Raw genomic sequence first — 230686 nt, 5'->3', positions numbered from 1 at the left:
GCTGGGCTTCGCCTTGCTCGGCAGTAGCCTTGCCTGTGCCGGAATTACCCTCGATGGAACTCGAGTGATATACCCGGAAAAAAGCAAGGAAGTTTCAATCCTGATCAGGAACACTGGTTCGCAGGACATCATGATTCAATCCTGGCTGGAATCCAATGAACTGCATAATGAACAGAATATTCCCTTTGCTCTGACCCCTTCCTTGAGTCGCCTTGCCGGGAATAACCAACAGATGTTGAGGATATTTTATTACGGCAAGGGTTTACCAACTGATAAAGAGTCGATCTTCTGGTTGAACGTGCAGGAAATCCCGCAAAAGTCAGCGGAACAAAATACCCTGCAAATTGCCGTGCGTCAGCGCATCAAGGTGTTCTATCGCCCGAAAAACCTGACGGAAAACTCCCAGGAGGCAGTCGGCAACTTGAAGTGGAAAATGCTTCGCGAGAATGGGAAGAGCTATTTGCAAGTTTCTAATGGTTCGCCTTATCACATCTCCTTTAGTTCGGGAGTGTTAAGTGTGGGCGAAAAGAAATACCCCGTTGAGTTGGATATGGTGACGCCCGGAAGTGTCAGCAAGTTTGCTGTGACGGGAGAGCCTACGGCTCAGCCAAGCCAGCGGGCGCTCGTTGAGTTTCATAGCATTAACGACTACGGCACTCCAATCAAGGGTACGGCGACTGTCACTTATTGAAAGTGGCTGCCTCGCTGGTTTATTCGATACTTGCTTTGCAGAGAGCAGGCTGATGTTCAATCACTGGTATAAGGGATTGCGCCTGTGCACGTTTTCAGGGAAAAGCTCAATCTGAAGAATACAGGTTGTTCCTTTTTATTTTTCATGAGCATGGCCACGCCGGTGGCCGCGTTGTCAGTAGAGTTCAATGAGGTTTTCCTGAACAAGGGTGGAGCCCCGGTAGAGTTGAAGTACTTCGAATCGGGTAGTGGTATTTCCCCCGGAAACTACAACGTCGATATCTATCTCAATCAAGCGATGGTAGTTCGGCAGAGTGTCACCTTCATTGCAACAGGCAACTCGCCTGAAGTACGCCCGCAGATCAGTCTGGGCACTCTAAAAGCAATGGGCATCAATACTTCGCGGCTTGCGCAAGAGCGGCTCATCGCTACCGACAGCAGCGATGAATCGATCATCGACGTTGCCAGGCTGGTCAGTGGTGCCAGCGTCGAGTTTGATGTCAGCGCTCTGGCCCTGAAGATCAGCGTGCCCCAGGCCTACATCCAGCGCGGTGCCGGTCATTCGGTGGATCGCTCCCTGTGGGACGATGGTGTTACCGCGCTCTTCACCGACTATCAGTTGAACTTCAACCGCAATATCAGCCAGGGCTACCACAACGACTACCGCTTCCTGGGGTTGCGCAACGGTTTCAACCTGGGTGCCTGGCGGTTACGCAACGAGTCTTCAGTGTCGGGTTACACCGGTGTGCGCGACACCTTCAGCAGCAACCGCAGCTACATCGAGCGGGATGTTGCCTCTCTGAACGGCCGGTTTGCAGCGGGAGAGCTGTACACCCAGGGCGAGGTCTTCGACAGCGTGCGTTTTCGCGGGGTGCAGCTCAGTTCCGAGCTGAGCATGTTGTCGGATGAGGAAATCGGTTACGCACCGGTGGTGCGTGGCATTGCCGAGACCAACGCCACGGTGGAGGTGATCCAGAACAACTACGTCATCTACTCCACCAGCGTCTCGCCGGGCGCCTTCGAGATCCAGGACATCTATCCCAGTGGCTCCAACGGTGACCTGGTGGTGAAGATCATCGAGGCTGACGGTCGCGAACGGCAGTATTCACAGGCCTATTCCTATCTGCCGGTCATGATCCGCAACGGCAGTGCTCGCTACAGTGTTGCCGCTGGCCAATACAAGAACCATGACCAGGCTGCGCCAGGATTCGGCCAAGGCACCCTGGTATATGGCATGAGCGACAACTTCACCGGTTACGGCGGCCTCCTGGCGGCCACGGGGTACAAGGCCCTGAACCTGGGGCTGGGCATCAACTCGCCCTGGGGCGGGGTGTCGTTCGACGTGACCCAATCCAGTTCCGAGAGCCTGCGGGGCCAGGTGAGCCGGGGGCAGAGTGCCCGCGCTCTGTACTCCAAGACCCTGGGCACCACCGATACCAGCTTCACCATGATTGGCTATCGCTACTCCACCGAGAACTACCGGACCTTCAGCCAGCATGTGGAGGAGTCCGGCGACGTCGGTGGGAGCCATTACGGACGGCAGAAAAGCCGCTTTGACCTGAACGTCAACCAACCCCTGGGGCAATCGGGTTCGCTGTTCGCCAGTATGGGGGAAACCAGCTACTGGAATCGTCAGGGCAGTACCCGGCGCTGGCAGTTCGGCTACAACGGTAACTATCTGGACGTCAGCTACAACCTGGCCCTGTCGCGTACAGAAGGCCAGGGCATGGAGCAGGGCGCCGATAACCAGCTCAGCGCATCGCTGAGCGTGCCATTCGGTGGCTCGGGCCGGCACCAGCGGGCCTATAGCAGTGTGACGTCGTCGTCCCAGGGGGATTCGTCGGTCCAGACTGGAGTCTCGGGCAATTTGGATCAGCGAAATGCCTGGAACTACTCGGTCCAGGGCAGCCAGAGCCGGCAGGGTGGACGTTCCGCCAACCTCGACCTGAGCTGGGATGGGCCCGCAGCGAAGGTCAGCGGCAATTACGGCCAAGGCTCCGCCAGCAAGCACATGAGCCTGGGCGCTGCGGGTTCGCTGGTGGCCCACGCAAATGGCATCACCTTGGGCCCCTCGGTGGGGGAAACCTTTGCCCTGGTCGAGGTATCCGGGGTCAAGGGGGTAGGGGTCGATAGCAGCGCTGTCACGCGTACCGATGACAAGGGTTATGCCATCGTTCCCTATGTACAACCCTATCGCTACAACTGGATCAGCCTCGACAGCGACACCCTGGGCAGTGATGTAGAAATACAAGAAAGTTCGCGCATGGTGGTGCCCACCCGGGGTGCGGTAGTCAAGAGTCGCTTCGAGTCCACGTCCGGGCGCCGCCTGCAGTTCGACCTGCGCACAGTAGATGGCCAGCAAATACCATTTGGCGCTCAGGCCTATGACTCCCAGGGAAACTTGCTGGGTGTCGTCGACAACTTGTCCAGGCTGTTGCTGTTTGGTATCGGGGATAAAGGTGAGCTGGATGTTCGCTGGGGTACAAAGCACTGCAAGGTGAATTATGAGTTGCCCGCGGCGAACAAAGAAATGATTTACGAAAAGTTTGAGTTTTCCTGCAGTACTCCGAAGGCCTTGATGGCGAGCACTGAAGTAATTAGTTCAAGTAGCCAATGATGGCTTCGAGGTAAGTGGATGAAGCTGGTTTGTGTTTTTTTTGCAAAAATATGGCTGTGCATAGTTCTGGGGGGTGTCCCGTACGCCATTGCCGGATGTTCTCAGGTGCTCGGCCAGACGCTCCAACCGGCGATACCGGAAGTCTCGCAAGGAGCGACAGGAATGCTCTCCAGTTATTGGGCATCAGCAACGGTCTTGGTGTCCTGTAGCGGTCTGGTGGCATATGGGAAGTACTTTAACAACATCTATGCAACCGCGGGCGATTCGGGGAAGACCCTCTATTTCGAGGGCGCCAACTACAAGCTTTACAAGACTAGTTCCGCTGATGTGATGTTCATCGCCAAGGCTGCTGGTCCGGATAATATAGCTCGCCCTCTGGGCGACCTGAACCGCACGCCCGTATCTGTTAGCAGCACAGGAACTGCCGGCTTCGGGATGATCATTTATGTGCGGTATTACTCCCCGTCGCAGAAGCTGTTTCCGGGCTTGTACAGCATCACCGGGCAAGATCTGTTTGCCGGGCTGCTCAGTTACAACAATGGTGATCCTTCGGTTAATTTCGGTTATTGGGGAACCAAGGCGCTGGACTTTTCATTTCTGGTCATGGCGAGAACTTGCCAGCTTTATAATAATGCTCCAGTGAAACTGAAAAAAATCAGTTTATCGGCGCTGCCAGTTCGAGGATCAACGGTGGACGCGGGAACAGTCCGCCTGGATATAGGCTGCGAGAGCAGCATGAGCAGCAATAGAATCAGCGTCAATATGATTGATATGGCCACCCCCTGGAATAACTCGTCGAACCTGACATTTACTACTCACGCCACCCAACCTTCGGGAGTCGCCTTGCAACTGATGAATGCCGGGAAGCTCCTTAATCTAGGCGTCTCGTCCAGTAATGTTATTGGCTATACGCCGGCCGGCACCACAGACATCAGTAAAGTGCTTGACGTTCGTTATATCCGCACCGAAGACAAGGTAATCCCAGGAGCAGGCAATGCGGCAGTTTCAGTTACCGTCACTAGTGACTAGCCTGTTTTGCATAATCTTTTTCAAGCCATGCATTCACTATTATTCTCAAGTCGCCTACGGCATCATCCACCGAGTCAAGAAATCAGGAACAACCAAATCATGGGCAACATAGTCATAGTCGACGATCATCCACTGATGCGCATGGCCGTGCGTGTCATGCTCGAAAGTGAAGGGCATACCATCATGGCGGAAATCGACAACGGCGTGGATGCCCTGGAAATCATCCGCAAGTTGCTGCCTGACCTGATCGTGCTTGACCTGAGCATCCCCAAGATGGACGGTCTTTCGGTGATTGCGCACCTGACCTCCATCGGTATCTCCACCAAGGTGCTGATCCTCACCTCGGGCGACGCCCGCAACTTTGCCATGCGCTCGCTGCAGGCGGGAGCCGCAGGTTTCGTGTGCAAGGACGACAGCCTCGATGAACTGGCCGGGGCGGTGAAGGCGGTACTGGCCGGATACAGCTATTTTCCGGCGAACACGATTCACATGCTGCGGGACAACTCCCAGGCTGCGTCTCAGGAAAGCCTCAAGCTGGCACAGCTGTCCGATCGCGAGATTACCGTGCTCAAGCTGCTGGCCCGTGGCATGGGTAACCAGGATATAGCCCAGCAGTTGATGATCAGCCACAAGACGGTCAGTACGTACAAGGTGCGCCTGCAGAGGAAACTCAGCGTGGAAAACCTGATCGCCATGGTGGAACTGGCCAAGCGCAACGGCCTGGTGTGACCCCCGGCAGGGCCGGCGCAGGAGAACCTGCGCCGGCCTTTTTTTGCCTGGGCTTCAGTGCGGCAGGGCGAAAGCCTTTTCGATCCGCAGCAGCTCGGCTTCCAGCTCCGCGGTTCTGCCGGGCAAGGTGTCCGGATTGTGTTCCGTGCAAGCCTGCTCCAGGTCCTTGCACAGTTGTGTCAGCCGGGTATTGCGCATGATGGCTGCACTGCCGCGGATACGATGCGACAGGCGCACCAGGGCGTTGACATTCATCTCTTCGCACAACCACCGCAGCTCCTCGAGGTCCCGGCGATTGCTCTTGAGCAGTTCAAGGCGGAACTGTTCCTGAAGTGTCGGGTTGCAGCTCAGTTTGTTGAGGGATTGGCTGGCATCGCCATGGGCCTGGAGGATGGCGGCGGGCGGCGGAGATTCCTGGTAGGCCAGTGTCTGGGCCTGGTCCTGGGGCAGCAAGGTCGACAAGCGCTCCTCCAGGGTCGCGAGGCTCACCGGCTTGATCAGGCAGTCGCGCATGCCGGCATTGATGCAGCGCTCTATTTCCTCCTGCTGGGCATCGGCGGTCAGCCCGATAATCAGGGTGCGCGGGCGTTGCTGCTCATGCTCCTCGCGGCGAATGGCCAGGGCCAGTTCAACGCCATTCATCTGTGGCATGTGATAGTCGGTGATCAGCAGGTCGAACGCCTTCTGCTGCCATAGCTGCAAGGCCTGCACGCCGTTTTCGGCTTCCACCGCCTGGCAGCCGAGGAACTCCAACTGGGCCCGCAGCATCTGCCGGTTGGGGGTGTTGTCATCAGCCACCAGAACCCGGGTCGCCCGCTGTGCTGCGAACCGCAGCTTGTTGATTGTCGGCGCGGGGGCCTCGGGCACCGGCTCCAGCACTTTCAGGCGCAGGGTGACGGTCACTGTGGTTCCCTTGCCTGGGGCGCTGAGCATCTCCAGGGCGCCGCCCATCATTTCGCACAGCGAGCGCGATACCACCAGGCCCAGACCGCTGCCGCCCTGGCCACCGAGGGAGGGCTGGGCCACTTGGGCAAAAGGCCGGAAGAGCAACTGGCGGTCCTCCACCGAGATGCCTCGGCCGGTGTCCTGTACTTGCAACTTGATGTCGAGCATCTGCTCGCCATCGAGTGCGCTTTCAAGGCGGATGCTCACCCGGCCCTGATCGGTGAACTTGATCGCATTGCTCACCAGGTTCGTCAGCACCTGCTTGAAACGCATGGGGTCGATCAGCACATCGAGATTGCTGCCCGCGTCCATTTCCAACAGCAGTTCCAGGCTCTTCTGTTGCGCCAGGCCTTCGAAGACCCGGGCCACGGGCTCCAGCAGTTCCTTGAGGCGGGTACGCCGGGGAAAGAAGCTCAGGCGCCCGGACTCGATACGCACGATGTCCAGGGTATTGCCCAGCAGTTCTAGCAGGTTCTTCGCCGCGCTGTGGGCGACATCGATGTGGTAGCGGTCGAGCACCCCTTGATCGGCCCGTTTCAGGACCAGCTCCAGTGTGCCGATCACCGCGCTCATGGGGGTGCGTATTTCATGGCTGATGGTGGCCAGGAACTGGGTTTTCGCCTGGTTCGCTTCATCGGCCTGGCCCTTGGCCTGTTGCAGGTCGTGGACCAGGCGCTGGTGTTCGGAAATGTCCTGCCAGCCACAGATCACTCCCTTGATAGTGCCCGAGGAGTCACGAAATGGCTGGATCCAGTGCTCGATGCACAGGCTGTTGCCGGCAATGACGATCTGATACTGGCGCTCGATGGTGATGCCGCTGTCCATGGCTTGCAGGTAGCTGTTGTGCAGGGCCAGGGCCACCTCGAAGTGCTCGATGGGCATCTCCAGGGCGGTCTTGCCCAGTACCTGGTCCTGACGCAGGTTCATCGCCTGCATATAGCTGCGGCTGCAGGACAGCAGGCGGCCCTTGCGGTCGCGAACGTAGATGGGAATGGGCATGGAGTCGTCCAGGGTGCGCTGGAACTGCAACTGGTCGCTCAGGGCTTTCTCTGCCAGCAGGCGCCGGCGGATCTGCCGGCGCAGCTGGAAGATGCGGATCATGAACACCGTCATCACCAGTAGAGCGCAGCCGAGAATTTCCAGTATTACCCGCCCGTAGTCGCGCCAGCTCTGGCCACTCATCGCGGCATTGGCCCGCCAGCGAATGGTGATGGCGTTCAATTCATCGGGCGGGATGCTCAGGATCGCCTTGTCGAGGATCGACTGCAGCTGGGTGTCACCGCGGCGCATGGCGAAGCTGGCGGTGGCGGCATCGCCGTCGAGGATGGCGGCGATGCGCAGTTTCTTTTCGTACAGGCGCGCGGTGTAGTAGCGCGCCATGGACAGCGCCATGACGGCGGCGTCTGCCTGCCCGCTGGCCACCATGCTCATTGCCTCCAGGTTGTTGGAAGGGCGTAGCAGATGAATCTGCGGGTAATCGACGCCCAGGCTGGCGCTCAGCACATGTCCCCGGGCGATGGCCAGGCGTTTCCCGGACAGCGCAGCGAGGCTGGCGATGTCCTGCCGGCCCTGGGCAGTGACCAGGACAAAGGAGCTGGTGGCAAAGGGGTGAGTGAAACGGAAGGCTTCCTCGCGCTCGATGCTCGGCGTCAGCACCGCGAGGTCGGTTTCGCCGTTGCGCAAGGCTTTCTGGATGCCCTGGAAGCTGGAGGTGCGCTGCACCTCGAAGCGCAGGCCGGTGCGCTGGGTGATGATCTCGAACAGGTCGGAGATCACCCCGTTGAAGCGCCCGTCGGCATCGAAGAATGCGGAGGGGGCCATGTCGTCGTTGATCATTAGCCGGGCTACCGGATGCCGAGCCAACCAGCGCCGCTCCTGATCGTCGAGGACCACCCGGTCTTCGGGCATGACGATGCCTCCACCGGTCCAGCGCTTGACGATAAAGCTCATGCGCAAGGCGCCCAGCGAGGTCAGGGTGCGGTTGAGGATGTGCATCAGGCGCTGATCGTCGGCGCGCAGGAGAAAGCCGTAGCCCCCGGATTCCAGGTCGATGAAGCGGCTGAATTTCAGGTAGTTGAAGAAGCTGTGGTTGATCAGATAGTGGGCGCTCAGGGAGTCGCCGATGTAACCGTCAACGCCCTGGAAGGCCACCGCGGCCATGGCCTGGGCGGCGCTGCTGTAGCTGAGAATCTGCGCCTCGGGGAAGTGGCTGCGAAACAGCTCTGCGGGCAGGTAGTCCTGGACCACGGCGATGGTCATCCCCCGCAGGTCCTCGGGCAGGTTTCGCTCATCGCCCTGGCGTCGATAGAGCGAAGGCGCGTTCTGCGCATAGGGCAAGCTCAGGGCGGTGGCTGGAGTCTGGCGCTGGTAGTCGCTGGCGCGGCTGAGCAGGTCGACCTTGCCGGCCCGCAGGGCTCTTAGAGCGTCTTGGGCGTCATCGAAACCCAGTACCTGGATCTCGATGTTCAACTGCTGTTTCAGCAGGGCCACCACATCGGCGCTGACCCCTTCGTAGTCACCGTTGCTGTAGATGATATCCATGGGCAGGGAGGAAGGCCCGGCGACCCCCAACACCAGCCGTCGCTTCTCCCGCAACCAGGCCCAGTCCTCGGCGTCCAGCTGGAGTTTCTGCGGCTCGCTGGCCAGTTGGCTGGTGAGGTGCAGGTGGTCCGGCACGGGCGCTGCGTGGCTGCGGGTGGCGAGCAGCAGGGTCAGGCAAAACACGCAGGACGTGATCAGTGACTTGGTCATGAACATAGGACGACTACCAGGGATAAAGCGGTCGGTTAGGGGGGTGAGATGAAGGGGCGCGGGCTCCATGGATCGCAAGGCATGGGCAAGCAACTCAGGCAGAGGCTATGGAACGTCGCGAGCGGGCGTTGTGCAGGCAGTAGTTGATCAGGTGCTGCTCCGGCATCGGCCGGCCGATGGCGAAACCTTGGACGACGGGGCAACCCAGGGCCTTGAGCTGCTTCATCTGCCTTGGTGTCTCCACTCCCTCGACCACCAGTGACAGGCCCAGGGTGGCGGCCAGCCGCACTGTGCTTTCCACCACACTGCGGCAGGTGGGATGGGAGTCCAGCTTGCGCACGAACGAGGCGTCCAGCTTGATCTGGTTGAACGGCAGGTCGCACAGCCGCTGCAGCGAAGAGAAGCCGCTACCATAGTCGTCCATCGATAAGCCGCAGCCCAGCACCCGCAGTTGCAGCAGGTTCTTCAGGCTGACGGCGGGCAAGTGGATGGAGCCTGTCTCGGTCAGTTCGAACATGATGCCTTCGGCCGGGCAGCGGTACTCGCGCAACAGATCGCTGACACCCTTGCTGAACCCTGGGTTGCTCAATTGCTGGGGCTCCAGGTTGAACGCCAGCTCCATGGTCACACTCAGTTCGGCGAGGATCTGCTGCAATTGCAGCCCCTGCTCGAAGAGCTGGGCAAACAGCATGTGCACCAGGCCGGCCTGGCACATCACGGGCAGAAAATGCTCCGGTGCCAGTATCCCCGCCTCGGGGTGGTCCCAGCGCGCCAGGACTTCGGCTCCGGCCAGCCTGCCATCGAGCAGTGACAGCTTGGGCTGGTAATAGGCGACGAACTCGTGGCGCCTGAGGCCCAGGAGCACTTCATCGGCACTGGGGGCGGCCAGTGGTACAGGGCTGAAAGATCCGGCGTCGGATCTGGGCGTCCCGTGTTGCGCTCGCCGCGCCGCGGGCACAGGCGCGCGGTCAAGCAAGGCGGTGCGGTTGAGGAAGGAGTTTTTCATGGCGCTCGACGATCCAATACGGTCTACCCACATTGGCGTAGCTCGATCAGACTGTCAGTCGGCGTTTTCGATGACAAATGTAGGACCGCTCCTACAATGGCAACAAGTTCAGGTAGTGTGCGTGACCCTCGCGGGTGCGGGGTGATGTTGATGAAGGACCTTTGGGGAGCATGAGATGCAACAAACAGCAGGTTTCGCCGGTTCACCCTCCCATGGTCTATAGACAATCCAGGGTCAAGCGCCTGGAGCGTGTGTCGCTGCGATTGAACCTCGGCCTGGTGATTTCCTTCCTGCTACTGGTGTTTTTCGTGAGTGCCGGTTACTGGGCGACCTACAAGGTGATGCGAGGTGAACTGGTCAAGGTCAATTACCACTTCCTGCGCCTGGTGGCCCGGGCCAACGACCATGAGACCTTTTTGCTGCGTGCCATCAAGAGCAGCGGTTCCAGCACCTACCGGCCCGAGACCGACTACCAGGGCTATATCTTCACGGAAATGCCCAAGGGTGATGTGCGCATCTACGAGGGCCTGGCGTCGCAGTACCTGACCAAGGTGTCCGTGGTCCTGCCCGAACACACCGACCGCCTGGGCCCCAGGGTCATCAACCGGCAACTGGGGCTGGCCCGGGGCCTTGCCAATGTCTACAGCGACTTCTGGATCGGTTCGTCCTTTACCGCGCCACAGATGTTCCTGTTCGACCTGGACCGTCACTTCGACATCGCCATTCCCTGGATCGAAACCCAGCCGCAGCAGGTTGGCGCTACGCAGCCCGACCTGTTGCCGGTGCTGAGCCGGGTCAAGGCGGCGATCCGCCGCGACCCACCGAAAAACAGCGATCTGATCGTGCGCTGGAGCCCCGCCGAGCCGTTCATGATGAACGGGCGCCAGGCCCTGCTGGCCTATGTCCTCGATCAGACGGCGGACGAGTACCGGGTGGCGGGGCGTGCGCCACGTGAGGTGGTGGCAGCCACCCTGCTGGAACTGAGTGAGCTCAACGATTTCGGCGAGCGGATCGACAGGCAGTTCTATGAGCGGCCGGACTTCGAGTCCATCGACCTGCTGGCCCCCGACGGGCGCTTGCTGGTGGGCGCTGCCGACAGTGATATCCGGGACTATCAGAACGGCTTGCACCTGAGCGCATCGGGGCTGCTGATCAAGCGCAGCGCCGGTACCCAGGGCACCTGGCAGGCGCTGTACCGGATCAGCTACAAGAGTCTGCTGGAGAACGGATTCTGGCCGCTGCTGAGCCTGTTGGGGCTGCTGCTGACGTGCGTCTTCGGTGGCTGGGGAGTGATCGAGTGGTATCGGCGGCGGGTGGTGGAACCGGCCGGCAGCGATTTTCGGCAATTGCTGGTTACCCATGATTTCAACCACTCCATCCTGCAGACCGTACCGCTGGCGTTGTGTGTGGTCAGGGGGCCGACGCTGCAGCCGGTAACGCATAACAGTTTGTATGGGGCCTGGCTGGGAGAAGCCACGGACCTGCGTTTGCTGATGCAGCACTGGGAAATGTTCGACCAGGGCCGGCCGATTTCTGGAGAAGGCTGCCTGGAAGTCGGACCGCGTTCCTTGTACGTGCGTTTTGCGCCCACCGACTACCAGGGTGAGGATGTGCTGCTGTGCACCTTTACCGACATCACGTCGCACCGCGAAGCCGCGGCCTCGCTGATCATGGCCCGGGACGCGGCGGATGCCGCCAACGAGCAGAAGAGCAACTTCGTCGCCACCGTCAGCCATGAGATCCGAACACCCTTGTATGGTGCCCTGGGGACCCTGGAGCTGTTGGCGATGACTGACCTGAGCGAGCGTCAGCGCGCCTACCTGCGCACCATCGACAGTTCATCGACGGTGCTGCTGCAACTGATCAGCGATGTGCTGGATGTGTCCAAGATCGAGGCCGGGCAAATGGTGCCTGAATCGGTCAGGTTCAACCCACGGGAGCTGCTGGAAGAAACCCTGCGGGGCTTTTCGGCCATGGCCGCGAGCAAGGGCCTGGCGCTGTACGCCTGCATCGACCAGCCGTTGCCGGTGGAGGTCCTGGGGGACAGCCTGCGCATCCGGCAGATCGTCGGTAACCTGATCAGCAACGCCATCAAGTTCACCGCTCACGGGCGGGTGGCGGTGCGCCTGAGCCAGGTGCAGTGCGCAACGGGCCGGGCTCGCTTGCAATGGCAGGTGGCCGATAGCGGGCCGGGCATACCCCAGGAGGTGCAGGCGCGCCTGTTCGAACGTTTCTACCAGCGGGACAACCGGCAGCCGAACATACGCGGTACCGGACTGGGCCTGCCGATCTGCGCCAGCCTCAGCCAGATGCTGGGGGGGCACCTGAGTTTCAGCAGCGAAGAGGGCCAGGGCAGCACATTCAGCTTCGCCCTCGACCTTGAACTGGCGGAGTCCGAGGAGGCCGACCCGGTGGACCTGCGCCTGCAGGGCAAGCGCGTACACCTGCGTACCCCGTTCGCCGATCTGAGCGCCAGCCTCGGCGCCTGGTTGCAGCAGCACGGGGCGCGGGTGTCGACTCAGCCCGAGGCTCTGGGCGACATGCCCGATGTCATGCTGGAGGTGATGCCTGAAGCCCTGGCCGGCCTGGACTGGGCCGGAACCAAGGTCTTTGCCCAGCACGATTTCAATCTTCAGCCTCAGGTCATAGGCAAGGACATCCTGGTCAATCAGCACAGCCTGCCGGCCATCCTCCAGGCCTTGAACATGGCGCTGACGGGGGAGGTGTGCGAGCCCGACACCACGCCCGGTGTAGCGAGCAGACAACCGCTGGGCCTGAGCGTGCTGCTGGCCGAGGACAGTCCGGTGAACCAGTTGCTGATGAAGGAACAGCTGGAAACCATCGGCTGCCTGGTGGATGTGGCCAGCAATGGCATCGAAGGCTTGCACCTGCTTGACCAGCAGGCCTACGACCTGATCCTCACCGACGTCAACATGCCGCTCATGGACGGCTATGCCTTCGCCCAGAGCGTGCGCGAACGCAACCTGGACACGCCGATCATCGGTGTCACTGCCAACGCCTTGCGCGAGGAGGGGGAGCACTGCATCCGCGTCGGGATGAACAACTGGCTGACCAAGCCGATTGATATCCAGGGGCTTTACTTGTGTCTCAAGGCGGCCATCGAGATCCCGTTGCAGCACGTGGTTGCCGACGCGGTCCAGGCAACGGGCCTACCCCAGGACGATCCGTTGCGCGTGCCCGAGCGCATGCTGGAGCTGTTCCAGCTCACCATCGGCCAGGACCTGGAGGCGCTCAAGGCCGCGCTGGCAGGGGGCGACAAGGTGCAGCTGATGGATCAGTTGCACCGCATTCGCGGTGCCCTGGCAGTGGGCAAGGCCAAGAGCCTGATCCTGGTTTGCGCCAGCCTTGAAGCCTCGGTGGGCGGCCATGGTGCCAGGCTGGATGAGGGCCAGTTGCAGCGATTCATCGAACGGGTCGAGCGGCTGATCAGCCAGCTCTGAGCGGCTAACCCGCCGGGGGTAATGCAACGGGGTAATCGTCAGCGGTTGTGCGGATTCTTACACTTCGACCCCTTGATTGTTCGACAGTGGAGACCGCAACCATGCGTATACGCGACCTTGGCATCACCCTCGGCACCGGTACCCCCGGCATCTACAACGCTATTACCGATGTGCCGGGGGTGCGTGTCGGCCATCACACCCTCAACCTGGAAACCGCCGATGCGTCGATCCATACCGGCGTCACAGTGATCGAGCCGCGGGCCGGTTCGGCCCACCTGGAGCCGTGCTTCGCCGGGGTCCATGTGCTCAATGGCAACGGCGATGCCACGGGCCTGGAGTGGATCCGCGAGGCCGGCTTGCTGGCCACACCCATTGCCTACACCAACACCCATAGCGTTGGCGTGGTGCGTGACGCCCTGGTGGCGGCCGAGCGAGAAATGGCCAGGCAACATACTTACTGGTGCATGCCGGTGGTGCTGGAAACCTACGACGGCGTGCTCAGCGATATCTGGGGCCAGCACGTGACGGCCGAACACCTCCACGCGGCCCTGAGCCAGGCCAGTTCCGGGCCGGTGGCGGAGGGCAACGTCGGAGGAGGCACCGGCATGATCTGCCACGAATTCAAGGGCGGTATCGGCACTTCTTCGCGGGTCCTGAGCCAGGAGCAGGGTGGCTGGACCGTGGGCGTCCTGGTACAGGCCAACTATGGAGTGCGCGAAGCGTTGCGGGTGGCCGGCTACCCGGTGGGCACGGTACTGGGGGACGTGGCGTCACCGTTCAAGGGCCCGACTTCGGTCGGTGAGGCCGGCATGGGTTCGATCGTGATCACCATCGCCACCGATGCGCCCCTGCTGCCACACCAGTGCACGCGCCTGGCGCAGAGGGCCAGCATCGGCCTGGCGCGGGTCGGGGGAGGCACCGAGGATTCCAGCGGAGACATCTTCCTGGCGTTTTCGGTGGGCAATCGCAACCTGCCGGTGGCCAATCACGGCCACCCCGGTGCCCCGACCAGCGCCTTGCAGATGGTCAACAACGATTACATTTCAGCGCTGTTCGTGGCGGCCGCCGATGCGGTGGAAGAGGCCATTCTCAACGCCATGCTGGCCGCTCGCGATCTGTCGGGCTGTGGCAGCCAGGCCCGTGCGCTCACTCCCGAACGCTTGCTGGCTGCCCTGGAACAGGTCGGCTGGCGACCACGGGGCCAGTGACAGGAGCAGGCACACGGGGTTGAGACTGTGCACCGGATGCTCGATTTATCTGCACAGTCTTGACGATTATTCCTTGAGTCGCTGTCTCCCACTCTTATTCCGGGGCCGCAACATCCACTCTTAGACTTCGCCGCAATTGCCCTGACATGCCTCCAACCCTCATCGGACGGGGCTGCATTGTCATCCTGCGGAGAGACCTCAGTTGTCGAGATGGAAAGGCCCCTGGCCCTTGCGCGGCCTGATCGCCCTGGTGCTGCTTGCCCCTCTGGAACAGGGCCTGGGCGCGCCGGCCCTGGGCTCGCTTGGCAATGGCTCGCGGCATCAGGACCAGCAACTGGAAGCCTTGCAGGCCCAGGCCTTGAAACCGGTGGACATGCTTGCCGAACAGGCCCCGGTGGCCGGCAGCTCGCTGCGCCTGCCGGCCGAGTCGCCCTGTGTGCTGATCCGCTCGGTGCAGTGGCAGGGCGCCGAGGCCTTTGCCTGGATGACCGCTACCTCGCCGATCATTGGCCAGTGCGTCGGCGGCAACGGCCTGGGCTTGCTGCGCCATTGGCTGGCGGAGCAACTGATACTGCGTGGCTACCTTACGACTCAAGTCGCCATTCCGGCCCAGGACCTGGCCGGCGGACGCCTGCTGATCCAAGTGATCGCCGGGCGGATCGGCACTATTGAACAGCAACCCCAGGGTATCGGTTGGGCCCGGCCGTTGTTTCCCGCCGGCCAGGGCCAACTGTTGAATGTGCGCGACCTGGACCAGGCCCTGGAAAACCTGCGGCGCCTGCCGGGGCAGGCCCTGAGTGCCTTTGACCTGATTCCGGGGACGGCCCTGGGCAGCACCGATATCGTCATCCGGCAACCCGAGGAGGTACGCCGGGTGATGGGCATGCTGACCCTGGACAACGCCGGCATCGACGCCACCGGGCGCAATCAGTTGGGGGCCATCCTGGCGATCGATTCGCCCCTGGCCCTGTATGACCAATTGCTACTGACCGCCAGTTCGGACAGCGCATTCGCCGACCACAGCCTGGGTTCCTGGTCGAGGAGCCTGGCCTGGAACCTGCCTCTGGGCTACACCGCGCTGTCCTTGGGCGCCAGTGAGTGGGGCAGCCGCCAGCAACTGTTCAAAGACGCCGACCAGCGCCTGGGGTTCATCTCCAGGACCCGACGTCTGGATGCCGGCCTCAGCCTGGTGACTTACCGCTCGGTCCACAGCCGGGGCACCTTGCAGGGGCGGTTGGTGCGTCGCCAGGACCGGGCCTGGGTCGGCAACACCGAGTTGGGCCAGCTTTACCGGGACATCACCGGCTATGAACTGAGCATGGCCCACCGGGAAAAATGCAACGCCAGCACCCTGGATTTCGAACTCGGCCTGCGCGGCAGCCTGCCCGGGATGAGCGCAGCGCCGGGGGCGGTCTACGAGGAGCAGTACTGGAACGGTCGTTACCGGATCTTCACCGGCAAGGCCGCAGTGGCCGGCGCCCTTGGCGTGGGCGCCAGCGTGCTGGGCTACCAGAGCGGTTTGTTCGTGCAGTACGCGCCGGTGCCGGTGCCGCCCACCGAGTACCTGCAGATCGGTGGCCGCTACACGGTGCGCGGCTTCGATGGCAACAGCACCCTGGCCAGCCCGGGTGGCTGGACCTGGCGCAACGAGCTGGCCGTGGCGGCAGGCTGGGGCAGCCAGTTCTACACGGCCCTGGATGCCGGCCAGGTAGTGCCCAGCGCCAGCCTGCGGTCAGGGGAGCGCACCCTGATCGGTAGCGCCGTCGGCCTGCGCGGCAGCTTCAGCGCCCTGAGCTACGACATTGCCCTGGGCCTGCCGTTGAAAAAGCCCGACGACCTCAACAGCCGTACTCCCACCCTGGATTTCTCGTTGCGTAGCCGCTTCTAGGCCATAGCGTTTCGCCAAGCGGCCTGTCTTCCAGCCCTGAACCAGGAGGTGCCACCACCGCCGAGCCTGTTACCCGCGTGCCCGCCGATTCAAGCGCACGCCTTATGCCAACAACACCACCGAGATCAATATGAAAACCAAGAATAAATCTACCCCGCACCTGCCACAGCCCGCTTTCGGGGCACAGCGCCTGGCGCTGGCCATCCTGCTGGCACTGCCGCTCCTGGAGCAGAGCGCCCTGGCCCAGCCCGGGCTGGTGGTGGACCCGTCCGCGGCGCTGCGACCGGTGCTCTCGACCAGCAACGGCACGCCGCTGGTGAACATCGTCGCTGCCAATGGTGCGGGCCTGTCCCACAACAAGTTCACCGAGTTCAACGTCGGCCAGGCCGGGCTGATACTCAACAACAGCACCACGGGTGTGCAGACCAGCCTGGGCGGCGCCATAGCCGGCAACAGCCTGCTCAATGGCCAGTCGGCAAGCGTCATTCTCAACGAGGTAACCGGGAAAATGGCCTCCCAGCTCAACGGCGTGATTGAAGTCGCCGGTGCCAATGCGCGGGTGATCGTGGCCAACCCCAACGGCATTTCCACCCAGGGCGCGGGGTTCATCAATGCCAATCGAGTGACCCTGGTGGCCGGCAACGCTGTGCTGGACGGGCAGGGTGGAGTTGCGCGCCTGCATACCGAGAATGGCCAGATCCGTATCGACGGCGCGGGCCTGGATGGTTCCGGGGCCAATGAAGTGGACCTGGTAGCCCGTACCATTCAGTTGAATGCGGCGCTGCAGGCGCAGAAGCTCAACCTGTCCGCACTCAAGGGCGATGTGAGTGCCAGCAACACCTTGTCCCTGGCCAGCTCCGGCAGCGCTGGACAGTCCGCGGTGGGGGTGATCATCAACGGTAAGGAGCAGGGCTTTACCGGCAACCAGATCATCATCAATGGCCAGGTGCAATCGGGTTCCGACTTTGCCGACAAACCCTTCAACAGCAGCCAGTTCGGCAAGGGCAACACCCAGGTGGTTTCCGGCCCGCCAGTGCCGGCGGCTGGCGTTTCAGTGCCGGAGGTGGTGGCTGAGACGGTTGTTCCCGAGGTCGCCATCGATGTGGCTCGCCTGGGCAGCATGCACGCGGACTCGATCCGCATGCTGGGCCGATCCGCCGGTGTCGGGGTCAATGTGGCGGGGCAGGTCAAGGCCCTGACCGGCAACCTCACTGTCACCGCTGATGGCAAGGTGCAGGTGGCCGCTGGTGGGGCCCTGGAAGCCGGGCAGGCACTGTCGATCACCGGCGGCCTGGACAACCAGGGCCGGGTTTCGGGTGCCCGGGTCTCGGTCAACGGCGACACGCTTCAGGGTCGACAGGGGTCGCTCGTGGCGCACGGCAGCCTGTCGCTGCAAGGCGCCCTGGAAAACCATGGCACCCTGCGCAGCGGGCAGGCGATGACTCTCAACGCCAGCAAGGTATTCAACGACAATCTGATCCACAGCGGCGCTTCGCTGACTGCCTACGGCGCCCTGGAGAATCACGGCACCCTGCGCAGCGAGCAGTCCATGACCCTCAACAACAGCACGCTGTTCAACGATAAGGTGATTCACAGTGGCGCCTCCCTGACGCTCCTGGGCAGCCGCCTGGACAACACTGCCAGCGGCACCATCACCAGTCGCGGCAGGCTCACCAACTGGGTCGGCAGCCAGCGCAATCAAGGGGTACTGGGGGGCGGTCATGCCGAGCCTCCACGCCAGTCCGGCGCAGCGGCGACTCCCGTCTCCAGCGTGGCGCTCAAGCCAGCTCCTGCCGTGCTTTCGGCCTATGGCCATGGCTCCTACGGCTACGCACAGGTCCAGTGGACAGCTCCGAGCTACGTCTGGACCGGGCTCTCGGAAATGGCCTACCAGGCGCCGGGGCGAGGTAACTACCTGCGCTTCTAATGCCTGAAACTGCGGGGGGCGGGGCGCTGGCCGCTGCGCCCCCACGGCCTGGCATCAGGCGTCCTGGGCCTGGAGGAACAGGGCAAACAGCTCGGACTGGGACTTGATCCCCAGCTTGCTGTACATGTGCTTGCGGTGAACCTTGACCGTCTCGGCGGAAATCCCCAGCTTGCGCGCAATCTCCTTGTTCGAGCAGCCACTGAGCAACCACTGGCCCACATCCAACTCCCGCGCCGAAAGGGGCGAACTCAACTGGGCAGTGGCCTGTTCCAGGCGGCTCTGCCAGTTGGGCGCGCTGGGCGTCGTGGCTTGGGGCTCGGACTCGAAATGCAGGCGCTGGCGCATCAGCGCCGCGATCCAGGGTTGCACCAGGCTCAGCAGGGCAGTCTGCTCAGGGCTGAAACGCGACTGGCTGCCGAGCGACAGGCTGAGGGTACGCTCGCCGTCCAGCAGGATATTGATGTGCACCTCGTCGGTCAGCACGTTCAGGCAGAAATAGCGCTGGTAGTAATCGGTCTGCTCGAAGCATTCCGGGGCCACGTCCTGCAGGCGAAACAGGCCACTGCGCGGATGTTCCCTGGCGTGGATGTAGAACGGATCCAGCAGGTACAGCCCCTTGAGATAGTCCTGGAACAGGGAGTCGGCTTCGCCGTCCGTTGCCGGGGATTCGGCCAGTAACCGGGGCCGGCCGCCGCTGAAGACCAGCACCACCCAATTGTCCACCGGCACATAGTGCTGCAGCAGGCGCACCAGGGCGCTCCAGAAATTGTCCCGGTCCAGGGTCTCGATAACGCGGCCCACGGCATCGTGCCAGGCCACGTCCTGCAAGGTCAGGCGCGTTTCACTACCCATTGAGGGGTACCCCATCGAAGTGATTTTTTGCCGCGTCGCGGCGCTCCATACTCGGCCCGTCCCCGGCACCTGCGGTCGCAAGCCCCGGGTGTCGCCAACGAGTGCAAGGATTAGAAATGAACATTGAACTGGTACAACTGGCAGGCCGTGACGGCGACACCGCTTATAACCTGGACCGGGTGCTCGAAGCCATTGCAACCTGCGCAGGCGACACCGATCTGCTGGTGTTCCCCGAAACTTGCCTGACCGGCTTCCTCAGCGCCGTACAGTTGGCCGAGTGCGCTGAAACCCTGGACGGGCCCAGTGTCCAGGCGGTGCTGCAGCAGGTCCGTGAGCGTCAGGTCGCGGTGGTCATCGGCCTGGCCGAGCGGGCCGGGGAGCATTACTACAACAGCTCACTGCTGCTGACCCCCGAGGGCATCGCCTTGCATTACCGCAAGACCCACCTATGGCCCTCGGAGCGCGGTGCGTTCTGCCCCGGCGACCGTTTCACCACGGTGCTGTGGAAGGGGCTGCGGGTCGGCATCCTGATCTGCTACGACATCGAGTTGCCGGAAACGGCCCGGGCCCTGGCACAACTGGGGGCCGAACTGATCATCGTCACCAACGGCAACATGGACCCCTACGGCCCGGTGCACCGCACTGCGATCATGGCTCGAGCCCAGGAAAATCAGCTGTTCGCGGTCATGGTCAACCGGGTGGGCGAGGGCGATGACGGCCTGGTCTTCGCCGGGGGCAGCGCTGCCATCGACCCGTTCGGGCAGGTGCTGTGGGAAGCCGGGCGCGAGGCGTGCCAGCAGCGCGTGAGCCTCGACCTGCACCAGCTCAAGGCCTCGCGCCGCGACTACCACTACCTCAGCGACCGCCGTCTGCCCCTACCCGGTGAACAGGTGGAGCACCCGGACGGGCGCCGCCAGCTGCTGATTCCCTGATTCCTGCCCATTGCTCTGATTCCTGCCACAACAATCCCAAAAACAGCAGGCGCGGCCACCTTCCCCATGGAGCAGGGGCCGACGCTATGGAGCTTGACGATGAAAACCCTTCACTGCGTTCCCCTGGCCCTGGCCTTGAATTTCTGCCTGGCCTTTACCGCCAGCGCCGAACCCAAGGTGCACATCTACAACTGGTACGACTTCATTGCCCCCGAGACCACCAAGGACTTCCAGGCACAGACCTCCGTCGCCGTGACCTACGACGTGTTCGACAACGGTGACGTGATGCAGAGCAAGCTCATGGCCGGCCGCAGCGGCTACGACGTGGTAGTGGCCACCGGCGACCTGCTGCCGAACCTGATCAAGGCAGGGGTGCTCAAGGAACTGGACCGCAGCCAGTTGCCCAACTGGTCCAACCTGGACCCGCAGATCCTGGCCAAGGTGCAGGGCAACGACCCGGGCAATCGCTATGCCGTACCCTACCTGTGGGGCACCACGGGCATTGGCTACGACGCAGACAAGGTCCGGGCGATCCTCGGGCCGGACGCCCCGGTGGATTCCTGGGACCTGATCTTCAAGGAGCAGAACCTCGCCCGGCTCAGCCAGTGCGGTGTGGCCATGCTCGATGCCCCAGGCGAGATCGTCCCCATTGCCCTGCATTACCTGGGGTTGCCCTACAACAGCCAGAACCCCGAGGACTACCGCAAGGCCGAGGCCCTGCTGCTGAAGCTGCGCCCCTATGTGCGCTATTTCGATTCCTCGAAGTTCATCACCGACCTGGCCAATGGCAATGTCTGCGTGGTAGTGGGCTGGGCCGGCGGTGTGCTTGACGCCAAGAGCGCATCGGAGGCCGCCGGCAACGGCCGCCAGATCGAGTACCGGATTCCCCGCGAGGGTGCCCCGATCTGGGTGGAGAGCCTGGTGTTGCTCAACGACGCACCCAACCCGCAGCAGGGCTTGCAGTTCATCGACTACATGCTGCGCCCCCAGGTGATCGCCGCGACCACCCGCTACCTGAAGTACCCCAATGGCAACCTGGCGGCCAAGGCGCTGGTGGAGCAGCAGATCCGTGACAACCCCAGCGTCTACCCGAGCGCTGCGGTGCTCGACACTCTGTTCCCCCTGGAACCGCTGCCGTTGAAACTGGAGCGGGTGCGTACCCGGGTCTGGAGCAAGGTCAAGAGCGGTAGCTAGTCCCGAGTGGCAACAGCGGCGGCGCTGGTTGTCCCTGGCGCTCGCCAGCCGCCCCCCAGCGCCTTGTACAGCGCGACCACATTCACATAGGACGCGGTATCCGCCTGGGCCAGGGCATCCTCGGCCTGCAGCCGGCTGGCCTGGGCCTGCAGCGCCAGCAGGTAGGGCGCCGCACCTGCTGTGTAGCGCACCTGGGCCAGGGTGGCGGCCCGGCTACTTTGCCGGGCGGCTTCCAGCAGATCCCCCAGGCGTTGCTGGGACTGGCTGTAGGTGGTCAGGGCGCTCTCGGCTTCCGCCACCGCCAGCAGCACCACCTGCTCGTAACGAGCCTGGGCACCTTGGCTGCGGGCCTCGGCCTGGCGTTGCCGGGCCTTGACACTAGCCAGGTGCAGGGCCGGCCAGCTGATGCCGGGGGTGAAGCTGAAGGCCCGGCTGCTGCCGGCGCCCAGGTCCGCGCCGCGGATGGCCACGAAGCCGAGGAAGCCCCCCAGGTCCACCCGGGGATACAACTCGGCGGTCACCGCACCGATGTCGGCGCTGGAGGCGGCAAAGTCGCGCTCGGCACTGGCGATGTCCGGGCGCTGACGCAGCAGATCGGCGAGGTTGCCGATCGGCAGGCGGGTCGCAAGCGGTACCAGGGCATCCTGACGATCCAGGGCTTTCAGCTCGCCGGGCTGGGCGGCCACCAGCACCGCCAGGCGATAGCGGGCCAGTTGGCTGCGGGTGTACAGGGGCGCCAGGGAGGCCTGCTGGCGTGCCCGCTCGGCCCGTGCACTGGCCAACTCGTCTTCGGCGCCACGCCCGGCTGCGACCATGGCGGCCACCACCTGCTCCATGTGCGTCTGGTTATCCAGGGCTGCCCGGGCCACCTCCAGCTGGCGTTGCGCACCGCGCATCTCGAAGTAATTGCGCGCTACTTCGGCCGCTACCACTATCCGCGCCTGGGCCAGATCGGCCACGGCGGCTTGATCACGGGCGGCCGCAGCTTGGGACAGGCGCTGCAAGCGGCCGAACAGGTCTATCTCCCATTGGGCGTCAAACCCCACCCGGTAGCTCTTGGCCAGGTTGCGTTCGCCGGCGGGCCCTGGATTGTCCTGGGCCAGGCTGCGGGAGTAACCACCGCCGGCGGTCACGGTCGGCAAGCGGTCGAGCTGGCGCTGGTCCAGCTCGGCGCGCGCTTCCAGCAACCGGGCCTGGGCCTGGTGAATGTCCCGGTTGCGACTCAGGGCCTGGTCCATCAACTGGTCCAGTTGCGGGTCCTGGAATTGCCGCCACCAGTCGCGCTGCAATTGCTCGCTGGAGTACAGCGCCGGGTCCGGTTGCTGGGACAGATGCAGCGGCGTCGCAACCTGTGGCTGATAATCGGGGCCCAGGGTGCAGCCACCCAGCCCCAGTGACAGCAGCAGCCAGTACAGTGGCTGCCGCGGGTTGATTGCAAAGTGACGCATGAGTTGCTCCTTAGACCCGAGGGGCCATGGCGGGGGCTGCGGCATCCAGGGATGCCAGTTCGCGCGCCCGGGGAGTGTTAGCCGCGCTGCGATGGTCCACGGCAATGATCGAGTACATGGTGGGCAGCACCAGCAGGGTGAACAGCGTGCCCACCAGCATGCCCACCACAATCACCAGCCCCAGGTCATGGCGGCTGTGGGCGCCAGCACCGCTGGCGAACAGCAGGGGGACCAGCCCGGCGACCATGGCCGCGGTGGTCATCAGGATCGGCCGCAGGCGCATCTTCGCCGACTTCACTATCGCCTCATGGCGGTCCAGGCCTTCCTTGACCTGCAGCTCATTGGCGAACTCCACCATGAGGATCCCATGCTTGCTGATCAGGCCCACCAAGGTGACCAGCCCGATCTGGGTGTAGATGTTGATGGTGGACAGCCCCAGCGCCAGGGGAATCAGGGCGCCGAAGATCGACAGCGGAACACTGATCAGGATGATCAGCGGGTCCCGCAGGCTTTCGTATTGGGCTGCCAATACCAGGTAGATGACGATGATCGCGAACACGAAGGCCATGATCAGCGCCCCCCCTTCCTGCTGATACTGGCGGGCGTCCGAGAGCCAGTCATAGGTGAAGCCCGGCGGCAGGTTGCGTGCCTGCTGTTCGAGGAAGCCCACGGCATCGCCCATGGCCACTCCCGGTGCGGGAATCGCCTGGAAGACCGCCGAGTTGAGCTGGTCGAACTGAGTCAACTGGTTGGGTTCCACCCCGGTGGACAGGGTTACCAGATTGCCCAGCGGAACCTGGCCGCCGCTGGCGCTGGTGACGTAGAAACGCGCCAGGGCCTCGGGAGACAGGCGCTCATTGCGCAGGCTCTGGGGGATTACATCGTAGGAGCGGCCCTGCATGCCGAAGCGGTTGACGTAGTTTTCGCCCACCAGCACCGCCAGGGTGTCGCCGATGTCCTTCATGGTGACCCCGAGGCTGTTGGCCTTGGCCCGGTCGATGCGGATCCTGATCACCGAGTTGTTGTAGTCCAGGTCGCTGTCCACCACCATGAACAGGCCGCTTTTGCGCGCGGCGTCCTTCAGCTCCTGCATGGCCTCGTAGACCAGCCGGTAGTCGCCGGCACTCTTGATTACCATCTGCACCGGCAGGCCGCCGGTGGAGCCGGGCAGCGAGGGCAACTGGAAGGCGAAGACATTGCTGCCCTCGATGTCATTGGCGCGATTCTGCATGTCCACCTGGATCTGGTCGGCGTTGCGCTGGCGTTGCTCCCAGTCGACGAAGTTGACCCCGCCAATACTGTTGGAGACACCGTTGATGCCGTTGATCAGCCACAGGTTGCTCTGCTCGGGCAGGGTCACCATCACCTGGTTCCACTTCTCGCCGAATTTCTCTACATAGTCGATGTTGGCGTTCTGCGGCGACTTGATGGCCGTCAGCACCGTGGACTGGTCTTCCACCGGTGCCAGTTCGCGCCGGGCCTGGTTGTACAGCAACGGCACGCTGACCAGGACCAGCAGGGCAATGACGCAGATCACCCGGCGATGTTCCAGGGACATGCTCAGCACCCGGCCATAGGCCGCCCCCAGGCGTGCGAAGCCGCGTTCGGCCTGGCGCGCCATCCAGCCTTCGTTCATCTGGCTATCGAGCAGGAACGAGCTCATGACCGGGGACAGCGTCAAGGCGATGATCCCAGAGACCACCACGGAACCGGCGAGGGTGAAGGCGAACTCCTTGAACAGCGACCCGGTAAGGCCGCCCATCAGGCCGATGGGGGCATAGACCGCGGCCAGGGTCAGGGTCATGGCGATCACCGGCGCGGCGACCTCCCGGGCGCCGATCAGGGCGGCGAGGGCCGGGGACTTGCCTTCTTCGATATGCCGGTGGACGTTCTCCACCACGATGATCGCGTCATCGACCACCAGGCCGATGGCCAGAACCATGGCCAGCAGGGTCAGCAAGTTGATACTGAAGCCAAATAGCGCCATGAAGGCCGCGGCGCCGAGCATCGACAGCGGGATGGTGATGACCGGGATGAGCACCGCCCGCACCGAACCCAGGCTGAGGAAGATGACCAGCACCACGATCACTATCGCTTCGATCAGGGTACCGGAGACTTCATCGATGGAGGCGCTGATGAAGCGGGCCAGCTCGAAGGGCACCGCTACCTTCACGTCCGGTGGCAGGTTGGCGCGGATCCCCGGCAGCAGCTCGTTGAGCTTGTCGACTATCACCAAAGGGTTGGCGTTGGGGGCGGCATTCAAACCGAAGTACACCGCATTGACCCCATCCATGAGGGCACTGGTATCCGTCGCGGCCGCGCCCAGTTCCACCGTGGCAACGTCTTCCAGGCGCACCAGGCCGGCAGGGGTGCTCTTGACCACCAACTGGCGAAACTCGGCGACATTCACCAGGTCGGTATCGACCTGGATGTCGGACACCACATACAGCCCCTTGGCCTGGCCCGGCGCGGCCTGCACGTTGTTGTCGCGCAGGGCCCGGGCCACCTCGCCGGCGGACACACCGTGGGCGGCCAGGCGGCTGGCGTCGAGCCAGATGCGCATGGCCATTTTCTGCCCGCCGTTTAAGTCGATGCTGCCCACACCCTCGATGGACGACAGCTGTGGCTGCACCACCCGGGTCACGTAGTCGGACAGCGCCGCGGTGGACAGGGTCGGGCTGGAAAAGCCGACATAGGCCACGGCCGTGGCTTCCCCGGAGGACTTCACGATCACCGGGTCGTAGGCCTCGGCGGGCAGCCGGTACTTGACCTCGTTGACCTTGGCCATCACCTGGGTCATGGCCTTGTTCGAGTCGGCATTGAGCTTCATGCGCACTGCGATCACGCTGCGGCCTTGGGTCGAGGTGGAGGTCATGTAGTCGACGTCCTCCACCGTGGCCACCGACTGGGCGATGGCCTGGGTGACAAAGCCCTGCATCAATTGCGGCGAGGCGCCGGGATACTGGGTGGTGATGGTCAGGGTCGAGCTTTCGGTCAGCGGGTACTGGCGGATCGGCAGCTTGTCGATGGCCAGCCACCCCATCAGCAGAATCAGGGTGCTGACCACCAGCGCCAGTACCGGGCGCCGGACGAATAAATCAGTGAAGGTCATGATGGGATCCTTGGTGTTTCACTGGGCCCGGGCGGCGGTAGCCGGGGCATCGAGGGCCAGGCTGTCCTGGTTGGCTATCTGCACGGGGGCGCCGTTCTGCAGGCGCAACTGGCCCGAGGTCACTACCCGGTCTCCCGGCTGGACGCCTTCTTGCAGGACGACGCGGCCATCCAGGCGCTCGCCGGTCTTGACGTACGCCTGGCGCACGCTGAGGGCGCTGTCATCAGTGCCTTGCACCACGTAGACAAAGTCGCCGTAGGCGCTGTAGCTGACGGCTGTTTCCGGGACACTCATGCGCGGCGGGCCCGGCGGCAGTGCCACCTGGCCATGGACATACATGCCCGGGGTCAGCAGGTGGTCGGGGTTGGCCACTACGGCCTGCACCAGTACGGTCCGGGTGCCAGGATCGATGCGCGGCTCCAGGGTGCCGACCCGGCCCTTGAACGAGCGCTGGGGATAGGCGTCCACCGCCACGGCCATGTCCTGCCCTGTGGCCAGTGCGGCCAGGGAGCGCTCGGGCAGGGTGATGTTGGCGTACAGGGTGCGTGCGTCGGTCAGGGACACCACAGGTTCACCGGCTTGCAGGTATTGGCCGAGGTTGACCTTGCGCACGCCGAGTACGCCGTCGAACGGCGCCTTTATGCGCTTTTGCTCGATCAGGGCCTTGACCCGGCGGATGTCCCCCAGCACCTGCTGATAGGCCCAGTGAGCCTGGTCCAACTGCTCCTGGGTGGCGGCCTGTTGCGGCAGCAGCGTGCGGGTACGCTGCAATTGTGCCTGGGCATTGCTGGCCTGGGCCTGGAGCCGCGCCAGTTCGCCCAGTTGCGGCTCGGCGTTCAATTGCACCAGCACCTGGCCGGCGTGCACCCGGTCTCCGGGGGCGAAGGCGATGGCGCTGATCAGGCCGCTGGTCTCGGCGCTGACCATGACTTGCCGGGTGGCTTCCAGCTCGCCGATACCGCTCAGTACGTTGGGCACATTGCCGAGCATTACCTGGGCAACGGCCACTTTGGTGGCCGGGCGCGAGCTATTGCCGGCGTCCGAACCTGAGGGAGCGGGGGCATACAGCACCTTGCAGGCGACCGCGAGCATTGCCAGCGCTACGGCAGCGCCAGCGGAGAATTTGAGTTTTCTATTCATGATCCTGACTACTGATAAGTGAATGACAGGGGGCGACGGACGATGGGCTCGTGCGTCGGTGTTAAAGCCTTGCTGGGGAAAACCTGATTCGGTACGCCATCAGCAACAGACCGGTCCCCAGAAGCAGAAACAGCATCAGGGCACCGTGCACGGCCGGGGCCATGCCCGTTGCGTCCACCAGCAGCCCCAGGGGCACGGGGACGGCGTTGAACAGGTAGACCGTCATGTAGAAGTAGGCGATGAGCTTGCCGTGGCCCTTGCCCTTGGCCAGCTGATTGATCAGCCGCGCGCTGCCGACGAATATCGCGCCATAGGCATAGCCGCCGATGATCAGGGCCGGCACCGCCAGCAGCAGCGACGCCTGGAAAAAGGCCAGTAGCAACACCGCGAAGGCCAGGCATTGGCTCAGCAGGCCGCTCAGAAGGGCACGCCGGGCGTCCAGGCGCTGGCAGAACAACTGGCTGGCCCCGGCGATCAGCAGGTAAGCCGAAATGCTGTAGCCGAATACCCCGCGATCACCCAGGCCCAGTAGCTGCTCGGCGGCCCCGGGGCCGATGACGAACACGCAGGCGGCAAACGACCAACTGAAGAACACCGACCAGGCGCAAAGATGGAAGGGCATGCCAATGCCCTTGAGGCTTTGCAGCAATCCCGGGGCCTTGGCCTGCATAGCATCCGGTGTGGCGTTGGCGACCTGTACCGATGTGGGCCAGCCGCCCAGTACGCCGCAGGTGGCGACGAGGGTCAGGCCCATGATCAGCCAGAAGGGCAGTGCCATGGGGTAGAGGTCCAGTTGCAGGGCGGCACCGCTGAGCAACGGGCCCAGGGCCAGGCCCATGACCATCGCCAGGGTGGCCAGCAGCGCCGCCAGCTTGCCGTGGTCGGCAGGGCCGAAGCGCACCAAGGCGACGTTGACTCCGGCGGTCATGGCTCCCGAGCCGATACCGGCAATCAGGCGCCCGGCACCCAGTTGCCAGGGCGCCTCGCCCCGGGAAAACAACCAGGCACCGCAGAACACCAGGGCTGCCGCGGGCACCAGCAACTTGCGCAGATCTTGCAGGCGGCCGGCAAGCCCGCCCAGGGTCAGCAGCGACAGCAGTACGCCGACGCCATAGACGCCGAAGATCAGCGTCAACTGCACCGAGCTCAATTGCAGTTGCTGCTTGTAGAAGGGGTAGAGCGGCGTCGGCACGCTGCTGTTGATCAGGGACACCATCAATGACAGCGCCAGAAACAGCAGGAGCAGCCGCGATGGAGCTTTATTGCAGGCGTGCGGATTCGCGGACATGACTTATCCAGGCCAATGACTGTGGGGGCATGGCAGTTGAGGTTGTTGGAAGGGGCGAAGAGAGCACCGGCGCCCTACAGCGCAGTGACAGGCACGTTGTCGCGCAGGCAGTCACTCAAGGGGGGTGCAGGGGCTCTCGGGCTTTGTGAATCGAGTGGCGCCGGCAGTACCGGCGTCGCTCAAATCCTGAAGCAAATGATAGCGATTGAGCCGATCACTACCATGCTTGAAACCCCAGAGTTCATCTTGCTGCGTCCAATGGGGGGGACGGCGCAGGGGCCAGGCAGGAGGGCAGACGTGCAGCGCGGTGAGCCGCCCGCTCAGCCCGGCGGCAGCAAGCGCAGCGGATCCACCGGCACGCCGTTGGCGCGGATCTCGAAGTAAAGCTGGGCGCGGTCGGTGTCCTGGGAACCGGCTTCGGCGATCTTCTGGCCCTTGATCACCATCTGCCCTTCCTTGACCAGCAGCCGGCTGTTGTAGGCGTAGGTGCTGGTGTAGGAGGGGCCGTGCTGGAGAATCATCAGGTTGCCGTAACCGCGCATGTAGCCGGCGAACGCCACCTTGCCGCCCAGGGTGGCGTGGATCGGCTGGCCCTGGGTGGTGGCGATGCGGATGCCCTGGTTGAGCTTGCCGGTGGGGGAGAAGCGCCCGATCAGCACTCCGCGCAACGGCCAGCTCCAGCCCTTGAGAGTGACCTTGGGCATGGGGGCAGGGGCCGGGGGCGCTGTTCGGCCCTTGCTGGCGGTGGTTCGCGACTTGCTGCTGACCACCCGGGTGGTCCTGGCCGCGCCGCCTACCCGCAGCACCTGGCCGACCTCCACGGTATAAGGCGCCTTGAGGCCGTTGAGCCGCGCCACCTCCTTCCAGTTGGTGCCGTTGCGGCTGGCAATGGAATACAGCGTGTCGCCGCGCTTGACCCGGTACTCGCCGGCCTTGAGGGGGCCGGAGTTGGAAGGGCTGGAGCTGCAGGCTGACAGGGTCAGGAGCAATGCGATGAAAAGCAATCTTGCGAACACGCGACATCCACTATGTCTTGACGGGGCCAAGGGGCCCGAAACTTCGGCGTTAGCCAGGCCGATAAAGCCGGCAACTATACCTGTTTGCCGATGAAGAGGCGCGTTATAGACCGCTGCCACAGCGGTTAAATTCAATCCGGATGTCACAGGACGCTGATCTTTCCTGCGCCATGAACGCCCACGGCAATCTTTGTGAACCCTCGTCGCCTGCACCGCACTAAGGCAGTACAGACCGGGAGGAATCTTATGCAAGTGCAATACCTGTTGATCGTACTGGCCGTGATCGTGCTGCTGGCCGAGATCTGGGCCATCAGAAGCCTGCTGCGCAGCGGTGCGCGGGCAGAAAACAAGGGGCTGTGGATCGTGGTGATCATCTTCGTTCCGCTGCTGGGGCTGTTGCTCTGGCTGATGGTCGGCCCCAAGGCCCTGAACCGGGACGCGCCGGCCGAGCGCGGCAGAAGCTGAAAACGGGGGGCAAACCCGCTGAAGGGTTGAACACGACATGCCAAGAATTCTTACATCCCATGTGGACGAAGCCGAGCTCACCGAGCACAACGCCAAGATGTTCGGCTCGCCCAAGGAACGGCTGGACTTCTATCGCCGGGAGATCCAATACGAAACCAGCATCCTGGCCAACCGCACCGATGCCTACCTGACGGCCCAGGCATTCCTGGTAATCGCCTTCGCTTCGTGCATGGCCAATCTCAATCCGGAATGGGGCAAGCTGTTTACCCTGTCCGTGCCGCCTTTCCTGGCGTTGCTGGGGATCCTCAGCTCTCTCAATGCCTGGCCTGGCATCAGGGCCGCCTACGAGATCATCGATCACTGGCATTTCAAGCAGAGTCACCTGCTGCACAGCGAACCGGTGATGGGCCTGGCCTATGACGAATCGCCGCTGTTCTGCGAAAGCGAGTCGAGCCACAAGGGCTATCGCAAGTCGTTGCTGTTTTCCATGCGTTCGCCCTGGTTGTTCGCGGCTTTCTGGCTGCTGCTGGGGATTTGGGCGGTGTATATCCAGGTGACCAATCCGGGCTCCTGAGGGCGCAGGCTCGCTGCCTGCGCTGCGGGACGCACGCTACCGGCCTATGGGCGCCAGCTGGCCGGTGTGCCGCGCACGCGAACGCGGCACCTGGGTGCCACGCTCGCCGGTCACTCAGTGCGGAGCGCGGGGAATGGTCTTGAGCAGGTCTTCGGGGCTGATATGGCCGACCACGGCCTCGGCGGCGCTGCCCGGTAGCGGCAGGTCGAGGATATGACCCTTGATCTTGCCCACCACATGCATTTCGCACGGCTTGCAGTCGAATTTCAGGGTCAGCACTTCATCGCCGTGTACCAGTTGCATCGGTGCCACCTTGGTGCGCACGCCGGTCACGCCCTTGGCCTGCTTGGGGCACAGGTTGAAGGAGAAGCGCAGGCAGTGCTTGGTGATCATCACCGGCACGTCGCCGTGCTCTTCATGGGCCTCGAAGGCCGCGTCGATCAGTTGCACCCCGTGACGGTGGTAGAAATCCCGGGCCTTCTGGTTGTAGACGTTGGCCAGGAATGACAGGTGCGATTCCGGGTAGACCGGCGGCGGGCTGCTTTCGGCCTTGCGCGAGCCCCGTGGGTGGGCAGCGATGCGTGCGGCGTCCAGGGCTTCGATGACCTCCCGGCGCAGGGCCTTGAGCTGGGAGTTGGGGATGAAGTAAGCCTGGGGCGCGTCCAGCTTGATGCTGGTGGCGTGGTAATGGGTGGTGCCCAGCTGGCCCAGCAGATCCTGCAGTTGCCCCAGGGCCTGTTCCGGCTTGTTGGCCACGCCGAACGGGCCATCCAGGGCGACGCTGGCGCTGATGCCTTCCTCGCTGGTGGCGGTCAGTTCCAGCCGTGCTTCGCTCAGGCGTGCCAGCCAGGACAGGCCGATGCGCCGCTCGGCGGAAGTGCGGGTCAAGGCTTGCTGCCAGTTGTGGTCGAGGTTGCGGCTCAGCGGGTGGTTGGGCCGCAGACGGCTCAGGGCTTCGGGCATCTCGTTGGGTTCGACCCGATAGCGGTAGCGTTTCTCGCCATCTTCTTCGAACTCGCCACGGGCCTCGGCGATGTTGGCGCGGAAACCCACCACCTCACGCTTGACCAGCAGGTTCAGGCCATCGCCATTGGACAACGGCTCGAAGGTCACCACCTGCAGGTCGCGCTTGCCGACCTTTTCCACGGTGCCTACCGGCAGCCCGGTGAAAGTCGGCGAGTCGAAGGCGCCGATGTCGATCTTGCGCTCGCTGACAAAGTAGTCGGTGCTGCCGCGGTGGAACGTCTTGTCCGGGTCGGGCACGAAGAAATGCGCGGTACGGCCGCTGGAGGCGCGGGCCAGGTCGGGGCGATCTTCCAGAACCGCGTCCAGGCGCTGGCGGTAGTAGGCCGTGATGTTCTTCACATAGGCCATGTCCTTGTAGCGCCCCTCGATCTTGAACGAGCGCACGCCAGCTTCCACCAGGGCGCGGATGTTGGCGCTCTGGTTGTTGTCCTTCATCGACAGCAGGTGTTTTTCATAGGCGATCACGCCGCCGTGCTCGTCCTTGAGGGTGTAGGGCAGGCGGCAGGCCTGGGAGCAATCGCCACGGTTGGCGCTGCGGCCGGTCTGGGCGTGGGAAATGTTGCATTGGCCGGAGAAGGCCACGCACAAAGCGCCGTGAATGAAGAACTCGATGGCGGCATCGGTTTCAGCGGCGATGGCACTGATTTCCTTGAGGTTCAGCTCGCGGGCCAGGACCAGCTGGGAGAAGCCGGCCTGGTCGAGGAACTTCGCCCGCTCCAGGGTGCGGATGTCGGTCTGGGTGCTGGCGTGCAGCTCGATGGGCGGAATATCCAGCTCCATCACCCCCAGGTCCTGGACGATCAGCGCATCGACCCCCGCGTCATACAGTTGGTGGATCAGCTTGCGCGCCGGTTCCAGCTCGTTGTCGTGGAGGATGGTGTTGAGGGTGGTGAACACCCGGGCGTGATAGCGGCGGGCGAACTCCACCAACTGGGCGATCTCGCCCACCTCGTTGCTGGCGTTGTGGCGGGCGCCGAAGCTCGGGCCGCCGATGTACACCGCATCGGCGCCATGCAGGATGGCTTCGCGGGCGATGCTCACATCGCGGGCAGGGCTGAGCAGTTCCAGGTGATGTTTGGGCAAGGACATGTTTTTTTTAGTCAGGCTTATCAGGGTCAAGGCGCGCATTGTAGCGGCGAAACGCTTGCCCGGCACCCGTGCGCTGCCAGGTGGCGGCCACGCCTTGCGCGTAGCCGCCGATTGAAGCGCTGCCTCAGGCCTTTGCGGCCATTGCCGTGACTTCCACGCGCATGCCTTCCACCGCCAGGGCGGCCACGCCAACCGCGGCACGTACCGGCCAGGGCTTGGCGAAGAAACGCTGGTAGACCGCATTGAATGCCGCACGATCGGCCATGTCGGTGAGGTAGATGGTCAGGTGCATGACCCGGTCCATGGAACTGCCGGCGCGCTCCAGGGCCACTTTCAGCGCCTGCAGCGTGCATTCGCTCTGCAGGGTGATGTCCCCCAGTTCCAGGCTGCCGTCGGCGCGGGTAGGGATCTGGGTGGAGACCAGGATGCCGTTGAAACCGACCACGTCGGAGGAAATGGAATCGGCGTCCGGGTCGGGGGTGAAGCTCAGGTCTTGGTTGGCCATGGGGGTCTCTTGTTCGAGGGGAAAAAGGTTCGCAAGGATGAGTGGGTGTCGACTGAAGTTCAAGTTGTGAGGGGCTTTTTGCGGTCCTCATTCCATGCATCGTCCAGGTCTCGCTTCCAGGCGGCAATTCGTCGTGGGTCACACAAGGCCTTGGCCAAGGCCTGGTGCACTTCATAGTTGGGCTCGGTTTGACTGAGCCCATTGGTCCAGTCCTTCACCTGTTGATAGAGACTTTGGGTCGTCGTTGGGGCATCGTTTTTTCGCTGCCGGGTCAGGATGGACTTGTACAGCTTGCGGTTCTCGCCCTTGAGCTCTCGGGTCCAGCGATCTTCCAGGTGCAGGAGCCTGTTCAAGTTGTGGACCCGTTGCGCATCGGCTGCGCGGGTGCTCTTGAGCATGACGCTGAGCTTGGTGTCGTTGAACTCCAGCTTGAGCGTGCCGGCGGGGTTACGCCTGTAGGGGTGGAACCACTCCTCAAAGGAGCCGCCGCTGTGCACGGGATGTGCAGCCTTGTTCTGTGGACCATTGCACTCGCCGCAGATGGGGACCAGATTCTCCGCACACACCGCCAGCAAGGGGTAGGCACTCTTGGGTATCCAATGGTCGACTTCGACATTGCGCAGCTCACCTCCACACATCACACAGACATGCCGTGCGTCCTGGTCCTTGTCACCCTTGTGAAGCGCAAGAAAGCTGTCGCAAAAGTGCTGGTATTTCAGGAGCGAGCTGCGCTCACCAGTAGGCGTACCGTCGGCAAGGTAGGGCAGTCCGTCTTTAAGCCCCTTGTTGTAGAACGCCTCCATCAGGTCCTGGAGGTTTTTTTGGTGGGCTTTGGCATACGGGTCGCCAGCGAAGGGGTAACCCACTGGCATCGCAGGAGCGATGGGCGCGGCCTCGAAGTATCGCCCAATCCGGCTGGTTGCATTGATCCAGTCACGCAGGCGGTCCTTCTGCGTGTCATTGAGTTCGGCCAGGTGGGCGGCCCGCTCCAGAAGCTTGTGGCGATTGAGCTTTTTGTTCAGAAAGCCCCACAGCCAACGGCTTTCTTCCAGGCTCAGGGGCAGCGTCTGCAAGTCGGCAGCCGTCAATTGCGCTGCCCGGGTCGAAGGCTGGCACAACCACAGGGCAAACACATGCATCATGTTCTGGCATGCCCTCAAGGCGGCGGAGCAGCCGACTGGCTCTATGGGCTTAAGCATCGGCATCACCCCGGCCTTTGTTGGCGGCCTGGAGCTTGTCGATCAAGCCATGCAGATCGGCTTTCAAGTCATCCGACTTCACATGTTCGATCAAGGCATTGAGGGTTCGAGCGTCCTCGGTCTGCTCCCAGTGATTTAGCCGGGCGCGCAGTTCGGAGCGATAAAAACCGGTGCCAAGCCGATTGACCACCGCCCTGAGTTGCTTTATTTGCTCGGCAGTGGGTACCTGCACTTGCTCCACATGGTCGAGAAAGGTTTCGATACGCCGCTGCGCACGGCTACCGATACTGTCTTGCGTGTGAAACAGATTCATCATCAGCGCCCCGGGATCCGTGGCGAAGGTGCGGGTGCTGACCTGATTGGCCGAAGAGCTGCCATCCTCTCCTTTCTTGATAAAGATGATTTCCTCATCGAACACATCCGACAGCACGATGGCCGAATGGCTGGCAATCAGTACGCTGCTGGCATCCTCGCCCATGGCTTGCTCGATATTGCTGACAATCTCGCGCTTCCAGGCGTCGTTGAAGTGGGTTTCCGGCTCATCGAGCAGCAGCAGGGCATCCTGCTGGCCCGCCAGCAGATGGAACAGCGCCCAGCGTCGCAGCACCATCTGCTCGCCATCGGAAAGGTCGGAGTAGCTCATGACCCCACTGTCGTTGGCGAACTCGTCCTCAGGCTTTTCATTGCGCCGCAACGACATTTCGATGCCGTCGATCAGGCCAACGGCCAGCCACCGGGACAACTCGTTGAAACGGCTGAACGCACTCTGGTTTGCCTCTCCCAGCATTAGGGTCAGGGCCTGATCCTGAGTGGCCGCCTGCGACAGTTGCGGGTTCAGGTACTGGCTTTTATCTACGGCTGGAACCGGGGCGTCCACATCAAAGTGCAATACCCGCAGGCGATCGCCGGGATCGGGTAGGGCAAGCACCTCGCCGGCCACCAGCAGCAGGTCGTGCATTTTGCTTTGCAAGGCCCGCGGTGCCGCCAGGGCCCGGTGCAGGTCCAATCGCAAGCGCACACTGACGAGCCGATGCCAGCCGGCCTTGGCGAATAACCCGCTTAGCCCGCGATCGTCACCTTCCTGCGGGCGTTGCTGCATTAGGTCCTGCAGGACCACGGCCAGCAGCGCGGCATCCGGACGGCCGTCGCTCAGCAGGATCGGACGATCGAGCTGGTCACTGGCCTCGTCCTTGCCATGGGGCAGGGGAGACTGATCCTGCGGGGCAGGCTCGGTGCCATTCAATGACGCCTCATCCTGGTAGGTCCAGCCAACAGGACGTTCCAGTTCGAAGGGGTATTGCTCATCGGGCTTGAAGCGCAAGGCGCTAGCCACCTGCTCCAGCGGCGGGCGCCAGATGTCCTGCCACGGCCTCCAGGAGCCGGAGGTGTAGGCCAGCACCTTGGGCAGCAGGTCCGTCACGGTTTGCGGATAATCCCCTTCCTTGATTCGTGGCGTGAACAGTGGCAACCGCTCTGTACCCAGTTGTTCGATGAGTGCCTCGAAATCGGCGCTGCCCGCGTTTTTTGCAATGGGCTCGCCCTCTGCCTGCCACAGGCTGGTGGACGCAGCAGTTCCTGAGCTCTTGAAAATGACGCTGCGCAGCTTGCCGCTGGCGACCGTGCCCAGTTCATAGACCAAGGTGAAGGCGAAGCCAGGCAGCCGGCCATCGGCCAGGGCGATATAGATCGAGGCGATGGCGCGCAGCAGATGGCTTTTGCCACTGCCATTGAGGCCCACCACGAAATGGATGGCGCAAGGTTGTGGCTGATCCTGGACCAGGGCTTCCCAGGGCGCATCCTGAGCGAAACACACCTTGAGCTGGCTCAGGGGGGCGTAGAGGTTCAGATTCAAATAACGCAAACGCATTTATTGTCCCTTGTTCGAACGGCTGACGCTGTCGCGAAAGCGCTTTGCATCCTGCATGGCGCTGTCTTCCTCGACGCGCCCCGAGTCGTTGATCCGATAGCTCCTGAATGCCGTCATGAACTCACCCTCGGTGCCTGTACCTGATCCCGGAATGCTCATTTTGCGGATCAGCCCCAGCGCTGCGATCTGTTCCAGGGTTCGGTGCAGGGACACCGTCGATAACCCTGATTGATGTTGTGCAGACACTAGGCTGTGGCAAAAGGCTTCGACCGCATCCTGATCATCTATCACCAAGGGGAACGGCAGTTCACTCAGTTCTTTCCAGACCTGGGACTGGAAGCTCGAGAGCTGGGCGGCGACTGTCGTACGTGCGCTGCGCGAGACACTTCTGACGGGCTCGGGAACCTCGGGCCGCACAGGAAGCACGAGGCGTGGTGGCGATGGCTCCGCAATGCCCCGGGTTTGCTGTTGAGCTCGCCATTTAGCCGAAAGACTGGAGGAAAAGGCCTCCGTCAGCATGGCCTCGCCAAGCCGCCGCGCCGTTTCCAGGGCATCGTTGATCCGCTCGATCGGGACTTTACGTAACAGGTTGACGATCGGCTTTTGCTGGTCGAGAGGGGGTAATGGCAGCTCAAGGCGCTCAAAGAAAGAGCGGTAGATCCGTCCGGGGATGCTTCTTAGTACTGATGCCGGCACATGCTGACGCAGCCACGACAACCTTATGAAGCAGGCCAGATAGTCCGGCAGTAGAACCTTGGTATCAGGGCGTAGCACCTGGAAGGCCGCCGAGGCGAGGGGCGTTGCGTATTCATCAGGGGTGACAGCGAAGGCAATGCCCCGTGACCTGAAGCTCTGATTGAGTGTAAACAGCACGTCATCAGCCTGGACTTCGGCGCAGGTAGGGGGCAGTTCTTCGAGCTTGAGCCTTTGCGGCTCTACCTGACCGGTTATGTGGTCAAAGCTTCGCGGGGAAAACAGCTCTGTCCTGGAAGGCCCCTGGTACTTCTTGGGATGGGCTCCCGCAGGGCTGAACTCGCAGATTGAAGATAACTTGACCCTGGGCCAGGCCTGAGCCTTCTCTCCAGAAACCAACAGTTGCAAGGCCAGAGCATCGGATAGGTCAATGACTTTGTTCAGTGCGTCCTGATAAGGCTCCAGCGAGGCCTTCTGCAGCAGTTGGATAAGGTAGTCCTGCTCTTGCAGCGGTGGCACTGGAATGGACAGGTTTTTGAAAAAACTGAGCGGAATGCTCAGTTGGCTTTGCGTGCCTCTATTGGTGTTCAACGCTGCCTTCTGGACCCAAGGCTGCTGGATGAAGTGCAGCAAGAAAGCAGGGCGTATCTGCGGACCGGCGCGCAGGGCCAGGAAGTATTGAGCAAGGCCAAGTTCGGTGACCAGCCCCGAGACTATTGTCGCTTGCATGGCGTCTCGGCCACGGGTGGCGATCAACACATCTCCATTTTTGAACAGCACGCCCTGGCGGGAAGTCTCGCCATAGGCCTGAATGCTGGAGTTCAGGCTGGGACCCGTCAACTCGGTGATGAGTGACTTGGGAAAGAAGGTCACCGGGGTCTCTGGCTCCGGGCGCTGTATGCGCGGATTCAGCTCGCAAACGTCCAGTAGCCCGACTTCTTTCCAGGAGGGGGGCAGGGTCATTGCACCTCTCCGATCTCGTCTCGCAGCTGGCGCAGTTGTTCAATGACTTTGAGTTCCAACTGCTCTAGCTCATCGATCAACTGCAAGGCTGTGTTCTCACCGGCGGATTTGGGTTGTTCAATGACCTTGTACTCATCAATGTCCAGGCTCCAGTCCTTGGCCTCGATGCAGTCTGGGTCCAGCGAGTCGGGAAATAGAGCTTCGGAACCTCTTAACTTGCGACGTACAGGAACCAGCCATTGTTTGACTTGGGTGCTGCTGCGCTCGATTACGTTATGGAGGGACGTCCAATAAGGACCTTCTTCGGCACCGGCCTGGAAATATAGATCCCTTCCGCGCTCCCAGAGCTCTGCACTCAGTTGACGTCTTCGGAAATGCACGAAGGCATCGAACAAGTCATTGTCCGCGTCAGCGGGCAGCTCCTTGCGCTTGTGGTCCATCGAGAGCCCATCCTGAGTCACCTCGTAAAACCAGACAGCGTCGGTTTGTGGTGGTGCAACGTGTGGCGAGGCCGGCGCTTGATGGTCGGTTACCTTGCGCACCACCAGTATCGCCGCCTTGATCCCGGTGTAAGGATTGAAAATCGCTCCCGGCAACAGAATCACGGCTTCCACTGAATGCCTGGAAAGCAGTTCGCGCCGCAGGTCGATCTGGGCTTGCGAACGGCCAACCAACAGGTTCTGAGGAATGATCAGCGCCGCGCTGCCGCCAACCTGCAACAGGTTCAAGGCGCGCCAGACAAACAGCAGCTCAACCTTATCGGAACGGTTGCCCTGATCATCCCGGGCATAGAAGGGCAGGTAGTTTGCGCCAGCAGCTTCCTGCGGGTCGATCCGGCCGCCAAATGGCAGGTCGCTCAGGACAAAGTCGTAACTCTCTTTCAGCCAGCGGCCCGCAGCCCCTTGAGAGTCACCGGTGACCAGGCTGTTACCTTGCATGCATTGTGGCGACTCGATGTCATGCAGCAGGAGATTGACCCAGCCAATCCGGGCCAGGGTATGGCTGAGGTCGATGCCCACCAGGGAATGGCCGTTATGGATCTGTTTTTTGGTAGCGGCCGACAACCTGGCATGCCTGGATAGCATGTATTGCTGAGCGCTAACCATAAAACCGCCCGTGCCGGCAGCAGGGTCGATGATCCGTTGCCCGGGCAGGGGGGCCAGCAGGGCCACCATGAATCGGGTTATATGTCGCGCGGTGACAAGAGGACCGATGTTGCTGCTGGTCGAGCCTTGGGTAAACAGATACTCGAACACTTCCCCGGGTGAAAACCCTTCCTGGCGCTTCTGCCCGGGGTAGGGAAACAGCTCGTCAATGGCGTGCACCAAGCCCGTGAGAGCCTGGCTTTTGCTCGGGTCGAGCTGAAAGTAGGCGTCACTCAGCATGCCATTCAGGCCCAGACGCTTGACCAGGGATGGATAGTTGCCGATTCGCATTTCCAGGCTGCGCAGCCACGGAAAAATCTGGTCATTCAAGTAAGTGCCAGGGTCTCGATGCATCAGCAATTTCTTCCAGAACGAGTGATGCTTGTTCGGGGGGTGGACCTCATCAGGCATGAGCACTTGAAAGACCGACGGCAGTCCCTCTTCATCGTCCGCAGAGGCAATGTCATCCAGGCGTTTGAGAAATATCAGGCAGGCAATCTGTTCAAGCGCCACGTAGGGCGAGGAGGCCAATCCAGCACCGGAAACCAGGTCCCAGAGCGAAGCAACTTTGTTCTTGATCTCAAGAGGCAGCATCGTAGTCCTTTGCGATAGGGGCTGCTGTGCAGCGAAACGGCGGCAAGTATAAGTGGGCAATGCAATGAGCTGCCGGCAGCCATGGGTGTTTCGAACCAGGCACCGGGCAGTCTATGTCCCTTTTTCGACCTGGAACAGTTGCAGCAAGCCTTGCAGGGTGCTGTCGACGAAGCGCTGGTCGGTGGTGCCGGCGGGAAAAATCAGGACGCGATGGATCACCAGCGACGCCAGGCCGTGGGTATAGGACCAGCCGGCGAGGGCGGCTCGGCGAACCTCGGGTTGCTCCATGTCCAGCTCTAGGACTTCGGCGACGATCCGCCGCAGTTCGCCGAAAGCCTGGTCACGAGCACCATGCAGTTCAAGGGGCATCTGGCCGTCGGCAAACTCGGGGCCGAACATCAGCTGGTACAGCGCCGGGTTGGCGCGGGCGAAGCTGAAATAGGCCAGGCAGGCGTTGCGCAATGCCTGCAAGCCGTTCTCGGAGCCGTGCGTGGGCAGCTCTTGGGCCAGCTCGCGAAAGCCTTGAGCCGCCAGGTGACCGATGAGCTCCGCGCGATTGGCGTAGTGGTGGTAGGCCGCCGTGGCGCTGACCCCGACCCGTTCGGAAACCGCCCGCAGCGACAGCTTGGTCGGACCCACTTGCTCAAGCATGTGTCGGGCCGCTTTGAGCAACTGTGGTGCCAGATTGCCCACGTGGTAGGCGTCCCGCGACCGCGGGGAGTGCTTGGTCATGTCAGGAGGGCCCCGAATGGCTTCGACTGGAAGGCGGAAAAACGCCGGAATCCTATCATGGGCAACAATCTTGACGATGCTAAGATTGGCTCGTAGCCTGGGCACCACTACAACAAGACGACCCCAGGATCAATCCCATGTCCGAACTCAAGCTTCAGCCTCAGGCCCACGCATCCTTGCAACGCTGGCACGCCATGGTCGCCGAGCAAGACCTGCGTGACTTGCCCGAACTGCTGGACCCCAAGGTGGTGTTTCGCTCGCCCATGGCTCATACCGCCTACCCGGGAGCCCAGGTCGTGGCGACCATCCTTGGCACGGTGCTTAATGTCTTCGAGGCATTCGCCTATCACCGTGAACTGGCCACCGCCGATGGCCTGAACGTGGTGCTGGAGTTCAGTGCTCGAGTCGGCGACAAACAGGTCAAGGGCATCGACATGATCCGCTTTGACGAGGGCGGCAAGATTGTCGAATTCGAAGTCATGGTGCGCCCCATGAGCGGATTGCAGGCCCTGGGAGAGGAAATGGGCAAGCGTTTGTCCAGCTATCTTGCTGCCAGCAAGGGCGCGCTGCCGGCGCCCTGATACTGCGGGTTATTCGAGTGTTTCACCGGCGTCCGGGGTCAGCCATGTCTCCAGCACCCGCCGGTCCAGCTCTTCCCAGTCGGCCATGCCCAGGACCCGGGTGGTGTTCAGGCCACGCAGGTAGCCACGCAATTGATAGGCGGCGATCCGCAGGCTTTGCGGGTCGGCGCTGCTGTCACCCAGCACCTGTTCGTACTCCACCAGGTAGTCCGCCACCCGCTCACGGAATTCCGGGAGGACGGCGTCGCGAATCAAGTCAAAGGTGCGCATGGGGAAATCCTTTTTTTAGTTGTAGTCGGGCTGCCGGGCAGTCTGCCCGGGGGGCAACTATCGGTTCAAGTAATAGTGACAATCAAGCAACGCAAGTTCTGCTTTGGGCGCCAACCATGGACAATCGCCCCCGACCCAAAACCATGACCGCAACGGCAGCGCCCGTGACGCTGAACCGTTGCGCACCGAACCAGGCTGTACATTTTCAGGACTTACCGATGCGCCCTCTATTTGCTCCCGCCATGACCCTGGCCACCTTGCTGCTGGCCGGTTGCGCCACCGCGCCCAACGACCCGACCCTGGTCATGCAGACCCGGAAAACCCCGGCCGAATATGCCGAGTGCGTGGTGCCCAAGCTGCAAGGCAACGCCCAGAGCCCGACGGTTTCCCAGACCCAGCGCGGTTTTCGCATTGTCGTTGCCAGCAAGGTGGCTGCAGACAACGTACTGGAAGCCTACAAGGCGCCCAATGGCGGCAAGGTGTTCCTCTACGAGCGGCACTTGCTGGCCTCCAGCTTCGCCCCGTCGAGCTTCGAACGCGCGGCCCAGGAATGCCTGTAGCCAGCCGTGTTAAACCGCCTCTTTCAGTAACTTTTCGATCTGCGCCAGCTCCCAGGTACTGAGCAGGCTCACCGGGTCGGTGCCGAAGCGTTGCCGCGTATCGAGCTGCCAGACATCGCCTTCGGCGCTGCGGCAGCTCTGGCAGTGATGCAGATGCCGGCCATCGAAATCCAGCAGCAACTGCCAACCCTCGATATCCACCTGCACCTGGCCAGCGCCCGAATGGCTGGCGCTGGGCCGTAGGGGGTAAACGCCAAGGGCGGCATCGCGCAGGCGCTGGCAGACATCTCGGGCATTCAGGCAGGGCATGGGGCTCTCGCGGGCAGTGCAGGGACAAAGGCGCTCAGGATATCCATCGACTGCGTGGGTGCAAGTGCCGATTGGTCGCTGTGCTGGCCCGGGCCAGTGGCTGGCGAACTCACTGCACGCCTGAAATGGCGCCGCAAAGCCCAGGGCCTTGCGGCAACCCCTCGATCAGAAGCTGTAGTCGGCGGTGACGAACAACGAGCGCGGTTCACCCATCAGCCATTGCTGGCCGCTGTTCTGTTGCGCCGCGGCATAACGCCGGTTCAGCAGGTTGTTCACCTGCAGGCCCAGGCGCACATCGGGCAGGGCCTGCCAGCCGAGGTTGGCATCCAGCACCGTGTAGCCGGGTACATCGACGCTATTGGCGGTGTTGGCATAACGCGCATCGACGTAGCGCAGGCCCATGCCGGCTTCCAGGCTCGGGGCCAGGGCCTTGTTCAGCCACAGGTTGGCGGTGCGTCGCGGCACGTTGGTGGGGCGATTGCCGGCCCGGGACACCGCTTTGCCAGAGACCACCTCATCGAAGTCGTCGTACTCGGCGCGCACCACCGAGGCGTTGGCCGAGACTTGCCAGCCGTGATCCAGGGCCAGCTCCAGCGAGGTTTCCAGGCCGTCGGCGGATTGCTGGCCGACCTGCTGCGCCAGGCGGGTCACCGGATCGGTGGTCAAGAGCTTTTTCTTGACGATGTGGTAGGCCGCCAGGGTCCATTCGCCACGGCCGCTCCAGAACTGCTGCTTGAGCCCGAACTCGGTCTGCTTGGCTTCGGTCAGGTCCATCTGCAACTGGCTCGGGTTGAGGCTGATCAGGTTGCTGACCCCGTCTTCACTGGTGGAGTACTGGCCGTACAGCGACAGTTGATCGGTGACCGCGAACACCAGGCCGGCGCGCCAGTTGCCGCCGGTGAGGCTGCGATCGGTGCGGGTGCCGGCGCGCAGATCACTGCGATCGATATGGTTCTGGTCGCGGCGGATGCCGGTCACCAGCGACCAGCGCTCCGACAGTTGCAGGCGGTTTTCCGCAAACAGGGCGAAAGTGCGGGTGCTGCTGTCGGTCTGGGGCGAGAAGGGCGAGCGGCTCTGGAAGTAGCCCGGTGCCGGGTTCCACGGGTCGATGTAGTCGCTACCGATATCCTTGTAGGGCGAGTTGTTGGCCACGCCGAAGCGAATCCTGTTGTACTCCAGGCCGATCACGGTCCTGCTGTCCAGGCCGAACAGCGAGTGGTTGAAGGTGAAGCTCTGGCGATCGCCGATCTGCTCCTGATCGTGCTTGATCTCCAGGTAGTCGCCGCGCAGCAACTGCTCCCGGGAGCTGACCCAGTTGTAGGCTTCGGCGTTGCGCCAGTGGCGGCGGCTCTTGATGTAGTAGAGCTGGTTGCTGGCGCTGAGGTTGTCGCTCAGGGTCCAGTCGGTGTTGAGCCGGGTCCATTCGTCGTTGTAGCGCTGCACGGCGTTGCGCAGGTTGTAGTTCTTGTCCCGCAGGCTGTCGCGGTATTGGCCGGCAATCAGCGGCGTGCCGAAATAGCTGGCGGGTTCGCTTTCACCGCGTTCATGGGCCAGGGTGAAACCGAGGTCGTCGGTGGCTTGCCAGCGTAACGCCGCGCTGAGTGCCAGGCTGCGTGACTGGCCCTGGTCGACCCAGCCATTGCTCTGTTGCTGGTTCAGGGTCAGGCGGTAGCTCAGGGTATCGGTCAGCGAGCCGCCGCTGTCCAGGCCCAGTTGCTGGCGATCATGGGAGCCATAGCCCAGGCGCAGGTGGTTGTGGATCTCACCGTCGAAGGGCTTCTTGGCAATCACGTTGATCACCGCGCCGGTGGCGCCTTCCCCGTACAGCACCGAGGCCGGGCCGCGGATCACGTCGATGCGTTCGACCATCCACGGGTCCACCGGGAAGGTCTGGCTGCCGGCGCCGGTGTACAGGCGCGCGCCGTCGAACAGGGTCATCACCGAGGAGTGCCCGGTAAAGCCGCGGGCCGACAGTGCGGTATTGCCGTTGCCCGGGGTGGCGATGCTGGTGATGCCGGGGGAGCGGGTGACGGCATCCTGCACCGTGAGGTTGTTGCGGTTGCTGATGGCGTCGTTGCCCAGGCTGCTGGTGCTGGCCGGAGTCTCCAGGGCCGTGAGGTTCAGCCGCGAGCCGGCGGGCAGGGGCGTGTCCAGAGAGGTTTGCGGGGCGCTGGAGACTCCGCTCACTTGGGTCTCGGGCAAGACCAGGGAGGTTTTCTGTTCAGCCAAGGCCAGCGCCGGGTAGGCCATGCAAGGCAGGAGGGTGAAACACAGCCAGGGGCTCGCCAGGTGTTGCAGCAAGGAGGTGCGGGACATGCGATTCCTACTACTTGTAAGGAATGAATGAATCCCGGAGGGAACAACGCATAGGGAATCGCGGGCAGCCGCGCCCACGAAAACCGGACTGCGCCCGCCCACCGCGGGGTTGTCAAACGAAGTTGCAGGCCGGTCTCCGGGCTTGCGAGGGTCATGAGGCATTCACCTTCCCATGCCTTGGCACAGTGGTCTGTCGAATGCTTCGCTCGCTTACCGTTGCGGGGGCAGCGCCGGACTGATCATCGAAATGACGCACCGGCTTCCCGTTTAACCCCATGCACGGCGGCATGGGACACCTGAAACTGGCGCGCATATGAGCACTGCCGAGCCCTTGCGTCAATGGCATGTGGCCAGCTACGGCGGCGGTTTCAGCGCTTTATACCAGGCAAGTCAATATATTGACCTATTTTTCCTGGCGCTTAAATAATCGACAAATATCGACACATTATTGACGATTATACTTTTCTGACCCAGTATGTCGGCGCTGAGCGATTGATTATCTTGAGTTTTTTTGACGCCAAAGCGCTGAACTCTGCTCCGAAAATAGGCGAAACAGCCTATGGCGCAGAGCAGCCACTAAAAACATGACGGCCAGGATGGCAAGTAGCCAGGGCTGATCCGTTGGCTGTGCTAGCTTCAGACGGCGTAGCCGCGATATTTCTCTTTGGAATGATCTATGTCTGCCGAACGGATACTGGTTACTGGGGGCGCTGGTTTTATCGGTTCTCACCTCGTGGATGCACTGCTGGCCAAGGGTTATGCGGTGCGGGTTCTGGACGACCTTTCCACGGGCAAGGTCGGCAATCTGCCCATGGGCGATGCTGGCCTGGAACTGCTGGTGGGGGATGCCGCCGATGCGGTACTCCTGGCGGATGCCGTTCAGGGCTGCGATGCCGTGGTGCATCTGGCTGCTGTGGCGTCGGTCCAGGCTTCGGTCGAAGACCCGGTGGCCACCCACCAGAGCAATTTCATCGCCACCCTGCGCCTGTGCGAGGCGATGACCGCGGCCGGTATCCGCCGCGTGGTGTTCGCCTCCAGTGCGGCGGTCTATGGCAATAACGGCGAGGGCACGCCGATTGCCGAAGACACCCCTAAATCTCCCCTCACGCCCTACGCGGCGGACAAGCTCGCCAGCGAGTACTACCTGGACTTCTACTGCCGCCAGCATGGGCTGGAACCGGTGATCCTGCGCTTTTTCAATATCTTCGGCCCGCGCCAGGACCCTTCATCGCCGTATTCCGGGGTGATCAGCATTTTCAGCGAGCGGGCCAAGGCCGGGCGGCCCATCACCCTGTTCGGCGATGGCGGGCAGACCCGCGACTTCGTCTATGTCGCGGACCTGGTGAAGATCCTGGTGCAGGGCCTGGAATGCCCCGCGCCGGCAGCCGATGCCACCAATGTCGGGCTCGGCGGGGTGACCACCCTCAACGATCTGATTGGCGCCCTGCAGCAGATCAGCGGCAAGCCGCTGCAGGTGAGCCACGGCGCGACCCGCTCCGGGGATATCCGCCATTCCAAGGCCGACAACCGCCGCTTGCGCGAGCGCTTCGACCTGGGCACGCCCAGCAGCCTGGCCGAGGGCCTGGAACGGCTTTACCGCAGCCTTTAGTTCGTTGCCTTAGGGGCGCCCGCCATGGCGGCTGCCCTAGAGCCTGATGTTGTGCAGATTGATCTACTGAAGAGTGAGTTATGGATATCGAGTTTCGCAGGGGGCATGTCTGCAAAGTGGTTCGACGCCTGTTTACCGCATTGGCCTTGTGTGCCACCAACACCCTGGTGCAGGCCGCACCCGCGGCGCCCGCCAGTGTCGGGTTCTGGTACGCCGAGCAGCCACCCTTGCAGGAGCTGGCGCAGTTCGAATGGGCAGTGGTCGAGCCCGGCCATATGGCCAGCGCCGATGTCGCCACCTTGCGCAAGCTCGGCAGCCAGCCGTTCGCCTACCTGTCGGTAGGGGAGTTCGACGGCAACCGCGCTGCCCTGGCCAAGCAGGCCCTGGCCCAGGGCGCGAGCCCCGTGCGCAACAAGGCCTGGGACAGCCAGGTGATGGACATCGCCACCCCGGCCTGGCGCGAACACCTGTTCAAGCGTGCCAAGGCGCTGCAGGACCAGGGCTACGCCGGCCTGTTCCTGGACACCCTGGACAGTTTCCAGTTGCTCCCCGAGGCCGATCGCGAACCGCAACGCAAGGCCCTGGCCTCGTTCCTGCGGGAACTGCACAGCCGGCTGCCCAACCTCAAGCTGTTCTTCAACCGGGGCTTCGAGGTACTGGGCGAGCTCGATGGCGTCGCCTCGGCCGTGGCGGTGGAATCCATCCACGCCGGCTGGGATGCCTCGGCCAAGCGTTACCGCCCGGTTTCCGAAGCCGACCGCACCTGGCTTGAAGGCGAACTCAAGCCGCTGCGCGCACGCAACATCCCGCTGGTGGCCATCGATTACCTGCCGGCCAACCGTCGGGAAGAGGCACGCAAGCTGGTCCGGCAATTGAGCCAGGAAGGCTTTATACCGGTGGTCACCACCCCGGACCTCAACGCCCTGAGCATGAGCACCGTGGAAGTCCAGCCGCGGCGCATCGCCATGCTCTATGACCCGCGCGAAGGGGAACTCTACGATCACGCCGGGCACCGCATGCTCGGTGGCCTGCTGGAGTACCTGGGTTACCGGGTGGACTACTTCCCGGTGGACGACAGCCTGCCTGCCTACAGCTTCGCCGGCCTTTACGCCGGGGTGGTGCTGTGGATGACCAGCGGCCCGCCCGAGGACAGCCGTGCCTTCTATAGCTGGGTCGGCCAGCGCCTGGATGAGCAGGTGCCCCTGGCGATCATGGCCGGCCTGCCGATCGAGGACCGGGCGCTGCTCAAGCGCCTGGGGCTGAACCTGGCGGCGCCGGGGGCTCGCGATGCCCTGCATGTGCTGAGCCAGGACAAGAGCCTGATCGGCGCCTTCGAGGCCCCGGTGGTGGCGCGCAGCCGTGAACTGACCCGCGTGAGCCTGCTGCCCGACGGGCCGAAACCAGCCCTGGTGCTGGGCGATGACAAGGGCGGCAAGTACGTCCCGGTGGCCACCGCCGCCTGGGGCGGCATGGCCCTGGCCCCCTATGTGGTGGAGGCCAATGTGGAGCGCAGCCGCTGGATCCTCGACCCGTTCGCCTTTATCCAGAAGGCCCTGCGCCTGCCGTCCCAGCCACGACCGGACACCACCACCGAGAACGGTCGGCGGATCGCCACGGTGCATATCGACGGTGACGGTTTCCCGTCCCATGCCGAAGTGCGTGGCACCCCGTATTCCGGGCGCCAGGTGCTGGACGACTACATTCGTCCCAACCCGTTCCTGACCTCGGTCTCGATCATCGAAGGCGAAGTCGGGCCCAAGGGCATGTCGCCGTTCCTGGCGCGTGAGCTTGAGCCCATCGCCCAGGAGATCTTCGCCGACCCCAAGGTCGAAGTGGCCACCCACACCTACAGCCACCCGTTCTACATGCAGCCGGAGAAGGCCAAGAAGGACGAGGATTTCCACGCCGAATACGGCCTGCGCCTGAATATCCCGGGGTACAAGACCCTGGATTACAAGCGCGAGATCCTCGGCTCGCGGGACTACATCAACAGCCGCCTGACCACCGCGCAGAAACCGGTGAAGCTGGTCTTCTGGCCGGGGGATGCGCTGCCCAGCGCCGAGACCATCAAGCTGGCCTACGACGCCGGGCTGAAAAACGTCAACGGCGGGCAGACCATCCTGACCAAGGCCAACTCATCGCTCACCGGCCTGTACCCGCTGTTGCGGCCGACCTCGGGCGGCTTGCAGTACTACGCTCCGGTGATCAACGAGAACATGTACACCAACCTCTGGAAAGGCCCGTACTACGGCTTTCGCGATGTGATCGACACCTTCGAGCTGACCGACAGCCCACGGCGCCTGCGCGGCATCCACCTGTACTACCACTTCTATTCGGGTACCAAGCAGGCGTCGATCAAGGCCATGACCGACATCTACCAGTTCATGCGTGGCCAGCAGCCGCTGTCATTGTGGATGAGTGACTACCTGGACCGGGTCCACGGCCTGTACCAGGCAAGCCTGGCGCGGACCGCCAATGGCGACTGGCAGGTACGCGGCATGGACGGCCTGCGCACCTTGCGCCTGGACCCGGCGCTGGGTTGGCCGGACCTCGGCCGCTCGGTGGGGGTGGCCGGGGTGCGCGACTTGCCCCAGGGGCGCTATGTAGCCTTGAGCAGCGATCATGCGCTGTTGGCCCTGCGCCCCGAGCGCGATCCGCGCCCGGCACTGGAGCTGGCCAACATTCCCCTGCGCGACTGGCGCTATGTCAATGACCGGCAGGTGAGCTTCTCCTTTGCCGGCCAGTTCAACCTGGAATTCTCGGTGCGTTCGGCCAGCGCCTGTCGGGTCGAGGTCCAGGGCCAACGCTACGCCGGCAAGTCCGAACAGGGCCTGTGGCATTTCCAACTTCCCATGAAGCAGGTGAGTGATGCCCAACTCCTCTGCAACTAAGGCCAAGGCGCCCAGCGCGCGGCTGCTCAACCCCTGGGCCTTGCTGCTGGTGGCGATCGCCGTCGGCGTGCTGCTGTGGGCAACCTTTCGCAATGAAGAGGCGTTCCGCCCCAAGGGCGGGCAGCCGGACGAAGTGTCGGCCAGCTACGCCGAGGTGCTGCTGGCCGCACACCCGGAAAACAATGAGCTGCGCACCCAGCTGCTCGACCTGCTGATTCAGCTGGGGGACTACCCCAAGGCGGAAAAACACCTGGCCCAGTGGCAGCGGCCCGATCCGGCGCTCAAGGCCTACTACCGCTTGCAGCTTGATGCCCTGGCGCTGAACAACAGCACCGACAGCGCGGCCCTGCAGGCCCTGGCCGAACGTTTCAAGGCCTTTGACTACAAGCCGCTGCCATCGCCACAACTGGAGCGCCTGGCCACTTTGGCCCTGAGCGCCCAGGCCCCGGGGCTGGCGGCGGATGCCTATGCCGAGCTGGCGCGGCGCGACCCGACACGGCGCGAGCAGTGGCTGCCTGAAGCCGCCAAGTGGTACCAGGCCAGCGAACAGCCGGGGCGCGCGGCCGATCTCTATGTGCAGTTGCTCGATGCCAGCCAGACCCCCGAGGCGCGTCGGCAGTTTCTGCAACAGGCCTTCACCACCCTGGTGGCGGCCGATCGCGGCGATCAGGCAGTGGAGCTGCTGGCCCGAGAGCTGGCCGCACAGCCGGACGTGGAATTCGAACCGGCGCTGCTGGACCGCGGCGTGGATGTGGCCGTGGCGCACAACCGCGTGGACCTGGCGGAACAGTTCTTCAGTGCCTGGCGCAAGGTGCAGCCCGACAGCCCGGAAATCCTCGCCAAGGAATTCAAGCAGCGCCTGGCCTTCGGTGACCTGGCCGGCGCCCATGCGGTGGGCCTGCAACTGCTCGAACAGCGGCCGGATGACCCGCAGTTGCTGGAGCAGATGGCCCATCTCGCCGAATGGCAGGGCGACTCGGCCGCCGCCCTGGGCTACTGGATCAGCCTGAGCACGCTAAGCAAGGACCCGGCGCAGTTCGAGCACACCTGGCGCCTGGCGATGCAGACCTACGACTTCGACCGGGGCATCCCACTGCTGGCGGGGATCATGGACAGCCGCGCCCTGACCAACGTCGAGCTCGATGCCCTGGTCTACGCGCAAGAGTCCAGGGGGACGCCCGAGGAGGCAGAAAAGTGGCTGCGCCGCTATGTCGCCAAATACCCGAAACAGCGTCTGGCCTGGGTGCGCCTGTTGCAGAACCTGGAAAACACCGAGCAGTACCCGCAGCGCCTGGTGGTCTGGAAGCAGTTCGCCAAGCGCTATCCGCTGACCAGCACCGAACGTGTGGACTGGGCCAACAACCACCTCAAGCTGTTCGATAGCCAGGGGGCCTGGAAAGTCATCACCGCGGTGGATGGCAACAAGATCAAGGACTTCAACTACTGGCAGTCCCGCGCCGCCCTGGCCTGGGACCTGGAGCTGGACGACGAGCTGCAGCTGGCGCTGGAGAAGATGCTGGCGATCAAGGGCTCGCTCAATACAGGCGACGAAAGCGAGCTGATTGCCCTGTATCGCACCCGCGATCCGCGCAAGGCCCTGCAATTGACCGTCGACAGCTGGCGCCAGGGCCACAGCCCGCAGCGCCTGGTGGCCGCCCTGCAACTGGCCCAGGAACTCCAGGACTGGCCTCTGGTGGTCGATTTGCTCAAGGAAGCCGAGCAGTACCCGGGTGCCAGCGACCAGTCCCAGGTGCTGGCCGCCCGCGCCGCGCTGGCGGTGCAGCAGGGCCAGACCGATCTGGCCCTGCGCCTGTATCAACAGGGCTTGAGCCGCTTCCCGGACGACAACACCTTCCGTGAGCGGCTGCTGTGGCTGTATGTCGATCTGGGCCGCACGGGCGAGATCAAGCCGCTGTTGCAGCAATGGCGCTCCCTGGCCCGCAGTGACAGCAGCCTGTGGCTGCCGTTCGCCGCCGCCAGCCAGTTGCTCGGGCGCAATACCGAGGCCCTGGCCTGGTATCGCCTGTACTTGCAGGCCAACCCCCGGGACTGGATGGTCCAGGCCGCCTATGCCGATGCCCTGGAGGGCGCCGGTTATGCCGATTCGGCCCAGCGCTTGCGCCTGCGGCTCGATCGCCAGGTCAGCCCGGAGCAGATCCGCGCCACGCCCCAGGGCTATGCCACCTGGCTGCGCCTGCTGGCCAGCAGCTATTCGTCACGCAAGGCGCAGAACAAGGCCATGCAATGGCAGGACGGTTCCAAGCCGATGCTGCAGCTGTGGTTCGATCAGTTCCTCGCGCGCCTGGATGACCTCAATCAGTCGGCGCAAAAGGATGAGTGGCTGGCCTGGGCCCGCAGCCGCGGCCTGAAGGTCAGCCGCTACGAGCAGATCCAGGAAGCCCTGCGCGGCAGCAATCGCCAGGCCCTGGAGCGCCTGGTGGCCAGCGGCGACCTGGACCCGGCGCAGCAGGTCGAGGCCTTGAACAGCCTGGGCCGCAGCGGCGAAGCGCTGGCGGTGGGCCTTTCGGCACTGGGTGACGAGCAACCGGCGGCGCTGCGCGAGCAACTGCGCCGCCAGGCCATCGAGATGACGGAGCGCACGCCCCAGGGTATGCAAATCGCCTGGGAGCGCCAGGACTACGGCGGCCTGGTGTTCGACGGCCCGCGCCTGACCGCCGCGCGCTATCTGAACGACAACTGGTACGCCAAGCTGGTCCTGGAGCAGGGCCGCTACAGCGGCGATGTGCTGGATGAGTCGCGCCTGGGCAATGAGACCAACACCGAACTGACCTTGCAGCGCCAGCTGGAGAACGGCAACTACAAGCTGATCTTCGACAGCAGCCTGCGCAAGGACGATGACCGCAACGGCCTGGGTGCCAGCCGCACCTGGCAACTGGACAGCGGCAACGAGCTGGACGTCGGTGCCGACTGGCACCGCAAGAACGAGGACAGCGGATACATGCGCACCTTCGGCCAGCAGGATGATGTCTGGGTGGGCGGCCGGCATCGCTATTCGGCCCGTGACCAGTTGTCCTGGAACCTGGCCCAGCGCTGGTTCTCGACCCGCGGCGGCGATGACCTGGGCAGCGGCCAGGCGTTGAAGATCGAGTTCGACCACACCTTGCAGTTCGAAGGGCCGAACTGGGAATTGCGCAGCGGTATCGACTACCAGCAGAACAGCCTGAACAACCGTTCGCTGCCCGACCTGGCCAATACCCTGGGCGGAGGCATCGATCTGGCCGGGGCCGATCTCGACAATCCGGAGCAGATCACCAGCCAGACCCTGCTGCAGAAGCGCTACGGCCAGCTGTTCTTCGGCAGTTCCTGGCGGCGCGGTTTCCCGGGGGCGCTGAACCGCACGCGGGGGCAATACACCTGGCTGGTGGATGTCAGCACCGGCTGGCAGTGGACCGACAACACCATCAACTACGCCATCAGTACCGGTGTCGGCACCGAGGTGATAGGGGATGACGAATTGGCAGTGACCCTTGGCTACCAGTCCGCGCCGCAAGGCGGGGCAGGCAAGTCCGGGGGCACTGCAGGTGTCAGCTACAGCGTGCGTTTCGGACGCTGATCATGGAATTCAAAGAGGAGTAAACCTTATGCAATCCATTCGTTGCGTGAGTCTGGCAATGGTCGCCTTGCTGATGGCCGGGTGCAGCAGCTTCACCGGGCAAAGCAGCCCCGAGTTGTCCAAGAGTGCGCGCTGGGGCGTGCTGCCGCTGGTCAACTATTCCCAGACACCCCAGGCCGGCGAGCGCAGTGAGCAGATTCTGCTCAGCGTGCTGAGCAGCCGCGGCCTGCAACCCCAGGTCTACACCGGTACGGCGGGGCAGGGCGAACAGGCCCTGCTCGACGACAACGAGCGCCTGGCCGGGGCCATGGACTGGGCCCGGGAGCAGAAGCTCGACTATGTGGTGTCCGGCAGCGTCGAGGAGTGGCAGTACAAGAACGGCCTGGATGGCGAACCGGCGGTGGGCATCAGCCTGCGGGTGGTCGAGGCCGGTACCGGCAAGGTGCTGTGGAGCAATAGCGGGGCCCGCGCCGGCTGGTCCCGGGAAAGCCTGGCCGGGGCCGCCCAGAAGGTGCTCGACAAGCTTGTCGGTGGCCTTCGGATCGAGTGACTGCCATGAACTCTCCACACATGGACTATGCGCTGGCGCCCCGCGCCAGCGGTCCGGCGTCCTGGCTGGAAACCTTTCTGGTGACCGCCCTGGTCATCGGCGTCGGCCTGTGGCTGGCCCCCGAGGACCCCTTGCAGGTGCAGGGCGAGTTTCCCTGGTCGGTGCTGGCGCCGCTGCTGCTGGGGGTGCGCTACGGGTTTGTTCGCGGCCTGATCAGTGCCAGCCTGCTGGTAGCGGCGTTCTTTGCCCTGCGTCATTCGGGGCTGGCGAGCTACGCCCAGGTCGCGCCGTCCTACATTGTCGGCGTACTGGTCTGCGGCATGCTGGTGGGCGAGGTGCGCGACCTCTGGGAGCGGCGTTTGCTGCGCTTGCAGATGGCCAACGAGTACCGCCAGTACCGGCTCGATGATTTCACCCGGGCGCACCAGATTCTGCGGGTCTCCCATGACCGCCTGGAGCAGCGCCTGGCGGGCAGCGACCAGAGCTTGCGCAGTTCCCTGCTGGGCCTGCGTGATCGGCTGCGCGCGGCGCCCAATGGCGGCGACCCGCTGAGCCTGCTGGCCGAGCCGGTGCTGACCCTGCTCGGCCAGTACGGCTCGCTGCGGGTGGCCGGGCTGTACCGGGTGGAGCAGGGCGCCAGTGCGGCGCCACAGCTGAGCCTCTTGGCCTCGATCGGCACCATGGGGCCCCTGGACAGCCAGGACCTGCTGGTGCGTATGTGCCTGGAGCGCGAGGAGCTGGTGAGTGTGCGTGAGGAGCTGCTGGATAGCGGCGCCCAGGCCTCGGTGTCGTCCTTGCAGGCCTGTGTTCCGCTGGTGGACACCCAGGGCCAGGTGCTGGCGATTCTGGCGGTGCGGCAGATGCCGTTCTTTGCCTTCCAGGAACGCACCCTCAGCCTGCTGGCCCTGCTCGCCGGACATATCGCCGACCTGCTGCACCCGGACCCGCAGGTTTTGCAACTGCAGAGCGCCGATGCCCAGCACTTCACCCGCCAACTCAAGCGTTCACTGGTGGATGTCGAGCGCCACGGCCTGTCCGGTTGCCTCTATGCCTTCGAGCTGACCCAGCCCAATGATGAACTGGCGCGGCTGTTCGAGCGTAGCCAGCGTGGCCTGGACCTGCACCTGAGCCTGGCCAATGCACGCGGGCACGAACTGTTGCTGGTGCTGTTGCCGCTGACCAGCGCCGAGGGCGCCCAGGGCTACCTGGCACGCCTGGGCAAGCTGGTCCACGAACACTTCGGCATGAGCGTGGAGCTGGCCGGCCTGGGGGTCAAGGTACTGCCCTACGACCTGGAGTCGGCCCGGCAACGCGATGGGCTGCGTAACTTCCTGTACAACGAGTGTGGCCTGAATGATCAGCAAGTGGCTGTTTAGCGGAGCGCTGTTTTTCGAGATCGGCAGCTGGGCCAGCCTGACGGCGCAGCTGCCCGACCTGCAGACCGCGCTGCTGTATGCAATGACCCATGGCATCGCCTGTGGCCTGCTCACCGCGGCGGTCTGGCTGCTGCTGCCGGCGCGTTATCGCCGGCCGTTGCCATGGAGCCCGCTGTTCATCTTCAGCCTGGCGTTCTTTGTGCCGCTGATCGGGGCCGTCGGGGTGATTGCCGCGATCTTTCCGGCGCTGTACCTGCCGCGCAAGCGCGAGGCGCAGACGTGGCAGGCGGTGGGCATTCCCGACCTGCCGTTTCGCGCTCAGACTCAACTGCATTCGCCCACCTTCGGTGACAGCGGGCTGCAGGATGTCTTGCGTCATGCGCCGGACCCCGACCAGCGCCTGGCGGCCTTGCTCGCCACCCGGCGGATGCCGGGCAAGGAAGCGGTGCCGATCCTCAAGCTGGCCCTGGGTGACCCGAGCGACGATGTGCGGCTGTTGGCGTATTCGATGCTCGACAAGCAGGAAACCGACATCAACCAGCGGATCCAGTCCTCCCTGGAACAGCTGCCCGGCGCGGCGCCGCAGAAGGCCGGAGCCTTGCACGCGACGCTGGCCCGCTGGTACTGGGAACTGGCTTACCTGGGCCTGGCCCAGGGCAGTGTGCAGCAGCACGTGCTGGGCCAGGCCGGCGAACATGCCGAACAGGCGCTGAAGCTGGGGGAGGGCGGCGAGCTGCTGTTGCTGGCCGGGCGCATCGCCCTTGAACGCGGTGACGTCGGCAAGGCGCGCCTGCACATGCACCAGGCCGAGGAGGCGGGCATGGACCCGGCCAAGGTCCTGCCGTTCCGCGCCGAAATCGCCTTTGAAACCGGCCGCTATGCCGAGATTCCCGGGCTGCTGCGAAGCCTGCCGGCGCAAATGCAGCAACGTCCGCCCTTTGCCGGGCTGGTAAGGACCTGGACATGAAGAAAACCCCCGACTCAACCCCCATCGCCGATGTCTGCCTGCTGCTCGAGGGCACCTGGCCCTATGTGCGTGGTGGCGTGTCCAGCTGGATCCACCAGATGATCCTCGGCCTGCCGCAGCTGCAGTTTTCGGTGCTGTTCATTGGCGGCCAGCGCGAGGCCTATGGTCAGCGCCGCTATGAGATTCCGGCCAACGTCGTGCATATCGAAGAGGTGTACCTGGAAGAGGCCTGGCGCAACCCCAGGCACAAGCGCGAGGCCCACAGCGCGTCCCTGGAGGAACTGAGCAACCTGTACCGCTACCTGCACAACCCGCAGAAGCCCGCCGCCGAGCTGGGCATCGAAGTGCTGGCATCCCTGGCCCAGGGGCGCATCACCCTGGACGACGTGCTCTACAGCCGGCCCAGCTGGGAAGCGCTGACCGAAGGCTACGAGCAGCACTGCGCCGATCCGTCCTTCGTCAACTACTTCTGGACCCTGCGCACCATGCAGTCGCCCTTGCTGATGCTGGCCAATGCCGCCCGGCACATGCCGCGGGCCCGGGTGCTGCACTCGATTTCCACCGGCTACGCCGGGCTGGTGGGCTGCATTCTCAAGCAGTTGTGGGGCTGCCAGTTCCTGCTCAGCGAGCACGGGATCTACACCAAGGAGCGCAAGATCGACCTGGCCCAGGCCAGCTGGATCGCCGAAAGCAGCAACCAGGCGCTGAACGACAGCATGGATTCCGGCTCCGGCTATATCCGCATGCTCTGGGTGCGTTTCTTCGAACGCATCGGGCATCTGGTCTATGAAAGCGCCGACCAGATCATTGCCCTGTACGACGGCAACCGCCAACGCCAGATCAAGGACGGCGCGCCCCCCGAGCGCACCCAGGTGATCCCCAACGGCATCGACCTGCAGCTCTGGACCCAGGCCCTGGAGGCCCGGGCCGAAGGCATTGCGCCGGTGGTCGGGCTGATCGGCCGGGTGGTGCCGATCAAGGACGTCAAGACCTTCCTGCGGGCCATGCGCGGGGTGGTCAGCGTGATGCCCGAGGTCGAAGGCTGGATCGTCGGGCCGGAAGAGGAAGACCCGGAGTACGTCGCCGAGTGCCGCAGCCTGGTGGCGAGCCTGGGGCTGGAGCAGAAGGTACTGTTCCTGGGCTTCCAGAAAATCCAGGACATCCTGCCGCAACTGGGCCTGATGGTGCTGACCTCCATCAGCGAGGCCCAGCCCCTGGTGATTCTCGAAGCCTGGGCTGCCGGCACGCCGGTGGTCAGCAGTGACGTGGGCTCCTGCCGCGAGCTGATCGAGGGCGGCGAGGCGGCCGACCGGGACCTGGGGCGGGCCGGGGAAGTGGTGGCGATCGCCGATCCGCAGGCCACCTCCCAGGCGATCATCGACCTGCTGCGCAGCCCCGCACGCTGGCAATCGGCCCAGGCGGCGGGCCTGTTGCGGGTACATCGCTACTACAGCGAGCGCTTGATGCTCGACCGCTATCGCACGCTCTATCACACGGCCATCGGCACCCCACACAAGGAGGCTGTGTAAATGGCCGGCATCGGTTTCGAACTGCGCAAGATTCTCTCCCGCGACTCCTACACGGCGACCCTGCACGCCTATGTCTATGCCGGCCTGATCAGTTCCGGGCCCTGGGTGCTGTCGATCCTCAGCGTGATGCTGGTGGGGGTGATCAGCCTCGGGCTGGTGGTGCCGGAGGTCCTGATCCGCCAGTTCCTGATCACCGTCACCTACCTGATGGCCACGTCGCTGATCCTGACCGGCGGCCTGCAGCTGTTTTTCACCCGTTTCGTGTCCGACCGCCTGTTCGAGCGCAAGTACGAGCAGATCCTGCCGAACCTGGTGGGCGTACTCTTGCTGGTGACCCTGGGCTCCGGGGCGCTGGGCATCCTGCTGCTGGTGACCCTGTTCGACCAGGCGCTGATCTACCGCCTGCTGACCCTGGCCAACTTCGTGGTGCTGTGCAACCTGTGGCTGGTGATCATCTTCCTCTCGGGGATGAAGGCCTATAACCGCATCCTCCTGGTGATGCTGGTGGGGTATGGCTTGATGGTCGGCAGCGCCTTCTACCTGCGCTACATGGGCATGGAAGGGCTGTTGCTGGCGCTGCTGCTGGGGCACAGCACGCTGCTGTTCCTGTTTCTCTACGACATCCTGCGCGAGTACCGGGCCGAGAAGCTGGTGGCCTTCGACTTTCTCGACCGCCGCCAGGTGTTTGTCAGCCTGCTGCTGACCGGGCTTTGCTACAACCTGGGGATCTGGATCGACAAGTTCATCTTCTGGTTCAACCCGGAAACTTCGAGCCAGGTGATCGGGCCGATGCGCGCGTCAATTCTCTACGACCTGCCGATCTTCCTCGCTTACCTGGCGATCATTCCCGGGATGGCGGTGTTCCTGGTGCGCATCGAAACCGATTTCGCCGAATGGTACGACCGCCTGTTCCGTGCCGTGCGCGATGGCGAGACCTTGCAGCACATCGGTTCGCTGAAGGCCGAGATGACCTTCTCGATCCGCCAGGGCCTGCTGGAAATCTGCAAGGTCCAGGGGCTGACGGTGGTCCTGCTGTTCCTCTTCGGCCCGCGCCTGCTGGAGTGGCTGGGGATGTCCAGCTACTACCTGCCGCTGTTCTACATCGACCTGATCGGGGTGAGCATCCAGGTGGTGTTCATGGCGATTCTCAACGTGTTCTTCTACCTCGACAAACGCGCCATCGTGCTGGAACTGTGCCTGCTGTTCGTGGCCCTCAATGCCGCCCTGACCCTGCTCAGCCTGCACCTGGGGCCGAGCTTCTTCGGCTATGGCTTTACCCTGTCGCTGCTGATCTGCGTGCTGCTGGGGCTGACGCGGCTGTCGACGGCGCTGGATGACCTGGAGTACGAGACGTTCATGCTGTCGCGTTGAGGCGTGCACGGGCCCCCTCCAGGCTCGCGTTCATGACGCCAGCGCAAGCCTGGTACAGGGCCGAACGGATCACGGCTCTTTCAGGTAGGCGTTTTTTATCCGCTCCAGCGTGCCGTCCTTGCGCAGTGTCTCGACTGCCGCCTGCAAGTGGCGTACGAGCACCGCATCGCACTGTTTGGAGCAGGCCAGATACAGATCGGTCTTCATCAAGGACGGACTGACCTGCAACGTCCTGTTTGACAGCTTGCGCCAGATAGCTTGCGTTTCGGGAATGCCATTGAACCAGGCATCGACGCGCCCCATCAGCAGCAATTGCGCCGGATTCTCACCAATCTCAAACGGATAAATCTGAGTATCGCTAAAGCCCTCTGCCCGCAGTTTTTGCTCTTGGGCGCTGCCTCGGCCAACGGCGATACGGGCAAAGGTTTCCCGTGCCTGCTGCATGCTCTGGACGCGTTTGTCGAGGCTGAAAAACGCTCTGTCCATGGTCATGATGGGCGCGATCCAGGTGTAATCAGCCTCTCTTTCTGGCGTGCGCGACAGGGGAATGATCAGCTTGTCGACGCCTTTGCGTACGCTTTGCTGGGCTCGTGCCCAAGGCACTTCTATAAAGTGCAGCGTATATCCGGCTCGGGTCGCCGCTTCCAGCGTCGCGTCGCCGAGGATGCCATGCAGGCCGGACGGGTCCAGCATCGATAAAGGCGGCGCTTCGGCGATGTACAGGTCGAAGCTACGGGACTCGGCGCCAGACACTGAGGGCACCCAGGCCGTCAGAACGAGCAGCGTCGTCAGGATCAGCGCCCCCCGCTGGCGCAACGATTGGATCATATGAGTCATGGCAGTAACTCAACAAACAGTGGCATTTCATGCTCTCGGATTAACGCTGCGTATTCGACACGTGCAGAGACCGACCCGCAACGACCTGCAAAACATGCCGCCAAGATTAGAGGGTTATGTGCAGAGACGGTTGGGTTTGACGGATTATTTTGACCGCTGATTGCCATCACCGTTCAGGGCTGGCGCAACCGGTGAGGGCAGCGACTGGTACGCGCTGATACTCACGTTGAACAGCCTTGGGCAGCGCAATATCAGTAGCCTCGCCACTCTCGCCACTCTCGCCTCCCTCTCCAGCCTGGGGCCAGGGTTCTCTGCATGCGCCGTATGAACATGCGGGGCATTTGCGGGACAGCCTTAAGTTTTAGTTAAAACGCTTCAATCAAACTGCTGATTATCATTCGTAATTGGCTGACTCAGACTGCGTTCGTGTCTCCACGCCCCCTGGAGCAAGCAACGAGCGGTCTATGCCAGCCAATACTGCAACAACCCGCAGCCTGTCCTCAGCGAATGTTCCGCTATGACAGCGCTGTCTGCCCCATCATCCGCGGCCGATACGGCCGTTCACTCAGCCTTGGCCTGCTGCCATCTGCTGCTGCAACTGACCCAGGAACGCGTACCGCAAGCCGCGGCCCCGCAACCCCTGGACCCTGACCCTGCGCGGGACCTGCGCCAGGCGGTCAGGGACTATGCACGCAACGCCGGTGTCGATCTGCGCCTGGAACGCCTGGCGCTGACCCGACTGACCCCGAAGATGCTGCCCCTTGCCTGGCGCAACCAGAGCGGCGAATTCATGCTGCTGGCGCGGCTCTCGGACACCCAGGCGCTGGTGCAGCGACCTTCAATGCCGACCCCGGACATGCTCGATCGCCAGCAGTTGGCCGAGCAGTGGAGCGGGGAGGTGATTCGCTTGCGCCAGAGCGGTTTGCGCTTCGATCTGTCCTGGTTCGTACCGGAGCTGCTGCGCCATCGGCGGATACTGGGCGAAGTGCTGCTGTGCTCGCTGTTGCTGCAGGTGCTGGCCCTGGCGACCCCGTTGTTCTTCCAGGCGGTGATGGACAAGGTCATGGTGCACCGGGCGCTGTCGACCCTCGACGTGCTGGTGATGACCCTGGTGGTGGTGGGCCTGTTCGAGGTGCTGCTCAAGGGCTTGCGCGAATACCTGGCGGCGCACACCGCCAACCGCATCGACATCGGCCTTGGGGTCAAGCTCTTGCGCCATCTGCTGGGCCTGCCGCTGCTGTACTTCAAGCAACGCCAGGTGGGGGCGATCATCACCCGGGTCCAGGAGCTGGACAGCATCCGCGAGTTCCTCACCGGCTCGCTGCTGACCCTGTGTGTCGACGTGGCCTTCACCCTGGTGTTTTTTGCGGTCATGGCCTGGATTTCCTGGCCGTTGACCCTGCTGGTGCTGCTGACCTTGCCCCTGTATGCGCTGCTGGCCTGGTTCAGCACCGGCCCGCTGGAGAAGCGCATCGAGCGCCAGTTCTACAGCGCGGCGCGCAACACCGCCTTTCTCAACGAAAGCGTCAGCAGCAGCGAAACCATCAAGAGTCTGGCGGTGGAGCCGCGCATGCAGCGTCGCTGGGAGTCGCAGACGGCACAGATGGTCGAGGCCGGGTTTGCCAGCCAGACCCTGGGCAGCGCCATCAGCCAGACCGTGATGCTGTTGCAGAAAGTCACCGCGGTGGCGGTGATCTGCTGGGGCGCTAGCCGGGTCATCGACCTGCAAATGAGCATCGGCCAGTTGATTGCCTTCAACATGATGCTGTCCCACGTCAGCCAGCCCGTGGCCAAGCTGATCGAGGTCTGGCAGCAGTTCGTCCGGGTGCGGGTGTCGGTGGACAAGCTGGGCGACATGCTCAACCTGCCGGTGGAGCAGGCCGAGGGGGATCTGCGCCCGGCACAGGCGTTGCGTGGCGAAGTGCGCATCGAACAGTTGGTGTTCCGCTACCGTCCGGAACTTGAGTGGGTGCTGCGCGGCCTGGACTTGCAGATCGCCGCGGGGCAGACCCTGGGCATCGTCGGGCCGTCCGGGTCCGGCAAGAGCACGCTGACCCGCTTGCTGCAGAAACTCTACACCCCCGATGGCGGGCGCATCCTGATCGACGGCTTGCCCCTGGATCAGTTGCAGCCGGCCTGGTTGCGCAGCCAGATTGGCGTGGTGCTCCAGGAAAACTACCTGTTCAACCGCAGCGTGCGCCACAACATCGCCCTGCGCCATCCCACCGCCTCCCTGGAAAGCGTGATCGCCGCGGCGCGCCTGGCCGGTGCCCATGATTTCATCCTGCGCCTGCCCCTGGGCTACGACACGGTGCTGGCCGAAGCCGGCAGCTCCTTGTCCGGCGGCCAGCGGCAACGCATCGCCATAGCCCGGGCACTGATGGGCGACCCGCGCATCCTGATTTTCGACGAAGCCACCAGCGCCCTGGATGACGAATCCCAAGCGCTGATCCAGGACAACATGGCGAGCATCGCCCAGGGACGCACGGTGATCATCATTGCCCATCGCCTGTCTGCGGTACGGCATTGCCAACGCATCATCGCCCTGGAACAGGGGCGCATCAGTGAATCGGGCAGCCACCAGCAGCTCTTGGCCAACGGCGGTTGCTACTCGCGCCTGTGGGCGCTGCAACAGGCGCTGTGCAAGGAGGCGTCATGAGGTCCGGTGCACTGTTGTCTCGCTGGCGCCGCGCCTGGCAGCGCCTGGGTGACGCGCGGACGCTGCTCAAGCGCAGCCGCGACGAATACGAGTTCCAACCCGGCTACCTGGAAATTGTCGAGCGGCCACCCGCGCCCTGGGCACGTGGCACGGCACTGCTGCTGATCCTGGCGATCCTGCTGGCCCTGGGCTGGGCGATCCTCGGCTTTCTCGACATTCATGCCAGTGCCGCCGGGCGCCTCATGGTCTCCAGCTACACCAAGGTGATCCAGGCGCACGAGGCGGGTGAAGTTCGGGCCATCCATGTACGTGACGGGCAGCGCGTCAAGGCCGGCGAGGTGCTGGTGGCGCTGAACCCGATCGGCATCGACGCCGAGTTGAGCGAGTTGCGCACGCAACTGGATTTCAAGCGTCTGGAATTGGCCCGGGCCCGTGCACTGCTGACCCCGGACCCCTTGCACAGCTACCAGACGCCTGCTGGCCTGGATGTACAGCAAGCCGCGGCGGCCCGGGAGCAACTGCTCAGTACCTGGAAGGAAATCAGCGCCAACCTGGACAGCCTCAACGCCGAAATCGCCATCAACCAGGCCAATCAAAGGGCCCGGGGCAGCGAGATCAGCGCCTTGGGCAAGCTGGCCAGCAATGTGCGCAAACGGCTCCATGCACGCCGGGCGATGGCCGCCGAACAACTGATGCCCCTGGTGGAATTGCTTGAGCAGGAAAAGGAGCAACTGGACGTCGAGCGTTCGCTGGCCCAGCAGCAGGCCGAACTGCAGGTGCTCAAGGCCCAGGCGCAGAACCGTCGGGAGCAGCGCGACAGCTTCCTGGCCAGGACCCAGCGCGAACAGCATGAATTGCTCAACCGCAGCCAACAGGAGATCGCCGTGCTCGAGCAGCAACTGATCCGTGGCCGCGACCGGCAGCGCCTGCAAACCCTGCTGGCGCCGGTGGACGGTGTGGTCCAGCAACTGGCGGTGCATACCCTGGGCGGCGCCGTGCAAGCGGCGCAGCAGTTACTGGTGATCGTGCCCGAGGGGGCCGAGCTGGATGCCGAGGTCATGGTGCTGAACAAGGACGTCGGTTTCGTCAGGGCCGGCCAGCCCGTGGAGATCAAGGTGGATGCGTTTCCCTATACCCGCTACGGCACCTTGCGCGGCACCGTGGCCCATGTCTCCGGTGACGCCATCAAGGACGAACAGCTGGGGCTGGTGTTCCCCACGCGGATTCGCCTGGAGCGTGCGGCCATTGCCGCGGGGCAGGGCTGGATGCCCTTGCAGGCGGGGATGAGCGTGACCGGCGAGATTCGCACCGGCGAGCGGCGGGTGATCAATTACCTGCTGAGCCCGATTCGCGAGTATCAGTCCGAAGCGTTGCGGGAGCGTTGAACATGACCCGCGCTTTCGATGCCGCTTCTGAACCCTCACCGACAATGCTCGACACCGGCCTGCACGCCCTGGCCTGGGCCGCCCGGCGCTTCGACCTGAGCATCAGCGTGGCGCAACTGACTCACCGCCTGGGACGGGTTGAAGGTCCGGCCGACAGCCTTGACCTGCGGCGCTGCGCCGGCTGGATCGGCCTGCGCGCACGGGCAGTGCAGAGCCGGGTGCAGCGCTTGCATCACCTGCCGCTGCCGGCGCTGCTGGACACCACTCGGGGCTGGGCGGTGCTGGACGCGGTGGAGGGCGACCGGGTCCGGGTGTTCTGGCCGCTGCAGGGGCAATGCCAGACCCTGTCGCGCCAGGAGCTGGCGACGCTCTGGCAAGGCCATGATCAGGGACAGGGAGAGGTGTTGCTGCTGGCGGAGCGGCATGTGCAGCTGAAGACGGGTGGTTTCGGTGTCTCCTGGTTCCTGCCGTCGATCCTCAAGCATGGGCGCCAGTTTCGCAGCGTGCTGCTGGTGTCGCTGATGCTGCAAGGCGTAGCGCTGGTCACGCCGCTGCTGTTCGAGAACATCATCGACCGGGTCCTGGTCAGTCGCGGCCTGTCGAGCCTGCAAGTGCTGGGGATCGCCATGCTGGCCCTGGCGCTGTTCGAGCCCTTGTTCGGCCTCTTGCGGTCCTGGCTGTTCAGCAATGTGGCGAGCAAGATCAACGCCGAGCTGTCCGCGCGCCTGTACCAGCATCTGATCCAGTTGCCGCTGGGTTATTTCCAGCGGCGCCAGAGCGGCGAGATCATCGCCCGGGTCGGTGAGATGCAACAGATCCGCCAGTTTCTTACCGGCTCGGCCTTGACCCTGGTGCTGGACCTGGCGTTCTGCGGGTTGTTCATCGCCGTGATGTACAGCTACGCACCGCTGCTGACCTGGGTGGTGGTGGGCTCCCTGGCCCTGTATTTCCTCTTCTGGCTGTGTGTGGGCCCCTTGCTGCGCAGCCGGGCCTTGCGCGAATACGAGTTGAATGCGGCCAACACGGCGTTTCTCACCGAGACCGTGACCGGCATCGAGACCATCAAGACCGGTGCCATCGAAAGCGCCTTCCAGCAGCAGTGGCAGCGCCAGTTGGCGGCTTATGTGCGTGCGGCGTTCCACACCCGCATCGTCGGAATCTGGGCCGGGCAGGGCATCGGCCTGATCCAGAAGCTGACCGCGGCGCTGTTGCTGTGGTGGGGCGTGATGCTGGTGCTGGATGGCCAGTTGAGCCCCGGCCAATTGGTGGCCTTCAACATGCTGGCCGGGCATGTGGTGGAGCCGATCCTGCGCCTGGCCCAGGTCTGGCAGGACTTCCAGCACACGCTGATTTCCCTGCGCCGCCTGGGGGACATTCTCGACAGCGACTGTGAAAGCGGCAGCGGCGGCCTGGCCTCGGTGCCAGCGTTGCAGGGCGGGGTGAGCTTCCAGGGGGTGCGTTTTCGCTACGAGGAAGACGGCCAGGAGGTGCTGCGCCAGCTGGATCTGGAGATCCAGCCGGGCGAGTTCGTTGGCATCACCGGGCCTTCCGGTTCCGGCAAATCGACCCTGACCCGCCTGCTGCAGCGCCTCTATGTGCCCCAGCACGGCCGGGTGCTGGTGGACGGCATCGACCTGGCCATCGCCGATCCGGTGGCCCTGCGCCGCAACATGAGCGTGGTGCTCCAGGAAAGCGTGTTGTTCGCCGGCAGCGTTGCCGAGAACATCCGCCTGTGCCGGCCTCAAGCCAGCGACGCCGAGGTGCGGCACGCCGCCAGTCTGGCCGGGGCGGCGTCCTTTATCGAGGCCCTGGCCCAGGGCTACGAGACCGAGGTGGGCGAGCGTGGCGGCCAGCTCTCCGGCGGCCAGCGTCAACGCATTGCCCTGGCCCGGGCCCTGTTGACCAACCCCGGCATCCTGTTGCTGGACGAAGCCACCAGTGCCCTGGACTACGAGTCGGAAGCGGCGGTGATGGCCAACCTGCAGGGCATCGTCCGCGGCCGCACGGTGATCAGCATCGCCCACCGCCTCAATACCCTGCGCCATGCGGACCGGATTCTGGTCATCGATCAGGGCCGGGTGCTCGAACAAGGCACACACCAACAGCTGCTCGCCCTGGACGGGTTGTATGCCCGGCAGTGGGCGCTGCAGATGAAGGACTGACCCCACCGACGGCAGGAGGACTCGCCCACCCGTCATGTCTCCCCACCCCGCAGTTCCATACCCCTAGGCAGCCCTTCGCGAGACGCAGGGCTTGGCTCAAAACAGACAAAGGATCATTGCAATGGCTTTTATGTCCAAGGACTTCACGCGCCTGCTCAATTCCCTGATCGACCAACAGATCAAGACGGCAGGGCGGCAAACCGAATGGTTCAACATGAGCGCCGACGAGCGTGCCGCGTACATCGGCCAGGTCGGCGAGCGCCTGCTGGAAATGCAGCAGAGCACCCTGAGCGTGCTGGCCGCCCAGCACTACCAGATGCAGGACAACCCGGTCTCGGTGGGCGACCAGTTGCAGGTGCTGCAACAACGCCGCAAAGAAATGAAGGCCATCGCCGACACGCCGGCCACCATTGCCTACAAGCAGCAACTGGACCGTGACATCCTGTTGTACAGCCGTCAGGACACGGCGATCAGCCACTATGACGGCACCTGGAGCAAGGCCCTGCGGCTGCTCAGTCCCGGTGGCGCCAAGGCCGAGGTCCTGCAAGCCGATGCGCCGGCCAAGCAGAAAGAGCTCAAGGGCCGGATCAACCGCCTGGAGAAGCACCTGAGCATGCAGGTGGCCGACTCCACCTTCAGCCAGACCTACGTGACCCTGTTCTCCGAGCTGCAGGCCTACAAGGAGGTGAGTACCCGCTACAACGCCTGGCTCAAGGCCGCCCCGCAGCAGCAGGCCGCGAGCCTGGCGGCACTGGCCAAGGCGCCCCGGGCCTCCGACGAGCTGCCGGTGAACCTTTCACTGCTGATGATGGAGGAGCGCCCGGGCTACATCCGCATGAACGTGGCGCTGGTCAATGCCAGCACCGATGGCCGCTTCAAGGACTTCTACCTGGAGCACGGCCGGCTGGTGGTGCCCACCGACGGCGTGCTGAATTTCTCCTTTGGCACCGCCGCCCGTTCCCTGGCCTGGCAGCAACAGTACCGGCTCAAGAGCGAGCCACCGTCCATGCGCTCGCCGACCTATGCACCGATTCGCTCGGTGCTGGTCAAGACCGGGTTCGTCGAGCAGTACTTCGCCAACCACCTGGTGTCGGAAAGCTCCCTGCGCGAAGGCTTCAAGGCCCAGGTGTTGAGCAACGGCCGCAAGCTGCTGTTGACCGGCGTCGATCGCAAGGTGCCCAACCAGGTCGGCATCCAGGTCTCGGGCCAGTCGCCCGGCACCAGCGTGACCCGCGAAGTGCCCCTGGCCGGCGCCTTGAGCGAACTGATCAACCAGAACGCGGACATCACCAGCTTCCAGACCCTGGGCGTCGAAGACTATCGGCAGAACAGCTACCACCCGGACCGCGACGGCCTGTTCGTCAATATTCACGAGCTGGAACGCTCGGTCGGCTTTGCCGAGCATCAGTACCTGCTGGAAATGCCCCAGGGTGACGCTTACCGTTCGGCGACACCTTTTGCCGTGATGACCGTCGAGGGCGACAAGGTCAGCAGCAGCCACCTGAGCAAGGCCCAGACCGAGACCCTGTATCAATACAACGCAGCGTTTTTCGAGCGCCTGGAGCAACTGCGCGGCGAGGGCTTCAAGGCCAGCCGGCTGTTCGCAGGCAGCAGCGAGCGCGCCACCTTCGTGCAACAGCTGACGCGCCTGCTCGAACGCAACCACATCACCCCGGCCGGGGTGCTGCTGGCGCAACACAGCCGCCCGAGCCTGCGGGATATCAAGGGCAACAACCTGAACAAGGTGCTGTGGGAACAGGCCTTCGCCGCGTCGGTCTGGCAAAGCCACGACAACGATGAGCTGCTGTTCGGCCTGGGGCAGAACCTGGTGAAGAACCAGGCACTGAGCAAAGTCCTGCAAGGCGGTTATCTGCAGAGCGACATTGCCCAGGCCAAATTGCTGCTGGCACCGCTGTATGAACAGTGGCGTGCCCAGTCGATCGAGATGGAAACACAGCGAGTGGCCAGCGCCAACGCCGGGCAGCATCCAGGCAACCCGAAGGTGCATGTTTTCGATCAGGTGGCGGTGGAGCGCGGCCTGGACAGCAAACTGCTGAACCTGTTGTTGAGCGGCCCCCAGGGCCTGGCGCCGGCCGACGTCGCGTTGCGGCCGACGGTCGAGGCGCTGCTGTCCGGCGACCAGGGCCGCAGCCTGCGCAAGCAGGCGTTGTTCCATGCCCTGCGCCCCGTGGCCGACAGTTTTTCCAAGGCCGCGGTGCCGGTCAATGCCCATGCCGCGCTGACGCCAAAAACCGGCGCCGACAAGGTCATGATCAACAACCGGCTGAACCAGCCCGACCCCTACCTGATCCTCAATACCCACCCGGAGCAGGCCCGGACCGATGCCGCGCTGCTGATCCAGGACGACAAGTACCGCAGCTACAGCCAGTTCCGCCCCGATCCGAACAATGAAGCCACACGCTACATGAGCGACCTGGACACCCCGTTCGTGGGGGGCATTTCCGGGACCACCCAGACCGTCAGCAATGCCTTGCCGGAGTTGTTCGGTAGCGCGCCGAGCATCAAGCAGTACTGGCAGTTCCAGATGGCCAACGCGGCCTTCATGATCCGCAACGGCTACCACTCGTTCTTCGAAACCCTGTATGTCGCCGCCCGTTATGAACCCCAGGGGCCGGACAGCATCGGCAAGGACCTGCTGCAGACCTTCGACCGCTACCGTGCCGAAGGGCGCCGGGAGGCTTTGCATGGGGAGCTGTACGACGCCGTGATGGCCCGGGTCCTGCCCATCGTCAATCAAGGCCTGGCGCCGAGCGAGGAGTTCCATCCACCGCGCTTCACCGACCTGGGGCCGCTGCCCGCGCTGTTGGGGCAGGCCGCCAAGGACCGGCAACTCAAGACGGGCCTGGCGTCGCTCGGAGCCGGCTTCGAACCGCGCCAGGGCAGCGCCGACATTCACCAGTTTGCCGCCGACCCGGTGCAGTTCGCCCAGACCCACACCCTCAGTGCCGAGGCCCTGGTCAAGGCGGGGCGCTTGCCGGCCCAGGGCAACGTGCAGTTGGTGGAAGTCGCGCCCAGGCTGTATGAGCTCGAATACACCGAGCACAGCGCCAACTCCGTGAGCGGGAGCCCGGACAGCGTGCCGGCGTATTTCCTCGGCTACAACGGGCCGAACCAGGCCAACGCCGCGCCGGCCTATGTGGACATTCCCAAGCAGGCGCGCGCGGGCAGCTTCCTCTTTACCGGCACCTTGTCGGGCTGCTCGCTGGTGGTGACCAGCCTGGACGCCACTACCTATCGGGTCTATCACGACGGTCGGGTCAACAGTTCGCTGCTGTACGACAACGTGGTGATGGCGGTCGACTACAAGGACTACCAGGTGGCCGGCACCGCCGAGGGCCTGGCTGCGGCGTACATGCAGGTCGTCGACGGCCAGTGGCAGTTGGTGTTCCAGCGCCAGGAGTACCAGCGCGAAGGGCAGATGGTCTGGCCGAAGTTGCGCGAGGGTGCAGAGCCGCTTGCCATCCAGACCGCCGACAGCCAGGTGCAGGAACGCAACCGGACCCAGTTCGCCGAATACCGCGAACAGGTGCACCAGAACCTGAAGAAGGTGGCGACCCAGTTCGGCGTGTCCACTGAAGGGGTGGCCGATGGCGTCTACAGCGGCGGCGACTTTTCTCCCGAGCACCCGGCCATTGCCGCCTGGAATCGGCTGCGCGATGCGGTCCAGGCCAAGGTCAGCGCCGACATCGAACAGCTCGGCAACCAGCGTTATCAACTCCAGGAGCAGCGGCGCGGGGCCAGCGACAAGAGCCTGATCGACCAGCAGATCAAGCAGCTCAACCTCACGCAGGATTTCTACCGGGCGCAGTACGAACCAGTGTTGCGTGAGGCCGCTTCGGTGGAAAAGACCTGGCTCTGGCAGCAGATCCAGGCCAAGCAGGGCACTGCTGCGGTGGTGCGCACCGACGACACGGCGATCCAGGGTGGGGGCGATGAGCGCAGCACCAGCGTGGGCGAGCGCTACGCCATTGCCGAGGCCTATCAGCGCGGGGCCCGGGGCACGGCATTCAGTGATGGCGTGCGGGATTTTCGCGAGATCAAGATCCCCGGGCTGGACGACAAGAAGTCGGCCCTGGAGATGAAGCGCCTGTTTCTCGACGGCCAGCTCACGCCTGGGCAGCGTGGCGCCCTGAGTGCCCGCATCAGTGAGACCAGCCAGGCCGAATACATCGACAAGGTGCTGCGCCAGACCGCGACTCTCAGTGAAGACTTCCGGGGCGCCGGCAGTGTCTTCGGCCAGTTGGCGCCCCAGGACTTCTACCTGTCGCTGGTGGGTGACCGCTCCGGAGGCCGCTGCTACCCGCTGGTCAGGGCCATGGCCGTCGCCTTGGCCAGGGGCGGCGAGGCAGGGGTCAACAGCCTGGTGCAGAAGCTGTTCCTGGCCTCGGCCGATCCCCAGGCGGGCAGCTCGACCTTGCTCAAGAACAGCCTGATCCGGCTGCATTCCAATGTCGACGCGGTCCAGGCCTCCAAGGCGCTGGGGCAGTTCCAGTTGTCCGACGTGGTGGCACGGTTGGCCAACAGCAGCAGCGACTCGATGTTTGCCCTCAACACCCAGAACCACTCGATGATGGTGGGCAGTACCCAGGGCCCCGAAGGCCGTCGCTACTACTTCTATGACCCGAATGTGGGGATCTTCGCTTTCGACTCCAGCAAGGGCTTGGCCAAGGCCATGGAGCAGCACCTGGTGCGCCGAAAACTGGCGGCGCACTACGGCTCGTTCGGCAGCCAGTCGCAGCCGGCCTTCAACCTGATCGAGATCGACACCCACAAGATGGCCGAGGTGCCGGTGGGCAGCGGGCTGAACGTTGCCGATCTGTCCCGTCCCGAGGAGTTGGCCGGTGTCATCGGCCAACGCCGCCAGGTGGAGCAGGCGGTGGGTGCCCAGCAGCGCGTCAGCCAGGACCTGCGCCTGGGCGCAGCGCTGACCACGTTCGACGCCGAGCAATGGGGGGCGCGCTTCGACGCCGCCAGCACCCGGCTGGCCCGGGAGCACCAGTTGAGCAGCCAGTGGATACCGATCATCGCCAACACCGAGCCACAGCCGGAGGGCGGCTATCGGGTGCAGTTCATCAACCGTGACCAGCCCGATCAGACCCGCTGGCTGAGCACCGACGATGGCACCTTTGTCGAATTCCGTCGTTTCGTCGATGAGCACATGAGCGTGCTCAACGAGCACTTCACCCTGGAGCATGGGCAGATCCGGCCCCGCGGCGGTGTCGGCGAAGTGGCGCATGTGGACGGCCTGAACGCCGGCTTTGCGGTCCAGACGCTGATCCAGTGGTTTGCCGACAAGAACCGCAAGGATGCGGCCCAAGGCGTGGTTTCACCGGACCTGGCCACCGCCCTGAAGATCCATAGCTACCTGGGCCTGGCGCAGATCGGCCATGGCACGGTGCAAGATGTGGCCAACATCACCCAACTGGTGCAAACCGCGTTGCGCGGCGAAGCCCTGGCCGCCGAGTCCTCGCTCAAGGACTTTGCCTCGACCCTGGGGCACACGGTCAACGAGGGCGCAGGCGTGCTGTTTGGCGGGGCCATGGTCGGCCTGGATGCCTATGAGCTGGCCCATGCCGAGAACGATGTGCAGAAAGCCGTATTCGGCACCCAGCTGGCGTTCGATTCGGCGAGTTTTGTCAGTGGCGCGGCGGGTATCGGTGCCGGGCTGATCGGCGCTTCGACAACGGCGGCGGTGCTGGGCGGCGCGGGGGTGATCCTCGGTGGCCTGGCGGTAGGCTTCACGGCACTGGCCCAGGCCTTTGGCGCGGTGGCCGAAGATGCCAAGGCGGTGGGACGTTACTTCGACACCCTGGACAAGGCCTACCAAGGCAACGGCTACCGTTATGACGAGAAACAGCAGGTGCTGGTGCCCCTGGCCGGGGCGGTGGTCAAGCGCCTCGACCTGCGCTCGAACGAGGTAGGTTTCGACAGCCAGTACATTTACCGCACTCACCACGGCTCCACCGGTTCCGGGGCGATCAACTACTTCTTCTGGGTCGGGGACTTTCCGCGGATGATCCACGACCGCACCCAGGCGATCGAGGTGCGCAGCGGCATCGGCCACGGCGCCAAGCCGCCCAGACTCGACCACGGCGACAGCAGGACGGTGATCCTGCCGGGCACGCCCAAGTCCTACATCAGCTACGAGTACATGATCCTGCCGGGAGCCACCACCCGGCATGACACGGGTTTCGATGTGATTCGCAAGCTCGAGCAGGACCGGCGCTTCGACTACGACTTCTACATCTTCCCGAGCGAGGAGACGATCCGGCGGATTCACCAGGAGTACGTCGAGACGCCGGTAGAAGTGCTGCTAGATGGGCACAACCGGCAATTGGTGGTGCCGCAACTGCCCAAGGAGCTGTACGGCTACCTGCGCTACGACATCCAGGGCGCGGGCGGCGAATACCTGATCGGCCTCAACGAAGGCACCGAGGTCAGGCTCAGTAACGAGGCCGGCCGTCAGCCGTCACGCTGGATCATCGACAGCAGCCAGCTTGAGAGCGACAGCATCACCGTGGCGAAGGACCACTTGCTGGTGGGCGGGGTCAAGGTCAGGCTCGATCCGGCCCAGAGCGGGCAGGTGCTGCTGGTCAACGCCAAGGGCGAAGTACGGGCAGCCGATTTTGCCGGCCAGACCACCTACGTGGTGAAGGAAGACGCCAGCCAATGGCAGGTGTCCGGGCAGCGCATCGAACAGCACCTCAAGGAGCTGGCCCAGGCCCATCAGTTGCACGGCCAATACGTGGTGGTGGAGAACTACAAGCACGGTGAGCGCAATGTCGGTCGGGCTTACTACGACGTTGCCAAGGACCGCATGCTATTCACCGACACCGATGTGCAACAGGCGCGCAACGCCCAGTTGGGGGCAGTCATCGGCGAGCATGCCTACTTCGTCGATGCCGAGAACGCCGCCGCGTGGCGGGTCGATATTGCCAGCGGCAAGGTCGATGCGCAGTTCGCCCCTGCGTTCAACCAGAGCGCCGGCCAGATCAGCCGGTTCTGGCAAGAGGGCGATGCGGTGTATCTGGCCCGTCGTTATCAGCTCAAGGAGCGGGAAGCCGAACTGAGCTTCCGTATCCTCGGTGACCGCATGGAGCTGGTGGGGGTGGTCGGCGATGAGTCGTTGCTGCAACTGTCGGCAAGCAACAGCCAGCATGGCAAGGACGCCAAGACCCTGCTCAATACCCTGCTCAAGGGCTACGAGACTCAGGCCACCCAGCGCGACACCCCGGTGTACAGCCTGGGCGCGCCCGTGCTGGAGCCGAATGCGGCAGAGCTGATCACGGTGTTTGGCCTGGACAACGCCAAAGTCGCGCACCGCTACTGGGTGCGCAGCAGCGACGGCATCGTGATCAAGCCGAACCTGGCACCACCGGCCGGGCAGGCGCCGCGCGCCGATGCCCCGGGGCAGGCGCAAAGCGCCTGGCAGATTCCGGCCGACCTGGTGTTGGCGGGCAGCCAGGCGCAGCCCGGTGGCCAGGAAGTGTTTTATTTCTACAGCAAGGCGCAGCAGGTGCTGTTCCGCCAGGAAGGGCCGGGGCAGAAGGTGCTCGATGCCGGCCAGCCAAGCGCCTTGCGGCTGAGCACGCCGCCCCTGGCCAATGTGCTCAATCTCAATGGCCATCTGCTGGCCGTGACCAACGACGGGCGCATGGCCCGGATCGAGGCGACGGGACGGCTGAGCTATGAGGCGGTCAACGAGCATTGGCTCAAGGCCCACAGTAACTGGTGGAAAAACCTCGCCGAGGTCGCCGGCAGCAATGCCACCCTGGCGGTATTCGGGGTCAAGGCCGCCGACGGCAAGAGTGCGCTGCCGGTGTGGTACCACAACGGTCAGGTGGTGGTGGCATCGTCCGCGCTGCAAGGCAAGCCGCTGCAGTTTCTCGGCTTCGACAGTGCCAGCGCCAGTGCCCGGCTGTTCGAGCCCGAGAGCGGCAAGCTCTATCTGCAGCCGCCGCTGACAGCGCAAGCACTGGCCACCGCGTTTGGCAACGACGAGGTGCTTGAGGCCTCGGCGCAATTGCCGGCCGCCATTGACTGGATGCCCAAGCTGCAACTGCGTTCGGCGGTCCAGGTCGATGCCGGGTTGCGCGTGACCACGGTGCAAGGCGAAGTGCTGCTGCGCAGCAACAACGGCGATGTGCAACTGGTGGCCGTGGACAAGGGTTGGCAACAGGCGCGGCTGGGCAATCTGCCCCAGGCCCTGGCAACGGTGGCTGGCCAGTGGGGCGCCAAAGGCGTGTTGAGCTTGCAGGACGGCGACACCCGCGGCTGGTTCGATATTGCCAGTGGGCAGATGTTCGCCAGCAACGGCATCCCGGGTGGCAGCGACTTGCGCTTTATCGGCGTCGCTGCCGGGACGCCGAACTCGGCCTATGTCTACAGCCCGACGGCGCAGGCGCTGTATCAGGTCAAGGACGGCAAGGTGCTGCAGCTGGGCCATTACGCAAATGTCGAGCGCATCGGCTCCTCGCTGCTGCTTCAGGGAGCCAGCGGCAATGCTCCTCAGGATGACCTGGCGCCGCCGTTGATTGCCGGGGTCGACAGCGTGGTGCTGCACGGCGGCGCCGGGGATGACACCTATCGTTTCAGCCCGGCGATGTGGGCGCATTACCGCTCGGTGGTCATCGACAACGATGATCCGGGCCTGGCCCTGGATCGGGTGATCCTGCCGGTTGCCGATGGCAAGAATATCCTCGTCAGCCGTCGGGGCGAGGACGTGCAGCTGACCGACACGGGCAATGGCACCGCCCTGGTGCTGCGCCAGGTGCTGGGCAGCCAGGCGGCCGCCCATGGGCATTTGCTGATCGAGCTCAAAGGCGACTCGTCGATGCTCAGCGTCGAGCAACTGCTCAAGGGCTTTGGTCCGAGCGGATCGGCCGGGGACAGCGTGTTCGAACTGGCCTGGAGCCAGCGCGAGACGCTGCCGGCGGCGAACGCTCTGAGCTCGGCGGCGGATGTGCCGGACTCGGCGGCGGATGGCCGGGGCCCCAGCCTGGCAAAACTCAGCGGGGCCATGGCGGCCTTCGCTGACACCGGCGGTGCTCGCGAACAACTGCCGAAAAACCATCAGGCCGCGCAGGCGGTGCTGGTGCCTTCACTGACCTGACCTCGCAGGAGAAACACAGGAGGGGCGCAAAGCCTCTCCTGTCTGCGGCGCCCTCTTTTCCCGGTGTTAGATCCAACCATGAGCAAACCCATGAATTCGCGGCAGCGAGCCCTTGCCGGCTGGCTGCTTGCCGTCCCGCTGCTGGTGGCGCCCCTGGCGCAGGCGGCCCCATTGCATCGGCAAGACCTGCCACAAGACTCGGCACAGCATCCGCCAGCCCATGTGCCACAACAGCGGCCCCAGGCGCTGCCCAGTGACCTGTGGCGGGTGTACCTGGATGCCCGGCAGAACAACAGCGAGCTGGCGGCGGCGCAGGCCGATCAGGCGGCCCGCGCCGAGGCGGTGCCCCAGGCCCGGGCCGGCCTGCTGCCCACGCTGTCCGCCAGTGCCGATCTCAATGCCACCAGCACCTCCCTGCAGCAGCCGCGGCAGGACACCCGGCGCAGTGGCACCAGTTATCAGGCGGTGCTGAACCAGCCGATATTCCGCGCCGATCGCTGGTTCACCCTCAAGGCCGCGCAAGCTGAAGACCAGCAGGCCCAGCTGGAGCTGGCCGCCGCCGAGCAGAAACTCATGTTCGACAGCGCCCAGGCCTACTTCGGCCTGCTCAAGGCCCAGGACGCCCTGGCGGCGGCCAAGGCCGAAGAAGCGGCGCTCAAGCGCCAGCAGCAACTGGCCGAACGGGGCTTGCAGCTGGGCCTGTCGGACCGCACCGATGTGCTGCAGGCCCAGGCCGGGCATGACACGGCGCGGGCCAACCGCATCGTGGCGCAGAAGCAGACCGACGATGCCTTCGAAGCCCTGGACACCCTGACGCATCAGCAGTACCAGGCAGTCCAGGGACTGCGCCACGACATGCCGGTGCTGTTGCCCGAACCCAACGACGCCCGGCGCTGGGTGGACACGGCGGTGCGTCAGAACCTGACCCTGCAGGCCAGCCAGTTTGCCCTGGAGGCGACGCAGCAGACCCTGAGCGCGCGCAAGGCCGGGCACGCGCCGACCCTGGACGCGGTGCTGCGCTACCAGACCGGGGACAACGACGCCCTGGGCTACGGCAACAGCGATATCCGAGGCAATGGCTACGGTGGCAATGTCGAGCAGCGCACGGTCGGTCTGCAGTTGAACATTCCGCTGTTCAGTGGCGGCCAGACCCGCTCCCAGGTGCGCGAAGCCCACCAGCGGATGAACCAGCGCGAGTACCTCAACGACGGCTTGCGGCGTCAAGTAGTGGAGCAGACCCGCAACCTGCATCGCGGTCTCAACAGTGGTGTCGATCAGGTGCAGGCGCGGCGCCAGTCGATCATCTCCAACCAGGGCGCCGTGCTGGCCTCGCAGATGGGCTTTCAGGTCGGAACCCGCAATATCGTCGATGTGCTGGAGGCGCAGCGTCAGCTCTATAACGCCGTGCGCCAGTACAACAACAGCCGCTACGACTACATTCTCGACACCCTGCGGCTCAAGCAGGCGGTGGGGACATTGTCGCCCCAGGACCTCAGGGCGCTTTGTGATTACCTCAAGGCCGACTACGATCCGGACCGCGATTTTCTGCCGCCGGAGTTTCCACGCCGGCTGGCAAAACGCTGACAGGGCCAGGCAATGCCTCGGACAAGGGTTGGCGGGCACCGATTTTTTTCAGGTAAAGGGGGACAGGGTTGTACGGGTTATTGGACTTCTTCGACAGTCACAGGCGCTGCTGTTATGCCCTGGGCGTGATGATCGCGGGCGGCGCCGCAGGGGCGCTGGGCAACTACTACCGTGTGCAGGTCGAAGACGTCTACCGGGCCAGCATCCAGATGCAGACCCGGGAGCAGGCCCAGGACCTGGAACAATGGAAATCCAACGGTTTTGCCATTGGCGCACTGTCGATCCTCGGGCGTCACAACCCCTCGCTCAAACGCATTGTCCTGGAGCCCGAACCCTCTGCGGACCTGATGGAGCGGGCCACCATTCCCCTCAAGACCCTGTCCCTGGTGGTGGAAGCCAACCATGCGTTTGTTCTCAACCGGGAAGGGGTGGTGGTAGCGGCCCATGACCAGCACGGGCAGACGCCCCTGGGGCTGAACGTGGCCTTCCGCCCCTACTTCAAGGTGGCTCTCGATGGCGGCAGCAGTGTCTACGGCGCCATCAGCGCCACCACCGGCACTCGCATGTTCTACATGGCGGCACCGATCTTCGAGTCGCGTACGCGCCAGGACAAGGTGATCGGGGTGCTGGTGGCGCGTTTTGATGCCGATAGGCTCGATGCCAGCCTGAGCAAGCCGTACAGCGACGATCTGAAGATGATCCTGTCCCCCAGCGGCGTGGTGCTGGCCGCCAGTTCCCCGGCCTTTATCCTCAAGTCCGACCGCGCCTGGCCCTGGAACCGGTTCACGGGGGAGATCCGCCGCCAGTTCAGCGACTATCGGTTTGCCAACGGGGTGCCCGAACGCTTGCCCTTCGATGCCCATCAGTCGGTGATCCAGCTGGACGGCCGGCGCTATAGCCTGTCCCGGGTGGATTTCGACTGGAATGACCCGAGTGGTCCCTGGACCCTGATCACCCTGGGCGACCTGGATACGCTGTTGCCGGGGGAACAGGTGCTGCTGATCGAGGGGCTGAGTGCCCTGGTGTTCTTGCTGTTGCTGTGGGGCGGCCTGCGGCGTCTGGCCGATGCCCGGCGGCACAAGCGCGACGTGGCGCAGATCGAGCAGAGCGAACAGCGCCTGGACATGGCCCTGCAAAGCGGGGCCCTGGGGCTGTGGGACTGGAACCTCAGCCTGGGGACGGTCATCAACAACGATGTCTGGCTGCAGATTCTTGGCTACAGCAAACAGCAGATGGAACAGGCTTTCGGCCATGGCCTGGAGCGCTGGACCGCTCTGGTGCACCCGGACGACTACGAGCCGGTCATGGCCCGGCTCAAGGCGCACCTGAACGATGAAGTCGGCGAATACCGCGCTGAGTACCGCATGCGCAACAAAGAGGGGCAATGGCTGTGGGTGCTGGACATCGGCAAGATCATGCAGCGCGACGCCAGTGGAGCACCGACGCGGGTCACCGGGGTGCTGCAAGACATCAGCGAGCGCAAGGCGGTGGAAGCGCAAATCCAACAGTCACGACAGGATGCCGAGCGGGCGACCCAGGCCAAGTCGGAGTTTCTCGACTGCATGTCCCATGAGATCCGCACGCCGCTGAACGCGATCATCGGCATGGCCCACCTGGCACTGGACCTGCCGCTGGAGCCGGTGCAGCGCGACTACATCGAAAAGATCGACCGTGCGGCCAAACACCTGGTGGGCACCATCAACGGCGTGCTCGACCTGTCGAAGATCGAAGCCGGCAAGCTGAGCATGGAGCAAGTGGGCTTCGACCTGCGGGAACTGGTGGACGATGTGTTGCTGCTGGTCCGCCAGCGCGCGGAAGAAAAGGCGCTGCGGCTGCAACTGGATATTCCGGCTTCACTGCCGCGCCGTTATGTGGGTGATCCGCTGCGTCTGGCCCAGGTGCTGACCAACCTGGTGGACAACGCGATCAAGTTCACAGAGGCCGGCCATGTCTGTATCGGTGTGTGCCTGGTGCGCCAGTGGGATCATCAGGCGCTGCTGTGCTTCAGCGTCACCGACACCGGGGTGGGCATCAGCGACGAGCAGCAGGCCCGCTTGTTCAATGTCTTTGTCCAGGCCGACCGGTCCATCAGCCGGCGTTATGGCGGCAGCGGCCTGGGGCTGACCATCTCGAAGAAAATCGTGCAACTGATGCAAGGTGATATCTGGGTGAAAAGCCAGCCAGGGCAGGGCGCAACATTCAAGTTCAGCGTGCAGTTGAGCCTGTCGCCGTTACCACTTGAGGAAAACTGCACCACGCCAGCCACTGGTGCCGCAGCGGGGCAGGGTACGATCAATGACCCGGTACGCTGGCTGGTGGGGACGCGGGTGCTGGTGGTCGAGGACAACGGGCTCAACCAGGAAGTGTTGCAGGGCCTGCTGCAGCGCGTGGGGGTCCAGGTGGTGCTGGCGGCGAACGGTGCGCAGGCCCTGCGTCTGTTGCTTGAGGAGGGGCGCTTTGACGCTGTGCTGATGGATTGTCAGATGCCGGTCATGGACGGCTTCGCCACGACCCGCAAGATTCGCGGGTATCCGCACCTGCGGTGGCTGCCGATCATTGCCGTGACCGCCAGTAGCCAGGCCGATGTGCAGGGCAGGGCGGTGGCGGCTGGCATGAGCGATCTGCTGAGCAAGCCCCTGGAGGTCGCGGCGTTCTATCGGACCCTGGTGCGCTGGATCAAAGCGACGGACATGCCGGTAGCGCAAGTTCCGGCGCCTCCGGGTACAAGCGTCTTGAACTCGACTTATGCAGGCATCGACACCGCGCGCGGGCTGGCGGTGGTGAACCAGGACCTGGCCCTGCACCGCAAACTCCTGGCCGACTTTCGTGACAGCCAGCAGCAGGTCATCGAACGCTTGTGGCAAGCCCATGCCGCAGGGGACCTGGCCGCCCTCGGCTCTCTGGCCCACAGCCTGCAGGGCAACGCTGGGAACATCGGTGCCACGGCGGTCAAAGAGGCCGCTGGACAACTGGAGGAACAGGCGGGCGGGCCGGCAGCGCTGGGGCCGCTGATCGAGCAGCTGGCGCGGTGCCTGGAACCGGTGCTGGCCGGCCTGGCGTCCCTGCCAGTGGCAGCCGACGGGGATCTGGCACCGCAGCAGCTGGGGCTGGACCCTGAGCAGGTGTTGGCACTGGAGCGCTTGGCCAAGCTGCTGCTCAGCCATAATGCCCAGGCCCTGGCGCTGATCGATGAACTGTACGAGCAATACCCCTGTGGCCCTCTGCGGGCCATTCAAGAGCGGATCTACCGGTTGGAGTTCCAGCAGGCCCATGACCTGCTTGTCGACTTCCAGGGCTAGCGGGTGTCCTGGGTCAGGGCCTGATAGCGGGCCATGCGGTCGGTGCAGTGCTCGACCAGGCATTGATGCAAGGCGCGCAACGACGAAGTGATCTGCGAGCGGTGCGAGACCACCAGATTCAGCGGCGCCGCGTCGGACTGCCAACCGGGCAGCAACGGCAGCAGGCGACCGGCGAGCAGGTCCTCCACGACATTGAGCAGCGGCAGGTTGACCACGCCATGGCCAGCCACGGCCCAGCGCCGTGCAGCATCGCCATCATCACAGCAAAAATGCCCTTGTACCGGCACGTCCTCGACCTTGCCGGCCCCATGGAAACGCCAGCGGCCCTCCGGGCGGCCAATGCTGTGGCAGATGATGCATTCGTGCTCGCTCAGCTGTTCCGGCGACTCGGGCTGGCCATGCTCGGCCAGGTAATCGGGCGCGGCGCAGGCGATGAAGTAATGCTGCTTGAGCACCGGTAGCTCGACCAGATCCAGGGCCAGGTTCTTGCCGTAGCGCAACGCGGCATCGAAGCGGCCCTTGAGCAGGTCCTCTTCCTTGTCGCTCAGCGCCAGCTTGATGTACATGCGCGGCCGTTCCTGCTTGAGCCGGGCGAGCATGTCCAGCAGCAGGTTGCGGCCCAGGTCGGAAGACACCGTGAGTTCCAGCATGCCGTCATCGTGGCGCAACGAGCGCTTGCCGTTGGCCAGGATCTTCAAGGCGTGCTGGGCACTTTCCAGGTAGCGTGCGCCTTCGGGGGTGAGCTTCATGGTGCGGGTGGAGCGGGTGAACAGCCGCACGCCGAGGCGGTTTTCCAGGCGCTTGAGCCCCAGGCTGGCGGCAGCCGGGGTGATCGACATGACGCGAGCGGCGGGGGACAGGCCCTGCAGCTCGGCGATCAGAATGAACAGCTCCAGATCTGCGAAGTTAGGCATTGGCCAGGCTCACCATCCATTCACCGGCCGAAAAAGCTCTGTGACGAACTCAGCAAGGCCGCCGACAGCGGCTCCGGGTCGCCGGCGATGCATTGCTCGAACCCGGGCTGGCGGTACATCTGGCCCATGGCTTGCGCATGCCGACTGTGGAGGTCCTCGGTGCTGGCCTGGAGCAGGCTCAGGTGGTAGTTCAGTGCCAGGGCGAACAGACGGGCCGACAGGGACAACTGCTCGCAGGTGTGCAGCTCGCCAGGGCCCTTGAGCAAGGCATCGGCGTGGGTGATTTTCCAGGCAAGGTTGAGGATCGGGTCTTCCGGCTCGGCGTGGGCGAGAATCTCTTCAATCAGCAGCCTGCTGTGACCCAGGGCCTGATCGATACGGCTGCCCGGCTGATTGAGGCCCATCAGCGCCAGGCAGGCAGCGCTGCGCAAGGCCGCGGGGTCGCGCCGGCTCGGGCTGCTGCGCAGCAGAATCGACAGGGTATCGAGCAGGGCCTGGAGGCGAATCTGCGGATTGCCGGCCAGTTGCAGGGTCAACGCACTGACAAAACCGTCGCGCATGTCGCTGCCGGCGCAAGGTCCGGCCACCGCTTGCAGGTCATGCAGGGGTTTGTTGCGGTAGCCCAGTTGCGTTGCCACCCGGGCCAGTACCACAGGGGGCGAAATCGGCTTGGCGATGTAATCGGCGGCGCCCAGCAGCAGCCCCAGGCGTTCGTCTTCGACGCTGCTGCGCGAGGTCAGGAAAATCACCGGAATGGCTGCAGTCGCCGGATGACTCTTGAGCTCGCTGAGCACCTGGAAGCCATCCATCTCCGGCATCAGGATGTCGAGAATGATCAGATCGGGGCTGGCACTGCGAGCCAGGGCCAGGCCCCGTTCGCTGTTCTTTGCCAGCAGCACTTCATATTCGGCGGTCAGGGTTTTCGACAGCACGATCAACGATTGCGGATCATCGTCGATGGCCAGGAGCGTATAGGGCTTGGGAACATGCTCTGCGGGCATGACGAGGGGGCCTGAACAAAGTAGGCCGGCAGTCTAGCGTATTTGGTTTATGGGCACCTAGCGTCCAGCTGCCGCAGTCGAAGAGAATGAATCGCCTGCTCATCCTCCGGACAACAACCGCTTTTGCCGCCAGGCCGGTGCGCTGGTGGGAAAAAGCACTTCGGTCGGCCGGAAGCGGGCGATGCCGTAGGCGGCGGCAATACGCTGGCGTTGCTGGCCCCGGACAAGCGCTTGCTGAAAACTGCTTTCGCGCTGCGCCAGCCCCAGCACATAGCCCACGCCCGCCTGGAAATCACCTCCATGGGCCTGCCACCAGGCTGCGATCAACTGCGGGTCGGGCCAGGGTAGATTCTCATCGGGGTCCATGGCGACACTGGCATCCTCAGGGTCGTCGTTCGGGCCTGCATCGAAATCCGGCAGGTCCTGCAATTCCAGATCGAGTAACGCCAGGTCTGCCCCAGTAATCTGGCTGAAGGCCTCGCCGGCGACGCGGGCATGAGGCAGGTCGCTCATCTGCTGGATCAGCCAGGGCACGCTGACCGGGTCGCCCAGCAGCCCAACGGCCTGGATGCCGACGCGCTGTTGCTCAGGGTTCTGTATCAACTGGCGTATCCAGGCGATGCTGTGCTCACGCCTTTGCCAGGCCAGCAGTACACAGAGCGCGCGGTACTGGAACTGGCCCGGTTGCTCGGCGAACTGCCGCAGCGGCTCCAGCGCTTCCTCGTCGCCCATCTGCGCGGTGGCCCAATTGGCCCAAAAGCGCGTGGCGGTGTCCTGGTGTTGCCGGTGGCTGCGAATGGTCGGCATCAGGTCACGACGGCGCAGCTCGCCGGCAGTGCGGGCGGCACGTGCCAGGACGCTTGGGTCGGCGTGGGAAAGTCCGGTAAACAGGGCTGGGCCGGGGTCGTGGCGGTGCATGCCACAGGCGGCCAGGCCGAGGCGCAGAAACAGGGGGTCGGGGGAGGCGAGCAGGCGATCGATCCAGGGCGATACCCACTTCCAGTCGAGCCAACCCAAGGCCATCAGGTAGCCGCTCTCCGTTTCTACGGCACTTCGCAAATGCTCGCTGAGCCGTGACAACACCTGTGCGTTACCCGCCTCGAAGGCCAGCACCACACTGGCGAACAGCTCGCCAATGGCGTGTGGCCCAAGTTGAGCCAACAGGGTTTCCAGGCCGCAGGTGCCGGCGACGCGAAGGCCGTCAAGGTGGGCGTCGATGCGCTCGTCGAGTTGGCTGAGGTGGTCGAAGTCGTAGTGCGGTGCGCCCAGGGCATAGTCACGCAGGACGGCGAGGAAGCTGGCTTCTTCGACATGTTGATCCAGAATCAGCGGAATCAAGTTCGAGTACATTTCAAAGTCTTGAAAAATAGTGAGTTAAGCAAGTTTCCTCCAGCTCTGCCCGTCATGTACCAAGATATCCTTTTGGCCAACAGACCAAAGCGCCCCGTTTTTAGCGGAAAGACAGTAGCAAGTATTGGGCTTTGGCATATTCCAGTTGACTGGCCGCAAAGAACTTTCATCGAGAACGTATACTTCGAACAAGGTGGCTAAATATATTTTTCCTTGGTGTTCAGCAATGCTCCAGAAATCATCGGTGAACTCTTCGAGATCGATAATTTCCCATGTGTCTGCTCTGCCACGCAACAAAGTGCCTTGGCGGCCACATAAATAACAATAACCATCAGAGGCGCATATCAATGCAGTTATTTTAAAGTTGGTTGGACTGTCGACTTGCCGCCAGTTGCCTTGCTCCCGCAGCCATATTTCTCCCTTCCAGCCGGCGGCATAGATTTCATCATTGGAGAAACCGCCCAGTGCTTCGAAGCCAAAAACACTGTCTTTACTCGTAGGCTTTGGGGCATGTATAGGCTGCCAGGCAGAAGATCCATGGCGTACGTACACTTCTCGGGACACTCCGCACAAGTAGGTATATTCGCCTATCGAGCTTATCCCTCTGAGCATTAGCGGTGGCGGATCCATTTCCGACAAGCTGAGGGTCGAGCCGAGATAGCCTTCCCCGATTTCACCCTCTTCGGATATTGCCAGCATCTGTTGTGACCGGTCGGTGGTCATGGCAACGGTATCCCAAGTCGCCTCGCCAACTTCTCGCCACTTTCCAGAGTTGTACTCCAGGAAAATAGTGTGCGAAACGTCCTGGGCTTCTAGTCCTATTTCCCGAAAAGCGAAAAAAGATTTCTGTGCGTCTACGGCGGCAACATAAGCGTAGTAATAATCTTCCAGCCATTCGTCAGCCATATGAATATCCGTTTATTGGGTGGTGGCTCAAGGGGAGGGCCTTCTCGCGGTACGGTTCAATACCGCAGGCTTACTTCTTCCGCTTGGTGAATGTTTTACTTTAGGGGGCTGCGTATTTGGCGGTAGCATTTTTTTATGCCCGTCGGCCAACTGTGCCGTGAGGCAGCGTTCGCTACAGTTTGACTCGGGAAACGCGCCACGAGTACTTTGGGCCGCCATGGAGGCCTCTTTACTGAATTCGCGCATATCGCCTTTCTTGACCCCAGCGATAACCCCCAGAGCTTTATGCTCGCTGTGTCGGACACCATGACTCCCATGAGTGTTCCCCCAGCCCTCAACGCACATACAAGGCGCCGTATCTTTCGAATACTCTTCCCAGCCGGGCTGGCGCTTGTTGTTACTGAACGCTCCTACAGAAAATGAGCTTTTCGGTATGACATGGTCAGGTGTTTGTGCTGGACAACATCCGGCTATACCTGCTTCGTCCTTAGGGCGGTACGGCACTAACTGACAGCGGCGAGCCGACAAGCATTTGTTTGCTTTGGCTCTTGTCGCTGTTTTGCTGGCCCAAGCGCTTTCATTGACCATTGCACCGCTCAGCTCTGCCTCTTTACAAACATTCTTTTCACCGTACGGTTTGTATTCCTGGCAGGATTTTCTTTCTCTTTTTTTCTCCCTTTTGCATTTTCCCTGGGTGCTCGGCGACATCTTGGAAAGGTGAGGCCAGGGAGGGGTATTACCTGGCTGTGAAGCATGGTTATGCGTCGTCATGTCAAGGTGCCGTACTACGTTTTGACCTTCGAACTTCACATTCATCGACCAGGAAGTGAAGTACACCTTCCCCTTGATCTTGCTAGTGATGACCCCCTTCTTGGGCGCATTCCCAGCCTCATCCCCATAACTTGTCTTGAAGTAACTCTTGTCCTTGAGCATCACCTCTTTGCGGGTGATCTTGACCGTTCGTGTGCCCCGGGTGGTGTCCTTGGACATACCCGTATTGGGGTAGGGAATGGGTACCCCCATCGGTGTCGGCGGAGCCACGGGCGGGGTGAAGCAGACATCCGGAAAGCAGGCGACGGACTTGCCATCGGCCGCCTTGCAGGAAATCTCCATATTGTTGGCATACACCTCGTTGGCCATCAGGCAGCCCTCACGGTCTGGTAGCTGAGCAGGGCGGCGGCGCGTTGGCCGGCGTCGTTGCCGAGGTGGCAGAGGATATTCGGGCCGTCACCGTAGCCCTTGCGGCTGGCGGCCAGGGCCACGGCCAGCATCGTCGGGCCGATGGCGGCGCCGACTTCGCCGATGCAGTCGGCCGGGTGCCAGAGGTGGAAGAACTCCTTGCGCACCCGCAGGGTACGGCTCAGGGCCAGGGAGGCTTCCTTGAAGTAGTACTGCTCGCCGGAGATGTCGGTGAGCCGATAATCCATTTGCTCCAACCCACAGCCAACCTCGCTCAGGGCAGCGCGTACGGCTTGAGTCAGACCTTCAGCACGCAGGGGAGTACCTTCGGCCTCCACGGTGGCCTTCTCCACGCCGAATCCCAGGCCGAGGCAGGCCAATTGCGGCTCTTCGCTGGCAACGGGGGCGGCCAGCACCACGGCGGCGGCGCCTTCGCCGGGGATAAATCCGTTGGAGTTCTGGCTAGTGAGCAGGCGATCGCGTGCTTCGAAAGCGGCCAGCGTCGGTCCATTCAAAAAGGAGTCGACGCCGGCAATCAGCACGTGGCGATGGCCGCCCTGGTAGATCAGCGTACGCGCATCAAGCAGGGCCACGGCAGCGCTGACCCGTCCATAGGCGATGACGTTGGAACTGGGATGAAAGCGCAGGCCCAGTTCGGCTTCGATGGCGTGCAGCAGCCCCTTATCGAGGCCGTCGAGGCGGCCGGGGCGCTCGACTTCCGCCACCCCCAGCAGCAGCGGGGTCTTTTCCGGGTCGACGTTAGGGGTGCTTTGCAGCGCCTCGGCGATGGCGCAGGCGGCCATCTTGATCAGTTTGCTGCGCCCACGCCAGGGCTGCTCCAGAGGCACGCTGGCAGCGATCAGCCATTCGCCGCCGCAGTCGATGAAGCGGGTTTCCTGGAAGTTATCGATAGCGCAGCGAATCGCCGCGCAGCTCGCGGGTGCGCTGAGGCCAACGGCGCTGACCATGCCGGAACCGATGATGCAAAGTGCAGTCATCAGTCTGTCTCCTCGGGGGCGTGCCTGGCTTTTACCAGGGAGGAGAGCGACGGGTAGTAATCCTTGCCCAGTTCGCGGGCGCGCCACCAGCCTGTGGACATAGTGCCGACCAGCACCTGAGCGATCTCGAACATGTTGTGTCGTAGTGCACGGGAGACACGCCAGGTCAGTTGCACCTGGAGCGCGTCTGTGTCGATCAGCAGGGTATCGATCACCGCCTGCACAGTCTCGTGACCGCCTTTTTTCAGAAAGAAGGTCACCGGCACGTCCATTTCGGGGATGCGAAAGCCCGCGCGCTCCTGGCGTGTGAGGTTGAGCAGCAACACATCCTCGCCGCCACGCAGGTAAGGAATCTGCTGATCGTCAGGGGCCGCCTGAAAGTAGCGACGGTCGAAATCTCCCGGCAGAAACGGAAAGCGGTCGGCCAGCCAGGCATCGTCGTAAGTGCCAGCGAAGCGAGCACGTTGCGGCCAGCTGCGGCCGATGGGGCCAAGGGCCATAGGACGGAAGTCGCCAGAGGGACTGTCGATCGCCTTGCCCAATTCCTCGGTGCTCGGCATCGGCATGCCGACGATGGCAGCACTAGCCATGCGGCTTGGAAACCAGCCACAACCGGTCGGATTGTCCAGGTAGCTGTAACGCAATTCGGAGTCTTCCGCCATCGGATGGCTGCCGCCAAAGGCCTGGGCATAAGAGATGTCCTGCTCGATGAAGGGCTGCGGCAAGCCGGGAGAAACGCCCAGTAGCCCCAATTGCCATTGTCGGGGGCCGAGGACGGAAAAGGCCTTGCTCATCTGACCGACGCGAATGCCCGCAGCCATCTGGCTCACGGGTCGCCCGCCTGGGGCATAGGCCTTGCCGCGCACCAGCACATCGCAGAACGGCTTGACCGGTGCGAAGTCCATTTCCTGCAGGGGGGCGCTGAGACCGGGTTCGCCGAGGAAGGTATCGGCCATCAGCAGCGGTTGCTGGGTCTCGGCGAGGGTCGCCGCGCGGCCGTCCTGCGGCAGATTAAACGTGCCTTTGACCACCACCACCAGGGATTCGCGGCCATCGGGCTCCATGCCCTGGGTATAGGCAGCAAGCAGTTTGCTGGCGTTGAGCAGTTCCATAGGCGACTACCTGTCTAGTTGATCTGCACCGAACCACCCTTGATGCGGTTGACCCCGCTGGAGCGACTGGACAGGTAGGCGCCCTGGATGATCACTTTGCCCGCGCGGGTCAGGGTGATGCTGGCCTTGCCGCAACTCAGCACGATCTCGCGTTCGGCGCGCAGTTCCAGGCGCTGGTCGTCCAGTTGCACGCTGGCAACCGGTTCGGGTGCCATGGCCTGGCTCAGCAGGCGGCCGATCACAAGCGGGCGGGAAGGGTCGCCATCTTCGAACATCAGCGCCACTTGGCTGCCGATGTCTTCAGGGGAGAGCAGGGTGGTGCTGCGGGCGGCGATGCTCTGTTGCTCGGGGCAGCCGGGGTAGGTCACCCAGGGCGCACTGGCCTGTGGCAGGTCGAGCAGTACACCGACGACTACGCCATCGATACGGGCCTGCGTGGGCAGTGAGTATTGAACCGTCATACGCGTTACTCCTAGTTTTGCAGGATCTTGCGTCCCTTGATCACCACGTTCTTGTTGGCCTTGATGTTGATCACGCCAGAGCCGTCTATGGTGATGTCCTTGCCGCTGATGCTGATGGTGCCGTCCTTCTTCATGACGATGCTGGCTTTGCCGGTCATGATGGTCACCGAGTCACCGGCATCGATGACAAGGTTCTTGCCCACCGTCAGCTCATCGTCCTTGCCGATATCGGTCGTGCGTCCTGCGCCGACCTGGCGCGATTCGTTGTCTTTTACCGTCGTTGAAAGATTGGCTCCGACGTCCACCGAGCGGTTGGTGCCCACATTGGTCGACTGGTAGAGGCCCACGTTGACGTTTTGGTAGGCCCCGACATTCACCGTTTGAAAGGCGCCGATGACAACTTCCTGCGCGGCGCCGATGGCGATCGTCTCGTTGATACCTACCGCATGGGTGCGTTGCAGGGCCACGGTCGCGGTTTCGCTGGCGCCCACGCTGATGGTGCGGTTGAGGCCTATGCTGATCGTCTCGTTACTGCCGACGCTTTCGGTACGGTTGACGCCAATGCTGATGTCCTCGTTGTTGCCCACGCTTTCGGTGCGGTTGACGCCGATGGTGATGGTCTCGTTGTGATCGACGGTTTCGGTGCGGTCGTGTTTGACATGCACAGTCTCGTCGTTATCGATGGTCTTGCTGCGGTCGTGGCCGACCCAGTGGGTCTCGTCGTTCTCGACCTCGATGTCCTGGTTCTTCTCGGCATGGATAAACAGTTGCTCCGCACCTTTCTTGTCCTCCATGCGGATTTCATTGAAGTTGGCCGGTGAGCCGTCCTTGCTCGAACGGCTTTTCACCCCGCTCTGAGTGGCATTGGCCGGTAGCGTGTAGGGCACGGTCTGTTCGGCGTTGTAGACGCGGCCAGTGATGATCGGCCGATCCGGGTTGCCTTCGATGAAACTGACGATCACTTCCTGACCGATCCGCGGGATCTGCACCGCCCCCCAGTTCTTGCCGGCCCAGGCCTGGGACACGCGCATCCAGCAGGAGCTATTGGCATTGGACTGGTCGTGGCGGTCCCAGTAGAAATGCACTTTGACCCGGCCATACTGGTCGGTCCAGATCTCCTCGCCATCGGGGCCGACCACCACGGCGGTCTGCGGCCCGCGAACAATGGGCATGGGGGTCAGGGGGAGAGGGCGGAAGGCCTGGCTGGCATCCATGCAGTCCAGCTCGCTGGTGAACTGCTCGGACAGGTCCAGCTGCGCATTTTCATAGAGTTCCTGGCGGATCTGATAGCGTGCGAACACCACCAGGTATTCGCGGTTCTGGTCCTCGCGCTCGTAGCCGGTCAGCTTGAACAAATGGCCGCAGCCCAGCCCGCGGGCGCGGCCGCGCAGCTGCACGCGTTCGAACTGGCTGTGAATGGCTTCGATGCGGGTACGCGCGTAGTGCTCGCCGTCGTTGCTCTGTACGTATTCACCGGGGTAGTCGTAGAGCGGGTGGTCGCCGTTGCTGTGACTGCGCGACACACTGGAGCGCACCTCCAGTCTGGCGCGGGGGCGCTTGAAGTCGTAGTCGTTTAGCTCCAGAGAACCGGGTTGAACTTCCCGCTCCAGTTGCCAATCGTAGAAATGGTCGCGCTCGCGCATTTGCCGATCGGGCGGGTAGAAGGGCACCGAGTCATAGTCGGCCACCGTGGAGTGGGCGCCATAGGCGTCGGCAAACACCAGTACATGACGCGCCTGCTCATGGCGAAAGTAGTAATAGATGCCTTCGTGCTCCATCAACCGGCTGACGAAGTCAAAGCTGGTTTCACGGTACTGCACGCAATATTCCCACTCGCGGTAGTTGCCGCTCAGGCTGTCTTCGAAATCGGAGAAACCGAGGTCGCGGAACACCTGCTTGATGATCTCCGGCACCGTTTTGTTCTGGAAAATCCGGCAGTCCGAAGTGCGCGTGAGCAGCCATAACCAGGGCCGCAGGCTGACGCGGTAGCCGGCGAACTGACCGTGGCCGTTCACTTGCCGGCAGCTGCAGACAACGCCGTGGAAATAGCGTTTGCTGCCGTCGTGCAGCTCCAGGGTCAGGCCCATCGGCTTGCCCAGCAACTGGTCGAATGTGATCGCTCGGTTTTCGGAGGTGAGGTCCAATTCGTAGTGGAACAATCGCCCCAGCTCTTCGTTGCCTTCCATGCTCTGCAGCAACAGGACATCGCCGCCGAGGGGACTGTCGACCTGCACCAAACGGCTGTTTTGCGTTATTGCCATAAACGACTTCCTCTGGCTCGTGTTCGGGCGTCAGTCGTCCGTCTCGCGGGGTCAGGGGAAATCGTGTCCATCCATCGCGGTACATCCACCACAGAGATGATCTCCATATCGGCCTCATAGGCACTCAGTCAAAGCGAACGTACGAGTCAATCCGGCTCCTGCGGATTAACCTTCTGTCCAGAGCCACTTGGGCGTCACCTCTAACAATTCCGGTTAAAGTCTTAGCGCGGTTTAATCCTAGTCAAGAAACTCTCCGACCAATGGAGCGAACACCGAGCCGTTTCAAGGTAGGTGACCGACGGTCATTTGCTGCCCGGCTACGAGCGCGACGACATGCACCGGGAGGTGGCGCGTCATCGTGGTTGTTCATCTATAGAGGCCCAAGCTCACCACCACCTGCGCCTCAGCGGGTTGCCCATGGCCAATCACCTGGGTGAATCGAAGCAAAAGCTGCTCCAGCTCATGGCGCTAAGTTGCCCGATTCGCTTGAATAACGCCCCGCGTCGCCTTGCCAAACAAGCGCGCAGCCAAAGAATAAAACGGAATATTTCGAAAGGACCCGGCATGTCGTTATCCCGCTGTCTATCTGGCCTGTCCAACTTGTTGCACTACCGCCGCGAATGGTTGCGCGCCGACCTGCGGGCCGGGTTGTCCGTGGCGGCTATCCAGATCCCGATCGCCATCGCCTATGCGCAGATTGTCGGCCTGCCACCGCAATACGGGCTTTACGCCTGTGTGCTGCCGATGATCGTCTATGCCTTGATCGGCAGCTCGCGGCAACTGATGGTCGGCCCCGATGCCGCCACTTGCGCCATGCTCGGCGGGGCCGTGGCGCCTTTGGCCATGGGCGACCTGCAGCGTACCGTCGAATTGTCGATGATCGTCACCGTGCTGGTGGGCCTGATGCTGATTGCCGCCGGGATCGCCCGGGCGGGTTTTATCGCCAGCTTCTTCTCGCGGCCGATCCTCATCGGCTACCTCAACGGCATCGGTCTGAGCCTGATCGCCGGGCAAATGGGCAAGGTGGTGGGCTTCAAGATCGAAGGCGACGGCTTCATCCTGGGGCTGGCGGACTTTCTCCAGCGCCTGGGGGAGATCCATGGCCTGACCCTGGCCGTCGGCCTGGCCAGCCTGGGCCTTTTGATCTGGCTGCCGCGACGCTATCCGCGCGTACCTGCGGCGCTGCTGACGGTGGCGCTGTTCACCTTGCTGGCCGGGCTATTGGGCTTCGACCGCCTCGGAGTGGCGATCCTCGGTCATGTGCCGGCCGGGATGCCGGAGTTGTCCTGGCCCAAGACCACCCTGGAGGAAAGCAAGAGCCTGCTGCGCGACGCGCTGGGCATCGCTACCGTGAGTTTCTGCAGCGCCATGCTCACTGCCCGCAGCTTCGCCGCGCGCCATGGCTACGCGATCAACGCCAACCATGAATTCATCGCCCTGGGCCTGAGCAACCTGGCCGCCGGTGCCTCCCAGGGCTTTGCCATCAGCGGTGCGGATTCGCGTACCGCGGTCAATGACATGGCCGGAGGCAAGAGCCAGCTGGTGGGCATCATCGCCGCCCTGGCGATTGCGCTGATTCTGCTGTTTTTCACCGCGCCCATGGCGTGGATTCCGCAGCCGGCCCTGGGCGCGGTGCTGTTGATGGCGGGCTGGGGCTTGCTCGACGTCAAGTCCCTGAAGCAAATCTACCGACTCAGCCGCTTCGAGTTCTGGCTGTGCCTGCTGACCACCGTCAGTGTGCTGGGGCTGGGCGTGCTGCCGGGCATCATGTTCGCCGTGACCCTGGCCATCCTGCGCCTGCTGTACAGCATCTACCAACCCACCGACGCGGTGCTGGGCTGGATGCCCGGCATCGAAGGCCAGGTGGACATCCGCCAGTACCCGCAAGCCCGCACTGTGCCCGGCCTGGTGGTGTATCGCTTCGACGACGCGATCCTGTTCTTCAACGCCGACTACTTCAAGATGCGCCTGCTGGACACGGTGCAGCGCGAGAGCCAACCCGAGGTGGTGCTGTTCGATGCCGAGGCGGTGACCGATATCGATGTCAGCGGCATCGCGGTGCTGCGGGAAATCCGCGAGACCCTGGCCGCCCAGGGCATCTACTTCGCTATCGCCCGTGCCCGCGGTACTTTCCTGGCGATGCTGGAACGTTCGGGGATGACCCGGGAAATGGACAGCCAGTTGCTGTTCGGTTCGGTGCGTTCGGGGATCAGGACCTACCGCATATGGCGCAACAGCATGCGCGGCAAGCAATGAAGCAGAGGAGGGTGACCGGCAGGGAGCAGCCCTGCCGGCGCTTGATCGAAGCTCAGCCAGGCTGGCACGGCATCACTGGGTGATGGTCATGCTGCTGGTGGCCTGGACCGAGCCATAGCGGATGCGCGGATACGTCGGGTCGGCGTAGCTGAAATCCATCACCGTGCCGACGGAACCGAAGTAAAGGGCCTGGCAATTGAAGTTCACCGCGACCTGGCCGCCGTAAGGGGTGACCCCGATGGCGACCTGGGTCGGCCCGGTCCATTCGATCTTGCAACCCAGCGTACCGCCTGCTGCGCCGGCATTGTATCCACGACAGTTCAAGGTGGCGTTGCCGTTGCTGGTATTGGGAAAGCCCGCCCATTTGGCGATGGCCAGGTTGGCAGAGCATGAAGTGTTGACGCTGCTGGCTCCCGGGGCGAGCTTGTAGACCCCCGACGGTGGCGCAAGCGTTGCCGTGACGGGCGTCAATGGCAGCGCGGCAAGGCTCGATGCCGCCTGGTTTTCCACCACGGTGGTGGGCGAGGGCGGGAGCTTGCACACCACCACGGCGCCGACGTCGTCGGACTTCTTCAACTCACCCAGCGCAGTGATATCGGCGCCGCCCTTCGACTCGCAGAAGAGTTTGCGCAACTGGGCTTTCTCTTCGCTGTCAGCCATGGACGAGGCCTGGGCCAAAGGTGCAAGTGCCAGGCCAATGACTGCAGCCATCAGCACGCTTGAACGTTTCATGATCGATTCCTTATCGGGTTATGACTGGCTGCACCCTATGAGCCCCAGGCGATTTTTTTCATGACAAAAGCTCGGGTGTTTCGCGCAAGCAGGGGCGCTGGGGTTTTGTCCTCTCGGGGCTTGACCTGCTGCCGCTATCTGCTGTTGAATGCGCGCCCTAAAGCCTCTGCAACCTTTTCTCCAAGTGGTGAAGCCAGTGCCCTACGCCAGCCAACACGCCTGATACCGACGACGGTCCATCCTGCCTGATGGCTGCCCGTGCCTATGCACGGCGGCGCTTCATTGCCATGCCTGCCTGATCCTGTCGTTGGTTTTTCTCTGTTTTCGAGGACAAACCCATGCACACGGATATTCGTGCCACCGCGCACAACCTGGAACTGCTCAAATACCCCCGTACGCCCCACCTGCAAGGCTCGCGCCTGCAAGATGGCGACACTGACACTGGCCAGGTGCGCTATGGCGCCCTGGCCGGACAGTGGCTGGTGGTGGAAGAAAAACTCGATGGTGCCAACGCGGGCATCAGCTTTGGCGCAGGCGGCGAGTTGCTCCTGCAATCTCGCGGTCACTACCTCACCGGCGGTGGGCGCGAGCGCCAGTTCAATCTGTTCAAGCAGTGGGCCTCGGCCCATGAGCACTGGTTGCTGGAACGCCTGGAAGATCGCTTCGTGCTGTATGGCGAGTGGCTGCACAAGAAGCACTCGGTGTTCTACGACCACTTGCCACATTACTTCTGCGAGTTCGATGTGTGGGACCGCGCCACAGGGCTGTTCCTCTCCACCGCGGCGCGCCGGCGCCTGCTAGAAGGTGGGCCGGTGCTGTCGGTGCCTGTGCTGTACGAAGGCCCGGCACCGCGCCGGCATGCCGAGCTGCTAGCGCTGGTGGGCGATTCGCTGGCCAAGACCGCGCACTGGCACCAGGTGTTCGAGCAGGTGGTGCACCGCGAAGGCCTCGACCTGGCCCGTGCCTGGCGTCAGTGCGACCGCTCCAGCCGCATGGAGGGCCTGTACCTGAAGCTCGAGGACGAGCAGCAGACCCTCGGCCGGCTCAAGTGGGTACGCCAGGACTTCGTCCAGGCCATCCTCGATGCCGACCAGCACCATGCCAGCCAACCCTTTATCCCCAATCAACTGGCCGCCGGTGTCGACCTCTATGCCCCGCGCCTGTCCATGGACTGGCAGGGCCCACGCCACGGCTACTGAAGGAGCATCCCGAAATGGATATTCAACAACTGCGCCAACTGGTCCCTGAGCCGGGGCGCGATATGGACACCGCCGCCTGCCTGTCGGCCATTCCGGCCCTGGCGCGCCTGGCCGACACACCGCAGGACCCGATCTACCACGCCGAGGGCGATGTATGGATTCATACCCGCCTGGTGGTCGAGGCATTACTGGCCCAACCCGCCTACCAGCAGGCCAGCGCCGAGCAGCGCTTTGTGCTGTTCTTCGCGGCCCTGTTGCACGACATCGCCAAGCCCGACACCACGGTGATCGACAAGGATACCGGGCGTATCGGCCAGCCCGGTCATTCACGCCGGGGGGCGGTGGATGCGCGGCTGCTGTTGTGGCGCGCCGGTGTGCCGTTCGAGCTGCGCGAGCAGATCTGCCGCATCATCGCCGTGCACCAAGTGCCGTTTTTCGCCCTGCAGGGTGATCGCAGCGGCCGCAGCCCTGAGTTCCTGTTGCACAAACTGTCCTGGGAACTGCCGCTGTGGATGCTCTGTGCCGTCGCCGAGGCCGATATGCAGGGCCGCAACTACGCCGGCAAGGCCGATGTACTGGACGCCATCGAACTGTGGCGCGAACTGGCGCAGGAGGAGGGCTGCCTGCACGGACCGCGGGCCTTTGCCGACGACTACACACGCATTCAGTACCTGCGTGGCGCCCGGGTACATCCCGACTACCCGTTGCACGCGCCGCAGGGTTCGTCGGTGGTGATGCTCTCGGGCCTGCCGGCAAGCGGCAAGGACACCTGGACCGCACAGCATCACCCGGAGCTGCCGGTGGTGTCGTTCGACGACGCCCGCCAGGCCCTGGGCCTGCGCCATGGACAGAATGAAGGCGCCGCTGCGCATTACGCCATCGACCGGGCCAAGGCCTTGCTGCGAGAGCACAAACCCTTTGTGTGGAACTCGACGCACCTGTCGGCGCAGATGCGCAACCGCACCCTGGACTTGCTCTACGGCTACGGCGCGCAGGTGGAGATTCTCTACCTGGAGCGCCCCGAGGACGAGATCATGCGACGCAACCAGCAGCGCGACACCTCGCTGCGCAACGATGATATCCGCCGCATGCTGTTCAAGTGGGAAGTGCCACTGCCCACCGAGGCGCACCGAGTTGTTTATCAGGCGGTGACGGGGTGAGTGGTCCAGGGGGACATGGCGACGCGAGGCATGAAGCGTTTCAAACCCTATCCGCTTGAAAAGCAACCAACTTGAAAGTCACGGCCAGAAATCACCAGGCAAATGAAAATGTCAGAAACTGCAGAAAAAATAAGTGAGGTCTTACAAGCTTTTCACCGTTTTGAAGATGGCTTGCTATTGTCGTTCGAGTTTAATTATGCGCCAGGCGAACGACTCGCAGCACAGGTTGTATTTCATGCCAGAGATCACCGTATTGACGGAAATGTTTGGAAGAAAGTCAAAGTGGTTGTCCGTGGCGTCGAAGAGCTGAGTGCGAAAGTTAGCGGCCATCAATTCAATTCAATTTGCTCGGGGGTTCGGTTGTTGAAGTTTGACGAGTATTGGTGTGTCGACATTGATGGAAATTACGCTTTGGATGCTGATCCAGCATCTATTGATCAAGTGCGCCAAGAAGGGGATCTATATGTTATTGGTCGTGATATCGAGGTTTATGAGCTTGAGGGCTAGGTGATCCCAGTGAAAGTAGTTGTAGCCAGAACGCACCCTCGTTGATTGAACTTCCTGACGTTCCACCCGAACATCCTGCGACGGATGGAGTATCCCCTGGAAATGAAGCTTACAGATCTCTATAACAAGGTAATCAGTAAAGAGCCGTACAATGATATGGACGTGTTCTTCGAGAGCTATGAAAGCTTTGAAGAGATTCCGCTTGTATCAAGGTATGGTCGCTTAAAGCACCTGATGGATGAAATGAGCAGCGACGGGGTGTCTGATTTTCTGACAGGGCTCGCTTTGTTTGTTTTAAATACTTTAAGAGTCTTGGAGGTTTCAACAGGTAAAGATGTTTTTTTCGCCGTGACTTTTACAGACTTTGAAGGGCTGGAGCAGCAAGGTGTTCTCATACCCAATATTTTTATTTACGCAAAGCCAGCTTCAGTCAGTTTTTTGGAAAAAGTACGAGAACATGATAGAGGGCTTGCGTCGAAGGAGATGAAGAAAGTGAAAAAACATTTTTCCAGCTGTGGGGCAGAAACGGCTTTTGATTTTTATGAAAGCAGATCTTATGACGCAGCTTGCGCTGAAGAAATTGTAAGGGTCTTTGCTGTACCCAGGACTTCATGAGAGTACAGGGTTCGTCAGCCAATCCGACGGTGGATCTGAGCAGTGAGTGGTTTCGAAAACTGGAAATGACCAGCTCGGGTACGCCAATTCAAAGCGTCGAAAGCGCCCGGATGTGTGATCCAAGCCTGATAGCTGATCACAGCTCCTGTGAGCCTTGGAGTTATGCTATTTAACATAATATACATTATGCGTAGATACGATGTGCTCATGTGGGTCACGTTACCCAAGAATTACCCAGGCTCAACTGCAACGCTTCCTACCTTCAGGAACAGCTTCTGAAGCCAGGCTTCGATCACTTTGCTGTTGCTCGCGTCTGGGCCTTCGCAATGACATCCTGGACAAACGAATCCTGATTCCTTTGCTCCTTGTAGCCAACCCAGGACTTCACCGGCCCTGGGCCGAAAAATTTCCAGCTGCGTGACTCCCGCGGATTCCGACTGCGGATGAACACGTGGTGTGTGTCTTTCGAAATTCGTAACGCCTGTCAAAGTTCGAGCGGGAGAATTTTAAACTCAGGTGGTTGCTGACTGTGGCCCACCTATATATCGAACTATTGAAGGTGGGCTTTGGGTAATTGCCGGGACGGCCAAGAAATCTACCGACAGAGCTCTCTGTATCGATTCACGTTGGAAACTGCAGAGTCTAGCGTTGTTGTTTTGTATTTGTAGTAGTGGATTATATTCGCCTGGGCCGGTCCGACATTGCCGAAGTATTCTTCCCAGGCATTACTCTTGGTGAGCAAGTCAGAGAGCATGGTTCTCAAGTCGTTTTCCGTCCAGGCTGTCTTGTAGCCTTTAACCTCACCAGGGGCCGGGCTGTTATGTTTTACATAATTAACCAGCAGGTACTTTCCTTCGTAGGCCATAAATACCGTATACACGGTCCCTTGAGGGGCTGACTGCCTGTACCAAGGGATCACGACAAAATGATGAACCACTGGTCCCGTACTAAAGTGCCAAACAGCTGTCTCCGAGTGCAGGCCGCGAAATAAAAGAGCCTGATCGATTTGGTATTTCATGCTTCCGTTATTTGTAATGACATCGTTTCCAACATCATTTTGCACCTTCCCGTAGACAGCGCAGCTCATTTGAATGGGCACGGAAGGACAATCCTTCAGCCCCATGAGCGTTGCATTGTTTTCTATTGCCCTGACCAGATCTTCCCCTGTCATGTTTCTTGGCTCCTGCCTAGTTGTTCAATATGCAGTTTAAATAATCGATATTGCTGCCCCTGGTGAGGATAGCTTCGATCTGCCCTTTATCAAATACACCTCGCCGCGGGTCTTGCCGAGTGCTGCCGGGTGTCGAGATATGGCTCGCGGGATGAGCTACCCTGCCCTTACAATATGACGCTTATAAATAACTAAACTAAATGAATATTTAGTTTAGTTATATTGGATATCAGGAGTTACCCATGACCTTTCCCCTTCGAACAATGGTGAGCAGTGTCGCTTTATCGGCCCTGCTGGCCACTTCTCTGGCAACGGCCGAACAAGGTCCTTCATTCAACTGCAGTGAGAAGATGACCGGGTCGATAACCGCACTGATCTGCCAGAACCCTGGTCTCGCGGCACTGGACCGCAAGTTGGCCACTATTTATCGCGACGCCCTGAAGAATGCCGGCAAGCGCGGCAATGTGCTCAAGGCCGAACAGCGTGGCTGGATCAAGGGCCGCGACGAGTGCTGGAAGATCGATGATCAGCAAGCCTGCGTGGCTGATAGCTATCGTCGGCGCATCGTCGAACTGCAGACGGGTTATGGGCTGGTCACCTCCTCCGCTCCGGTCATGTTCGATTGCGCGAGCAATGGCCGTATCAGTGTCACCTTCTTCCAGACCGACCCCCCCTCCCTCACCGCCTTATATAAAGGCCGGCAATCGCTGATGCTGGAGGCCAGTTCTGCCAGCGGCTCACGTTACCTAGGGCAGAACGAGAGCTTCTGGGAGCATCAGGGCGAGGCCGCTGTCACTTGGGGCCATGGGGCTGAAGAGATGATCTGCAAGAAAGCAGGCTGAGCCCTGCCGTTTGCACCGCATCGGGTGCAGGCCGCCAAGCCCTGGGGGTTAGTTCCTGACAATACCCGGCGTCCCGGGCGACTGCTGGCTGGCCCGATCCGGATGATCGCGCTCGATGAACCGCCGCAACCCTTCCTGGGTTTCCGGTTGATGGATCGAGCGGTTGAAGCACTGCGCTTCGATCTTCAAGCCCTCCGCCAATGGCAAGCCATAGCCGCGCACGGCCGCTTCCTTGTCCGAACGCATCGCCGGTTGCGGCAGGCCGGCCAGGACATGGGCCAGCTCCAGTGCCCGTTTCAGGGAGCGCCCACTGGGCACTATTTCGTTGACCAGGCCGATGCGGTACGCCTCCTGGGCGTCGATCACCTTGCCCGTGAGAATCAGCTCCATGGCCCGGCCCATGCCGATGATCCGTGGCAGGCGCTGGGTGCCGCCATCCGCCAGGCCGATGTTCCAGCGCCGGCAGGTAACGCCGAACGAGGCGTGTTCTTCAGCGATGCGGATGTCGGCAAAACAGGCCCACTCCAGGCCACCGGCATAGGCCACGCCGTTGACCGCGGCAATGATCGGCTTGTAGATCTCGGTCCAGCGGCTGGGGCCGATGATGCCCGGGCGTTCACCACGGTCGTGGGCTGCCATTTCCTCGGCGCTGCTGGGCACCAGTTGCGCGGCCGCCTTGAGATCGCCGCCGGCGCAGAAGGCTCGGTCGCCGGTGCCGGTGATGATTGCCACCAGGGCGTTGTCATCCTCGCGAAAGCGTGTCCAGGCCTCGATCAGCTCGCGGTGGGTGACCGGGCCGATGCAGTTGCGCTGCTCGGGACGGTTGAAGCGGATGATCACCACGGGCCCGGACTGCTCATAGGCTATTTCGCTGAAAGTCATAAACGCTCCTGTTTATGTGTGTCCTGCGGTGAAACGGCTGCGCAATCCAGTATAGGCAGTGCTAAAAGTGAGGTTATGGCGATTTTCAGGTCACTCCGGGCTTTCTTGACAAGGAAAAAGACTGGTATGAATTCAGAGACCCGCGCCTTCTCGGCCGAATAAAACAGGAATCAGCACCATGAAGGTAATGACGGTATTGCCACTGCCCAGGAAAGCCGTGCCTAGGGCCTTAGTCCTGGCCCTCAGCAGTATCATCCTGTCCCTGCCCCTCGCCCAGGCCTGCACCCGGCTGACCTACCTGGGAAGCAACCAGAGCGTGATCACCGCCCGTTCCATGGACTGGAAAACCGATGTGGCGACCCATCTGTGGATCTTCCCGCAGGGCATGCAGCGCAATGGTGAGGTGGGAGCCAACTCGATCAAGTGGACCTCGCGCTACGGCAGTGTGATTGCCTCGGGCTATGACATCGCGACTACCGACGGCGTCAACCAGGCAGGCCTGGTGACCAACCTGCTGTGGCTGGTGGAGTCCCAGTACCCGGTGCCCGACAACGGCAAGCCGGGCCTCAGCATCGCCGCCTGGGCCCAGTATGTGCTGGACAACTACGCCACCGTGGCGGAGGCCGTGGACGCGCTGAAGAAAGAGCCCTTTACCCTGGTGACGGCCAATGTCCCCGGGGATACGCGCCTGGCGACCCTGCACCTGTCGATTTCCGACGCCACGGGGGACAGCGCGATCATCGAGTACATCAAGGGCAAGCCGGTGATTCACCATGGCCGGGAATTCCAGGTCATGACCAATTCCCCGACCTTTGATGAACAGCTGGCCCTCAATGCCTACTGGAAATCCATTGGCGGCACCGTCATGTTGCCGGGCACCAACCGCGCCGCGGATCGATTCGCCCGGGCCTCCTTCTATGTCAACGCTATTCCCAAGGACGAGAGCCCGCAGGTCTCCCTGGCCAGCGTGTTCAGCGTGATCAGAAACGTCTCTGTGCCTTACGGCATCTCCACCCCGGGTGAACCGAATATTTCCTCCACTCGCTGGCGCACTGTAGTGGACCATCAACGCAAGCTGTACTTTTTCGAGTCGGCACTGACCCCCAATACCTTTTGGGTCGACCTGAAGAAGATCGACTTCGCAAGCACTACGGGCCAGGTGAAGAAGCTCGACTTGGGCAAGGACCAGTCCACCACCTATTCCGGCGAAGTCTCCGGCGACTTCAAGGTCACCCCCGCCTTCAAGTTTCAAGGTGCCTGAGCGGTTTCTACGCTGCCGAGGCAATGTGCCCCGAGCGCCCGAGCGCCCGAGGCCACAAGGCCCGGGAGCTCGGGGTATCGCGAGGGAGCTACAGGACCAGGGTCAGTGGCGGCTGCAGGGTGATATCCAGCGTGGCCAGTGTGCAATTGCCAGTGAGGGCCTGGTTGAAGGCACTCAACTTTTGAAAGGGACCGTTCCAGGTCACGAATATGTCATTGGCCCCGCAATTGCTGGCAGGCACGAAATTGGAGACGACAAAGCTGACGCCCTCCAGCTTCAAGGAAAATACGGTTTCCGGTTTCAAGATCCAGGGCAGATTCTTTGCCTGCAAGGACTTGCAGATTCCGCTACCGCTGATGAACACACTGTGGATCTTGGCTTCATCCTGAGTGTTGATCGAACCGCTCAGGCTGATGCCACAGGTGACCTGTGCCTGAAACGACGACGGCAGTTTTATCGAGAGGGTGCCATTGTTGCCGTAGAACGGGCCCTGGGGTGAAAAGTGTGGTGCAGCGGCCACCAGGGTCGTGGAGCACAACCCTATGACAAGCGCACTTGCGATCATCAGGCTATTCAAGCTTTTCATTGTTGTTCCTCACGCATAGGGCGAAGTGTTTCGCCGGGGTAATGGCCATGATCGAGAGGTCATGAAAACGGCAGGACGTCCCTTTCCAGCCAAGCTTCAGGTCGGTTGCATTTCACGGGAGCGGCCAAGGCGCCAAGGAAAGTCCTCCACCCTGGGCGAAATTCAAAAACAGCATTGAAATATTTTTTTGAATCAAATAGCTGGCAATCTCCGATCGGTCAAGGCTCCCCATCGGCCTTCAACCCTGTGGCAAGCCTGCCGGGGGGCCTGTTAGGCTAACCCGCCCACCGCGTCGCCGCGGTCTCTACAGCTCTTCGCGGAACCGCACCATGTCCTCCACCGCCCAATTCTGGCGCGACCCGAACCTGCCCTACGTCGAAAGCCGCCGGGCCTGTGACAGCCGCGCCAACTACAAGGCCCACAGCCATCCGACGGTGTCCATCGGTGCCGTGGACCGGGGTGTCAGTGTGTTCAGCGGCGGCGCCCAGGGCCCGACCCGGATCCAGGCTGGCAGCGTGGTATTTGTCCCGGCCGATTGCGCCCATGCCTGCAATCCCCTGCCCGACAGCGCCTGGAGTTACCAGATGCTGCACCTGGACCCGCGCTGGGTGGACGCTGTGCGCGAAGAAGCGCAGCAGCATGGGTCGGCGCTTTCCCAGGTCGTGCTGAGCCACGACAGTGGCCTCTACCAGGCTTTTTGCCGGCTCAACCAGTTGTTGTTTTCCAGCGCCAGCTGGCAGCACAAGGAGGCCGCGCTGATCGAGTTCATCGGTGGCTTGGCCACCCGGGAGCAACCGGTGATTGCCCTGGCGGCCGATCCGGCCCGGGCCAGCGCAGGTGTGCGCCGGGTCGTGGATTTCCTCCAGTGTGATCCGCAGCAGGCCGGGCCTCTGGAGCACTTGGCGGAACTGGCGGGAATCAGCCGCTACCAGTTGATCCGCGCCTTTCGCGCGGCCACCGGGATGACGCCCCATGCCTACCAGTTGAACCAGCGGATCATCCAGGCCCGCGCTTCGCTGCAGGCCGGGGAAGCGTCGGCAGCCCTGGCCCAGCGCCTGGGCTTTGCTGATCAGGCGCATTTTCAGCGAGTGTTCAAGGCTCATGTCGGCGTAACCCCGGGCCTGTACAAGGCCTGAGGCCGCGCAATTTTCTTCAATACCCCGGCTCTCTCGGCGCCGCAGACTTCCAGGCTTTCACGTCACTGGAAGGCTCTACCCATGATTCAACAGTTCCTGCTGGTCGCCGCCGCGCACTTTCTCGCCCTGCTCTCCCCCGGCCCGGATTTCTTCCTGGTAGCACGCATGTCCATGGCCGCGGGGTGGCGATCGGCCACCGGCGCCTGCCTGGGCATCGCCCTGGCCAATGGTGCCTTTATCGTCCTGGCGTTTGCCGGGGTCTCGGTGTTTCGGGCAGGCAGCCCGCTGTTCCTGGCGATCCAGTTGGCCGGGGGCGGCTACCTGCTTTATATGGGCTGGCTGTTTATCCGCCATGCCGGCGCCAGTTCCCTCGCCGCGGTGGACGGCAACGGCGAAGCCCGGCCGCTGGGCCGGGCCACCTGGTGGCGTGGCCTGGGCATGGGCTTTCTCTCCGGCATCCTCAACCCCAAGAACGCCCTGTTCTATGTCAGCCTGGCGTCCCTGGTGGGGGCCCAGACCAGTGCCGGCTGGAAGCTGGTCTATGGCTTGTGGATGTTCAGCGCCGTGCTGTTGTGGGACGTGCTGGTGGCCCTGGCCATTGGCAACCGCCGGGTGCGCGAGCGCTTTGCCCGGGCCCTGCCCTGGCTGGAACGGGGCACCGGGGTGGTGCTGATCCTGCTGGCGCTGCTGGTGATCGGCGCCACTGTGTGGCGTCACTGAATCACGCCCCGGGCAGTGACTTCCAACTGTCATTACAAATAAACAACAAAGCAATAATCTGCCGAAAGCGCCGCTGCCGATATTGTCGCAACGGTGAACGGGCCTGCCGGGCATTGCCCGGTATCTGCCCCGCCGAAACAGTGCAAGGAGGACCTGCCATGCAACAACAGCCACGCCTGGGGTGCGGTGTCGCGATTGTCCGGGACGGCCAGCTGCTGCTGGTCAAGCGCCTGCGCGACCCGGAAGCCGGTTGCTGGGGCCTGCCCGGAGGCAAGGTCGACTGGCTGGAACCGGTGGAACAGGCCATGCGCCGGGAAATCCACGAAGAACTGGGGCTGACCCTGCAAGGCGTGAGCCTGTTGTGCGTGGTCGACCAGATCGACCCGCTGCGCCAGGAGCACTGGGTATCACCGGTGTACCTGGCCTCGGCCCCGGCCATGCCGGCGCGCAATTGCGAGCCGCACAAGCACAGCGATGTGGCCTGGTTCGAGCTCGACCGCCTGCCCCAACCCCTGACCCAGGCCACCCGCAGCGCCGTGCGCGCCCTGGTGCAGATGGCCGCCCTGGAAAGCTGAGCAGCCACGCCCCGGCCCTTCCCGACCTGCGACCGATGGCCGCAGGCATTGGTCTAATTAGCCCGCCGCCGCTTTCGTCTGTTTGTTACCATGCGCGGGTTTTTGCCTGTCTGGCTGTTCAAAGGGCGTTATTTCATGAGTGTTCTGCTGACTCGCCGCACCCTGCTCACCAGCGCCGGAGTGCTCGGCCTGGGCCTGCTCGCCGGTTGCGACAACAGTCCCCGACTGTCCTTCAAATACGGCAAGGACCTGAGCAATCAGATTCTTGGCCGCACCTTCAAACTCACCGATTCCCAGGGCGAAACCAAGTCGCTGTCCAGCTACCGCGGCCTGATGCCGATGATTTTCTTCGGCTTCACCCAGTGCCCGGCCGTGTGCCCCACCACCCTGGCCCGCGCGGCCCAGGCCAAGAAGCTGATGGGCCGTGATGGCGACCGCCTGCAAGTGGTGTTCATCACCCTGGACCCGGAGCGCGACACCCCCGAAGTGCTGGACGCCTACGTCAAGTCCTTCGACCCCAGCTTCGAGGCGCTGTACGGCACCCTGGAGCAGACCGCTGCCACCGCCAAGGAATTCGGCGTGTTCTACGAAAAGATCCCCAGCGGCTCGACCTACACCCTGTCCCACACCGCCACCAGTTTCGTCTTCGACTCCCGGGGCACCTTGCGCCTGGGGCTTTCCCAGTCCCTTACCGCCCAAGAGTGCGCGGAAGACCTGCTCACCGTCATGGAGGTTTGTTAATGCATTCCCTACAGCGCCCATCCCGTCTCAAAGCTGCCCTGCTGCTGGTTTCCCTGCTGGGCCTGGGCGGCACCGCCAGCGCCGCGACCCAAGTGGACAACGCCTGGGTCCGCGCCACCGTAGCCGGCCAGCACGCCAGCGGCGCCTTCATGGACCTCACCGCCAGCAGCGACAGCAAGCTGGTTGAGGTGCAATCGCCAGTGGCCAAGAACGTGCAGATCCACCAGTCGAGCATGCACAACGACGTGATGAGCATGCAGCAAGTGGACGCCGTGGCCCTGCCGGCCGGGCAGAAAGTCAGCCTGGACACCCACGGCTACCACGTGATGCTCATGGAGCTTACCGGCCAGATCAAGGCCGGCGACAAAGTGCCCCTGACCCTGACCGTGGAAAACGCCAAGGGCGAGAAGGAGACCATCAAGGTCGAAGCCCAAGCCCGAGCGCTGAATGCGCCGGACCACAGCATGATGAAGCACTGACAGCACCGTGAAGAAAAACCGGCCCTTGGGCCGGTTTTTTTTCATCCCCAGTCAATCGCCCGCGCCAGCCAAACGGTGAACCCGCAGCAGTCCGGGTCTTCGCTGATGTGCTGCACCACCTCGAAACCATGGGTGTCGAGCAAGGTGCAGTATTCCCCCGGGGAGAGGCTGGCGTGGTACAGGTCTTGGCCCTCGAATTCGCCGATGGCCTCCCCTGCCTCGGGGCCGCTGGTGAACATCAGGGCACAGCCCGGGCCGGCGTGGCGTTCGAAAACGGCGAACATGGCGCGCTGATCGTCCGGGCTCAGGTGGAACAGGCTGTTCCAGGCGAGGATGCCGGCAAAATCCTGGTCCAGGGCGAGGCTGCGCATGTCAGCGTGGATCCATTGCTGCCCGGCAAAGCGCTGGCGGCACTGGTCCAGCAAGGCGGCAGAGCTGTCGACGCCGGTGACTGCACATTGGTGTTCGATCAGGTTGCGCGCAATCGGCTCGCCACCTCCGCAACCCAGGTCCAGCACCTGGCCGCCCTGCCCCATGACCCGGCGAAAGCGCTCCAGCCATGCCTGCTCTCCCTCGAAGGCCTCGGGGTTGGCCCTGCGACGCTGGTCCCAGGCCCGAGCATGACGCTGGTACAGATCGACGATATGACGGGCGGACTCGTGCATCCACAGGTTTCCGTGTGCGTGTGTGGCCGCAAATTACAGCACAACGGCGCTTGGGCCCGGCGTCAAACCGTTCAACTGCGCCCTGCCAGCTCCAGCAACTGCCCGCGCAGCCAGCGGTTGGCCGACTCGTTCTGCACTTGCTTGCTCCAGTACAGGTTGAGGCAGACCTCGGGCAGGGTCAGGGGCATGTCGAGAATCCGGTTGCCCAGCCCGGCGTTGATCAACTGCGCATTGTTGCGGGTCAGGGTCAGCAGGCCATCGCCCTGGGCCACCAGTTGCGCGGCGGTGAGAAAGTGCTGGCAGTGCTGGCGGATGCGCCGTACCACCCCCAGGTGCCCCAGGGCCAGGTCTTCGACGCAGATGCCCCGGCGCCTGGAGGTCACCGCCACATGCTCGGCCGCCAGGTAGCGTTCCACCGTCAGTTCGCCGCTGAAGCCGGGGCCGGCCATCACGCAGAAGGAGTCCTGCAGCAGCAGTTGCTGTTGCAGTTGCGGGTCGGTGAGCCGCGACAGTTCGATGGCCAGGTCAATGCGCCCGGCAATCATCTCCAGCTTCAGGTCGGCCCAGTGCACGCTGGTGCTGCGCACTTCCAGGTGCGGGGCAACACGGTTCAGGTGCGCCAGGATCAAGGGCAGGATCACCGGCTCCAGTTGCTCCGGCATGTTCAGGGTGAAACGCCGGCGGTCCCGCAACGGGTCGAAGGCCTGGGCCGGGTTGAGGCTGCGGCGCAGACCGCTGAGGGCGTCCTGGATCCCCGGGGCCAGTTGCTTGGCCAGCGGCGTAGGGGCCACGCCATAGCCTTCGCGGACGAACAGCGGATCGTCCAGCTGGGCGCGCAGGCGCGCCAGGGCGTGGCTGATGGCCGACTGGCTGAGGTGCAGCACCGAGGCGGCGCGGGTCAGGTTGCGCTCCTGGTACACCACCTCGAAGACCCGGAACAGGTTCAGGTCCAGGCGGCTCAGCCCTGACCATTCATGCGGTGAGTTCATGGTTGTGCCCTCGCAGTCTCGACCCGCAGCAGGCTAGCAGCGGGCCGGCGCCGGCAGAACCATGTAGCGCATTCATGAATCTCGATGAATAACCGTCGGTTCTGTGGTGCCCCGGGCGCTGCCTAAGATGGCCGTGCCGATAACAACAATTCAGGAGGCACCATGGACCTTGCGGCCTATCAGCAGCACCTTCACGCCCTGCAGCAGGCCGCCTGGCCCGAAGGCGCGCCGCGTACCCCGCAGTACCCCCTGGGCCAGCAGCCCCTTACCGAATACCTGCGGGCCTGGGCACAGTCGCAAGCCAGTGCCGTGGCCCTGGACTTCTATGGCTATCAGTTGAGCTTTGCCGAGCTGGACCGGCTGTCCGACCGGTGCGCCGCCTTGCTCGGCGAGCTGGGAATCGGCCCCGGGGACCGGGTGGCGGTGTACCTGCCCAACTGCCCGCAATTGCATATCGGCTTCTGGGGCATTCTCAAGTGCGGCGCCGTGTACGCGCCGGTCAGCCCCCTGGCGCGTACCCTGGAGCTGGAGTATCAGCTCAAGGACAGCGGCGCCCGGGTGATCCTGTGCTTCGACCAACTGCTGGATGTGGTGCAGGCGGTCAGCGACGCCTGCGAGTTGAGCGCGATCCTGGCCACCAGCCTCAGCGAGTTGTGCCCGGCCACCCCGAGCATTCCCCTGCCGGACCTGCTGCGGGCGCCCAAGCGCCTGGCCCCGGGGGTGATCGACTTTTTCCCCGCCCTGGAGGCCTGTCGCGCCGCCACGCCGGCCCACCGTCCTGCCCTGGGCGATATGGCCGCACTGAACTACACCGGTGGCACCACCGGCATGCCCAAGGGCTGCATTCATAGCCACGGCGACATGCTCTACACCTGCGCCAGCTTCGTGCCGGTGGCCTTGGGCCTGAGGCAGGACAGCGTGCTGCTCAATTTCCTTCCCGAGTTCTGGATCGCCGGGGAAAACGCCGGCCTGCTGTTTCCCATCTACGCCGGCTGCCGCCTGGTGCTGCTGGCGCGCTGGGACGCCCTGGGTTTCATGGCGGCGGTGGCGCACTACCGGGTCAGCCATTGCGGGCTGCTGGTGGACAGCGCCGCCGAAGTGCTGGAGCACCCAAGCGTCGCCGACTACGACCTGAGCTCCCTGAAGGCCACCGGCTGCATCTCTTTCGTCAAGAAGCTCACCCCGGACTATCGCCAGCGCTGGCGCGCGCAAACCGGCTGCACCCTGTTCGAGTTCAGCTTCGGCATGACCGAAACCCACACCTGCGACACCTTTACCGCCGGCCTGCAGACCGACGACTTCGACCTCAAAAGCGCGCCAACCTTCGTCGGCCTGCCGGTGCCGGGCACCGAGTTCAAGGTCTGCAACTTCGACAGCGGCGCCCTGCTGCCCCTGGGCTCCGAGGGCGAGTTGTGCGTGCGCAGCCCTTCCCTGCTGCAGGGCTACTGGCAGCGCCCGGAGGCGTCCGCGGCGGCCCTGCGCGACGGCTGGCTGCACACCGGTGACCTGGGGCAGATCACCGGACAAGGGTTTATCCGCTACCTGGGCCGGCGCAAGGAAATGCTCAAGGTCAATGGCATGAGCGTGTTTCCCAGCGAGCTGGAGGCGCTGTTCGGCCAGCACCCGCAGGTGCTGGCCAGCGCAGTGATCGGCCGCGCCGATGAACGTCGGGGCCAGCAGCCGGTGGCCTTCGTTGTGCTCAAGCCCGATGCGCCCCAGGACCCGCATGCCCTGGCAGCCTGGTGCCAGGAGGTGATGGCCGCCTACAAGGTGCCGCAGATCCGCCTGGTGGCCAGCCTGCCCATGACCGCCACCGGCAAGGTCAAGAAGAACGAGCTGGAACAACAGCTCTGAGCCCTTCCTTTTCAGCATTGCGAGAATTGCCATGTTCCAGAGTCTGTTGATCGCCAATCGCGGCGAGATCGCCATCCGTATCGCCCGGGCCTGCGCCGACCTGGGCGTTCGCAGCGTCGCGGTATTTGCCGAGGACGACGCCGCCAGCCTGCACACGCGCAAGGCCGATCTGGCCCTGCCCCTCAAGGGCCGCGGGGTGGCGGCCTACCTCGACCGCCAGCAACTGATCGCCCTGGCCCTGCAACAGGGCTGCCAGGCGATTCACCCGGGCTACGGCTTTCTCGCGGAAAACCCCGACTTTGCCCGGGGCTGCCTGGAAGCCGGGCTGACCCTGATCGGCCCCGGCCCCGAGGTGCTGCAACTGTTTGGCGACAAGGCCGCGGCCCGTGCCCTGGCCGAAGATTGTGGGGTGCCCTTGCTGGAGGGCATCAACCGAGCAGTCAGCCTGGAACAGGCCGCAGCCTTTCTCGAACGCCATGGCGCGGTGATGCTCAAGGCCCTGGCCGGTGGCGGTGGCCGGGGCATGCGCGCGGTCACCGAGGCCGGGCAACTGCAGCAGGCGTTCATCCGTTGCCAGTCCGAAGCCCAGGCGGCCTTCGGCAATGGCGCGCTGTATGTCGAACAACTGCTGCAGCGGGCGCGGCACATCGAGATCCAGGTGCTGGGAGACGGCAGCGGCGCGGTCAGCCACTTGTGGGAGCGCGATTGCAGCCTGCAGCGCCGGCACCAGAAGCTGGTGGAAATCGCCCCCAGCCCGGACCTTGCCCCGCCGTTGCGCCAGCAGTTGATCGACGCCGCCCTGGCCCTGGCCGCGCGAGTGCGTTACCAGGGCATTGGTACCTTCGAATTCCTTCTCGACCAGGAACACCCGGGGCGCTTCTATTTCATGGAGGCCAACCCAAGGATCCAGGTGGAGCACACGGTGACCGAGGCCATCACCGGCGTCGACCTGCTGCACACCCAACTGCGCCTTGGCGCGGGCGCCTCCCTGGCCAGCCTGGGCCTGAGCCGGCCACCAGAGCCCCAAGGCTTTGCCGTGCAGGCGCGGATCAACCTGGAACAGCCCCTGGCCGATGGCGGCATGGGGCCGGTGGCCGGCACCCTCAGTGCCTATGAAGCCCCCAGCGGGCCCGGGCTGCGGGTCGACGGCTACGGCTATGCCGGTTACCCGGTGAACCCCGGCTATGACTCGTTGCTGGCCAAGCTGATCGCCCAGGGTACGGATTTTCCCGCGGCCCTGGGCCGGGCCTATCGTGGGCTTTGCGAGTTTCGCCTGGAGGGCGTGCCGAGCAACCTGGGGCTGTTGTTGAACCTGTTGCGCCAGCCGGCGGTGCTGGACTATCAGGTGGACACCAGGTTCGTCGAAGCCCATTGGGCCCAGTTGCTGCAAGATTGCGCCGGGCAACACCGGCCGATGTTCTTTGCCCGGCAGGCCGCCACTGCGCAGAGCACTCGCAGCGATGTCCAGGCGCCCCCGGGCACGGCGGCGCTGAACGCCCCGAGCACCGGGGTGCTGGTGAGCCTGGAAGTGGCCGTGGGTGAAGAGTTGCGGATTGGCCAGCGGGTTGCGGTGCTGGAAGCGATGAAGATGGAGTTCGAGGTCAAGGCGCAGAGCAGCGGTATCGTCCGGGCCTTGGCCGTCCAGGTTGGCGAGGCACTGGGCGAAGGACAGCCCCTGCTGTTTCTGGAGCCGGCGGAGTTTGCCGACCAGGGCCAGCACAGCGAAGAGCAACTGGACCTGGCACTGATTCGCGCCGACCTGGCCGAAGTCCGCGAACGCCATGCCTTGCTGGAGGATGCCCAGCGTCCGGAGGCGCTGGCCAAGCGTCGCCGCAACGGCCAGCGCACCGCCCGGGAGAACCTCGAGCACCTGCTGGACCCGGGCAGTTTCATGGAGTACGGCGCCATGGCCCTGGCCGCCCGAAGGCGTCGGCGCAGCGTCGAGGAGTTGCAGGCCCTGAGCCCGGCGGATGGGCTGGTGGGAGGCATAGGTACGGTGAATGCCGGGCTGTTCGACGGCCAGGACGCCCGTTGCCTGGCCCTGGCCTACGACTACACGGTGTTCGCCGGCACCCAGGGGGTGATGAACCACAAGAAGACCGACCGCCTGCTGAGCCTGGCCCAGGAATGGCGGCTGCCGGTGGTGCTGTTTGCCGAAGGCGGCGGTGGCCGGCCCGGCGACAGCGACTTTGTCGGGGTCGCCGGCCTGGATTGCCATACCTTCGCCGCCATGGCCCGGCTGTCCGGCTGGGTGCCCACGGTGGGCATCGCCTCGGGGCGCTGCTTTGCCGGCAATGCCGCCCTGCTCGGCTGCTGCAACCTGATCATCGCCACCCGGAACGCCAGCATCGGCATGGCCGGCCCGGCGATGATCGAAGGCGGCGGCCTGGGCAGCTTCACCCCGGAACAGGTGGGCCCGGTGTCGGTACAAGGCCCCAACGGAGTGATCGACGTGCTGGTGGCCGACGAAGCCGAGGCCGTACAGGTGGCCAAGCAGTACCTGAGCTATTTCCAGGGGCCGCTCAAGGACTGGCACTGCGCCGACCAGCGTGAGCTGCGGCATTTGATTCCGGAAAACCGCCTGCGGGTCTACGACATCCGCCGGGTCATCGAGACCCTGGCCGACCGCGACAGCGTGCTGGAGTTGCGCCGGCAATTCGCCCCGGGGCTGATTACCGCGCTGATCCGCGTCGAAGGCCGGGCCTTCGGCCTGCTGGCCAACAACCCGGCGGTGCTGGGCGGCGCCATCGACGCCGCGGCCGGGGACAAGGCCGCACGTTTCATGCGCCTGTGCGAAGCCTTCGGCCTGCCGCTGGTGTCCCTGTGCGACACCCCGGGGTTCATGGTGGGGCCGGAGTCGGAGCAGCAGGCCACGGTGCGCCATGTGTCACGGATGTTTGTCAGTGCCGCCAGCCTCACGGTGCCGTTCTTCACCCTGGTGCTGCGCAAGGGCTATGGCCTGGGCGCGCAGGCCATGGCGGCCGGCAGTTTTCACAGCCCGTTGTTCACCGTCGCCTGGCCCAGCGCCGAGTTCGGCGCCATGGGCCTGGAAGGTGCGGTGCGCCTGGGCTTCTCCAAGGAACTGGCGGCCCAGCCCGACCCGCAGTCGCAACAGGCGCTGTTCGACAAGCTGGTGGCCAAGGCCTACGCCCGGGGCAAGGCGCTGAACATGGCCAGCTACCTGGAGATCGACGCGGTGATCGACCCCCTGGAAAGCCGAGCGTGGCTGCTGCGTGGCCTGCAGGCCGCACCGCGCCCGGTGCCCTGGGCCGAGCGCGCGCAGGGTTTTGTCGATACCTGGTAGCCCTGCCCCTCCATCGTAGGAGCGGGCCGCTGCTCAGGCGTTGGCATCCCAGGCGACAGGGGCTTGTTCGAGGAACTGGCGCAGCTCGGCCAGCAGGGTGCTGCTGGCGTGGCTGCTGGGCCGGCTGGCGACAAACCTCAGGGCCGGCATGATTTCCTGCACGCCGTCGTAGTGCCATTGCCCCGGGGTGCGTTCGGCTTCCTGCAGGGCCCGGGCGAAGATCGCCAGGTCGCGCCGGGGCCGGGCAATGCCGCTGATGCGCTCGACCCAGCTCTCGTAGCGCTGGCGAATCTCCACCCGCCCCTGACGGACCATGGCCAGCACCCCGCAACGGCTGCGGTTGTGCACCGCCACCGGCGACAGGCCGCAATACTCGCCCAAACCGTCCCAGCCCTGCTCGGGCAGGACAAACACCGCCAGATCAATGGCCGGGTACTCCTCGATCACCGTGCCCGGATCGGCCAGCAGCGCCTCGCTGCGTTGCAGCGCGAGCATGGCCGGAGCGTACAGGGGCGCATAGCGCCGGGTGTTGTCGAGTACATCGGCCATCTGCGGCAGCAGCGCGGCGAAGCGTGTCAGCAATTGCCGGTCGTTGCTGGCCTGTGGGTCGACGCGCACCCGGGCCGCCAGGGCATGCAGGGCAAAGGCGCAGTGCAGGGCCTGGGCCGAAGTGCCCCGGGAGAAATCACCGAGGCGGGCAATGTCGATCAGCAACTGGCGGTGCCCCAGGGCATGCTCCGGCGTCAGGAAGGCATACACCGAGGCCAGCCCGTCGAGGTCGAAATGATCGCTGGTGATCACCTGCGCCCGGTCCACCGTCAACCCCTGCTGGAGAAAGCCCAGGGCACTGGTGGTGGAGAGATTGGCCTTGTGCTCGACAGGCGTCTTGTTCGCCGGCCAATGGGACAGGGTCAGCAGGGTCGCCGGGGTATCGATGGAATCCAGGGAAATGTTCTCGCGGTGTGTGCTCTGGCCCAGGGGCAGGAAGCCATAGCGGCTTTGCCGGCCCAGGCGCAGGGCTGGCAAATCCAGCTCCAGGGGCGGGGCCGGCGTTGCCACCGGCCATGGGGGCGCCGCCGGCGCAGGCGCGGTTGCACGGCTCAATTCGCCCTGCCCGCCCAGGCGATAGCCGAGCTGGCAGATATTCTCCCGGCGCAGGTCCCAGGGGTTGCCGTTGCGCACCGCGCAGCCGGGCCCGCCGACAACGCTGAGCAAGTCAGTGAAGCGGTTGTCGGCAATGCCGATCACCCTTCCTCCCAACTGCCTGAGCTGCAGGTGGTGCAAGTGCGGGGCCAGCCCCGGATCGAGGATCAAGGCCGGTTGCGGCGCATCAGTGGCAAGGCTGTTCATCGTGGTTTCCTTACAGGTCAATGACGCCAGGCGCACGCCCGACAGGGTTCAGGCTTGGGCCAGGTGCGGTGAACCGTTGCGCCGTACCTGGCGCACCGAGACAAACAGCAGCGCCGACAGCCCGGCGTACAGGCCGAACAGCCAGGCCGCAGCCTGGGCCGCGCCAGCAGTCCCGCCCGTGGAGGTCAGGCCTGCCAGGTTGACGATCATTCCCGCCAGCGCCGCCCCCAGGGCAGTGGCCACCAGTTGCACCGTGGTAATCGAGGCGCCGGCCAGTTCCTTCTGATCCTGCGGGGCCTGTTCCAGAACCCGGGACAGCAGGTGCGGCCAGGCCAGGCCGATACCGACGCCCACCAGCAGCATGGCCAGGCACACCGCCCCCAGGCTCAGGGCCGGGGTGGCGGTGGCAGGCATGAACAGGCAGGCCAGGAGCAGCCCGGCCACCACCAGGAACGGTCCGATGGCAATCGCCCGGGCCGCGCCCCGCGGGCCAAGGCCTGAGCTGAAGATCGCCCCCAGGGTCCAGCCGGCGGCCATCAGTGCGGCGATATAACCTGCCAGCAACGGCGTCTGCTGATGCAGCACCTGCAGAAACAACGGTACGAAGACCTCGCTGGTCATGCCCACCACCAGCAGGGCCATGGAAATGTACAGCGCCAGCAAGGCACTCCCGGCCTTCAGGCTATTGCGCGGCAACAAGCGCGCGCCGTCGCGGTTCTCCAGAGCGAATACCGGCACCAGCAGAACCAGCCCGGCTCCCAGCCCCAGGGCGTTGTACAGCGGCGATGGGGTGATGCTGCCGATGGAAATGGCCAGTACCACGGCGGTCAGCAACAGCAGTTGCAGGGCGGGAATCGGGCTACGGGGCGCGCTTTCCCGACTCTTGCCCGGCAACAGTGCAACGGCCAGCAGCATGAACAGCAAGGTGCAGGGCAGCAGCACCCAGAACGCCGCGCGCCAGGCCCCATGTTCGGCGAAAATTCCGCCGACCGCCGGGCCGATCAGGGTCGCTGCGCCCCACATGGCGGAAATCAACGCCATCGCCCGGGGCCACAGCGGCTCGTCGAACACCAGGCGGATCATGGCGTAGGGCAACGCGAACAGCAGGCCGCCCCCCAGCCCCTGGACGCTGCGCCCGAGGATCAGCCCGCCCATGTCCGCCGCCAGGGCGCACAGGCTGCAACCGAGCATGAACACCAGGCCCGCCAGGCCGTACGCGGCTTTGGGCCCCAGGAGCGCCAGGGCCCGGGTGGAGAGCACCGAGCCGATGATCGAGGCCACCACGAACAAGGTGGTGTTCCAGGCGTAGTAGTCCAGGCCGCCAATGTCCTTGACCACCGAGGGCAACAGGGTGGTTACCAGGTAGACGTTGATTGCATGCAGGGCCACGCCACCAGCCAGGGCCGCAGAACGCAGCCCGTTCTTGCCCAGTAACAGTGCCGACCATCCGCTTGTCGATGCCATGCCGTTCTCCATGTGTGTTGTTCGCTGTTGGGCGAATGTAATACACAAGCAAACACTTTGATAATTGTTTTTTCCAGCCGTTCCGGCAATTCCCCCCAGCAGCAGGCAATGGATCGACAAGCTGCGAGCCCCTGCGCCCGAGCCTGTTATGCTTGCGTGGTTGCCGGCGTCATGGACGCTCCTGATACCCCACCTGTGCATTGGTTAATGGCCCAGATGTCTTCGATTTCCCCCTCCACCGATAAGAAAAGCCCCGGGGCTACCGCCGAGCGGATCCTGTTTCTGCTGAAAACCCGCGGCCCGTTGAAAACCGCCGACCTGGCGCCGCTGCTCAAGGTGTCCCAGGAAGCCGCGCGCCAGCAATTGCAGAAGCTGGTGGACAGCGAACTGATCGTCGGCCAACTGATGCCGGCCCAGGGCGCCGGGCGGCCCTCACAGAAATGGGTGCTCACCGAGCTGGCCCAGGCGCGCTTTCCCGACACCCACGCCAACCTGACCCTGCAGTTGATCGATTCGATCCGCGCGGTGTATGGCACCGACGGCGTGGAGCGCATCGTCAGCGATATGGAGCGGGCCAACAGCGCCGAGTACCTCAGCGTCTGCGCGCCGTTGCCGACCCTGGAGCAGCGGGTCCGGGCCCTGGCGCAGATCCGTGAAGTGGCCGGCTACATGGCCAGTGTCGAAGCCGACGGCGATGCCTGGCTGCTGATCGAGAGCCATTGCCCGATCTGCGTCGCGGCCCAGCAGTGCCAGGGCTTCTGCCGTTCCGAGTTGCAAGTGTTCCAGGCCGCCATCGGCGAGTTGGGCCAGGTACAGCGCGTGGAACACCTGATTACCGGCGATCGACGCTGCGTCTATCGCATCCGTGCCACCCCAGTGAGTTGATGCCCGTGCCCCTGCCAGTCCTGTCCCGCCTGCTCAAACAGGGCGCGCTGATCCTCGGCGTCGCCACCCTGACCCTGCTGGCCTGGCGGGCTTACGACAGCGAGCGCGGCCCGGCGCTGCAGCCCTGGCACCTGAAGGTGCCCCATGAACTGAGCGTGGAGCAGTTGGACCACGCCGACTGGGGCGTCTGGCTGCAGGCCGAGGACCGGGTATTCACCGAGGTCCGGCAGCAGGTCAGCGAGCGCCTGGACCCCGGGCAGGTACCGCGCTTCAACCGCTACCGCCAGGACAGCCGGGCCTACCCGCCACGCTTTGCCACGAACTGGAACCGTTCCTACCTGTTGCGCCCGGCGGGTACGCCCCGGGGCGTGGTGGTGCTGCTGCACGGCCTGACCGATTCGCCCTACAGCCTGCGGCATGTCGCCCAGCGCTACGTCGAGCACGGTTACCTGGCCATCGGCTTGCGCCTGCCCGGCCATGGCACGGTGCCGGCGGGGCTGACCGATGCCCAGTGGCAGGACTGGCTGGCCGCCACCCGCCTGGCCCTGCGTACCGCCCGGGCCGAAGTGCCGGCGCCGGCTCCGCTGCACCTGGTGGGCTACTCCAACGGCGCCGCACTGGCGGTCAAGTACACCCTGGATGCCTTGAGCGACCCGCAGTTGCCCCAGGCCCAGCGCCTGGTACTGATTTCCCCGATGATCGGCGTCGCCTCGTCCGCCCGTTTTGCCGGGCTGGCCGCCTTGCCTGCGGTGTTCCCGGCCTTCAGCAAGGCGGCGTGGCTCAACCTGCGGCCCGAATACAACCCGTTCAAGTACAACTCGTTTCCAGCCAATGCCGCACGCCAGTCCTGGCTGCTGACCGACACCCTGCAAAAGCAGCTGCTGGCTCTGGTGGGCGATCCACGGCTGGCCCGGTTGCCACCTATCCTCAGCTTCCAGTCGTTGACCGACGCCACCGTCAGCACCCCGGCCCTGGTCAGTGGGCTGTACCGGCAACTGCCGGCCAACGGCAGTGAACTGGTGATCTTCGACCTCAACCGCGAGCGTGATTTCGAAGGGCTGCTGGACCCGGCCAGCGTCACCTCCCTGGCCAGCCTGCTACCGCCCGCGCCACGCAACTACACCACCCGCATCCTCAGCAACGAAGGCACGGGCAGCGCGGCACTGGAAGAAGTGAGCACCCCCGCCCTGAGCCCGGACAGCAGCCGGCGGCCCCTTGGCCTGGCCTACCCGCCGGGGGTGTTTTCCCTGTCCCATGTGGCATTGCCCTTCCCCGTCGATGACGGCCTGTACGGCACCCAGCCCAGCCCCGATGAGGATTTTGGCGTGCACCTGGGCACCATTGCCGCCCGTGGCGAACGGGGTGTGCTGGTGGTGCCCATGGATGAGCTGATGCGCCTGAGCGCGAACCCGTTCTACCCCTACCTGATCCAGCGCATCGAGGCGCAGATAGATAAAGCAACAGTTCATTGATTGATCCCGTGAATGCCCGAGTGGTAGTTTCGCCGCCCCCTACCCTCCTTGATTTCCGAGGGGGCGCAACTGCCGCCATGGCAGGGAAAGACCATGATCTCCATGCTTCAATCTCCGGCCCTGCGCCTGCCAACGCCCAAGCACCGCACCCTGAAAGCCGCCGCTGTGGCCCTGCTGATGCTGGGTGCGGCCGCCAGTGCCCAGGCCGACCAGCAACAGGACTTCTGGTACGTACAGACCAGCGTGTACACCAACCACTGGAGCAACGACCCCGACCACAACAACCACCAGGACCTGATCGGCCTGGAGCGCAACTACGCCGACGGTGAACTGTGGGGCGTGAGCACCTTTCGCAACTCCTTCTCCCAGCGTTCCTACTACGCCTACGTCGGCAAGGCCTGGGAAAATGCCGACTGGCCGGTTTACGCCAAGCTCAGTGGCGGCCTGATCCAGGGCTACAAGGGCGACTACAAGGACAAGATCCCGCTGAACCACTTTGGCGTGGCGCCAGTGCTGATCCCGGCCATCGGCACCCATTACGGCCCGGTGGGCGCAGAGCTGGTGGTGCTGGGGGCCGCGGCGGTGATGGTCAACGTCGGCTACCGCCTCTGAGCACCCGGCCCTCGCACAATCGTACAAGACGCCTCTGCACTCCCCTTCCTAGACTCCCCGCTGAATGACCACCGCGCCGCGGTGGCCCGGCGTTGCCATCGTTGCCAGTCCCGGCACACTTGGAAAGGGATCTTCCAATGCACGGTTTTCAACCCTGGAACCCGCAGTTCTATATCAACCCGCTGTACCTGCCGGCTTCCGGCGATGCCCCGCACCAAGTGTTCAACCCGGACACCCGCGAGCCCATCGGGCTCAACCCCAGCTGTACCAAGGACGATGTGCACACCGCGGTGGCGGCGGCCAACGTTGCCCACACCCTGTGGCGCCTGCTGGATACGGATCAGCGTCAGGCGCTGTTGCTGCAACTGGCGGACAGCATGGCCGCCGACAGTGAACTGAACCGGCAGATCATCCGGCAGATGACTCGGGAACTGGCGCTTTGCGTGGCCGAAGCCCGGGCCGAGCTGGATCACTGCGCAGCCGTGTTCCGCTATTACGGGGCACTGGCCGACAGCGATGTCCCGGCCCCGAGCCCGAGCGGTGCAGCGCAGTGCCGGCTACGGTACGAGCCCTATGGCGTCAGCGTGCATATCCTGCCGTTCGCCCTGGGCATTGCCCTGCTGGGGCGCACGTTGGCCGCGGCCCTGGCGGCCGGTAACAGTTGCCTGGTCAAGCCGGCGCAGAACGCCAGCCTGTCCACCCTGGCCTTCATGCAGCACTTCGCTGGCCTGCCGGCGGGGCTGGTCTCGTGCATTCCCGGGGACGCCGCCACCGGGCAATGGCTGCTGCAGTCCAGCGGCACCCATGCCGTAGCCTTCACCGGCAGTGTCGGCGCTGCCAGCGCGGTGGCGGTGACCTGCGCCGAACTGCTCAAGCCCTGTGCGATCGAGAGCACCGGCCGCGGCGCGATGATCGTTGCCCAGGACGCCGACGTCGCACTCGCCGCCGCCTACGGAGCTCGCGCCGCCTTCAGCCGCGGTGGCCAGAGTTGCCTGTCGATCCAGCATTTTTTCGTCGAGGCGCAGGTTCATGACCAGTTCGTCCGGCACTTCATCGAGCACACCCACAACCCGGGCCACGACTCCAGCAGCGCTGTGCGGCCGCTGATCAGCCAGGCCGCACGGCACAAAGTCCGGCGGCTGGTGCGTGACGCCCTGGCCAAGGGCGCCGCACTGCTGGCCGGAGAACAGGCACTCGAAAACCCGCTGCCCGGCAGCCTGCAACCACCGGTGATCCTCACCGAGATCGACGACGACATGGTCATCACCCAGGAAGAGTGCCTGGGCCCGGTGGCGGTCATCCGACGGGTGAGTGACCTTGGCGCAGCCGCGCAACTGGCCAACGATTGCCCGGCAAGCTTTGAGGTGACCCTGTTCAGTAAAGATCCGGCGCACGCGGTGCAGCTGGCCCAACGCTTACTGAGCGCCCGGGTGCGGATCAACCCGCCGCCCGTGCCGAACCACCCCGACAGCGAGCACCACTGGACCCTGTCGCAATTGGCCGGCGACCTGTCTCCCAGGGCCCTGGATGCTTTTCGGCGGCCCAAGCGCCTATTGCTCGGTGCTGCAGCGGCCCCGGCCACGCAGCAGGCGCCGGTGCAAGCCTTTGCCGCAGGGCTGCCCGAGTGATGAGCCAGAGGTTGGAAGAGCACGCGGCGACGGTGCTCCTAGGCTTATTGTTGGTCTTCGCAGCCCAGGCCCTCGCGCTGGCTTTTTTCATCCGCCAGGCTCTTGCCGGTGCGGGCCATCACCCGCCGCTGCAAGGCTCGCAGCTCGGCGCCATCAAGGCGCTTGCAGCTGTTGATTTCCCAGGTATCGCCCGTGTTCAGGCTGACCGAGAACAGGCCCCAGTACTCGGTGGCCCCGGCCTTGGGATCGTTGTAGCCGAGGCTGAAGTCGTAGTACCCGGGATGGGGCGGCTTGCCGTTTTCGTCCTGCAGGTCGCCGTCGATGAACACCCCGGGGCGCTGCAACTGATAGTCCTGGTGCTTGAGGGCCACCCGCAGGACCTGCTCCGCCTGTTCGCGGGTCAGGCCGCTGTCCTTGATCCGCGCCGGCTGCAGGCTATCGGTGGCGCAGGCCACCAGTGTGGTGCAGGCCAGGGACAGGCCAAGCACCCAGGAAGGACTCTTGAGTTTCAGCACGCCATGCGCCCTCTGACCGCGATGATGATGTCCGCCAGGTAGCGGGCGAAGCCATCCCGGCCGCCGGTCTTGGCGTTGCCGGTGTTGTAGCCGCTGCGTACCAGCGCCTGGGCGAATGCCATGGGGTCACGCTGGCCACGTACTGCCGTGCCAAAGCTCGAAGCAAAGGACTGTGCGGACTTCTGGAAGGAGTCGAACTTGGCCACCTTGATGCTGGCGTTGCCCAGGGGCGCCTCGGCGCCGATCTGCAGGGGGGCCGGTGCGTGCATGGAAAAGTAGTTGTTCAGTTCCCGGGCAATGCGCCCGGTGCCGTACTGGCTTTCCTGGGCGGCCAGGCCCAGCAGGTTTTCCACCGGCAGGTCCAGCTGGTCGGCAATCGGCTGGCACACCGCCTTGTACTTGCTGACAAAGGTCACGGCACTGATGTTGTTGCAGAGTCTGGCGCTCACGTTTGTTCCCTCGGTTGACCGGTCAATTCCATTTACTGCGGTTTTCGCCGCGTGATTATAAAGCAACCCGGGGCCCACGCTGTCGAGTGCGTCACAGCCTCAAGGCAGACGCGTGACCGGCTACCGCGAGAACCTCCGGGCATCACGGGAATTCACCATAAATTTGACGATTTTTTCTTGTTTGCCGCTCTACATTGCGCGCAGTTTTCATTTGCAAATGATTCCTATTGTTCGAGCTGCCCGACGGCTCGATTCTTCCGGCTTGATGCATCCAAAAACCACCGCAGGAGCTGCCTTCTCCATGACCCCACGTATCCCCTCACGCTTGAAAACCGGCCTGCTGGTCGGTGCCTTGCTGACTGCCGGCCATGCCTATGCGGCCGATGCCGACGGCCTGCTGGTGTACAACGCCCAGCACGAAGGCCTGACCAAGGCCTGGGTCGAAGGCTTCACCCGGGACGCCGGGATCAAGGTCACCCTGCGTAACGGTGATGACAGCGAAATGGGCAACCAGCTGGTGCAGGAAGGCCAGGCTTCGCCGGCGGACGTGTTCCTCACCGAGAACTCACCGGCCATGGCCCTGGTGGACAACGCCGGGCTGTTCGCCAAAGTGGCTCCGACCACCCTGGAGCAAGTGGCGGCTGCCTATCGTCCAACCCACGGCAACTGGGTGGGCATCGCCGCGCGCTCCACGGTGTTCGTCTACAACCCGGCCAAGCTGCAGCAGGCCGACCTGCCCAAGTCCCTGCTCGACCTGGCGAACCCAGCCTGGAAAGGCCGCTGGGCCGCATCCCCTGCCGGAGCCGACTTCCAGGCCATTGTCAGCGCGGTGCTGGAACTCAAGGGCGAAGCCGCCACCCTGGAATGGCTCAAGGGGATGAAGAGCAATGCCAGCCTCTACCGGGGCAACAGCGCGGTGCTCAAGGCGGTCAACGCCGGCCAGGTGGACAGTGGTGTGATCTATCACTACTACAGCTTCGTCGACCAGGCCAAGACGGGGGAAAACAGCAAGAACACCGCTCTGCACTACTTCAAGCACCAGGATCCAGGGGCGTTTGTCAGCCTTTCCGGCGGTGCGGTTCTGGCTTCCAGCAAGCACCAGGAGCAGGCCCAGGCTTTCCTCAAGTGGATCACCAGCGCCAAGGGCCAGGCAGTGCTCGGCAGCGGCAAGTCGTTCGAATACGCGGTGGGCCTGGGCGCGCAGTCCAATCCCAAGCTGGTGCCCCTGGCCGAGCTGGACGCGCCCAAGGTTGACGCCGCCAGGCTCAACAGCAAGAAAGCCGTGGACCTGATGACCCAGGCCGGCCTCCTGTAAACCCATGGCCGACGACCTCTCACGCTTGCCCGCCGGGGATACGACCCGGGTCGCTGCCGCGACCCACACTGGCTATCGCCGCCACGGGCCGGGACGGCGGGCCGCTCCCTGGCTGTTGGGCGCGGCGCTGCTGGTGTCGCTGTGGGCGCTGCTGCCCCTGGGATTTGTCGTCGGCATCTCGATCCAGACCGGTTGGGCGACCATCGCCGAGCTGGTGCTGCGCCCGCGAGTCGCGCAGCTGCTGGGCAATACCCTGTTGCTGCTGGTGCTGACCCTGCCGCTGTGCGTGCTGCTGGGGATTGCGCTGGCCTGGCTGACCGAACGCAGCGACCTGCCCGGGCGGCGCATCTGGTCGCTGCTGGCCGTGGCGCCCCTGGCCGTGCCGGCGTTCGTCCACAGCTATGCCTGGGTCAGCCTGGCGCCCGCGCTGCACGGCTTGCCAGCGGCGGTGCTGGTGTCGGTGATTGCTTACTTCCCCTTTGTCTACCTGCCGGCGGCGGCCACCCTGCGCCGGCTGGATCCGGCCCTGGAAGACGTGGCCGAGGCCCTGGGGCTCGAACCCTGGGCCCTGTTCCTGCGGGTGGTACTGCCACAGTTGCGCCTGGCCGTGGGCGGCGGTGCCTTGCTGGTGGGCCTGCATTTGCTGGCCGAGTACGGCCTGTACGCAATGATCCGCTTCGACACCTTCACCACCGCCATCTACGACCAGTTCCAATCCACCTACAACGGCCCGGCGGCGAACATGCTGGCGGGCATCCTGGTGCTGTGCTGCCTGGTGCTGCTGGGGGTGGAGTCCGCCAGCCGTGGCCAGGCGCGCTATGCCCGGGTCGGCTCGGGCAGCCCGCGGCCCCAGCGCATCCAGGCCTTGCGCGGCGTGGCCCGGGCCGCCGGGCTGTTGCTGGCGGCGCTGACCAGTGCTCTGGCCCTGGGCGTGCCCCTGCTGACCCTGGGCAACTGGCTGCTGGCCGGCGGCCTTGAGGTCTGGCAGGTGCCGGAGCTGCTGCCCAGCCTGCGCCAGACCCTGATGCTGGCCAGCCTGGGGGCGCTGTTGACCACCTGTGCGGCGATCCCCGTGGCCTGGCTGTCGATCCGTGCCCCGGGGCGCCTGCTGCGGCTACTGGAAAGCTGCAACTACCTCACCAGTTCCCTGCCCGGCATCGTGGTGGCCCTGGCCCTGGTGACGGTCACGGTGAAATTCGCCAGGCCGATCTACCAGACCAGCTTCACCGTGCTCCTGGCCTACCTGCTGATGTTCCTGCCCCGGGCCCTGGTCAGCCTGCGGGCGGGTATCGCCCAGGCACCGGTGGAGCTGGAAAACATCGCCCGCAGCCTGGGCCGCTCGCCGCTCCAGGCGCTGTGGCGGGTCACCCTGCGCCTGGCGGCACCGGGAGCGGCAGCCGGCGCGGCGCTGGTATTCCTGGCCATCAGCAATGAACTGACCGCGACCCTGCTGCTGGCGCCCAACGGCACCCGCACCCTGGCCACCGGCTTCTGGGCCAGGACCAGCGAGATCGACTACGTCGCCGCGGCGCCCTATGCCCTGATCATGATCCTGCTGTCCCTGCCGTTGACCGGCCTCCTCTACCATCAATCCAGACGTACGGCGGGCCGATGAACGCTCTCGAACTCCACGCAGTGCACAAATCCTTCGGCGGCGTGCCGGCGGTGCAGGACATCAGCCTCAGCATGCCCGCCGGCAGCCGCACGGCTATCGTCGGCCCTTCGGGCTCGGGCAAGACCACCTTGCTGCGAATGATCGCCGGCTTCGAGTTTCCCGATCGCGGGCGCATCAGCCTCAATGGCCAGGTGCTGGCGGACGCTCAGGGCGCGGTGCCGGCCCATCAGCGCCTGATCGGCTATGTACCCCAGGATGGCGCGCTGTTTCCGCACCTCAACGTGGCGGCCAATATCGGCTTCGGCCTGACGGGCAAGAACCCGCAGAGGCAGCAGCGCATTGCCGAGCTGCTGGACATGGTGGCTCTGGATAGCAGCCTGGCCGCCCGTTGGCCCCACGAGCTTTCCGGCGGCCAGCAGCAGCGGGTTGCCCTGGCCCGGGCCCTGGCGCAGCGCCCGCGGCTGATGCTCCTGGACGAACCCTTTTCCGCCCTCGATACCGGCCTGCGGGCCTCGATGCGCAAGGCCGTGGCACGGCTCCTGGCTGAGGCCGGGGTGACCACCATTTTGGTCACCCATGACCAGGCCGAGGCCTTGTCCTTTGCCGACCAGTTGGCGGTGATGCGCCAGGGCCGGCTGGTGCAGGCCGGTGCGCCGCTGGAGCTGTACCAGCACCCGCGGGATGCCCAGACTGCGCTGTTTCTCGGCGAGGCGGTGCTGCTGCCGGCGCAGCTGGACCAGGGGCTGGCCCAATGTGACCTGGGGCAGGTGCCGATCCGCGAGCGCTCGCTCAAGGGCCCGGCGCGGATCATGCTGCGCCCCGAGCAACTGCAGGTGCTGGCGGACGACGGCGATGGCGCCGGCAGTTGCCCGGGAGTGGTCAGGGACTGCGACTTTGCCGGCAACACCTGCACCCTGAGCATCGGCGTGGCCGGTGCCGGGGGCCATGAACAACTGGTGCCGGTCCGCAGTTCCGGCCTGCATGCGCTACCGGTCGGCAGCCGGGTGCGCATCCGCACCCTGGGGCATGCCCATGTGCTGGGGGCGGCCCCCGGTGCTTGAGTGAAGGATGCTGCCCTTGATCATGGTCACGCGCGGCAATCGCTCCGATACTTCAGCCATGCCGCTGTACAGCGTGGCTACCGGCTCCACCTTGAACAAGGAATGAACCATGACTGATTCTGCCAGCCAAGCAGAGGAATACCTGATGATGCAGGCCGCGCACTGGTGCATGCGCCTGCGCGAGGCCGATTGCAGCCTGGCCGAGCGCCGGGCATTCGAGGACTGGCTGCAGAGCGACCCGAGCCATGCCTTCGAGTACGCGAAGATGCTGGAAGCCTGGGACCTCACCGGGCAGTTGTCGCCCACCCTGCCCTCGCTCTGACCCGGCCACGGCCTACAGATCGAAGCGGTCGATGGCCCGGCGCCGCTCGTTGTCATCGCGCAGGTCATAGCTGGCGGTGGTCTGGATGTTGCTGTGGTGAGCCAGTTTCTGCGCCAGCGACAGGTCGTGTTCCTCGATCACCCGGGTGATGAACGAGCGCCGGAAATCATGGGGCATGATCCGCACGCCCACCTCGGCCCCGCGTTGCCGGGCAATGTAGTAGATGGCGTGCTTGGTGATGCGCTCGCGAGTGATGTGCCCGCCCCGGCGGATGCGGTTGAACAGGAACGGGTCGTCTACCAGGCCCGCGGGCAGATGCCGGCGGCGCAGCTCCAGCCAGGCCTGCAGCTTGTCGAAAGCCCAGGTGGGTGCGTACTTGATCAACTGACGATTGCCCTTGGCCAGCACCTGCAGGCTGCGCTCGCTGAAATCCACCTGGGCCAGGTCCAGGTTGACCGACTCGGACTTGCGCATGCCCGAGCCATAGAGCAGCGCAATCAGCGCTGCATCGCGCACGCCCTGGGGGCGCGGGTCGGAAGCGCACACGGCCATCAGTTCATGGATCAGGCCGCGCTTGAGGTTGCGGCCGCGGGCCAGGCGCGTGCCGCTGATGGCCTTGACCGAACGCATCTTCAGCAGGTGGTCCTGGCTGATCAGGCTGGCCCGCCACGCCTCGTTCATCACCCCGCGCAGGGCGTTGACGTACAGCGATGAGGTATTGGGCGCATAGCCGTCCTCGCGCAAGGTGGCCACCAGGGCCGTGACATGCTCGGGTTGCAGCAGGTGCCAGGGGATTTCTTCCAGGTTCTGTTCGGCGTAGCCCAGGCGGTCGGCGGCGTCCTGCAGCACATAACGCAGGGTCGACTGGCTGGAGGGGGCCAGGCGCTTCAGGTACAGGTTCAAGGGGTTGGGCGCGTCAAGGCCGGCGGCGCGGTCATGGCCCGGCAGGTTCATGGATGCTCCGCTGGGCAAGGTTGTACCGGGTAGCACCTTGGCGAGGTGAAAAAAATACTCCCGCAGGCCCCTTCAATACCCATTGAAAACTGGTTACAAAAGCCGCCAGGCCTGCGCACTTCGATAACTTTGGAAACAAACTGAACACTAGCTGTCTGGCTCGCAGAAAAACGGACTTTTACCTTATTTTTCATATTCGTTTCACAATTTTCGGCTTAATCTCAGCCCCCGACAGACAACCGTCCGAGTGCAGTTTGTTCTCAGGTTGTAAAGATAACACCTTGATCCACCTTTACTTTTCACAAACCTAGTCTTTACTGATTCGCTGCATGGAATGCCCTGTTGGCTCAATAACTGGATGCGCCTTGATGACTGCAAGACCTCCCCGCTTTCCATGAACTGTCCGTTCACCCGCAGCAACCCGTATTCCAGTAATTCGCATTGTGTAAACCCGAGGTAACCATGAACCAGGCTTTCCTTCCTTTCTCGCGCCCGAGTATTGGCGAAGAAGAGATTGCTGCAGTGGAGCAGGTTCTGCGCTCCGGCTGGATCACCACCGGCCCGAAAAACCAGGAACTGGAACAGCAGTTCGCCGAACGCGTCGGCGCCCGCCACGCCGTGGCACTGTCCTCCGCCACCGGCGCCATGCACATCACCCTGCTGGCCCTGGGCATCGGCCCCGGGGACGAAGTGATCACCCCGTCGCAGACCTGGGTCTCCACCGCCAACATGATCTGCCTGCTGGGCGCCACCCCGGTGTTCGTCGATGTCGACCCCGACACCCTGATGAGCGACGCCGCCACCATCGAAGCCGCCATCACCCCGCGGACCAAGGCGATCATCCCGGTGCACTACGCCGGCGCAGCCTTCGACCTCGACCCGCTCTATGCCCTGGCCGACAAGCACGGCATCGCGGTGATCGAAGACGCCGCCCACGCCGCCGGTACCACCTACCGTGGCCGCGCCATCGGCGCCCGGGGCACGGCGATCTTTTCCTTCCACGCGATCAAGAACATGACGTGCGCCGAAGGCGCGATGTTCGTCAGCGATGACGAAGCCCTGGCCAACCGCGTGCGCATGCTCAAGTTCCACGGCCTGGGAGTGGACGCCTACGACCGCCTGACCCATGGCCGCAAGCCACAGGCCCAGGTCATCGAGCCCGGCTTCAAGTACAACCTGGCGGACATGAACGCGGCCATTGCCCTGGTGCAACTGCAACGCCTGGACGAGATCAACGCCAAGCGTGAAGTACTGGCCAAGGCCTACCTGCAGCGTCTGGAAGGCTTGCCGGTACAGCCCCTGCTCCTGCCCCAGTACCCGCAGCAGCATGCCTGGCACCTGTTCATCCTGCGCATCGACGCCGAACGCTGCGGCCTGGACCGCGAAGCCTTCATGAAAGGCCTGCAGGAACAGAACATCGGCACCGGTATCCACTTCATTGCGACGCACCTGCATACCTATTACCGACAGCGCTTCCCTGAAGTGCAGCTGCCCCATACCGAATGGAATTCGGCGCGGCTATGCTCGATTCCACTGTTTCCGGACATGACCCTCGACGATGTCGAGCGGGTGACCGGTGCCATTGCAAACCTTTTGGACTGAAGCCTTTGAAACCTTATCCGATTCAGTTCGTGTCGATCGTGATCCCGGTCTACAACGAAGAACAGAGCCTCCCCGAGCTGTTGCGGCGTACCGAAGCGGCCTGCCGCCAGCTCAAGCACGAGTTTGAAATCGTCCTGGTGGACGACGGCAGCCGCGACGAGTCGGCGAACATCCTGCAAGCTGCCGCCGAGCGCGAAGGCAGCCCGGTAGTGGCGGTGATCCTCAACCGCAACTACGGCCAGCATGCGGCGATCATGGCCGGCTTCGAGCAGTGCCGCGGCGATGTGGTGATCACCCTCGACGCCGACCTGCAGAACCCGCCGGAGGAAATCCCGCGCCTGGTGGCTCAGGCCGAGCTGGGCTACGACGTGGTCGGCACCGTGCGCAACAACCGGCAGGACTCGGCGTTCCGCCGCTGGCCCTCGAAGCTGATCAACCTGGCCGTGCAGCGTTCCACCGGTGTGGCCATGAGCGACTACGGCTGCATGCTGCGGGCCTATCGCCGCACCATCATCGACGCGATGCTGGCCTGCACCGAGCGCAGCACCTTCATCCCGATCCTGGCCAACAGCTTTGCCCGGCACACCACCGAGGTGCTGGTGGAGCACGCCGAGCGCGAGCACGGCGACTCCAAGTACAGCCCGATGCGCCTGATCAACCTGATGTTCGACTTGATCACCTGCATGACCACCACGCCCCTGCGGCTGTTGAGCATCATCGGTTTCGGCATGGCCGGCCTCGGCGCGCTGTTTGCCCTGATGCTGATCGTGCTGCGCCTGATCTTCGGCGCCACCTGGGCCGGCGACGGCACCTTCGTGCTGTTCGCGGTGCTGTTCGTGTTCACCGGTGGCCAGTTCATCGGCATGGGTCTTTTGGGTGAATACCTGGGACGCATGTACAGCGACGTGCGGGCCCGCCCGCGTTTCTTCATCGAAAAAGTCTTGCGCAGCCAGCCTGCGGCCCCGGCCCCTGCTGTGACTGTCGACGGTTTAACTTCCACTCATACTGATCAGGTTTCGCCATGAGCAATAAAGCTGTTGTCTTCGCCTACCACGATATTGGCTGTGCTGGCATCGAAGCCCTGCTCAACGCAGGTTACGAGATCGCCGCCGTGTTCACCCACGCCGATGACCCCAAGGAAAACACCTTCTACGGCTCGGTGGCCCAGCTCTGCGCCCGCAAGGGCATTGCCGTGCATGCCCCGGAAGATGCCAACCACCCGCTGTGGATCGAGCGCATCGCCAAGCTCAACCCCGACTACCTGTTCTCCTTCTATTACCGCAACCTGCTGAGCGAGCCGCTGCTGGCCACTGCCAGCAAGGGCGCGTTCAACCTGCACGGCTCGCTGCTGCCGCGCTACCGTGGCCGCGCACCGGCCAACTGGGTGCTGGTCAAGGGCGAAACCGAAACCGGCGTGACACTGCACCGCATGGTCAAGCGTGCCGATGCCGGCGCCATCATTGCCCAGGAGCGTGTGGCCATCGAGCGCAGCGACACCGCGCTGAGCCTGCACCACAAACTGCGTGACGCCGCCGCCAGCCTGCTGCGCGACACCCTGCCGGCACTGGCCCAGGGCAAGATCACCGAAACCGCCCAGGACGAGTCCAAGGCCAGCTACTTCGGTCGTCGCACCGCGGCGGACGGCAAGATCGACTGGCAGCGCCCGGCCGAAGAGCTGTTCAACCTGGTGCGCGCCGTGACTCAACCCTACCCGGGCGCCTTCTGCGCCGTGGGCGAGCACAAGCTGATCGTCTGGAGCGCCGAAGTCGCCAAGGGCAACGAAGGCCAGGCCCCGGGCCGGGTCATCAGCGTCGACCCGCTGCGCATCGCCTGTGGCCAGGACTCCCTGGTGATCACCTCTGGCCAGCGCAACGCCAACGGCCTGTTCCTGGGTGGCCCGCAACTGGCCAACGAACTGGGCCTGGTGGACGGTTCCCTGCTGCGCGGCGCCGAATCGGGGCGCAAGCCACGTCGCACCCGCGTACTGATCCTGGGCGTCAACGGCTTTATCGGTAACCACCTGTCCGAGCGCCTGTTGCGTGACGACAAGTACGACGTCTATGGCCTGGACATCGGCTCCGACGCCATCGAGCGCCTGCGCAGCCATCCGAACTTCCACTTCGTCGAAGGCGATATCAGCATCCACTCCGAGTGGATCGAATATCACATCAAGAAGTGCGACGTGGTCCTGCCGCTGGTGGCCATCGCCACCCCGATCGAGTACACCCGCAACCCGCTGCGCGTGTTCGAGCTGGACTTCGAAGAGAACCTCAAGCTGGTTCGCTACTGCGTCAAGTACAACAAGCGCGTGATCTTCCCGTCGACTTCGGAAGTCTATGGCATGTGCCAGGACAAGAACTTCGACGAAGACACCTCCAACCTGATCGTCGGCCCGATCAACAAGCAGCGCTGGATCTACTCGGTCTCCAAGCAGCTGCTGGACCGGGTGATCTGGGCCTACGGCGCCAAGGGCCTGAACTTCACCCTGTTCCGTCCCTTCAACTGGATGGGCCCGCGCCTGGACCGCCTGGACTCGGCACGCATCGGCAGCTCCCGGGCCATCACCCAGTTGATCCTCAACCTGGTGGAAGGCACCCCGATCCGTCTGTTCGATGGTGGCGAGCAGAAGCGCTGCTTCACCGACATCGCCGACGGCATCGAAGCCCTGGCACGCATCGTCGACAACGAAAACGACTGCTGCAACGGCCAGATCATCAACATCGGCAACCCGGACAACGAAGCCAGCATCCGTCAGTTGGGCGAAGAGCTGCTGCGCCAGTTCGAAGCTCACCCGCTGCGCGGCAACTTCCCGCCGTTCGCCGGTTTCCGCGATGTGGAGAGCAAGGCGTTCTACGGTGCCGGCTACCAGGACGTGGAACACCGCAAGCCAAGCATCGACAACGCTAAGCGCCTGCTGAACTGGGAGCCGACCGTGGAAATGAGCGAAACCATCGGCAATACCCTGGACTTCTTCCTGCGTGAAGCGATGCTGGAAATCGCCGACCGCGCCAAGCAAGAAGCACGCTGATGCAGGCAGGTCTGCGCATTGATGTCGATACCTACCGCGGCACCCGGGAGGGGGTGCCGCGGCTGCTCGAATCGCTGGATGAAGCCGGGGTCAAGGCCACCTTCTTCTTCAGCGTCGGACCGGACAACATGGGGCGCCACCTGTGGCGCCTGATCCGTCCGCAGTTCCTCTGGAAAATGCTGCGGTCCAATGCCGCGGGCCTGTACGGCTGGGACATTCTCCTGGCCGGCACTGCCTGGCCGGGTAAACCCATTGGCCGGGACCTGGGGCACTTGATGCGCCAGACCCTGGCCGCCGGTCATGAAGTCGGCCTGCACGCCTGGGATCACCACGGCTGGCAGGCCAATACCGGGCGCTGGAGCCAGACACAGCTGATCGAACAGATCCGCCGTGGCGTCGACAGCCTCAACGATATTCTCGGGCAAGCGGTGAGCTGCTCGGCGTCCGCCGGTTGGCGCGCCGACGAACGCGTCATCGAAGCCAAACAGCAATTCGGCTTTCGCTACAACAGCGACTGCCGCGGCCAGAGCCTGTTCCTGCCACGCCTGGCGGACGGCAGCCTGGGCGCACCACAGATTCCGGTGGACCTGCCGACCTTCGACGAAGTGGTCGGGCCGGTGGTGGCCGCCAAGGATTTCAACAGTTACATCCTCGACCGGTTCAGCCCGGACAAACTCAACGTCTATACCGTGCATGCAGAAGTAGAAGGGATTCTCATGGCCAACGATTTTCGCCAGCTGCTGGCCAGCGCCAGGCAGCGCGACATCCACTTCCAACCCCTGGGCGACATGCTCCCGGCGGATCTGGCCAGCCTGCCCGCGGGCAAGGTGGTGCGCGGTGTGCTGGAAGGCCGTGAAGGCTGGCTGGGAGTGCAAGGCGCATGACCAGACGTTGGGCTCTGCCGCTGCTGCTGATCGCGTTCGGCCTGTTCTACTTGCTGCCCCTGGCCACCCACGGCCTGTGGATTCCCGATGAAACCCGCTACGCGCAGATCAGCCAGGAAATGCTCCTGACCGGCAAATGGGCGTCGCCGCACTTCATGGGCATCCGCTATTTTGAGAAACCGGTGGCCGGCTACTGGATGATCGCCATCGGCCAGGCGCTGTTTGGCGACAACCTGTTCGGCGTGCGCGTGGCCTCGGCCCTGAGCACCGGCCTGAGCGTGGTCCTGGCCTACCTGCTGGCCCGGCGCCTGTGGAACGATCCGCGCAAGAGCCTGGCCAGCGCCCTGCTCTACATGAGCTTTACCGTGGTCGCGCTGCAGGCCGGCTACGCCAACCTCGATCCGCAATTCACCTTCTGGGTCAACCTGAGCCTGGTGGCGCTGTGGTTCACCTTCGACTGCCGGACAACCCGCGGCCAGGTGCTGGCCTGGGTGGCGCTGGGCCTGGCCTGCGGCATGGGCTTCATGACCAAGGGCTTTCTGGCCTGGCTGCTGCCGGTGCTGGTGGCCCTGCCCTACGCCATCTGGCAGAAGCGCCTGCGCTCGCTGCTGATCTATGGCGGCATCGGTGTGCTGGTGGCCATTCTCATCAGCCTGCCCTGGGCCCTGGCGGTGCACTCCCAGGAACCGGACTACTGGCGTTTCTTCTTCTGGCACGAGCACATCCGCCGTTTTGCCGGTGATGATGCCCAGCACGCCTCGCCCTGGTGGTACTACCTGCCGTTGCTGGTGGGGTTCAGCGTGCCCTGGGTGCTGCTGCTGCCGGCCGGCCTGAAGCAGGCCTGGCAACAGCGGCGCCAGAACAGCAGCGGCTTCCTGCTGCTGTGGCTGGTGCTGCCCCTGGCCTTCTTCAGCCTGAGCAAGGGCAAGCTGCCGGCCTATATCCTGCCGTGCCTGTTGCCCCTGGCGTTGTTGATGGGCAACACCCTGGTGGACCGCCTGGCTGCCGGCAAGACCCGGCTGCTGGCATTCAACGGCGTGCTCAACCTGGTGGCCGGCCTGCTGGGGCTGCTGGCCCTGGTGTACTTCCAGATGAAAAAGCCGGTGTATGTGGACGAGCCGCAGCACCTGGTGCTGGTGTATGTGTTGCTGCTGGGCTGGATCCTCAGCAACCTGCTGCAAGCCATGCGCCCCCTGACCCTGTGGGCGGCGCCGGCCCTGGGCAGCTTCCTGCTGGTGGCCCTGGCCCCGGCAGCGCTGCCCAACTCGGTGGTCTACAACAAGATCCCCGACCAGTTCATCATCGATCACGTGGCCGAGCTGGGCCAGGCCAAGGCCCTGCTGAGCAACGACCTGGGAGCTGCCTCCGCCCTGGCCTGGCGCCTGCGGCGCCCTGACGTGACCCTGTACAACACCGAAGGCGAAGTGAAATACGGCCTGGGCTACGAAGACACTGCCGCGCGCAAGGTCGACCTCAATCAGGTCCAGCCGTGGATCGCCGAGGCCCGCAAGCAGGGCTCGATCGGCGTGGTGATGCGGGTCAAGAGCAGCGACGAGGAACATGAAGTCGAGCTGCTGCCCAAGGATGCCAAGCGCTACGAGCAAGGCAATATCGTGATCTTCATCATTCCCCAGGGCCAGCCATGAGCCTGCTGCTTTTGTTGCTGGCCTGCGGGCTGACCTGCCTGGGCCAGGTGGCGCAGAAGTTCGCCGTGGAAAGCTGGCGCGGCCAGCCTTCCAGCGCCCTGCAGAAACTGCGCTCGGGCTGGCTGTGGCTGGCTCTGTTCAGCCTCGGCCTGGGCCTGCTGGTATGGCTCCTGGTGCTGCAACGCATGGAGGTGGGCGTGGCCTACCCGATGCTCAGCCTGAACTTCGTCTTCATCACCCTGATTGCCCACTTCGTGTTCCGTGAGCACATCGACCGGCGCCACTGGTTCGGCGTGGCCCTGGTGATCGGCGGCGTGCTGCTGTTGAGTCGCCACGCATGAGCCGGGCCAAGGGGTTTGCCTTCGCCCTGGGCAGCGTGGCCCTGGTCAGCGGCGCCCAGCTGGGCATGCGCTGGAGCATGACCCGCCTGCCCGCTCCGGATCAGTGGTTGCCGGCGTTGAGTGCCGGCAGCGTCGACCTGGCCGCCCTGGCGGTGGTGGCAGCGGCCATCGCCGCCTATGCGCTGTCGATGCTCTGCTGGCTGCTGGCCTTGCGCGACCTGCCGCTGGGCCGGGCCTATTCGCTGCTCAGCATCAGCTACGCCCTGGTCTACCTGCTGGCCGCCAGCCTGCCGTTGTTCAACGAACCTTTCACGCTTTCCAAAACCCTCGGGGTGGCCCTGGTCATCCTCGGGGTCATCACCATCAACTCTCGATCTGCACCCGCGACAAGTCCCAGGAATACCCCATGAAAATCAGTGTATTTGGAAGTGGTTACGTCGGCCTCGTACAGGCTGCCGTGTTGGCTGAAGTCGGCCACGATGTCATCTGCATGGACATCGACGAGCAAAAGGTCAAACAGCTGCAACAGGGACACGTGAGCATCTTCGAGCCGGGGCTGGCCAGCCTGGTCAAGGAAAACCTCGAAGCCAAGCGCCTGCACTTCACCCACGATGAAAAACTCGCGGTGCAGCATGGCCAGGTGCTGTTCATCGCCGTGGGCACGCCTTCCAGCGAAGACGGTTCGGCGGACCTGCGCTACGTGCTGTCAGTGGGCGACGCGGTGGCCCGTCACCGTGAGCAGCCGGTAATCCTGGTGGAAAAATCCACCGTACCGGTGGGCACGGGCGACACCTTGAAGGCCCACATCGAGAAGGTCCTGGATGGCCGTGCGCTGCAATTCGATATCGTCTCCAACCCGGAATTCCTCAAGGAAGGCTCGGCGGTCACCGACTGCCGCCGGCCGGACCGGATCATCATCGGCTGCGAGCGCGAAGAAGTGCGCGATGTGATGCGCGACCTGTACGCACCGTTCAACCGCAACCATGACCGCATCATGTTCATGGACCTGCGCAGCGCCGAGCTGACCAAGTACGCCGCCAACTGCATGCTGGCGACCAAGATCAGCTTCATCAACCAGATCGCCGAGCTGGCCGAACACCTGGGCGCCGACATCGAATCGGTGCGCCTGGGGATCGGCGCCGACACCCGCATCGGCTACCACTTCATCTATCCGGGCTGCGGCTACGGCGGCTCGTGCTTCCCCAAGGACATGCGTGCGCTGATCCACAGTGCCCAGCAAGCCCACTGCTCCAGCGACCTGTTGCAAGCCGTGGAAGCCATCAACGAGCGGCAGAAGCACAAGCTGTTCGAACGCATCAAGGCGTACTACAAGGGCGACCTCAAAGGCAAGACCTTTGCCCTGTGGGGCCTGGCATTCAAGCCCAACACCGACGACATGCGCGACGCCCCGAGCCGGGTGCTGCTCGATGCACTGTTCGCCGCCGGTGCCCAGGTGCGGGCCTTCGACCCGGAAGCCATGCAGGAAACCCAGCGCCTGTACCCGGACGAGTCGCGCCTGATGCTCATGGGCACCCCGGAATCGGTACTGGTGGGCGCCGACGCCCTGGTCATCTGCACCGAGTGGCAGCAGTTCAAGGCACCGGATTTCGACCTGATCCAGCAGCGTCTCAAGGCGCCGGTGATCTTCGACGGACGCAACCTGTACGACGCCGAGCGCCTGGCGCGCAACGGCTTCACCTACTTCCCGATTGGCCGCGGTGAATCGCGCAACCTGCCGATCCCCCACCAGCAGTGGTCTGCTGAGGCCTGAATGAACACCAGTCACTCCTCCCCTTCGAACACTCTTCTTTGGCAATCGTTGGGGCTGGGGTTGCTGGCCCTGCTGCTGTTCTGCGCCGGCGCCGACCACCAGTCGGCGATCGGCTTCGATTCGCGCTTCGTGCTGTTTGCCAAGGAAATGCTGCGCCACGGGCCGGGGTTCTTCCCCACCACCTACGGCCAGCCCTACGCCGACTACTCCAGCGCCTCGACCCTGCTGGTCTGGCTGTTCTCCCTGCCAGGGGGGCAAGTCACCAGCCTTACCGCCTGGTTGCCCACGGCCATCGCCTCGGCCTTGATCGTCAGCCTGATCTATCGCCTGTTGGCGCCCTATTCCCGCACCTGGGCCCTGCTCAGCGTTGCCCTGCTGTTGCTCAGCAACACCTTTATCAGTGAAACCCGCGCCGTGTCCCTGGACCAGATGCTGGCTGCGGTGTCCCTGGCCGTGTTCTACCTGGGCTACGCCCATGACCATTTCGGTACCCACCGGCGCCTGGGCTGGATCTTCCTCCTGCTGGTGCTGGGCTTTGCCATTCGCGGGCCCATCGGCCTGGTGATTCCCACCGGCATGCTATGCAGCTACTACCTGCTCAATGGCCAGTGGCGGCGGCTGTTCAGCGTCGGTTTCAGCGCCCTGGCGCTGCTGGTGGCCTGCGTCGGCCTGCTGCTGTGGCTGGCCAAGCTCAGTGGCGGCCAGGCCTTCGTCGACGATGTGATCCGCATGCAGTTCATGGGGCGCATGGACGGCAGCGAAGGCTCCAGCGATGTCTTCTATTACTTCACCAGTTCCCTGGGCAACTACGCCCTGGCCTACCCCCTGGCGATCCTGGCGTGGCTGGCCGTGCTGCTGACCCGCGCCACGGAACAGGGCCCGGGCCTGAAACTGTTGCGCCTGTGCACCGCGGCCGGGTTGATCGTGATGATCGGCCTGTCGATTCCCCAGGCGAAAAAGGCTCGCTACCTGCTGCCGATGCTGCCCATGGCGGCGATCATTGCCGCCTATCCGTTCCAGGCCGGCCGCGGACGGCTGCTGGCCTGGCTGCGCGGGGCGATCCAGGGCCTGTGGCTGCTGCTGCCGGGGTTGCTGATCATCGGCTTGCTGGTGCTACGGCGCAAATTCCCCGAGCAGCTCGACTCGTTGATGCCGATGCTGCTGGTGCTCGGCCTGTTGCAGCTGTTGTCCCTGGGGCTGCTGTTCAAGCGCCAGTGGCGCGCCGTGGGCCTGGCCTACAGCGCAGTGCTGGCAGTCTGGGCCTGCTACATCGGAGTCTTCGAACCGGTGGAGCACCGTCTCTATGACACGCGCACCTTCAGCCACAGCGCCATGCAACTGATCGAGGCCGACCCGGCACCGGTGGTCCTGCACCGCATGGGCAAGGACGCCAAGGCCATCAAGTTCATGGTCAACCTGGACCGGGATCTGCAACCGCAGTTCACCGAAAGCCCAGACGCCCTGGCTCAGGTACCCGGCCCGGCCTGGGTCATCCTCGATCAGAGCGACCTGGCCAGCCTGCAGAATACGCCGCTGGCCGACCTGAAGCCGGTGTTGAGCGGGCGTTTCGACAAGAACGACTTCGTCCTCCTGCACCTGACCGGGCCAACCGCCGCGCAACCCTGAAAGCGTTGCACGGCCCCTGCCCGCTGCCTACACTCGCGCCCATGACTATTGAGATCCGCCGGGCGCGGGCGACCGACGCCGACTTTCTTCCCGCCATTGAAACCTGCGCTGCCGAACTGTTTCGCTCCGATGCGCAACTGGCCTGGCTGGCAGACGCCGCAGTGGCCGACGTACCGAGCCACCGCGCCAATATCCAGCGCCACCCGGTCTGGGTGGCGGTGACGGCGGATGACATCCCTTGCGCCTTTCTCAACGCCGAAGCCTGCGACCGGGAACTGCATGTGTGGGAGATTTCCGTCGCCCGCGGCCACCAGGGCCAGGGCATCGGCAAGCGCCTGTTGCAGGCGGCGCGGCAATACGCTCTGGAGCAGCAGCTTGAAGCCCTGACCCTGAGCACCTTTCGCGGACTGCCCTGGAACGAACCCTTCTACCAGCGCCAGGGCTTTGTCACCCTCGAACAGGCGCAACTGGGCTCACGGCTATGCCAGGTGCTGGCCGATGAAGCCCGGTACGGCCTGCCCGCGGCGCGCCGCTGCGCCATGCGCCTGGCGTTGTAGAAACCGGTGAGAAATTGGCTGCCTTCGCGGGCTTCCCAGCGAAGGCGTCCGCCAGGGCTACACCACACTCAAGGGCCTCTTCGCCGGCAAGCCGGCTCCTACAGGGGCTGTCGTATTTAAGTGCAAAATAAATGCACTGAAGCAGCATTATTATGAATTTGTCAGGCGCAAGATTCCTCGGCACACTGTGCCGGTTCCTCCCCCAAATGTTGGAACGTTCAAGGGCTTTCTGGTCATCCAGGCAAGCCCTTCTTTTTGCCTGTCGTTCTGGATTGGAAAGCGTTTACCGATGTTCGCCCGCTGGAAACCCGCCGCCATCAATACCCGCCCACTGGAATGGAGCCGCGCCGCCATCGGCATGGCCCTGGGCACCCTGTTCAGTGTCTGGCTCTGTGCCCAGGTCTTCGGCATGCCGGTGGCCCTGCACCTGATCGGCCCTCTGGGCGCGTCGGCGGTGCTGCTGTTCGCGGTGTCTTCAGGCGCCCTGGCCCAGCCCTGGTCGATTCTTGGCGGCTACCTCTGTGCCGCCGTCATGGCCTTGGCGGTGGCCCATGTACTGGGCCGTACCTTGGGCAGTGCCTGCCTGGCGGCGGGCATGGCCCTGGTGCTGATGTGCTGGTTGCGCTGCCTGCACCCGCCGGCCGGCGCCCTGGCCCTGACCCTGGTACTGGCGGACCCGGCCAGCGTGGCCCTGGACTGGTACGAGCTGGGGCCGGTGATGCTGGCCGCCGCCAGCCTGTTGCTCAGCGCCCTGGCCTACAACAACCTGACGCGCACCCGTTACCCCAAGGGCCCCAGCGAAGCTCCGGCGCTCCTGCCAGCAACCGCTGCCAGCGACAGCCTGGCGATCACGGCCCAGGACCTGAAACTGGCCCTGGCGGAGATGGAGGAGTTCTTCGACGTCACCCCCGAAGACCTCGAACAGCTGATTCATGCCAGCGAGGCCCACGCCCGGCGCCGCAGCATCGGCCAGGTGCTCGCCTCACGCCGCTGACAGCCAGCGCCAGGAGCCGGCTTGCCCGCCAAGGCGCCCTCAAGGACAACCCATCACTCAAGGGCCTCCTCGCCTGCCAGGTTGCCGGGTTTCAGACCATCGGCGACCAGCGCTGGGACCAGTCGGTGTCGCTTTCTATCACTTCCCGCAGTACCGCGAACGCCTGTTGCAGCTCTGGGGTATCGCGCTCGCGGGCGTACAGCAGGTAGGTGGGGAAGTTGAACTCCGGGGCTTTTTCCACCCGCTCCAGCACACCGCTGTCCAGGTAGCTCTGCACCACCCGTGTGCGGAAATAGCCGCTGCCACCGGCATCGAGGATGAACTGCAGGGCCAGCGGCCCGAGGTTGAAGCCCACTGCCGCCTTGGCCTGCGCAGGTAGCGCGGCGTCGTGCTGGCGGCGAAAGTCCTCGCCCCAATCGATGTACACATAGGGCTCGGGGCGCCCCGCCAAGCGCACCTGGATCAGTTTTTCCTCCAGTAACTGCTCCACCTGCAAGCCCGGCGAGTACAGCGGCTGGAACACCAGCGCGGCGTCCAGCACGCCCAGCTCCAGTTGCCGCTGCAAGCTGGCGCCTTCGCCGATCTGAGTGCGCACGGCGTGGTTGGGCAACGCCTGGCGCAGGCGCCGCACCCAGTTGAGCATCAGCGGGCTGCACAGGCTCAGCTCGCCGCCGATGTGCAGCACATTGCGGTAGCCGGCCAGCAGCGGCAGGTCGCGCTGGGCTGCCTCCCAGGTCTGCACCAGTTGGTTGGCGTAGCTGATGAAGGCCTCGCCGTCGGCGGTGGGCCGGGCGCCGGCGCGGTTGCGCACCAGCAGCTTGCAGTTGAGCTGGCCTTCCAGGTTCTGCACCCTGGCGCTGATGGCGGTCTGGGTCAGGTGCAGGCGCTCGGCAGCAGCGATCAGGCTGCCGCTGCGGACGATTTCCAGGAAGGTGCGGGCCAGATCGATGTCCATGGTGCCTCGCCGGCAGAAAATTCGAGCGCCATTGTAGCGGCGCTCGCGCCACGACGCTTCTAGGCTGCGGACATTTGCCGCGCCGGCACCGCCAGGCTCACCGCCCGCACCGAGGCCCCGGCCGGCAACCCCAGGGCCCGGGCGCTGTCACGGCTGACAATCAGGGTGCCGGCGGCGACCCGCGCCGCCGCCACGCTGATCCGGCAGTCGGCGAACTGGCGGTTGTGGACCAGGTAGGGCTGGGCCTGCTCCCCCGGGGTGCCGATGCTCAGTTGCAGCACCTGGCTGTCGCGCACTGCGCGGATGTCGCCGGTGGCGCATTCGATCAGGGGCCCGCCGTCGAAGATGTCGATGTAGTCCTTGAAGGCAAAACCTTCGGCCTTGAGCATGCCCAGGGCCGGTTCGGTATTGGGGTGCACCCGGCCGATCACTGCCCGTGCCGGCTCCGGCAGCAGGCAGGTGGGCAAGGGAAACTTGGGCATCAGCTCGGCGATGAAGGTCTTGTTGCCAAGGCCGGTGAGGTAGTCGGCGTCGGCGAAATCCATCTTGAAAAAGTGCCGGCCCAGGCCTTCCCAGAACGGCGACACACCCTGCTCGTCGGAATAGCCACGCATCTCGGCGATCACCTTGTCGCCGAAAAGCTCGCGGAACTCGGCCAGGAACAGGAAGCGCGCCTTGGACAGCAGGCGCCCGTTGAGCCCCTGGCGGTGGTCGGCATGCAGGAACAGCGAGCACAGTTCCGAATGGCCGGTCATGTCGTTGCCCAGGAACAGGGTCGGCAGTTGCTGGTTGATCCCCAGGTTTTTCGAGGCCGCGACAAACAGCCCGACCCGGTAGTTGTACCAGGGCTCGCGCAGGCCCACGGCGCCGGCCAGGGCGCAGATGCCGACCACTTCGCCCTGCGCGCTTTGCAGCACGAACAGGTAGTCGGCATCGGCCCGCGAGGCCTGGCCGGCGAAGGTCTGCTCGGCCCATTGCAGGCGTGACCGCAGGCGCCCGGCGTCGGCGGGCAAGGTGGTCAGGCCGGCACCGGCACTGTGGGCCAGGGCCAGCAGCGCCGGCAAATCGGCCAGGGTGGCGGGACGGACGATCATCGCGAGAGCTCCAGCTGAGGTTGACGTTCGGGCAGGTAGATTTCCGCCAGCATGCAGCGGGCGCTGCCGCCGCCGATGCGTTCAATGGTGTCGATGTTCACCGGCACCGGCTGCACATGGCGCTCGATCAGCCGGCGCTGCTCGGCATCCAGGGAGCGCCAGGCACTGCGGGACATCACCAGCAGCGGCTCGCCGGCACTGTTGTGGACTTCCAGCATATTGCCGGCGAAGGACTCCAGCTGGGCCCAGGTCAAGGGCAGCAGTTGTTTGCCGCTGCTTTCCAGGCGCTGGCGCAGGGCCGCCCGCTCCTGTGCATCGTCCAGGGCCAGCAGGCAGGCCACCGCCAGCTGGCTGCCGACGCTCATCATCACGTTGGTGTGATAGATCGGCTCACCCTGGCGGTCCCGGGCATGAAAGGCACATAGCTCATAACCCAGGTGCGCCACCAGCTGGTCCAGGGCCCGGGCGTGGGTGCGGGTCGAGTAGCCGGCGTAGCAGATGCGCTGCTGGCGATCCAGGACCATGCTGCCGGTGCCTTCGAGGAACAGTTCCTCCTGCTCCAGGGAGGTGAGATCCAGGGTGCGGTTCACCTGGTACTGCTCGTGCAGGTGCGCCAGTACCCCCTTGTAGCGCTCCAGGCGGCGGTTGCGGCCCTGCATCGGGTACAGCACCAGGGTGCCGTCGGGGTGGCTGCTCCAGCAGTTGTTGGGAAAGATCGAATCCGGGGTATGGGGTGCGGCGCCGTCTTCATGGACCAGCACCCGGACCCCATGCTCGCGCAGCGTCGCGACGTAGCCGTCGAACTCCTGCAGGGCCTTGGCCTGCACGTCTTCGGCGGCACCGGGCGGGCGCTGGAAATGGTTGTTGCCGGCAGTGTCCTGGTTGAACGAAAAACGCGTGGGGCGAATCATCAAAACGCTATGGGTAGTCTGCATGGGGCACGCAATCAATGAGGTTTCAGAGGGGCCCATTGTGTTTTTTTGTCGGGACAAAACCCGGCTGAACGGCGGGCCTGCACGGCAGGAAATGGCTGAAAGCACGGGTTGCCCCAGCCGATTTCGCACCTCCTGAAAACATCGACATGCGACCTGCAGGAGCAGGCTTGCCAGCGAAGGCGATCTTGCGAGCGGTGCAAGGCTTGCTGGCCTGTTCGCCGGCAAGCCGGCTCCTGCGGCGGGGGGCGTACAGGGGGTTATTCCATGCCGGTCTTGACCATCGCCAGCTCAGGGTGGCTGACCAGTTTGTCGATGTGCAGATCCGGGTCGTCGAACCAGACTTCGGTCAGCACCCGGTAGTGCTCCATGTCCCGGCAGCGCATGCGCAGGCTGTAGTCGAAGGCGCCGCTGATCAGCCGGCATTCCAGCACCTGGGGGCAGGCCCGGACCTTGGCCTCGAAGGCTTTCTGCGCCGCCCGCCCGCTCTGGTTGGACAAGGCCACCAGCACCAGCAGCGACAGCCCCGGGGTGAGTTTCTTTTCGTCGAGGATGGCCCCGTAGCCACGGATGACCCCGAGCTGCTCCAGCTTGCGCACCCGTTCCAGGCACGGCCTGGGGGTCAGGTGCACGCGCTCGGAGAGTTTCTGGTAGGTGATGCGCCCTTCGTGGCGCAGAACCTCGATGATCGCCTGGTCGATTCGATCAAGCACGATCGACAGGTCGCGGATGTCCGCCATGGATGTCTTCCCTCACTTCAAACGGCCGGATAGAAACTGCTGCAAACGTTCACTCTGCGGCTGGTCGAGAATCGCCGGGCTACCCTGCTCCTCGACCCGCCCTTGATGCAAGAACAACACCTGGCTCGACACTTGTCGGGCAAAGCTCATTTCATGGGTGACCATGAGCATGGTCCGCCCCTCTTCGGCCAGGGCCTGGATCACCTTCAGCACCTCCCCCACCAGTTCCGGGTCCAGCGCCGAGGTCGGCTCGTCGAACAGCAGGATCTGCGGCTCCACCGCCAGGGCCCGGGCGATCGCCACCCGCTGTTGCTGGCCACCGGACAGGAACGCCGGGTACTGCCCGGCCACCCGTTGCGCCAAGCCCACCTTGTCCAGGTAGGCCCGGGCACTGGCTTCGGCCTCCTTGCGGCCAATGCCCAGCACCCGGCACGGCGCCAGCATGATGTTCTCCAGCACGCTGAGGTGGCTCCACAGGTTGAAGTGCTGGAACACCATGGCCAGGCGCGTGCGCAGGCGCTGCAACTGAGCCGGGCTGGCCACCTGCATGCCGCCAGGGGCCTCGCGGGTGACAATCGCCTCGCCGTCCAGGGCAATGGCACCGGCATCGGCCCGCTCCAGGAAGTTGATGCAGCGCAGCATGGTGCTCTTGCCCGAGCCACTGGCGCCGATCATGCTCACCACGTCTCCCGCCCGGGCCTTCAACGAGACGCCCTTGAGCACCTCGTTGTCACCAAAACGCTTGTAGAGATTTTCAACGGTCAATTTGTACATCGCAGACTCCTGGAACCCCGCCGCTGGCAGCAAGGTTCTGGATAGGAAAAAGAGGAAAGGAGCGTCAGTGAGCCGGGCCGAGGAAGCTCAGCCAGCGCCGCTCCGCCAGGCGGAAGGCCGCCACCAGGCCGAAGGACAGCCCCAGGTACAACAGGCCGGCGATGCCGAAGGCCTGGAAGGTCATGAAGGTGGCGGCATTGGCGTCCCGGGCCACCTTGAGGATGTCCGGGATGGTGGCGGTGAAGGCCACCGAGGTGGCGTGCAGCATGAGGATCACCTCGTTGCTGTAGTACGGCAGCGCCCGGCGCAGGGCCGAAGGCAGGATCAGCCGCCAGTACAGGCGCCAGCCGCTCAGGCCATAGGCGTGGGCTGCCTCGATCTCGCCATAGGGAATGCTGCGGATGGCCCCGGCGAAGATCTCCACGGTGTAGGCGCAGGTGTTCAGGGTGAAGGCCAGCAAGGTGCAGTTCATGGCATCGCGGAAGAAGGCTTCGAGAAACGGCTGCTGGCGTATCGCGGCAATGCCGTACAGGCCGCTGTAGCAGATCAGCAGCTGGATGTACAAAGGCGTGCCGCGAAACACATAGGTGAACAGCTGCACCGGCCAGCGCAGCAGCGCCCAGTGCGAGGTGCGCAGAATGGCCAGGGGCAGCGACAGGACAAAACCCATGGCCAGGCTGGCCACCAGCAGCCACAGGGTCATGGCCAGCCCGGTAAGGCTCTCGCCGTCAGTGAACAGAAACGGCCGCCAGTATTCCTGGATCAGTTCGATCATCGAGACAGCCCTCGCACGCCCTGGTTGTAGTGCCGTTCCAGGCGCCGCAGCAGCTGGTTTGAAGCGCTGGTGATCAGCAGGTACAGGGCCGCCGCCAGGAGCAGGAAATCCAGCATGTTGAAGGTGCTCTTGCCGGCTTCCTGGGCCACCTTGACCAGGTCGGTGAGGCCGATGATCGACACCAGCGCCGTAGCCTTGAGCAGCACCAGCCAGTTATTGCCCAGGCTCGGCAAGGCGAAGCGCATCATCTGCGGGAACACCACGTGGCGAAAGCGCTGCATGCGGCTCAGGCCGAAGGCCGCCGCGGCTTCCTGCTGGCCCCGGGGCACGCTGAGGATTGCCCCGCGAAAGGTCTCGGTGAAATAGGCGCCGTAGATGAAGCCCAGGGTCACGATCCCGGCCACGAAGGGGTCGATCTCCATATAGGGCCAGTCCAGCAGTTCGGTCAGGGCCGTGAGCCAGCCCTGCAGGCTGTAGAAGATCAGCAGCATCAGCACCAGGTCCGGTACGCCGCGGATCAAGGTGGTGTAGCAGGTCGCCGGGATCTGCAGCAGGCGCAGCGGCGAAAGCTTGGCCGCCGCCCCCAGCAACCCCAGGAGCATGCTCACCAGCAGCGCCAGGGCGGAGAGTTTCAGGGTCATCCAGGCGCCGTGCAGCAACAGCGGCCCATAGCCTTGCAGGACCTCGAGGTCCAGGCCCAACAGAGTCAGAAAGGTATTCACGCCAATCACCATGCTCGGGCCACGGCCGGGCCCGGGATACTGGGTAACAGTCCCGGGGCCCGCCGTGGGCGATCAGTTGTTGTAGAGGTCGAGGTCGCCGAAGTACTTGCGCTGGATCTGGGCGTAGATGCCCTTCTCATGCAGCGCCTGGATGGCGCCATTGAGCATGGCCTTGAGCTCGTCCTGGTCCTTGCGCAGGCCAATGGCGATCTCCGACGGCACCAGAGGGTCGCTGATGCCGACGCTGTTCTCGAAGTCGGCGCCCTGGGGGGATGCGAGGAAACTCATCTGCGCTTGCAGCTTGTCCTGGATCGAGGCGTCCAGCCGGCCGTAGACCAGGTCGGCATAGACCTGGTCCTGGTTCTGGTAGGCCCGCAGCTTGACCCCCGCCGGGCCCAGCTTGGCCCTGGCGTAGGTTTCCTGGACGGTGCCCTGCATGTAGCCCAGGGTCTTGCCCTTCAGCGATTCACCGGTGGGTTCGAGGCCCGAGCCCTTGCGCGTGACGATGGCCGTGGGGCCGGCGTACAGCCGGTCGCTGAAGTCGATCTGCTTGCGCCGCGCATCGGTAACGGTCATGGAGGACTCGATGGCGTCGAACTTGCCGGCCTTGAGTGCCGGGATCAGGCCGTCGAAGTCGTTGCTGACCCACACGCACTTGAGCTTGAGCTCGGCGCAGATGGCGTTGCCCAGGTCGACACCGAAGCCCTGCACGCCGCCGCCTGCCGTGGTGGATTCAAAGGGCGGATAGCTCGGGTTGACGCCAAAGCGCAGTTCTTTCCATTCCTTGGCGCTGGCGCCCATGGAAACGCACGCAATTGCCAGTAACGGCACAGCCAGCCAGTGTTTAGTCATCTTCAGAGTCCCGGATTATTTGGATTTATAGCGGCCCGGCAGCAATGCCAGGCCCCACTTGTGACAGGGGCAGAGAGTGGATGCGGGGTCGCCGCAGTCGGGTTCTTGTTGTTATTGGCCGGGTTTGGCGCGCAGAGCCGAACCCGTTCCTGGTTGCCGCGGTCTACGCTGCAACGGAGCGCCAGAATGCCAACTGCCGAAGTGGCCCAGGTGTCGTAAGGGGCGCCTGAAACAGCCGGGATCGGCTGATCACGGCTATTTCGCAGCCGATTCTGTCGTCAAGGCTCTACATCTTGGTCCAGAGCGGTTGCGCAAGGCCAGGGCGTGTTTTTTTGTCATGCAAAAATGCACAGTCGACCTGCAGCTTTCCGGGTTGTAATTGGCAAATTTGCACTGCTACGATCCGCCGATGCTCGCGCGCGAGCCTCATATAAAAAACAATAAAAGCAGGGAGTTAGTGATGACTGCTCAGGTTTCATCCCAGGCGAGCCAGGCCCCCGACGCCACCCCGGACGAAGTGTTGGTCGAGGTGCGCAACCACATCGGCTACCTGACCCTAAACCGCCCCGCCGGCCTCAACGCCATCACCCTGTCGATGGTCCGCACCTTGCAGCAGCACCTGGACCACTGGGCCCAGGATCCGTTGATCCACGCCGTCGTCCTGCGTGGCGCGGGGGACAAGGCCTTCTGCGCCGGCGGCGATATCCGCTCGCTGTACGACAGCTACCACAGCGGCGACAGCCTGCACCAAGACTTCTTCGTCGAGGAATATGCCCTTGACCTGACCATCCACCACTACCGCAAGCCGGTGCTGGCGCTGATGGACGGTTTTGTCCTGGGTGGCGGCATGGGCCTGGTGCAAGGCGCCGACCTGCGGGTAGTCACCGAGCGCAGCCGCCTGGCGATGCCGGAGGTGGCCATCGGTTACTTCCCGGATGTTGGCGGCAGTTACTTCCTGTCGCGCATACCCGGGGAGCTGGGGATCTATCTCGGAGTCAGCGGCGTGCAGATCCGCGCCGCCGATGCCCTGTACTGCGGCCTGGCCGACTGGCACCTGGACAGCAGCAAGCTGGACCTGCTGAACCAGCGCCTGGACCGCCTGCACTGGAGCGACTCGCCCCTCAAGGACCTGCAAGGCCTGCTGGCCAGGCTCGCGGTGCAGACCCTGCCCGATGCGCCCCTGCAAGCCTTGCGCCCGGTCATCGACCACTTCTTCGCCCAGGCGGACGTACCCAGCATCGTCGAGCAACTGCGTACCGTCACCGTTGCCGACAGCCATGAATGGGCGCGCAGCACCGCCGACCTGCTGGAAACCCGTTCTCCCCTGGCCATGGCCGTGACCCTGGAAATGCTGCGCCACGGCCGCCAGTTGAGCCTGGAACAATGCTTCGCCCTGGAACTGCACCTGGACCGGCAGTGGTTCGAGCGTGGCGACCTGATGGAAGGCGTACGCGCCCTGATCATCGACAAAGACAAGACTCCGCACTGGAATCCGCCCACCCTGGCGGCCCTCGACGCCGATCGGGTGGCGAGCTTCTTCAGCGGTTTTGACGGCAGCGGGAGCTGAACTCATGCACGACATTGAACTGACCGAAGAGCAAGTGATGATCCGCGACATGGCCCGGGACTTCGCCCGAGGCGAGATCGCCCCCCATGCCCAGGCCTGGGAAAAGGCCGGCTGGATCGACGATGGCCTGGTGCGCAAGATGGGCGAACTGGGCCTGCTGGGCATGGTGGTTCCCGAGGAATGGGGCGGCAGCTACCTGGACTACGTGGCCTATGCCCTGGCAGTGGAAGAAATCGCCGCCGGCGACGGCGCCACCGGTGCCCTGATGAGCATCCACAACTCGGTGGGCTGCGGGCCGATCCTCAACTACGGCAGCCAGGAACAAAAGCAGCAATGGCTGCCGCGCCTGGCCGCTGGCGAAGCCATCGGCTGCTTCTGCCTGACCGAACCCCAGGCCGGCTCCGAAGCCCACAACCTGCGCACCCGCGCCGAACTGCGGGACGGCCAGTGGGTAATCAACGGCGCCAAGCAGTTCGTCAGCAACGGCAAGCGCGCCCAGCTAGCCATCGTTTTTGCAGTGACCGACCCGGAACTGGGCAAGAAAGGCCTGTCGGCGTTCCTGGTGCCCACCGACACCCCTGGCTTCATCGTCGACCGCACCGAACACAAGATGGGCATCCGCGCCTCCGACACCTGCGCCGTGACCCTCAACCAATGCACCATCCCCGAGGCCAACCTGCTGGGTGAACGGGGCAAGGGCCTGGCCATCGCCCTGTCCAACCTCGAAGGCGGGCGCATCGGCATCGCCGCCCAGGCCCTGGGCATCGCCCGCGCCGCCTTTGAAGCCGCCCTGGCCTACGCCCGGGAGCGGGTGCAGTTCGACAAGCCGATCATCGAACACCAGAGCATCGCCAACCTGCTGGCCGACATGCACACCCGCCTGAATGCCGCCCGTCTGCTGATCCTCCACGCCGCGCGCCTGCGCAGCGCGGGCCAGCCGTGCCTGTCGGAGGCTTCCCAGGCCAAGCTGTTCGCCTCGGAAATGGCCGAGAAGGTCTGCTCCTCGGCCATGCAGATCCATGGCGGCTACGGCTACCTGGAAGACTATCCGGTGGAACGCTACTACCGCGATGCGCGAATTACCCAGATCTACGAAGGCTCCAGCGAGATCCAGCGCCTGCTGATCGCTCGCGAGTTGAAGCATTACCAGCTGTAGGCATTGACGCCGAAAACAAAAAATCGCAGCCCCGGCTGCGATTTTTTTTGGCTGTTCCCTCGTGGGAGCCGGCTTGCCGGCGAGCAGGCCCCTGAGTCATGCGCTGCCCTCGGGGACGCCTTCGCTGGCAAGCCAGCTCCTACATGGCTAGGACGGTGCGGTTACTGATCCTTGAACTGCGGGTCACGCTTGGCGATGAAGGCGGCCATGCCTTCTTTCTGGTCCTGGGTGGCGAAGGCGGCGTGGAATACCCGGCGCTCGAAGCGCACGCCCTCGGACAGGCTGACTTCAAAGGCGCGGTTCACGCTTTCCTTGATCATCATGCTCACCGGGATCGATTTGCCGGCAATCACCGCCGCCACTTTCAGGGCTTCTTCCACCAGTTCATCGGCCGGCACGATGCGTGCGACGATGCCGCAGCGCTCGGCTTCCACGGCGTCGATAAAACGCCCGGTCAGGCACATTTCCATGGCCTTGGCCTTGCCTACCGCGCGGGTCAGGCGCTGGGTGCCGCCCATGCCCGGCAGCACGCCGAGGTTGATTTCCGGTTGGCCGAACTTGGCGTTGTCACCGGCCAGGATGAAGTCGCACATCAGCGCCAGTTCGCAACCGCCGCCCAGGGCGAAGCCGTTGACCGCGGCGATGATCGGCTTGCGCCGGTTGGCCACGCGGTCACTGTCGCTGAACAGGTCGTCGAGGTAGATCTGCGGGTAGCTCAGCTCGGCCATTTCCTTGATGTCGGCACCGGCGGCGAAGGCTTTCTTGGAACCGGTGATGACGATGCAGCCGATCTGCGGGTCGGCTTCCAGGCGATCCAGGGCCTGGTTCACCTCGCCGACGATCTGTGCATTGAGGGCGTTCAGCGCCTGGGGGCGGTTGAGAGTGATCAGGCCGACCCGGCCCTTGATGTCCAACAGAATGGTTTCGTAGCTCATGAATCAGCTCCTGCTAAAAGTCAGAGATTGCGCGAAATGACCATGCGCTGAATGTCGCTGGTGCCTTCGTAGATCTGGCAGATGCGCACATCGCGGTAGATCCGCTCCACCGGGAAGTCGCTCAAATAGCCATAGCCGCCCAGGGTTTGCAAGGCCGCGGAACAGACCTTCTCGGCCATTTCCGAGGCGAACAGCTTGGCCATCGAGGCCTCCACCAGCGCCGGCTTGCCACTGTCGCGCAGGGCCGCGGCGTAGTGCACCATCTGCCGCGCCACGGCGATCTGGGTGGCCATGTCCGCCAGGCGGAAGGCCACGGCCTGGTGCTCGATGATCGGCTTGCCGAAGGTTTCGCGCTCGCGGGCGTAATCCCGTGCCGCTTCGAATGCGGCCCGGGCCATGCCCACCGATTGCGAGGCAATGCCCACGCGCCCGCCTTCAAGGTTGGCCAGGGCGATCTTGTAGCCCTCGCCCTCCTCGCCCAGGCGGTTGGCCAGCGGCACCTTCACATCCTCGAAGAGGATCTGGCAGGTGTCGGAGGCGTGCTGGCCGAGCTTGTCCTCGATGCGCGCGACCTTATAGCCCGGCGAGTCGGTGGGCACGATAAAGGCACTGATGCCGCGCTTGCCGGCCGCCGGGTCGGTGACCGCGAACACGATCACCACCCCGGCGTTCTGCCCTGAGGTGATGAACTGCTTGCAGCCGTTGAGCACATAGTGGTCGCCGTCGCGGCGGGCCCGGGTCTTCAGGCTGCTGGCATCGGAGCCGGCCTGGGGTTCGGTCAGGGCGAAGGCGCCGAGCATGGCGCCACTGGCCAGGGGCTTGAGGAAGCGTTCCTTCTGGTCATCGTTGCCGAACTTGAGGATCGGCACGCAGCCCACCGAGTTGTGCACGCTCATGATGGTGGAACAGGCGCCATCACCGGCGGCGACTTCCTCCAGGGCCATGACATAGGCCAGGTAGCCGGTGTCGCACCCGCCCCACTGCTCGGGCACCAGCATGCCGAAGAAACCCAGCTCGGCCATCTCGGCAATGGCTTCCTTGGGAAAGCGGTGCTCGCGGTCCCAGTCGGCGGCGAAAGGCTTGAGGCGCTCCTGGGCGAATTGCCGGGCCGCGTCGCTGATCTGCAGTTGTTCGTCATTGGGCAACATCGGGATTCCTCGTTACAGGCATTCAACGGCCATGGCCGTGGCTTCACCACCGCCGATACAGATCGCGGCCACGCCACGCTTGAGGCCTTTCTGGCGCAGGGCCGACAGCAGGGTCACCAGGATCCGCGCACCGGAAGCGCCGATCGGGTGGCCCAGGGCGCAAGCGCCGCCGTGCACGTTGACCTTGGCGTGGGGGATTTCCAGCTTGCTCATGGTGACCAGGCTGACCACGGCGAAGGCTTCGTTGATCTCGAACAGGTCGACCTCGTTCAACGACCAGCCGGTCTTCTTCATCAGCCGCTCGATGGCACCCACCGGGGCCACCGGGAACAGCCCGGGGGTATCGGCGAAGGCCGCGTGGCCGTGGATCACTGCCAGGGGCTTGAGGCCGCGCTTGTCAGCTTCGGAGCGGCGCATCAGCACCAGGGCCGCGGCGCCGTCGGAGATCGAGCTGGAGTTGGCCGCAGTCACGGTGCCACCGTCGCGGAACGCCGGTTTCAAGGTGGGGATCTTGTCCAGCTTGGCCTTGGGCGGCTGCTCGTCGTCGCTGATCAGCTTCGACTCCTTGCCGACCATCACCTGCAGGGGAACGATCTCGTCCTTGAACAGGCCGTCCTTGATCGCCTGCTGGGCACGGGTCAGGGAAGCCACGGCGAAATCGTCCTGGGCCTGGCGGGTAAAGCCGTTGGCCTCGGCGCAATCCTCGGCGAAGGTGCCCATCAGGCGGCCCTTGTCGTAGGCGTCTTCCAGGCCGTCGAAGAACATGTGGTCCAGCACCTTGCCGTGGCCCATGCGGTAGCCGCTGCGAGCGCGGTCCAGCAGGTACGGGGCGTTGGACATGCTTTCCATGCCACCGGCGATCACCACCTCGGCACTGCCGGCCAGCAGCATGTCGTGGGCCAGGATGGTGGCCTCCATGCCGGAACCGCACATCTTGTTCAGGGTGGTGCAGCGGGTGCCCTTGTCCAGGCCGGCGCCCAGGGCGGCCTGACGGGCCGGGGCCTGGCCGAGGCCGGCGGACAGCACGCAGCCGAACAGCACTTCTTCGACCGCCTGCGGTGCAATGCCGGCGCGCTGGACTGCGGCGCGAATGGCTTCGCTCCCCAGTTGCGGCGCGCTGAGGCCTTTGAGGTCCCCCTGGAAACCGCCCATGGGGGTACGGACGGCGCTGACGATGACAATCGGATCTTGGGCAATGGACATGATGAATCCTCCTTACTTGGCGGCCATGCGCAAGGCGCCGTCGAGACGGATCACCTCGCCGTTGAGCATGCTGTTTTCAATGATGTGCCGCACCAGCGCGGCGTACTCGGCGGGCTTGCCCAGGCGTGGCGGGAATGGCACGCCGGCGGCCAGGCCGGCCCGCACTTCGTCGCTCATGCCGGCCATCATCGGGGTTTCGAAAATACCCGGGGCGATGGTCATCACCCGGATGCCGAAGCGTGCCAGCTCCCGGGCCACCGGCAGGGTCAGGCTGGCGATGGCGCCCTTGGAGGCGGCGTAGGCCGCCTGGCCGATCTGCCCGTCGAAGGCGGCGATGGACGCCGTGTTGATGATCACCCCGCGCTCGCCGTCGGCATTGGCCGGGCTTTCGGCAATGGCTGCTGCTGCCAGGCGCAGCAGGTTGAAGCTGCCGATCAGGTTGACGTTGATCACCTGGCTGAAGCTGGCCAGGGCGTGGGGGCCGTTCTTGCCGAGGATTTTCTCGCCACGCACGATGCCGGCGCAGTTGACCAGGCCGTTGAGCCCGCCAAAGGCCTTGACCGTGGCCTGCACCGCCGCTTCGGCCGCGGCTTCCTGGCTGATGTCGGCCACCACGCTCTGGCAGCCCAGCTGCTGGGCCTTGGCCGCCACGGCCTCGGCATTGAGGTCCACCAGCATCACCCTGGCGCCGGCGGCGACCAGCATTTCGGCGCTGGCGGCTCCCAGGCCGGAAGCGCCGCCACTGACGAGAAATACCTGGTTTGCAATGTCCATCATTCAAATCCTGTTCATGCGGTAGCTGTTGACGCCGCGGCCTCTTGAGCCTTGGCGATTTCCTGGTTGCGCAAGATAAAGCGCTGCAATTTGCCGCTTGGGGTCTTCGGCAATTCGCTGACAAATTCGATTTCACGGGGGTAGGAATGAGCCGCCAGGCGCTTGCGCACGTGCTGGCGCAACTCCTCTGCCAGCTCATCGGTGGCGCGGTACTGCTCGCTGAGCACCACGAAGGCCTTGACCAGTTCGGTGCGCTCCGGGTCGGGCTTGCCCACCACCGCCGCTTCCACCACGGCCGGGTGTTCGATCAGTGCGCTTTCCACGTCGAACGGGCCGACCCGGTAGCCGGAGGTGGTGATCACATCGTCGCTGCGGCCCACGAAGCTGATGCTGCCGTCCTGGTTCAACTCCACGGTGTCGCCGCTTAAGTAGTAGTTGCCGACAAAGGCCTTGGTCGGCACCCCGGCGTAACCGGCGAACCAGCACATGGGTGACCGGCTGCGGTCGATGGCCAGAATCCCCGGCTGGCCGACGCCCAGTTCCTGGTAGTGCTCATCCAGCACCACGATGCGGTGGCCCGGCGAGGCGAAACCGGCGGCGCCGACATGCACCGGGTGCTCCAGGCCGTGGTGGTTGCACAGCACCATGCCCAGCTCGGTCTGGCCGTAGTGGTCGTGGATCACCACGCCCAGCTGTTCGGCGAACCAGCGGATGACTTCAGGGTTGAGCGGCTCGCCGGCGCTGCTGACGATACGCAGGCGGCCCTTGATCGAACGGGCGAACTGGTCGCCGCCAGCGATCAGCAGGCGGTAGGCAGTGGGCGAACCGGTGAGGTTGGTGATGCCGTACTTGTTGATCACCCGGCAGGTGCTTTCCAGGGTGAAGGGGCCATCGTAGAAGGTGATCGGGTGGCCCAGGCCCAAGGGCCCGGTGACGCCGAAGTAGATGCCGTAGGCCCAGCCCGGGTCGGCGACGTTCCAGAAGGCGTCTTCCGGGCGCAGGTCCACGGCGTCGCGGGTGTAGGCCTGGAACGCGACTATGGCCTTGAGCGGCACTTCCAGGGCTTTCGAGGGGCCGGTGGTGCCCGAGGTGAACATCAGCAGGAATGGGTCTTCGCCGGTCAGCAGCACGGGCTCGCACTGGGCCGGGTACTGTTCCAGCTCGGCCCAGAAGCTGAAGTCACCGCGCACGATGCCCTGGCCCTTGGCGCCTGCGACCGTGACGATGGTCGGGCATTCGGCGACTTCCGCCAGCTTGGGCCGGTTCACCGCGTCGCTGACCACCAGCTTGGCCTTGGAGCTGTTGAGGCGGTGCTCGATGGCCTTGGGGCCGAAGGCGGTGAACAGCGGCTGGTACACCGCGCCAATGCGCCAGGTGGCCAGCACCGTGATCAAGAGTTCGACATTGCGTGGCAGCAGCCCGGCGACCTTGTCGCCCTTGCCGACCCCCTGGGCCAGGAAGAAGTTGGCCAGGCGCCCGGCCTTGTCCTGCAGTTCAGTGAAGGTGTAGCTGGCGCTGCTGCCGTCCCGGCCTTCCCAGAACAGCGCGATGCGCCCGGGCAAGGCATGCCGGTCGCAGCACTCGACACAGGCATTGAGGGCTGAGAGCGAGCCCGCCAGGGCCGACTCCATGGTGTGCTGATAATCGAATTCCTTGATAGCAGACAGGTAGTTGCGCATTGCCAGAATCCCTCACTGTTCTTATTAGGATGGGAACCTCATGAAAATCAGGGAAATACTGGCGCCAGAGCCCTCGCGGAACAATGGTCAAAGCTATCAAGTTGCGTGACCGGTTTGGCCAAGAGCACGCCCCGCCACGGTTGGCGGCGGCACCTGAAATTGCCGTAGGCGCTGGCTTGCCAGCGAAGGCGTCGTCTCGGGCGGTGCAGGGCTTGCGGGCCTCTTCGCCGGCAAGCCGGCTCCTACGAGAGGTGCGGGTCGTTGAGGATCAGGCTGCGGTAATGCCCGGGGTTGGAACCGGACCATTTGCGAAAGGCCTTGTAGAACGAGCTGGTGTCGGCAAACCCCAGGCGCCCGGCAATCTCGGCAAAGCTGATCTGCGGCTCGGCCAGCCAGACAATCGCCAGTTCCTTGCGCACGCTGTCCTTGAGGGCCTGGTAGCTCTGGCCCTCTTCCGCCAGGCGCCGGCGCAGGGTCGAGGCGGACATGCACAGGCTCTGGGCCAGGCTTTCGCTCTCGGGCCACTGCTCCCCTGGCAGTTGCCGCAACTGCTGCTTGATGCGGCTGGCCAGGCTCTCGGGGTCGCGGTACTTGACCAGGATGTTGGCCGGGGCATGGGCCAGGAAGCGCTTGAGCTCTTCCTCGCTGCGCTTGATCGGCAGGTCCAGGCAGTCGGCGGCGATGATCATCCGTGTGCGCGGCCGCTCGAAACGCAGGTTGTCCGAGAACATCACCCGGTAGTCGTCGCAGAAATCCGGCTGCGGGCCGCGCAGCTCGATGGCCAGGATCGGAATGCGCCGGCCCGCCAGCCAGCAGGCCACGCCGTGGACAATCATCCAGTAGGTGAAGTAGGTAAAGGCCCGCCGCGGCTCGTGTTCATCCTCCAGCAGGACGATTTCCGCCAGGCTCTGCTGGTGCACCAGCTGCGCCGGCATGCGCTCGAACATCAGCGTCAGAAAGCCCAGCACCGAGTCCAACCCGCTGGCCAGGGTCGGCTGGGCCATGGCCGAGCGGCAGAGAAAGGCCAGGCTGCCGGACTTCAGGCGGCGCGGGTCCATGCCGAAGAACTCATCGTCCAGGCGCCGCGCCAGCAGGCGCCAGAGCCGTGCATAGGCACTGGCCGGTACCCGCGCCGTGCCCTGCTGCAGGCCCGCCGGGTCGATCCCGACCTTGTGCAGCACTTCATCGGTGGCGGCGCCCGGGGCGCAGCTTTGCAGCAGTGCCTCGCGCACCAGTTGCATGGAGATGGTGTCTTTTTCCGACATCGCGGCCAACGGTTTACTCAATCCTGGGATGGCCATCTTAGGCAGTGACCGGGAAAAAGCCAGTGGGCTTTGGGCTAAGTGGCAACCCCTCCTGCCAGGCAAAACCAATACGCATCTGCAAGGCCGCGAACAGGCCCATGCGCCAGCGAGTCCCGCAGAACGTCTGCCCAAGCCAAGGGCCCTTTGGCGGGCCAGTGCAAAAAAGTATCAATTCAAGTGTCAGGGATGATTTGTCAGCACCGCGTTTGAGGGCTGTAATCAGCCCACCTTCTTCCTCGGCAGAGGAAGACATAACAACAATAACCGTCCTTCTGCAGCCCTCACCGGCGCAGGACAGGAGTGAACGATGAAACCCTGCAGCAAAGCCCTGCTCCTCACCACCTGCATGACCCTCAGCAGCGTCACCCTTGGCGCCCAGACCCTGACCATCGCCACCGTCAACAACAGCGACATGATCCGCATGCAACGCCTGTCCAAGACCTTCGAGGCCGAGCACCCGGACATCAAGCTGAACTGGGTGGTGCTGGAAGAGAACGTGCTGCGCCAGCGCCTGACCACCGACATCGCCACCCAGGGCGGGCAATTCGACGTGCTCACCATCGGCATGTACGAAGCCGCACTCTGGGGCGCCAAGGGCTGGCTGCAACCGATGCAGGACCTGCCGGCCAGCTATGAGCTGGACGATGTCTTCCCTTCGGTCCGTGAAGGGCTGTCGGTCAAGGGCACTCTCTATGCCCTGCCGTTCTACGCCGAAAGCTCCATGACCTACTATCGCACCGACCTGTTCAAGGAGGCCGGCCTGAGCATGCCCGAGCGGCCGACCTGGGAGCAGATCGGCGAATTCGCCGCCAAGCTCAACAAGCCCGACCAGGAGCAATACGGCCTGTGCCTGCGGGGCAAGGCCGGCTGGGGCGAGAACATGGCCCTGATCACCACCCTGGCCAACAGCTATGGCGCACGCTGGTTCGATGAACAATGGAAGCCCGAGTTCACCGGGCCGGAATGGAAGAACGCCCTGAGCTTCTATGTCGACAACATGAAGAAGTCCGGCCCGCCCGGGGCTTCGAGCAACGGTTTCAACGAAAACCTGGCGCTGTTCAACAGCGGCAAGTGCGCGATCTGGGTCGACGCCAGCGTGGCCGGCTCTTTCGTCACCGACAAGAGCCAGAGCAAGGTCGCCGACCATGTGGGCTTCACCTACGCGCCGCACCAGGTCACTGACAAGGGCAGCGCCTGGCTGTACTCATGGTCCCTGGCGATCCCCGCCAGTTCCAAGGCCAAGGACGCCGCCAAGACCTTCAGTGCCTGGGCCACTTCCAAGCAGTACGCGGCCCTGGTGGCCGAGAAGGATGGCATCGCCAATGTGCCGCCGGGCACCCGCGCCTCCACCTACAGCGAGGCCTACATGCAGGCCGCGCCGTTCGCCAGGGTCACCCTGGAATCGCTGAAGGTCGCCGACCCGAGCAAGCCCACCCTAAAGCCCGTGCCCTACGTCGGCATCCAACTGGTGACCATCCCCGAGTTCCAGGCCATTGGCACCCAGGTCGGCAAGTTGTTTTCCGCCGCCCTGATCGGCCAGACCACGGTGGACCAGGCCCTGGCGGCCGCGCAGCAGAGCACCGAACGGGAAATGAAACGCGCCGGCTACCCGAAGTAACCCGGCTCTCCCTGTAGGAGCCGGCTTGCCGGCGAAGAGGCCCTTGAGTCTTGCGCAGTGTTCAAGGGCGCCTTCGCTGGCAAGCCAGCACCTACGGGCAGCCCGGCCGTGCCAGCGCCGTGTCGCGCCCCCCTGTACCCAACTGGTTGTGACCCTTATGAATACCTCGACTGCCAAGCTGCATGTGCAACCGCAGGCGGCGCCTCGCAAAAGCCGCCTGGCCAACCCCGGCTGGTTCCTGGTCAGCCCTTCGGTGGCGCTGTTGCTGCTGTGGATGATCGTGCCCCTGGGCATGACCCTGTACTTTTCAGTGATCCGCTACAACCTGCTGTACCCCGGCGAGAACCAGTTCGTCGGCCTGGAGAACTTCAGCTACTTCCTCAGTGATTCGGGCTTTGTGCCCGGGGCCACCAACACCCTGTTGCTGGTGGGCAGCGTACTGCTGATCAGCGTGGTGTTCGGGGTACTGATCAGCGCCCTGCTGGAGGCCAGCGAGTTCCTCGGCCGGGGCATCGTCCGGGTGCTGCTGATCTCGCCGTTCTTCATCATGCCCACGGTGGGCGCGCTGATCTGGAAGAACCTGATCTTCCACCCGGTGTCGGGGATCCTCGCCGCGCTGTGGAAACTGTTCGGCGCCCAGCCGGTGGACTGGCTGGCGCACTACCCGCTGCTGTCGATCATCGTCATCGTTTCCTGGCAGTGGCTGCCGTTCGCCATCCTGATCCTGATGACCGCCATGCAGTCCCTGGACCAGGAACAAAAGGAAGCCGCGCGCCTCGATGGTGCCGGGCCCATCGCCATCTTCTGGCACCTGACCCTGCCGCACCTGGCCCGGCCGATTGCCGTGGTGGTGATGATCGAGACCATCTTCCTGCTGTCGGTGTTCGCCGAGATCTTCACCACCACCAACGGTGGCCCGGGCTATGCCTCCACCAACCTGGCGTACCTGATCTACAACCAGGCCCTGGTGCAGTTCGACGTCGGCATGGCTTCGGCCGGCGGGCTGATCGCCGTGGTCATCGCCAACATCGCCGCGATCATCCTGGTGCGGATGATCGGCAAAAACCTGACTGACCAGAGCTGAGGTGGCCGCCATGACCCTGCAACAATCCCGACGCCTGCAAAGCCTGCTACTGGGCACCCTGGCCTGGGCCATCGCGATCCTGATCTTCTTCCCGATCTTCTGGATGGTGCTGACCAGCTTCAAGAGCGAGATCGACGCCTTTGCCACGCCGCCGCAATTCATCTTCACGCCAACGCTCGAGAACTACCTGCACATCAACGAGCGCAGCAACTACCTGGCCTTCGCCTGGAACTCGGTGGTGATTTCCTTCAGCGCGACCGCCCTGTGCCTGCTGATCGCGGTGCCGGCGGCCTACTCCATGGCCTTCTTTGAAACCCGCAACACCAAGCGCACCCTGCTGTGGATGCTCTCCACCAAGATGCTGCCGCCGGTGGGCGTGCTGATGCCCATCTACCTGCTGGCCAAGAGTTTCGGCCTGCTGGATACGCGCGTCGCGCTGATCGTGATCTACACCCTGATCAACCTGCCGATCGTGGTGTGGATGGTTTACACCTACTTCAAGGACATCCCCCGGGACATCCTCGAAGCCGCCCGCCTGGACGGCGCCACACTGGCCCAGGAAATGCTGCGGGTGCTGATGCCCATCGCCAAGGGCGGCCTGGCCTCCACTGCACTGCTGTCGCTGATCCTGTGCTGGAACGAGGCCTTCTGGTCGCTGAACCTGACCTCTTCCAACGCCGCCCCGCTGACCGCGCTGATCGCCTCCTACTCCAGCCCCGAAGGGCTGTTCTGGGCCAAGCTCTCGGCGGTCTCGACCCTGGCCTGCGCGCCGATCCTGATCTTCGGCTGGATCAGCCAGAAGCAGCTCGTACGCGGCCTGTCCTTTGGCGCGGTGAAGTAACCCTAGAATTCTGGAGACATCCCATGGCTCACCTGAAAATCAGCAACCTGCAAAAAGGCTTCGAAGGCTTCGACATCATCAAGGGCATCGACCTTGAGGTGAACGACAAGGAGTTCGTGGTCTTCGTCGGCCCCTCGGGCTGCGGCAAGTCCACCCTGCTGCGGCTGATCGCCGGGCTGGAGGAAGTCAGCGGCGGCAGCATCGAGCTGGACGGTCGCGACATCACCGAAGTCAGCCCGGCCAAGCGCGACCTGGCCATGGTGTTCCAGACCTACGCCCTGTACCCGCACATGAGCGTGCGCAAGAACATGTCCTTCGCCCTGGACCTGGCGGGGGTCGACAAGGCCCTGGTGCAGCAGAAGGTCGACGAGGCGGCGCGCATCCTGGAACTGGGGCCGATGCTCGAACGCAAGCCCAAGCAGCTGTCCGGCGGCCAGCGCCAGCGCGTGGCCATTGGCCGGGCCATTGTGCGCAACCCGAAGATCTTCCTGTTCGACGAACCGCTGTCCAACCTCGATGCCGCCCTGCGGGTACAGATGCGCCTGGAACTGGCGCGCCTGCACAAGGAACTGCAGGCCACCATGATCTACGTGACCCACGACCAGGTGGAAGCCATGACCCTGGCAGACAAGGTGGTGGTGCTCAATGGTGGCCGGGTGGAACAGGTGGGCTCGCCCCTGGAGCTCTACCATCGCCCGGCCAACCTGTTTGTCGCAGGCTTTCTCGGCACGCCGAAGATGGGCTTTCTCAAGGGCCGCATCAGCCACGTCGACGGCCAGGGCTGCGAAGTCCAGCTGGATGCCGGGGCACGCCTGCGCCTGGAGCAGAGCGGTGCGCAACTGAGCCCGGGCAGCGAGGTGACCCTGGGCATCCGCCCCGAGCATCTGGAGCTGGGCGAGCCCGGCCCGGGCAGCCTGGCAGTCACCAGCGACGTGGCCGAGCGCCTGGGCAGCGACACCTTCTGCCATGTCCGCAGCAGTTGCGGTGAAGCCCTGACCCTGCGTATCCGCGGTGACCTGGCGAGCCGCTACGGCGAACAGCTGCACCTGCACCTGGCCCCCCAGCACTGCCATCTATTCGATGCCCAGGGGGTCGCCGTGTCCCGCCCCTTGCGCGCCGCCGCCTGACCCCAGAGAGCCCTGCATGAAACTCAAACGCTTGAACCTCAGCCAACTGCCGCCCCAGGTGCGGGTACCCGCCTACACCGTCACCGCCACCCGCCAGGGCATCGCGCACATTGGCGTCGGCGGCTTTCACCGGGCCCACCAGGCCTATTACACCGATGCCCTGATGAACCTGGGCCAGGGCCTGGACTGGAGCATCTGCGGGGTCGGCCTGCGCTCCGAAGACCGCCGCGCGCGGGACGATCTGGCCGGCCAGGACTACCTCTACACCCTGTACGAGCTGGGCGATGGCGACGACCACGAGGTGCGGGTGATCGGCGCCATCAGCCAGATGCTGCTGGCCGAGGACGACGCCCAGGCGCTGATCGACAAGCTGGCCAGCCCGGAGATCCGCATCGTCTCCCTGACCATCACCGAGGGCGGCTACTGCATCGACGACAGCACGGGCGAGTTCATGCTGCACCTGCCGCAGATCCAGCACGACCTGGCCCATCCGCAACAGCCACGCACGGTATTCGGCTTTCTCTGCGCGGCCCTGGCCCTGCGCCGGGCCGCGGGGATCCCGGCCTTTACCCTGATGTCCTGTGACAACCTGCCCCACAACGGCGCGGTGACCCGCAAGGCGCTGCTGGCCTTCGCCGCCCGCCGCGACGCCGACCTGCATGACTGGATCGAGCGCCACGTGAGCTTTCCCAACGCCATGGTCGACCGCATCACCCCCATGACCAGCACCGCCCACCGCCTGCAACTGCACGATGAGCACGGCATCGACGATGCCTGGCCGGTCGTCTGCGAGCCCTTTGTGCAGTGGGTCCTGGAAGACAAGTTCTGCAATGGCCGGCCGGCCTGGGAACAGGTCGGCGTGCAGTTCACCGACGACGTCACGCCCTATGAAGAGATGAAGATCAAGCTGCTCAACGGCAGCCACCTGGCCCTGACCTACCTGGGCTTTCTCAAGGGCTACCGCTTCGTCCACGAAACCATGAACGACCCGCTGTTCGTCGCCTACATGCGCGCCTACATGGACCTGGACGTAACCCCGCAACTGGCGCCGGTACCGGGCATCGACCTGGCGGCCTACAAGGACACGCTGGTCCAGCGCTTCTCCAACCAGGCGATCGCCGACCAGCTGGAGCGGGTGTGCAGCGACGGTTCGTCGAAGTTTCCCAAGTTCACCGTACCTACCATCAACCGGCTGATCGCCGATGGTCGTGATACCGAGCGTGCGGCCCTGGTGGTGGCGGCCTGGGCCCTGTACCTCAAGGGCGTGGACGAGAATGGCCTGAGCTACCGGGTTCCCGACCCGCGGGCCGAGTTCTGCCAGGCCCTGGTGGCCGACGATACCTTGCTGACCCAGCGTTTGCTGGCGGTGGAAGAAATCTTCGGCTCGGCGATTCCCCATTCCAGCGCGTTTGTCGATGCTTTCGAGCGCTGCTTCAACAGCTTGCGCGAACATGGCGTGAGCAAGACGCTGGAGCGGTTGTTGGCCAGGCCCGTGTAGCCGCTGCCGCAGGCTCGGCAGCGGCTACAGCTCGACAGTAACCACCCTCACCAGGAGCGACGATGACTCAACCCGCGCTTTTTCTCGGTCTCGACTGCGGCACCCAAGGCACCAAGGCGCTGATCCTCGACAGCCGGAGCGGCACCGTCCTGGGCCGGGGCGCTGCGCCCCACAGCCTGATCAGCGGCGCCAATGGCTGCCGCGAACAGGATCCCGCGCAGTGGCTGCAAGCCTGCACCAGCGCCACTCGGCAGGCCTTGCAGGCGGCCGGGGTGGATGGCCGGCAGGTGCTCGGTGTCGGGGTTTGCGGCCAGCAGCACGGTCTGGTGCTGCTGGATGACCAGGGCCAGGTGCTGCGCCCGGCCAAGCTGTGGTGCGATACCCAAAGCAGCGCCGAAAACCAGCGCCTGCTGGACTGGCTGGGGGGCACCCAGGGCTCCCTGGAGCGCCTGGGGCTGGCCATTGCCCCGGGCTACACGGTGTCGAAACTGCTCTGGACCCGGGAGCAGCACCCGGAACTGTTCCAGCGCATTGCGCATATCCTGCTGCCCCACGACTACCTCAATTTCTGGCTGACCGGGCGCTGCTGCAGCGAGTACGGCGATGCCTCGGGCAGCGGCTATTTCGATGTGCGCAGGCGCGACTGGGACCGCGCCCTGCTGGCCCATATCGACCCCAGCGGGCGCCTGGAACGGGCCTTGCCGCCGTTGCTCGAAGCGCACCAGCCTGTGGGCCGGATCCTTGCGCCGGTCGCCCGGCAACTGGGGATCAGCGCGGATGCCTGGGTGGCCAGCGGCGGTGGCGACAACATGCTGGGGGCCATCGGCACCGGCAATATCCAGCCCGGAATCATCACCATGAGCCTGGGCTCCTCCGGCACCGTGTATGCCTACGCCGAGCGCCCGCTGATCAGCCCCGAGCCTTCGGTGGCGACCTTCTGTTCGTCCAGCGGTGGCTGGCTGCCGCTGATCTGCACCATGAACCTGACCAACGCCACCACCCTGGTGCGCGAACTGCTGGGCCTGGACCTTGCCGCTTTCAACCAGCGGCTGGAGCAGGCCCCCATCGGGGCCGAGGGGCTGTGCCTGCTGCCGTTCTTCAACGGCGAGCGAGTGCCCGCGCTGCCCCAGGCCCAGGGCAGCCTGCACGGCATGACCCTGGACAACCTGACCCCGGCCAACCTGTGCCGCGCGGTGGTGGAAGGCACCACCTTCGGTTTGCGCTACGGCCTCGACCTGTTGCGCGCAGCGGGCCTGCACAGCCAGAGCATCCGGCTGATCGGCGGCGGTGCGAAAAGTCTGCTGTGGCGGCAGATGGTCGCCGATATCATGCATGCCCCGGTGATCTGCCCCCGCGAGGCCGAAGCCGCCGCATTGGGCGCGGCGATCCAGGCAGCCTGGTGCCATGGCCGGCAGGACGATCCGGACCTGGACCTGCAACAACTCTGCGAGCGCTGCGTGCGCCTCGACCCGGGCAGCGAAACCCAGCCCCGGGCCGAACACGTGGCGGCCTACGAACCGGTGTACCAGCGCTATCGACAGCAACTGGCAAGCCTTTGAAGAGCGAATGACTATGTATCTGGTGTGTGGCGAAGCGCTGTTCGACTTTTTCAGCGCGGATGAGGCCGGGGCCCCGGCCAGTAAAGTGGCGTTCCAGGCGATCGCCGGGGGCTCGCCGTTCAACGTGGCAGTGGGCCTGCGCCGCCTGGGCGTCGATGTCGCCCTGCTGGCCGGGCTGTCCCGGGACTACCTGGGCCAGCGCCTGCGGCGGGTGCTGGAAAACGAAGGCGTGGATACCCGCTACCTGCGGGAATTCGACGCCCCCACCACCCTGGCCATGGTGGCCGTGGGCGCCGATGGCTCGCCCCACTACAGCTTTCGCGGCGAGGGCTGTGCCGATCGCCAGTTGCAAGAAGAGCACCTGCCGCAGCTCGACGCACAGGTGCGCGGGCTGCATATCGGCTCGTTTGCCCTGGTGGTGCAGCCGATTGCCGATACCTTGCTGGCCCTGGTGCGCCGTGAGCGGGGGCAGCGGCTGATCAGCCTGGACCCCAACGTACGGCTCAACCCGCAGCCGGATATCCAGCTGTGGCGCCAGCGCATCGCCGAACTGGCCGGCCATGCCGACCTGATCAAGGTCAGCGACGAAGACCTGGCCCAGCTGTACCCCGGGCAGGCGCCCGAGACGCTGATCCGGGGTTGGCTGCAAGGCAACGCCCGGCTGGTGTTCCTGACCCGTGGCAGCCAGGGCGCGACGGTGTTCAGCCGTGGGCATGGCAGCTGGTCGGTGGACGCGCCCCGGGTGGAGGTTGCCGACACCGTGGGCGCCGGAGATACCTTCCAGGCCGCGCTGATCACCTGGCTGACCGAGCAGGGCCTGGATTCCCCCCAGGGCCTTGAACAGCTTGATCGCGAACAGACCGACGCCCTGCTGCGTTTCGCCGTCAACGCCGCGGCCCAGACCTGCACCCGCACCGGCCCGGACCTGCCGTACCGGCATCAACTCCCGTAGCCGCCGGCTTGCCGGCGAAGAGGCCCGCAAGCCTTGCGCAATTGCGGCTACCGCCTTCGCTGGCCAGCCAGCTTCTACCAGAGTCGTCGGTCAGAGCAGCGAGAAGTTGTAGCTGACGATCAGGCGGGTTTCGTCCATGTCGCGGGCGATCTTCTGGTAGTTGCTGCGGTAGGTGGCGTTGCGCAGGCGCAGGCTCACGTCCTTGAAGGTGCCGCTCTGCACCACGTACTTGAGCTCGCTGTCGCGCTCCCATTCGCGGCCTTCGCGCAGGCTGCCCGGGACCTTGATGTGGTCGCCGCTGACGTAGCGGGTCAGGAAGCTCAAGCCATTGAGGCCAATGGCCTTGAAGTCATAGTCATAGCGCAGTTGCCAGGAACGCTCCTGGATCGCAGCGAAGTCGTTGACCTGCACGTAGTTCACCAGGTACGGGTTGCTGCCATCCAGGTAAGGCATGGAGTTGTCGCCGTACATGCGCTGCCAGCCGGCACTGAACACATGCCCGGCCACGCTGTAGCCGAGCATGGTGCTCAGGGCGCGGTTGTCGATGCCGCCGGCGCGCTCGGCGCCGGTGTCGGCACTCTTGAGCAGGCGCAGGTCGCCTTTGAGCACGCCGGGCCCCAGGGGCTGGTTGGCCAGCAGGCCGACAAAATGCTGACGGTAGATGTCTTCCAGCTCGGCGTAGTGATACTGGCCGGTCAGGCGATCGTTGAACTTGTAGTCCACCCCATAGGTGTCGAAGTGATCCGCCGTGGTGTTGCAGGCGTAGCGCTTGTTCTTGCAGTGCACGCGGATGTCCTGGGCATCGCTGGAGTCCCGCGCGGTGTAGCGGTTCAAGCGGGCCGCGGTCAGGGTCAGGTCCTTGACCTCCCGGGAAGTCAGCACCGCGCCGTTGAACATGGTGGGCAGCAGGCGCCCGTCGTTGTACTTGAGCAGTGGCAGGTCCGGCAACTGGGCGCCGTACTTGAATACCGTCTGCGAGACCCGGACCTTGGCGGTCAACCCCAGCTTGGCGTACTGGTCCGCCGAGCCCCGCGGGTCGTGACCGCTGGAGGGCAGCAGGCCGCTGTTGCTGCGGTCGGGGCTGGAGTCGAGCTTGATCCCCAGCATGCCCAGGGCGTCCAGGCCGAAACCCACGGTGCCCTCGGTGTAGCCCGATTGCAGGTTGAGAATAAAGCCCTGGGCCGATTCTTCACGCTTGGATGCGCCCTGGTCGGTGCTGGTGTGGCCGTCGCGAAAGTCCCGGTTGAAGTAGATCGTGCGCGATTCCAGCTTGGCGCTGCTGTCTTCGAAAAAACCCGCCGCATTGGCCAGGGGGGCAAAACCCGCGCACAGCACGGCAGCGCCGAGGCCCAGCAATGGGCACGGATTGAGTAAGGGGAAAGGGGGACGCATGAACAGGCTCCAGCAGCAAATCAGTGACGCGAGGTAAAGAAAAAGACCCAGGTGAAATTCATCCAGCGAATCTGTGATCGCCAGCTGAATTGATTGAATCAATGAAGACCGGCAATGATGGCAGATAGCCCCTACCCTCCCAACCCGACTTTAGTCTGACGCCCGCCTGGTCATAACCGGCGCTACCCGTCCCGCCTTGCCAGCCATATCTTTGAAAAAACCGATCAATTTCAACAGTTTTCAAGCTGCAGAAAAGCGTCAAAAAAACTGTCCGACTGCTCAGCTTCACCTTCGGAACCCAGGATGCCGTAGCAGGTAATGTCAAAAAGGCATTAGCTTTTCGTCTCACCGCACTACCGTTCGTCGGTTTTTTCAGTCATTTATTAACAAAAACCAACTATTTGACGCTTTCCATGATGACCATCATGAAGACGCTTAACTAATTGTTTTTAAACATTATTTTATTCATCGAAAAATAAACAAAACACAGCTGTCATTTATGTAACACAGCAAAACGTCAATTAAACGTCTCGGCGTTATGGTAGTGTCAAAAAAAGAGCGTGATAGCGGCAATGTGCCATACGCCTTTTCAGAAGGTGAGAACCACCCTCACCCCAACACTCATCATGGACGAGGTCGTTCCCTTGGAAGTCAGCGTTTTTGGTACTGGCTATGTTGGCCTGGTGCAAGCAGTTGCCCTGGCCGATGTCGGGCATAACGTGGTCTGTGTCGATATCGACAGCCACAAGATCGCCCAGCTGCAACGTTCTATTCCGCCGATTCACGAGCCGGGCCTGGCGACCCTGATCGAAGAGAATCAAAAGGCCGGCCGATTGCACTTCACCACCCAGGCCAGCGATGCAGTGGGCCACGGCAAGGTGATTTTCATCGCGGTCGGCACTCCCTCCAACGAAGACGGCTCCGCCGACCTCGACCATGTCCTGGCGGTGGCGCGCAACATTGCCTGCCTGATGTTCAGCGACAAGACCCTGGTGATCAAATCCACGGTGCCGGTGGGCACCGCCGATCTGGTGATCGAGACCGTCGCCGAACAACTGGCAGACCTGGGCAAATCCGAACTGCGGGTGCACGTGGTCTCCAACCCGGAGTTCCTCAAGGAAGGCTCGGCCGTGGCCGACTGCATGCGCCCGGACCGGATCATCGTCGGTTGCGCCGACGACCTGCCCCGCCAGCAGTTGAGCGAGCTATACGCGCCCTTCAACCACAACCATGACCGCCTGATGTTCATGGACAACCGCAGCGCCGAGCTGGTCAAGTACGCGGCCAACGCGATGCTCGCCACCCGCATCAGCTTCATGAACGAGATGGCCAACCTGGCGGAACGCCTGGGGGTGGACATCAATGCCGTGCGCAAGGGCATCGGTGCCGACCCGCGCATCGGCTACCACTTCATCTACCCCGGCGCCGGCTTCGGCGGCTCGTGCTTTCCCAAGGACCTGCGGGCGCTGATCCACACCGCAGAAAGCCACGGGCTGGAACCGCACATGCTCAAGACCGTGCGCGACGTCAATGAGCAGCAGCGCCATGTGCTGTTTCGCAAGCTCAAGGCGCACCTGGGGGACAACCTGCAGGGCAAGGTCATCGCGCTCTGGGGCCTGGCCTTCAAGCCCAACACCGACGACATGCGCGAAGCCACCAGCCGCTACCTGATGCAGGCACTGTGGGAAGCCGGGGCCAAGGTCCAGGCCTACGACCCGGAAGCCATGACCGAATGCCGGCGCCTGTACGGCTACCGCGATGACCTGCAACTGTGCGCCACCCGTGACGACACCCTGCAAGGCGCCGACGCGCTGGTGATCTGCACCGAATGGAAGGCCTTTCGCGTGGTGGACTTCACGCTGCTGCGCGAGACCCTCAGGGATCGCCTGGTGGTCGACGGCCGCAACCTCTACAACCCGCAACAGGCAGCGGATGCCGGCCTGCATTACCTGAGCATCGGCCTGCCCTACCGTGTACCGGAGGCATTGCGCGCATGAATATCCTGATCACCGGGGCCGCCGGATTCATCGGCGCCCATACCGCACTGCGTTTGCTCAAGGATGGGCACCAGGTCACCGGGCTGGATAATTTCAACGACTACTACGACCCCCAGCTCAAGCGCGACCGGGTGCGCTGGGTGGAACGCCAGGTAGGGCACTTTCCCCTGCAGCGCCTGGACCTGGCCGACAGCGAGGGCCTGGAACGGCTGTTCGCCGAAGTACGGCCCCAGGTGGTGATCAACCTCGCTGCCCAGGCCGGGGTGCGCTATTCCCTGGAAAACCCCAAGGCCTACCTGGACAGCAACCTCAGCGGTTTCCTCAACCTGCTGGAGATGTGCCGGCGCTACCCGGTGCAGCACCTGATCTACGCCTCGTCCAGTTCGGTGTACGGGGCCAACCAGCAGACCCCGTACAAGGTCAGTGACAACGTCGACCACCCGCTGTCGCTGTATGCGGCCAGCAAGAAAGCCAACGAGCTGATGGCCCACAGCTACAGCCACCTGTTCGGCGTGCCCGCCACCGGCCTGCGCTTCTTCACGGTGTACGGCCCCTGGGGCCGGCCGGACATGTCGCCGATCCTGTTCGCCGACGCCATCAGCCAGGGCCGGCCGCTGAAACTGTTCAACTACGGCATGCACCAGCGCGACTTCACCTACATCGACGACATCGTCGAATCCCTGGTGCGCCTGCTGGGCAAGCCGCCAGTGCGCGATCCGCTGTGGGACCGGGAACAGCCGGACCCGTCCACCAGCATGGCGCCCTGGCGCCTGTTCAACATCGGCGGCCAGCGCCCGGTGGAGCTCAAGGACTACGTGGCGACCCTGGAAAAACTCCTCGGCCACAAGGCCCAGGTGGAATACCTGCCGCTGCAGCCCGGCGATGTGCTCAACACCTGCGCGGATGTCAGCGCCCTGGAAAACCTCACCGGTTTCGGCCCCCAGGTGCCCCTGGAGGAAGGCCTGCGCGAGTTCGTCCAGTGGTACCTGAGCTACTACCCGGGCGCGGCGTCCTGAGCCGCGAGACAGCCGAACGTTTTTACCCAACCCCTGCAATGGAAGTATTCCCGGTGGATATGGATAGACCTCTCTCATCGCCCGCAACCGAGGTGCCCGCCCCGCTGCACATCGACCGGCGCAACGACCCGTTCCGGCGCAAGGTCCAGGCCGCCATCGACCTGCAACAGCACGGCTGGATCACCGGCCGCGACGGCGGGCGGCCCTGGACCCTGTCGCGCAGCAAGCGCCTGACCTCGGCGCTTTTGGCCGCGGTGCTGCTGGTGCTGCTGTCGCCGGTGCTGCTGGTCGTGGCCTTGCTGATCAAGCTCACCAGCCCCGGCCCGGTGTTCTTCGTGCAGTTGCGCACCGGTTTTCGCGGCCGGCGCTTCGGCATGTACAAGTTCCGCACCATGGTGGTCAACGCCGAGGCCCTGAAGGATTCGGTGCGCCACCTGAACAAGCACGGCGCCGACTCGGTGGATTTCAAGATCGACCGCGACCCGCGGATCACTGGAATCGGCGGTTTCCTGCGCCGTACCAGCCTCGACGAGCTGCCCAACCTGATCAACGTGGTGCTCGGCCAGATGCGCATCGTCGGCCCGCGCCCCACCTCGTTCCATGCCCAGACCTACAAGGAACACCACCTCGGCCGCCTGAGCATCTACCCGGGGATCACCGGCCTGTGGCAGGTATCCGGGCGCAGCGACGTGGATTTCGACGGCCGCGTGACCCTCGACATGACCTACATCTTCCAGCAGAGCCCCTGGCTCGACCTGAAGATCCTGATCAAAACCCCTTTCAAGGTCCTCAATGGCCACGGAGCAAGTTGAAATGGCGGCAGCAACCTTTGCCAGTCTGAAGATCCAGAGCCCCAGCGAAAGCAACCTGGCGGTGACCGTACTCGACCAGGAACTGCGGGTCATCCTGCTGACCGCGGCCAACCGCAACAGCGGCGTCACCAGCAGCAGCCTGAGCATGGCCAACGAACTGGCGCGCACCAGCCGCGGCCGGGTGCTGGTGGTGGACACCAGCCTCTCGGACAGCAGCCTGACACGGCGCCTGGCCCTGGATGAGCGGCCCGGCTTCCTCGACCTGGCACTGGCCGAAACCCCGCCGCCCCTGGCCTCGTGCATCGAGAGCAGCGACGCGGTGAATTTCGACTTCCTGCCCCTGGGCCGCCGCCAGCAGTACAGCGAGCGCCTGACCCCGGAACTGCTGCGCGAACTGCTGCAGGCCCTGGCCGAGGAATACCGCTTCGTGATCATCGACGGCGACCCGGTCTACAGCAGCGGCGACATCCTCACCCTGGCCACCCAGGTCGACGGCGTGGTGCTGGTGGTGCGCAGCGAGGAAACCCGCTGGGAAGTGGCCCAGGCCGCCGCCCAGCGCCTGATCCAGGCCGAGGCCAAGTTGATCGGCAGCGTGTTCAACGCCCGCAAGTACTACATGCCCAAGTGGGTTTATGACCGTCTCTGACCGGCACAAGGACCGTGTAACCATGAACAAGCCAAGACTTTCCCTGCTGAGCCTGTCACTGCTGCTGGCCCTGGGCGGCTGCGTCAATCGCGAGCCGCAGCAGATGCCGGTGCAGATCCTCAGCGCCCCGGCCGACCAGGCACAGCTCACCGAGGTGGTGCCCATCGAGCAGGTGCTGCGGCCCCAGGACGTGCTGGACGTGATCTTCCATATCGGCACCACCAGCCAGCAGCGCTACCTCGTGCAGCCTGGCGACCAGGTGGATGTGACCTTCCTCACCGCTCCGGAACTGGGCGGCAGCAAACTGGTGCTGCCCGACGGCAGCATCGACATGCCCTACGTGGGCAATATCCAGGTCGCCGGGCTCTCCGCCGAACAGGCGCGCCAGGTCCTGGAAGCCCAATACGCCAAGGTGCTGAAGAAGCCGCAGATCAACTTTTCGATCTCCCACGCCATGGCCCAGCTGGACAACCTGCGCACCAGCCTGACCAACCCGGCCACCGGGCTTAGCCGCGAGATCGTCGTGGGCTCCGACGGCCGCGCCAGTTTCCCGCTGCTGGGCAGCCTGTCGTTGCAGGGCAAGAGCCTCAGCGAGCTGCAGACCCTGGTCAACCAGCGCTATGCCAAGGAGGTGGGTTCGGTGAGCGTCGATGTGCTGCTCAAGACCACCGCCTCCAACGAGGTGTTCGTCATGGGCGAAGTCGGCCAGCCCGGAGCCTACCCGATCCGCCGGCCGATCTCGGTGCTTGAGGCCCTGACCCTGGCCAAGGGGGCCGGCCCCACTGCACGCCTGGATTCGGTGGTGATCATGCGGCGCAAGGGCAACCAGGTCGAAGCCCGGGTCTACGACGCCGACGCGGCGCTGGACGGCAAGGCCCTGCAATTCGCCTACCTGCAGCCCGACGACATGCTCTATGTGCCCAAGACCCGCCTGGCCAAGGCCGGCGCCCTGAGCAAGCAGCTGGCGGACGTGATCATGTTCCAGGGTGTCGGGTTCAGCTTCGGCTACCGCGTCGACAACAAAGAAACGAACAACAACTGAGTTCCCTCTTGATGACCAAGATCGAAAACTACCTGCACGAGTTCCTGCTCGTGTTCTTTGTCAATCGGCGCCTGATCAAACGGGTGTTCCTGGGTTTCGCGGTGATCGCCCTGCTGCTGCCCCTGGTGCTCAAGCAGAGCTTCGAGATCACTGCCGAAGTCATCGTGCAGTCCAAGAAACTCTCGCAGACCGACGCCAACACCGTGCTCGCCCCGGACTCGGACAAGTTCATCCCGCCGTCGCTGGCGGACATGGAGACCGAGAGCAACATCCTGCGTTCACCCACGCTGATCCGCGACACCATCGACCAGTTGCGCCGCGAGGGCCAGTTCGGCGGCAGCGAGGGCCTGTTGACCCGGCTGATCGTCAAGCCGATCCGCAATGGCCTGATCGACCCCCTGCGCAACCATGTGATCAACCCGGTGCGCGGTTTCTTCGGCCTGGCCGTGGACCCGGTGCGCGATACCAGCCTGGATGCCTTCACCGACCAGGCGGTCAAGGACCTGAAGATCGGCACCCTGCCCGGCTCCAACGTGATCTCCATCGTCTACGCCAGCCCCAATGCCGCCGAAGGCACGCGCTTTGTCGAGCGCCTGCTGGCCAATTACCTGAAGAACCGCCAGGACCTGCAATCCAACGAACTGCCCGAAGCCTTCTACGAACAGAAGAAGGCCCAGTACCAGTCGCGCCTGGATGACCTGGAAGGCAAGCGCCAGGCCCTGCTGGAAGCGGCCCACGCCTCCGACCCCAAGGAAGAGATCACCTTCCGCCTGAACGCCATCAACACCGAAGAGCAATCGCTCAACGGCTACCGCGACCAGGCCCTGGAGAACCAGCGCCGCCTGGATTACCTGCAGAAGAACCTGGCTGCCGCGCGCAAGGCCGGCCTCACCGACTACACCTTCCCCTTCGCCTTCGCCAACACCGTGGACAACGTTGCCTACGAAGATCGCGAGATCAAGCAACTGGGCGAACAGCTGACCAACCTGGTGAGCCAGTACGGCACCACCGCCGACACCTACCGCGCCGACAGCGTGCCCATGCAGCAGCAGCGCGAGCAGATCGTGCGGGCCCGGGCGCAGTTCCTCAAGGTGGTGGAAAACCGCGTGCGCGAGCGCAGCAGCGACTTGCAGATCACCCAGTCGGTGATCGCCCAGAAGACCGCGCGGATCAACGACTACAAGGCGCGGGTGCGCGACCTGCAAGAGGTCCTGAGCAAACTGCGCCAGCTGGACACTGAAATCGATGCCTTGCACAAAGCCTTCTTCACCTACACCCAGCGCTACGAAGAGAGCCGTGGCGAGCGCCTGATCAGTGGCGAGCTGTCCAACGCGCGGGTCCTGAGCCAGCCTTACGAACCCAGCGAAGCGGCGTTCCCCAAGCCGATGCTGATCATTCCCCTGGGCCTGCTCACCGGCCTGCTGCTGGCCATTGCCCTGGGCTATGTCTACGAGTTCTTCGACCATCGCTTCAAGCACCCGGCCCAGGTCAGTGATCACCTCGGCCTGCCGGTGCTGATGGTGCTCAACGCGGTCGAGCAGCCCCAGGTCAACCCGTACCCGCGCTGGACCTGGCGCTGGGCCTGGCATTGGGCCAAACAGTGAGCGACCTGAGCATGGCCGCGCAGCCTATCGTGCACCTGATCCACAGCGGCGGTTTCTACGGTGCCGAGCGCATGCTGCTGGATCATTGCCTGGGCACCCCGGGGCAGCATCGGGTGGTGTTCATCAATGCCCCCGACACGTTGCTGCAGCGTTTCGCCGAGGCCGGCGTGGCGAGCCACAACTGCCACTGCCTGCAGGAACTGCTGGCGCACCTGCGGCAACAGCCGGGGCTGCTCAACGCGCACAACTTCAAGGCCCAGGTGTTTGCCTGGGTCTGCGCCCGGCGCCTGCGCCTGCCCCTGGTCATGACCCAACACGGCTTCACCCCGCGCAGCCTGAAACAGAAGTTCTACACCTGGCTCAGCCTGCGCCTGTGCCGCAGCCGCCGGGTGCGCCGAGTAGCCTGCGTGGCCCAGAGCATTGCCCTGCTGCACCTGGAGGCGGGGGTCGCCGAGGGCAAGCTGCGGGTGATCCCCAACGGCCTGCCGGAGCCAGCCCTGGAACTGCCGGCGAGCCTGGACGGGCCGCCGCTGCGCGAGCCCGAAGTACGCCGCGACGAAATGGAACCCTTGGTGGGTTTCGTCGGGCGCCTGAGCGCGGAAAAAGGCCCGGACCTGTTTCTCGATGCGCTGATCGGCCTGTGCCAGCAGCGCCCTGCGCTCAAGGCCGTGCTGCTGGGCGATGGTGAACAGAACCAGGCCCTGCGCGAGCGCATCAACGAAGCCGGGTTGGCCACGCGCATCCTGCTGCCGGGCTATCAGAACGACATGCAGCCCTGGCTCAAGCGCCTGAATGTGCTGGTACTGAGTTCACGCACCGAAGGCACACCGATGATCCTGCTCGAAGCCATGCAGGCCGGCACCCCGGTGGTGGCCTTTGCCGTGGGCGGGATTCCCGATGTGCTGCAGCACCGGCACAACGGCCTGCTGGCCAAGCCCCTGGACAGTGCCGGGCTGGGGCGCTGCATCGGCCAGTTGCTGGACGACCCGATACTGGCCGGGGAGCTGGCCAAGGCCGCCCAGGTCACCCAGCGCAAGCACTATCACTTGCCCACCCTGGCTCGCCGCTGGGATGAGCTGTACCGCGTCGCCAGAGAGAGCTCCCGAGTATGATCGCCGCTCCGTTCCTGGGTTTGCTGCTGGGCCTGGCCGCACTGTTGCTGCTGGCCAGCCCCTGGCCGTTTCTTGCGCCGCTGGTGGTGGTCGGGCTGTTCGGCCTGGCGCTGCTGTACCGGCGCCCGGGCTGGGGCCTGCTGGGGATCTGCGCCCTGGTGCCCTTCGAAGGCCTGTTCAAGGACAGCGCGTTCTCCGGGGCCAAGCTGCTGGGCGCCTCGCTGATCCTGATCATGCTGTTCAAGCTGTTGCTGCGGCAGATCCCCGACACCCGCCTGCGCAGCAACCTGTGGCGGGCCCTGGGGCCATTCCTGCTGTGCCTGCTGCTGAGCATGCTGTACAGCGAGAACCTGCTGGTGTCGCTGGACAGCCTGCGGGAGCTGGCAGTGGGCCTGGTGCTGTTCTTCGTCACCCTGCTGATTGCCCGGGAAGTCAACCTGCTGATGCTCTGCCGCCTGCTGGCGGTGAGCGTGGCCATCACCTGTGTGATCGCCCTGGTATCGGCCAAGTACCAGGTGGGCGGCCGGGCCATCGGCCTGTTGCAGGATGCCAACTACTTCGCCCTGCTGATCGCCATGGCGGTGCCGCCGGCGATCTTCCTCGCCCTGCGTTCGCCCCATTGGCCGGTGCGGCTGTTCTGGGTCGGCATCAGCCTGACCCTGATGGCCGGGATGACCAAGACCGACTCGCGCTCGGGCCTGCTGGTGGTGCTGTTCACCATTGCCATCGGCGTCTGGCACTACCGCGACCGGCTCAAGGGCCTGCGGCCCAAGCACCTGGGCTTCGCCATGTTCGCCGTGGCCATCGTCATTCCCCTGGGCATTGCCGTGCTGCCGGCGGAGTACGTGGCGCGGATCCAGTCCCTGAGCATGCTCAAGTCCGGCGCGCACTCGGCGGACACCTCCCTGGGCCGGCGCACCTCCTACCTGGTGGTGGGCGGCCAGATGATCCGCCAGAACCCGCTGCTGGGCTCGGGCCTGGGGACCTTCCCGATCCACTACGCGCAGACCGGCTTTGCCAGCAGCTTCTCGGAAAACATGAACGAGCCGGACCTGTTCCGCCGGGCCCACAACACCTACCTGGAGCTGTTCAGCGAGCTGGGCATTCCCGGCGGCCTGAGCTTCGTGGCGCTGATGCTGATGGGCCTGCGCAACTTCGAACGGGCGCGCCAGGGCTTTCTTGCCCGGGGCCAGCGCGAACAGGCCGATATCGCCACCCACCTGGGCCTGAGCCTGTTGGCCATGGCGGTGTTCCTGCTGTTTCTCAGCGCGCCGAACCACAAGTACCTGTGGATCTTCCTGGCCCTGTCCAGCGTCCTGCGCCTGCAGGCCGAAGACGCTCCCGTGCCGCGCCCGGCCCCGGCCTGACAACGCCGCGTGTAGCCACTGCCCCAGGCTGCGACAAGGCCCGAAGGGCCTTCTGGCCCCCAGGAGCAGCACCGACAGAACAGCAGCACCGCGCCCTCACCCGGCGCCCACGACAACAACGCAATCTGGCCAAGGGAGGCAAAGATGCAAAGGATCAGCGTGATCGTGCCCATGTACAACGAGGCGCGTCACATCACCCGCACCCTGGACAGCGTGCTGCGCGCCGCCCGGGCGGCGACCCTGGACTGCGAACTGATAGTGGTGGACAACGGCTCCACCGATCAGGGGCCGCAACGGGCACGGGAGCTGGGCGCGCGGGTGCTGCTGTGCCCGGGCATCGGCATCGGCGCCCTGCGTAACCGCGGTGCGGCGGTGGCCACCGGCGATAGCCTGGCGTTCCTCGACGCCGACATCGAAGTGCCCGGCAATTGGCTGCAGCTCTGGCAGCAGGCCCAGGCCGAGCGGCGTGCCGAGGTCTTCGCCCTGGACTGCGCGGCACCCGCCAGCGCCCCCTGGTTCGCCCGGGCCTGGCAGCGCCGCAGCCTGGCCGGCGACCCGCAACCCCGGCTACTGCCGTGGATGCCCACCCCCAACCTGTGCCTGCAGCGGGCCTGGTTCGAACGGGTCGGCGGCTTCAACGAACAGCTGCGCACCGGCGAGGACAAGGATTTCGGCCTGCGCCTGCACGCTGCCGGCGCCCGCCAGTTGAGCCTGCCCCAGCCCCAGGTGCTGCATTGGGGCTACGAGGCCAGCTGGGCCGAATGGGCCGGCAAGGAACGCTGGCGCCAGGGCAGCCACGTGCAACTGCTCAAGGGCAGCGGCCTCAGCCTGCGCCTGTTGCGCTTCCCCCTGTTGTGCCTGGCCTGCGCCCTGCTCAGCCTCGTGGCGCTGCTGTGCCTGCTCGCGGGCCTGCCCGGCGCCGCGGGCCTGTGCCTGCTGCTGGGGGCGCTGGCGCCCCTGGCCCTGGCCGTGCGCCAGGGCCTGCGCCAACGCGACCCGCTGTTCGTCCTGCAACTCTGGCTGCTGCACTGGGTGCGCCTGCACCTGGGCGCCCTGGCCCTGGTGCAGGCCCTGTTCAACCGTTCTGCCGAGAGACCTGACCGTGGCTAAAACACTTTTCTGGCTGTGCCTGCTACTGCCTTTCTATGCCTGGGTCGGCTACCCCCTGCTGCTGGCCCTGCTCAGCCTGTTCGTCAGGCCGCGGCCGGTGCAGGAAGGCGCGCCGCTGTCGGTCAGCGTGATCATCGCCGCGCACAACGAAGGCCCGCACATCGAGCACAAGCTGCGCACCCTGTTGCAGCAGGACTACCCGGCCACCGACCTGCAGATCATCCTCGCCAGCGACGGTTCCAGCGACGACACCGTGGCCACGGCCCTGGGCGTGCGCGACTCACGGATCGTGGTCCTGGACCTGCCTCGGGTGGGCAAGGCCGGGGCGCTGAACGCCGCGGTGGAACTGGCGCGCAACGACATCCTGGTGTTCACCGACGCCGACAACCAGTGGTCCCACGACACCCTGGGCAAGCTGCTGGCTCCCTTGGCCGACCCGCAGGTGGGGGCCTGTGGCGGGCACATGATCATCCCCGACCCCGGGCACAACCTGAGCCTGGGAGACAGCCTGTACCGGCACTACGAGGCCTGGTTGCGCCAGGCGGAAAACCGCACCGGCTGCATGGTCTCCGCCGACGGCGCGCTGCTGGCCCTGCGCCGCGAACTGTTCCAGCGGGTTCCGGCCGAGGTCAACGATGACTTCTTCATCAGCACCTGCGCCCCGGTGGCCGGCAAGCGGATCGTCTATGTCGAGGAGGCCCAGGTGCTGGACCAGGGCGTGGACGAAGCCGGCAAGCAGTACCGGCGGCGCCTGCGGGTCACCGTCGGCGGCCTGCAGAGCCTGGCCCAGCGCCGCGAGCTGATGAACCCACTGCGCCACGGCGCCTACGCCATCGCCCTGATCAGCCACAAGCTGATCCGCCGCCTGGCCCCGGTGCTGTTGCTGCCACTGCTGGTCAGCAGCCTGCTGCTGTGGAATGCCGGCGCCTTCTACAGCCTGGCCCTGCTGGCCCAGGTGCTGGGTTACGGCGCCGGGATCATGGGCCTGCTGGACCGCCGCGGGCGCCTGCCCAAGGTGTTTCGCCTGGCCGGTTTCGTACTGGTGACAATGGCCGGCATGAGCATGGGCCTCTGGCAATTTCTCCGCGGGCAGCGCTATGCCCTGTGGAACCCACAACAGAACCGCTGACATGAACCTCAAACTCAACCTCAAGCGCCTGCTGGGCAGCGCCTACTTGCACAGCGTCGGCCGCGCCCGCCTCAGCGAAGCCGGGGTGGTGCTGATGCTGCACCGGGTGCTGGCCGACGAGCAGGCCGCCCGCCGGCCGCACCGGGCGCCACTGTGCGTCGGCCAGCGCCAGTTCGAGCACCTGCTGCGCTGGCTGCGGCGGCATTTCGACTGTGTGCCGCTCAATCACCTGCTGCAATACCCCGGCGGTGACCGGCCGCGCCTGGCCCTGACCTTCGATGACGGCTGGCGCGACAACGCCGAGGTGGCCTACCCGCTGTTGGAGCGCTACGAGGTGCCGGCGAGCATCTTCCTCTCCACCGACTTCATCGGCAGCGCCCAGGGCTTCTGGTGGGAGTCCATCGGCGAAACGCTCTGGCTGCGGCCCGCAAGCGCCGCGGCCCGGCCGCTGCTGGAACAGTTGCAGGCGCTGCAACTGGCACCTGCGGCCGAGCTGTTGCAGCCGGGTGACAACGACGCCCGCAGCCGGCTCCTGGGGCGCTACCTGCAACGCTTGAAGACCCTGCCCGGGCCCACCCTCCAGGCCCTGGCCGACAGTTGCCCCAACGAGCACGGCCCCCACAGCCTGGACTGGGCCCAGGTGCAGCGCCTGGAGCGTTCGGCACTGGTGCGCTTCGGGCCCCACGGCGCCAGCCATGCCATTCTCACCGGCCTTGACGAGGCCGCGCTGAAAGCGGATCTGCAACGCTCCCATCAGGCGTTGCAGAACCATTGCCAGGCGCCGCTGGGGGTCTATTGCTACCCCAATGGCGACCACAATGCCCAGGTGCGCGCCGCCGTCGCCGGGCTGGGTTATCGCTACGCCCTGGGCACCCGCCCCGGGCTGATCGAGGCCAGTGGCAACCCGCTCCTGGCCTTGCCACGCATCGACGTCAGCCACGCCAGCGCCGCCCGCCCCGGCTTGCTGGCCTGGCGCCTGCTGCAGGGAGCCCGGGCATGAAGCGCGGCGGCTACCTCTGGCACCTGGCCCTGAGCATGGGCACGCGCCTGGCGATGATCGGCCTGCGGCTGCTGCGCAACGTGCTGCTGGCTCGCTTGCTGGGCCCGGCGGATCGCGGCCTGTTCGCCCTGCTCAGCACCCTGCCGGACCTGATTGCCGCCCTGACCAGCGGCGGGCTGAACACCGCGGTCGGCTATGAGGCCGCGCGCCAGCGGCCCATGGGCCTGCTACTGACCCAGGTGCTGGTCTACGGCTGCCTGCTGGCCAGCCTGCTGACCCTGGCCGGGCTGGGACTGATGAACACCCTGGGCAGCCAGTGGGAACTGAGCCTACAACTGGGGGACCTGGCCTGGCTGTTGTTGCTGGCGGTGCCCATCACCGTGCTCAAGAGCGGCCTGCTGACCCTGCACAACGCCGATGGCCGGGTCGAAGCCTTCAATGCCCTGCGCCTGCTGGAATCCCTGGTGCCGCTGCTGCTGTTCGTCGGCCTGTGGTGGATCTGGTGCGACCAGCCGCTGTCGGCGGCCCTGGTCAGCTGGCTGGGGGGCACCTTGCTGGTGGTGGTGGTTGGCTGGTGCTGGTTGCGACGCTTCCACGACCTGGGCCTGCGCTGGCAGGCCGGGGAACAGGGCAAGCTGCTGCGCTACAGCGCCCAGAGCCACCCCGGGGTGCTGTCGCAACAATTGATGCTGCGTTCGGACTACCTGTTCATCGGGGCCCTGCTCGACCCCGCGGCCCTGGGCTGGTACGCCATGGCCAGCGCCGCCGCCGAGCTGCTGCTGATCATTCCCGAGGCGGTGACCACGCCACTGATGAAGCGCCTGCTGCAACAGGGGTCGGGCATCGAGCAACTGACCGCCCTGGCCCTGCGCCTGACCGCCACGGTGATGCTCGGCGCCTGCCTGTGCATGGCGCTGATCGGCCAGTGGTTGATTGTCACCCTGTTCGGCGCCGACTACGCCCCGGCCTACGATGCCCTGCTGGCCTTGCTGCCCGGGCTGTTCGGCCTGTGCTACGCGAGTATCCTGCGCCTGGACCTCTTGGGCAAGCAGCGCCCCGGCACGCTGTCGCTGCTGCTGGCCGGTGGCGCCCTGCTGAACCTGGCGCTCAATGCGCTGCTGATCCCGTCGCTGGGCATCGCCGGCGCCGGCCTGGCCTCGTCCATCGCCTACCTCGCGGTGAGCCTGGCCATGCTCGGCCTGTATTGCCACCTCAGCGGTGTGGCCTGGTACCGCACCCTGATCCTGTTACCTGGAGACATCGTCTACGTGCGCCAGTTATTGCGCCCTAAGGAAAGGCTTCAATGAAACCCTGTTCCCTGCTCGCCCTGATGCTGATCTCGGCGGCCACTGCCCTGCACGCCGCGCCCCTGCAATGGGGCGATATCCGCGACGGCAGCCTGTACCTGCAAGCCGAGGCCGGCGACACTCTGCACCTGCGCTGGAGCCCGGCCTGGCAGAGCGACGCCAACCAGGAGCAGCTGTACCTGCTGCGCCCGGACGGCCAGTTGCTGCAACAGCTGGAGATTCGCGCTGACCAACCCTACGGCCAGCGGGAAGTCCAACTGCCCGCGGCCCAGGGCGACTACAGGCTGCAGGTACCGGGCTACAGCTTTCGCAACTTCAAGGTCAGCCACGACAGCGCCACCCTGGCCCAGTTCGAACCGGCCAAGGTGCATTTCAGCGCCGACGTGCCCAGTGGCGTGGAGCTGTATTTTCGCGTGGCCGCCGGAGAGCAGGCGGTACTGGCGGGCAAGTATTACGGTGGGGTCAGCGTGCTCCAGGCCACGCGCCTGAGTGACCACCAGTTGCTGCGCCTGAAGCTGGTGGAGCACCCGCAGTACGGTCAGTTCGACCAGATCCCGCTGCCGGTGGCCCAGCAGGACGAGGTCTGGCGCCTGTCCCTGGGCGGCTCGGGCAAGGTGGCGTTCTGGCTCGACGGCACCGCCAACCTGTTCGCCCAGGACCTGCGCCAGTTGCACCCGCTGCAATGGACACCGGGCCGGGTCGAGCTGAGCCTCAAGCCGCAGATGCGCGGCCCCAGCCCGCACCTGGGGATCGCCCTGCCCTATGCCCAGCCGCCGCAGTCGACCTTTGAACTGCTGCGGGCCCTGGGGCCGCGGGCGGCCAACTTCTACAGCTTCGTCGATGTGATCCAGCAGGAACCCCAGCGCGAGCTGGGCTTTCGCCGGCTGTACCGCGAAACGTTCAAGATCGACCGCGACATCACCCTGCTGGCGGGCACCGGGCGCCGGGCGGTGCTGGCAGCCGACAGCCAGAGCTTCGCCGGCCTCGACGCCTGGCTGGCGGACAGCGTGCGCCTGGGCAACCAGGGCCTGCACTACCTGGCGTTCGCCGACGAACCCAACCTCAACTACCCCAGCTACGCCGTGTTCGCCAGCTACTTCGGGCGCATGCTGGAGCACGTCAAGGCCAACCCCGAGGCCCGGGCCGCAGGTGTGCGCATTGCCATGCCGGTCAGTTCGCGGCTGCTGGACGGGCCGTTTCGCATCGGTGCCGGGCAGCGCCGCGGCATCGAATGGGCGCGCCAGTTGCTGGAGGCCCACGGCGCCGATATCGACGCCATGGCCTGGCACGAGTGGATGGTCCGCGACCTGCTGGCCACCCGCCGCTACCGCGCCAGCGTGCGCGCCGCCGCCGACCTGGTGGGCCTGAATGACCTGGGCCGGCCGCGCAAGGCGCTGTTGCTGAGCCAGACCAATATCTCCAGCGGCCCGGACCTGAGCCCCTATCAGCAGGACACTCACTACGCCGCCCTGTGGTGGATGTCGGTGGTGGCCAATGCCTCCCAGGACGGCCTGCTGGACATGCTCAACTGGTTCCAGGCCGCCGATGAGCCCGAGTACCCCAAGGGCATGCTGGCCCAGCACGACGCCCAGCGCTTCAGCCTGAAGCCGGTGGCCGTGGCCCAGCAATTCATCCAGCGGCACTGGCTGGGGCAGGTCCAGGCGCTGGACAACCCGGCCTTCGAGGTGGATGCCCTGGCACTGCGCGATGGCCCGCGCCACAGCCTGCTGGGCGTGACCAAGACCCCGCGCGCACAAACCATCGACCTGGACGGCGCCGAGCAGATCTGCCAGGCCGGCCCGAGCCTGGAACTGCTCGGCGCCGACGGGCACAGCCGCTCCGCCGCCGTGCAGTGCAGCAATGGCCGGGCCCAGTTGCAGGTGCCCGGTGAAACCCTGTTTGCCTTGACCTGGAAAACCCTATGAGTCGCTTGACCGGCCTGTTGGCCAGAATCCGCCGCAAGGGCCTGCGTGGCAGCCTGCGGGTGCTGCGTGAACGCTTCTTCTATTACCACTGGGAACTGCTGACCCTGGAACGCTCCCTGGCCTTGCCGGTGCCCTGCCCCATCAACCCCGGCCGCTGGCCCCAGGTGCCCATCACCCGCGAGCTGCTGCCGGCCTTCGACAAGTACTTCAAGGCGCAACTGCCGGCCATTCGCGGCCTGCTGGACAAAGGCAGCCGCGGCAGCGCACACCTGGATGAAGACGGCAACGTGATGATGATGGTGTGGATCAGTGAGCGCGATTACTACGACGACCAGTTGTACCGCTGCTGGATGCGCATCCCGCCGGGCTGCCTGTATCAGTTCGCCGGAGAGTGCGCGGTGCCATATCGCGGCTCGGGGGTGGTGATCCTGGCGCAGAAGCTGCTTTGGGACGAATACCGCGAGCGCGGCTTCAAGGCCACCCGGGCCCTGGTCAACGTGCGCAACGAGCCGGCGCTGAAGATGCACATGCGCCTGGGGTTCCAGGAAGTGGGTGAATCCCTGCATGTCTACTGCCTGTTGCGCTGCCTGCACTTCCACCGCCGCCGGCCCTACCACCAGACACGCCTGCACCACCTGCGCCGCGGGCGCCTGGCACAGCAGCCCAGCGGTTCCAGCCCTATCGACAAGGAACGTTCGTGAGCCTGCGTTGGCAATGGTGCGCCAGCCTCTGCACCCAGGACTTTCCCGTGGCGGCCTATGAGCAACTGCGCCAGCAAGTGCCACAGGCCACGCCGTTCAATCGCTTGAGCTGGCTGCAGGGGGCGGAACGGGCCCTGGATCACCGGCACTTGCAGATACTCCTGGGCTGGCACGGCCAGCGCCTGGTGCTCTGCCTGCCGCTAACCCTGGGCCGCGAAACCCGGGCCGGCCTGCGCCTGCAGGTGGTACGCCACCTGGGGCATCCGCTGAGCGATCGCCTGGCGCTGCTGGTCGCGGACCCGGCGCAAGGCGCCATGCCCGAGGTGCTGGAGCAGATCCGCCGGCAACTGCCCCATGACCTGCTGCAACTTCATGAACTGGTGGACGCCGAGCGCCTGCTGGCGCCCTGGCACCGGGCCAGCTGGTACAGCGAACAAGCCCTGAGCTGCCGGGCGCCGGAACACCTGATTGTCGACAGCGACCGCGAGGAAGCCACCGGCACCTTGCGTTACGAGCTGCGCCGGGCGAAGAAACGCTGCGCGGAAATAGACGCTCGGGTGATCCGCATGGCGCCCCAGGCCGACGGCATGGACGGGGTGCTGGAAATGCTCCGCGAGGTGGAACAGGCCAGTTGGAAAGGCGCAGACGGGTTGGGGATCTTCTCCGGGGAGCTGCGCTGGCAATGGATGGCCAGCGCCCTGCGCGGCCTGGCCGCCGAAGGTTGTGTGCGGGTGGTGATGCTGGAACACCAGGGCCGTTGCATCAGCTATCGCCTCGGTCTGCTGGAGCGCGGCCGCCTGTACGACTACAACATCGCCTTCCTGGCGCAATACAAGAACCTGGGCAGCGGCCGGCTGCTGCTGGATGAGTGGATCCGCTGGGGGCTGGACGAAGGCTGGCAGTGGGTCGATGCCTCGCGGGTCAGCCTCAGCCGCTCCAGCCATCAGTTGCATGAACGCATGAGCGGCCTGGTGGAACACCAGCGCTGGAGCTTCTATTCCTGGCGCCCGCGAGCGCTGCTGGCCGGTACCGCCGAACGCATCTGGCAGTGGCTCAAGCCGCGCCTCAAGGCCTGGCGCGAACGGCGCCAGGCCAACACCGTACAAGGATCCCGCCCATGAACCGCCCCCTGACTGCCGCCCGGGCCCACCGGGTCATCGTCAATGCCGACGACTTCGGTCTCGACCTGGACTACAACCAGCTGACCCTGCGCGCCTTCAAGCGAGGGGTGATCAGCTCGGCGACCCTGATGGCCAACATGCCGGCGTTCAACGACGCCTGTGAACTGACCCAGCAGCACGGTTTGCTGGGACGCATCGGCCTGCATTTCAACCTCACCTACGGCGCGCCACTGAGCCCGGCGATGCGCCACCAGCCGTTGTTCTGTGACCCTCAGGGGCAGTTCGACCTGAACCTGCGGCGCTCGGCCCTGCGCCTGCCGGGCGCGGCGGCCGAGGCGGTGCGCGAGGAGTTGCAGGCCCAGTGGCAGCGCTGTGTCGATCAGGGTGTGCGGCCCAGCCATGTCGACTCCCACCAGCACGTGCACAACCTGTGGCCGGTGGCAGCCATCGTCGCTCGCTTCGCTGCGCAGCAAGGGGTGCCGGTGCGCCTGGCGCGCAATGTGGGGGGCAACATCGGGCCCCTCAAGCGGTTGTTCAAGAGCGCGCTCAACCGGCGTATCCGCTGGTTGTGCGGAGCCGGGGCCCAGAGCGTGTGCACGCCCAGGGACCTGCTGGAAGGTTTTCGCCCGCCCGGCGTGATTGAAGTGGTGGCCCACCCGACCCAGCTGGCCGAGGGTGATTTCGGTGACGATTACCTGCCGGCGCAGCAGTCTCTGGAGCAACTGCTGCAACAGGCATTGCCCGGGTATCAACGCATTGCCTACAGCGAGCTGTAAAAAACATTAGCTCCCTATGCAATTTAATCGGCAATTAATCCGGCAGGCTAAAAGTGTCATTGACCGCGCTAGCTCAGAACAATCTGAAGCGCTGCGCGGCAAGTTCTAACGCCTGATTGGCGCGGAACTGACGTAGCCTGCATCGGAGAATTGCCATGAACCTGCGTATCGGTTTGACTGCCACCGCCCTGCTGTTGAGTGCCCTCAGTGGCCTCGCCCAGGCAGACAGCACCACCGCCGTGCCCTACCACTATGGAATGCCGCTGCATGTGGGCAAAGTGATCTCGATGACCGAACCTGCGACCCAGGAGTGCAAAGTGATCACCGCCGACATGAAGTTCATCGACAACCAGGGCAAGCCCGAGGAAATCACCTACAGAAAGATGTCGGATGCGTGCACCACCGATAATTGAGGCTGTGCAACACGCTCACACGGGGCCGCGCTGCGGCCCCTCATCACGCCCGGTGCCGATCGGCAAGCCGGGTTTCGCGGCGGCCTGGCGGCCCCGCTGTTGAATTCCCTACTCCCGAAGGCGCCTAGAATGCACGCCGCAGAGGGGCAACCTGGCGAGGGTTGTGCGCCAGGTCGTAGCGCAATTCGGCAATCAGCTCGTTGATTTCCCGACAGCCGTTGAGCTGCGAGGCATCGATGCCGGTAACCACCAGATCGACCCGGTCGGTTTGATGGTCGCCGAAGACCTTCACGGTCATCGACAGGTCGGGGCTTAGGGTGCATTGGCAGCGTTTGGGCAGAAAGCTGCTTTCAATGATATTTCGCAGTTCAAGGGCAGATAGAAACATGGCGACTCTCTCCTTTGTTCGAGACGGCCAATCAATAGGCAAACAACCTGACAACAATGACGTCCGTGTTCGGTAGTGATCCGGGCCCGGTCTTGATCCTTGCAGACGGAGCCAAGCTACAGACTAAGCCGCTTTCCCGAGGCTGCTAAATTCGATTTCGCTCTGAGCACCGGGGTTTTTCGCTTGGTTGGATGCCAGCCCATACCGGCCGCCGGCCTATCCCTCCATTTGCGTGCAACTGGTCTTGTTTCAAGGTTTTGCTCAATCGCGGGCCTGATTGATAAGGCAGCAGGAAACGTGCCTGGCCGGCAGCGCCACAGGGCCCTGCGAAATCGGCACGCGGCGTACGAGCAGCCGTGCAAAGTGCAAGAAAGCAGGCAGTTGGCCTTGCAAAATGCCCTGCTACCCAGGACGTTTGCATTGCGCCTCGGGCGCCGGTCAGAATGCCCGGGCCGGACTTTCCCCAAGGCGCCCACTCAAACGGGTGTATCGCGCTTTCAATCAGCCAGGAGGCTTCATGCGTCTGCTCCCCCTTGCCAGCGTCACCCTGCTTTCGGCTCTCTGCGCCCAGGCCTTTGCCGCCAAGCTCGAAGACACCGCACCCTACCCCAAGGCCGAAGACGGCTTCACCCGCCAGGTCATCCACCTGCCCAAGCAACAGCACGAAGACCGCTACAAGGTCGAGATCCTCGCCGGCAAGACCCTCACCGTGGACTGCAACCTGCAGCGCCTGGGCGGCAAACTGCTAGAGAAGAACCTCGAAGGCTGGGGTTATCCCTACTACCGCCTGGACCAGGTCAGCGGCCCGATAAGTACGCGGATGGCCTGCCCCGACGGCAAGACCCGCGAGGATTTCGTCCCGGTGACCGGTGACGGCTTCGTCTTGCGCTACAACAGCAAGCTGCCGATCGTGATCTACGCGCCCAAGGACGTGGAAGTGCGCTACCGCCTGTGGAGCGCCGCGGACAAGACAGAAAACGCCCGCCAGGAATAAGCCATCCCCCCAGCCGGAGTGCCGCCCTTGATTACCTGCCATGTCAAATACGTGATCGACCCCTACCAACTGGCCGAGTTCGAAGCCTACTCCAAGGCCTGGATCGCGGTGGTGAGGCGGCTGGGCGGCACCCACCACGGCTATTTCCTGCCCTCCGAAGGTGCCAGCAATATCGCCTACTGCCTGTTCAGCTTTCCTTCCCTGGCGGACTACGAAGCCTACCGCCAGAGCGCCCTCAGTGACCCGGAAAGCGTGGCCCTGGTAGCGGCGGTGGTGCAAAAGCGCTTCATCCTCAGCTACGAACGCAGCTTCATGCGCCCTCTGCTGTCGTAGGAGCCGGCTTGCCGGTGAAGCTTGCATCGCTGTGCAGGACGCCTTCGCTGGCAGGTCTGTTCCTACAAGGCGGCGTTGCTCAGGGCGGCGCGTTCGGCGACGTGGCGCAGGCTGTCAAAGTTGATGTTGGCCCCCGAGTCGATCGCCACCAGGGTCTGGCCGCGGACGCCGCTTTGCGCCACGTATTCCTTGATGCCCGCCACCGCCAGGGCGCCCGAGGGCTCGGTGATGGAGCGGGTATCGTCGTAGATGTCCTTGATCGCCGCACACAGCTGGTCATTGCTGACGCTGATCACTTGATCCACGTGATGCCGGCAGATCTGGAAACCATGCTCACCGATCTGTGCCACCGCAACACCGTCGGCAAAGGTTCCCACTTCAGGCAGCACCACCCGCTGCCCTGCCGCCAGAGCCTGTTGCAGACAGTTGGAATGTTCGGACTCGACACCAACGATGCGGATCTGTGGCCGTAGGTATTTGACATAGGCGGCGATCCCGGCGATCAGCCCGCCACCGCCGACCGGAACGAAGATCGCGTCCAGTTCGCCCTGCTGCTGGCGCAGGATCTCCATGGCCACGGTGCCTTGCCCGGCAATCACATGGGGATCATCAAAGGGTGAAACAAAGGTACTGCCGGTGCGTTGGGCCAGATCCAGGGCATGCTCCAGGGCGAAGGGAAAGCTCTGGCCATGCAGGATCGCCTCGGCGCCGCGGCTGCGCACCCCCAGCACCTTGAGTTCCGGGGTGCTGGCGGGCATCACGATGCTTGCCTTGATCCCCAGCTCCCGCGCCGCCAGCGCCACGCCCTGGGCATGATTGCCGGCGGACGCGGTGACCACTCCGCGCAGCTTCTGCTCCGGGGTGAGGTGCGCCAGGCGGTTGTAGGCGCCACGGATCTTGAAGGAAAAGGTCGGTTGCAGGTCTTCGCGCTTGAGCAGGATCTGATTGCCCAGCCGCTCGGACAGCGCCGGCGCCGCCTGCAACGGCGTACGGATCGCCAAGTCGTAGACCGGCGCCGCAAGAATCATCTTCACGTAGCGCTCCAGCAACGCCATGTCGGCACTGGGCTGGGGGGTAGCAGGACGGCTGGGGCGACTCATGGTGGATCTCCTGGCTGTGTACGAAGCCCGGGAGACAGAGAGAAAAAACCCGCCTCCAGGGCGGGTTGGGTGCAGTCGTCAGCAAGCCCGCCAATAAGGAATGGCGGTAATAATGCTTGGCTGGGAACGATATGCAGGGAAAGTCATGGGCTGGAAATTACTCGCGCCAGCAGGGTCCGGTCAACGCTTTTTTCCCGGCCTCCTTGAACGGCGACGTCTGTCATTGGGCACCGTGGCTTGAAGCTCAATATACGAAACATATATGATTCGTATATTTCCTCAAGGGAGGCCCCCATGGGCATCGTCAAGATCTCCGATGAACTGCACGAGCAGATCCGCGTGGCCAGCGCCGCCATGGACCGCTCGATCAACGCCCAGGCCGAGTTCTGGATGAAGATCGGCCTGCTGGCCGAACTCAACCCTCACCTGGCCTACAACGACCTGATCAACAAGCTGTTGCTGAACAAGCCCGACCTGCTCAGGGGGCGCGCATGACCCAGGCCCTGATCAAGACCCCGGAACAACTGGCGCTGATGCGCGAAGCCGGGCGGCTGCTGGCCCAGGTGTTCACCTATCTCGACGGTTTTGTCGCCCCCGGCCTGTCCACCCTGGAGCTGGACGCCGCGGTGGAACACCTGATCCGCCATGAACTCAAGGCGCGCCCGGCCAGCAAGGGCCAGTACAACTACCCCTACTGCATCAACACCTCGATCAACGAGGTGGTGTGCCACGGCATGCCCCACCCCAAGGCCGTGCTCAAGGACGGTGACATCATCAATATCGACATCACCCTGGAGAAGAACGGCTACATCGCCGACTCCAGCAAGATGTACCTGATCGGCACTGTCGGGCCCAAGGCCCGGCGCCTGGTGGACACCACCTTCGAGGCCATGTGGGCGGCGATCAAGGTGGTGCGCCCCGGCGCCCGGCTGGGCGATATCGGCCATGCCATCCAGGCCCATGCCGAAGCCAAGGGCTACAGCGTGGTCCGTGAATACTGCGGCCATGGCATCGGCCGGCAGATGCACGAAGAGCCGCAAATCCTCCACTTCGGTCGCCCCGGTACCGGCCTGGAGCTGCGCGAGGGCATGGTCTTCACCATCGAGCCGATGCTCAACCAGGGCAGCGCCCGGGTCCGCGGGCTCAAGGATGGCTGGACCGTGGTCACCCGCGACAACGGCCTCTCGGCCCAGTGGGAACACACGGTGGCGGTGACCCGGGACGGCTTCGAGGTGCTGACCCTGCAACCGCAATGAAGGCCCCTACCAGGCCTGGCCGCGCCGCTTGAGCTCCAGGCGGCGGACAAACTCCTCCAGCACCAGGGCATAGAGATCGTCCTGCAGGTAGGCATCCTCGATGCCGGCGTCGAGGTTGGGGTTGTCGTTGACCTCGATCACCACCACCTTGTCGCCGGACTGCTTGAGATCGACGCCGTACAGGCCGTCGCCGATCAGGTTGGCGGTCTTCACCGCCAGATCCACCACCGCCCGGGGCGCTTCGTGGATCGCCAGGGTGCGGCACTCGCCGTTGATGTCCTGGCCCTTGGCCTTGTGGTTGTAGATCTGCCAATGGCCCTTGGACATGAAGTACTGGCAGGCAAAGATCGGTTTGCGGTTGAGCACGCCGATGCGCCAGTCGTACTCGGTGTAGAAGAACTCCTGGGCCAGCAGCAGTACCGAGTGCTCGAACAGCTCGGCGGTGGCTTCCATCAAGGCCTGCTGGCTCTCGACCTTGATCACTCCGCGGGAAAAACAGCCGTCGGGGATCTTCAGCACCAGGGGAAAACCCAGGCGCTCGCCGACCCGTTCGAAATCCTGCGGTCGCTCCTTGTAGAGAATCTCGGTGGCGGGCATGCCCAGTTGATGGCCCTTGAGCAGGTCGCTGAGGTAGACCTTGTTGGTGCAGCGCAGGATCGACGCCGGGTCGTCCATCACCACCAGCCCTTCGCTCTCGGCCTTCTTGGCAAAACGGTAGGTGTGGTTGTCGACGCTGGTGGTCTCGCGGATCAGCAGCGCGTCATATTCGGCCAGCCGCGAATAGTCCTTCTTCTCGATCAGTTCCACATCGATGCCCAGGCCCTTGCCCACGCGAATGAAACTCTCCAGCGCCCGAGGGTTGGAAGGCGGCAGCAGTTCCTGGGGATCATGGAGAATGGCCAAGTCATAACGGGCCACTTGCCGGGAGCGCGGAACCCGCCAGACCTTGCGGCTGAAACTGTCCAGGGAGTTGGCGAACTGATCTTCCTGATCTTCGCGCAACTTATGCAGCGCCCCCGACTTGACGCCTTCGATGTGCCAACTGTTAGTTCGCTTGAAATCAACTAACAGGATCGGACAAGGGAAGAGTTCAAATAATTGCCGAGCCAATTCCTGCAAGGGCTCTATATGAGTTCGACCGAAGTAGAGGGTCAGCGTAAAGCCTTCGGTATCGCGGTAAAGATGATTGCTCAGGGCCTTTTCCAGGCTCTTGTCGAGATCATCCAGGGCCAACCCGTAAAGCGCCTTGCGGGTCAGTTCGCTGATGGTGCGCACCGAGGGAATCACCCGGTGGCCGCGGGCTTCAGCCAATAGCGAGCAATAGTAGCCATGCCCCAGGTACTTGTAGCTGCGGCACAGGTTGATCACCTGGACGCGCTTGCCGGGCGCGCTTTCGCGGCTGTGTTCGAGGTACTCCTGGGCCGTGAGGATGTCGTCGCTGGGAAAGTACGAGGCCCAGTCTTCCTTGCGTTCGACAATAATGATTACCTGGCTTGAGGTTTTGTCCAGCCGGGCAATATTAGTTGAGGAAGTGATTGTCGCCGGCAAACTTTGCCCGGATACTTCTCGCCAATGACCTTGTACCGCTGACATAAAGTTCGCTCTCGCTGAAGAACCTGACCCTTTCTATTAAGCACGAACTTTTTTTGAAGTCTCGTTTCATTACGCAACTTTTACGGCGGTCATATGGATCTTGTCTTTCGCACTGCAACCCTCGAGGACTTGCCGGCGCTGGTGGCGCTGGAAGAGCAATGTTTCACCAGCGACCGGCTGACCCCGCGCAGCTTCCAGTGGATGATCAGCCGCGCCCATGGGCAGCTGCTGGTGGCCGAACAGCAGGCGCAGGTGCTGGGGTATGCCCTGGTGCTGTTTCATCGCGGCACCTCCCTGGCGCGCCTGTATTCCCTGGCCATCGCCGAAAGCGCCCGGGGCCTGGGGCTGGGCAAGCGCCTGCTGCAACGCATGGAGGCCTGTGCCCTGACCCATGACTGCGCCTACCTGCGCCTGGAGGTACGCACCGACAACCCTGCGGCCATCGCCTTGTACGAGCGCAACGGCTACCGGCGCTTCGCCCTGGTCCCCGACTATTACCAGGACCACGCCGACGCCCTGCGCCTGGAAAAACGCATCCTCCAGCACCGCGAGACCCGCAGCATCCGCGTGCCCTACTACCAACAGACCACCGACTTCACCTGCGGCCCCGCCTGCCTGCTGATGGCCATGGGCGCCCTGCAACCTTCACGGCCCCTGGAGCGTCGGGAGGAACTGCAGATCTGGCGTGAAGCCACCACCGTCTTCATGACCTCGGGCCATGGTGGCTGCAGCCCCCAGGGCCTGGCCCTGGCGGCCTGGCGCCGCGGTTTTGCCGTGCGCTTGCAGGTCAACAGCAGCGGGCCGCTGTTTCTCAACGGCGTGCGCGACGAACATAAAAAGGACGTCATGCGCCTGGTCCACGATGAGTTCTGCAAGGAACTGGATGCCAGCGAAGTGCATCAGGTGCTCGGCGGGCCGCTGGACCTGCCCGGCCTGTTGCGTGAAGGCGGCCAGCCCCTGGTGCTGATCAGCAGCTATCGCCTGACCCGCTCCAAGGCGCCGCACTGGGTGATAGTCACCGACTGCGACCAGGACTTCGTCTACCTCCACGACCCGGAGGTCGATCACAGCCAGCACCGCCAGCCCCTGGACTGCCAGCACCTGCCGGTGAGTCACGGCGAGTTCGCCAAGATGTGCAGTTTCGGCAGCAGCAAACTGCGCGCCGCGGTGATCCTCTTCCCCGCGCGCGCCCACCCGTAGGAGCCGGCTTGCCGGCGAAAAGGCCCGCAGCCTTGCGCGGCCCCTGCCAGCGCCTTGGCTGGCAAGCCAGCTCCTACAGCAGCCAGATACGCCTCGCAGCCGCCCCCCGTAGGAGCCGGCTTGCCGGCGAAGAGGCCCGCAAGCCTTGCGCGGCCCCTGTCGGCGCCTGCAAGGGAGCCCGGGGCTATTGCAGGCCGACTTTGTACAGCGTGCCCTGGTCCTCGTCGGTGAGGATGTAGAGGTAGCCGTCCGGGCCCTGGCGCACATCACGAATACGCGCCTTGAGCCCGCCCAGCAGGCGTTCCTCGTGCTCGACCCGATCACCGTTGAACTGCAGCCGGATCAGCTCCTGGCTGGCCAGGGCGCCAATGAACACGTTGTGCTGCCAGGGCTTGAAGCGGTCGCTGTCATAGAAGGCCATGCCGCTGATGCCGGGGGACTTCTCCCACACATGGTGCGGCGCCACGGTGCCGGGCGCGGTCTGGCCCACGGCCTCGGGGATCGGCTGGCCGGAATAGTTGATGCCGTGGGTCGCCAGAGGCCAGCCGTAGTTCTTGCCGCGCTCGATGATATTGATCTCGTCGCCACCCTTGGGCCCGTGTTCGTTCTCCCAGAGGGTGCCGCTCCAGGGGTTGAACGCCGCCCCCTGGGGGTTGCGGTGGCCGTAGCTCCAGATCTCCGGGCGCACCCCGGCCTGGCCGACGAAAGGGTTGTCATCCGGCACCCGACCATCCGGGTACAGGCGCACGATCTTGCCCTGGAGCTTGTCCAGGTCCTGGGCGGTGGGCCGGTCGTTGTTTTCACCCAGGGTCACGAACAGGTAGCCGTCGCGGTCGAACACCAGCCGCGAACCGAAGTGATTGCCCGTGGACAGCTTGGGTTCCTGCCGGAAGATCACCTGGAAATCCTTGAGCCCGCTCAGGTCATCGCTCAAACGGCCACGGCCCACGGCGGTGCCGGCAGTCCCGCCCGCGCCGCCACCTTCGGCATAGGACAGATACACCATGCGGTCCTGCTTGAAGTCCGGCGACAGCGCCACATCCAGCAAGCCGCCCTGGCCCTTGGCCCAGACCTTGGGCACCCCGCTCAGGGGCGCCGAAAGCTTGCCGTCCGCGCCGACCAGCCGCAGGTTGCCCGGGCGCTCGGTCACCAGAATGCCCTGGCGGTCCGGCAGGAATGCCAGGGCCCAGGGATGGTCAAGGCCGGCAGCCACCGGAGTCAGGTTCAGCGTGCCCTGTTCACTGGGAAAAGCCTGGGGTGTGGCGGCCATGGCGGGCACGGCACTGCCCAGCAAGACGCTGGAGCACAAGGTGGCGATAAGGGTTTTACGCAACATGCTCGCTTCCTTTTGTCGATCGAGAAAATCCTCGGTAGCAGGTTTCGCACCTGCCGCCAGGGTGGCAGGACAGTGCTTCAGCGCCGGTTGCCGGGATCGCTGTCGCGGGGGCTTTGCACCCGGGGATCAGGGTTGGGTCGCTGCACCCCGCGACGCGGGTAGCCATTGCCGATGCCACCGTTCTCAAGGGTTGGCGGGCGACCGGTCGGAGCGGTGCTGGGGCCGCGCACGGGCGGGCTGCTGGGTTGGGTGCCCTGCATGCTGTTGGGGTTGGCGCGACGGATGGGGTTGCTGTAGGGGTCGTTGTTGCCGCTGCTGGGCAGGTTCTGCGCCAATTGCAGGGGGTGTTGATGGGGGGGAGGTGCTTCAGGGGCGCCAGCCCAGGCGGCGCCGCTGGTCCAGACCAGCGCGATGAGTGCGGCAAACCCGCGAGCCAGACCGTTCATGAAAAGCCTCCTGAGGAGCGACAAGGTATCGAATACGATTCCACGCTACGCCCAGGGTTCGGCTTTGTTAACTAAATAATCCTTCAGAACATGTAACACCCGGTATCCACGGTGCCTTCATCTGCAAGCGCTGGCTGGCCTGCGAACGGGCCCTTTGGCCATGCCTCTGGCTCAAGGATGCGTTCGCCGGCAAGCCCGCTCCTACACCGCGGGGGAGCAACGTCAGATGTAGATGAACAGCAACAGCAGTGCAGCGAAGATCGCCCACTTTTCCAGGTAGTAGCGCGCGCGGTTGCGCTTTTTCAGTTCTTTGCCCCGCAGGCGGATCTTGTACAGCTTGTTGAAGGCACGGTTCAGGCCACCCGTCTTGTCACCGGCATCGTTGGGCGCGCCGGCGGCGGACATCACGGTACGGCTGAACCAGCCATTGAACGCAGCGGCCCAGCGGTACTTCATCGGCCGCTCGACATCGCAGAACAGAATGATGCGGTTCTGCTCGGTGGTGTTTTCCGCGTAGTGAATGTAGGTCTCGTCGAACATCACCGCTTCGCCGTCGCGCCAGTGATAACGCTCACCGTCGACCTCGATGAAGCAGCCTTCGTTGTTCGGCGTGGAAAGACCCAGGTGGTAGCGATAGGAACCGGCATAAGGGTCGCGGTGACGAACCAGGCGCGAACCAGGCGGCAGCTCGGCGAACATCGCAGCCTTGATCGAACCGATACTCTGCACCAGCTCGGTGGTGCGTGGGCACAGCTTCATCGCCGAAGGGTGACTGTCGCCGTACCACTTCAGGTAGAAGCGTTTCCAGCCGGTCTTGAAGAAGGAGTTGAAACCCACATCGTTGTACTGGTCCGAGCGCTTGATCTCGCCGGCCTGCAGCAGGCTCTGGCCTTCGGCACGGATCTCTTCCCAGTGTTCCTGCAGCTTGTTCATCTCCGGGAAGTCGGCCGGGTCCAGGTACGGCCGGTTGGGGTACTTGGAGAACAGATAGAGGAAGCAGTTGATGGGCGCCAGGAAGGTCGAGTGATCACTGAGCTGGCGGCCCAGTTTATGGCGCACGCGCCCCCGCAGGTGTACGTACGCAATGGATAAAACGTATACAGCGGCAATGATGAGTTTCACGGAAATCGTCACACGTCAGAAGAGAACATGCTGCGCCTCTGAAAGCCCGGAAGGCCAAAGGAAAATTGCAGCGTCTGAGTTGAAAAAAGCGTAACCGGCGACACTCTTCGTCGCAGGTTCGACCCTCGGCATCTGGCCGTCGGCTGGCATTTTAGCCACAGTTTGTAACCAATGGTTAACTCATATTTGTTAAAAGCTGCGCTCCTTTCGTTGAAAGATGCGGGTATTGCGCCGGCTGTTGATTCAGCTCAACAAAAGCCGCTCGGTGCCGGTAGCGACCCGCAAGGGACTGTGTTGCCGGGCCTTGCCGAGGTATCCTGCGCGCCGCTGCCCTCTCCTCTTCGGCAAGGATTCCCGACTTGATCGACCCCAATCTCCCGCCAACCCTGGTGCTGCTGCCGGGCATGGATGGCACCGGCACCCTGTTCGAGCCGCTGCTCCAGGCCTTGGGCCAGCATTGGCCGGTACAGGTCTTGCATTATCCCGGCGATCAGCCCCTGGGCTACCCGGCCCTGGTGGAGCGGGTGATGGCGCAACTGCCGACGAACCGGCGATTCATCCTGCTGGGCGAGTCCTTTTCCGGCCCGGTGGCGGTGAGCGTGGCCGCCCGCAATCCCGAAGGGCTGATGGGCCTGGTGCTGTGCAGCAGCTTTGTACGCAATCCGCGCCCGCGCCTTGCGCCTTTGCAGCCCCTGCTCAAGGTACTGCCGGTGCAGCGCCTGCCGTTCTGGCCCATGGATGCCCTGCTGCTGGGCGGCTTTTCCACCCCGGCACTGCGTCAGGCACTGGCGGCGGCGATCGCCCAGGTGGCGCCGCAGGTACTGCAGGCCCGGTTGCAGGCGGTGATCGCCGTGGATGTACGCCAGGCCCTGGCTGCCAGCCGGGTGCCGCTGCTGTACCTGCGGGCCCGCCAGGATCGCTTGGTGCCCCCATCGGCTTCGGCCCTGGTCCGGCAGCTGCGCAGCGACGCCCGGCTGGTGGAGATCGAGGCGCCCCACTGCCTGCTCCAGGCCGCGCCGGCCGCGGCAGCGGCGCAATTGCAGCACTTCCTGAACGACCTGCTGGAAGCGGCTGCCATGCCCGTCAGGGGTTGAGCATCGTCTGCCCGCGCTAAAATCCCTGCCCCTGTGTCATACAACTGCTCGTTTACATATGCGACAATGCGCGCAAATTTCAACATGCACCCCGCACTCTTCGCTCAGCAACCTGGCCTCTTGGCCGGAATGTTGCGCTCGACGTACGCCCGCTGGCTCAGTTCCACACCCATACCGGTCCGACCTGGAAGGCTCCAGATCGCGCCCTGTGGATTTAAGGTCGGCGCTAAAACATTGGTAGGTAAGTAATTGATCTCCACAGCTAACATCACCATGCAGTTCGGCGCCAAGCCGCTGTTCGAGAACGTTTCGGTCAAGTTCAACGGCGGCAACCGCTACGGCCTGATCGGCGCCAACGGTTGCGGCAAGTCGACCTTCATGAAAATCCTCGGTGGCGACCTCGAGCCGTCCGGCGGCCAGGTCATGCTGGAACCGAACGTGCGCCTGGGCAAGCTGCGCCAGGACCAGTTCGCCTACGAAGAATTCACCGTGATCGACACCGTGATCATGGGCCACGAGGAGCTGTGGAAGGTCAAGGCCGAGCGCGATCGCATCTACTCGCTGCCGGAAATGACCGAAGAAGACGGCATGGCCGTGGCCGAGCTGGAAACCGAATTCGCCGAGATGGACGGCTACACCGCCGAGTCCCGCGCCGGTGAGCTGCTGCTGGGCCTGGGCATTCCCCTGGAACAGCATTTCGGCCCGATGACCGAAGTCGCGCCAGGCTGGAAACTGCGAGTTCTGCTGGCCCAGGCGCTGTTCTCCGATCCGGAAGTGCTGCTGCTGGACGAACCGACCAACCACCTGGACATCAACACCATCCGCTGGCTGGAAAACATTCTCACGGCGCGTAACAGCACCATGATCATCATTTCCCACGACCGGCACTTCCTGAACAGCGTCTGCACCCACATGGCCGACCTGGACTACGGCGAGCTGCGCCTGTTCCCGGGCAACTACGACGAGTACATGATCGCCGCGACCCAGTCCCGCGAGCAGTTGCTGTCGGACAACGCCAAGAAGAAAGCGCAGATCGCCGAGCTGCAGACCTTCGTCAGCCGCTTCTCGGCCAACGCCTCGAAAGCCAAGCAGGCCACGTCTCGGGCCAAGCAGATCGACAAGATCCAGCTGGCCGAAGTCAAGCCGTCTAGCCGCGTCAGCCCGTTCATCCGCTTCGAACAGACCAAGAAACTGCACCGCCAGGCGGTGACCCTGGAGCGCATGTCCAAGGGTTTCGACGGCAAGACCCTGTTCCAGAACTTCAGCTTCACCGTCGAGGCCGGCGAGCGCGTAGCGATCATCGGCCCCAACGGCATCGGCAAGACCACTCTGCTGCGCACCCTGGTGGGCGAGCTGACCCCGGACGCCGGCACAGTGAAATGGACCGAAAGCGCGGAGCTGGGCTACTACGCCCAGGACCACGCCCATGACTTCGAAGACGACGTCAGCCTGTTCGACTGGATGGGCCAGTGGACCCAGGGCGAACAGATGATCCGCGGCACCCTGGGCCGGATGCTGTTCTCCAACGACGAGATCCTCAAGTCGGTGAAGGTGATTTCCGGTGGTGAGCAAGGCCGCATGCTGTTCGGCAAGCTGATCCTGCAAAAGCCCAACGTGCTGGTGATGGACGAACCGACCAACCACCTGGACATGGAATCCATCGAGGCGCTGAACCTAGCCCTGGAAAACTACCCGGGCACCCTGATCTTCGTCAGCCACGACCGTGAGTTCGTATCGTCCCTGGCCACCCGCATCATCGAGTTGAGCCCAAGCGGCGTGACCGACTTCAGCGGCACCTACGACGACTACCTGCGCAGCCAGGGCGTGATGTTCTAAAGACAGCGGCAAGCGGTAAGCGACAACAAAAAAGCCCCGTCCAGTGTGACGGGGCTTTTTTGTATGCCCCCTCGCTCGCAGGTGCCGGCTTGCCGACGAAAAGGCCCGCCAGCCTTGCATCACCCGGCGGGCGCCTTCGCTGGCAAGCCAGTTCCGGCACGAACCCACAGGCCTCTGTAGGAGCCGGCTTGCCGGCGAACGGGCCCGCAAGACTTGCACCGCTCCTGCCAGCACCTACCGGGGGCGGGGAATAGATAGTTAGCCTGCTTTCTTTTATGTTCACGGCACGCGATGATGCAGGCCTCTAACCGCCGCCCGCGAACGAGCCTTCATGCCCGAGCCACAAACGCCCGCTCAAAGCTCCATGGCGATCACCCTGCAGATCGTCTCCATCGTCTTCTATACCTTTATCGCCTTCCTTTGCATCGGCCTGCCGATCGCGGTGTTGCCAGGTTATGTCCACGAACAGCTGGGCTTCAGCGCGGTGGTCGCCGGGCTGACCATTGGCGCGCAATACCTGGCCACCCTGCTCAGCCGGCCCATGGCCGGGCGCATGTCGGACACCGTGGGCACCAAGCGTTCGATCATCTACGGCTTGCTGGGGATTCTGCTCAGCGGGGTGCTGACCCTGGTTTCGGTGCTGCTCGTCCAGTGGCCGCTGCTGAGCCTTGCCGTGCTGCTGGGCGGGCGCCTGCTGCTGGGGGTGGCCCAGGGCCTGATCGGGGTCGGCACCATCAGTTGGTGCATGGGCCAGGTCGGCGCGGAGCACACCGCGCGGTCTATCTCCTGGAATGGCATTGCCTCCTACGGCGCTATCGCCATTGGTGCACCGTTGGGGGTGGTGATGGTCCAGCAATACGGTTTCACCAGCCTCGGCATCGCCTTGTCGAGCCTGGCGATCCTGGCGTTGCTGCTGATCCGCAACAAGCCTTCGGTGCCGGTGATTCGCGGCGAGCGCCTGCCGTTCTGGGCCGTGTTCGGGCGCATTGCGCCCTTTGGCGCCAGCCTGAGCCTGGCCTCCATCGGCTACGGCACCCTGACCACCTTCATCACCTTGTTCTACCTCAGCCGCGGCTGGACCGGCGCGGCCTATTGCCTGACGGTGTTCGGCGTGTGCTTTATCTTTTCGCGGCTGCTGTTCATCTCCTGCATCAGCCGTTTCGGCGGCTTTCGTTCGGCCATCGCCTGCATGTGCGTCGAAACCCTGGGCCTGGCCCTGCTGTGGCTGGCGCCCTCCACCGGCTGGGCCCTGGTGGGGGCCGGGTTGACCGGCTTCGGCCTGTCGCTGGTGTACCCGGCCCTGGGAGTGGAGGCCATCAAGCAAGTGCCCAACAGCAGCCGTGGCGCAGGCTTGAGCGCCTATGCGGTGTTTTTCGACCTGGCACTGGCCATCGCCGGGCCGTTGATGGGCGCGGTGGCGTTGAACCTGGGGTATTCGTGGATTTTCTTCTGCGCCGCCCTGCTCTCGCTGACCGGCCTGGGCCTGACCCTGATGCTCAAGCGCCGGGCCGGCGCCTGAGTCATTGATCGGCGGTCTGCATCCCGGCCCGGCTTGGCCGGCCCAGGGTATGGGCGAAGAAGTTGCCGGCTTCGAGAATCAGGTTGCGGTGGATGTCTTCACGGTCGACGCCGTCGGCATCGGTGCACAGCGCCGGCATCGCGGCCATCTGCTGTGCGGAACAAGGCGCCATGAACACGAAATGCCCGGCGCCGGCCAGCAGCTTGAAGTCCGGGGCCACCGGCAGTTTGCGCGCCAGCGCCGCGGCGTTCTTGTCCAGCGCCACCAACTGGTCGCCATCACCACTGTAGAGCAGCACCGGCACATGCACCCCGGCCAGGGTCTGGCGGCCGAACTTGAGGCTCAGGGGGGCCAGCAGCATCAAGGCATGCACCCGGGGGTCGGCCACCGGTTGCAGGTCGTCGCGGTCGACGATCAGTTCGCCCTGGGTGTTGCAGGCATCCCGGTCATTGGGGCGCTCCTGGCAGTAGCGCCGCAAGCGGTCCAGGTCCGGCGTGGCGCCGGAGAGAATCAACGCAGTCTCGCCACCGGCGGAATAGCCGATCACCCCCACCTGGTCGGCATTGACGAAGGGCGACAGCATCGGGTCGCCGAGGGTTGCGGTGATGGCTTCGGAAATCTGGATCGGCCGTCCGTACAGATTGCTCAGGGTACCCAGACGGCTGTGGTCCTTGGAGTTGTCGCCGGGGTGAATCACCGCCACCACGACAAAGCCCTTGCGTGCCAGAGAGGTGGCCAGGTCATGCAGGGCCAGAGGGGTGCCAGTGTTACCGTGGGACAGCATCAGCATCGGGAAGCGGCCGATGGCGATCTTGGCATCCCGCGAAGCCGCGATCTGATAGCCCTCAAGCTGGCTGCCGTGCTCGATACCGGTGGATGGGTAGAAGGCGATGGCGCGCATCGGTTGCCGGTCCAGGGGGTCGAGAAAACTCATCTCGTGAAAGCCCACGCTCCAGTGCGGATGCGGCCCAGGGGCGGCCTGCACCGAAAGCAGGCTGCTGAGCAGGCAGATCAGTAACATTGCACAAAGACGTTTCATCGCACGCCCACCTTTGCCGCCGGATCGAGAAAGCCGTTCTCCCCTGCCATCCCTTGCCGCCAAGGCCTTGCAGCTGTACCACGCCGTAGCCAGGGATGCACAAGCCGGGAGCCTTGCTCCGTGTGTTGCATAACCCGGGCCAGAAACCCTGAACACCACAATAAAAAAACTCCGCACCCTGCCCACTTCATGCGGTGAGCAGAATACAGAGTTTAGTGGCCCTTGCCGTGCAGCAAAGGCTCTTTACACAAGCCTTACGCGGCAGCGAAGAGTTGCTGGCTGATCTGCGCCTGGGCGTCGCTCATGGCTTTGCTGCGTACTTCCTCGCCGTAGGCCAGGCCATGGGCGCGAACGAATTCGACATCGGTGATGCCGAAGAAGCCGAACAGCACTTTCAGGTAGTCCTCGTGAGCCACCCCAGTGGCCTGGCCCACGTGCAGGCCGCCGGAAGTGGACACCACAATCACTTTCTTGCCGCCGCACAGGCCTTGCGGGCCGGCTTCGGTGTAGCGAAAGGTCTCGCCAGCCACGGCGATGCGGTCGATCCAGGCCTTGAGTTGGGTGGGAATGGTGAAGTTGTACATCGGCGCGGCGACTACCACGGTATCGGCAGCCTTGAATTCGGCCAGGGCCTGAGCGCTGAGCTGGGCCTCATGCTTCTGCGCGGCGTCACGCAGCTCCGCGGCGGTACCGGCAGCCACCAGGGTGGCGGCGGAGAAGTGGCTGATGGCGTCATTGGCCAGGTCGCGGTAGGTCACCACGGTGGCCGGATGAGCGGCTTTCCAGGCCTCGACCACGCTGTGGCTGAGCTGACGGGAGGCCGAGTTGTCACCAAGAATGCTGGAATCGATATGCAAGAGTTTCATCTGGGATCTCCAAGTGAGGACCGCCACTGGGCGATCGGATGTGGGCAATCCTACAGATGAAACCAATAGCTGATTAGCCGGTATAAATGCGATAGTTCGTCCCATCAGCAGGACAATCGAGCGAAAAATCATCATGCAAGACCTCAACGACCTCTATTACTTCGCCAAGGTGGTGGAAGCCGGTGGCTTCGCCGCCGCCGGACGCCTGCTGGGCATTCCCAAATCGCGGCTGTCACGGCGTATCGCCGAGCTTGAAGAACGCCTCAACGCCCGGCTGCTGCAACGCACCACCCGGCAACTGAGCCTGACTGCCGTGGGCGAGCGTTACCTGCGGCACTGCCAGGCCATGCTGCTGGAAGCGGAGATGGCCGACGAAGCCGTGGCCAGCATGGCCAGTGAACCCCGCGGGCGCCTGCGGGTGTCGAGCCCGGTGGGCCTGGCCCACGAACTGCTGACACCGCTGGTCAGCAGCTTTCTGGAGAAGTACCCCCAGGTGCAGCTGGAAATGCTCCTGCTCAACCGCCGTGTCGACCTGATCAACGAGGGTGTGGACGTCGCCCTGCGGGTGCGCGAGCTGGGCGACGAAGACCCGCTGCTGGTGACCCGGCGCCTGCGCCGGGCCCAGACGGCGATCGTGGCGACCCCAGACTTCCTCCGGCAGTACCGGGTGGAGCACCCGGAAGACCTGCGGCGCGTGCCGATTCTCGGCGCCCTGGAGGCCGACCGCCTGGTGCACCTGCGCCTGCTGGACCAGCAAGGCCAGGCCTGCGACCTGGCCCTGGAGGCACGCCTGGGCATCGACGACTTCATCGTGCGCCGTGCCTGTGCCCTTGCTGGCCAGGGCTGCACTGTGCTGCCCATGCTGTATTGCGAGGAGGAACTGGCCAGCGGCCAGTTGGTGCAGATGCTGCCGCAATGGTCATTGCCCGGCGGCTGGCTGCAGGCCGTGTATCCTCACCGCCGGGGTGTGATGCCGGCCGTGCGCGCCTGGATCGAGCACTTGAGTGAATCCTTCGAACGCTGCGGAGAACGACTGTTGTGAAAGCCCGAACCTTGAATGAAGAGCAAGTGGCGCAATTCTGCCTGGGCCTGCCGGGTGCGCGGGAAGACTACAAGTGGGGCGGTGTGCGGGTGTTCTCGATTGCCGGCAACAAGATGTTCGCCGTGCAGCACCTGCGGGGCGACTCGCTGGCCTTCAAGGTCGATCAGGAGCTGTTTCTCGGCCATGTCGACCGCCCGGGTATTGCCCCGGCGCCCTACCTGGCCCGGGCGCACTGGATCATCATGAACACCCCCTACCCCCTGGGCGCCTCGGAGCTCGAGGCGCTGCTGCAGCGCTCTCACCAGTTGGTGGTGAGCAAGCTGCCCAAGCGGGTTCAGGTGGGTTTGCTGCTCTAGAACAGGCTCAGCAGGCTGCTTTCCAGGAACAGCCGGTCGATCCAGAACACCTGGTGCAAGGCCACGATCAGCCAGAACACCAACTGGTAGGAGACCTTGCGGGTCTTGTGGCGCAACAGCTGCTGGGCCAGCAAGGCCCCGGGCCAGCCACCGGCCAGTTCCAGGGCATGCAGGACGTTCTCCGGGGTGCGCCGGCCCTCGGCCTGGGCCCGGCGCTTGTCGTGCCAGTAGACCAGGAAGGCCAGCAGGCTGACCGCGCCATAGGCGATCAGGGGAATGAGCGAAATCCCCTTCCACCACAGCGACAGCGAACCGAACAGCGGCAACCCGCACAGCAGTACGAACGCCAGCAGCTTGGCCCGGGGATGCTGGAGCCGCGCAGCACTGGCCGAGGGCGCCGGGCGCCGGGCCGTACTCATGGCTTGGCCGCCGTCCAGTCGACCCAGCCGAACTGCCAGGTCGCCAGGATCAACAGGCCGAAGGCAATGCGATACCAGGCGAAGGCCGCATAGCTGTGGCTGGCGATGAACTTCAGCAGGCCCTTGACCGCGATCATGGCGAAGACAAAGGCGGTGACGAAGCCGATGGCGAACACCGGGAAGTCATCGGGCTGGAACAGATGGCGGTACTTGTAGCCTGAATACACCGCGGCGCCGACCATGGTGGGCATGGCCAGGAAGAACGAAAACTCGGTGGCGGTCTTGCGCGACAGGCCGAACAGCAGGCCGCCGATGATGGTGGAGCCCGAGCGCGAGGTGCCCGGGATCATCGCCAGGCACTGGGCGCAGCCGACCTTGAGCGCGTCCTTCCAGGTGATGTCGTCCACTGTCTCGGCATGCACCTGGTGCTGCCGGCGCTCGGCCCACAGCATGATCAGGCCGCCGACCACCAGGGCCGTGGCCACGGTAATGGGGTTGAACAGGTAGGCATGGATCAGGTCGGCGAAGATCACCCCCAGCACCACCGCCGGCAGGAAGGCGATCAACAGGTTGATCGTGAAGCGCTGGGCCTTGGGCTGGGTCGGCAGGCCGATCACCACATCGAGGATCTTGCGGCGAAACTCCCAGACAACCGCAAGGATCGCCCCCAACTGGATAATGATGTTGAAGGCCATCGCCCGCTCGCCGCCAAAGTCGAGCAAGTCGGCCACAATGATCTGGTGCCCGGTGCTGCTGATGGGTAAAAACTCGGTCAGGCCTTCGACAATCCCGAGTATCAATGCCTGTGCGGCGGTCCAAAGATCCATCAATTCCCCCATGAGGCGATGCTCGTGGCAAGCCTCTTTTTAATTGGTCAAAGCATTTGCTGCGTCGAGCGTAGCCGAGAAATCGGCGCTCGTAAGATCAACACAAGCCCATGAAAATTATGTGAAAAGTTCAGAAAGGTTCAGGTTTTCGGCAAAGGCGCCGAAATCCTAGCAGACAGGCGCAAAACACGCCGCGATGTTATTGGACTTCCGTAGGGTTGGCGTTGGAAGGCCAGCGTGCTTGGATGCTCCGGGCCTTTTATGACAAGAACAAGAATCTGGAGTGACCGGATGATGAATAGCTTACGCAAGATGTCCATCAGTCAGCGCCTGTGGCTGATACTGATCGTGGCGGTGCTGACCCTGGTGACCCTGGGCGTGATGATGCTCAAGCAGATTCATGGGGACCTGTACCTGGCCAAGGCGCAGAAGACCCAGCACGTGGTGCAGACCGCCGCCGGCGTACTGAATTACTACCAGGGCCTGGAAGCCGCCGGCAGCCTGACCCGCGAGCAGGCGCAGAAGCAGGCGCTGCAGGTGATTCGCGGGCTGCGCTACAACCAGAATGACTACTTCTGGATCAACGACCTGACGCCGGTGATGATCATGCACCCGGCCAACCCCAAGCTCGACGGGCAGAACCTGGCCGCGGTCAAGGACCCGGACGGTTTCGAGGTGTTCAACGAGATGGTGACCCTGGCCAAGGCCAAGGGCGGCGGCATGGTGGACTACCGCTGGCCCAAGCCCGGCGCCGAGCAACCGGTCCAGAAGACCTCCTACATCCAGCTGTTCCAGCCCTGGGGCTGGATCATCGGCTCCGGAGTCTATATCGACGACCTGCAGGACGAGTTCTACGCCCAGGTATTGCGCGCCTCCTCCATCGGCCTGGTGATTGCCCTGCTGATGGCCGCCCTGGTGGTGCTGATCGTGCGCAGCATTGTCAGCCCGCTGCGCGAAACGGTGCACGCCATGGCCAACATCGCCAGCGGCGAAAGCGACCTGACCCGCAGCCTCGACACCCACGGCCAGGACGAGGTCACCGAACTGGCCCGGCACTTCAACGGCTTTACCGCCAAGTTGCGCGGTGTGGTGATGCAACTGCAATCCAGCGCCGCAGCCCTGGAACAGTCCTCCAGCGAACTGGGTAGCAACGCCAACGACGCCCAGGAGCGCAGCCAGCAGCAATCCCAGCAGATGGAACAGGTGGCGGCCGCCATCAGCCAGGTCACCAGCGCAGTCCAGGATGTGGCGCGCAACGCCGAGCATGCCGCCACCGAGGTGCGCGAGGCCGAGGCCCAGGCCCAGCAGGGCCAGGTCAACATCGACGGCAGCTTGCAGCAGATCGACCAGCTTTCGGTGACCATCGACCAGGCGGTGGAAGTGATCCGCACCCTGGCGGCGGAAAGCACCCAGATCGGCACGGTGCTGGAGGTGATCCGCTCGATTGCCGAACAGACCAACCTGCTGGCCCTGAACGCTGCCATCGAGGCGGCCCGGGCTGGGGAGCAAGGGCGCGGCTTTGCCGTGGTGGCCGACGAAGTGCGCCTGCTGGCCCAGCGTACCCAGCAGTCCACCGCGGAAATCCAGGGCATGATCGAGCGCCTGCAAAACCACTCCGAAGCGGCGGTCAAGGTCATCGGCGATAGCAGCCGAGCCTCGCAACTGACCATCGAGCAGGCCGGGCTGGCCGGCGCCAGCCTCAACGCCATCGGCCAGGCACTGCGCAACCTCAACGGCCTGAACGCGACGATTGCCAGCGCCACCCTGGAACAGGCCCATGTGGTGGAAGACATCAACCACAACGTCGGCCAGGCAGCCGGCCTGTCCCAGGGCACGGCCCTGGCGGCCCAGCACTCCAGCGCCGCCAGCCGCCACCTCAAGGAGCTGTCGGAGCAACTCAACGGCCTGTTGCGCCAGTTCCGCGTCTGCCCCCTCGCTGAACCCAAGGCCCCGGACTGACGCCCGGGGCCGACTCTGGGTACAATCGCCCCCCCTCCTCCATTTCCCCAAGGAACCGCCATGTCCGGGCTTGAACTGTTTGCCGCCGCCCTCGGCGTGATCGCCGTCTGGCTGACGGTCAAACAGAACCCCTGGTGCTGGCCCATCGGCCTGGTCATGGTGCTGCTGTACAGCTGGATCTTCTACGAGGTCAAGCTCTATTCCGACATGCTCCTGCAGGTGGTCTACGCGGTGCTGCAGCTCTATGGCTGGTGGCAGTGGACCCGGGGCGGCGAACAGCACCAGGGGCGGCCGGTCAGCCAGTTGCAGTCCAGCGGACTGCTACAGGGGCTGGCCCTGGGCGCAATGGGCAGCCTGCTGCTGGGGGCTGCCATGGCCCACTGGACCGACGCCGCGCAGCCCTGGCTGGACGCCGCCTTGACCGCCTTCAGCCTGGTGGCGCAGTGGTGGATGGCGCAGAAGCGCGTGCAATGCTGGCCGCTGTGGATTGCCGTGGACGTGATTTTCGTCGGGTTGTTCGTCTACAAGGAGCTCTACCTGACGGCGGCGCTGTATGCCCTGTTCACCCTGCTGGCCGTCCAGGGCTGGCGAGCCTGGCGCGCCGACCCGGCCCTGCAGTCGTGAAGGTCCTGGTACTGACCGGCCCCGAATCCAGCGGCAAGAGCTGGCTGGCGAGCGAGCTGCAAGCCCACTTCGGTGGCATCCAGGTGGGCGAATACGTGCGCCACTTCATCGAGCAGCAGGGCCGCGACACCTGCCTGGCGGACATTCCCGAGATCGCCCGGGGCCAGCTCGCCTGGGAAGATCAGGCCCGCGCCCAGCAACCTGGACTGCTGATTCTCGATACCCACCTGTTAAGCAACCAACTCTGGAGCCAGACCCTGTTCGGCGACTGCCCGCCGTGGCTGGAACCCCAACTGCTGGCCCGCCACTACGACCTGCACCTGCTGCTGTCGCCGGAAGATGTGGCCTGGAGCGACGACGGCCAGCGCTGCCAGCCACAACTGGCAGAACGCCTGGCGTTCTTCGAGGCTACCCGCCATTGGCTGGAGCAACACCGCCAGCCGTACCGCATCATTGGCGGCGACTGGCAAGCCCGCCGGCAACAGGCCTTCGAGCAGGTCCGGCAACTGCTGCAAGCGTGATAGGTGCAGTGCCGCAGGGCCACAAGTGTCCATCCCTGAAACACCTGCCTGGCCATCAGGCCGCCATTTTCCGCGGTGGCGCCCAGGGCCGGGCAAACTGTTAAGCCCCTGATACACCCCCGCAGCAACCCCTGTTCCAGAGCGTTGCCCCGGTTATGGCCAATGGCCGTCGGGGGTACTTGTCTCATCCCTGAAACAGTCCCGAAAGCCGACGCCCCGCAGCGTTCGCAAGCCGTTGAATCTTAAAAGGAAATAAAAAGCGGCACGGCTTCTGCTCTCTTCCTCGCAACGCCGGCTAGGGCCAGCACTGAGAAGAAGGAATACCGCCGTGGGGACGCTGAATAAAAGTTTCACCCGCCTACTGCTGATCGGCTGCGCCGTCAGCGCGGTGTACAGCCTTCCGGTGATCGCTGCGGGGAATGGCGAAATCATCATCCAGCGCACCGTCCAGGCGCAGCCCATCGGCCGCGCACCTTTGCAAAAAGATCCCAACCCCGTCGAGGTCAACACCAACCCGTCGGTCCTGGTCAATCAGATGACCAGTAATGAAATGAGCGATGGCGACTTTGCCGGAATCAAGACCGGAGCGCTGGTCCGCGGCACGGTGCTGTCCGGCAGCGCCGGTGTACCCGGCATGAATGTGCTGACCAACAACAACGGCCTGCCCGGCATGTCCGCCGGCCATGGCGGCGGTGCGGGCGCCAGCATCTCCAACTCGATCAACCGCAGCATCAGCTCCGGCATGGCTCCCTTGAGCAACATTGGAGGGCAATAACATGAGTCGCTCCCTGCTGTTCCTCGCCTTGCTGACCTGCACCGGGGCCATGGCCGACTCGGCCAGCCCAGTCACCGCTACCTCGAACATCCAGAACTCCGGCGCAGGCTATACCGGCAACTTCAACGTCAACCAGGCCGCCGGCGACCAGCAGCAACAGACCAACGTACGGGCCATTGCCATCGGCACCAACGCCACGGCAACCACCAGCGTGACCCAGAAGATCACCACCGCCGCCAGCCGCGCGGTCAACGCCAGCAGCACCATCGGCGGCAACTCTTTCAGCAACGGCAACGGCGCACTGGGCGTGAACCAGTCGGCCGGGGCCAACAACCAGATGGCCAATGCCCTGCGGATCAGCATCAGTGCCAATCCGCAAAGCATTGACGACAGCGCCCTGTCGCAACAGAACGTGGCGCTGTTACCAGACTCAGGAGCAACTGGCACTCAACAAGGCAGCCGCCAGGTCGTTACCAGCGACCAGGCCTTCACCGGCAGCCGTGGAGTGATTCAGGTGAACCAGAGTGCCGGGGTGGGGAACCGAATGGCTAACACCCTGAGCATCCGGGTCGCAGATTGACCCCTCGTAGTGCAATTAGAAAGTACCAACACTTAACCAACTAATAAGCACCGGAGAAACACCATGAAACCTACAATGGCTCTCAAACCACTGGTTTTCGCACTGGCCGCCGTCATGGCAATGGCTGCTCAGGCAGGTGGTAACGATCATGGTAACAACGGCGGTCATGGCAACGGCCATGGCGATCACGATCAAGGTCCGGACCTCAGCACTCTGCTGCAAATCACCGCTGGAGCCGGTGCCGCAGTCATCGATGTGCAGAACAGCAACACCAACGTAGTGAAAAACCAGGGCACCAACAACAACGCCAAGGCCGACAACTCCCTGAACAACTCCAACGGCAACATGGGTGCCAACGTCGCCGCCGGCGACGGCAACCAACAAGACAATGCCGCTGCCCTGGCAACCGCTGACGAAAGCTTCATCTTCGGCAGTGCCGTGGCCGCTTCCAGCGCCACTCAGGTCAACAACAACAACTACGTGAAAAACTCCTCGACTCAGAACAACGCCGTGCTCAACAACTCCGGCAACAACGGTTCCGGCAATATCGGCATCAACGTGACCGCCGGCGACTTCAACCAACAGAAAAACAACCTGGCCATCGCCGTTTCCGGTGGCCGCGTAGCCACTGCCGCTGCTTCGGCCAACCAGCAATCGACCAACCTGGTCGTAGACAACAAAGGTGTCCAGGCCTACAAAAAAGACACCCTCACTGGCGGCTTCGTAGCCTCTGGCACCTACAAAGGCACCGGCAGCGGCAAAATCGAAGGTGGCGACGATCATGGCAGCGGCCATGGCTATGGCGACAACAAAGGCCACGGCAACGACGATCAGAAACTCACCTTCAAAGAACAAGGCACTATCGAACTGGCCGGCTACTGGACCCAGCAAGTGCTGACCAAAGACGGCTGGAAAAACCCAGTGGTCAACAACGCCAGCATGACCAACTCGATGAACGGCTTCTCCGGCAACGGCGGCGCCAACGTCTCGGCCGGTGTGGGCAACCAACAAAGCAACTCGCTGTCCATCGCCGCTGGCTGCAAAGCCTGCATGTAATCGCGATCGTAACGAAAGCCCCGGAAACGGGGCTTTTCCACAGTCCGACCAAGGCGTAACGATCATGCGTACTGCGATCCTCTCTCTCCTGCTGTGCCTCTGCGCCCCCGTCCAGGCCGCACAGATGGCGGTGGCCGGCCTGCCCGGTGGCAACCTGATCTTCAAACAGGTGCAGAGCGTGCGCGAGCGCAAGTTCAGCGACATCGTCGAGCAGAAAACCGACTTCAGCTGCGGCGCTGCCGCGCTGGCGACCATTCTGCGCCAGGCCTACTGGCTCGATGTCGATGAAGAGCACGTCATCAAGGGCATGCTGGTGAACTCGGACCAGAACCTGGTGCGTACCCAGGGGTTCTCCATGCTCGACATGAAGCGCTACGTGGAAAGCATCGGCATGCGCGCCCGGGGCTACCGGATTCCGCCAGACAAGCTCGAGGCGGTGACCATCCCGGTGGTGGTACTGATGGAGATTCGCGGCTACAAGCACTTCGTGGTGATGCAGCGGGCGCAGAAAGGCTGGGTCTATATCGGTGATCCGGTGCTGGGCCACAAGCGCTACACCCATGATGACTTCGTCAAAGGCTGGAACGGTATCGTGTTCGCCATCATCGGCCCTGGCTACGACAAGGCCAACGCCTTGCTCGACCCGCCAGCCCCACTGACCGCGAAGAACAAGCTCGATAACTTCTACCCGGTCAGGGACGCGGACTTGATGGACTTCGGCTTCATCCAGAGCGACTTCTTCTAGAAGCGCAAACACTATAAAGGGGCAGGACGCTCCGGGAGCAGCAAGCAGATGAAGACTTCATACTGGCTGGCAGCCGCCTGCCTGGCAGCAGCTCTTCCAGCCCATGCTGGTTTCAAGCCCGAACTCATCCAGGATCAGGAGTTATCGCAGTTACGGGGCCGTTACGTGATGCCGGGGCGGATTATCAGCTTCGGCATTGTCATGAGCAGTACCTGGCGCAACGCCAGCGGTGACCTGATCGGTGCGACCACCTCGCTGCAGATCCAGCAAGCCACCATCAAACCGGAATTCTACGTCTCCACCATCACCCAGACCGGCAACGGCACTACGCCCCCGCCCGGGACCGGCAACGTGATCGGCGGCGCAGGGCTGGCCAGCGGCCAGGGCGTAACCCAGAGCGTAAGGGCCGCCGGCGACGGCAACTCGGCCTACAACAACATCAATATCAATGTCACAGAAGCCAATCAGGCGCCGGCACTGGCGGCCGGCGTGGGGCAGGCATTGATCAGCGGCCAGACCATCACCGGCAGCAACGCCGCCGGCAGCGTGGCGGTGTCGGCCCTCAACGGTGGCATCCAGATGGCGATTCAGGCCAGTGGCAACCAGGGCAATGCCTTGCAGCAAGTGGCCCAGGGCAACTTGCTGCAGAACACCCAGTTGATGGGTAACAGCAACCTGGTGAACAACATGACACAGCTCAATGTGGTGCTCAGGAACAACGGTCCCAGCACCGGTGCTTTGGACTGTAATTTGAGTACGCTCAACGCTCTACGCAAATTCTGATCTTGAACTACGCTGATTCTCGACCATTGGGGTTCACAAGGGACGGTTTATTTCATGTATCGATCGGTTTCACTGCGCGCAATAGTCTGTTTAAGCACTCTATTCCCGGCGGCGCTGGTACAAGCGGCGCCGGACGCCGATGTAGAGACCCTGAAACGAGAGCTTCTGGAACTCAAGCAACGTTACGAAGTGCAGCAGAAGGCCCTCGCGGTGCTGGAACAACGGGTTCGCCAAGTGGAGGATCAACCGGCGGCTCCGCCTCCCAAGCGCCTGGCCAAATCACCTGCTGACCTGAAGGGCAATCAACAGGTCGCCGGTACTGGAGCCGGTGCCGCTTCCGGAGGCGCTGCAGGAGGCGCTTCCTATGGCCAGTCCCTCAAGGATGATTCGGAACCGGCACAAAGCGTCAGCAACCTCTACGACGAGGCCAGTGGTTTCTTTGGCGGCGGCAAGTTCAGCGTCGAGACCGGCTTGACCTATGCCCGCTACGATGCCCGCCAACTGACAGTCAACGGCTTCCTGGCGCTGGATTCGATCTTTCTCGGCAACATCAACCTGGACCGGATCAAGTCCGATACCTGGACCCTCGACCTGACCGCGCGCTACAACCTCAACAACCGCTGGCAATTCGATATCAACGCACCCGTGGTCTATCGCGAATCCACCTTCCAATCCGGCGGTGGCGGCGGCTCAGGCACCCAGACCACCGAAGAGTCGGTCACCCGCGACCCGACCCTGGGTGACGTGAACTTCGGGGTGGCCTACAAGTTCCTCGACGAGTCCGAGTTCTGGCCCGACGCGGTGGCAACCTTGCGCGTCAAAGCCCCTACCGGCAAGGACCCATTCGGCATCAAGCTGGTTCGCTCCGCAGGCAACAACAACCTCTACGTGCCTGAAAGCCTGCCCACCGGTAACGGCGTCTGGTCGGTCACCCCCGGGATCTCCCTGGTCAAGACCTTCGATCCGGCCGTGCTGTTCGGGACTCTGGCCTATACCCACAACCTGGAAGAGTCCTTCGATGACATCAGCTCGACAGTGGGCAGCAAGACCCCCGGCAAGGTGCGCCTGGGCGACAGCTTCCAGATCGGCGCCGGTGTCGCCTTTGCGCTCAACGAGAAGATGAGTATGTCCTTCTCGGTTTCCGACCTGGTGCAGCGTAAAAGCAAGCTCAAGCAGGACGGTGGCGACTGGCAGTCGGTGGTCTCCAGCGATGCCAACGCCGGCTACTTCAACGTCGGCATGACGATTGCCGCCTCCGACAACCTGACCATCGTACCCAACCTGTCCATCGGCATGACCGAGGATGCTCCGGCCTTCACCTTCAGCCTGAAATTCCCCTACTACTTCTGACCCACCGGCAAAAACGCCAAGGCCCGCTGCGATTCCCCAATCGCAGCGGGCCTTGGCGTTTCTCCCCGCCCTAGCGGATCTGGTGCTTGTGCAGCAAACGGTAGAAGGTCGGGCGCGAGATCCCCAGGACCCGCGCCGCCACGCTGAGGTTGTCGCTGTGCCGGTTCAACACGTCGCACAGGGCCTGGCGCTCGGCGCGGTGCTTGTAGTCTTCGAGGGTGCCCATGGGCAGGTCCTGGGCCTGCAGGCTGAGCAGGCCCAGGTCGCTGGCCTGGATCTGCCGCCCCTCGGCCAGCACCAGGCCGCGCCGCACCCGGTTGGCCAGTTCGCGGACATTGCCCGGCCAATCATGCTTGCCCATGGCCACCAGGGCATCCTCGCTGAAACTGCGGGGCCGGCGCCCGGTTTCCTGGCTATAGAAGTGGGCAAAATGGCTGGCCAGCATGCCCAGGTCGCCATGGCGCTCGCGCAACGGCGCGGTGATCACTTGCAGCACATTCAGGCGGTAGTAGAGGTCCTCACGGAAGCGCCCGCTGGTAATGGCCGCTTCCAGGTCGACGTGGGTGGCCGCCAGAACCCGCACATCCACCGGAATCGGCTGGCTGCCCCCTACCCGTTCGATGTGCTTTTCCTGCAGGAAGCGCAGCAGATTGGCCTGCAGCTCCAGCGGCAGGTCGCCGATCTCGTCAAGAAACAAGGTGCCGCCATGGGCCGCCTCGATGCGCCCGACCTTGCGTTGATGGGCGCCGGTAAAGGCGCCCTTCTCGTGCCCGAACAGTTCGGACTGGATCAGGTGTTCGGGAATCGCCCCGCAATTGATGGCGACAAAGGGTTTGCCGTGGCGCTGGGACTGACGATGCAGGGTACGCGCCACCAGCTCCTTGCCGGTGCCGCTTTCGCCTCGGATCAGCACGGGCGACTCGGTGGGCGCCAGCTTGCCCAGCAGCTTGCGCAAGTCGCGGATCGGCCGGCTATCGCCCAGCAACTCATGCTCGGGCTGGTCCACATGGATCGAGCCCTGGCCCCGCAGGCGCGCCATGCCGAACGCCCGGCCGAGGGTCACCTGGACCCGCGACACGTCGAACGGCAGGGTGTGGAAGTCGAAAAACCACTCGCAGACGAAATCCCCGACCTTCTGCAGGCGCAGCACTTCCTGGCTCAATACTGCGATCCACTCGGTGCCGCTGCGGCTGATCAGGTCCTTGACCGCCTCCGGGCGCTCCAGGTGAAAAGGCTGCAGGCGCAGCAGGCCGACATCGCAGGAGCGTTCGCGAGCGGACTCCAGGTCACAGCTGTCGACATCCCAGCCAATGGTGCGCAAACCGGGTAACAGGCGATGGCAATCGTCACAGGGATCGACCACCAGCAAACGGCGCTGCACAGGGGCTTCGAGCATGACTGTTCCTTGGCGCCAGGGTATGGAAAAGTTATTAGAAACAGTGATTTGGAAAACCTGGCTGTAACATTAGCAAGAACTTGACGGTGGAATGTATCAATTGCTTATAGCGCTGATTACCAAAGGAACTAACGTGGGACTCCAAGCTGTTCACGAGCGACTGATTGTCGCAGTTGTTTTATCCAGCCCCCGCAACTAAGGGCCCGGCCACAAGGCCTATGCACGAAAGTTGTAAAAACTTGTTTTTCAGTGTGACCCGAGTGCTACCTCGGTGCATCAGTACAAATGACCAGCCGAACGGTAAGCCCAACCGACGGCACATCATTTGATTGGGCACACAGAGAGAAGACCCCATGAACGCCCCGCTCCGTATCAACGAAGCACTTTTGATCGCCGACCGCGCATTCCAACCTTTTCAATGCGTGGCCTGGGCTCCACAGGACGGTAATGGCGAACTCAGCCTGACCGTCATCGACCGCACCAGCACCCGTATTGGCCACACCCAGATTCCCAGCAGTGCCTACTCCGATCCAGCCCAGCTGGAAGACCTGCTCAAACAGGCCCGCGCCGAACTGAGCCAGGACGGTTATACCTTGCAGTCCTGGGCCATGCCCAAGTAAGCGATGCTGTTAACGGATCACCCGAAGGGGTGATCCGTTATTTAAAGCAAACAACTAAGCACCCTATCTATCCTGCCCTCCTCTACAACTTCTACCTTCCGGGTATTAGTTGCTCTTGTCGTTATCCAGCCCGGCTTCCGGTTTCACTTCGAAAGCGCCCTCATTTTTGCCAAGGTCTTCATGCCCGGCCCATCAAGGGGTCGCTGATGCTGTGTGCTCCGGTTTCCAGGCGCCCGGCGATCCGGCGCAGCCAGCCGCCGTCGCTGCGTAGCGTCAGGTCGTACCAGCCGCCACTGCCCTCGCAGGCAAACACCTGGCGCACCTCGCCCCGGGCCGGTACCGCCAAGGTCCATGGGCCCTGCTGGGTGTAGGGGCAGCGATCGATACTGATGACCACCCCGTGTTCCCCCGGATTGCTCAGGGTCAGTTGCAACTGGCTGTTGCTGGTGGTCACCAGCAGTTCGGGCTGCAGGGTTTTCAGGTCGCCGTGGAAACTGCGATGAAACCCGTTGGGGCCCAGGACCCAGAGCTGATAGCGCTCCACCACCGGCCAGCTGTCCTGCAGGGCCTTGCCGGCTTCCACGGTATAGCGGCGGGGAATCTCGCTCAGGTGCAGGCCATCGTAGACATGCAATACCGCCCCTTGCTCCCCAGTGTTCTGCAGGCTCAGCGACAAGGTGCGAGCCTTGGGATCGGCCTGGCTGTCCACATGCAGCCGATAGGGCAAGGCCCGGGAAGGCCGGGCCAGGCGCTGCTGCTGCGGCGCCAGTTGCTGGCCGGCCGAGGGCAGCGGTACCGGCAGCAGTTTTTCCTGGCGCTGGCGCAGGCTGTCGGCGGCCTGGCGGGTAGTGGTCTGCAGCGCGGGAAGGGTTTCGTGGTTGGGGTCGGCAAAGTTGAACGCCGAGGTCAGGTCGCCGCAGACTGCCCGCCGCCAGGCGCTGATGTTCGGCTCTCGCACGCCAAAGCGTTTCTCGAGAAATTGCAGCACCGAGGTATGGTCGAACACTTGCGAGTTGACCCAGCCACCACGGCTCCAGGGCGACAGCACCAGCATCGGCACCCGCGGCCCCGGCCCGTATACGCCGCCATCGGGCAAGGGTTGCTGGGTCGAGCCCGCCGGGGCCGGGTGGGTGAACAGTTCGCTGTCGAAACCCAGGGTGGACTTGCCGGCAAAGCTGCCGTCCTTGCGCCGCGAAGGCGCCGAGGGCGACGGCATATGGTCGAAGAAACCGTCGTTTTCATCGTAGGTCACCAGCAGTACCGTCTTGCTCCAGACCTCGGGGTTGCTGGTCAAGGCCAGGAGAATTTCCTGGGTGAACCAGCCGCCCTGCACCGGGCTCGAAGGCCCGGGATGCTCGGAATAGGCTGCCGGCGCGACAATCCAGCTGACCTGGGGCAGCTTGCCGGCCTGCACGTCGTTGCGAAACCCGCCAATGATGGTCTCCAGGTTGCTGCCGCTGCTGGCCGGCAGGGTATTGCCATTGCCCTTGTACAGCGGCGCCACAGCGTTGAGCCCGTCGCTGTAGGGCACGAAGGCATTGAAATCCTTCGGCGGCTGGGCCGGGTTGCCGACCTGCACGCTGGCGGCCCGGTACTGCCGGAACCCCGCCAGCGGGTTGTCGCCGAAGTTGTCCGGCAGGTGCTGGTACACCTTCCAGCTCACGCCCTGCTCTTCCAGGCGCTCGGGGTAAGTCTTCCAGCTGTAGCCGACATTCACCGGCCCCGGGCCGTCCCATTCGTTGACCACCGCCGCCACCTTGGCTGCGCTCGCGCCATTGCTGCCAGTCCAGAGGAACAGCCGGTTGGGGTTGGTGCCGGCGTGCACCGAGCAGTGGTAGGCGTCACACAGGGTGAAGGTGTTGGCCAGGGCGAACTGGAAAGGCAGTTCCTGCTCGCGGTAGTAGCCCATGGAGGTATTGGTCTTGTAGGTCGGCCAGGCGCTGATACGCCCCTCGCCCCAGGCCGAGTGGGCGTCCGCCCAGGAATGCGGGGTGCCGCTGACGCGCTGGGCGTTGCCCTTGCTGCTGTCCAGGTGATAAGGCATCACCAGCCGGCCCTTGCCCTGTTGCTCCCACACTTCCCGTTGACCGGTCTGGGGGATGGTGAAGCGGTCACTGAAGCCGCGTACCCCGGGAAAGGTGCCGAAGTAGTGGTCGAACGAACGGTTTTCCTGCATCAGGATCACCACGTGCTCGACGTCCTTGATGGTCCCGGTCCGATTGTTCGCCGGTATCGCCAGGGCCTGGCGGATGGATGCCGGCAATGAGGAAAAGAAAGTACCGATGGCGGCCGCTTGCAAGAGCTTCCTGCGTGTAAGACTGGGCATGGGTTATTGAGTCCTTATGGTTGCAGCGCGATATATAACGCTGCCCCCAAGGTATTGGTCGCAAATAACAATGCAGTGACATTGCCATTGCAGTTGGTTCATGAAACGTACAACTACCCGCCACTGCCCTACCTTGCCAGTTCGGCAATAACTCATTGCCAGGTAACGCAGGAAGAATATTTCATGAATAAAACACCCGAGTTCAAGAAACGCCCGGTACATTTCGCCGGCGCCTTAACTTTGCGCTGGCGAAATGCACTATTGAATGGGCCAGAAAACAGGCTTCGCACACTCCCTGGGCTGTATCCGTTTTACCGGAGAAAGCACAGTGCTATTGAAGGCTATCGGCTACTTCATTGCGCTGGACCCGCAGCGGGTTGAATAGCAGGCGAATGAACTGCGGATCTCGGGCCAGTTTGTAATCTTCACCGACAAAGTATTCTTTGGCGGCCGGGTCATTCTTGCCGATATATAAGATCCAGGCCGTGGTAATACCGGCAAACTCATCTTCCCTGACGCTTCTGACCGGGCTGAAATGGGTGGCGTTATGGGCGGTTGCGCTCCAGCCCGGCACGGCTTTGATCAGCCCGCCCTGCCACAGCCTTGGCCAGGCCCAGGCCGGGACCACTACGTCCGCTGCGCCGGTGAGCACCAGGGTCGGTGTCTTTACCGTGGAGCCAAGGCCGATCGGCCCGGGTTCGATCGGCAGCGAGCCGATATAGCGCAACTGCGGGTCGATGCCCTTCAAGGTCTCTGGCAAGAGGCTTGCCGATAGAATCGATGCGCCTCCTCCCGCCGAATGCCCCGCCACAATGGTGCGCGACAGGTCGACCTTGCCGAACAGTGGCGAGGTCGGGTCCTGGTTGAGCTTGCTCAGTTCCAGGGCGCCGAGCACATGCATGGTGGGGGCGGTGTTGATGAAGTCCGAGGAGATGATCACGATGAAGCCGTAGCTCGCCCACAGCCGCAGCAGATCTGTGTACTGCCCCTGGTTGGAAAGAATGCCGCCGACGAAGTTGACCACTGGCAACTTGTCCAATTGCTTGATATTGGACGGGTAATAGACACTGGTGGAGATCGGATTGGAGAATCCGTAAGGAAAGGACTGATTGCATTGCAGGCTGTTATCCAACAGCATGATCCGCGCCAATACCCCCAACAACCCACGGCAATCACTTAGAACAGCATTGGTGCTGACTGCATAGGGCCCCGGAGACTTGGCATATTGATCATTGGCCAGCCCAAATGCCGGAACCAGTTGCGAAGCAATAGCCAACTTGCCCCAAATAACCAACATCATGGCCAGGCCGAACTTTGTAGCCAGGTTGCGAATCCACTTCATCGATAATTCCTTTATCTGTCTGCTTTCCCTGCAGGACCGAATACCTGTACCTGGCCATGCTCCCTATATTGCAAATATCTTCAAACTTGCAGTGCACGTCATTCAACTGCAATAGCGCTGAAACATTCTCTGCTTAGTTGCATTGAATGCGTTCGCGACCCTAGATCAGGACAAATTCGCAGGTCAATGACTATTTAACATCCGGGCCGTGATAAACCCGGGCTACAACGCCCGGGGCCTATCCCCTGGCCTCGGGCATCACAGCTGGCACCCCGTGGATGGGCGGGCTAGACCAGCCCGCCAAAACGCCGGTAGTAGCTTTCGCCGACATCCGGCAACGGGCCATCGGCGTTCTCCAGGGCAGTGGCCAGCCATTCTTCGGCCCGGGCCTGGATCAGGCGATAGATGTTGCGACACAACTGGCGCGCCGCGCGGCCTTCCCAATCCCCGGGCAGCAGTTCGTCGGGCAGTTGCGGATCGCGCAGCAGCAGCTTGCGGTACTCATGAATCAGCAGCAGCCGGGCCAGGAAGCAATCCTGGGGCTGCAACTGCTCCTGCTCGCGCAGGGCCTGCCAGAGCGGGCGGAACAGCTGGATGAACTCGCTGTAGTGGGCTGCCAGTTCATCGATGTTCCAGCTTTCCCGCACTTGCAGGCGCAGGGCCCTGGAACCCAGGACATCCTGGGGCGTGGTCTCGAAGACGATGGTGTCTTCCTGGGCACCAAGCTCCGCCAGGGTGGCGTTGATATCGGCCCGATCACTGCGCGGGCAGGCCAGCAGTACCGGCGACATGGCGCCGAACCCCTGCCATTCCAGCTCTTCGCGCACCTGCTTGCGCAACTCGACAGACAGTTGCGAGAGCATCACCAGGCACCAGGCGCCGTCCCAGGCCGGCACTCCGGCGCTGTACACGCGCTTGAAGGCTTTGTCAAAGCGCCGGCGCCCGGTCAGGGTCAGGCTGTAGTAACTGCGCCGGCCGACCTTTTCAGCGCTCAGCCAGCCCTCTTTGCTCAGGCGGAAGATCGAGGTGCGGATCAAACGCTCGTTGATCCCCATGGGCTCCAGCAACTGAATCAGGCTGCCCAGCCACACCGTGCCGCCGTGGGGCTCGATGGCATCGCCGTACAGGGTGATGATCAGCGAACTGGCGCGGATCGGAGTCTGCTCCTGGAAACGTTTGATCAGGTGGTTCAGTGGCGCTAGGGACGACATGGATGTACCGGTAAAAAAGGAAGGAATATAGCGGGTTTCAGGCAGCTATAGCGCCCGGGCAGGTTCATGGGCGAGCCTTGGGGCGCAGCGCACTGTTGCCGATTCGCGGGCGTCCGGGCTCTGCCTCCCGCAGCGGCTCGCAAGGCCGCATCTGCTCCAGGCAACGCCTGGCCAGCTGTTGGTATTCGCGGGTCCCCGCCTGCTTCCAGGCCAGCTCCGCATCACTGAGCGGGCGGCTGACCCGGGCCGGCGTACCCATGATCAGCGACTGTGGCGCACACTCGAAGCCGGCCTTGACAAAGGCTGCCGCGGAAACGATGCAACGGGGCGCGATATGCGCGTTGTCCATCACCACCGCATTCATGCCCACCAGGGCGTCGGCGCCAATTCGACAGCCATGCAGGACAGCGCCATGACCTATATGGCCGTTGCGCTCGACCACCGTATCGCTGTCGGGAAAACCATGCATCACACACGTATCCTGCAGGTTTGCCCCCTCCTCCAGAACGATCCGCCCAAAATCGCCCCGCAAGCTGGCCAACGGGCCGACGTAACAATGGGCGCCGACAATCACATCACCAATCAGCACCGCTGAAGGGTGCACATAAGCGCTGGGGTCGACCACCGGGGTCAATCCATCGAGGCTGTAACAGGTCATGGAGAGGTTCCTTGAAGAACACGTCATCTGAAAGCAGGAAATACGATGAACTGCGGATGGCAGTTTGTATCAGATTATTGGCCAGGCACAAGACCGGCGCCGCCGCAATCAGCCAGCCTGGCTGCTCCACAAAGACTTGTCAGTCCCGTATTTATCAACACCTTAGGCAGCCTGGAGGCTTTTGTCGTGAGCCTGTGGCTACAAAAAAAGCTGGACCGACATTCAAAATCAAGACACATTAAATTAACGTAGCTATTGTTTTTATGTATCACATTGGCGATATACTCGACGAAAACCGGCCAACCAGCCGACCCGACAATCGAGCCGACCACCGGCCACCCCGAGGACATTCACCATGCCTCAACGCCTTGCCTCCACGCCTGTCGGTGGTGTTCGCCTGATCGCCCAGCACAGAGCGCCCCGCCCATGAACTTCACCACCATCCTGTTCTCCATCAGCGAGGGCGTGGCCCTTCTCAGCCTCAACCGCCCCGAACAGCTCAACAGCTTCAACCCGACGATGCACCGCGAGGTTCAGGCAGCCCTGGACCTGGTGCGCAATGACCCGCAGGTGCGGGTCCTGCTGCTGACCGGGGAAGGCCGGGGCTTCTGTGCCGGGCAAGACCTGGGCGAGCGCACCGTGGCACCCGGCGGCGCCGCGCCGGACCTGGGGGCCTCCATCGAAACCTTCTACAACCCCCTGGTGCGGGCCCTGCGGGACCTGCCGCTGCCGGTGATCTGCGCGGTCAACGGGGTGGCCGCCGGGGCCGGGGCCAACCTGCCCCTGGCCTGCGATCTGGTACTGGCCGCACGCTCGGCAAGCTTTATCCAGGCCTTCTGCAAGCTCGGGCTGGTTCCCGATTCCGGCGGTACCTGGCTGCTGCCGCGCCTGGTGGGCATGGCCCGGGCCAAGGCCCTGGCCCTGCTCGGCAACCGCCTGAGTGCCGAACAGGCCGAGCAGTGGGGCCTGATCTACCAGTGCGTGGATGATGCCCAACTGCGGGACCAGGCCCTGAGCCTGGCCCGGCACCTGGCTACCCAACCCACCTACGGCCTGGGCCTGATCAAGCGCAGCCTCAATGCCAGCCTGCACAACAGCTTCGATGAGCAACTGGACCTGGAGCGCGACCTGCAACGCCTGGCCGGGTGCAGCGAGGACTACCGCGAAGGCGTCAGCGCCTTCATGGATAAACGCAGCCCCGTGTTCAAGGGCTGCTGACCACGGCGACTCCAAGGAGGCCCCTGCATGACTGAACATGACGCCATGGAACTGGCCCGGCGCTGCGCCCGGACCCTGTTCGAACGTGACCCGGCAAGCAACGCCCTGGGCATGCGCCTGTTGTCGGTGGCGCCCGGTGCGGCGCGCCTGGGCATGAGCGTGCGGGCCGACATGCTGCAGGGCCACGGCACCTGCCACGGCGGCCTGATCTTCACCCTCGCCGATTCGGCCTTCGCCATTGCCTGCAACAGCCATGACCGGGCCACGGTGGCCCTGGGTTGCAGCATCGAGTACATCGCCCCGGCGCAGTTGGGCGACACGCTGACCGCCGACTGCCATGAACAGAACCGCGGCGGCCGCACCGGCCACTACGCGGTGCGCGTGGAAAACCAGCAGGGCCGGCTCATCGCCCTGCTCCAAGGCAAATCCTACCAAGTGCACGGCCCGGTGCTGACACAGGAGACCTCCCATGAATGACCCACTGCTCATCGATGCCGTCCGTATCCTCATTGGCAGCGCCGGGGCCGCTACGCGCTGTGCACCATGTGCATCGGTGTCGACCCGGGCATCGCGCTGATCAGCGAGCGGCTGCAAGCACAGTAAAAAGACTCCCCCGGGGCTCGCCTGCGCCCCGGGGCATGCACTCAGAGCCCGCCCGCCGGCGGGCTACAAGACAACAACAATTCGAGTGACACCATGAACATGCCGATTGCCGGAACCGTGCCCGACGCGCTGCTGGACCCGATGGAAACCGCCAGCATCGACCACCTGCGCCAGCACCAGCTGGAACGCCTGCGCTGGAGCCTGAACCACGCCTACGACAGGGTCCCGCTGTACCGCCAGCGCTTCGACCAGCTCGGGGTGCACCCCCAGGACATCAAGCGCCTGGAAGACCTGGCGCACCTGCCCTTCACGACCAAGGCCGATCTGCGCGACCACTACCCCTATGGCATGTTCGCCGTGCCCATGGACCAGGTGGTACGCCTGCACGCCTCCAGCGGCACCACCGGCAAGCCCACGGTGGTCGGCTACACCCGCAACGACATCGACACCTGGGCGCAGGTGGTGGCGCGCTCGATCCGCGCCGCCGGCGGCCGGCCCGGGGACAAGGTGCATATTTCCTACGGCTACGGCCTGTTCACCGGCGGCCTGGGGGCGCACTACGGCGCCGAACGCCTGGGCTGCACGGTGATCCCCATGTCCGGCGGCCAGACCGAGAAGCAGGTGCAACTGATCAAGGATTTCCAGCCGGACATCATCATGGTCACCCCCTCCTACATGCTCAACATCGCCGACGAGATCGAGCGCCAGGGCCTGGACCCGCACCAGTTGGCGCTGCGCCTGGGAATCTTCGGTGCCGAACCCTGGACCGACGAACTGCGCAGTGCCATCGAACAGCGCCTGGGCATCACTGCCCTGGACATCTACGGGCTGTCGGAAATCATCGGCCCCGGGGTGGCCATGGAATGCGCGCAGACCCGCGACGGCCCTACCCTCTGGGAGGATCACTTCTACCCGGAAATCATCGATCCGATCACCGGCCAGGTACTGGCCGATGGCGAACTGGGCGAGCTGGTGCTCACCTCCCTGACCAAGGAAGCGCTGCCGATGATCCGCTATCGCACCCGCGACCTGACCCGGCTGTTGCCGGGCACGGCGCGGCCCATGCGGCGCATCGACAAGATCACCGGGCGCAGCGACGACATGCTGATCATCCGCGGGGTCAACGTGTTCCCCACCCAGGTCGAAGAGCAGGTGCTGAAGGTCGGGCAACTGGCCCCCTGCTACGAGATCCACCTGTACCGCCACGGCAACCTCGACAGCGTTGACATCCACGTCGAGCTCAAGCCTGAGCACCAGCAACTGGGGGACGAGCAGCAGCGGGCCCTCTGCGGCGATCTCAGCCGCCACATAAAGACCCATATCGGTATCAGCTCGCGTATCGTTTTGCAGCCGGCATTCAGCATCAAGCGCTCCGAAGGCAAGGCTTGCCGGGTAATCGACAAACGCAACCGCTAATCCATCCTTCCTGGAAGCCCCGCTGATGCGGGGCTTTTTTTTGCCTTGGCAAAGGCCCAGGGGGGCAATGCGATACCAAAATCAAACATGACACGTTATTTTATGTTTGATATTAATTTGCGTATCACATATAAACATTCCCATGCCCAGCCACACCTTCACACCGGGAGACGCCACATGTACGCACAGCTGGTAGAAACGGGGGTCAAGCGCGTCACGCCACTGGCCGAGATGTCCGAACAGGAACGCAGCTTCCAGCAAAGGATCGACGACGAGATCAAGATCGAAGCCAAGAACTGGATGCCCGAGGCCTACCGCCAGACCCTGATCCGGCAGATCTCCCAGCACGCCCATTCGGAAATCGTCGGCATGCTGCCCGAAGGCAACTGGGTCACCCGTGCCCCGACCTTCAAGCGCAAGCTGCAACTGATGGCCAAGATCCAGGACGAAGCCGGCCACGGCCTGTACCTGTACAGCGCCATGGAAACCCTGGGGGCCGACCGCGACGAAGAAGTGACCCGGCTGCACAGCGGCAAGGCCAAGTATTCGAGCATCTTCAACTACCCGACCCTGAACTGGGCCGACATGGGCGCCGTGGGCTGGCTGGTGGATGGCGCGGCCATCGTCAACCAGGTGGTGCTGCAACGCACCTCCTACGGCCCCTACTCCCGGGCCATGGTGCGCATCTGCAAGGAAGAGAGCTTCCACCAGCGCCAGGGCTACGAAATCCTCCTGACCATGATGCGCGAGGGCAACCAGGCACAGCGGGACATGGTCCAGGACGCCATCAACCGTCTCTGGTGGCCGGCCCTGATGATGTTCGGCCCCAGCGACGAACACTCCCCCAACAGTGCCCAGTCCATGGCCTGGAAGATCAAGCGCCAGAGCAACGACGAACTGCGCCAGCGCTTCATCGACCAGACCATCCCGCAACTGGAGTTGCTGGGCTGCACCTGCCCCGACCCGGAGCTTGCGTGGAACGCCGAGCGCGGCCATTACGACTTTGGCGAAATCCAGTGGGAAGAATTCTACGAAGTGCTCAAGGGCAACGGCCCGTGCAACCAGGAACGCCTGGACACCCGCCGCCAGGCCATCGAGGACGGCGCCTGGGTGCGGGCTGCCGCCGTGGCCCACGCCGCCCGGAAGGCCGCTCGCGACGCCGCCTGAGAGCCCGTTCACCCCCGGCCATGGCCCCCAGGGGCAATGGCCCTCCAGCCCTGATGTGGAGTCACTGCAATGTCTGAATGGACCCTCTACGAGGTTTTCGTGCGCAGCAAGCACGGCCTCAACCACAAGCATGTCGGCAGCGTGCACGCCACCGATGCCCCGATGGCCATGGCCAACGCCCGCGACCTCTACACCCGGCGCAGCGAAGGCGTGAGCCTGTGGGTGGTGCCGTCGGCGCAGATCGTCGCCTCCTCGCCGGACGAAAAGGAGCCGCTGTTCGACCCGGCGGACGACAAGGTCTACCGCCACGCCAGCTTCTATCAGTTGCCCCCCGAAGTCGGACACATGTGAGGCCGGCCATGAACCCTGCAAACGATCTGCTCAACCACCTGCTGCGCCTGGGCGACAGTGCCCTGGTCCAGGGCCAGCGCCTGTGCGAATGGTGCGGCCGGGCCCCGGCCCTGGAAGAAGAACTGGCACTGATGAACGTCGGTCTCGACCTGGTGGGCCAGGCCCGCAACTGGCTGGACTATGCCGCCGAACTGCTGGCGGACGGGCGGGATGCCGACCATCTGGCCTTTCGCCGCGACGAACGCGCCTACCGCAACCTGCTGCTGGTGGAACAACCCAATGGCGACTTCGCGGTGACCATGCTCAAGCAGTTCTTCTACGACGCCTGGCACCTGGAAACCCTTCGTGGCCTGTGCCTTTCCAGCGATCCACGCATCGCCGGGGTCGCCGCCAAGGCGTTCAAGGAAGTCACCTACCACCTGCGTCGCTCCAGCGAATGGGTCGAGCGCCTGGGGGATGGCACCGAGGAAAGCCACCGGCGCATGCTCCAGGCCCTGCCGCGGCTGTGGCGCTTTACCGGAGAACTGATCGCCACCGATCCTGCGGAGAACGCGTTGCACCAGGCCGGGCTGCTGGCAGACCCGGCTCAGGTCGCCACCGCCTGGCAGGACAGGGTCGCCGCGGTGTTCGCCCGGGCCACCCTGCCTGTGCCCGAAGCGCCCAGCCACTTCTACCTGGATGCGCGCAAAGGCCTGCATACCGAACACCTGGGCCTGCTGCTGGCCCAGATGCAATCACTGCCGCGAGCCTATCCCGATGCGGTCTGGTGAGCTGATCGGCAGCGACCTGGGGGCACGCGACCCGTTGCCCGGGGACCTGGACACCGCCTGGGCCACCCTCGACCGGGTCATGGACCCGGAAGTGCCGGTGGTCAGCGTGCTCGACCTGGGCATCGTGCGCCACCTCGACTGGCACCAGGGGCACCTGCAGGTGGCGGTCACCCCGACCTACTCCGGCTGCCCGGCCACCGAGGTGATCGAAAGCGACATCCGCCAGGCCCTGGAACGCGCCGGCTTCAAGGCCCCCAGGCTGCTGCGCCAGCTGACCCCGGCCTGGACCACCGACTGGATCACCGAGCGCGGGCGCCAGCGTCTGCAGGCCTACGGCATTGCACCGCCCTCGGGCAGCAGCAAGCGCAGCCTGCTGGGAGAAACGCCCCAGGTGCTCTGCCCGCAATGCGGCAGCGCCCACAGCGAGCGCCTCAGCGAGTTCGGCTCCACCGCCTGCAAGGCCCTGTATCGCTGCCGTGATTGCCTGGAACCCTTCGACTACTTCAAGTGCATCTGAGCGGCCCGGCGCCGCAGTGGAGAACCACCATGAGCCAGTTCCACCGCCTGACCATCAAGGACCTGCGCAATGAAACCCGCGACGCGGTGTCCATCGCCTTCGAGGTTCCCCCGCACCTGCAACAGCAGTTCCAATTCACCCAGGGCCAGCACCTGGTGCTGCGCATCGAGCTTGAAGGCGAGGAGGTGCGCCGCTCCTATTCGATCTGCACCGGGGTCAACGACGGTGAACTGCGCATCGCGGTCAAGCGCGTGGCCGGCGGGCGTTTCTCGGCCTTCGCCAATGAACGATTGCAGCCCGGCCACAGCCTGGACGTGATGCCCCCGGCCGGGCGTTTCCATGTGGAGCTGGACCCGGCGCGGCGCGGCCATTACCTGGCGGTGGCGGCCGGCAGCGGCATCACGCCGATCCTGTCGATCATCAAGAGCACCCTGCAAACCGAGCCCCACAGCCGGGTCACCCTGCTCTACGGCAACCGCTCCAGCAACTCGGCGCTGTTTCGCGAACAGCTTGAGGACCTGAAGAACCGCTACCTGCAGCGGCTGAACCTGATGTTCGTGTTCAGTCGCGAACGGCAGGACATCGACCTGTACAACGGGCGCATCGACCAGGACAAGTGCCAGCAGCTGTTTTCCCGCTGGCTCGACGTCCAGCAACTGGAGGCCGCGTTCATCTGCGGCCCCCAGGCCATGACCGAAACCGTGCGCGACAGCCTCAAGGCTGCCGGCATGCCGGCCGAGCGCATCCACTTCGAGCTGTTCCACGCCGGCAGCGACGGGCACAAGCGCCAGGCCCGGGAAACCGCCCATGCCCTGGATGCCCGGCACAGCCGGGTCACCGTCATCAGCGACGGCCGCGCCCTGGCCTTCGACCTGCCGCGCAACAGCCAGAGCATTCTCGACGCCGGCAACGCCCAGGGCGCCGAACTGCCCTACTCGTGCAAGGCCGGAGTCTGCTCCACCTGCAAATGCAAGGTCATCGAAGGCGAAGTGGAAATGGACAGCAACCACGCCCTGGAAGACTACGAAGTCGCGGCCGGCTACGTCCTCTCCTGCCAATCGTTCCCGCTCAGCGACAAGGTGGTACTGGACTTCGACCAGCTCTGACTCCGGCGCTCCCCGCAGCCGCCCGTAGCCGCTGCCGAGCCCCAGCGAAGCTGCGAAAGGCCGCGCAGCGCCTTCACGTGCCAGCAACAACAAAAACAAGAGAACGCGCCATGACCCCACAACAGATCGCCCGCATCACCCGCCATCCGGACTTCATCCAGCTGGTGCGGCGCAAGCAGCGCCTCTACTGGTCGCTGACCCTGATCATGCTCCTGGCCTACTACGGCTTCGTACTGCTGGTGGCTTTCCACCCCGGGCTGCTGGGGCGCTCGTTGGCCGGCGGAGCCACCAGCGTCGGCATGCCGGTGGGCGTGGCTATGATCGGCCTGGCCTTTGCCCTCACCGGCTTCTACGTCTACCGCAGCAACCGCCTGCTGGACCCGCTGAACGACAAGCTCAAGCGCGAGTGCCAGCCATGAAGCGCCTGCTCGCTCTATTTCTGCTGCCCTGCCTGCTGGCCACCGACCTGGCCCTGGCGGCCGACACGCCGGCGCGGCCATTGAACTGGAACGCCATCGGCATGTTCCTGGTGTTTGTCCTGATGACCCTCGGCATCACCCGCTGGGCCGCCCGGCGCACCCGCTCCGCCAGCGACTTCTATACCGCCGGTGGCGGCATGAGCGGCATGCAGAATGGCCTAGCGATCGCCGGCGACATGATTTCCGCGGCGTCCTTCCTCGGCATCTCGGCAATGATGTTCCTCAATGGCTACGACGGTCTGTTGTACGCCCTGGGGGTGCTGGCCGGCTGGCCGATCATCCTGTTCCTGATCGCCGAACGCCTGCGCAACCTGGGCAAGTACACCTTCGCCGACGTGGTGTCCTATCGCCTGGCCCAGACGCCGGTGCGCCTGACCTCGGCCTTCGGCACCCTGAGCGTGGCGCTGATGTACCTGGTGGCGCAGATGGTCGGCGCCGGCAAGCTGATCGAGCTGCTGTTCGGCATCAGCTACCTCTATGCGGTGATGCTGGTGGGCCTGCTGATGGTCTGCTACGTGACCTTCGGCGGCATGCTGGCCACCACCTGGGTACAGATCATCAAGGTGCTGATGCTGCTCTCGGGCACCAGCTTCATGGCCTTCATGGTGCTCAAGCACTTCGGCTTCAGCAGCGAGGCGCTGTTCGCCCAGGCCAGCGCGGTGCACGCCAAGGGCAGCGCGATCATGGCCCCGGGTGGGTTGCTGTCGAACCCCATCGATGCCATTTCCCTGGGGCTGGGCATGATGTTCGGCACCGCCGGCCTACCGCACATCCTCATGCGCTTCTTCACCGTCAGCGATGCCCGGGAAGCGCGCAAGAGCGTGTTCTACGCCACCGGTTTCATCGGCTACTTCTACCTGCTGCTGATCATTGTCGGATTCGGCGCCATCGTCATGGTCGGTACCGAGCCCCAGTACCGCGATGCCGGCGGCGCGATCATCGGCGGCGCCAACATGGTTGCCGTACACCTGGCCCAGGCAGTGGGCGGCAACCTGTTCCTGGGCTTCATCTCGGCCGTGGCCTTCGCCACCATCCTGGCGGTGGTGGCCGGGCTGGCGCTGTCCGGCGCCTCGGCGGTCTCCCACGACCTGTACGCCTGCGTGCTGCGCAAGGGCCAGGCCAGCACCCGGCAGGAAATGCGCGTCTCGCGGATCGCCACCCTGTGCATCGGGGTGCTGGCGGTGCTGCTGGGGCTGTTGTTCGAATCGCAGAACATTGCCTTTCTCTCGGGGCTGGTGCTGGCCATCGCCGCTTCGGTGAATTTCCCGGTGCTGTTTCTTTCCATGTTCTGGAAAGGCCTCACCACTCGCGGCGCGGTGGGCGGCAGCCTGGCTGGCCTGGTCTCGGCGATTGTGCTGCTGATGCTCAGCCCGGCGGTCTGGGTCAATGTGCTGCATCACCCCCAGGCGCTGTTTCCCTATGCCAACCCGGCGCTGTTTTCCATGAGCCTGGCGTTCTTCTGTGCCTGGGCCTTCTCCGTCAGCGACCGCTCGCCCCGGGCCGAACTGGAGCGCGGGCGCTACCTGGCGCAGTTCATCCGTTCCATGACCGGCATTGGCGCATCCGGCGCCACTCATCACTGACCCCATCCATGAGCGCGGGCTGCCGCGCTCGAACCCGGTTCACCCTCTGGAGGAATCCCCATGCCACAGGCTCCTACCCTGCAAAGCTTCATCGCCGGCCGCTGGTTCGGCCAGCATCCGGCCCAGTCACTGCGCAGCACCATCGATGGGCATGAAGTGGCGCACACCCACGAGGAGGCCCCGGACTTCGCCGAGGCCCTGGCCTTTGGTCGCCATCAGGGCGGCAAGGCCTTGCTGGCCCTGGATTTCCAGCAGCGGGCCCAGCACCTCAAGGCCCTGGCGCTGTATCTGAGCGAGCGCAAGGAGCAGCTCTATGCCCTGTCCCATCACAGCGGCGCGACGCGGGCCGACAGCTGGATCGATATCGAGGGCGGCAACAGCACCCTGTTCAGCTACGCCGGCCTCGGCGCCCGGGAACTGCCGTCGGGCAACCTGTTGCACGAAGGCCCGGCGCAATCCCTGAGCAAGCTCGGCAGCTTTGCCGGCAGCCACATCCTGGTGCCCCGGGGTGGGGTGGCGGTGCACATCAACGCCTTCAACTTTCCGATCTGGGGCATGCTGGAAAAATTCGCCCCGTGCTTCCTCGCCGGCATGCCCTGCATCGTCAAGCCGGCCAGCGCCACCAGTTACCTGACCGAGGCCGCGGTGCGGCTGATGCATGAATCGGGGCTGCTGCCCGAAGGCAGCCTGCAATTGGTGATAGGCGCTACCGGCGACCTGCTGGACCGCCTGCAAGGCCAGGACCTGGTGACCTTCACCGGGTCCGCCAGCACCGCCGGACGACTGCGGGCCAACCCGAACCTGATCCGTCATTCGGTACCCTTCAATGCCGAGGCCGACTCGCTGAACTGCGCGATCCTGGCCCCGGACGTAAGCCCGGACGACGAGGAATTCGAGCTGTTCATCAAGGAAGTGGCACGGGAAATGACGGTCAAGGCCGGGCAGAAGTGCACCGCCATCCGCCGCGCCATCGTCCCCGCCAAACAACTGGATGCGGTGGCCACCAGGTTGCGCGAGCGCCTGTCGAAGGTGGTGGTGGGCGACCCGGCAGTGGAAGGCGTGCGCATGGGCGCCCTGGCCTCCCATGAGCAGCAGCGCGATGTGGCCGAGCGCCTGCAAAGCCTGCTGCACAGCAGCGACCTGCTGTTCGGTGCCCGGGACGGCTTCGAGCCCCGAGGCACAAACGTCAGCCAGGGCGCGTTCTTCGCCCCGACCCTGTTGCTGGCGCGCGATCCCATGGCCGAGGGCGGCGCCCACGACATCGAAGCCTTTGGCCCGGTCAGCACCCTGATGGCCTATGACGACCTGGACCAGGCACTGGAGCTGGCCTCTCGCGGCAAGGGCAGCCTGGTGGCCAGCCTGGTCACCAAGAGCCCGGCCATTGCCGCCCAGGTCATTCCCCGGGCTGCGGCCTGGCACGGTCGCTTGCTGGTGCTGGACCGCCACTGTGCTGGCGAATCCACCGGCCACGGCTCGCCCCTGCCACAGCTCAAGCATGGCGGCCCGGGCCGCGCCGGGGGTGGCGAAGAGCTGGGGGGCCTGCGGGCGGTCAAGCATTACCTGCAACGGGCGGCGATCCAGGGCTCGCCAAGCATGCTGGCGGCGGTAACCGGCGAGTACGTGCGCGGTGCCCAGATGATCGAAACCGAGGTCCACCCCTTCCGCCGGCACTTCCAGGACCTGCGGATCGGCGAATCCCTGCTGACCCACCGGCGCACCGTGACCGAGGCCGACCTGGTGAACTTCGGTTGCCTGTCGGGGGACCATTTCTATATGCACTTCGACGAGATTGCCGCCAGGGAGTCGCAGTTCGGCAAGCGCATCGCCCATGGCTACTTCGTGCTCTCGGCGGCGGCCGGGCTGTTCGTTTCCCCGGGCCCCGGCCCGGTGCTGGCCAACTACGGCCTGGACACCCTGCGCTTCATCACCCCGGTGGGCATTGGCGACACCCTGCAGGCGCGCCTGACCTGCAAGCGCAAGATCGACCAGGGCAAGCTCAGCCCCCAGGGCACGCCGCAAGGAGTGGTGGCCTGGGATGTGGAAGTCAGCAACCAGCTGGGCGAGGTGGTGGCCAGCTACGACATCCTGACCCTGGTGGCCAAGCGTACTGAGTGAAGCCCTTGAAGACCGCGCAAGACTCGAGGCCCTCTTCGCCGGCAAGCCGGCTCCTACAACAGTTTTGCGCCGCCAGCCCCCCGTAGGAGCTGGCTTGCCAGCGAAGGCGTGCTTGAGGACTACGCAAGGCTCAAGGCCCTCTTCGCCGGCAAGCCGGCTCCTACGGAAGGTCGTGCACTGGCGGCCGCTGGGGCGCTGGCGAAGTTTGTCGCAAAAGATTTCATCAATTCTTGATTCTCAATCCGCCATGGGGCAAGTTGCGCGCTTCTCACTACAAGGAGCCGCCAATGTCCGGTTCAATGGCCCAGGCGTTCGCCCACAATTTTCTCGGCCAATCACCCCGCTGGTACAAGGCAAGCATTGTCGCGTTCCTGTTGCTCAACCCTCTGCTGTTCTTCGCTGTCAGCCCGGCCGCCGCCGGCTGGTGCCTGGTGATCGAATTCATCTTCACCCTGGCCATGGCCCTCAAGTGCTACCCCTTGATGCCCGGCGGCCTGCTGCTGGTGCAGGCACTGGTGCTGGGCATGACCACGCCCCAGGCGCTGTATGACGAGCTGGTGCACAACTTCCCGGTGATCCTGCTGCTGATGTTCATGGTGGCCGGCATCTACTTCATGAAGGAGTTGCTGCTCTACCTGTTCTCCCGGCTGCTGCTGGGGGTGCGCTCCAAGGCGCTGCTGGGCCTGCTGTTCTGCTTTCTCTCGGCCTTCCTCTCGGCCTTTCTCGACGCCCTGACCGTCACCGCGGTGATCATCAGCGCCGCGGTAGGCTTCTATTCGGTGTATCACCGGGTGGCGTCCGGCAATGACCCGCGCCAGGACAGCGCCTTCGCCGACGACCAACAGTTGCCAGCCCTGCATCATGACGACCTGGAGCAGTTCCGCGCCTTCCTGCGCAGCCTGCTGATGCATGGCGCCGTGGGCACCGCCCTGGGCGGCGTGTGCACCCTGGTGGGGGAACCGCAGAACCTGCTGATCGGCCATGAAATGGGCTGGCACTTCGCCGATTTCTTCAGCAAGGTGGCACCGGTTTCGATGCCGGTCCTGGCGGCTGGCCTGGTGACCTGCGTACTGCTGGAGAAGCTGCGCTGGTTCGGCTACGGCACCCTGCTGCCGGACAACGTGCGCCAGGTGCTGGCCAACTACGCCGCCGAGGACGATGCCCAGCGCACCTCGCGCCAGCGCGCGGCCCTGCTGGTGCAGGGGCTGGCGGCACTGATCCTGATCGTCGCCCTGGCCCTGCATGTGGCCGAGGTCGGACTGATCGGCCTGCTGGTGATCGTACTGATCACCGCCTTTACCGGGATCACCGACGAGCACCGCCTGGGCAACGCGTTCAAGGACGCCATGCCCTTCACCGCCCTGCTGGTGGTGTTCTTTGCCGTGGTGGCAGTGATTCACCAGCAACAGCTGTTCACCCCGCTGATCCAGTGGGTGCTGGCGCTGCCGGCGGACCAGCAGCCGGGCATGCTGTTCATTGCCAATGGCCTGCTCTCGGCCATCAGCGACAATGTGTTCGTAGCCACCATCTACATCACCGAAGTGAAACAGGCCTTCATCTCCGGGCAGATGAGCCGCGAGCACTTCGAAACCCTGGCGATCGCCATCAATACCGGTACCAACCTGCCGAGCGTGGCCACGCCCAACGGCCAGGCGGCCTTCCTGTTCCTGCTGACCTCGGCGATTGCGCCGCTGGTACGCCTGTCCTACGGACGGATGGTGTGGATGGCCCTGCCCTACACCGTGGTGATGGGGCTGCTGGGCTGGTACGCGGTGAGCTACTGGTTGTAACCGCCGCTTGGGGCGCCCCGGGACTGCAGGTGGGGCGCAATGGGTGCAGGACTGGGGGCCTGTCTCTTCTCCACACCTTCTCTTCTCCACGTCTGCCGCTGCCGAT

Annotated in this window: 188 protein-coding genes, 1 pseudogene and 1 riboswitch (1 of these 190 cut by a window edge); of the genes and pseudogenes, 120 read left to right on the top strand and 69 right to left on the bottom strand. The window is 64.1% G+C overall.

Features of this window, described 5'->3' with window-relative positions; all coding sequences use genetic code 11:
* The 4 genes from AC1RCO_RS05970 to AC1RCO_RS05955 form a co-directional block, all read left to right on the top strand.
* Positions 1-691, top strand: the 3' portion of a protein-coding gene (locus AC1RCO_RS05970; protein ID WP_309295698.1) for a fimbrial biogenesis chaperone. 59 nt of this gene lie to the left of the window's left edge; the window shows 691 of its 750 coding nt (coding positions 60-750); its start codon lies beyond the left edge, outside the window; it ends in the stop codon at positions 689-691.
* A gap of 144 nt (positions 692-835) precedes the next feature.
* Positions 836-3307 (top strand): fimbria/pilus outer membrane usher protein, encoded by a 2472-nt coding sequence (locus AC1RCO_RS05965; protein WP_401332748.1) that lies wholly within the window; start codon positions 836-838, stop codon positions 3305-3307.
* 162 nt (positions 3308-3469) lie between these two features.
* Positions 3470-4336 carry a fimbrial protein gene (locus AC1RCO_RS05960; RefSeq protein WP_065364026.1) on the top strand — a complete coding sequence of 289 codons (867 nt, stop codon included), beginning with the start codon at positions 3470-3472 and terminating at the stop codon, positions 4334-4336.
* Positions 4337-4435: 99 nt separating this feature from the next.
* Positions 4436-5065 carry a response regulator transcription factor gene (locus AC1RCO_RS05955; RefSeq protein WP_065364027.1) on the top strand — a complete coding sequence of 210 codons (630 nt, stop codon included), beginning with the start codon at positions 4436-4438 and terminating at the stop codon, positions 5063-5065.
* A 54-nt stretch (positions 5066-5119) separates the two neighbouring features.
* Here the strand turns inward: AC1RCO_RS05955 and AC1RCO_RS05950 are convergent, their stop codons facing one another.
* Positions 5120-8761, bottom strand: coding sequence for a transporter substrate-binding domain-containing protein (locus AC1RCO_RS05950; RefSeq protein WP_492617507.1), 3642 nt, complete (start codon positions 8759-8761; stop codon positions 5120-5122).
* A 94-nt stretch (positions 8762-8855) separates the two neighbouring features.
* Complete coding sequence (locus AC1RCO_RS05945; RefSeq protein ID WP_185043282.1) at positions 8856-9767, bottom strand: EAL domain-containing protein; 912 nt, start codon at positions 9765-9767, stop codon at positions 8856-8858.
* A gap of 212 nt (positions 9768-9979) precedes the next feature.
* On the opposite strand from AC1RCO_RS05945, the gene AC1RCO_RS05940 reads away from it, so the two are divergent.
* The 4 genes from AC1RCO_RS05940 (at position 9980) to AC1RCO_RS05925 (ending at position 18251) form a co-directional block, all read left to right on the top strand.
* A complete protein-coding gene (locus AC1RCO_RS05940) occupies positions 9980-13228 on the top strand; it encodes an ATP-binding protein (protein WP_492617506.1) in 3249 nt (1082 codons plus the stop codon).
* A 101-nt stretch (positions 13229-13329) separates the two neighbouring features.
* Positions 13330-14436: a DmpA family aminopeptidase gene (locus AC1RCO_RS05935; protein WP_492617505.1), complete on the top strand. Its 1107-nt coding sequence runs from the start codon at positions 13330-13332 to the stop codon at positions 14434-14436.
* Between the two features lie 202 nt (positions 14437-14638).
* Complete coding sequence (locus tag AC1RCO_RS05930; protein WP_492617504.1) at positions 14639-16324, top strand: ShlB/FhaC/HecB family hemolysin secretion/activation protein; 1686 nt, start codon at positions 14639-14641, stop codon at positions 16322-16324.
* Between the two features lie 130 nt (positions 16325-16454).
* Positions 16455-18251 (top strand): two-partner secretion domain-containing protein, encoded by a 1797-nt coding sequence (locus AC1RCO_RS05925; RefSeq protein ID WP_492617503.1) that lies wholly within the window; start codon positions 16455-16457, stop codon positions 18249-18251.
* A 54-nt stretch (positions 18252-18305) separates the two neighbouring features.
* Here the strand turns inward: AC1RCO_RS05925 and AC1RCO_RS05920 are convergent, their stop codons facing one another.
* Positions 18306-19103, bottom strand: a complete 798-nt coding sequence (locus tag AC1RCO_RS05920) for a LuxR C-terminal-related transcriptional regulator (protein WP_065364034.1) — start codon at positions 19101-19103, stop codon at positions 18306-18308.
* 116 nt (positions 19104-19219) lie between these two features.
* On the opposite strand from AC1RCO_RS05920, the gene AC1RCO_RS05915 reads away from it, so the two are divergent.
* Both AC1RCO_RS05915 and AC1RCO_RS05910 read left to right on the top strand, forming a co-directional pair.
* Positions 19220-20035, top strand: coding sequence for a carbon-nitrogen hydrolase family protein (locus AC1RCO_RS05915; protein WP_492617502.1), 816 nt, complete (start codon positions 19220-19222; stop codon positions 20033-20035).
* 99 nt (positions 20036-20134) lie between these two features.
* The gene (locus AC1RCO_RS05910) at positions 20135-21229 is read left to right on the top strand and encodes a polyamine ABC transporter substrate-binding protein (RefSeq protein WP_492617501.1); all 1095 of its coding nucleotides are present in this window, start codon (positions 20135-20137) and stop codon (positions 21227-21229) included.
* Here the strand turns inward: AC1RCO_RS05910 and AC1RCO_RS05905 are convergent.
* The 5 genes from AC1RCO_RS05905 to AC1RCO_RS05885 form a co-directional block, all read right to left on the bottom strand.
* Entirely contained in the window at positions 21226-22677 is a 1452-nt protein-coding gene (locus AC1RCO_RS05905) for an efflux transporter outer membrane subunit (RefSeq protein WP_492617500.1), read from the bottom strand. The two genes, AC1RCO_RS05910 and AC1RCO_RS05905, sit on opposite strands and share 4 nt — an antisense overlap.
* A gap of 10 nt (positions 22678-22687) precedes the next feature.
* Complete coding sequence (locus AC1RCO_RS05900) at positions 22688-25789, bottom strand: MexW/MexI family multidrug efflux RND transporter permease subunit (protein ID WP_077934111.1); 3102 nt, start codon at positions 25787-25789, stop codon at positions 22688-22690.
* An 18-nt stretch (positions 25790-25807) separates the two neighbouring features.
* The gene (locus tag AC1RCO_RS05895) at positions 25808-26929 is read right to left on the bottom strand and encodes an efflux RND transporter periplasmic adaptor subunit (RefSeq protein WP_065364039.1); all 1122 of its coding nucleotides are present in this window, start codon (positions 26927-26929) and stop codon (positions 25808-25810) included.
* 61 nt (positions 26930-26990) lie between these two features.
* A complete protein-coding gene (locus AC1RCO_RS05890; protein ID WP_065364040.1) occupies positions 26991-28217 on the bottom strand; it encodes an MFS transporter in 1227 nt (408 codons plus the stop codon).
* A 320-nt stretch (positions 28218-28537) separates the two neighbouring features.
* Entirely contained in the window at positions 28538-29233 is a 696-nt protein-coding gene (locus AC1RCO_RS05885) for a peptidoglycan DD-metalloendopeptidase family protein (protein ID WP_026020258.1), read from the bottom strand.
* Positions 29234-29479: 246 nt separating this feature from the next.
* Here AC1RCO_RS05885 and AC1RCO_RS05880 point away from each other — a divergent pair, with 246 nt between their 5' ends.
* A complete protein-coding gene (locus tag AC1RCO_RS05880; RefSeq protein WP_015635581.1) occupies positions 29480-29698 on the top strand; it encodes a PLDc N-terminal domain-containing protein in 219 nt (72 codons plus the stop codon).
* 37 nt (positions 29699-29735) lie between these two features.
* Positions 29736-30272 carry a hypothetical protein gene (locus AC1RCO_RS05875; protein WP_011061248.1) on the top strand — a complete coding sequence of 179 codons (537 nt, stop codon included), beginning with the start codon at positions 29736-29738 and terminating at the stop codon, positions 30270-30272.
* 114 nt (positions 30273-30386) lie between these two features.
* Here AC1RCO_RS05875 and AC1RCO_RS05870 read toward each other — a convergent pair whose 3' ends face one another.
* The 7 genes from AC1RCO_RS05870 to AC1RCO_RS05840 form a co-directional block, all read right to left on the bottom strand.
* The gene (locus AC1RCO_RS05870; protein WP_011061249.1) at positions 30387-32387 is read right to left on the bottom strand and encodes a peptidase U32 family protein; all 2001 of its coding nucleotides are present in this window, start codon (positions 32385-32387) and stop codon (positions 30387-30389) included.
* 124 nt (positions 32388-32511) lie between these two features.
* Entirely contained in the window at positions 32512-32892 is a 381-nt protein-coding gene (locus AC1RCO_RS05865) for a RidA family protein (RefSeq protein ID WP_015635583.1), read from the bottom strand.
* Positions 32893-32951: 59 nt separating this feature from the next.
* Complete coding sequence (locus AC1RCO_RS05860; RefSeq protein ID WP_492617499.1) at positions 32952-34034, bottom strand: HNH endonuclease; 1083 nt, start codon at positions 34032-34034, stop codon at positions 32952-32954.
* 49 nt (positions 34035-34083) lie between these two features.
* Entirely contained in the window at positions 34084-35958 is a 1875-nt protein-coding gene (locus AC1RCO_RS05855; RefSeq protein ID WP_011061251.1) for an AAA family ATPase, read from the bottom strand.
* Positions 35959-37614 carry a restriction endonuclease subunit S gene (locus tag AC1RCO_RS05850; protein WP_065364043.1) on the bottom strand — a complete coding sequence of 552 codons (1656 nt, stop codon included), beginning with the start codon at positions 37612-37614 and terminating at the stop codon, positions 35959-35961.
* Positions 37611-39353: a class I SAM-dependent DNA methyltransferase gene (locus AC1RCO_RS05845; protein ID WP_492617498.1), complete on the bottom strand. Its 1743-nt coding sequence runs from the start codon at positions 39351-39353 to the stop codon at positions 37611-37613. The genes AC1RCO_RS05850 and AC1RCO_RS05845 overlap by 4 nt, the downstream gene beginning before the upstream one ends.
* 111 nt (positions 39354-39464) lie before the next feature.
* Positions 39465-40085, bottom strand: coding sequence for a TetR/AcrR family transcriptional regulator (locus AC1RCO_RS05840; RefSeq protein WP_123397379.1), 621 nt, complete (start codon positions 40083-40085; stop codon positions 39465-39467).
* A 137-nt stretch (positions 40086-40222) separates the two neighbouring features.
* Here AC1RCO_RS05840 and AC1RCO_RS05835 point away from each other — a divergent pair, with 137 nt between their 5' ends.
* On the top strand, positions 40223-40666 hold the full coding sequence (locus tag AC1RCO_RS05835) for a nuclear transport factor 2 family protein (protein WP_011061255.1): 444 nt from the start codon (positions 40223-40225) through the stop codon (positions 40664-40666).
* A 9-nt stretch (positions 40667-40675) separates the two neighbouring features.
* Here AC1RCO_RS05835 and AC1RCO_RS05830 read toward each other — a convergent pair whose 3' ends face one another.
* Positions 40676-40936 (bottom strand): hypothetical protein, encoded by a 261-nt coding sequence (locus AC1RCO_RS05830; RefSeq protein ID WP_053151631.1) that lies wholly within the window; start codon positions 40934-40936, stop codon positions 40676-40678.
* Positions 40937-41154: 218 nt separating this feature from the next.
* Here AC1RCO_RS05830 and AC1RCO_RS05825 point away from each other — a divergent pair, with 218 nt between their 5' ends.
* Positions 41155-41496 (top strand): lipoprotein, encoded by a 342-nt coding sequence (locus AC1RCO_RS05825; protein ID WP_015635586.1) that lies wholly within the window; start codon positions 41155-41157, stop codon positions 41494-41496.
* A 9-nt stretch (positions 41497-41505) separates the two neighbouring features.
* On the opposite strand, the gene AC1RCO_RS05820 is transcribed toward AC1RCO_RS05825, so the two are convergent.
* Positions 41506-41805 carry a DUF7693 family protein gene (locus tag AC1RCO_RS05820; protein ID WP_065364046.1) on the bottom strand — a complete coding sequence of 100 codons (300 nt, stop codon included), beginning with the start codon at positions 41803-41805 and terminating at the stop codon, positions 41506-41508.
* Positions 41806-41970: 165 nt separating this feature from the next.
* On the bottom strand, positions 41971-44121 hold the full coding sequence (locus tag AC1RCO_RS05815; RefSeq protein ID WP_492617497.1) for a TonB-dependent receptor: 2151 nt from the start codon (positions 44119-44121) through the stop codon (positions 41971-41973).
* Between the two features lie 110 nt (positions 44122-44231).
* Positions 44232-44436, bottom strand: a riboswitch (cobalamin riboswitch).
* 361 nt (positions 44437-44797) lie between these two features.
* Here AC1RCO_RS05815 and AC1RCO_RS05810 point away from each other — a divergent pair.
* The 8 genes from AC1RCO_RS05810 (at position 44798) to pelG (ending at position 57988) form a co-directional block, all read left to right on the top strand.
* Positions 44798-45730, top strand: coding sequence for an NAD-dependent epimerase/dehydratase family protein (locus tag AC1RCO_RS05810; RefSeq protein ID WP_492617496.1), 933 nt, complete (start codon positions 44798-44800; stop codon positions 45728-45730).
* Between the two features lie 80 nt (positions 45731-45810).
* On the top strand, positions 45811-48621 hold the full coding sequence (locus AC1RCO_RS05805; protein ID WP_015635589.1) for a bifunctional glycoside hydrolase/polysaccharide deacetylase family protein: 2811 nt from the start codon (positions 45811-45813) through the stop codon (positions 48619-48621).
* The gene (locus AC1RCO_RS05800) at positions 48599-52195 is read left to right on the top strand and encodes a tetratricopeptide repeat protein (protein WP_492617495.1); all 3597 of its coding nucleotides are present in this window, start codon (positions 48599-48601) and stop codon (positions 52193-52195) included. Before AC1RCO_RS05805 ends, AC1RCO_RS05800 begins: the two co-directional genes overlap by 23 nt.
* Before the next feature lie 28 nt (positions 52196-52223).
* Positions 52224-52745, top strand: a complete 522-nt coding sequence (locus AC1RCO_RS05795) for a transporter (protein WP_011061262.1) — start codon at positions 52224-52226, stop codon at positions 52743-52745.
* Between the two features lie 5 nt (positions 52746-52750).
* Positions 52751-54121 carry a PelD GGDEF domain-containing protein gene (locus AC1RCO_RS05790; RefSeq protein ID WP_015635591.1) on the top strand — a complete coding sequence of 457 codons (1371 nt, stop codon included), beginning with the start codon at positions 52751-52753 and terminating at the stop codon, positions 54119-54121.
* Complete coding sequence (locus AC1RCO_RS05785) at positions 54099-55088, top strand: HEAT repeat domain-containing protein (RefSeq protein ID WP_011061264.1); 990 nt, start codon at positions 54099-54101, stop codon at positions 55086-55088. The genes AC1RCO_RS05790 and AC1RCO_RS05785 overlap by 23 nt, the downstream gene beginning before the upstream one ends.
* On the top strand, positions 55085-56617 hold the full coding sequence (pelF, locus tag AC1RCO_RS05780; protein ID WP_015635593.1) for a GT4 family glycosyltransferase PelF: 1533 nt from the start codon (positions 55085-55087) through the stop codon (positions 56615-56617). Before AC1RCO_RS05785 ends, pelF begins: the two co-directional genes overlap by 4 nt.
* Positions 56618-57988, top strand: coding sequence for an exopolysaccharide Pel transporter PelG (gene pelG, locus AC1RCO_RS05775; protein ID WP_011061266.1), 1371 nt, complete (start codon positions 56618-56620; stop codon positions 57986-57988). It abuts the gene before it with no gap.
* Between the two features lie 69 nt (positions 57989-58057).
* Here pelG and AC1RCO_RS05770 read toward each other — a convergent pair whose 3' ends face one another.
* On the bottom strand, positions 58058-58825 hold the full coding sequence (locus tag AC1RCO_RS05770; RefSeq protein WP_492617494.1) for a substrate-binding periplasmic protein: 768 nt from the start codon (positions 58823-58825) through the stop codon (positions 58058-58060).
* Between the two features lie 517 nt (positions 58826-59342).
* Between AC1RCO_RS05770 and AC1RCO_RS05765 the strand changes: the two genes are divergently transcribed.
* The 6 genes from AC1RCO_RS05765 (at position 59343) to AC1RCO_RS05740 (ending at position 79047) form a co-directional block, all read left to right on the top strand.
* Positions 59343-61484: a type I secretion system permease/ATPase gene (locus AC1RCO_RS05765; protein ID WP_401400057.1), complete on the top strand. Its 2142-nt coding sequence runs from the start codon at positions 59343-59345 to the stop codon at positions 61482-61484.
* Positions 61481-62869: an HlyD family type I secretion periplasmic adaptor subunit gene (locus AC1RCO_RS05760; RefSeq protein WP_015635596.1), complete on the top strand. Its 1389-nt coding sequence runs from the start codon at positions 61481-61483 to the stop codon at positions 62867-62869. The genes AC1RCO_RS05765 and AC1RCO_RS05760 overlap by 4 nt, the downstream gene beginning before the upstream one ends.
* Before the next feature lie 2 nt (positions 62870-62871).
* Positions 62872-65031 (top strand): type I secretion system permease/ATPase, encoded by a 2160-nt coding sequence (locus AC1RCO_RS05755; protein ID WP_492617493.1) that lies wholly within the window; start codon positions 62872-62874, stop codon positions 65029-65031.
* Between the two features lie 121 nt (positions 65032-65152).
* Positions 65153-74164 (top strand): TcdA/TcdB pore-forming domain-containing protein, encoded by a 9012-nt coding sequence (locus tag AC1RCO_RS05750; protein ID WP_492617492.1) that lies wholly within the window; start codon positions 65153-65155, stop codon positions 74162-74164.
* A 78-nt stretch (positions 74165-74242) separates the two neighbouring features.
* Complete coding sequence (locus AC1RCO_RS05745; RefSeq protein WP_492617491.1) at positions 74243-75748, top strand: TolC family outer membrane protein; 1506 nt, start codon at positions 74243-74245, stop codon at positions 75746-75748.
* 128 nt (positions 75749-75876) lie between these two features.
* Positions 75877-79047: an ATP-binding protein gene (locus AC1RCO_RS05740; protein WP_492617607.1), complete on the top strand. Its 3171-nt coding sequence runs from the start codon at positions 75877-75879 to the stop codon at positions 79045-79047.
* Here AC1RCO_RS05740 and AC1RCO_RS05735 read toward each other — a convergent pair.
* From AC1RCO_RS05735 to AC1RCO_RS05695, 9 genes are all read right to left on the bottom strand, one after another.
* Positions 79044-79961, bottom strand: a complete 918-nt coding sequence (locus AC1RCO_RS05735; protein ID WP_065364055.1) for a LysR family transcriptional regulator — start codon at positions 79959-79961, stop codon at positions 79044-79046. The two genes, AC1RCO_RS05740 and AC1RCO_RS05735, sit on opposite strands and share 4 nt — an antisense overlap.
* A 20-nt stretch (positions 79962-79981) precedes the next feature.
* The gene (locus AC1RCO_RS05730; RefSeq protein WP_346624270.1) at positions 79982-80962 is read right to left on the bottom strand and encodes a response regulator; all 981 of its coding nucleotides are present in this window, start codon (positions 80960-80962) and stop codon (positions 79982-79984) included.
* A 99-nt stretch (positions 80963-81061) separates the two neighbouring features.
* Positions 81062-82312: a TIGR02270 family protein gene (locus AC1RCO_RS05725; protein ID WP_492617490.1), complete on the bottom strand. Its 1251-nt coding sequence runs from the start codon at positions 82310-82312 to the stop codon at positions 81062-81064.
* Positions 82313-82336: 24 nt separating this feature from the next.
* Positions 82337-83218, bottom strand: a complete 882-nt coding sequence (locus AC1RCO_RS05720; RefSeq protein ID WP_220222645.1) for a hypothetical protein — start codon at positions 83216-83218, stop codon at positions 82337-82339.
* 27 nt (positions 83219-83245) lie between these two features.
* A complete protein-coding gene (locus AC1RCO_RS05715) occupies positions 83246-84358 on the bottom strand; it encodes a PAAR-like domain-containing protein (protein ID WP_073698940.1) in 1113 nt (370 codons plus the stop codon).
* Positions 84358-85398: a 3-oxoacyl-ACP synthase gene (locus AC1RCO_RS05710; RefSeq protein ID WP_092137439.1), complete on the bottom strand. Its 1041-nt coding sequence runs from the start codon at positions 85396-85398 to the stop codon at positions 84358-84360. Before AC1RCO_RS05710 ends, AC1RCO_RS05715 begins: the two co-directional genes overlap by 1 nt.
* Positions 85395-86507: a DUF2169 family type VI secretion system accessory protein gene (locus AC1RCO_RS05705; RefSeq protein ID WP_492617489.1), complete on the bottom strand. Its 1113-nt coding sequence runs from the start codon at positions 86505-86507 to the stop codon at positions 85395-85397. The genes AC1RCO_RS05710 and AC1RCO_RS05705 overlap by 4 nt, the downstream gene beginning before the upstream one ends.
* 14 nt (positions 86508-86521) lie before the next feature.
* Entirely contained in the window at positions 86522-86968 is a 447-nt protein-coding gene (locus AC1RCO_RS05700) for a DUF6484 domain-containing protein (RefSeq protein ID WP_492617488.1), read from the bottom strand.
* An 11-nt stretch (positions 86969-86979) separates the two neighbouring features.
* Entirely contained in the window at positions 86980-89229 is a 2250-nt protein-coding gene (locus AC1RCO_RS05695) for a type VI secretion system Vgr family protein (protein ID WP_492617487.1), read from the bottom strand.
* Positions 89230-89793: 564 nt separating this feature from the next.
* On the opposite strand from AC1RCO_RS05695, the gene AC1RCO_RS05690 reads away from it, so the two are divergent.
* Positions 89794-91485: a SulP family inorganic anion transporter gene (locus tag AC1RCO_RS05690; RefSeq protein WP_011061293.1), complete on the top strand. Its 1692-nt coding sequence runs from the start codon at positions 89794-89796 to the stop codon at positions 91483-91485.
* A gap of 72 nt (positions 91486-91557) precedes the next feature.
* Here AC1RCO_RS05690 and AC1RCO_RS05685 read toward each other — a convergent pair whose 3' ends face one another.
* Complete coding sequence (locus AC1RCO_RS05685; RefSeq protein ID WP_011061294.1) at positions 91558-92217, bottom strand: hypothetical protein; 660 nt, start codon at positions 92215-92217, stop codon at positions 91558-91560.
* 338 nt (positions 92218-92555) lie between these two features.
* Here AC1RCO_RS05685 and AC1RCO_RS05680 point away from each other — a divergent pair, with 338 nt between their 5' ends.
* From AC1RCO_RS05680 to AC1RCO_RS05665, 4 genes are all read left to right on the top strand, one after another.
* Positions 92556-93416: an RNA ligase family protein gene (locus AC1RCO_RS05680; RefSeq protein ID WP_492617486.1), complete on the top strand. Its 861-nt coding sequence runs from the start codon at positions 92556-92558 to the stop codon at positions 93414-93416.
* A 14-nt stretch (positions 93417-93430) separates the two neighbouring features.
* Entirely contained in the window at positions 93431-94576 is a 1146-nt protein-coding gene (locus tag AC1RCO_RS05675) for an AAA family ATPase (protein ID WP_492617485.1), read from the top strand.
* A gap of 102 nt (positions 94577-94678) precedes the next feature.
* The gene (locus AC1RCO_RS05670) at positions 94679-95083 is read left to right on the top strand and encodes a hypothetical protein (RefSeq protein WP_258610757.1); all 405 of its coding nucleotides are present in this window, start codon (positions 94679-94681) and stop codon (positions 95081-95083) included.
* A 102-nt stretch (positions 95084-95185) separates the two neighbouring features.
* Positions 95186-95698, top strand: coding sequence for an Imm15 family immunity protein (locus AC1RCO_RS05665; protein ID WP_225368786.1), 513 nt, complete (start codon positions 95186-95188; stop codon positions 95696-95698).
* Positions 95699-96293: 595 nt separating this feature from the next.
* On the opposite strand, the gene AC1RCO_RS05660 is transcribed toward AC1RCO_RS05665, so the two are convergent.
* On the bottom strand, positions 96294-96869 hold the full coding sequence (locus AC1RCO_RS05660) for a hypothetical protein (RefSeq protein ID WP_053151678.1): 576 nt from the start codon (positions 96867-96869) through the stop codon (positions 96294-96296).
* A 242-nt stretch (positions 96870-97111) separates the two neighbouring features.
* Here AC1RCO_RS05660 and AC1RCO_RS05655 point away from each other — a divergent pair, with 242 nt between their 5' ends.
* Positions 97112-97711, top strand: a complete 600-nt coding sequence (locus tag AC1RCO_RS05655; RefSeq protein ID WP_492617484.1) for an MliC family protein — start codon at positions 97112-97114, stop codon at positions 97709-97711.
* 48 nt (positions 97712-97759) lie between these two features.
* Here AC1RCO_RS05655 and AC1RCO_RS05650 read toward each other — a convergent pair whose 3' ends face one another.
* Positions 97760-98593 (bottom strand): enoyl-CoA hydratase/isomerase family protein, encoded by an 834-nt coding sequence (locus AC1RCO_RS05650; protein WP_015635615.1) that lies wholly within the window; start codon positions 98591-98593, stop codon positions 97760-97762.
* Positions 98594-98771: 178 nt separating this feature from the next.
* Here AC1RCO_RS05650 and AC1RCO_RS05645 point away from each other — a divergent pair, with 178 nt between their 5' ends.
* Positions 98772-99854 (top strand): linear amide C-N hydrolase, encoded by a 1083-nt coding sequence (locus AC1RCO_RS05645; RefSeq protein WP_445494714.1) that lies wholly within the window; start codon positions 98772-98774, stop codon positions 99852-99854.
* 88 nt (positions 99855-99942) lie between these two features.
* Here the strand turns inward: AC1RCO_RS05645 and praB are convergent, their stop codons facing one another.
* Positions 99943-100440: an alkane oxidation protein activator PraB gene (gene praB, locus AC1RCO_RS05640; RefSeq protein ID WP_492617483.1), complete on the bottom strand. Its 498-nt coding sequence runs from the start codon at positions 100438-100440 to the stop codon at positions 99943-99945.
* Between the two features lie 329 nt (positions 100441-100769).
* Here praB and AC1RCO_RS05635 point away from each other — a divergent pair, with 329 nt between their 5' ends.
* The 5 genes from AC1RCO_RS05635 to AC1RCO_RS05615 all read left to right on the top strand — a co-directional run bounded on the left by AC1RCO_RS05635 (position 100770) and on the right by AC1RCO_RS05615 (position 104091).
* A complete protein-coding gene (locus tag AC1RCO_RS05635) occupies positions 100770-101576 on the top strand; it encodes an AraC family transcriptional regulator (RefSeq protein ID WP_346624277.1) in 807 nt (268 codons plus the stop codon).
* 84 nt (positions 101577-101660) lie between these two features.
* A complete protein-coding gene (locus tag AC1RCO_RS05630) occupies positions 101661-102296 on the top strand; it encodes a LysE family translocator (RefSeq protein ID WP_492617606.1) in 636 nt (211 codons plus the stop codon).
* A gap of 158 nt (positions 102297-102454) precedes the next feature.
* Complete coding sequence (locus AC1RCO_RS05625; protein WP_015635620.1) at positions 102455-102871, top strand: NUDIX hydrolase; 417 nt, start codon at positions 102455-102457, stop codon at positions 102869-102871.
* A 135-nt stretch (positions 102872-103006) separates the two neighbouring features.
* Positions 103007-103612 carry an SCO family protein gene (locus tag AC1RCO_RS05620; protein WP_011061312.1) on the top strand — a complete coding sequence of 202 codons (606 nt, stop codon included), beginning with the start codon at positions 103007-103009 and terminating at the stop codon, positions 103610-103612.
* On the top strand, positions 103612-104091 hold the full coding sequence (locus AC1RCO_RS05615) for a copper chaperone PCu(A)C (protein ID WP_011061313.1): 480 nt from the start codon (positions 103612-103614) through the stop codon (positions 104089-104091). The genes AC1RCO_RS05620 and AC1RCO_RS05615 overlap by 1 nt, the downstream gene beginning before the upstream one ends.
* A 41-nt stretch (positions 104092-104132) precedes the next feature.
* Here AC1RCO_RS05615 and AC1RCO_RS05610 read toward each other — a convergent pair whose 3' ends face one another.
* Both AC1RCO_RS05610 and AC1RCO_RS05605 read right to left on the bottom strand, forming a co-directional pair.
* On the bottom strand, positions 104133-104756 hold the full coding sequence (locus tag AC1RCO_RS05610) for a class I SAM-dependent methyltransferase (protein ID WP_492617482.1): 624 nt from the start codon (positions 104754-104756) through the stop codon (positions 104133-104135).
* A 71-nt stretch (positions 104757-104827) separates the two neighbouring features.
* Complete coding sequence (locus AC1RCO_RS05605) at positions 104828-105745, bottom strand: LysR family transcriptional regulator (RefSeq protein ID WP_011061315.1); 918 nt, start codon at positions 105743-105745, stop codon at positions 104828-104830.
* Between the two features lie 162 nt (positions 105746-105907).
* Between AC1RCO_RS05605 and AC1RCO_RS05600 the strand changes: the two genes are divergently transcribed.
* Both AC1RCO_RS05600 and AC1RCO_RS05595 read left to right on the top strand, forming a co-directional pair.
* Entirely contained in the window at positions 105908-107599 is a 1692-nt protein-coding gene (locus AC1RCO_RS05600) for an AMP-binding protein (protein WP_492617481.1), read from the top strand.
* Between the two features lie 31 nt (positions 107600-107630).
* Positions 107631-110903, top strand: a complete 3273-nt coding sequence (locus AC1RCO_RS05595) for an acetyl-CoA carboxylase family protein (RefSeq protein WP_492617480.1) — start codon at positions 107631-107633, stop codon at positions 110901-110903.
* A gap of 33 nt (positions 110904-110936) precedes the next feature.
* Here AC1RCO_RS05595 and AC1RCO_RS05590 read toward each other — a convergent pair whose 3' ends face one another.
* Entirely contained in the window at positions 110937-112253 is a 1317-nt protein-coding gene (locus AC1RCO_RS05590; protein ID WP_492617479.1) for a DUF6687 family protein, read from the bottom strand.
* Between the two features lie 48 nt (positions 112254-112301).
* A complete protein-coding gene (locus AC1RCO_RS05585; protein WP_011061319.1) occupies positions 112302-113717 on the bottom strand; it encodes an MFS transporter in 1416 nt (471 codons plus the stop codon).
* 108 nt (positions 113718-113825) lie between these two features.
* On the opposite strand from AC1RCO_RS05585, the gene AC1RCO_RS05580 reads away from it, so the two are divergent.
* From AC1RCO_RS05580 to AC1RCO_RS05565, 4 genes are all read left to right on the top strand, one after another.
* Positions 113826-114602: a helix-turn-helix transcriptional regulator gene (locus AC1RCO_RS05580; protein WP_492617478.1), complete on the top strand. Its 777-nt coding sequence runs from the start codon at positions 113826-113828 to the stop codon at positions 114600-114602.
* On the top strand, positions 114602-116074 hold the full coding sequence (locus AC1RCO_RS05575; RefSeq protein ID WP_370059146.1) for an alpha/beta hydrolase: 1473 nt from the start codon (positions 114602-114604) through the stop codon (positions 116072-116074). Before AC1RCO_RS05580 ends, AC1RCO_RS05575 begins: the two co-directional genes overlap by 1 nt.
* Before the next feature lie 177 nt (positions 116075-116251).
* Positions 116252-116686: a hypothetical protein gene (locus AC1RCO_RS05570; RefSeq protein WP_041752756.1), complete on the top strand. Its 435-nt coding sequence runs from the start codon at positions 116252-116254 to the stop codon at positions 116684-116686.
* Positions 116687-116823: 137 nt separating this feature from the next.
* The gene (locus AC1RCO_RS05565; RefSeq protein WP_368994945.1) at positions 116824-118314 is read left to right on the top strand and encodes an aldehyde dehydrogenase family protein; all 1491 of its coding nucleotides are present in this window, start codon (positions 116824-116826) and stop codon (positions 118312-118314) included.
* 44 nt (positions 118315-118358) lie between these two features.
* On the opposite strand, the gene AC1RCO_RS05560 is transcribed toward AC1RCO_RS05565, so the two are convergent.
* Both AC1RCO_RS05560 and AC1RCO_RS05555 read right to left on the bottom strand, forming a co-directional pair.
* Positions 118359-118829, bottom strand: a complete 471-nt coding sequence (locus tag AC1RCO_RS05560) for a hypothetical protein (protein WP_011061324.1) — start codon at positions 118827-118829, stop codon at positions 118359-118361.
* Positions 118823-119278, bottom strand: coding sequence for a glucosaminidase domain-containing protein (locus AC1RCO_RS05555; RefSeq protein WP_015635634.1), 456 nt, complete (start codon positions 119276-119278; stop codon positions 118823-118825). The genes AC1RCO_RS05560 and AC1RCO_RS05555 overlap by 7 nt, the downstream gene beginning before the upstream one ends.
* Positions 119279-119579: 301 nt before the next feature.
* On the opposite strand from AC1RCO_RS05555, the gene AC1RCO_RS05550 reads away from it, so the two are divergent.
* The 4 genes from AC1RCO_RS05550 (at position 119580) to AC1RCO_RS05535 (ending at position 123591) form a co-directional block, all read left to right on the top strand.
* Positions 119580-120593, top strand: coding sequence for an iron ABC transporter substrate-binding protein (locus AC1RCO_RS05550; RefSeq protein WP_492617477.1), 1014 nt, complete (start codon positions 119580-119582; stop codon positions 120591-120593).
* 4 nt (positions 120594-120597) lie between these two features.
* Positions 120598-122208, top strand: a complete 1611-nt coding sequence (locus AC1RCO_RS05545; RefSeq protein WP_401332687.1) for an ABC transporter permease — start codon at positions 120598-120600, stop codon at positions 122206-122208.
* Complete coding sequence (locus AC1RCO_RS05540) at positions 122205-123269, top strand: ABC transporter ATP-binding protein (RefSeq protein WP_053158558.1); 1065 nt, start codon at positions 122205-122207, stop codon at positions 123267-123269. The genes AC1RCO_RS05545 and AC1RCO_RS05540 overlap by 4 nt, the downstream gene beginning before the upstream one ends.
* A 109-nt stretch (positions 123270-123378) precedes the next feature.
* Complete coding sequence (locus AC1RCO_RS05535) at positions 123379-123591, top strand: FecR/PupR family sigma factor regulator (protein ID WP_011061329.1); 213 nt, start codon at positions 123379-123381, stop codon at positions 123589-123591.
* A 12-nt stretch (positions 123592-123603) separates the two neighbouring features.
* Here AC1RCO_RS05535 and AC1RCO_RS05530 read toward each other — a convergent pair whose 3' ends face one another.
* On the bottom strand, positions 123604-124545 hold the full coding sequence (locus AC1RCO_RS05530) for a site-specific integrase (RefSeq protein ID WP_161467111.1): 942 nt from the start codon (positions 124543-124545) through the stop codon (positions 123604-123606).
* A 462-nt stretch (positions 124546-125007) separates the two neighbouring features.
* Between AC1RCO_RS05530 and arnB the strand changes: the two genes are divergently transcribed.
* From arnB to AC1RCO_RS05475, 11 genes are all read left to right on the top strand, one after another.
* Positions 125008-126147, top strand: coding sequence for a UDP-4-amino-4-deoxy-L-arabinose aminotransferase (arnB, locus tag AC1RCO_RS05525; RefSeq protein WP_011061331.1), 1140 nt, complete (start codon positions 125008-125010; stop codon positions 126145-126147).
* A gap of 5 nt (positions 126148-126152) precedes the next feature.
* Positions 126153-127172 carry an undecaprenyl-phosphate 4-deoxy-4-formamido-L-arabinose transferase gene (gene arnC, locus AC1RCO_RS05520; protein WP_053158563.1) on the top strand — a complete coding sequence of 340 codons (1020 nt, stop codon included), beginning with the start codon at positions 126153-126155 and terminating at the stop codon, positions 127170-127172.
* Positions 127169-129175 carry a bifunctional UDP-4-amino-4-deoxy-L-arabinose formyltransferase/UDP-glucuronic acid oxidase ArnA gene (gene arnA / locus AC1RCO_RS05515; RefSeq protein ID WP_011061333.1) on the top strand — a complete coding sequence of 669 codons (2007 nt, stop codon included), beginning with the start codon at positions 127169-127171 and terminating at the stop codon, positions 129173-129175. Before arnC ends, arnA begins: the two co-directional genes overlap by 4 nt.
* Positions 129175-130059 (top strand): 4-deoxy-4-formamido-L-arabinose-phosphoundecaprenol deformylase, encoded by an 885-nt coding sequence (arnD, locus tag AC1RCO_RS05510; protein ID WP_492617476.1) that lies wholly within the window; start codon positions 129175-129177, stop codon positions 130057-130059. The genes arnA and arnD overlap by 1 nt, the downstream gene beginning before the upstream one ends.
* Positions 130056-131705, top strand: coding sequence for a lipid IV(A) 4-amino-4-deoxy-L-arabinosyltransferase (arnT, locus tag AC1RCO_RS05505; RefSeq protein ID WP_072441813.1), 1650 nt, complete (start codon positions 130056-130058; stop codon positions 131703-131705). Before arnD ends, arnT begins: the two co-directional genes overlap by 4 nt.
* Positions 131702-132046, top strand: a complete 345-nt coding sequence (gene arnE / locus AC1RCO_RS05500; RefSeq protein WP_011061336.1) for a 4-amino-4-deoxy-L-arabinose-phosphoundecaprenol flippase subunit ArnE — start codon at positions 131702-131704, stop codon at positions 132044-132046. The genes arnT and arnE overlap by 4 nt, the downstream gene beginning before the upstream one ends.
* A complete protein-coding gene (gene arnF, locus AC1RCO_RS05495) occupies positions 132043-132456 on the top strand; it encodes a 4-amino-4-deoxy-L-arabinose-phosphoundecaprenol flippase subunit ArnF (protein WP_015635644.1) in 414 nt (137 codons plus the stop codon). Before arnE ends, arnF begins: the two co-directional genes overlap by 4 nt.
* Positions 132453-133817 carry a UDP-glucose dehydrogenase family protein gene (locus tag AC1RCO_RS05490; RefSeq protein ID WP_492617475.1) on the top strand — a complete coding sequence of 455 codons (1365 nt, stop codon included), beginning with the start codon at positions 132453-132455 and terminating at the stop codon, positions 133815-133817. The genes arnF and AC1RCO_RS05490 overlap by 4 nt, the downstream gene beginning before the upstream one ends.
* Positions 133818-135443: an ArnT family glycosyltransferase gene (locus AC1RCO_RS05485; RefSeq protein ID WP_276495048.1), complete on the top strand. Its 1626-nt coding sequence runs from the start codon at positions 133818-133820 to the stop codon at positions 135441-135443. It begins immediately after the preceding gene.
* A gap of 41 nt (positions 135444-135484) precedes the next feature.
* Positions 135485-136000: a GNAT family N-acetyltransferase gene (locus tag AC1RCO_RS05480; RefSeq protein WP_492617474.1), complete on the top strand. Its 516-nt coding sequence runs from the start codon at positions 135485-135487 to the stop codon at positions 135998-136000.
* Positions 136001-136289: 289 nt separating this feature from the next.
* A complete protein-coding gene (locus AC1RCO_RS05475; RefSeq protein ID WP_015635647.1) occupies positions 136290-136994 on the top strand; it encodes an HPP family protein in 705 nt (234 codons plus the stop codon).
* Between the two features lie 91 nt (positions 136995-137085).
* On the opposite strand, the gene AC1RCO_RS05470 is transcribed toward AC1RCO_RS05475, so the two are convergent.
* The 8 genes from AC1RCO_RS05470 to AC1RCO_RS05435 all read right to left on the bottom strand — a co-directional run bounded on the left by AC1RCO_RS05470 (position 137086) and on the right by AC1RCO_RS05435 (position 143838).
* Positions 137086-137949 carry a LysR family transcriptional regulator gene (locus tag AC1RCO_RS05470; protein WP_011061341.1) on the bottom strand — a complete coding sequence of 288 codons (864 nt, stop codon included), beginning with the start codon at positions 137947-137949 and terminating at the stop codon, positions 137086-137088.
* A gap of 59 nt (positions 137950-138008) precedes the next feature.
* Positions 138009-139043, bottom strand: coding sequence for an arginine N-succinyltransferase (gene astA / locus AC1RCO_RS05465; RefSeq protein WP_015635649.1), 1035 nt, complete (start codon positions 139041-139043; stop codon positions 138009-138011).
* Positions 139040-139978, bottom strand: a complete 939-nt coding sequence (ctlX, locus tag AC1RCO_RS05460) for a citrulline utilization hydrolase CtlX (protein ID WP_011061343.1) — start codon at positions 139976-139978, stop codon at positions 139040-139042. The genes astA and ctlX overlap by 4 nt, the downstream gene beginning before the upstream one ends.
* A gap of 257 nt (positions 139979-140235) precedes the next feature.
* Positions 140236-140715 carry an Lrp/AsnC family transcriptional regulator gene (locus AC1RCO_RS05455; RefSeq protein ID WP_011061344.1) on the bottom strand — a complete coding sequence of 160 codons (480 nt, stop codon included), beginning with the start codon at positions 140713-140715 and terminating at the stop codon, positions 140236-140238.
* 12 nt (positions 140716-140727) lie between these two features.
* On the bottom strand, positions 140728-141489 hold the full coding sequence (locus tag AC1RCO_RS05450) for an ABC transporter ATP-binding protein (RefSeq protein ID WP_065364084.1): 762 nt from the start codon (positions 141487-141489) through the stop codon (positions 140728-140730).
* A 64-nt stretch (positions 141490-141553) separates the two neighbouring features.
* Positions 141554-142264 carry an ABC transporter permease gene (locus AC1RCO_RS05445; RefSeq protein ID WP_065364085.1) on the bottom strand — a complete coding sequence of 237 codons (711 nt, stop codon included), beginning with the start codon at positions 142262-142264 and terminating at the stop codon, positions 141554-141556.
* On the bottom strand, positions 142261-142998 hold the full coding sequence (locus AC1RCO_RS05440) for an ABC transporter permease (RefSeq protein WP_065364086.1): 738 nt from the start codon (positions 142996-142998) through the stop codon (positions 142261-142263). The genes AC1RCO_RS05445 and AC1RCO_RS05440 overlap by 4 nt, the downstream gene beginning before the upstream one ends.
* Before the next feature lie 60 nt (positions 142999-143058).
* Entirely contained in the window at positions 143059-143838 is a 780-nt protein-coding gene (locus AC1RCO_RS05435) for a transporter substrate-binding domain-containing protein (protein ID WP_011061348.1), read from the bottom strand.
* Between the two features lie 460 nt (positions 143839-144298).
* Between AC1RCO_RS05435 and AC1RCO_RS05430 the strand changes: the two genes are divergently transcribed.
* On the top strand, positions 144299-145405 hold the full coding sequence (locus AC1RCO_RS05430) for an enoyl-CoA hydratase/isomerase family protein (protein ID WP_492617473.1): 1107 nt from the start codon (positions 144299-144301) through the stop codon (positions 145403-145405).
* 4 nt (positions 145406-145409) lie between these two features.
* Positions 145410-146561, top strand: coding sequence for an acyl-CoA dehydrogenase family protein (locus AC1RCO_RS05425; protein WP_011061350.1), 1152 nt, complete (start codon positions 145410-145412; stop codon positions 146559-146561).
* A gap of 161 nt (positions 146562-146722) precedes the next feature.
* Here AC1RCO_RS05425 and AC1RCO_RS05420 read toward each other — a convergent pair whose 3' ends face one another.
* The 6 genes from AC1RCO_RS05420 to AC1RCO_RS05395 form a co-directional block, all read right to left on the bottom strand.
* The gene (locus AC1RCO_RS05420; RefSeq protein WP_011061351.1) at positions 146723-147496 is read right to left on the bottom strand and encodes an enoyl-CoA hydratase; all 774 of its coding nucleotides are present in this window, start codon (positions 147494-147496) and stop codon (positions 146723-146725) included.
* 20 nt (positions 147497-147516) lie between these two features.
* A complete protein-coding gene (locus AC1RCO_RS05415; protein ID WP_011061352.1) occupies positions 147517-148644 on the bottom strand; it encodes an acyl-CoA dehydrogenase in 1128 nt (375 codons plus the stop codon).
* Between the two features lie 12 nt (positions 148645-148656).
* A complete protein-coding gene (locus AC1RCO_RS05410; RefSeq protein WP_492617472.1) occupies positions 148657-149847 on the bottom strand; it encodes an acetyl-CoA C-acyltransferase in 1191 nt (396 codons plus the stop codon).
* Positions 149848-149859: 12 nt separating this feature from the next.
* Positions 149860-150621 (bottom strand): SDR family NAD(P)-dependent oxidoreductase, encoded by a 762-nt coding sequence (locus AC1RCO_RS05405; RefSeq protein ID WP_011061354.1) that lies wholly within the window; start codon positions 150619-150621, stop codon positions 149860-149862.
* Positions 150622-150635: 14 nt separating this feature from the next.
* A complete protein-coding gene (locus AC1RCO_RS05400; RefSeq protein WP_015635658.1) occupies positions 150636-152300 on the bottom strand; it encodes an AMP-binding protein in 1665 nt (554 codons plus the stop codon).
* A 242-nt stretch (positions 152301-152542) separates the two neighbouring features.
* Entirely contained in the window at positions 152543-153565 is a 1023-nt protein-coding gene (locus tag AC1RCO_RS05395) for an AraC family transcriptional regulator (RefSeq protein WP_041120647.1), read from the bottom strand.
* Between the two features lie 385 nt (positions 153566-153950).
* Here AC1RCO_RS05395 and AC1RCO_RS05390 point away from each other — a divergent pair, with 385 nt between their 5' ends.
* The 7 genes from AC1RCO_RS05390 to AC1RCO_RS05360 all read left to right on the top strand — a co-directional run bounded on the left by AC1RCO_RS05390 (position 153951) and on the right by AC1RCO_RS05360 (position 162283).
* Complete coding sequence (locus AC1RCO_RS05390) at positions 153951-155222, top strand: ABC transporter substrate-binding protein (protein ID WP_225368805.1); 1272 nt, start codon at positions 153951-153953, stop codon at positions 155220-155222.
* A 157-nt stretch (positions 155223-155379) separates the two neighbouring features.
* Positions 155380-156306 carry a carbohydrate ABC transporter permease gene (locus tag AC1RCO_RS05385; protein WP_011061358.1) on the top strand — a complete coding sequence of 309 codons (927 nt, stop codon included), beginning with the start codon at positions 155380-155382 and terminating at the stop codon, positions 156304-156306.
* A gap of 10 nt (positions 156307-156316) precedes the next feature.
* Positions 156317-157147 (top strand): carbohydrate ABC transporter permease, encoded by an 831-nt coding sequence (locus tag AC1RCO_RS05380; RefSeq protein ID WP_065364721.1) that lies wholly within the window; start codon positions 156317-156319, stop codon positions 157145-157147.
* Between the two features lie 23 nt (positions 157148-157170).
* The gene (locus tag AC1RCO_RS05375) at positions 157171-158274 is read left to right on the top strand and encodes an ABC transporter ATP-binding protein (protein WP_065364090.1); all 1104 of its coding nucleotides are present in this window, start codon (positions 157171-157173) and stop codon (positions 158272-158274) included.
* Between the two features lie 16 nt (positions 158275-158290).
* Positions 158291-159772 (top strand): mannitol dehydrogenase family protein, encoded by a 1482-nt coding sequence (locus AC1RCO_RS05370; RefSeq protein WP_019093973.1) that lies wholly within the window; start codon positions 158291-158293, stop codon positions 159770-159772.
* 62 nt (positions 159773-159834) lie between these two features.
* Positions 159835-161331 carry a xylulokinase gene (gene xylB / locus AC1RCO_RS05365; protein ID WP_065364091.1) on the top strand — a complete coding sequence of 499 codons (1497 nt, stop codon included), beginning with the start codon at positions 159835-159837 and terminating at the stop codon, positions 161329-161331.
* Between the two features lie 13 nt (positions 161332-161344).
* Positions 161345-162283: a carbohydrate kinase family protein gene (locus tag AC1RCO_RS05360; RefSeq protein ID WP_065364092.1), complete on the top strand. Its 939-nt coding sequence runs from the start codon at positions 161345-161347 to the stop codon at positions 162281-162283.
* A 90-nt stretch (positions 162284-162373) separates the two neighbouring features.
* Here the strand turns inward: AC1RCO_RS05360 and AC1RCO_RS05355 are convergent, their stop codons facing one another.
* The gene (locus tag AC1RCO_RS05355; RefSeq protein WP_053158615.1) at positions 162374-163675 is read right to left on the bottom strand and encodes an OprD family porin; all 1302 of its coding nucleotides are present in this window, start codon (positions 163673-163675) and stop codon (positions 162374-162376) included.
* A 644-nt stretch (positions 163676-164319) separates the two neighbouring features.
* Between AC1RCO_RS05355 and AC1RCO_RS05350 the strand changes: the two genes are divergently transcribed.
* The 17 genes from AC1RCO_RS05350 to AC1RCO_RS05270 all read left to right on the top strand — a co-directional run bounded on the left by AC1RCO_RS05350 (position 164320) and on the right by AC1RCO_RS05270 (position 182753).
* On the top strand, positions 164320-165672 hold the full coding sequence (locus tag AC1RCO_RS05350) for a UDP-glucose dehydrogenase family protein (RefSeq protein ID WP_011061365.1): 1353 nt from the start codon (positions 164320-164322) through the stop codon (positions 165670-165672).
* Positions 165669-166688 carry an NAD-dependent epimerase gene (locus tag AC1RCO_RS05345; protein WP_011061366.1) on the top strand — a complete coding sequence of 340 codons (1020 nt, stop codon included), beginning with the start codon at positions 165669-165671 and terminating at the stop codon, positions 166686-166688. Before AC1RCO_RS05350 ends, AC1RCO_RS05345 begins: the two co-directional genes overlap by 4 nt.
* Positions 166689-166747: 59 nt before the next feature.
* Positions 166748-167500, top strand: a complete 753-nt coding sequence (locus AC1RCO_RS05340) for a sugar transferase (protein ID WP_019093969.1) — start codon at positions 166748-166750, stop codon at positions 167498-167500.
* A gap of 1 nt (position 167501) precedes the next feature.
* Entirely contained in the window at positions 167502-168146 is a 645-nt protein-coding gene (locus AC1RCO_RS05335) for a CpsD/CapB family tyrosine-protein kinase (protein ID WP_011061368.1), read from the top strand.
* A 22-nt stretch (positions 168147-168168) separates the two neighbouring features.
* Positions 168169-169188 (top strand): polysaccharide biosynthesis/export family protein, encoded by a 1020-nt coding sequence (locus AC1RCO_RS05330; protein WP_065364093.1) that lies wholly within the window; start codon positions 168169-168171, stop codon positions 169186-169188.
* Between the two features lie 11 nt (positions 169189-169199).
* Positions 169200-170792, top strand: coding sequence for a GumC family protein (locus AC1RCO_RS05325; RefSeq protein WP_041118261.1), 1593 nt, complete (start codon positions 169200-169202; stop codon positions 170790-170792).
* An 11-nt stretch (positions 170793-170803) separates the two neighbouring features.
* Positions 170804-171904 carry a glycosyltransferase family 4 protein gene (locus AC1RCO_RS05320; RefSeq protein ID WP_346624285.1) on the top strand — a complete coding sequence of 367 codons (1101 nt, stop codon included), beginning with the start codon at positions 170804-170806 and terminating at the stop codon, positions 171902-171904.
* Positions 171901-173271, top strand: coding sequence for an O-antigen ligase family protein (locus tag AC1RCO_RS05315; protein WP_015635672.1), 1371 nt, complete (start codon positions 171901-171903; stop codon positions 173269-173271). The genes AC1RCO_RS05320 and AC1RCO_RS05315 overlap by 4 nt, the downstream gene beginning before the upstream one ends.
* Before the next feature lie 144 nt (positions 173272-173415).
* Positions 173416-174381, top strand: coding sequence for a glycosyltransferase family 2 protein (locus AC1RCO_RS05310; RefSeq protein WP_065364096.1), 966 nt, complete (start codon positions 173416-173418; stop codon positions 174379-174381).
* Positions 174374-175510, top strand: a complete 1137-nt coding sequence (locus tag AC1RCO_RS05305) for a glycosyltransferase (RefSeq protein ID WP_019093966.1) — start codon at positions 174374-174376, stop codon at positions 175508-175510. Before AC1RCO_RS05310 ends, AC1RCO_RS05305 begins: the two co-directional genes overlap by 8 nt.
* A gap of 1 nt (position 175511) precedes the next feature.
* Positions 175512-176510: a polysaccharide deacetylase family protein gene (locus AC1RCO_RS05300; protein ID WP_404673215.1), complete on the top strand. Its 999-nt coding sequence runs from the start codon at positions 175512-175514 to the stop codon at positions 176508-176510.
* On the top strand, positions 176507-177817 hold the full coding sequence (locus AC1RCO_RS05295) for a lipopolysaccharide biosynthesis protein (RefSeq protein WP_492617471.1): 1311 nt from the start codon (positions 176507-176509) through the stop codon (positions 177815-177817). Before AC1RCO_RS05300 ends, AC1RCO_RS05295 begins: the two co-directional genes overlap by 4 nt.
* Complete coding sequence (locus tag AC1RCO_RS05290; protein ID WP_492617470.1) at positions 177814-179742, top strand: hypothetical protein; 1929 nt, start codon at positions 177814-177816, stop codon at positions 179740-179742. The genes AC1RCO_RS05295 and AC1RCO_RS05290 overlap by 4 nt, the downstream gene beginning before the upstream one ends.
* Positions 179739-180443 (top strand): GNAT family N-acetyltransferase, encoded by a 705-nt coding sequence (locus tag AC1RCO_RS05285; RefSeq protein WP_011061378.1) that lies wholly within the window; start codon positions 179739-179741, stop codon positions 180441-180443. Before AC1RCO_RS05290 ends, AC1RCO_RS05285 begins: the two co-directional genes overlap by 4 nt.
* Positions 180440-181564 (top strand): GNAT family N-acetyltransferase, encoded by a 1125-nt coding sequence (locus AC1RCO_RS05280; RefSeq protein ID WP_103290165.1) that lies wholly within the window; start codon positions 180440-180442, stop codon positions 181562-181564. The genes AC1RCO_RS05285 and AC1RCO_RS05280 overlap by 4 nt, the downstream gene beginning before the upstream one ends.
* On the top strand, positions 181561-182340 hold the full coding sequence (locus AC1RCO_RS05275) for a carbohydrate deacetylase (RefSeq protein ID WP_103290164.1): 780 nt from the start codon (positions 181561-181563) through the stop codon (positions 182338-182340). Before AC1RCO_RS05280 ends, AC1RCO_RS05275 begins: the two co-directional genes overlap by 4 nt.
* Before the next feature lie 155 nt (positions 182341-182495).
* A complete protein-coding gene (locus AC1RCO_RS05270; protein ID WP_011061381.1) occupies positions 182496-182753 on the top strand; it encodes a DUF2790 domain-containing protein in 258 nt (85 codons plus the stop codon).
* A 124-nt stretch (positions 182754-182877) separates the two neighbouring features.
* Here the strand turns inward: AC1RCO_RS05270 and AC1RCO_RS05265 are convergent, their stop codons facing one another.
* On the bottom strand, positions 182878-183141 hold the full coding sequence (locus AC1RCO_RS05265) for a DUF1652 domain-containing protein (protein ID WP_011061382.1): 264 nt from the start codon (positions 183139-183141) through the stop codon (positions 182878-182880).
* Between the two features lie 517 nt (positions 183142-183658).
* Here AC1RCO_RS05265 and eco point away from each other — a divergent pair.
* Both eco and AC1RCO_RS05255 read left to right on the top strand, forming a co-directional pair.
* Positions 183659-184135, top strand: coding sequence for a serine protease inhibitor ecotin (gene eco / locus AC1RCO_RS05260; RefSeq protein ID WP_015635680.1), 477 nt, complete (start codon positions 183659-183661; stop codon positions 184133-184135).
* Between the two features lie 27 nt (positions 184136-184162).
* Positions 184163-184468: an NIPSNAP family protein gene (locus AC1RCO_RS05255; protein ID WP_011061384.1), complete on the top strand. Its 306-nt coding sequence runs from the start codon at positions 184163-184165 to the stop codon at positions 184466-184468.
* A 62-nt stretch (positions 184469-184530) separates the two neighbouring features.
* Here the strand turns inward: AC1RCO_RS05255 and ilvA are convergent, their stop codons facing one another.
* Positions 184531-185568, bottom strand: a complete 1038-nt coding sequence (gene ilvA, locus AC1RCO_RS05250; RefSeq protein WP_220222676.1) for a threonine ammonia-lyase, biosynthetic — start codon at positions 185566-185568, stop codon at positions 184531-184533.
* A 294-nt stretch (positions 185569-185862) separates the two neighbouring features.
* Here ilvA and AC1RCO_RS05245 point away from each other — a divergent pair, with 294 nt between their 5' ends.
* On the top strand, positions 185863-186063 hold the full coding sequence (locus AC1RCO_RS05245; RefSeq protein ID WP_011061386.1) for a ParD-like family protein: 201 nt from the start codon (positions 185863-185865) through the stop codon (positions 186061-186063).
* On the top strand, positions 186060-186824 hold the full coding sequence (gene map, locus AC1RCO_RS05240) for a type I methionyl aminopeptidase (protein ID WP_011061387.1): 765 nt from the start codon (positions 186060-186062) through the stop codon (positions 186822-186824). Before AC1RCO_RS05245 ends, map begins: the two co-directional genes overlap by 4 nt.
* A 6-nt stretch (positions 186825-186830) precedes the next feature.
* Here the strand turns inward: map and AC1RCO_RS05235 are convergent, their stop codons facing one another.
* Positions 186831-188417 (bottom strand): RimK family alpha-L-glutamate ligase, encoded by a 1587-nt coding sequence (locus AC1RCO_RS05235; RefSeq protein ID WP_015635682.1) that lies wholly within the window; start codon positions 188415-188417, stop codon positions 186831-186833.
* A 93-nt stretch (positions 188418-188510) separates the two neighbouring features.
* Here AC1RCO_RS05235 and AC1RCO_RS05230 point away from each other — a divergent pair, with 93 nt between their 5' ends.
* Positions 188511-189617 (top strand): peptidase C39 family protein, encoded by a 1107-nt coding sequence (locus AC1RCO_RS05230; RefSeq protein WP_492617469.1) that lies wholly within the window; start codon positions 188511-188513, stop codon positions 189615-189617.
* A gap of 184 nt (positions 189618-189801) precedes the next feature.
* Here AC1RCO_RS05230 and AC1RCO_RS05225 read toward each other — a convergent pair whose 3' ends face one another.
* The 3 genes from AC1RCO_RS05225 to lpxO form a co-directional block, all read right to left on the bottom strand.
* The gene (locus tag AC1RCO_RS05225) at positions 189802-190953 is read right to left on the bottom strand and encodes a PQQ-dependent sugar dehydrogenase (RefSeq protein ID WP_220222679.1); all 1152 of its coding nucleotides are present in this window, start codon (positions 190951-190953) and stop codon (positions 189802-189804) included.
* Between the two features lie 77 nt (positions 190954-191030).
* Complete coding sequence (locus AC1RCO_RS05220; protein WP_492617468.1) at positions 191031-191399, bottom strand: hypothetical protein; 369 nt, start codon at positions 191397-191399, stop codon at positions 191031-191033.
* 222 nt (positions 191400-191621) lie between these two features.
* Entirely contained in the window at positions 191622-192521 is a 900-nt protein-coding gene (gene lpxO, locus AC1RCO_RS05215) for a lipid A hydroxylase LpxO (protein WP_077934160.1), read from the bottom strand.
* A 359-nt stretch (positions 192522-192880) separates the two neighbouring features.
* Between lpxO and AC1RCO_RS05210 the strand changes: the two genes are divergently transcribed.
* From AC1RCO_RS05210 to AC1RCO_RS05200, 3 genes are all read left to right on the top strand, one after another.
* The gene (locus AC1RCO_RS05210) at positions 192881-193615 is read left to right on the top strand and encodes an alpha/beta fold hydrolase (protein WP_053158645.1); all 735 of its coding nucleotides are present in this window, start codon (positions 192881-192883) and stop codon (positions 193613-193615) included.
* 249 nt (positions 193616-193864) lie between these two features.
* The gene (locus tag AC1RCO_RS05205; RefSeq protein WP_011061394.1) at positions 193865-195451 is read left to right on the top strand and encodes an ABC-F family ATPase; all 1587 of its coding nucleotides are present in this window, start codon (positions 193865-193867) and stop codon (positions 195449-195451) included.
* A 331-nt stretch (positions 195452-195782) separates the two neighbouring features.
* A complete protein-coding gene (locus AC1RCO_RS05200; RefSeq protein WP_492617467.1) occupies positions 195783-196970 on the top strand; it encodes an MFS transporter in 1188 nt (395 codons plus the stop codon).
* 1 nt (position 196971) lies between these two features.
* Here AC1RCO_RS05200 and AC1RCO_RS05195 read toward each other — a convergent pair whose 3' ends face one another.
* On the bottom strand, positions 196972-198009 hold the full coding sequence (locus AC1RCO_RS05195) for an alpha/beta hydrolase family protein (RefSeq protein WP_011061396.1): 1038 nt from the start codon (positions 198007-198009) through the stop codon (positions 196972-196974).
* Between the two features lie 254 nt (positions 198010-198263).
* Positions 198264-198875 carry an FMN-dependent NADH-azoreductase gene (locus AC1RCO_RS05190; RefSeq protein ID WP_011061397.1) on the bottom strand — a complete coding sequence of 204 codons (612 nt, stop codon included), beginning with the start codon at positions 198873-198875 and terminating at the stop codon, positions 198264-198266.
* A 133-nt stretch (positions 198876-199008) separates the two neighbouring features.
* On the opposite strand from AC1RCO_RS05190, the gene AC1RCO_RS05185 reads away from it, so the two are divergent.
* Positions 199009-199917: a LysR substrate-binding domain-containing protein gene (locus AC1RCO_RS05185; RefSeq protein ID WP_492617466.1), complete on the top strand. Its 909-nt coding sequence runs from the start codon at positions 199009-199011 to the stop codon at positions 199915-199917.
* 11 nt (positions 199918-199928) lie between these two features.
* Complete coding sequence (locus tag AC1RCO_RS05180) at positions 199929-200273, top strand: MmcQ/YjbR family DNA-binding protein (protein ID WP_169891849.1); 345 nt, start codon at positions 199929-199931, stop codon at positions 200271-200273.
* On the opposite strand, the gene AC1RCO_RS05175 is transcribed toward AC1RCO_RS05180, so the two are convergent.
* Positions 200270-200692: a DUF1294 domain-containing protein gene (locus tag AC1RCO_RS05175; protein ID WP_065364105.1), complete on the bottom strand. Its 423-nt coding sequence runs from the start codon at positions 200690-200692 to the stop codon at positions 200270-200272. The two genes, AC1RCO_RS05180 and AC1RCO_RS05175, sit on opposite strands and share 4 nt — an antisense overlap.
* Positions 200689-201519 carry an undecaprenyl-diphosphate phosphatase gene (locus tag AC1RCO_RS05170; RefSeq protein WP_011061401.1) on the bottom strand — a complete coding sequence of 277 codons (831 nt, stop codon included), beginning with the start codon at positions 201517-201519 and terminating at the stop codon, positions 200689-200691. Before AC1RCO_RS05170 ends, AC1RCO_RS05175 begins: the two co-directional genes overlap by 4 nt.
* Before the next feature lie 261 nt (positions 201520-201780).
* Here AC1RCO_RS05170 and AC1RCO_RS05165 point away from each other — a divergent pair.
* The 10 genes and pseudogenes from AC1RCO_RS05165 to fapF all read left to right on the top strand — a co-directional run.
* Positions 201781-202590 (top strand): annotated as a pseudogene (locus tag AC1RCO_RS05165) (cache domain-containing protein); the annotation flags it as partial.
* Between the two features lie 21 nt (positions 202591-202611).
* Positions 202612-203478 carry a methyl-accepting chemotaxis protein gene (locus AC1RCO_RS05160; RefSeq protein WP_492617605.1) on the top strand — a complete coding sequence of 289 codons (867 nt, stop codon included), beginning with the start codon at positions 202612-202614 and terminating at the stop codon, positions 203476-203478.
* A gap of 60 nt (positions 203479-203538) precedes the next feature.
* Positions 203539-204102 carry a nicotinamide riboside transporter PnuC gene (gene pnuC / locus AC1RCO_RS05155; RefSeq protein ID WP_011061403.1) on the top strand — a complete coding sequence of 188 codons (564 nt, stop codon included), beginning with the start codon at positions 203539-203541 and terminating at the stop codon, positions 204100-204102.
* Positions 204099-204623, top strand: a complete 525-nt coding sequence (locus AC1RCO_RS05150) for an AAA family ATPase (protein ID WP_041752268.1) — start codon at positions 204099-204101, stop codon at positions 204621-204623. Before pnuC ends, AC1RCO_RS05150 begins: the two co-directional genes overlap by 4 nt.
* Before the next feature lie 328 nt (positions 204624-204951).
* Positions 204952-205398: a functional amyloid chaperone FapA gene (gene fapA / locus AC1RCO_RS05145; RefSeq protein WP_019093951.1), complete on the top strand. Its 447-nt coding sequence runs from the start codon at positions 204952-204954 to the stop codon at positions 205396-205398.
* A gap of 1 nt (position 205399) precedes the next feature.
* Positions 205400-205978 carry a fibril amyloid subunit FapB gene (fapB, locus tag AC1RCO_RS05140; RefSeq protein ID WP_053151751.1) on the top strand — a complete coding sequence of 193 codons (579 nt, stop codon included), beginning with the start codon at positions 205400-205402 and terminating at the stop codon, positions 205976-205978.
* Positions 205979-206041: 63 nt separating this feature from the next.
* Complete coding sequence (gene fapC / locus AC1RCO_RS05135; RefSeq protein ID WP_041118295.1) at positions 206042-207034, top strand: amyloid-like fimbrin subunit FapC; 993 nt, start codon at positions 206042-206044, stop codon at positions 207032-207034.
* Positions 207035-207098: 64 nt separating this feature from the next.
* Positions 207099-207779, top strand: coding sequence for a fibril amyloid maturation endopeptidase FapD (gene fapD, locus AC1RCO_RS05130; RefSeq protein WP_041118296.1), 681 nt, complete (start codon positions 207099-207101; stop codon positions 207777-207779).
* Between the two features lie 48 nt (positions 207780-207827).
* On the top strand, positions 207828-208562 hold the full coding sequence (fapE, locus tag AC1RCO_RS05125) for a fibril amyloid subunit FapE (RefSeq protein WP_174394690.1): 735 nt from the start codon (positions 207828-207830) through the stop codon (positions 208560-208562).
* 54 nt (positions 208563-208616) lie between these two features.
* Positions 208617-209912, top strand: coding sequence for a fibril amyloid transporter FapF (gene fapF, locus AC1RCO_RS05120; protein ID WP_065364109.1), 1296 nt, complete (start codon positions 208617-208619; stop codon positions 209910-209912).
* Positions 209913-209982: 70 nt separating this feature from the next.
* On the opposite strand, the gene AC1RCO_RS05115 is transcribed toward fapF, so the two are convergent.
* Positions 209983-211308, bottom strand: a complete 1326-nt coding sequence (locus AC1RCO_RS05115) for a sigma-54 dependent transcriptional regulator (RefSeq protein ID WP_492617465.1) — start codon at positions 211306-211308, stop codon at positions 209983-209985.
* Between the two features lie 353 nt (positions 211309-211661).
* Between AC1RCO_RS05115 and AC1RCO_RS05110 the strand changes: the two genes are divergently transcribed.
* The gene (locus AC1RCO_RS05110; protein ID WP_015635695.1) at positions 211662-211928 is read left to right on the top strand and encodes a DUF1652 domain-containing protein; all 267 of its coding nucleotides are present in this window, start codon (positions 211662-211664) and stop codon (positions 211926-211928) included.
* 178 nt (positions 211929-212106) lie between these two features.
* Here AC1RCO_RS05110 and AC1RCO_RS05105 read toward each other — a convergent pair whose 3' ends face one another.
* The 4 genes from AC1RCO_RS05105 to paaY all read right to left on the bottom strand — a co-directional run bounded on the left by AC1RCO_RS05105 (position 212107) and on the right by paaY (position 217465).
* The gene (locus tag AC1RCO_RS05105; protein ID WP_011061413.1) at positions 212107-214254 is read right to left on the bottom strand and encodes a phosphocholine-specific phospholipase C; all 2148 of its coding nucleotides are present in this window, start codon (positions 214252-214254) and stop codon (positions 212107-212109) included.
* Positions 214255-214585: 331 nt separating this feature from the next.
* Positions 214586-215596, bottom strand: a complete 1011-nt coding sequence (locus AC1RCO_RS05100; RefSeq protein ID WP_011061414.1) for a poly(ethylene terephthalate) hydrolase family protein — start codon at positions 215594-215596, stop codon at positions 214586-214588.
* 287 nt (positions 215597-215883) lie between these two features.
* Positions 215884-216807: a phenylacetic acid degradation operon negative regulatory protein PaaX gene (paaX, locus tag AC1RCO_RS05095; RefSeq protein WP_011061415.1), complete on the bottom strand. Its 924-nt coding sequence runs from the start codon at positions 216805-216807 to the stop codon at positions 215884-215886.
* Between the two features lie 64 nt (positions 216808-216871).
* Complete coding sequence (gene paaY / locus AC1RCO_RS05090; RefSeq protein WP_011061416.1) at positions 216872-217465, bottom strand: phenylacetic acid degradation protein PaaY; 594 nt, start codon at positions 217463-217465, stop codon at positions 216872-216874.
* A 426-nt stretch (positions 217466-217891) separates the two neighbouring features.
* Between paaY and paaG the strand changes: the two genes are divergently transcribed.
* From paaG to nhaB, 12 genes are all read left to right on the top strand, one after another.
* Complete coding sequence (gene paaG / locus AC1RCO_RS05085) at positions 217892-218683, top strand: 2-(1,2-epoxy-1,2-dihydrophenyl)acetyl-CoA isomerase PaaG (protein WP_123473423.1); 792 nt, start codon at positions 217892-217894, stop codon at positions 218681-218683.
* A gap of 27 nt (positions 218684-218710) precedes the next feature.
* The gene (gene paaI, locus AC1RCO_RS05080; protein WP_011061418.1) at positions 218711-219160 is read left to right on the top strand and encodes a hydroxyphenylacetyl-CoA thioesterase PaaI; all 450 of its coding nucleotides are present in this window, start codon (positions 218711-218713) and stop codon (positions 219158-219160) included.
* A 219-nt stretch (positions 219161-219379) separates the two neighbouring features.
* The gene (paaK, locus tag AC1RCO_RS05075) at positions 219380-220702 is read left to right on the top strand and encodes a phenylacetate--CoA ligase PaaK (protein ID WP_011061419.1); all 1323 of its coding nucleotides are present in this window, start codon (positions 219380-219382) and stop codon (positions 220700-220702) included.
* 177 nt (positions 220703-220879) lie between these two features.
* A complete protein-coding gene (gene paaA, locus AC1RCO_RS05070) occupies positions 220880-221869 on the top strand; it encodes a 1,2-phenylacetyl-CoA epoxidase subunit PaaA (RefSeq protein WP_401400139.1) in 990 nt (329 codons plus the stop codon).
* 69 nt (positions 221870-221938) lie between these two features.
* Positions 221939-222220: a 1,2-phenylacetyl-CoA epoxidase subunit PaaB gene (paaB, locus tag AC1RCO_RS05065; protein WP_065364113.1), complete on the top strand. Its 282-nt coding sequence runs from the start codon at positions 221939-221941 to the stop codon at positions 222218-222220.
* 8 nt (positions 222221-222228) lie between these two features.
* Positions 222229-222990, top strand: coding sequence for a 1,2-phenylacetyl-CoA epoxidase subunit PaaC (paaC, locus tag AC1RCO_RS05060; RefSeq protein ID WP_011061422.1), 762 nt, complete (start codon positions 222229-222231; stop codon positions 222988-222990).
* Entirely contained in the window at positions 222977-223507 is a 531-nt protein-coding gene (gene paaD, locus AC1RCO_RS05055; RefSeq protein ID WP_011061423.1) for a 1,2-phenylacetyl-CoA epoxidase subunit PaaD, read from the top strand. The genes paaC and paaD overlap by 14 nt, the downstream gene beginning before the upstream one ends.
* 29 nt (positions 223508-223536) lie before the next feature.
* Positions 223537-224613 (top strand): 1,2-phenylacetyl-CoA epoxidase subunit PaaE, encoded by a 1077-nt coding sequence (gene paaE / locus AC1RCO_RS05050; RefSeq protein ID WP_492617464.1) that lies wholly within the window; start codon positions 223537-223539, stop codon positions 224611-224613.
* 110 nt (positions 224614-224723) lie between these two features.
* Positions 224724-225032: a DUF485 domain-containing protein gene (locus AC1RCO_RS05045; protein ID WP_011061425.1), complete on the top strand. Its 309-nt coding sequence runs from the start codon at positions 224724-224726 to the stop codon at positions 225030-225032.
* Positions 225029-226675, top strand: a complete 1647-nt coding sequence (locus AC1RCO_RS05040; RefSeq protein ID WP_492617463.1) for a cation acetate symporter — start codon at positions 225029-225031, stop codon at positions 226673-226675. The genes AC1RCO_RS05045 and AC1RCO_RS05040 overlap by 4 nt, the downstream gene beginning before the upstream one ends.
* Before the next feature lie 60 nt (positions 226676-226735).
* On the top strand, positions 226736-228790 hold the full coding sequence (gene paaZ / locus AC1RCO_RS05035; protein WP_492617462.1) for a phenylacetic acid degradation bifunctional protein PaaZ: 2055 nt from the start codon (positions 226736-226738) through the stop codon (positions 228788-228790).
* Positions 228791-229077: 287 nt separating this feature from the next.
* Positions 229078-230580, top strand: coding sequence for a sodium/proton antiporter NhaB (nhaB, locus tag AC1RCO_RS05030; RefSeq protein WP_019093618.1), 1503 nt, complete (start codon positions 229078-229080; stop codon positions 230578-230580).
* Positions 230581-230686 lie beyond the last annotated feature (106 nt).

The organism is Pseudomonas sp. GW823-FHT03E05, assembly GCF_058796855.1.
The sequence above is the reverse complement of the archived record's forward strand: the minus strand, read 5'-3'. Positions and strand labels throughout refer to the sequence as shown.

What these genes read in the sequence shown, in the direction of transcription:
- AC1RCO_RS05965 (WP_401332748.1), top strand. Translation starts at nt 836, where the DNA reads ATGAGCATGGCCACGCCGGTGGCCGCGTTGTCAGTAGAGTTCAATGAG.
- AC1RCO_RS05960 (WP_065364026.1), top strand. Translation starts at nt 3,470, where the DNA reads ATGCTCTCCAGTTATTGGGCATCAGCAACGGTCTTGGTGTCCTGTAGC.
- AC1RCO_RS05955 (WP_065364027.1), top strand. Translation starts at nt 4,436, where the DNA reads ATGGGCAACATAGTCATAGTCGACGATCATCCACTGATGCGCATGGCC.
- AC1RCO_RS05950 (WP_492617507.1), bottom strand. Translation starts at nt 8,761, where the DNA reads ATGACCAAGTCACTGATCACGTCCTGCGTGTTTTGCCTGACCCTGCTG.
- AC1RCO_RS05945 (WP_185043282.1), bottom strand. Translation starts at nt 9,767, where the DNA reads ATGAAAAACTCCTTCCTCAACCGCACCGCCTTGCTTGACCGCGCGCCT.
- AC1RCO_RS05940 (WP_492617506.1), top strand. Translation starts at nt 9,980, where the DNA reads ATGGTCTATAGACAATCCAGGGTCAAGCGCCTGGAGCGTGTGTCGCTG.
- AC1RCO_RS05935 (WP_492617505.1), top strand. Translation starts at nt 13,330, where the DNA reads ATGCGTATACGCGACCTTGGCATCACCCTCGGCACCGGTACCCCCGGC.
- AC1RCO_RS05925 (WP_492617503.1), top strand. Translation starts at nt 16,455, where the DNA reads ATGAAAACCAAGAATAAATCTACCCCGCACCTGCCACAGCCCGCTTTC.
- AC1RCO_RS05920 (WP_065364034.1), bottom strand. Translation starts at nt 19,103, where the DNA reads ATGGGTAGTGAAACGCGCCTGACCTTGCAGGACGTGGCCTGGCACGAT.
- AC1RCO_RS05915 (WP_492617502.1), top strand. Translation starts at nt 19,220, where the DNA reads ATGAACATTGAACTGGTACAACTGGCAGGCCGTGACGGCGACACCGCT.
- AC1RCO_RS05910 (WP_492617501.1), top strand. Translation starts at nt 20,135, where the DNA reads ATGAAAACCCTTCACTGCGTTCCCCTGGCCCTGGCCTTGAATTTCTGC.
- AC1RCO_RS05905 (WP_492617500.1), bottom strand. Translation starts at nt 22,677, where the DNA reads ATGCGTCACTTTGCAATCAACCCGCGGCAGCCACTGTACTGGCTGCTG.
- AC1RCO_RS05900 (WP_077934111.1), bottom strand. Translation starts at nt 25,789, where the DNA reads ATGACCTTCACTGATTTATTCGTCCGGCGCCCGGTACTGGCGCTGGTG.
- AC1RCO_RS05895 (WP_065364039.1), bottom strand. Translation starts at nt 26,929, where the DNA reads ATGAATAGAAAACTCAAATTCTCCGCTGGCGCTGCCGTAGCGCTGGCA.
- AC1RCO_RS05890 (WP_065364040.1), bottom strand. Translation starts at nt 28,217, where the DNA reads ATGTCCGCGAATCCGCACGCCTGCAATAAAGCTCCATCGCGGCTGCTC.
- AC1RCO_RS05880 (WP_015635581.1), top strand. Translation starts at nt 29,480, where the DNA reads ATGCAAGTGCAATACCTGTTGATCGTACTGGCCGTGATCGTGCTGCTG.
- AC1RCO_RS05875 (WP_011061248.1), top strand. Translation starts at nt 29,736, where the DNA reads ATGCCAAGAATTCTTACATCCCATGTGGACGAAGCCGAGCTCACCGAG.
- AC1RCO_RS05870 (WP_011061249.1), bottom strand. Translation starts at nt 32,387, where the DNA reads ATGTCCTTGCCCAAACATCACCTGGAACTGCTCAGCCCTGCCCGCGAT.
- AC1RCO_RS05865 (WP_015635583.1), bottom strand. Translation starts at nt 32,892, where the DNA reads ATGGCCAACCAAGACCTGAGCTTCACCCCCGACCCGGACGCCGATTCC.
- AC1RCO_RS05860 (WP_492617499.1), bottom strand. Translation starts at nt 34,034, where the DNA reads ATGATGCATGTGTTTGCCCTGTGGTTGTGCCAGCCTTCGACCCGGGCA.
- AC1RCO_RS05855 (WP_011061251.1), bottom strand. Translation starts at nt 35,958, where the DNA reads ATGCGTTTGCGTTATTTGAATCTGAACCTCTACGCCCCCCTGAGCCAG.
- AC1RCO_RS05850 (WP_065364043.1), bottom strand. Translation starts at nt 37,614, where the DNA reads ATGACCCTGCCCCCCTCCTGGAAAGAAGTCGGGCTACTGGACGTTTGC.
- AC1RCO_RS05845 (WP_492617498.1), bottom strand. Translation starts at nt 39,353, where the DNA reads ATGCTGCCTCTTGAGATCAAGAACAAAGTTGCTTCGCTCTGGGACCTG.
- AC1RCO_RS05840 (WP_123397379.1), bottom strand. Translation starts at nt 40,085, where the DNA reads ATGACCAAGCACTCCCCGCGGTCGCGGGACGCCTACCACGTGGGCAAT.
- AC1RCO_RS05835 (WP_011061255.1), top strand. Translation starts at nt 40,223, where the DNA reads ATGTCCGAACTCAAGCTTCAGCCTCAGGCCCACGCATCCTTGCAACGC.
- AC1RCO_RS05830 (WP_053151631.1), bottom strand. Translation starts at nt 40,936, where the DNA reads ATGCGCACCTTTGACTTGATTCGCGACGCCGTCCTCCCGGAATTCCGT.
- AC1RCO_RS05825 (WP_015635586.1), top strand. Translation starts at nt 41,155, where the DNA reads ATGCGCCCTCTATTTGCTCCCGCCATGACCCTGGCCACCTTGCTGCTG.
- AC1RCO_RS05820 (WP_065364046.1), bottom strand. Translation starts at nt 41,805, where the DNA reads ATGCCCTGCCTGAATGCCCGAGATGTCTGCCAGCGCCTGCGCGATGCC.
- AC1RCO_RS05815 (WP_492617497.1), bottom strand. Translation starts at nt 44,121, where the DNA reads ATGTCCCGCACCTCCTTGCTGCAACACCTGGCGAGCCCCTGGCTGTGT.
- AC1RCO_RS05810 (WP_492617496.1), top strand. Translation starts at nt 44,798, where the DNA reads ATGTCTGCCGAACGGATACTGGTTACTGGGGGCGCTGGTTTTATCGGT.
- AC1RCO_RS05805 (WP_015635589.1), top strand. Translation starts at nt 45,811, where the DNA reads ATGGATATCGAGTTTCGCAGGGGGCATGTCTGCAAAGTGGTTCGACGC.
- AC1RCO_RS05800 (WP_492617495.1), top strand. Translation starts at nt 48,599, where the DNA reads ATGCCCAACTCCTCTGCAACTAAGGCCAAGGCGCCCAGCGCGCGGCTG.
- AC1RCO_RS05795 (WP_011061262.1), top strand. Translation starts at nt 52,224, where the DNA reads ATGCAATCCATTCGTTGCGTGAGTCTGGCAATGGTCGCCTTGCTGATG.
- AC1RCO_RS05790 (WP_015635591.1), top strand. Translation starts at nt 52,751, where the DNA reads ATGAACTCTCCACACATGGACTATGCGCTGGCGCCCCGCGCCAGCGGT.
- AC1RCO_RS05785 (WP_011061264.1), top strand. Translation starts at nt 54,099, where the DNA reads ATGATCAGCAAGTGGCTGTTTAGCGGAGCGCTGTTTTTCGAGATCGGC.
- pelF (WP_015635593.1), top strand. Translation starts at nt 55,085, where the DNA reads ATGAAGAAAACCCCCGACTCAACCCCCATCGCCGATGTCTGCCTGCTG.
- pelG (WP_011061266.1), top strand. Translation starts at nt 56,618, where the DNA reads ATGGCCGGCATCGGTTTCGAACTGCGCAAGATTCTCTCCCGCGACTCC.
- AC1RCO_RS05770 (WP_492617494.1), bottom strand. Translation starts at nt 58,825, where the DNA reads ATGACTCATATGATCCAATCGTTGCGCCAGCGGGGGGCGCTGATCCTG.
- AC1RCO_RS05765 (WP_401400057.1), top strand. Translation starts at nt 59,343, where the DNA reads ATGACAGCGCTGTCTGCCCCATCATCCGCGGCCGATACGGCCGTTCAC.
- AC1RCO_RS05760 (WP_015635596.1), top strand. Translation starts at nt 61,481, where the DNA reads ATGAGGTCCGGTGCACTGTTGTCTCGCTGGCGCCGCGCCTGGCAGCGC.
- AC1RCO_RS05755 (WP_492617493.1), top strand. Translation starts at nt 62,872, where the DNA reads ATGACCCGCGCTTTCGATGCCGCTTCTGAACCCTCACCGACAATGCTC.
- AC1RCO_RS05750 (WP_492617492.1), top strand. Translation starts at nt 65,153, where the DNA reads ATGGCTTTTATGTCCAAGGACTTCACGCGCCTGCTCAATTCCCTGATC.
- AC1RCO_RS05745 (WP_492617491.1), top strand. Translation starts at nt 74,243, where the DNA reads ATGAGCAAACCCATGAATTCGCGGCAGCGAGCCCTTGCCGGCTGGCTG.
- AC1RCO_RS05740 (WP_492617607.1), top strand. Translation starts at nt 75,877, where the DNA reads ATGATCGCGGGCGGCGCCGCAGGGGCGCTGGGCAACTACTACCGTGTG.
- AC1RCO_RS05735 (WP_065364055.1), bottom strand. Translation starts at nt 79,961, where the DNA reads ATGCCTAACTTCGCAGATCTGGAGCTGTTCATTCTGATCGCCGAGCTG.
- AC1RCO_RS05730 (WP_346624270.1), bottom strand. Translation starts at nt 80,962, where the DNA reads ATGCCCGCAGAGCATGTTCCCAAGCCCTATACGCTCCTGGCCATCGAC.
- AC1RCO_RS05725 (WP_492617490.1), bottom strand. Translation starts at nt 82,312, where the DNA reads ATGTACTCGAACTTGATTCCGCTGATTCTGGATCAACATGTCGAAGAA.
- AC1RCO_RS05720 (WP_220222645.1), bottom strand. Translation starts at nt 83,218, where the DNA reads ATGGCTGACGAATGGCTGGAAGATTATTACTACGCTTATGTTGCCGCC.
- AC1RCO_RS05715 (WP_073698940.1), bottom strand. Translation starts at nt 84,358, where the DNA reads ATGGCCAACGAGGTGTATGCCAACAATATGGAGATTTCCTGCAAGGCG.
- AC1RCO_RS05705 (WP_492617489.1), bottom strand. Translation starts at nt 86,507, where the DNA reads ATGGAACTGCTCAACGCCAGCAAACTGCTTGCTGCCTATACCCAGGGC.
- AC1RCO_RS05700 (WP_492617488.1), bottom strand. Translation starts at nt 86,968, where the DNA reads ATGACGGTTCAATACTCACTGCCCACGCAGGCCCGTATCGATGGCGTA.
- AC1RCO_RS05695 (WP_492617487.1), bottom strand. Translation starts at nt 89,229, where the DNA reads ATGGCAATAACGCAAAACAGCCGTTTGGTGCAGGTCGACAGTCCCCTC.
- AC1RCO_RS05690 (WP_011061293.1), top strand. Translation starts at nt 89,794, where the DNA reads ATGTCGTTATCCCGCTGTCTATCTGGCCTGTCCAACTTGTTGCACTAC.
- AC1RCO_RS05685 (WP_011061294.1), bottom strand. Translation starts at nt 92,217, where the DNA reads ATGAAACGTTCAAGCGTGCTGATGGCTGCAGTCATTGGCCTGGCACTT.
- AC1RCO_RS05680 (WP_492617486.1), top strand. Translation starts at nt 92,556, where the DNA reads ATGCACACGGATATTCGTGCCACCGCGCACAACCTGGAACTGCTCAAA.
- AC1RCO_RS05675 (WP_492617485.1), top strand. Translation starts at nt 93,431, where the DNA reads ATGGATATTCAACAACTGCGCCAACTGGTCCCTGAGCCGGGGCGCGAT.
- AC1RCO_RS05670 (WP_258610757.1), top strand. Translation starts at nt 94,679, where the DNA reads ATGAAAATGTCAGAAACTGCAGAAAAAATAAGTGAGGTCTTACAAGCT.
- AC1RCO_RS05665 (WP_225368786.1), top strand. Translation starts at nt 95,186, where the DNA reads ATGAAGCTTACAGATCTCTATAACAAGGTAATCAGTAAAGAGCCGTAC.
- AC1RCO_RS05660 (WP_053151678.1), bottom strand. Translation starts at nt 96,869, where the DNA reads ATGACAGGGGAAGATCTGGTCAGGGCAATAGAAAACAATGCAACGCTC.
- AC1RCO_RS05655 (WP_492617484.1), top strand. Translation starts at nt 97,112, where the DNA reads ATGACCTTTCCCCTTCGAACAATGGTGAGCAGTGTCGCTTTATCGGCC.
- AC1RCO_RS05650 (WP_015635615.1), bottom strand. Translation starts at nt 98,593, where the DNA reads ATGACTTTCAGCGAAATAGCCTATGAGCAGTCCGGGCCCGTGGTGATC.
- AC1RCO_RS05645 (WP_445494714.1), top strand. Translation starts at nt 98,772, where the DNA reads ATGAAGGTAATGACGGTATTGCCACTGCCCAGGAAAGCCGTGCCTAGG.
- praB (WP_492617483.1), bottom strand. Translation starts at nt 100,440, where the DNA reads ATGAAAAGCTTGAATAGCCTGATGATCGCAAGTGCGCTTGTCATAGGG.
- AC1RCO_RS05635 (WP_346624277.1), top strand. Translation starts at nt 100,770, where the DNA reads ATGTCCTCCACCGCCCAATTCTGGCGCGACCCGAACCTGCCCTACGTC.
- AC1RCO_RS05625 (WP_015635620.1), top strand. Translation starts at nt 102,455, where the DNA reads ATGCAACAACAGCCACGCCTGGGGTGCGGTGTCGCGATTGTCCGGGAC.
- AC1RCO_RS05620 (WP_011061312.1), top strand. Translation starts at nt 103,007, where the DNA reads ATGAGTGTTCTGCTGACTCGCCGCACCCTGCTCACCAGCGCCGGAGTG.
- AC1RCO_RS05615 (WP_011061313.1), top strand. Translation starts at nt 103,612, where the DNA reads ATGCATTCCCTACAGCGCCCATCCCGTCTCAAAGCTGCCCTGCTGCTG.
- AC1RCO_RS05610 (WP_492617482.1), bottom strand. Translation starts at nt 104,756, where the DNA reads ATGCACGAGTCCGCCCGTCATATCGTCGATCTGTACCAGCGTCATGCT.
- AC1RCO_RS05605 (WP_011061315.1), bottom strand. Translation starts at nt 105,745, where the DNA reads ATGAACTCACCGCATGAATGGTCAGGGCTGAGCCGCCTGGACCTGAAC.
- AC1RCO_RS05600 (WP_492617481.1), top strand. Translation starts at nt 105,908, where the DNA reads ATGGACCTTGCGGCCTATCAGCAGCACCTTCACGCCCTGCAGCAGGCC.
- AC1RCO_RS05595 (WP_492617480.1), top strand. Translation starts at nt 107,631, where the DNA reads ATGTTCCAGAGTCTGTTGATCGCCAATCGCGGCGAGATCGCCATCCGT.
- AC1RCO_RS05590 (WP_492617479.1), bottom strand. Translation starts at nt 112,253, where the DNA reads ATGAACAGCCTTGCCACTGATGCGCCGCAACCGGCCTTGATCCTCGAT.
- AC1RCO_RS05585 (WP_011061319.1), bottom strand. Translation starts at nt 113,717, where the DNA reads ATGGCATCGACAAGCGGATGGTCGGCACTGTTACTGGGCAAGAACGGG.
- AC1RCO_RS05580 (WP_492617478.1), top strand. Translation starts at nt 113,826, where the DNA reads ATGGATCGACAAGCTGCGAGCCCCTGCGCCCGAGCCTGTTATGCTTGC.
- AC1RCO_RS05575 (WP_370059146.1), top strand. Translation starts at nt 114,602, where the DNA reads ATGCCCGTGCCCCTGCCAGTCCTGTCCCGCCTGCTCAAACAGGGCGCG.
- AC1RCO_RS05570 (WP_041752756.1), top strand. Translation starts at nt 116,252, where the DNA reads ATGCTGGGTGCGGCCGCCAGTGCCCAGGCCGACCAGCAACAGGACTTC.
- AC1RCO_RS05565 (WP_368994945.1), top strand. Translation starts at nt 116,824, where the DNA reads ATGCACGGTTTTCAACCCTGGAACCCGCAGTTCTATATCAACCCGCTG.
- AC1RCO_RS05550 (WP_492617477.1), top strand. Translation starts at nt 119,580, where the DNA reads ATGACCCCACGTATCCCCTCACGCTTGAAAACCGGCCTGCTGGTCGGT.
- AC1RCO_RS05545 (WP_401332687.1), top strand. Translation starts at nt 120,598, where the DNA reads ATGGCCGACGACCTCTCACGCTTGCCCGCCGGGGATACGACCCGGGTC.
- AC1RCO_RS05540 (WP_053158558.1), top strand. Translation starts at nt 122,205, where the DNA reads ATGAACGCTCTCGAACTCCACGCAGTGCACAAATCCTTCGGCGGCGTG.
- AC1RCO_RS05535 (WP_011061329.1), top strand. Translation starts at nt 123,379, where the DNA reads ATGACTGATTCTGCCAGCCAAGCAGAGGAATACCTGATGATGCAGGCC.
- AC1RCO_RS05530 (WP_161467111.1), bottom strand. Translation starts at nt 124,545, where the DNA reads ATGAACCTGCCGGGCCATGACCGCGCCGCCGGCCTTGACGCGCCCAAC.
- arnB (WP_011061331.1), top strand. Translation starts at nt 125,008, where the DNA reads ATGAACCAGGCTTTCCTTCCTTTCTCGCGCCCGAGTATTGGCGAAGAA.
- arnA (WP_011061333.1), top strand. Translation starts at nt 127,169, where the DNA reads ATGAGCAATAAAGCTGTTGTCTTCGCCTACCACGATATTGGCTGTGCT.
- arnD (WP_492617476.1), top strand. Translation starts at nt 129,175, where the DNA reads ATGCAGGCAGGTCTGCGCATTGATGTCGATACCTACCGCGGCACCCGG.
- arnT (WP_072441813.1), top strand. Translation starts at nt 130,056, where the DNA reads ATGACCAGACGTTGGGCTCTGCCGCTGCTGCTGATCGCGTTCGGCCTG.
- arnE (WP_011061336.1), top strand. Translation starts at nt 131,702, where the DNA reads ATGAGCCTGCTGCTTTTGTTGCTGGCCTGCGGGCTGACCTGCCTGGGC.
- arnF (WP_015635644.1), top strand. Translation starts at nt 132,043, where the DNA reads ATGAGCCGGGCCAAGGGGTTTGCCTTCGCCCTGGGCAGCGTGGCCCTG.
- AC1RCO_RS05490 (WP_492617475.1), top strand. Translation starts at nt 132,453, where the DNA reads ATGAAAATCAGTGTATTTGGAAGTGGTTACGTCGGCCTCGTACAGGCT.
- AC1RCO_RS05485 (WP_276495048.1), top strand. Translation starts at nt 133,818, where the DNA reads ATGAACACCAGTCACTCCTCCCCTTCGAACACTCTTCTTTGGCAATCG.
- AC1RCO_RS05480 (WP_492617474.1), top strand. Translation starts at nt 135,485, where the DNA reads ATGACTATTGAGATCCGCCGGGCGCGGGCGACCGACGCCGACTTTCTT.
- AC1RCO_RS05475 (WP_015635647.1), top strand. Translation starts at nt 136,290, where the DNA reads ATGTTCGCCCGCTGGAAACCCGCCGCCATCAATACCCGCCCACTGGAA.
- AC1RCO_RS05470 (WP_011061341.1), bottom strand. Translation starts at nt 137,949, where the DNA reads ATGGACATCGATCTGGCCCGCACCTTCCTGGAAATCGTCCGCAGCGGC.
- astA (WP_015635649.1), bottom strand. Translation starts at nt 139,043, where the DNA reads ATGATCGTCCGTCCCGCCACCCTGGCCGATTTGCCGGCGCTGCTGGCC.
- ctlX (WP_011061343.1), bottom strand. Translation starts at nt 139,978, where the DNA reads ATGCAGACTACCCATAGCGTTTTGATGATTCGCCCCACGCGTTTTTCG.
- AC1RCO_RS05455 (WP_011061344.1), bottom strand. Translation starts at nt 140,715, where the DNA reads ATGGCGGACATCCGCGACCTGTCGATCGTGCTTGATCGAATCGACCAG.
- AC1RCO_RS05450 (WP_065364084.1), bottom strand. Translation starts at nt 141,489, where the DNA reads ATGTACAAATTGACCGTTGAAAATCTCTACAAGCGTTTTGGTGACAAC.
- AC1RCO_RS05445 (WP_065364085.1), bottom strand. Translation starts at nt 142,264, where the DNA reads ATGATCGAACTGATCCAGGAATACTGGCGGCCGTTTCTGTTCACTGAC.
- AC1RCO_RS05440 (WP_065364086.1), bottom strand. Translation starts at nt 142,998, where the DNA reads ATGGTGATTGGCGTGAATACCTTTCTGACTCTGTTGGGCCTGGACCTC.
- AC1RCO_RS05435 (WP_011061348.1), bottom strand. Translation starts at nt 143,838, where the DNA reads ATGACTAAACACTGGCTGGCTGTGCCGTTACTGGCAATTGCGTGCGTT.
- AC1RCO_RS05430 (WP_492617473.1), top strand. Translation starts at nt 144,299, where the DNA reads ATGACTGCTCAGGTTTCATCCCAGGCGAGCCAGGCCCCCGACGCCACC.
- AC1RCO_RS05425 (WP_011061350.1), top strand. Translation starts at nt 145,410, where the DNA reads ATGCACGACATTGAACTGACCGAAGAGCAAGTGATGATCCGCGACATG.
- AC1RCO_RS05420 (WP_011061351.1), bottom strand. Translation starts at nt 147,496, where the DNA reads ATGAGCTACGAAACCATTCTGTTGGACATCAAGGGCCGGGTCGGCCTG.
- AC1RCO_RS05415 (WP_011061352.1), bottom strand. Translation starts at nt 148,644, where the DNA reads ATGTTGCCCAATGACGAACAACTGCAGATCAGCGACGCGGCCCGGCAA.
- AC1RCO_RS05410 (WP_492617472.1), bottom strand. Translation starts at nt 149,847, where the DNA reads ATGTCCATTGCCCAAGATCCGATTGTCATCGTCAGCGCCGTCCGTACC.
- AC1RCO_RS05405 (WP_011061354.1), bottom strand. Translation starts at nt 150,621, where the DNA reads ATGGACATTGCAAACCAGGTATTTCTCGTCAGTGGCGGCGCTTCCGGC.
- AC1RCO_RS05400 (WP_015635658.1), bottom strand. Translation starts at nt 152,300, where the DNA reads ATGCGCAACTACCTGTCTGCTATCAAGGAATTCGATTATCAGCACACC.
- AC1RCO_RS05395 (WP_041120647.1), bottom strand. Translation starts at nt 153,565, where the DNA reads ATGTCGGAAAAAGACACCATCTCCATGCAACTGGTGCGCGAGGCACTG.
- AC1RCO_RS05390 (WP_225368805.1), top strand. Translation starts at nt 153,951, where the DNA reads ATGACCCTCAGCAGCGTCACCCTTGGCGCCCAGACCCTGACCATCGCC.
- AC1RCO_RS05385 (WP_011061358.1), top strand. Translation starts at nt 155,380, where the DNA reads ATGAATACCTCGACTGCCAAGCTGCATGTGCAACCGCAGGCGGCGCCT.
- AC1RCO_RS05380 (WP_065364721.1), top strand. Translation starts at nt 156,317, where the DNA reads ATGACCCTGCAACAATCCCGACGCCTGCAAAGCCTGCTACTGGGCACC.
- AC1RCO_RS05375 (WP_065364090.1), top strand. Translation starts at nt 157,171, where the DNA reads ATGGCTCACCTGAAAATCAGCAACCTGCAAAAAGGCTTCGAAGGCTTC.
- AC1RCO_RS05370 (WP_019093973.1), top strand. Translation starts at nt 158,291, where the DNA reads ATGAAACTCAAACGCTTGAACCTCAGCCAACTGCCGCCCCAGGTGCGG.
- xylB (WP_065364091.1), top strand. Translation starts at nt 159,835, where the DNA reads ATGACTCAACCCGCGCTTTTTCTCGGTCTCGACTGCGGCACCCAAGGC.
- AC1RCO_RS05360 (WP_065364092.1), top strand. Translation starts at nt 161,345, where the DNA reads ATGTATCTGGTGTGTGGCGAAGCGCTGTTCGACTTTTTCAGCGCGGAT.
- AC1RCO_RS05355 (WP_053158615.1), bottom strand. Translation starts at nt 163,675, where the DNA reads ATGCGTCCCCCTTTCCCCTTACTCAATCCGTGCCCATTGCTGGGCCTC.
- AC1RCO_RS05345 (WP_011061366.1), top strand. Translation starts at nt 165,669, where the DNA reads ATGAATATCCTGATCACCGGGGCCGCCGGATTCATCGGCGCCCATACC.
- AC1RCO_RS05340 (WP_019093969.1), top strand. Translation starts at nt 166,748, where the DNA reads ATGGATAGACCTCTCTCATCGCCCGCAACCGAGGTGCCCGCCCCGCTG.
- AC1RCO_RS05335 (WP_011061368.1), top strand. Translation starts at nt 167,502, where the DNA reads ATGGCGGCAGCAACCTTTGCCAGTCTGAAGATCCAGAGCCCCAGCGAA.
- AC1RCO_RS05330 (WP_065364093.1), top strand. Translation starts at nt 168,169, where the DNA reads ATGAACAAGCCAAGACTTTCCCTGCTGAGCCTGTCACTGCTGCTGGCC.
- AC1RCO_RS05325 (WP_041118261.1), top strand. Translation starts at nt 169,200, where the DNA reads ATGACCAAGATCGAAAACTACCTGCACGAGTTCCTGCTCGTGTTCTTT.
- AC1RCO_RS05320 (WP_346624285.1), top strand. Translation starts at nt 170,804, where the DNA reads ATGGCCGCGCAGCCTATCGTGCACCTGATCCACAGCGGCGGTTTCTAC.
- AC1RCO_RS05315 (WP_015635672.1), top strand. Translation starts at nt 171,901, where the DNA reads ATGATCGCCGCTCCGTTCCTGGGTTTGCTGCTGGGCCTGGCCGCACTG.
- AC1RCO_RS05310 (WP_065364096.1), top strand. Translation starts at nt 173,416, where the DNA reads ATGCAAAGGATCAGCGTGATCGTGCCCATGTACAACGAGGCGCGTCAC.
- AC1RCO_RS05300 (WP_404673215.1), top strand. Translation starts at nt 175,512, where the DNA reads ATGAACCTCAAACTCAACCTCAAGCGCCTGCTGGGCAGCGCCTACTTG.
- AC1RCO_RS05295 (WP_492617471.1), top strand. Translation starts at nt 176,507, where the DNA reads ATGAAGCGCGGCGGCTACCTCTGGCACCTGGCCCTGAGCATGGGCACG.
- AC1RCO_RS05290 (WP_492617470.1), top strand. Translation starts at nt 177,814, where the DNA reads ATGAAACCCTGTTCCCTGCTCGCCCTGATGCTGATCTCGGCGGCCACT.
- AC1RCO_RS05285 (WP_011061378.1), top strand. Translation starts at nt 179,739, where the DNA reads ATGAGTCGCTTGACCGGCCTGTTGGCCAGAATCCGCCGCAAGGGCCTG.
- AC1RCO_RS05275 (WP_103290164.1), top strand. Translation starts at nt 181,561, where the DNA reads ATGAACCGCCCCCTGACTGCCGCCCGGGCCCACCGGGTCATCGTCAAT.
- AC1RCO_RS05270 (WP_011061381.1), top strand. Translation starts at nt 182,496, where the DNA reads ATGAACCTGCGTATCGGTTTGACTGCCACCGCCCTGCTGTTGAGTGCC.
- AC1RCO_RS05265 (WP_011061382.1), bottom strand. Translation starts at nt 183,141, where the DNA reads ATGTTTCTATCTGCCCTTGAACTGCGAAATATCATTGAAAGCAGCTTT.
- eco (WP_015635680.1), top strand. Translation starts at nt 183,659, where the DNA reads ATGCGTCTGCTCCCCCTTGCCAGCGTCACCCTGCTTTCGGCTCTCTGC.
- ilvA (WP_220222676.1), bottom strand. Translation starts at nt 185,568, where the DNA reads ATGAGTCGCCCCAGCCGTCCTGCTACCCCCCAGCCCAGTGCCGACATG.
- AC1RCO_RS05245 (WP_011061386.1), top strand. Translation starts at nt 185,863, where the DNA reads ATGGGCATCGTCAAGATCTCCGATGAACTGCACGAGCAGATCCGCGTG.
- map (WP_011061387.1), top strand. Translation starts at nt 186,060, where the DNA reads ATGACCCAGGCCCTGATCAAGACCCCGGAACAACTGGCGCTGATGCGC.
- AC1RCO_RS05235 (WP_015635682.1), bottom strand. Translation starts at nt 188,417, where the DNA reads ATGTCAGCGGTACAAGGTCATTGGCGAGAAGTATCCGGGCAAAGTTTG.
- AC1RCO_RS05230 (WP_492617469.1), top strand. Translation starts at nt 188,511, where the DNA reads ATGGATCTTGTCTTTCGCACTGCAACCCTCGAGGACTTGCCGGCGCTG.
- AC1RCO_RS05225 (WP_220222679.1), bottom strand. Translation starts at nt 190,953, where the DNA reads ATGTTGCGTAAAACCCTTATCGCCACCTTGTGCTCCAGCGTCTTGCTG.
- AC1RCO_RS05220 (WP_492617468.1), bottom strand. Translation starts at nt 191,399, where the DNA reads ATGAACGGTCTGGCTCGCGGGTTTGCCGCACTCATCGCGCTGGTCTGG.
- AC1RCO_RS05200 (WP_492617467.1), top strand. Translation starts at nt 195,783, where the DNA reads ATGCCCGAGCCACAAACGCCCGCTCAAAGCTCCATGGCGATCACCCTG.
- AC1RCO_RS05195 (WP_011061396.1), bottom strand. Translation starts at nt 198,009, where the DNA reads ATGAAACGTCTTTGTGCAATGTTACTGATCTGCCTGCTCAGCAGCCTG.
- AC1RCO_RS05190 (WP_011061397.1), bottom strand. Translation starts at nt 198,875, where the DNA reads ATGAAACTCTTGCATATCGATTCCAGCATTCTTGGTGACAACTCGGCC.
- AC1RCO_RS05185 (WP_492617466.1), top strand. Translation starts at nt 199,009, where the DNA reads ATGCAAGACCTCAACGACCTCTATTACTTCGCCAAGGTGGTGGAAGCC.
- AC1RCO_RS05175 (WP_065364105.1), bottom strand. Translation starts at nt 200,692, where the DNA reads ATGAGTACGGCCCGGCGCCCGGCGCCCTCGGCCAGTGCTGCGCGGCTC.
- AC1RCO_RS05170 (WP_011061401.1), bottom strand. Translation starts at nt 201,519, where the DNA reads ATGGATCTTTGGACCGCCGCACAGGCATTGATACTCGGGATTGTCGAA.
- AC1RCO_RS05160 (WP_492617605.1), top strand. Translation starts at nt 202,612, where the DNA reads ATGCAACTGCAATCCAGCGCCGCAGCCCTGGAACAGTCCTCCAGCGAA.
- pnuC (WP_011061403.1), top strand. Translation starts at nt 203,539, where the DNA reads ATGTCCGGGCTTGAACTGTTTGCCGCCGCCCTCGGCGTGATCGCCGTC.
- fapB (WP_053151751.1), top strand. Translation starts at nt 205,400, where the DNA reads ATGAGTCGCTCCCTGCTGTTCCTCGCCTTGCTGACCTGCACCGGGGCC.
- fapC (WP_041118295.1), top strand. Translation starts at nt 206,042, where the DNA reads ATGAAACCTACAATGGCTCTCAAACCACTGGTTTTCGCACTGGCCGCC.
- fapD (WP_041118296.1), top strand. Translation starts at nt 207,099, where the DNA reads ATGCGTACTGCGATCCTCTCTCTCCTGCTGTGCCTCTGCGCCCCCGTC.
- fapE (WP_174394690.1), top strand. Translation starts at nt 207,828, where the DNA reads ATGAAGACTTCATACTGGCTGGCAGCCGCCTGCCTGGCAGCAGCTCTT.
- fapF (WP_065364109.1), top strand. Translation starts at nt 208,617, where the DNA reads ATGTATCGATCGGTTTCACTGCGCGCAATAGTCTGTTTAAGCACTCTA.
- AC1RCO_RS05115 (WP_492617465.1), bottom strand. Translation starts at nt 211,308, where the DNA reads ATGCTCGAAGCCCCTGTGCAGCGCCGTTTGCTGGTGGTCGATCCCTGT.
- AC1RCO_RS05110 (WP_015635695.1), top strand. Translation starts at nt 211,662, where the DNA reads ATGAACGCCCCGCTCCGTATCAACGAAGCACTTTTGATCGCCGACCGC.
- AC1RCO_RS05105 (WP_011061413.1), bottom strand. Translation starts at nt 214,254, where the DNA reads ATGCCCAGTCTTACACGCAGGAAGCTCTTGCAAGCGGCCGCCATCGGT.
- AC1RCO_RS05100 (WP_011061414.1), bottom strand. Translation starts at nt 215,596, where the DNA reads ATGAAGTGGATTCGCAACCTGGCTACAAAGTTCGGCCTGGCCATGATG.
- paaX (WP_011061415.1), bottom strand. Translation starts at nt 216,807, where the DNA reads ATGTCGTCCCTAGCGCCACTGAACCACCTGATCAAACGTTTCCAGGAG.
- paaY (WP_011061416.1), bottom strand. Translation starts at nt 217,465, where the DNA reads ATGACCTGTTACAGCCTCGATGGATTGACCCCGGTGGTCGACCCCAGC.
- paaG (WP_123473423.1), top strand. Translation starts at nt 217,892, where the DNA reads ATGAACTTCACCACCATCCTGTTCTCCATCAGCGAGGGCGTGGCCCTT.
- paaI (WP_011061418.1), top strand. Translation starts at nt 218,711, where the DNA reads ATGACTGAACATGACGCCATGGAACTGGCCCGGCGCTGCGCCCGGACC.
- paaK (WP_011061419.1), top strand. Translation starts at nt 219,380, where the DNA reads ATGAACATGCCGATTGCCGGAACCGTGCCCGACGCGCTGCTGGACCCG.
- paaA (WP_401400139.1), top strand. Translation starts at nt 220,880, where the DNA reads ATGTACGCACAGCTGGTAGAAACGGGGGTCAAGCGCGTCACGCCACTG.
- paaB (WP_065364113.1), top strand. Translation starts at nt 221,939, where the DNA reads ATGTCTGAATGGACCCTCTACGAGGTTTTCGTGCGCAGCAAGCACGGC.
- paaC (WP_011061422.1), top strand. Translation starts at nt 222,229, where the DNA reads ATGAACCCTGCAAACGATCTGCTCAACCACCTGCTGCGCCTGGGCGAC.
- paaD (WP_011061423.1), top strand. Translation starts at nt 222,977, where the DNA reads ATGCGGTCTGGTGAGCTGATCGGCAGCGACCTGGGGGCACGCGACCCG.
- paaE (WP_492617464.1), top strand. Translation starts at nt 223,537, where the DNA reads ATGAGCCAGTTCCACCGCCTGACCATCAAGGACCTGCGCAATGAAACC.
- AC1RCO_RS05045 (WP_011061425.1), top strand. Translation starts at nt 224,724, where the DNA reads ATGACCCCACAACAGATCGCCCGCATCACCCGCCATCCGGACTTCATC.
- AC1RCO_RS05040 (WP_492617463.1), top strand. Translation starts at nt 225,029, where the DNA reads ATGAAGCGCCTGCTCGCTCTATTTCTGCTGCCCTGCCTGCTGGCCACC.
- paaZ (WP_492617462.1), top strand. Translation starts at nt 226,736, where the DNA reads ATGCCACAGGCTCCTACCCTGCAAAGCTTCATCGCCGGCCGCTGGTTC.
- nhaB (WP_019093618.1), top strand. Translation starts at nt 229,078, where the DNA reads ATGTCCGGTTCAATGGCCCAGGCGTTCGCCCACAATTTTCTCGGCCAA.